At 38.4% G+C, this 230,686-nt stretch carries 213 protein-coding genes, 2 tRNA genes and 2 pseudogenes (2 of these 217 cut by a window edge); 99 read left to right on the forward strand and 118 right to left on the reverse strand.

The genetic code is table 11. The features are described 5' to 3' along the window. From trpD to blaADC, 5 genes are all read left to right on the forward strand, one after another. On the forward strand, window positions 1–417 hold the end of the coding sequence (trpD, locus tag KTI78_RS00560; RefSeq protein ID WP_262444910.1) for an anthranilate phosphoribosyltransferase. Its footprint begins 633 nt before the window's first position; the window shows 417 of its 1,050 coding nt (coding positions 634–1,050); its start codon lies beyond the left edge, outside the window; its stop codon occupies window positions 415–417. Window positions 418–426: 9 nt separating this feature from the next. Continuing rightward, window positions 427–1,233 carry an indole-3-glycerol phosphate synthase TrpC gene (gene trpC / locus KTI78_RS00565; protein WP_032053317.1) on the forward strand — a complete coding sequence of 269 codons (807 nt, stop codon included), beginning with the start codon at window positions 427–429 and terminating at the stop codon, window positions 1,231–1,233. Window positions 1,234–1,243: 10 nt separating this feature from the next. Beyond that, window positions 1,244–1,933: a Smr/MutS family protein gene (locus KTI78_RS00570; protein ID WP_016140429.1), complete on the forward strand. Its 690-nt coding sequence runs from the start codon at window positions 1,244–1,246 to the stop codon at window positions 1,931–1,933. An 89-nt stretch (window positions 1,934–2,022) separates the two neighbouring features. Further along, window positions 2,023–2,571, forward strand: a complete 549-nt coding sequence (folE, locus tag KTI78_RS00575; RefSeq protein WP_171067934.1) for a GTP cyclohydrolase I FolE — start codon at window positions 2,023–2,025, stop codon at window positions 2,569–2,571. A 151-nt stretch (window positions 2,572–2,722) separates the two neighbouring features. Next, a complete protein-coding gene (gene blaADC / locus KTI78_RS00580; RefSeq protein ID WP_262444911.1) occupies window positions 2,723–3,874 on the forward strand; it encodes an ADC family extended-spectrum class C beta-lactamase in 1,152 nt (383 codons plus the stop codon). A gap of 66 nt (window positions 3,875–3,940) precedes the next feature. Here the strand turns inward: blaADC and KTI78_RS00585 are convergent, their stop codons facing one another. From KTI78_RS00585 to hemE, 4 genes are all read right to left on the reverse strand, one after another. Beyond that, complete coding sequence (locus tag KTI78_RS00585) at window positions 3,941–5,833, reverse strand: DUF4105 domain-containing protein (protein WP_262444912.1); 1,893 nt, start codon at window positions 5,831–5,833, stop codon at window positions 3,941–3,943. Window positions 5,834–5,894: 61 nt separating this feature from the next. Then, window positions 5,895–6,365 (reverse strand): DUF3015 family protein, encoded by a 471-nt coding sequence (locus KTI78_RS00590; protein WP_003650547.1) that lies wholly within the window; start codon window positions 6,363–6,365, stop codon window positions 5,895–5,897. 149 nt (window positions 6,366–6,514) lie between these two features. Beyond that, window positions 6,515–7,309 carry a DUF817 domain-containing protein gene (locus tag KTI78_RS00595; protein WP_262444913.1) on the reverse strand — a complete coding sequence of 265 codons (795 nt, stop codon included), beginning with the start codon at window positions 7,307–7,309 and terminating at the stop codon, window positions 6,515–6,517. 6 nt (window positions 7,310–7,315) lie between these two features. After that, window positions 7,316–8,389 carry a uroporphyrinogen decarboxylase gene (gene hemE / locus KTI78_RS00600; protein WP_262444914.1) on the reverse strand — a complete coding sequence of 358 codons (1,074 nt, stop codon included), beginning with the start codon at window positions 8,387–8,389 and terminating at the stop codon, window positions 7,316–7,318. A 302-nt stretch (window positions 8,390–8,691) separates the two neighbouring features. On the opposite strand from hemE, the gene KTI78_RS00605 reads away from it, so the two are divergent. Together KTI78_RS00605 and KTI78_RS00610 are read left to right on the forward strand one after the other, a co-directional pair. After that, a complete protein-coding gene (locus tag KTI78_RS00605; RefSeq protein WP_016140423.1) occupies window positions 8,692–9,930 on the forward strand; it encodes a L,D-transpeptidase in 1,239 nt (412 codons plus the stop codon). A 183-nt stretch (window positions 9,931–10,113) separates the two neighbouring features. Beyond that, window positions 10,114–10,800, forward strand: a complete 687-nt coding sequence (locus KTI78_RS00610) for a pirin family protein (RefSeq protein ID WP_262444915.1) — start codon at window positions 10,114–10,116, stop codon at window positions 10,798–10,800. A 34-nt stretch (window positions 10,801–10,834) separates the two neighbouring features. Here the strand turns inward: KTI78_RS00610 and KTI78_RS00615 are convergent, their stop codons facing one another. Both KTI78_RS00615 and KTI78_RS00620 read right to left on the reverse strand, forming a co-directional pair. Further along, a complete protein-coding gene (locus KTI78_RS00615) occupies window positions 10,835–11,074 on the reverse strand; it encodes a hypothetical protein (protein ID WP_262444916.1) in 240 nt (79 codons plus the stop codon). Window positions 11,075–11,193: 119 nt separating this feature from the next. Next, a complete protein-coding gene (locus tag KTI78_RS00620; protein WP_262444917.1) occupies window positions 11,194–11,817 on the reverse strand; it encodes a transcriptional regulator in 624 nt (207 codons plus the stop codon). Between the two features lie 253 nt (window positions 11,818–12,070). Here KTI78_RS00620 and KTI78_RS00625 point away from each other — a divergent pair, with 253 nt between their 5' ends. Further along, window positions 12,071–13,039, forward strand: coding sequence for a threo-3-hydroxy-L-aspartate ammonia-lyase (locus tag KTI78_RS00625; RefSeq protein WP_262444918.1), 969 nt, complete (start codon window positions 12,071–12,073; stop codon window positions 13,037–13,039). 88 nt (window positions 13,040–13,127) lie between these two features. Here the strand turns inward: KTI78_RS00625 and KTI78_RS00630 are convergent, their stop codons facing one another. After that, window positions 13,128–13,682, reverse strand: a complete 555-nt coding sequence (locus KTI78_RS00630; protein WP_262444919.1) for a TetR/AcrR family transcriptional regulator — start codon at window positions 13,680–13,682, stop codon at window positions 13,128–13,130. Window positions 13,683–13,763: 81 nt separating this feature from the next. Between KTI78_RS00630 and KTI78_RS00635 the strand changes: the two genes are divergently transcribed. After that, a complete protein-coding gene (locus KTI78_RS00635) occupies window positions 13,764–13,991 on the forward strand; it encodes a hypothetical protein (protein WP_262444920.1) in 228 nt (75 codons plus the stop codon). A 415-nt stretch (window positions 13,992–14,406) separates the two neighbouring features. Here KTI78_RS00635 and KTI78_RS00645 read toward each other — a convergent pair whose 3' ends face one another. The 6 genes from KTI78_RS00645 to KTI78_RS00670 all read right to left on the reverse strand — a co-directional run bounded on the left by KTI78_RS00645 (window position 14,407) and on the right by KTI78_RS00670 (window position 18,562). Continuing rightward, on the reverse strand, window positions 14,407–14,613 hold the full coding sequence (locus KTI78_RS00645; protein WP_004643550.1) for a hypothetical protein: 207 nt from the start codon (window positions 14,611–14,613) through the stop codon (window positions 14,407–14,409). A gap of 68 nt (window positions 14,614–14,681) precedes the next feature. Continuing rightward, window positions 14,682–14,909 carry a hypothetical protein gene (locus KTI78_RS00650; RefSeq protein ID WP_262444921.1) on the reverse strand — a complete coding sequence of 76 codons (228 nt, stop codon included), beginning with the start codon at window positions 14,907–14,909 and terminating at the stop codon, window positions 14,682–14,684. A gap of 101 nt (window positions 14,910–15,010) precedes the next feature. Then, window positions 15,011–15,226 carry a cold-shock protein gene (locus KTI78_RS00655; RefSeq protein ID WP_003650532.1) on the reverse strand — a complete coding sequence of 72 codons (216 nt, stop codon included), beginning with the start codon at window positions 15,224–15,226 and terminating at the stop codon, window positions 15,011–15,013. A 387-nt stretch (window positions 15,227–15,613) separates the two neighbouring features. Further along, a complete protein-coding gene (locus tag KTI78_RS00660; protein WP_262444922.1) occupies window positions 15,614–16,795 on the reverse strand; it encodes a maltoporin in 1,182 nt (393 codons plus the stop codon). Window positions 16,796–16,892: 97 nt separating this feature from the next. After that, window positions 16,893–17,786: an SMP-30/gluconolactonase/LRE family protein gene (locus KTI78_RS00665; protein ID WP_262444923.1), complete on the reverse strand. Its 894-nt coding sequence runs from the start codon at window positions 17,784–17,786 to the stop codon at window positions 16,893–16,895. 5 nt (window positions 17,787–17,791) lie between these two features. Then, complete coding sequence (locus tag KTI78_RS00670; protein WP_262444924.1) at window positions 17,792–18,562, reverse strand: SDR family NAD(P)-dependent oxidoreductase; 771 nt, start codon at window positions 18,560–18,562, stop codon at window positions 17,792–17,794. Between the two features lie 504 nt (window positions 18,563–19,066). Here KTI78_RS00670 and KTI78_RS00675 point away from each other — a divergent pair. Next, window positions 19,067–20,437 (forward strand): sugar MFS transporter, encoded by a 1,371-nt coding sequence (locus KTI78_RS00675; protein ID WP_262444925.1) that lies wholly within the window; start codon window positions 19,067–19,069, stop codon window positions 20,435–20,437. 216 nt (window positions 20,438–20,653) lie between these two features. On the opposite strand, the pseudogene KTI78_RS00680 reads toward KTI78_RS00675, so the two are convergent. Beyond that, window positions 20,654–21,112: pseudogene (locus KTI78_RS00680) on the reverse strand (META domain-containing protein); the annotation flags it as partial. Between the two features lie 914 nt (window positions 21,113–22,026). On the opposite strand from KTI78_RS00680, the gene KTI78_RS00685 reads away from it, so the two are divergent. Beyond that, window positions 22,027–22,167, forward strand: coding sequence for a hypothetical protein (locus KTI78_RS00685; RefSeq protein ID WP_262444926.1), 141 nt, complete (start codon window positions 22,027–22,029; stop codon window positions 22,165–22,167). Between the two features lie 114 nt (window positions 22,168–22,281). On the opposite strand, the gene KTI78_RS00690 is transcribed toward KTI78_RS00685, so the two are convergent. Continuing rightward, window positions 22,282–22,836, reverse strand: a complete 555-nt coding sequence (locus KTI78_RS00690; protein WP_262444927.1) for a TetR/AcrR family transcriptional regulator — start codon at window positions 22,834–22,836, stop codon at window positions 22,282–22,284. Window positions 22,837–23,602: 766 nt separating this feature from the next. Between KTI78_RS00690 and KTI78_RS00695 the strand changes: the two genes are divergently transcribed. Beyond that, the gene (locus tag KTI78_RS00695; RefSeq protein WP_262444928.1) at window positions 23,603–24,478 is read left to right on the forward strand and encodes a zinc ribbon domain-containing protein; all 876 of its coding nucleotides are present in this window, start codon (window positions 23,603–23,605) and stop codon (window positions 24,476–24,478) included. 81 nt (window positions 24,479–24,559) lie between these two features. Here KTI78_RS00695 and KTI78_RS00700 read toward each other — a convergent pair whose 3' ends face one another. The 5 genes from KTI78_RS00700 to efp all read right to left on the reverse strand — a co-directional run bounded on the left by KTI78_RS00700 (window position 24,560) and on the right by efp (window position 28,811). After that, window positions 24,560–25,195 carry a hypothetical protein gene (locus KTI78_RS00700; RefSeq protein WP_262444929.1) on the reverse strand — a complete coding sequence of 212 codons (636 nt, stop codon included), beginning with the start codon at window positions 25,193–25,195 and terminating at the stop codon, window positions 24,560–24,562. Window positions 25,196–25,428: 233 nt separating this feature from the next. Next, a tRNA-Val gene (locus KTI78_RS00705) sits at window positions 25,429–25,505 on the reverse strand. Window positions 25,506–25,673: 168 nt separating this feature from the next. Then, complete coding sequence (locus KTI78_RS00710) at window positions 25,674–25,979, reverse strand: YbdD/YjiX family protein (protein WP_262444930.1); 306 nt, start codon at window positions 25,977–25,979, stop codon at window positions 25,674–25,676. Beyond that, a complete protein-coding gene (locus KTI78_RS00715; RefSeq protein ID WP_262444931.1) occupies window positions 25,979–28,075 on the reverse strand; it encodes a carbon starvation CstA family protein in 2,097 nt (698 codons plus the stop codon). The genes KTI78_RS00710 and KTI78_RS00715 overlap by 1 nt, the downstream gene beginning before the upstream one ends. Before the next feature lie 166 nt (window positions 28,076–28,241). Next, a complete protein-coding gene (gene efp / locus KTI78_RS00720) occupies window positions 28,242–28,811 on the reverse strand; it encodes an elongation factor P (RefSeq protein ID WP_016140377.1) in 570 nt (189 codons plus the stop codon). 73 nt (window positions 28,812–28,884) lie between these two features. Here efp and epmB point away from each other — a divergent pair, with 73 nt between their 5' ends. The 3 genes from epmB to KTI78_RS00735 are packed head-to-tail and all read left to right on the forward strand — an operon-like array spanning window position 28,885 to window position 33,770. Then, the gene (epmB, locus tag KTI78_RS00725; protein ID WP_016140376.1) at window positions 28,885–29,901 is read left to right on the forward strand and encodes an EF-P beta-lysylation protein EpmB; all 1,017 of its coding nucleotides are present in this window, start codon (window positions 28,885–28,887) and stop codon (window positions 29,899–29,901) included. 15 nt (window positions 29,902–29,916) lie between these two features. Further along, entirely contained in the window at window positions 29,917–31,662 is a 1,746-nt protein-coding gene (locus KTI78_RS00730; protein ID WP_224991575.1) for a GTPase, read from the forward strand. Next, window positions 31,659–33,770 (forward strand): EAL domain-containing protein, encoded by a 2,112-nt coding sequence (locus tag KTI78_RS00735; protein ID WP_262444932.1) that lies wholly within the window; start codon window positions 31,659–31,661, stop codon window positions 33,768–33,770. The genes KTI78_RS00730 and KTI78_RS00735 overlap by 4 nt, the downstream gene beginning before the upstream one ends. Window positions 33,771–33,833: 63 nt before the next feature. Here KTI78_RS00735 and rpmE read toward each other — a convergent pair whose 3' ends face one another. The 4 genes from rpmE to KTI78_RS00755 all read right to left on the reverse strand — a co-directional run bounded on the left by rpmE (window position 33,834) and on the right by KTI78_RS00755 (window position 37,951). Continuing rightward, the gene (gene rpmE, locus KTI78_RS00740) at window positions 33,834–34,058 is read right to left on the reverse strand and encodes a 50S ribosomal protein L31 (RefSeq protein WP_001200845.1); all 225 of its coding nucleotides are present in this window, start codon (window positions 34,056–34,058) and stop codon (window positions 33,834–33,836) included. A 197-nt stretch (window positions 34,059–34,255) separates the two neighbouring features. Continuing rightward, entirely contained in the window at window positions 34,256–35,227 is a 972-nt protein-coding gene (locus KTI78_RS00745; protein ID WP_079284103.1) for a bile acid:sodium symporter family protein, read from the reverse strand. A 133-nt stretch (window positions 35,228–35,360) separates the two neighbouring features. Then, window positions 35,361–35,762, reverse strand: coding sequence for a lactoylglutathione lyase (gloA, locus tag KTI78_RS00750; protein WP_005067992.1), 402 nt, complete (start codon window positions 35,760–35,762; stop codon window positions 35,361–35,363). A gap of 2 nt (window positions 35,763–35,764) precedes the next feature. Then, entirely contained in the window at window positions 35,765–37,951 is a 2,187-nt protein-coding gene (locus tag KTI78_RS00755) for an AmpG family muropeptide MFS transporter (RefSeq protein WP_262444933.1), read from the reverse strand. A 165-nt stretch (window positions 37,952–38,116) separates the two neighbouring features. On the opposite strand from KTI78_RS00755, the gene KTI78_RS00760 reads away from it, so the two are divergent. Continuing rightward, on the forward strand, window positions 38,117–40,735 hold the full coding sequence (locus KTI78_RS00760) for a Lon protease family protein (RefSeq protein WP_239975021.1): 2,619 nt from the start codon (window positions 38,117–38,119) through the stop codon (window positions 40,733–40,735). A 50-nt stretch (window positions 40,736–40,785) separates the two neighbouring features. Here the strand turns inward: KTI78_RS00760 and KTI78_RS00765 are convergent, their stop codons facing one another. From KTI78_RS00765 to surE, 3 genes are all read right to left on the reverse strand, one after another. Beyond that, window positions 40,786–41,715 (reverse strand): LysR family transcriptional regulator, encoded by a 930-nt coding sequence (locus KTI78_RS00765; protein WP_262444934.1) that lies wholly within the window; start codon window positions 41,713–41,715, stop codon window positions 40,786–40,788. Window positions 41,716–41,817: 102 nt separating this feature from the next. Continuing rightward, a complete protein-coding gene (locus tag KTI78_RS00770; protein ID WP_262444935.1) occupies window positions 41,818–42,645 on the reverse strand; it encodes a peptidoglycan DD-metalloendopeptidase family protein in 828 nt (275 codons plus the stop codon). A 111-nt stretch (window positions 42,646–42,756) separates the two neighbouring features. Next, window positions 42,757–43,527 (reverse strand): 5'/3'-nucleotidase SurE, encoded by a 771-nt coding sequence (gene surE / locus KTI78_RS00775; RefSeq protein ID WP_224991444.1) that lies wholly within the window; start codon window positions 43,525–43,527, stop codon window positions 42,757–42,759. A gap of 101 nt (window positions 43,528–43,628) precedes the next feature. Between surE and KTI78_RS00780 the strand changes: the two genes are divergently transcribed. From KTI78_RS00780 to KTI78_RS00820, 9 genes are all read left to right on the forward strand, one after another. Beyond that, window positions 43,629–44,000 carry an MCR_0457 family protein gene (locus tag KTI78_RS00780; RefSeq protein WP_224991445.1) on the forward strand — a complete coding sequence of 124 codons (372 nt, stop codon included), beginning with the start codon at window positions 43,629–43,631 and terminating at the stop codon, window positions 43,998–44,000. Between the two features lie 154 nt (window positions 44,001–44,154). Then, window positions 44,155–44,577, forward strand: coding sequence for an MCR_0457 family protein (locus KTI78_RS00785; RefSeq protein WP_224991446.1), 423 nt, complete (start codon window positions 44,155–44,157; stop codon window positions 44,575–44,577). Between the two features lie 126 nt (window positions 44,578–44,703). Then, entirely contained in the window at window positions 44,704–45,852 is a 1,149-nt protein-coding gene (gene dacC, locus KTI78_RS00790; protein WP_016140365.1) for a D-alanyl-D-alanine carboxypeptidase PBP5/6, read from the forward strand. Window positions 45,853–45,942: 90 nt separating this feature from the next. Continuing rightward, entirely contained in the window at window positions 45,943–46,494 is a 552-nt protein-coding gene (locus KTI78_RS00795) for a gamma carbonic anhydrase family protein (protein ID WP_262444936.1), read from the forward strand. A gap of 144 nt (window positions 46,495–46,638) precedes the next feature. Beyond that, window positions 46,639–47,127: an NUDIX hydrolase gene (locus tag KTI78_RS00800; RefSeq protein ID WP_016140363.1), complete on the forward strand. Its 489-nt coding sequence runs from the start codon at window positions 46,639–46,641 to the stop codon at window positions 47,125–47,127. Between the two features lie 4 nt (window positions 47,128–47,131). Then, on the forward strand, window positions 47,132–48,265 hold the full coding sequence (gene mnmA, locus KTI78_RS00805) for a tRNA 2-thiouridine(34) synthase MnmA (RefSeq protein WP_005067972.1): 1,134 nt from the start codon (window positions 47,132–47,134) through the stop codon (window positions 48,263–48,265). 13 nt (window positions 48,266–48,278) lie between these two features. Then, on the forward strand, window positions 48,279–49,010 hold the full coding sequence (gene hflD / locus KTI78_RS00810) for a high frequency lysogenization protein HflD (protein ID WP_016140362.1): 732 nt from the start codon (window positions 48,279–48,281) through the stop codon (window positions 49,008–49,010). 55 nt (window positions 49,011–49,065) lie between these two features. Then, window positions 49,066–50,454: an adenylosuccinate lyase gene (gene purB, locus KTI78_RS00815; protein ID WP_262444937.1), complete on the forward strand. Its 1,389-nt coding sequence runs from the start codon at window positions 49,066–49,068 to the stop codon at window positions 50,452–50,454. A 79-nt stretch (window positions 50,455–50,533) separates the two neighbouring features. Then, a complete protein-coding gene (locus tag KTI78_RS00820) occupies window positions 50,534–51,172 on the forward strand; it encodes a DUF2238 domain-containing protein (protein ID WP_224991449.1) in 639 nt (212 codons plus the stop codon). 39 nt (window positions 51,173–51,211) lie between these two features. Here the strand turns inward: KTI78_RS00820 and blp2 are convergent, their stop codons facing one another. From blp2 to KTI78_RS00860, 8 genes are all read right to left on the reverse strand, one after another. Then, a complete protein-coding gene (blp2, locus tag KTI78_RS00825; RefSeq protein ID WP_262444938.1) occupies window positions 51,212–53,413 on the reverse strand; it encodes an Ig-like repeat protein Blp2 in 2,202 nt (733 codons plus the stop codon). A 254-nt stretch (window positions 53,414–53,667) separates the two neighbouring features. Beyond that, entirely contained in the window at window positions 53,668–54,630 is a 963-nt protein-coding gene (gene sohB, locus KTI78_RS00830; protein WP_262444939.1) for a protease SohB, read from the reverse strand. Window positions 54,631–54,777: 147 nt separating this feature from the next. Continuing rightward, window positions 54,778–55,680, reverse strand: a complete 903-nt coding sequence (gene pstB / locus KTI78_RS00835; protein WP_016140357.1) for a phosphate ABC transporter ATP-binding protein PstB — start codon at window positions 55,678–55,680, stop codon at window positions 54,778–54,780. A gap of 13 nt (window positions 55,681–55,693) precedes the next feature. Continuing rightward, entirely contained in the window at window positions 55,694–57,091 is a 1,398-nt protein-coding gene (gene pstA, locus KTI78_RS00840) for a phosphate ABC transporter permease PstA (RefSeq protein WP_262444940.1), read from the reverse strand. After that, window positions 57,088–58,467 (reverse strand): phosphate ABC transporter permease subunit PstC, encoded by a 1,380-nt coding sequence (gene pstC / locus KTI78_RS00845; protein WP_262444941.1) that lies wholly within the window; start codon window positions 58,465–58,467, stop codon window positions 57,088–57,090. Before pstC ends, pstA begins: the two co-directional genes overlap by 4 nt. Before the next feature lie 99 nt (window positions 58,468–58,566). Next, complete coding sequence (locus tag KTI78_RS00850; RefSeq protein WP_262444942.1) at window positions 58,567–59,598, reverse strand: substrate-binding domain-containing protein; 1,032 nt, start codon at window positions 59,596–59,598, stop codon at window positions 58,567–58,569. Between the two features lie 475 nt (window positions 59,599–60,073). After that, complete coding sequence (locus KTI78_RS00855) at window positions 60,074–61,453, reverse strand: amino acid permease (RefSeq protein WP_262444943.1); 1,380 nt, start codon at window positions 61,451–61,453, stop codon at window positions 60,074–60,076. A 140-nt stretch (window positions 61,454–61,593) separates the two neighbouring features. Further along, window positions 61,594–63,315, reverse strand: a complete 1,722-nt coding sequence (locus KTI78_RS00860) for an alpha-keto acid decarboxylase family protein (RefSeq protein WP_262444944.1) — start codon at window positions 63,313–63,315, stop codon at window positions 61,594–61,596. Between the two features lie 134 nt (window positions 63,316–63,449). On the opposite strand from KTI78_RS00860, the gene KTI78_RS00865 reads away from it, so the two are divergent. After that, window positions 63,450–63,935, forward strand: a complete 486-nt coding sequence (locus KTI78_RS00865; RefSeq protein ID WP_016140351.1) for an Lrp/AsnC family transcriptional regulator — start codon at window positions 63,450–63,452, stop codon at window positions 63,933–63,935. 71 nt (window positions 63,936–64,006) lie between these two features. Here KTI78_RS00865 and KTI78_RS00870 read toward each other — a convergent pair whose 3' ends face one another. The 3 genes from KTI78_RS00870 to KTI78_RS00880 form a co-directional block, all read right to left on the reverse strand. Beyond that, window positions 64,007–65,437, reverse strand: a complete 1,431-nt coding sequence (locus KTI78_RS00870) for an aldehyde dehydrogenase family protein (RefSeq protein ID WP_239975199.1) — start codon at window positions 65,435–65,437, stop codon at window positions 64,007–64,009. A 286-nt stretch (window positions 65,438–65,723) separates the two neighbouring features. Further along, the gene (locus KTI78_RS00875; protein WP_002118849.1) at window positions 65,724–67,256 is read right to left on the reverse strand and encodes a pyridoxal phosphate-dependent decarboxylase family protein; all 1,533 of its coding nucleotides are present in this window, start codon (window positions 67,254–67,256) and stop codon (window positions 65,724–65,726) included. A 2-nt stretch (window positions 67,257–67,258) separates the two neighbouring features. Beyond that, on the reverse strand, window positions 67,259–68,632 hold the full coding sequence (locus tag KTI78_RS00880; RefSeq protein ID WP_016140349.1) for a diaminobutyrate--2-oxoglutarate transaminase: 1,374 nt from the start codon (window positions 68,630–68,632) through the stop codon (window positions 67,259–67,261). A 467-nt stretch (window positions 68,633–69,099) separates the two neighbouring features. On the opposite strand from KTI78_RS00880, the gene KTI78_RS00885 reads away from it, so the two are divergent. Continuing rightward, on the forward strand, window positions 69,100–69,801 hold the full coding sequence (locus KTI78_RS00885) for an SIMPL domain-containing protein (protein ID WP_224991454.1): 702 nt from the start codon (window positions 69,100–69,102) through the stop codon (window positions 69,799–69,801). 47 nt (window positions 69,802–69,848) lie between these two features. Here the strand turns inward: KTI78_RS00885 and KTI78_RS00890 are convergent, their stop codons facing one another. Further along, the gene (locus KTI78_RS00890; protein WP_262444945.1) at window positions 69,849–70,745 is read right to left on the reverse strand and encodes a LysR family transcriptional regulator; all 897 of its coding nucleotides are present in this window, start codon (window positions 70,743–70,745) and stop codon (window positions 69,849–69,851) included. A gap of 118 nt (window positions 70,746–70,863) precedes the next feature. On the opposite strand from KTI78_RS00890, the gene KTI78_RS00895 reads away from it, so the two are divergent. Then, window positions 70,864–71,439, forward strand: a complete 576-nt coding sequence (locus KTI78_RS00895; protein ID WP_262444946.1) for an NAD(P)H-dependent oxidoreductase — start codon at window positions 70,864–70,866, stop codon at window positions 71,437–71,439. A gap of 65 nt (window positions 71,440–71,504) precedes the next feature. Here the strand turns inward: KTI78_RS00895 and KTI78_RS00900 are convergent, their stop codons facing one another. Beyond that, window positions 71,505–72,599 (reverse strand): fatty acid desaturase family protein, encoded by a 1,095-nt coding sequence (locus KTI78_RS00900; RefSeq protein ID WP_016140345.1) that lies wholly within the window; start codon window positions 72,597–72,599, stop codon window positions 71,505–71,507. A gap of 12 nt (window positions 72,600–72,611) precedes the next feature. Next, window positions 72,612–73,682: a ferredoxin reductase gene (locus KTI78_RS00905; RefSeq protein WP_262444947.1), complete on the reverse strand. Its 1,071-nt coding sequence runs from the start codon at window positions 73,680–73,682 to the stop codon at window positions 72,612–72,614. A gap of 139 nt (window positions 73,683–73,821) precedes the next feature. Between KTI78_RS00905 and fabR the strand changes: the two genes are divergently transcribed. Then, complete coding sequence (gene fabR, locus KTI78_RS00910; protein WP_016140343.1) at window positions 73,822–74,517, forward strand: HTH-type transcriptional repressor FabR; 696 nt, start codon at window positions 73,822–73,824, stop codon at window positions 74,515–74,517. 166 nt (window positions 74,518–74,683) lie between these two features. Further along, the gene (locus KTI78_RS00915) at window positions 74,684–75,700 is read left to right on the forward strand and encodes an AI-2E family transporter (protein ID WP_262444948.1); all 1,017 of its coding nucleotides are present in this window, start codon (window positions 74,684–74,686) and stop codon (window positions 75,698–75,700) included. 57 nt (window positions 75,701–75,757) lie between these two features. On the opposite strand, the gene rapA is transcribed toward KTI78_RS00915, so the two are convergent. The 6 genes from rapA to KTI78_RS00945 all read right to left on the reverse strand — a co-directional run bounded on the left by rapA (window position 75,758) and on the right by KTI78_RS00945 (window position 82,730). Next, on the reverse strand, window positions 75,758–78,595 hold the full coding sequence (gene rapA, locus KTI78_RS00920) for an RNA polymerase-associated protein RapA (protein WP_068930168.1): 2,838 nt from the start codon (window positions 78,593–78,595) through the stop codon (window positions 75,758–75,760). A gap of 145 nt (window positions 78,596–78,740) precedes the next feature. Further along, window positions 78,741–79,379, reverse strand: a complete 639-nt coding sequence (locus KTI78_RS00925) for an RluA family pseudouridine synthase (RefSeq protein WP_239975192.1) — start codon at window positions 79,377–79,379, stop codon at window positions 78,741–78,743. Between the two features lie 132 nt (window positions 79,380–79,511). Continuing rightward, window positions 79,512–80,216, reverse strand: a complete 705-nt coding sequence (locus KTI78_RS00930) for a phosphopantetheine-binding protein (protein WP_262444949.1) — start codon at window positions 80,214–80,216, stop codon at window positions 79,512–79,514. A gap of 62 nt (window positions 80,217–80,278) precedes the next feature. Then, a complete protein-coding gene (gene hemL / locus KTI78_RS00935; RefSeq protein ID WP_224991461.1) occupies window positions 80,279–81,577 on the reverse strand; it encodes a glutamate-1-semialdehyde 2,1-aminomutase in 1,299 nt (432 codons plus the stop codon). 42 nt (window positions 81,578–81,619) lie between these two features. After that, window positions 81,620–82,231 (reverse strand): thiamine phosphate synthase, encoded by a 612-nt coding sequence (gene thiE / locus KTI78_RS00940; RefSeq protein ID WP_224991462.1) that lies wholly within the window; start codon window positions 82,229–82,231, stop codon window positions 81,620–81,622. Between the two features lie 115 nt (window positions 82,232–82,346). After that, a complete protein-coding gene (locus tag KTI78_RS00945; RefSeq protein WP_079284098.1) occupies window positions 82,347–82,730 on the reverse strand; it encodes a DUF962 domain-containing protein in 384 nt (127 codons plus the stop codon). A 165-nt stretch (window positions 82,731–82,895) separates the two neighbouring features. On the opposite strand from KTI78_RS00945, the gene KTI78_RS00960 reads away from it, so the two are divergent. Beyond that, a complete protein-coding gene (locus KTI78_RS00960; protein WP_410374411.1) occupies window positions 82,896–84,359 on the forward strand; it encodes a CHAD domain-containing protein in 1,464 nt (487 codons plus the stop codon). 35 nt (window positions 84,360–84,394) lie between these two features. On the opposite strand, the gene KTI78_RS00965 is transcribed toward KTI78_RS00960, so the two are convergent. Next, window positions 84,395–85,027, reverse strand: coding sequence for a hypothetical protein (locus tag KTI78_RS00965; RefSeq protein ID WP_016140335.1), 633 nt, complete (start codon window positions 85,025–85,027; stop codon window positions 84,395–84,397). Window positions 85,028–85,134: 107 nt separating this feature from the next. Here KTI78_RS00965 and KTI78_RS00970 point away from each other — a divergent pair, with 107 nt between their 5' ends. Then, a complete protein-coding gene (locus KTI78_RS00970; RefSeq protein WP_224991465.1) occupies window positions 85,135–85,518 on the forward strand; it encodes a DUF3144 domain-containing protein in 384 nt (127 codons plus the stop codon). Window positions 85,519–85,578: 60 nt separating this feature from the next. Here KTI78_RS00970 and KTI78_RS00975 read toward each other — a convergent pair whose 3' ends face one another. From KTI78_RS00975 to KTI78_RS00990, 4 genes are all read right to left on the reverse strand, one after another. After that, window positions 85,579–88,341 carry a M16 family metallopeptidase gene (locus KTI78_RS00975; RefSeq protein ID WP_224991466.1) on the reverse strand — a complete coding sequence of 921 codons (2,763 nt, stop codon included), beginning with the start codon at window positions 88,339–88,341 and terminating at the stop codon, window positions 85,579–85,581. Window positions 88,342–88,463: 122 nt separating this feature from the next. Then, complete coding sequence (locus tag KTI78_RS00980; protein ID WP_224991467.1) at window positions 88,464–89,279, reverse strand: PhzF family phenazine biosynthesis protein; 816 nt, start codon at window positions 89,277–89,279, stop codon at window positions 88,464–88,466. Between the two features lie 149 nt (window positions 89,280–89,428). Then, entirely contained in the window at window positions 89,429–90,823 is a 1,395-nt protein-coding gene (locus KTI78_RS00985) for an L-cystine transporter (RefSeq protein WP_224991468.1), read from the reverse strand. A gap of 208 nt (window positions 90,824–91,031) precedes the next feature. Next, entirely contained in the window at window positions 91,032–91,913 is an 882-nt protein-coding gene (locus KTI78_RS00990) for a LysR family transcriptional regulator (protein ID WP_262444950.1), read from the reverse strand. A 96-nt stretch (window positions 91,914–92,009) separates the two neighbouring features. Here KTI78_RS00990 and KTI78_RS00995 point away from each other — a divergent pair, with 96 nt between their 5' ends. Both KTI78_RS00995 and KTI78_RS01000 read left to right on the forward strand, forming a co-directional pair. Then, the gene (locus KTI78_RS00995) at window positions 92,010–93,188 is read left to right on the forward strand and encodes an MFS transporter (protein WP_262444951.1); all 1,179 of its coding nucleotides are present in this window, start codon (window positions 92,010–92,012) and stop codon (window positions 93,186–93,188) included. After that, window positions 93,185–93,310, forward strand: a complete 126-nt coding sequence (locus tag KTI78_RS01000; RefSeq protein WP_080645512.1) for a hypothetical protein — start codon at window positions 93,185–93,187, stop codon at window positions 93,308–93,310. Before KTI78_RS00995 ends, KTI78_RS01000 begins: the two co-directional genes overlap by 4 nt. 40 nt (window positions 93,311–93,350) lie before the next feature. On the opposite strand, the gene icd is transcribed toward KTI78_RS01000, so the two are convergent. Continuing rightward, a complete protein-coding gene (gene icd / locus KTI78_RS01005) occupies window positions 93,351–94,607 on the reverse strand; it encodes an NADP-dependent isocitrate dehydrogenase (RefSeq protein WP_262444952.1) in 1,257 nt (418 codons plus the stop codon). A gap of 196 nt (window positions 94,608–94,803) precedes the next feature. On the opposite strand from icd, the gene KTI78_RS01010 reads away from it, so the two are divergent. After that, on the forward strand, window positions 94,804–95,595 hold the full coding sequence (locus KTI78_RS01010) for an rRNA large subunit pseudouridine synthase E (RefSeq protein ID WP_224991471.1): 792 nt from the start codon (window positions 94,804–94,806) through the stop codon (window positions 95,593–95,595). Between the two features lie 117 nt (window positions 95,596–95,712). Here the strand turns inward: KTI78_RS01010 and KTI78_RS01015 are convergent, their stop codons facing one another. Together KTI78_RS01015 and KTI78_RS01020 are read right to left on the reverse strand one after the other, a co-directional pair. Beyond that, window positions 95,713–97,950, reverse strand: a complete 2,238-nt coding sequence (locus KTI78_RS01015) for an NADP-dependent isocitrate dehydrogenase (RefSeq protein WP_002118624.1) — start codon at window positions 97,948–97,950, stop codon at window positions 95,713–95,715. Window positions 97,951–98,348: 398 nt separating this feature from the next. Next, the gene (locus KTI78_RS01020; RefSeq protein WP_016140327.1) at window positions 98,349–100,052 is read right to left on the reverse strand and encodes a M61 family metallopeptidase; all 1,704 of its coding nucleotides are present in this window, start codon (window positions 100,050–100,052) and stop codon (window positions 98,349–98,351) included. A 170-nt stretch (window positions 100,053–100,222) separates the two neighbouring features. Here KTI78_RS01020 and KTI78_RS01025 point away from each other — a divergent pair, with 170 nt between their 5' ends. The 9 genes from KTI78_RS01025 to KTI78_RS01065 all read left to right on the forward strand — a co-directional run bounded on the left by KTI78_RS01025 (window position 100,223) and on the right by KTI78_RS01065 (window position 110,894). Further along, window positions 100,223–101,542 (forward strand): D-alanyl-D-alanine carboxypeptidase PBP6B, encoded by a 1,320-nt coding sequence (locus tag KTI78_RS01025; protein WP_016140326.1) that lies wholly within the window; start codon window positions 100,223–100,225, stop codon window positions 101,540–101,542. Between the two features lie 98 nt (window positions 101,543–101,640). Further along, window positions 101,641–102,927: an NAD(P)/FAD-dependent oxidoreductase gene (locus tag KTI78_RS01030; RefSeq protein ID WP_224991474.1), complete on the forward strand. Its 1,287-nt coding sequence runs from the start codon at window positions 101,641–101,643 to the stop codon at window positions 102,925–102,927. A 135-nt stretch (window positions 102,928–103,062) separates the two neighbouring features. Continuing rightward, window positions 103,063–103,545 carry a peptidylprolyl isomerase gene (locus KTI78_RS01035; RefSeq protein ID WP_002118581.1) on the forward strand — a complete coding sequence of 161 codons (483 nt, stop codon included), beginning with the start codon at window positions 103,063–103,065 and terminating at the stop codon, window positions 103,543–103,545. Between the two features lie 115 nt (window positions 103,546–103,660). After that, the gene (locus tag KTI78_RS01040; RefSeq protein ID WP_262444953.1) at window positions 103,661–105,103 is read left to right on the forward strand and encodes a cryptochrome/photolyase family protein; all 1,443 of its coding nucleotides are present in this window, start codon (window positions 103,661–103,663) and stop codon (window positions 105,101–105,103) included. Between the two features lie 192 nt (window positions 105,104–105,295). Then, the gene (locus tag KTI78_RS01045; protein ID WP_016140323.1) at window positions 105,296–106,042 is read left to right on the forward strand and encodes a hypothetical protein; all 747 of its coding nucleotides are present in this window, start codon (window positions 105,296–105,298) and stop codon (window positions 106,040–106,042) included. Then, on the forward strand, window positions 106,042–106,938 hold the full coding sequence (locus tag KTI78_RS01050) for a hypothetical protein (protein WP_262444954.1): 897 nt from the start codon (window positions 106,042–106,044) through the stop codon (window positions 106,936–106,938). The genes KTI78_RS01045 and KTI78_RS01050 overlap by 1 nt, the downstream gene beginning before the upstream one ends. Beyond that, window positions 106,925–108,175, forward strand: a complete 1,251-nt coding sequence (locus KTI78_RS01055; RefSeq protein ID WP_224991477.1) for a glycosyltransferase family 2 protein — start codon at window positions 106,925–106,927, stop codon at window positions 108,173–108,175. The genes KTI78_RS01050 and KTI78_RS01055 overlap by 14 nt, the downstream gene beginning before the upstream one ends. Beyond that, on the forward strand, window positions 108,176–110,020 hold the full coding sequence (locus KTI78_RS01060) for a hypothetical protein (protein WP_239975178.1): 1,845 nt from the start codon (window positions 108,176–108,178) through the stop codon (window positions 110,018–110,020). Further along, window positions 109,998–110,894, forward strand: coding sequence for a hypothetical protein (locus KTI78_RS01065; protein WP_262444955.1), 897 nt, complete (start codon window positions 109,998–110,000; stop codon window positions 110,892–110,894). The genes KTI78_RS01060 and KTI78_RS01065 overlap by 23 nt, the downstream gene beginning before the upstream one ends. Window positions 110,895–110,901: 7 nt before the next feature. Here KTI78_RS01065 and wecB read toward each other — a convergent pair whose 3' ends face one another. Then, window positions 110,902–112,044, reverse strand: coding sequence for a non-hydrolyzing UDP-N-acetylglucosamine 2-epimerase (wecB, locus tag KTI78_RS01070; protein WP_262444956.1), 1,143 nt, complete (start codon window positions 112,042–112,044; stop codon window positions 110,902–110,904). Window position 112,045: 1 nt separating this feature from the next. Continuing rightward, window positions 112,046–113,263 carry a tetratricopeptide repeat protein gene (locus KTI78_RS01075; protein WP_262444957.1) on the reverse strand — a complete coding sequence of 406 codons (1,218 nt, stop codon included), beginning with the start codon at window positions 113,261–113,263 and terminating at the stop codon, window positions 112,046–112,048. A gap of 265 nt (window positions 113,264–113,528) precedes the next feature. Here KTI78_RS01075 and KTI78_RS01080 point away from each other — a divergent pair, with 265 nt between their 5' ends. Continuing rightward, window positions 113,529–114,230 (forward strand): VIT family protein, encoded by a 702-nt coding sequence (locus tag KTI78_RS01080; protein ID WP_262444958.1) that lies wholly within the window; start codon window positions 113,529–113,531, stop codon window positions 114,228–114,230. A 117-nt stretch (window positions 114,231–114,347) separates the two neighbouring features. Continuing rightward, entirely contained in the window at window positions 114,348–115,394 is a 1,047-nt protein-coding gene (locus tag KTI78_RS01085; protein WP_262444959.1) for an NAD(P)H-dependent flavin oxidoreductase, read from the forward strand. A 37-nt stretch (window positions 115,395–115,431) separates the two neighbouring features. Here KTI78_RS01085 and dusB read toward each other — a convergent pair whose 3' ends face one another. Continuing rightward, window positions 115,432–116,457, reverse strand: coding sequence for a tRNA dihydrouridine synthase DusB (dusB, locus tag KTI78_RS01090; RefSeq protein ID WP_016140314.1), 1,026 nt, complete (start codon window positions 116,455–116,457; stop codon window positions 115,432–115,434). Window positions 116,458–116,540: 83 nt separating this feature from the next. Here dusB and KTI78_RS01095 point away from each other — a divergent pair, with 83 nt between their 5' ends. Together KTI78_RS01095 and KTI78_RS01100 are read left to right on the forward strand one after the other, a co-directional pair. Next, complete coding sequence (locus KTI78_RS01095) at window positions 116,541–117,749, forward strand: DUF1615 domain-containing protein (RefSeq protein ID WP_239967115.1); 1,209 nt, start codon at window positions 116,541–116,543, stop codon at window positions 117,747–117,749. Further along, on the forward strand, window positions 117,716–118,372 hold the full coding sequence (locus KTI78_RS01100; protein ID WP_262444960.1) for an HAD-IB family hydrolase: 657 nt from the start codon (window positions 117,716–117,718) through the stop codon (window positions 118,370–118,372). The genes KTI78_RS01095 and KTI78_RS01100 overlap by 34 nt, the downstream gene beginning before the upstream one ends. 26 nt (window positions 118,373–118,398) lie before the next feature. On the opposite strand, the gene proB is transcribed toward KTI78_RS01100, so the two are convergent. The 8 genes from proB to uvrB all read right to left on the reverse strand — a co-directional run bounded on the left by proB (window position 118,399) and on the right by uvrB (window position 127,942). Next, the gene (proB, locus tag KTI78_RS01105) at window positions 118,399–119,532 is read right to left on the reverse strand and encodes a glutamate 5-kinase (RefSeq protein WP_016140311.1); all 1,134 of its coding nucleotides are present in this window, start codon (window positions 119,530–119,532) and stop codon (window positions 118,399–118,401) included. A 15-nt stretch (window positions 119,533–119,547) separates the two neighbouring features. Then, window positions 119,548–120,768, reverse strand: coding sequence for an Obg family GTPase CgtA (cgtA, locus tag KTI78_RS01110; RefSeq protein ID WP_016140310.1), 1,221 nt, complete (start codon window positions 120,766–120,768; stop codon window positions 119,548–119,550). Window positions 120,769–120,947: 179 nt separating this feature from the next. Continuing rightward, window positions 120,948–121,622 (reverse strand): hypothetical protein, encoded by a 675-nt coding sequence (locus tag KTI78_RS01115; protein WP_016140309.1) that lies wholly within the window; start codon window positions 121,620–121,622, stop codon window positions 120,948–120,950. A gap of 11 nt (window positions 121,623–121,633) precedes the next feature. Beyond that, window positions 121,634–122,359, reverse strand: a complete 726-nt coding sequence (locus KTI78_RS01120; protein WP_016140308.1) for a hypothetical protein — start codon at window positions 122,357–122,359, stop codon at window positions 121,634–121,636. A gap of 149 nt (window positions 122,360–122,508) precedes the next feature. Continuing rightward, window positions 122,509–123,966 (reverse strand): glyceraldehyde-3-phosphate dehydrogenase, encoded by a 1,458-nt coding sequence (locus KTI78_RS01125; RefSeq protein ID WP_224991488.1) that lies wholly within the window; start codon window positions 123,964–123,966, stop codon window positions 122,509–122,511. A 216-nt stretch (window positions 123,967–124,182) separates the two neighbouring features. Beyond that, complete coding sequence (gene rarD, locus KTI78_RS01130) at window positions 124,183–125,130, reverse strand: EamA family transporter RarD (protein ID WP_239975171.1); 948 nt, start codon at window positions 125,128–125,130, stop codon at window positions 124,183–124,185. A gap of 110 nt (window positions 125,131–125,240) precedes the next feature. Further along, on the reverse strand, window positions 125,241–125,828 hold the full coding sequence (locus KTI78_RS01135; RefSeq protein ID WP_016140305.1) for a lipocalin family protein: 588 nt from the start codon (window positions 125,826–125,828) through the stop codon (window positions 125,241–125,243). 92 nt (window positions 125,829–125,920) lie between these two features. Next, window positions 125,921–127,942 carry an excinuclease ABC subunit UvrB gene (gene uvrB / locus KTI78_RS01140; protein ID WP_016140304.1) on the reverse strand — a complete coding sequence of 674 codons (2,022 nt, stop codon included), beginning with the start codon at window positions 127,940–127,942 and terminating at the stop codon, window positions 125,921–125,923. A 180-nt stretch (window positions 127,943–128,122) separates the two neighbouring features. On the opposite strand from uvrB, the gene KTI78_RS01145 reads away from it, so the two are divergent. Both KTI78_RS01145 and KTI78_RS01150 read left to right on the forward strand, forming a co-directional pair. After that, on the forward strand, window positions 128,123–128,914 hold the full coding sequence (locus KTI78_RS01145) for a hypothetical protein (protein ID WP_032053069.1): 792 nt from the start codon (window positions 128,123–128,125) through the stop codon (window positions 128,912–128,914). A 174-nt stretch (window positions 128,915–129,088) separates the two neighbouring features. Continuing rightward, on the forward strand, window positions 129,089–130,525 hold the full coding sequence (locus tag KTI78_RS01150) for a sensor domain-containing diguanylate cyclase (protein ID WP_262444961.1): 1,437 nt from the start codon (window positions 129,089–129,091) through the stop codon (window positions 130,523–130,525). 32 nt (window positions 130,526–130,557) lie between these two features. On the opposite strand, the gene KTI78_RS01155 is transcribed toward KTI78_RS01150, so the two are convergent. Beyond that, window positions 130,558–130,737 (reverse strand): hypothetical protein, encoded by a 180-nt coding sequence (locus KTI78_RS01155; protein WP_016140301.1) that lies wholly within the window; start codon window positions 130,735–130,737, stop codon window positions 130,558–130,560. A 207-nt stretch (window positions 130,738–130,944) separates the two neighbouring features. Between KTI78_RS01155 and KTI78_RS01160 the strand changes: the two genes are divergently transcribed. Then, window positions 130,945–132,180 (forward strand): pyridoxal phosphate-dependent aminotransferase, encoded by a 1,236-nt coding sequence (locus KTI78_RS01160; RefSeq protein WP_002118408.1) that lies wholly within the window; start codon window positions 130,945–130,947, stop codon window positions 132,178–132,180. Window positions 132,181–132,231: 51 nt separating this feature from the next. Here the strand turns inward: KTI78_RS01160 and KTI78_RS01165 are convergent, their stop codons facing one another. Further along, on the reverse strand, window positions 132,232–133,074 hold the full coding sequence (locus tag KTI78_RS01165; RefSeq protein ID WP_262444962.1) for a DMT family transporter: 843 nt from the start codon (window positions 133,072–133,074) through the stop codon (window positions 132,232–132,234). Window positions 133,075–133,313: 239 nt separating this feature from the next. Between KTI78_RS01165 and KTI78_RS01170 the strand changes: the two genes are divergently transcribed. Continuing rightward, the gene (locus KTI78_RS01170; RefSeq protein ID WP_224991494.1) at window positions 133,314–133,751 is read left to right on the forward strand and encodes a PaaI family thioesterase; all 438 of its coding nucleotides are present in this window, start codon (window positions 133,314–133,316) and stop codon (window positions 133,749–133,751) included. 15 nt (window positions 133,752–133,766) lie between these two features. On the opposite strand, the gene KTI78_RS01175 is transcribed toward KTI78_RS01170, so the two are convergent. Then, window positions 133,767–134,198, reverse strand: coding sequence for a hypothetical protein (locus KTI78_RS01175; RefSeq protein ID WP_262444963.1), 432 nt, complete (start codon window positions 134,196–134,198; stop codon window positions 133,767–133,769). Between the two features lie 41 nt (window positions 134,199–134,239). After that, a complete protein-coding gene (locus tag KTI78_RS01180) occupies window positions 134,240–134,386 on the reverse strand; it encodes a hypothetical protein (protein WP_262445024.1) in 147 nt (48 codons plus the stop codon). A 46-nt stretch (window positions 134,387–134,432) separates the two neighbouring features. Between KTI78_RS01180 and KTI78_RS01185 the strand changes: the two genes are divergently transcribed. Beyond that, window positions 134,433–134,508: transfer RNA gene (locus KTI78_RS01185), tRNA-Asn, on the forward strand. A 170-nt stretch (window positions 134,509–134,678) separates the two neighbouring features. Here the strand turns inward: KTI78_RS01185 and KTI78_RS01190 are convergent. From KTI78_RS01190 to KTI78_RS01245, 12 genes are all read right to left on the reverse strand, one after another. Beyond that, complete coding sequence (locus KTI78_RS01190) at window positions 134,679–135,437, reverse strand: SDR family NAD(P)-dependent oxidoreductase (RefSeq protein ID WP_262444964.1); 759 nt, start codon at window positions 135,435–135,437, stop codon at window positions 134,679–134,681. Window positions 135,438–135,630: 193 nt separating this feature from the next. Further along, window positions 135,631–136,275: a tRNA-(ms[2]io[6]A)-hydroxylase gene (locus KTI78_RS01195; protein WP_125738403.1), complete on the reverse strand. Its 645-nt coding sequence runs from the start codon at window positions 136,273–136,275 to the stop codon at window positions 135,631–135,633. A 6-nt stretch (window positions 136,276–136,281) separates the two neighbouring features. Further along, window positions 136,282–137,007, reverse strand: a complete 726-nt coding sequence (gene pdxJ, locus KTI78_RS01200; RefSeq protein ID WP_174728104.1) for a pyridoxine 5'-phosphate synthase — start codon at window positions 137,005–137,007, stop codon at window positions 136,282–136,284. A 13-nt stretch (window positions 137,008–137,020) separates the two neighbouring features. Further along, window positions 137,021–137,734 (reverse strand): DNA repair protein RecO, encoded by a 714-nt coding sequence (locus tag KTI78_RS01205; RefSeq protein ID WP_016140294.1) that lies wholly within the window; start codon window positions 137,732–137,734, stop codon window positions 137,021–137,023. Window positions 137,735–137,743: 9 nt separating this feature from the next. Beyond that, a complete protein-coding gene (locus KTI78_RS01210; protein ID WP_016140293.1) occupies window positions 137,744–137,938 on the reverse strand; it encodes an NF038104 family lipoprotein in 195 nt (64 codons plus the stop codon). Between the two features lie 17 nt (window positions 137,939–137,955). Next, window positions 137,956–138,978, reverse strand: coding sequence for a GTPase Era (era, locus tag KTI78_RS01215; protein ID WP_014207367.1), 1,023 nt, complete (start codon window positions 138,976–138,978; stop codon window positions 137,956–137,958). An 11-nt stretch (window positions 138,979–138,989) separates the two neighbouring features. Further along, window positions 138,990–139,682, reverse strand: coding sequence for a ribonuclease III (gene rnc, locus KTI78_RS01220; protein WP_005067830.1), 693 nt, complete (start codon window positions 139,680–139,682; stop codon window positions 138,990–138,992). Then, entirely contained in the window at window positions 139,654–140,028 is a 375-nt protein-coding gene (locus KTI78_RS01225) for a DUF4845 domain-containing protein (RefSeq protein ID WP_262444965.1), read from the reverse strand. Before KTI78_RS01225 ends, rnc begins: the two co-directional genes overlap by 29 nt. A gap of 24 nt (window positions 140,029–140,052) precedes the next feature. After that, on the reverse strand, window positions 140,053–140,880 hold the full coding sequence (lepB, locus tag KTI78_RS01230) for a signal peptidase I (RefSeq protein ID WP_016140291.1): 828 nt from the start codon (window positions 140,878–140,880) through the stop codon (window positions 140,053–140,055). A 75-nt stretch (window positions 140,881–140,955) separates the two neighbouring features. Further along, window positions 140,956–142,773, reverse strand: a complete 1,818-nt coding sequence (gene lepA, locus KTI78_RS01235) for a translation elongation factor 4 (RefSeq protein ID WP_016140290.1) — start codon at window positions 142,771–142,773, stop codon at window positions 140,956–140,958. A 175-nt stretch (window positions 142,774–142,948) separates the two neighbouring features. Continuing rightward, the gene (locus tag KTI78_RS01240) at window positions 142,949–143,401 is read right to left on the reverse strand and encodes an acyl-CoA thioesterase (RefSeq protein ID WP_262444966.1); all 453 of its coding nucleotides are present in this window, start codon (window positions 143,399–143,401) and stop codon (window positions 142,949–142,951) included. Between the two features lie 122 nt (window positions 143,402–143,523). Beyond that, window positions 143,524–144,900, reverse strand: coding sequence for a Do family serine endopeptidase (locus KTI78_RS01245; RefSeq protein ID WP_016140288.1), 1,377 nt, complete (start codon window positions 144,898–144,900; stop codon window positions 143,524–143,526). A 230-nt stretch (window positions 144,901–145,130) separates the two neighbouring features. Here KTI78_RS01245 and nadB point away from each other — a divergent pair, with 230 nt between their 5' ends. Next, on the forward strand, window positions 145,131–146,774 hold the full coding sequence (gene nadB, locus KTI78_RS01250) for an L-aspartate oxidase (RefSeq protein WP_000367525.1): 1,644 nt from the start codon (window positions 145,131–145,133) through the stop codon (window positions 146,772–146,774). Between the two features lie 56 nt (window positions 146,775–146,830). Here nadB and KTI78_RS01255 read toward each other — a convergent pair whose 3' ends face one another. From KTI78_RS01255 to pabC, 4 genes are all read right to left on the reverse strand, one after another. Beyond that, window positions 146,831–147,247 (reverse strand): PaaI family thioesterase, encoded by a 417-nt coding sequence (locus KTI78_RS01255; RefSeq protein ID WP_016140286.1) that lies wholly within the window; start codon window positions 147,245–147,247, stop codon window positions 146,831–146,833. 137 nt (window positions 147,248–147,384) lie between these two features. After that, complete coding sequence (gene tmk, locus KTI78_RS01260) at window positions 147,385–147,984, reverse strand: dTMP kinase (protein ID WP_262444967.1); 600 nt, start codon at window positions 147,982–147,984, stop codon at window positions 147,385–147,387. 9 nt (window positions 147,985–147,993) lie between these two features. Continuing rightward, on the reverse strand, window positions 147,994–149,064 hold the full coding sequence (gene mltG / locus KTI78_RS01265) for an endolytic transglycosylase MltG (protein ID WP_262444968.1): 1,071 nt from the start codon (window positions 149,062–149,064) through the stop codon (window positions 147,994–147,996). A gap of 1 nt (window position 149,065) precedes the next feature. Beyond that, window positions 149,066–149,878, reverse strand: coding sequence for an aminodeoxychorismate lyase (gene pabC, locus KTI78_RS01270; protein WP_004790717.1), 813 nt, complete (start codon window positions 149,876–149,878; stop codon window positions 149,066–149,068). Window positions 149,879–150,140: 262 nt separating this feature from the next. Here pabC and KTI78_RS01275 point away from each other — a divergent pair, with 262 nt between their 5' ends. The 6 genes from KTI78_RS01275 to KTI78_RS01300 all read left to right on the forward strand — a co-directional run bounded on the left by KTI78_RS01275 (window position 150,141) and on the right by KTI78_RS01300 (window position 155,650). Next, window positions 150,141–151,148 carry a sulfate ABC transporter substrate-binding protein gene (locus tag KTI78_RS01275; RefSeq protein ID WP_224991503.1) on the forward strand — a complete coding sequence of 336 codons (1,008 nt, stop codon included), beginning with the start codon at window positions 150,141–150,143 and terminating at the stop codon, window positions 151,146–151,148. A gap of 30 nt (window positions 151,149–151,178) precedes the next feature. Next, window positions 151,179–151,787: an alpha/beta hydrolase gene (locus tag KTI78_RS01280; RefSeq protein ID WP_057106506.1), complete on the forward strand. Its 609-nt coding sequence runs from the start codon at window positions 151,179–151,181 to the stop codon at window positions 151,785–151,787. A gap of 80 nt (window positions 151,788–151,867) precedes the next feature. Then, complete coding sequence (gene cysT / locus KTI78_RS01285; protein ID WP_057106507.1) at window positions 151,868–152,701, forward strand: sulfate ABC transporter permease subunit CysT; 834 nt, start codon at window positions 151,868–151,870, stop codon at window positions 152,699–152,701. Beyond that, window positions 152,698–153,582, forward strand: a complete 885-nt coding sequence (gene cysW / locus KTI78_RS01290; protein WP_224991504.1) for a sulfate ABC transporter permease subunit CysW — start codon at window positions 152,698–152,700, stop codon at window positions 153,580–153,582. Before cysT ends, cysW begins: the two co-directional genes overlap by 4 nt. Before the next feature lie 11 nt (window positions 153,583–153,593). Continuing rightward, a complete protein-coding gene (locus KTI78_RS01295; protein ID WP_016140278.1) occupies window positions 153,594–154,655 on the forward strand; it encodes a sulfate/molybdate ABC transporter ATP-binding protein in 1,062 nt (353 codons plus the stop codon). A gap of 71 nt (window positions 154,656–154,726) precedes the next feature. Next, window positions 154,727–155,650 carry a CysB family HTH-type transcriptional regulator gene (locus KTI78_RS01300; RefSeq protein WP_016140277.1) on the forward strand — a complete coding sequence of 308 codons (924 nt, stop codon included), beginning with the start codon at window positions 154,727–154,729 and terminating at the stop codon, window positions 155,648–155,650. An 89-nt stretch (window positions 155,651–155,739) separates the two neighbouring features. Here the strand turns inward: KTI78_RS01300 and carO are convergent, their stop codons facing one another. Next, window positions 155,740–156,489 carry an ornithine uptake porin CarO type 1 gene (carO, locus tag KTI78_RS01305; protein ID WP_016140276.1) on the reverse strand — a complete coding sequence of 250 codons (750 nt, stop codon included), beginning with the start codon at window positions 156,487–156,489 and terminating at the stop codon, window positions 155,740–155,742. Window positions 156,490–156,784: 295 nt separating this feature from the next. On the opposite strand from carO, the gene dapD reads away from it, so the two are divergent. The 8 genes from dapD (at window position 156,785) to KTI78_RS01345 (ending at window position 161,868) form a co-directional block, all read left to right on the forward strand. Next, the gene (dapD, locus tag KTI78_RS01310; RefSeq protein ID WP_016140275.1) at window positions 156,785–157,606 is read left to right on the forward strand and encodes a 2,3,4,5-tetrahydropyridine-2,6-dicarboxylate N-succinyltransferase; all 822 of its coding nucleotides are present in this window, start codon (window positions 156,785–156,787) and stop codon (window positions 157,604–157,606) included. Window positions 157,607–157,704: 98 nt separating this feature from the next. Continuing rightward, complete coding sequence (gene queE / locus KTI78_RS01315; protein WP_016140274.1) at window positions 157,705–158,415, forward strand: 7-carboxy-7-deazaguanine synthase QueE; 711 nt, start codon at window positions 157,705–157,707, stop codon at window positions 158,413–158,415. A gap of 40 nt (window positions 158,416–158,455) precedes the next feature. Continuing rightward, window positions 158,456–159,124: a 7-cyano-7-deazaguanine synthase QueC gene (gene queC, locus KTI78_RS01320; protein WP_224991506.1), complete on the forward strand. Its 669-nt coding sequence runs from the start codon at window positions 158,456–158,458 to the stop codon at window positions 159,122–159,124. Between the two features lie 16 nt (window positions 159,125–159,140). Further along, a complete protein-coding gene (locus tag KTI78_RS01325) occupies window positions 159,141–159,557 on the forward strand; it encodes a hypothetical protein (protein WP_016140272.1) in 417 nt (138 codons plus the stop codon). Window positions 159,558–159,653: 96 nt separating this feature from the next. Beyond that, entirely contained in the window at window positions 159,654–160,340 is a 687-nt protein-coding gene (locus KTI78_RS01330; RefSeq protein WP_262444969.1) for a diphthine--ammonia ligase, read from the forward strand. A gap of 17 nt (window positions 160,341–160,357) precedes the next feature. Continuing rightward, window positions 160,358–160,819: a peroxiredoxin gene (locus KTI78_RS01335; RefSeq protein ID WP_032053028.1), complete on the forward strand. Its 462-nt coding sequence runs from the start codon at window positions 160,358–160,360 to the stop codon at window positions 160,817–160,819. 117 nt (window positions 160,820–160,936) lie between these two features. Continuing rightward, window positions 160,937–161,506 (forward strand): CAP domain-containing protein, encoded by a 570-nt coding sequence (locus KTI78_RS01340; protein ID WP_224991509.1) that lies wholly within the window; start codon window positions 160,937–160,939, stop codon window positions 161,504–161,506. Between the two features lie 11 nt (window positions 161,507–161,517). Next, window positions 161,518–161,868, forward strand: coding sequence for a glyoxalase superfamily protein (locus KTI78_RS01345; RefSeq protein WP_224991510.1), 351 nt, complete (start codon window positions 161,518–161,520; stop codon window positions 161,866–161,868). A 23-nt stretch (window positions 161,869–161,891) separates the two neighbouring features. Here the strand turns inward: KTI78_RS01345 and KTI78_RS01350 are convergent, their stop codons facing one another. Beyond that, complete coding sequence (locus tag KTI78_RS01350) at window positions 161,892–162,467, reverse strand: nicotinate-nicotinamide nucleotide adenylyltransferase (protein WP_080649570.1); 576 nt, start codon at window positions 162,465–162,467, stop codon at window positions 161,892–161,894. A gap of 109 nt (window positions 162,468–162,576) precedes the next feature. On the opposite strand from KTI78_RS01350, the gene KTI78_RS01355 reads away from it, so the two are divergent. Continuing rightward, window positions 162,577–163,377 carry an enoyl-CoA hydratase-related protein gene (locus KTI78_RS01355; RefSeq protein WP_262444970.1) on the forward strand — a complete coding sequence of 267 codons (801 nt, stop codon included), beginning with the start codon at window positions 162,577–162,579 and terminating at the stop codon, window positions 163,375–163,377. On the opposite strand, the gene KTI78_RS01360 is transcribed toward KTI78_RS01355, so the two are convergent. Further along, the gene (locus KTI78_RS01360) at window positions 163,370–163,690 is read right to left on the reverse strand and encodes a hypothetical protein (protein ID WP_057074316.1); all 321 of its coding nucleotides are present in this window, start codon (window positions 163,688–163,690) and stop codon (window positions 163,370–163,372) included. The genes KTI78_RS01355 and KTI78_RS01360 overlap by 8 nt on opposite strands. Before the next feature lie 67 nt (window positions 163,691–163,757). Further along, a complete protein-coding gene (locus tag KTI78_RS01365; RefSeq protein ID WP_002118600.1) occupies window positions 163,758–163,883 on the reverse strand; it encodes a KGW motif small protein in 126 nt (41 codons plus the stop codon). A 338-nt stretch (window positions 163,884–164,221) separates the two neighbouring features. Between KTI78_RS01365 and KTI78_RS01370 the strand changes: the two genes are divergently transcribed. Continuing rightward, the gene (locus tag KTI78_RS01370) at window positions 164,222–165,148 is read left to right on the forward strand and encodes a hypothetical protein (RefSeq protein WP_262444971.1); all 927 of its coding nucleotides are present in this window, start codon (window positions 164,222–164,224) and stop codon (window positions 165,146–165,148) included. Then, window positions 165,138–165,752, forward strand: a complete 615-nt coding sequence (locus KTI78_RS01375; protein WP_262444972.1) for a hypothetical protein — start codon at window positions 165,138–165,140, stop codon at window positions 165,750–165,752. Before KTI78_RS01370 ends, KTI78_RS01375 begins: the two co-directional genes overlap by 11 nt. A gap of 33 nt (window positions 165,753–165,785) precedes the next feature. Here the strand turns inward: KTI78_RS01375 and KTI78_RS01380 are convergent, their stop codons facing one another. After that, on the reverse strand, window positions 165,786–166,991 hold the full coding sequence (locus KTI78_RS01380) for a multidrug effflux MFS transporter (RefSeq protein WP_262444973.1): 1,206 nt from the start codon (window positions 166,989–166,991) through the stop codon (window positions 165,786–165,788). A gap of 82 nt (window positions 166,992–167,073) precedes the next feature. Beyond that, window positions 167,074–170,907 carry a phosphoribosylformylglycinamidine synthase gene (gene purL, locus KTI78_RS01385; protein WP_262444974.1) on the reverse strand — a complete coding sequence of 1,278 codons (3,834 nt, stop codon included), beginning with the start codon at window positions 170,905–170,907 and terminating at the stop codon, window positions 167,074–167,076. A gap of 309 nt (window positions 170,908–171,216) precedes the next feature. Between purL and KTI78_RS01390 the strand changes: the two genes are divergently transcribed. From KTI78_RS01390 to pal, 10 genes are all read left to right on the forward strand, one after another. Continuing rightward, a complete protein-coding gene (locus KTI78_RS01390) occupies window positions 171,217–172,557 on the forward strand; it encodes a deoxyguanosinetriphosphate triphosphohydrolase (protein ID WP_239975155.1) in 1,341 nt (446 codons plus the stop codon). A 93-nt stretch (window positions 172,558–172,650) separates the two neighbouring features. After that, the gene (ruvA, locus tag KTI78_RS01395) at window positions 172,651–173,250 is read left to right on the forward strand and encodes a Holliday junction branch migration protein RuvA (protein WP_032053016.1); all 600 of its coding nucleotides are present in this window, start codon (window positions 172,651–172,653) and stop codon (window positions 173,248–173,250) included. A gap of 7 nt (window positions 173,251–173,257) precedes the next feature. Then, on the forward strand, window positions 173,258–174,262 hold the full coding sequence (gene ruvB / locus KTI78_RS01400; protein ID WP_262444975.1) for a Holliday junction branch migration DNA helicase RuvB: 1,005 nt from the start codon (window positions 173,258–173,260) through the stop codon (window positions 174,260–174,262). A 204-nt stretch (window positions 174,263–174,466) separates the two neighbouring features. Continuing rightward, window positions 174,467–175,801 (forward strand): M20 family metallopeptidase, encoded by a 1,335-nt coding sequence (locus KTI78_RS01405; RefSeq protein WP_262444976.1) that lies wholly within the window; start codon window positions 174,467–174,469, stop codon window positions 175,799–175,801. A gap of 211 nt (window positions 175,802–176,012) precedes the next feature. After that, window positions 176,013–176,420 carry a tol-pal system-associated acyl-CoA thioesterase gene (gene ybgC / locus KTI78_RS01410; protein ID WP_001273591.1) on the forward strand — a complete coding sequence of 136 codons (408 nt, stop codon included), beginning with the start codon at window positions 176,013–176,015 and terminating at the stop codon, window positions 176,418–176,420. 24 nt (window positions 176,421–176,444) lie between these two features. Beyond that, a complete protein-coding gene (gene tolQ, locus KTI78_RS01415; RefSeq protein WP_016140259.1) occupies window positions 176,445–177,143 on the forward strand; it encodes a protein TolQ in 699 nt (232 codons plus the stop codon). After that, entirely contained in the window at window positions 177,143–177,595 is a 453-nt protein-coding gene (tolR, locus tag KTI78_RS01420; RefSeq protein ID WP_016146149.1) for a protein TolR, read from the forward strand. The genes tolQ and tolR overlap by 1 nt, the downstream gene beginning before the upstream one ends. A 3-nt stretch (window positions 177,596–177,598) precedes the next feature. Then, window positions 177,599–179,113 carry a cell envelope integrity protein TolA gene (tolA, locus tag KTI78_RS01425; RefSeq protein WP_262444977.1) on the forward strand — a complete coding sequence of 505 codons (1,515 nt, stop codon included), beginning with the start codon at window positions 177,599–177,601 and terminating at the stop codon, window positions 179,111–179,113. A 93-nt stretch (window positions 179,114–179,206) separates the two neighbouring features. Further along, window positions 179,207–180,487 carry a Tol-Pal system beta propeller repeat protein TolB gene (gene tolB, locus KTI78_RS01430; protein ID WP_016140256.1) on the forward strand — a complete coding sequence of 427 codons (1,281 nt, stop codon included), beginning with the start codon at window positions 179,207–179,209 and terminating at the stop codon, window positions 180,485–180,487. 27 nt (window positions 180,488–180,514) lie between these two features. Continuing rightward, on the forward strand, window positions 180,515–181,075 hold the full coding sequence (gene pal / locus KTI78_RS01435) for a peptidoglycan-associated lipoprotein Pal (protein ID WP_002118513.1): 561 nt from the start codon (window positions 180,515–180,517) through the stop codon (window positions 181,073–181,075). 50 nt (window positions 181,076–181,125) lie between these two features. Here pal and KTI78_RS01440 read toward each other — a convergent pair whose 3' ends face one another. Beyond that, entirely contained in the window at window positions 181,126–181,311 is a 186-nt protein-coding gene (locus KTI78_RS01440; RefSeq protein WP_016140255.1) for an NF038105 family protein, read from the reverse strand. A 186-nt stretch (window positions 181,312–181,497) separates the two neighbouring features. Here KTI78_RS01440 and KTI78_RS01445 point away from each other — a divergent pair, with 186 nt between their 5' ends. The 5 genes from KTI78_RS01445 (at window position 181,498) to KTI78_RS01465 (ending at window position 184,768) form a co-directional block, all read left to right on the forward strand. Further along, entirely contained in the window at window positions 181,498–182,469 is a 972-nt protein-coding gene (locus KTI78_RS01445; protein ID WP_262444978.1) for a class 1 fructose-bisphosphatase, read from the forward strand. A gap of 59 nt (window positions 182,470–182,528) precedes the next feature. Continuing rightward, window positions 182,529–183,305 carry a TrmH family RNA methyltransferase gene (locus tag KTI78_RS01450; RefSeq protein WP_016140253.1) on the forward strand — a complete coding sequence of 259 codons (777 nt, stop codon included), beginning with the start codon at window positions 182,529–182,531 and terminating at the stop codon, window positions 183,303–183,305. A gap of 159 nt (window positions 183,306–183,464) precedes the next feature. Continuing rightward, window positions 183,465–184,079, forward strand: coding sequence for an RNA polymerase sigma factor (locus KTI78_RS01455; RefSeq protein ID WP_262445025.1), 615 nt, complete (start codon window positions 183,465–183,467; stop codon window positions 184,077–184,079). Beyond that, window positions 184,069–184,389: a hypothetical protein gene (locus KTI78_RS01460; RefSeq protein WP_002118556.1), complete on the forward strand. Its 321-nt coding sequence runs from the start codon at window positions 184,069–184,071 to the stop codon at window positions 184,387–184,389. The genes KTI78_RS01455 and KTI78_RS01460 overlap by 11 nt, the downstream gene beginning before the upstream one ends. Further along, entirely contained in the window at window positions 184,379–184,768 is a 390-nt protein-coding gene (locus KTI78_RS01465) for a DUF3106 domain-containing protein (protein ID WP_016140251.1), read from the forward strand. Before KTI78_RS01460 ends, KTI78_RS01465 begins: the two co-directional genes overlap by 11 nt. 102 nt (window positions 184,769–184,870) lie before the next feature. Here KTI78_RS01465 and KTI78_RS01470 read toward each other — a convergent pair whose 3' ends face one another. The 4 genes from KTI78_RS01470 to cxpE all read right to left on the reverse strand — a co-directional run bounded on the left by KTI78_RS01470 (window position 184,871) and on the right by cxpE (window position 191,405). Next, on the reverse strand, window positions 184,871–187,294 hold the full coding sequence (locus KTI78_RS01470; protein WP_262444979.1) for a CSLREA domain-containing protein: 2,424 nt from the start codon (window positions 187,292–187,294) through the stop codon (window positions 184,871–184,873). An 18-nt stretch (window positions 187,295–187,312) separates the two neighbouring features. After that, window positions 187,313–189,172 (reverse strand): rhombotarget A, encoded by a 1,860-nt coding sequence (gene rbtA, locus KTI78_RS01475; protein ID WP_262444980.1) that lies wholly within the window; start codon window positions 189,170–189,172, stop codon window positions 187,313–187,315. 320 nt (window positions 189,173–189,492) lie between these two features. Beyond that, window positions 189,493–190,191, reverse strand: coding sequence for a DnaA regulatory inactivator Hda (hda, locus tag KTI78_RS01480; RefSeq protein WP_016140248.1), 699 nt, complete (start codon window positions 190,189–190,191; stop codon window positions 189,493–189,495). Window positions 190,192–190,211: 20 nt separating this feature from the next. Beyond that, window positions 190,212–191,405 carry a chloramphenicol efflux transporter CxpE gene (gene cxpE, locus KTI78_RS01485; protein ID WP_016140247.1) on the reverse strand — a complete coding sequence of 398 codons (1,194 nt, stop codon included), beginning with the start codon at window positions 191,403–191,405 and terminating at the stop codon, window positions 190,212–190,214. A gap of 135 nt (window positions 191,406–191,540) precedes the next feature. Here cxpE and purM point away from each other — a divergent pair, with 135 nt between their 5' ends. Together purM and purN are read left to right on the forward strand one after the other, a co-directional pair. Next, window positions 191,541–192,611 (forward strand): phosphoribosylformylglycinamidine cyclo-ligase, encoded by a 1,071-nt coding sequence (purM, locus tag KTI78_RS01490; protein WP_262444981.1) that lies wholly within the window; start codon window positions 191,541–191,543, stop codon window positions 192,609–192,611. Further along, window positions 192,608–193,237, forward strand: a complete 630-nt coding sequence (purN, locus tag KTI78_RS01495) for a phosphoribosylglycinamide formyltransferase (RefSeq protein ID WP_239967139.1) — start codon at window positions 192,608–192,610, stop codon at window positions 193,235–193,237. Before purM ends, purN begins: the two co-directional genes overlap by 4 nt. 68 nt (window positions 193,238–193,305) lie before the next feature. On the opposite strand, the gene KTI78_RS01500 is transcribed toward purN, so the two are convergent. After that, window positions 193,306–194,115 carry an alpha/beta fold hydrolase gene (locus KTI78_RS01500; RefSeq protein WP_016140244.1) on the reverse strand — a complete coding sequence of 270 codons (810 nt, stop codon included), beginning with the start codon at window positions 194,113–194,115 and terminating at the stop codon, window positions 193,306–193,308. A 23-nt stretch (window positions 194,116–194,138) separates the two neighbouring features. Continuing rightward, a complete protein-coding gene (gene sppA, locus KTI78_RS01505; protein WP_262444982.1) occupies window positions 194,139–195,155 on the reverse strand; it encodes a signal peptide peptidase SppA in 1,017 nt (338 codons plus the stop codon). Window positions 195,156–195,288: 133 nt separating this feature from the next. On the opposite strand from sppA, the gene KTI78_RS01510 reads away from it, so the two are divergent. Beyond that, window positions 195,289–196,272, forward strand: a complete 984-nt coding sequence (locus tag KTI78_RS01510) for a lysophospholipid acyltransferase family protein (RefSeq protein ID WP_239975149.1) — start codon at window positions 195,289–195,291, stop codon at window positions 196,270–196,272. Here KTI78_RS01510 and KTI78_RS01515 read toward each other — a convergent pair. From KTI78_RS01515 to KTI78_RS01525, 3 genes are all read right to left on the reverse strand, one after another. Then, complete coding sequence (locus KTI78_RS01515; protein ID WP_262444983.1) at window positions 196,225–198,657, reverse strand: DNA internalization-related competence protein ComEC/Rec2; 2,433 nt, start codon at window positions 198,655–198,657, stop codon at window positions 196,225–196,227. The two genes, KTI78_RS01510 and KTI78_RS01515, sit on opposite strands and share 48 nt — an antisense overlap. An 83-nt stretch (window positions 198,658–198,740) precedes the next feature. Further along, the gene (gene lolD / locus KTI78_RS01520) at window positions 198,741–199,427 is read right to left on the reverse strand and encodes a lipoprotein-releasing ABC transporter ATP-binding protein LolD (protein WP_002118798.1); all 687 of its coding nucleotides are present in this window, start codon (window positions 199,425–199,427) and stop codon (window positions 198,741–198,743) included. Beyond that, complete coding sequence (locus KTI78_RS01525) at window positions 199,420–200,655, reverse strand: lipoprotein-releasing ABC transporter permease subunit (RefSeq protein WP_004790618.1); 1,236 nt, start codon at window positions 200,653–200,655, stop codon at window positions 199,420–199,422. Before KTI78_RS01525 ends, lolD begins: the two co-directional genes overlap by 8 nt. Before the next feature lie 149 nt (window positions 200,656–200,804). Between KTI78_RS01525 and KTI78_RS17650 the strand changes: the two are divergent. After that, window positions 200,805–200,885, forward strand: a pseudogene (locus KTI78_RS17650) (PilZ domain-containing protein); the annotation flags it as partial. 29 nt (window positions 200,886–200,914) lie between these two features. Here KTI78_RS17650 and KTI78_RS01535 read toward each other — a convergent pair. Together KTI78_RS01535 and KTI78_RS01540 are read right to left on the reverse strand one after the other, a co-directional pair. Continuing rightward, on the reverse strand, window positions 200,915–201,823 hold the full coding sequence (locus KTI78_RS01535; RefSeq protein ID WP_262444984.1) for a DMT family transporter: 909 nt from the start codon (window positions 201,821–201,823) through the stop codon (window positions 200,915–200,917). Window positions 201,824–201,830: 7 nt separating this feature from the next. After that, the gene (locus tag KTI78_RS01540) at window positions 201,831–202,319 is read right to left on the reverse strand and encodes a YaiI/YqxD family protein (RefSeq protein ID WP_262444985.1); all 489 of its coding nucleotides are present in this window, start codon (window positions 202,317–202,319) and stop codon (window positions 201,831–201,833) included. A 245-nt stretch (window positions 202,320–202,564) separates the two neighbouring features. Between KTI78_RS01540 and KTI78_RS01545 the strand changes: the two genes are divergently transcribed. Then, window positions 202,565–203,506 carry a hypothetical protein gene (locus tag KTI78_RS01545; RefSeq protein ID WP_016140237.1) on the forward strand — a complete coding sequence of 314 codons (942 nt, stop codon included), beginning with the start codon at window positions 202,565–202,567 and terminating at the stop codon, window positions 203,504–203,506. Window positions 203,507–203,744: 238 nt separating this feature from the next. On the opposite strand, the gene serC is transcribed toward KTI78_RS01545, so the two are convergent. Further along, window positions 203,745–204,824: a 3-phosphoserine/phosphohydroxythreonine transaminase gene (gene serC, locus KTI78_RS01550; protein WP_262444986.1), complete on the reverse strand. Its 1,080-nt coding sequence runs from the start codon at window positions 204,822–204,824 to the stop codon at window positions 203,745–203,747. Between the two features lie 385 nt (window positions 204,825–205,209). On the opposite strand from serC, the gene KTI78_RS01555 reads away from it, so the two are divergent. Genes KTI78_RS01555 through KTI78_RS01570 form a run of 4 tightly spaced genes read left to right on the forward strand, consistent with a single transcriptional unit; the run spans window position 205,210 to window position 210,059 of the window. Continuing rightward, window positions 205,210–206,697 (forward strand): TolC family protein, encoded by a 1,488-nt coding sequence (locus KTI78_RS01555; protein WP_262444987.1) that lies wholly within the window; start codon window positions 205,210–205,212, stop codon window positions 206,695–206,697. A 12-nt stretch (window positions 206,698–206,709) separates the two neighbouring features. After that, a complete protein-coding gene (locus KTI78_RS01560) occupies window positions 206,710–207,831 on the forward strand; it encodes an HlyD family secretion protein (RefSeq protein WP_262444988.1) in 1,122 nt (373 codons plus the stop codon). Window positions 207,832–207,834: 3 nt separating this feature from the next. Continuing rightward, complete coding sequence (locus KTI78_RS01565; protein WP_239967146.1) at window positions 207,835–208,965, forward strand: ABC transporter permease; 1,131 nt, start codon at window positions 207,835–207,837, stop codon at window positions 208,963–208,965. Beyond that, a complete protein-coding gene (locus KTI78_RS01570) occupies window positions 208,962–210,059 on the forward strand; it encodes an ABC transporter permease (RefSeq protein WP_224991525.1) in 1,098 nt (365 codons plus the stop codon). The genes KTI78_RS01565 and KTI78_RS01570 overlap by 4 nt, the downstream gene beginning before the upstream one ends. Window positions 210,060–210,104: 45 nt before the next feature. Here KTI78_RS01570 and gyrA read toward each other — a convergent pair whose 3' ends face one another. The 4 genes from gyrA to xerC all read right to left on the reverse strand — a co-directional run bounded on the left by gyrA (window position 210,105) and on the right by xerC (window position 216,234). Beyond that, window positions 210,105–212,819, reverse strand: coding sequence for a DNA gyrase subunit A (gene gyrA, locus KTI78_RS01575; protein ID WP_016140231.1), 2,715 nt, complete (start codon window positions 212,817–212,819; stop codon window positions 210,105–210,107). A 366-nt stretch (window positions 212,820–213,185) separates the two neighbouring features. Next, window positions 213,186–214,118 (reverse strand): electron transfer flavoprotein subunit alpha/FixB family protein, encoded by a 933-nt coding sequence (locus KTI78_RS01580; protein WP_016140230.1) that lies wholly within the window; start codon window positions 214,116–214,118, stop codon window positions 213,186–213,188. 17 nt (window positions 214,119–214,135) lie between these two features. Then, complete coding sequence (locus tag KTI78_RS01585; RefSeq protein ID WP_016140229.1) at window positions 214,136–214,885, reverse strand: electron transfer flavoprotein subunit beta/FixA family protein; 750 nt, start codon at window positions 214,883–214,885, stop codon at window positions 214,136–214,138. Window positions 214,886–215,346: 461 nt separating this feature from the next. Beyond that, a complete protein-coding gene (gene xerC / locus KTI78_RS01590; protein ID WP_262445026.1) occupies window positions 215,347–216,234 on the reverse strand; it encodes a tyrosine recombinase XerC in 888 nt (295 codons plus the stop codon). A gap of 166 nt (window positions 216,235–216,400) precedes the next feature. On the opposite strand from xerC, the gene KTI78_RS01595 reads away from it, so the two are divergent. Continuing rightward, on the forward strand, window positions 216,401–217,024 hold the full coding sequence (locus tag KTI78_RS01595; protein ID WP_262444989.1) for a LysE family translocator: 624 nt from the start codon (window positions 216,401–216,403) through the stop codon (window positions 217,022–217,024). Between the two features lie 80 nt (window positions 217,025–217,104). Here KTI78_RS01595 and dapF read toward each other — a convergent pair whose 3' ends face one another. The 4 genes from dapF to KTI78_RS01615 all read right to left on the reverse strand — a co-directional run bounded on the left by dapF (window position 217,105) and on the right by KTI78_RS01615 (window position 220,997). Beyond that, entirely contained in the window at window positions 217,105–217,950 is an 846-nt protein-coding gene (gene dapF / locus KTI78_RS01600) for a diaminopimelate epimerase (RefSeq protein ID WP_016140226.1), read from the reverse strand. Between the two features lie 5 nt (window positions 217,951–217,955). After that, window positions 217,956–219,206, reverse strand: coding sequence for a diaminopimelate decarboxylase (lysA, locus tag KTI78_RS01605; protein ID WP_262444990.1), 1,251 nt, complete (start codon window positions 219,204–219,206; stop codon window positions 217,956–217,958). Window positions 219,207–219,228: 22 nt separating this feature from the next. Next, window positions 219,229–219,450, reverse strand: a complete 222-nt coding sequence (gene lptM / locus KTI78_RS01610) for an LPS translocon maturation chaperone LptM (RefSeq protein ID WP_016140224.1) — start codon at window positions 219,448–219,450, stop codon at window positions 219,229–219,231. A gap of 140 nt (window positions 219,451–219,590) precedes the next feature. After that, entirely contained in the window at window positions 219,591–220,997 is a 1,407-nt protein-coding gene (locus KTI78_RS01615) for an amino acid permease (RefSeq protein ID WP_016140223.1), read from the reverse strand. A gap of 488 nt (window positions 220,998–221,485) precedes the next feature. On the opposite strand from KTI78_RS01615, the gene radA reads away from it, so the two are divergent. Then, window positions 221,486–222,874, forward strand: coding sequence for a DNA repair protein RadA (radA, locus tag KTI78_RS01620; RefSeq protein ID WP_262444991.1), 1,389 nt, complete (start codon window positions 221,486–221,488; stop codon window positions 222,872–222,874). 82 nt (window positions 222,875–222,956) lie between these two features. Beyond that, window positions 222,957–223,946: a Tim44 domain-containing protein gene (locus KTI78_RS01625; protein ID WP_016140221.1), complete on the forward strand. Its 990-nt coding sequence runs from the start codon at window positions 222,957–222,959 to the stop codon at window positions 223,944–223,946. Window positions 223,947–224,003: 57 nt separating this feature from the next. Here KTI78_RS01625 and epmA read toward each other — a convergent pair whose 3' ends face one another. The 5 genes from epmA to KTI78_RS01650 all read right to left on the reverse strand — a co-directional run bounded on the left by epmA (window position 224,004) and on the right by KTI78_RS01650 (window position 229,951). After that, a complete protein-coding gene (gene epmA / locus KTI78_RS01630) occupies window positions 224,004–224,978 on the reverse strand; it encodes an EF-P lysine aminoacylase EpmA (RefSeq protein WP_262444992.1) in 975 nt (324 codons plus the stop codon). Then, the gene (locus tag KTI78_RS01635) at window positions 224,975–226,042 is read right to left on the reverse strand and encodes a 4-phosphoerythronate dehydrogenase (protein WP_262444993.1); all 1,068 of its coding nucleotides are present in this window, start codon (window positions 226,040–226,042) and stop codon (window positions 224,975–224,977) included. Before KTI78_RS01635 ends, epmA begins: the two co-directional genes overlap by 4 nt. A gap of 106 nt (window positions 226,043–226,148) precedes the next feature. Beyond that, a complete protein-coding gene (locus KTI78_RS01640) occupies window positions 226,149–226,541 on the reverse strand; it encodes a YkvA family protein (protein ID WP_224991532.1) in 393 nt (130 codons plus the stop codon). Between the two features lie 138 nt (window positions 226,542–226,679). Next, window positions 226,680–227,465, reverse strand: a complete 786-nt coding sequence (fdhD, locus tag KTI78_RS01645) for a formate dehydrogenase accessory sulfurtransferase FdhD (protein WP_262444994.1) — start codon at window positions 227,463–227,465, stop codon at window positions 226,680–226,682. Between the two features lie 77 nt (window positions 227,466–227,542). Beyond that, window positions 227,543–229,951 (reverse strand): FdhF/YdeP family oxidoreductase, encoded by a 2,409-nt coding sequence (locus KTI78_RS01650; protein ID WP_262444995.1) that lies wholly within the window; start codon window positions 229,949–229,951, stop codon window positions 227,543–227,545. A 402-nt stretch (window positions 229,952–230,353) separates the two neighbouring features. Between KTI78_RS01650 and KTI78_RS01655 the strand changes: the two genes are divergently transcribed. Next, a protein-coding gene (locus KTI78_RS01655; protein ID WP_262444996.1) for a glycerate kinase crosses the window boundary here: on the forward strand, window positions 230,354–230,686 show its start. Its footprint extends 825 nt past the window's final position; only the first 333 of its 1,158 coding nucleotides appear in the window; it begins with the start codon at window positions 230,354–230,356; its stop codon lies beyond the right edge, outside the window.

Here is a 230,686-nt window from a genome sequence, read left to right on the forward strand (position 1 = left end):
CTCGGTGCTGAACATGTCATGGTGGTTCATTCAAGAGATGGACTCGATGAAATCAGCCTTGCTGCTCCTACTGCTGTTGCTGAACTTAAAGACGGCGAAATTACTGAATGGACACTTACCCCAGAAGATGTCGGAATTGAATCACAAACTTTAAATGGTTTAGTTGTTACGGATGCCGCTGCCAGTTTAAAGCTAATTAAAGATGCGTTAGGTAAAAATAAAACTGCTATTGGTGAAAAAGCAGCAAACATGATTGCACTTAATGCGGGTGCGGGAATTTATGTGGCTGGTATTACCAAAACCTATGCTCAAGCTGTTTCATTCGCTCAAGATATTATCTACGGCGGACAAGCTTTAGAAAAAATGAGTGTTTTGGCTGAATTTACCAAAACATTAAAACAATGTCAGGCAGATTAAGGATTTCTCATGATTAATATTCAAAATACCATTTTAGGTAAAATTGTTGACCGTAAACATGAGGAACTTGCTGCGCGTTTAAAACAACGTAATTTACAGGATGTTGAAGAACTTGCGAAAGCTGCAACTCCGGTAAGAGGATTTGCAAAAGCGTTACAACACAAACGCCCTGCCGTGATTGCTGAAATTAAAAAAGCGTCCCCATCAAAAGGTATTATTCGTGCAGATTTTAATCCTGCTGAAATTGCCGAACAATATGAACAAGCTGGCGCAGCATGTTTATCTGTTTTAACTGATGTTGATTTTTTTCAGGGCGCAGATGAAAATATCGCAATCGCAAGAAGCCACTGTGCTTTACCCGCTTTACGTAAAGACTTTCTGATTGATCCATATAATGTAGTCGAAGCACGTGCTTTACATGCTGACTGTATTTTATTGATTGTTGCCTCTTTGTCAGACCAGCAGCTCGAAGAAATGTCTAAAACTGCTTTTGAACATCAACTCGATGTATTGGTTGAGGTTCATGACGAAGAAGAACTAGAACGTGCTTTAAAGTTGTCTGAGCAATGTATATTAGGTGTGAATAACCGTAATTTAAAAACCTTTGATGTTGATTTAAACACATCAATTCGTTTGAAAAATTTACTTCCTGCCTCTCGTTTACTCGTGACTGAAAGCGGTATTGCCACTCCAGATGATGTTCGCATGATGCAAGAACATGATATTCACACCTTCTTGGTTGGTGAAAGTTTTATGAAACAACCAAGACCAGACCAAGCCTTTAGTGCCCTTTTTGGACAACCCCAAACGGTTTAATAGAAGATATATGAGTAATAAAGATTCATCGCTTTCTAAAGAGCAACAAAAGTTATTGAAGCAATTTAAAAAGCAAATCTCCAATCCTCATTCAAGCAAAATCGCAAGTCAGCCTGAGGTCAAACAACCTCAGGCTGAGTCTGAAGAATTGGAAAATGCAAATCTGTTTCAAAGTGCTGTAGCAGGTGTTAAACCCATCAATAATAGTAATATTGCTGATGTGAGACCCCCTCGCGTAAAAAAAGTTGATGCTCAAACATTAGCGAAACGTGCAGCTGCCGAAGGCGGGCGTGACACTGAACATGCCGAGTTATCTGATACTCAAGCGGCTTTAAACCCTGTCGCAAGCCAAGCGACCTTAAGCTATCGCATTGCTACCCTTCAGCATAAAGTATTTGAAGACTTAAAAGCTGGCAAAATGCGTTGGTTTGAAGCTGTAGATTTACACGGCTGTACCATTGAACAAGCACGTGATGCGGTTCTACAAATTATCCAGATCGCAAAAGATGAAAATCAAAATGTGATCAAGATCGTACATGGTAAAGGCCCAGAAGCTGTCTTAAAAACCTATGTCAATGGATGGTTACGCCAACACCGCGATGTTTTAGCCTTTGTAAGTGCTCCAGAAAATCAAGGTGGCACAGGCGCCGTTCTCGTACTGCTTAAACGTGCAGAAAAAAATCCCAAGTACCAACAATAATCGGCATTTTCTACAGAATTCAGACTTTTTATAGTTTTCTGATAGAATGCCGTTTTGTTCAACCAGTGTAAGTGAACATTCTTATGTCTATGCAGCAATCGTACGCAAATATTCTGACTGCCGTCGGTGAAGATCTTGATCGTCCCGGCCTTAAAGATACGCCTGTGCGTGCGGCTAAAGCTTTTTCATATTTAACTTCTGGCTATAGTAAAACTTTAGAAGAAGTCACCAATAATGCTGTTTTCCCATCAGATAACCATGAAATGGTATTGGTGAAGAATATTGAATTTTATTCGCTTTGCGAACATCATCTCCTTCCATTCTATGGTCGTGTTCATGTTGCCTATCTACCGGAAGGCAAAGTTCTCGGCTTGTCGAAATTTGCACGTATTACTGAAATGTTTGCACGTCGTTTGCAAATTCAGGAAAACTTGACTCAGCAAATCGCAGAAGCTGTGGCTGAAGTGACTGGTGCTCGTGGTGTAGCCGTAGTTATCGATTCAGCACATATGTGTATGATGATGCGTGGTGTAGGTAAGCAAGAATCAACTACACGTACTGTGTCATTTATTGGTGATTTTAAAACTGATAAAGAAGCACGTCGTGAGTTCTTAAGTGCCGTACCTGAAAGTTACTAATTTTTATTTAGTAAACTAATTAAAGCCCGACTCAGTTGGGCTTTTTTTACATCTGAACGCTTCGCGAACTCCATAAAACATAACAATTAAATTATGTGATTTTTGTTATAAAAGTACCCATCTTTATTTTTAAATAATTTATGAGTTAATCATGCAATTTAAAAAAATTTCTTGCTTACTTTTACCGCCTCTTTTTATTTTTAGTAGCTCAATTTATGCGGGTAATACACCAAAAGAGCAAGAGATCAAAAAACTGGTTGATCAAAATTTTAAGCCTTTATTAGAAAAATATGATGTGCCCGGTATGGCTGTGGGCGTTATTCAAAATAACAAAAAGTATGAAATGTATTATGGTCTACAATCCGTTCAAGATAAAAAAACCGTTAATAGTAGTACCATTTTTGAGCTAGGTTCGGTCAGTAAATTATTTACCGCTACGGCAGGCGGATATGCCAAAACAAAAGGCACAATCTCTTTTGATGACACGCCCGGAAAATATTGGAAAGAACTAAAAAATACACCGATTGATCAAGTGAATTTACTTCAACTTGCGACATATACCAGTGGAAACCTTGCCTTGCAATTTCCAGATGAAGTAAAAACAGATCAGCAAGTTTTAACGTTTTTCAAAGAATGGAAACCTAAAAACCCAATCGGTGAATATCGACAATATTCAAATCCAAGCATTGGTTTATTTGGAAAAGTTGTTGCTTTGTCTATGAATAAACCTTTCGACCAAGTCTTGGAAAAAACCATTTTTCCAGATCTTGGCTTAAAACATAGCTATGTAAATGTGCCTAAAACTCAAATGCAAAACTATGCATTTGGCTATAACCAAGAAAATCAGCCGATTCGCGTTAATCCTGGTCCGCTCGATGCACCAGCATACGGCGTTAAATCTACCCTACCGGATATGCTGAGTTTTATTAATGCCAACCTAAATCCACAAAAATATCCAGCAGATATTCAACGTGCAATTAATGAAACACATCAAGGTTTCTACCAAGTGGGTACGATGTATCAAGCACTAGGTTGGGAAGAGTTTTCTTATCCAGCACCTTTACAAACTTTATTAGACAGTAATTCAGAACAAATCGTGATGAAACCTAATAAAGTAACTGCTATTTCAAAAGAACCTTCCGTTAAGATGTTCCACAAAACTGGATCGACTAACGGTTTTGGAACATATGTCGTGTTCATTCCTAAAGAAAATATTGGTTTAGTCATGTTAACTAATAAACGTATTCCCAATGAAGAACGCATTAAAGCAGCTTATGCTGTGTTAAATGCAATAAAGAAATAATAGGCTTTTCTAAAAACAAAAAGAGAAATGAATAATCTCATTTCTCTTTTTTTATGGGCTTATTCTTTAAAAGAACCAAACATATCCTAGACTTGATTTCATCCAGTCTTGATGATTTTGTTGTTCATAATCCCAATTTAATCGAACAGCATTATTGCGATTAATCACATATTGCCACTGCGTATTGACTCTCAAATTCCATTGATTTTGGTCTTCCCAATAGGGCAATTCGATTTGCACGACAGAGTTGAAGCGCTCAAACCATTGGTTCATACAACCTAAAGTTGGACCTACGCCTACACGCCATCCTTTATCTAGATCAGAACCTGTTTGTACGTAGCTTTGCAGTTGCCCATAGCAAATATGTTTGCGTTCATAGTCAGCAAGACTGTAACCGACCTGTGCATTAAAGCTTGCGACGCCGTGTTGTTTGTCTTCATTAAAACTTCCGTTATGAATGGCTTCCTGACGCCAGCCTAAGTTAAATCCCCAACTCAGCGGTGTTTTAAAAGGTTGAATCGGGTTATAAGAATTTACTTCGAGCAAATCAAGATGTTCTAGTTTTAAATGATCATCTCGCCACTGCGCATTACCATTTAAAAAGAGTAATTGAGTACCTGCACGATATCCGCCTTGAGGATCTATTAAGTCATGGTAGGCTTGCCGATGACCAAGTTCAATAAACTTATCACCCTGCACCTCTCCAGCTTTCACGGAAAAGTTACGAGCGTTATGACCTTGAGTTGGTTCCTTTGTTGGTCTTTTAGGTTCTTGACGTTGCTTATCTAAATCAATCTGACTTCTTAGCGCTAAAAGCTGACGTAACTGCGGTTGAGCAATACTTTCTTCTATTTTTCGGCTAATAAATTGGAGATATAAATCATCGTAAGCCATCTCGAGGATTTTAGCCTGATCTTGCTCACTAAATGATTTTAAAATCTGAGAAGACTGCTGTGTAGGCAGCATCGAAATTTGATGAGCCACCTTTGCCAAAGAGGCACCATGCTGATGAGCTTGGGCTAGTAGCTGAGTTTCTAAAGCAGGTCGATACACAGGAGCTTTGGTGAGTCCCTGCTGCTGCATCGATTTAATGGTTTCCATTGGAATGGAGGCATAAGTAAATTTTTCTTGTAAGTTAGATTCAGGTTTTACTAAATCGACTAACCCTAAAAGCCTATAGGCGCAGTTATCACTTACAAAATAATAAGGAAAGCTCACATGTTGCATTTCCCAAATATGACTTACTAAAAACCGAGTTTCTTCAGGTGATAGACTTAACTCATATTCCCATAAATCACGGCTTTCAAAATCGCCGTACTCTTTTACCTTACGATAATAAGGCATCAGTGAATATTCACCCGGATACTGCCCTGTTAAACCTTTCCATGCATATGACCAGTTGTCGTTCCCCGCCACAGTTGCTGCATAATTTACAGCGTAGGAAACTAAATTTAATTGTTGCTGATCTTTAGGGTCTAAACGCAATAACGTATGGCCAAACATGGAGCTAGGATTGCCCATAAAATCGGTCGCATAAATTAATGTCGCTTTGTAGGGCTTAATCTGCCCAATCCAGTTTTCAAACTCTGAACATTTTACTTGAGGCAATTCATTTTCTTGAATACCGACTTTTTGTATGAGCCATTGGCTACGTGCAGGGAACTTACAACGAATCGACTGATTATCTTGAGCAGGCATAAATAATGCCGAGATATCCGCTTTTAGTTCTTCTTTTAGATTATTTTTTCCATTTTTTGATAGGAAATATCCACCGTAAGTGACCTCACTTTTCTGGTTTTTATTGGCATACATGAGCCTTTGCCATGTAATATCTTGATCTAGATTTTGTTGTTCTGCGATTGACCAATATTTTTGAATAGATGGATTTATATCTGCTGAATACGCAATATTCACTGCCAAAGAGGCAAAAACTAAAACAACTGACTTCATTAAGCTCATCAATTTTTATCATTAAATATAAGAAAAACCCTGCCATACGACAGGGTTTTCAGTTTCAAACTTATACGTAAGCTTTTAAAACGTCGTCTTTAGCCATTACAGTTTGTAATGATGCTAATACTTGAAGCGTATTTTGGTTGTTTGCAGAATAGATTTCACCAAAGTTTGCTTTTGAAACTTTGAAGAAACGATCTTTATCTTGAGGTTTAATTTGCATTAACTCAGCAAGTACGTTCAGGCTTTCACCTTGGCCTACTGCCATATCACGAGCTAAAGCTTCAGCATTTTCATTTGTGAATGTAACCACTTGAGCAGTTACTGTTCCGCCTTGACGGCAGCCTAAAGTACCGAAAGTGATCCCTAGTAATTGGTTAGTAAAAATACCGTTTGTTGTCGCAGCAAGAATTTTAGGCGCTACTCCTTTTTTGCCAGCCCAGACTTGTGTACCCACACCACAACCTACATCGTTGTCAGCCATTGCAACACTTGAACCAGCTGCTAATAACGCAGCTAAAGCTAATTTTTTTAACATAGATGTATAACTCCAAAATCATTATTGATTGTTTCTTATGTGTTGTATTGTTATGTGTAATTTTTATTACACGCTATTAAAGATAACGAGAAGGCTGTGAATTAGCAATTAAAAAATAAATAATATGATAAAAAGTGCAAAAGAAAAATTTATCTTAAATTCCAGTTACCTTGATTATCTCGATGACCTAATATTTTAAGCACCAGTACTAAACTTAAGAGTAATAATAAATACCATGAACCAAGTTTACCCCAGCCCACCATATGCCAAGCATCTACCTGACTTGGATAGAGCCAGATTTTATAAAAAGTACTGATATTTTCAGCAATCCAGATGAGAAAAGCGAGTGTAATCAATACAGGCAACATCGGGATTTTAAATTTATGTTCATTTAACTGAAAATAAAGCTTAGTCTTCCAAAAAATAAACATACTGATCGCAAATAAAATATAGCGAATATCAGGTACAAAAAATTTACTCATAAAGTTTATATATGAGAAAAATGCCAATAAAAGCATACTTCCAAAACTAGGAAGCTTTTCAAAAGAAACTTGAAACAGTCGGATTGAACGTGCAAAAAAACTACCCACAGCCGAATACATAAAGCCTGCAAATAAAGGCACAGTTAAGATTTTAAATACGGCGGGCTGAGGATATTGCCATGATGCAATCGCGGGATGCGTTAAAAATATTTCCATGACCATCGCCATGACATGAAATAAAGCAATAACTTTGGCTTCTGCCCATGATTCAAGCTTTAAATAAAGTAAGCAGATCTGGATTAACAATGCATAGATGAGTAAATAATCATAGCGATAAAAACCCATATATTCATGGCTTCCCATCGGTGCTGTTAAAGCAAAAGCCATTAAAAGCAGAATACCAAACAAGGCTGCCGAAACAGCCTTGCCGATAAAATGAATGGGTAAAGTCAGATGTCGCACAAAAAACTATCCTAGATATTTAGCACTATACTCATGTACTGTATCTACAAAGATTTTTGGCTGTGCAGGGTCTACCCATTGGGTAATCCCGTGGCCTAAGTTAGCAACGTAACCTGTTTTTTCACCATTTGCGTAAGCATCGTCTAACATCGCTTTTACTGCTTTTTCAATTGAAGCAGCTGAGCCATATAAAACGGCAGGATCAAGATTACCCTGTAACGCTACGCGTCCAGAGACAACATTACGTGCTGTATTGAGCGGAGTAGTCCAGTCCAAACCTAATGCATCTGCACCAGTGGTAATCATCGGCTCTAACCATTGACCGCCACCTTTGGTGAACACAATAACAGGAATACGTCGGCCGTCTTTCTCACGCTGTAAACCTGCAATGATTTTATTCATGTAGTTTAAAGAGAATTCGACATATTCACGGTGTGCCAATGCCCCGCCCCAGCTATCAAAAATCTGGATCGCCTGAGCACCGGCATCAATTTGAGCATTTAAATAATCAATGACTGAATCTGCTAAATGACCAAGTAAAGCATGCAAAACTTCTGGCTGCGCATACATCATTTGCTTGGTGAAACGGAACTCTTTACTTGAACCACCTTCAACCATATAAGTTGCAAGCGTCCAAGGACTACCAGAGAAACCAATCAGTGGAACTTGACCACCTAAAGCAGAGCGAATTGTACTTACCGCATTCATCACATAATCAAGATCTGATTTTGCATTTAACTTTGGTAAATTCGCGACATCTTGTTCAGTACGAATAGTCTTTTGAAACTTAGGACCTTCTCCAGTTTCAAAATAAAGCCCTAAACCTAATGCATCAGGAATTGTTAAAATATCTGAAAATAAAATCGCTGCATCTAAGTCGTAGCGGCGTAAAGGCTGCAAAGTTACTTCGCAAGCAAATTCTGTATTTTTACATAGAGATAGAAAGTCGCCTGCTTTTGAACGTGTTTCACGATATTCAGGCAAATAACGTCCTGCTTGACGCATCATCCATACCGGTGTGGTATCTACAGGTTCGCGTAACAAAGCTCGTAGGAAACGATCATTTTTCAAAGTCGTCATTACCAATCTCTATATTCTTTATGTGGCAGCATCATATCAAAAACATAGAGAATTTTATAATTTCAATTTCACACAAAAAACGCGTCAATCTACTAAAAAATGCATATTTACACAAAAGTCTACTGCAAGTAGCGGGCTTTTCTGCAATACTTGCAACATGTTACATTGGGTTTATTGATATTCTTTTAATCACTAAATTGCCAATCTTGGGCTCATAGAGATGAGTTATTGGTAGTTTTATGCACTTTGAGATCAAATCAATCTTCCTATTGCTTATATGAAAATTCTTAAGGTTGAATTACATGTTTGTTCGCTCATTACTCGCTATGAGTTTAAGTTGTATTATTGCTAATGTTGCTTTTGCTGCTTCAACAACTGAGCAACCCCTGAACCCTAAAAAGGTATCAGCTCCTGTAGAAGATCCGATTGATCCTTTAGCAGTAGAAGCAGCTTCAACTGTACAAGCTCAAGCTCCGACACAAATCACCGCTCAAGAACAAAATGACCTAAATCGAGCGTCAACAACATTACAAAATTTACAGAAAACTGAAGACCCAAATGCTGTATCAGGCATCGCTGCGTCGACTCCAGCTGTTGCTAAAACCACTGCGGCGTCTACGACTACTGCGACAACCGCTGCATCATGGACTTTAGATAGCTTAAACTCGGCAGAATGGTCTGAAAATATTGGTAAAGGCCAGCTTCCAGTTTATGCACGTGCTCACGTTATGCTAAATAATGCACATGCATCACCAGGTGCAATTGACGGCATGAGCGGTAAAAATACTTTAAAAGCAATTTCTTCATTCCAACAAATGAATGGTTTGTCACCTACTGGTGAACTCACTAAAGAAACTTGGGATGCTTTAGTTGCTAAACAAACAAAGCCAGCATTTATTGAATACACAATTTCTGATGCTGACTTAAAAGGTCCATATGCTGAGTCGATTCCTTCTGACTACGCATTACAGGCCAAAATGAAAGGTTTGTACTACACGCGTGTTAGCGAAATGTTGGGTGAGAAGTTTCACATTGATGAAGCTTTCTTAAAGAAAATTAACCCAACTGCGACATTCAAAAAAGTGGGCGAAAAAATCATTGTTCCAAATGTACGCAATGATTTACCAGAAGACATTCATTTGATTATTGCGCATAAAGGTGCAAAACAACTGTACCTCTTCAATAGCCGGAACCAAATGATTGCCTCATTTCCTGCAACAATTGGCAGTACTGATACGCCTTCTCCGACCGGTACTTACAAGGTAGTTGGTGTAGCACGTAACCCATGGTACAGCTACTCACCTTCAAACTTCGTACAAGGTAAAAACCTAAAACCACTTTCTTTACCACCAGGTCCAAATGCTCCTGTAGGTAATATCTGGATTGGTTTAAGTAAAAAATCTTTTGGTATCCACGGAACACCAAACCCGTCTTTAATTTCTAAAACAGCTTCACACGGTTGTATCCGTTTAACTAACTGGGATGCAAACGATTTAGGAAGTAAAGTACGTTCTGGCGTAACTGTTAAATTCCTTGAGTAATTAATAGTTCCATTAAAGACCTGCCTTCATGGCAGGTTTTTTTATTCTTAAAAATATATGAGTAAAGAACCCTATAATCATATCAATTATGCAACGACATGTTGCAGTTAACCTATTTTTTCGCCCTTCATAGAACATTAAGATATTTCTCAAGAGATAAATAAAAATTTGGGAGATTAGGTCATGAATGCTTATCTACATCGTAGTGAAGATCGAGGTCATGTAAAAGCAGGCTGGTTAGAGTCTTATCATAGCTTTTCATTTGGTAGCTGGTACGACCCTAAATATATGGGTGTAAGCGCTCTACGCGTAATTAATGACGACCAGATTGATGCGCATAATGGTTTTGGTACGCACTCACATGACAATATGGAAATCTTAACCTGTGTGTTAGATGGTGCCATTTCACACCGCGACACGATGGGAAATGAAGGCCAGATTAAAGCGGGTGAATGGCAACTTATGAGCGCCGGCACAGGTGTTGCCCACAGTGAAATCAACAACACTGATACGCCTGTACATTTATTACAGATCTGGATTATTCCAAATGAAAGAGATGCCGAGCCAAATTATCAACAAATTAATTTGGACCCACGTAAAGAGCCAAACAAATGGCATTTAATTGCAGGGCCTGATGCAAATGCACCAATGCATATTCGCCAAGATGCAGAAGTAAAGTCTGCTGTATTGGAAAAAGGCCATGAGTTAACTGTTGATACGGTTAAAAAAGTGAACTATGTGCATGTGATTTCGGGTGTAGTTCGCATTGACGATCAAGAGGTTAAAGCAGGTGATGCTTTAGTTTTTGAAGATAAAGCGACAATTCAAGCAACTGAAGACAGTCAATTTATCTGGTTTGATTTGCCTTAAATCACCAACAGCCCTTTGCATAAAAGGGCTTTTTTTAATCTCCGCCACCACCGCTATCATAGCTACCCGAGTCTGAAGATGACGAACAATCATTTGAATGGCTAGCACTATGATGATGGCTAGCACTGTTATCGTGAAAATGATGCGTTAAAGAAGATGAATGATCATGCTCACCAGATGGTGAATAATTTTTTAAATTTCTAAGCAGAGCAATTAAACAAATCAGTCCGATACTGGAAAAAATCGCAATAAATATAATAATAAATAACTTCAAATAACGACCTCCTAAACTAGATCAAGCTATAGAGATGCTTGCGCGTTCCTATTCATTCAATTATTTAAATGAGTCATGTTAAATAAACAAGTTGTTTTTTGATGAATAAGATAAAACTTTTAAGTTTCCTTTACATATAAATAGGCGCTTGCTCTTGATATACCTAAATGTTGTGCAACTGTCTCGACAGCCTTTTTAATATCTAATAAACCATTATTTTTTAACTCATGTATTAATTGTTTTCGCTCATTAAGTTTTAACATGCGTGGTGTAGTGGCATGTTTTGAAGCAAATTGATCGATATATTTACGGATTGCTTCAGTACCTTTCGGCTCCAAATTTTCAACTATGTTATCAGTTTCAATTTTAGCAAACTGTTCTAAAGCGCTTTGCATTCCCCGAAATAGGGTTAAATCAATATTCATACATAAAGCGGCCACATACTGACCCTCTTCATCTTTAATACCAATAGAAGTACTTTTTGCAGGGCGACCATCAGCAAATTGGTTTGCATAGTTTGAAATAAGATTTGGAAATTCTGGAGACATGATTCTAGCCAGCCCTAACTCAGTTGCCGGATCACCAACTTTTCGGCCTGATAAATTATTGTGTATTGAGAGTATGGCATGCTCAGGATTTGTTAAATCATGGACAATAACTTCGCAAAAAGGAAATAGCGTTTCACTTAACCCCTTCGCGATAGTATCGAGTTGAGTGAGTAAATGCTTATCACGATTGTCCAATGTATTTCCTCCAAATGATTTGATTACTATTTCAAACCCGAGCGTAAAGTTGCAATAGTAATTTAGACTTTTTATCTAATTTTAAACTTAATGTAAATCAAAATCTTATATCTCATTGTTATCCCATTAGAAAATAAAATTAGACATTTTATCCAAAAGTATATACTTTATCTAAAAAGGTTAATATTTAGTTTATTCCTTGCGCAATACGGAATCTTGAACTCAAAAATATTGAATAGAATTAGGTTTAATTATGAAAAATTTAACCCTTCCAACTTATGAAGATGTGGCAGCCGCTGCTGAACGCCTAAAAGGTTTTGCAAATAAGACTCCTGTTTTAACTTCACGCACTGTTAACAATGAATTTGAAGCAGAAGTATTCTTTAAATGTGAGAATTTTCAACGTGTTGGCGCTTTCAAATTTCGTGGCGCAATGAATGCACTTTTGCAATTCAATGAGGCTCAAAGAAAAGCTGGCGTGGTTGCTTTCTCTTCGGGAAATCATGCACAAGCGATTGCTCTTTCAGCAAAAATTCTTAGTATTTCCGCCACAATCATCATGCCCAAAGATGCTCCTGCTGCAAAAATGGCAGCAACGCGAGAATACGGCGGAGATATTGTTGAATTTGACCGTTATACAGAAGATCGGGAAAAAATTGGAAAAGAAATTGCTGAAAAAAATGGTCTAACCTTAATTCCATCTTATGACCACCCACATGTAATTGCGGGTCAAGGAACGGCTGCAAAAGAGTTATTTGAAGAAGTAGGTGACTTAGATTACCTATTCGTATGTTTAGGAGGTGGCGGTTTATTGGCTGGTTCGGCCCTTTCTGCTCGCCAACTCTCGCCTAACTGTAAAATATATGGCGTTGAACCTGCTCTAGGAAATGATGGACAAATGTCTTTTAGAAAAGGAGAAACTGTTCATATTGATACACCGCAAACGATTGCCGATGGTGCTCAAACTCAGTATTTAGGCAAACTCACTTTTCCCATTATTCAACAAAAAGTTGATGACATTTTGACTGTAACTGACGAAGACCTTGTTACTTCAATGAAGTTCTTTGCAGAGAGAATGAAGATGGTGGTTGAACCGACAGGATGTCTCGGTTTTGCTGCTGCGCGTAATTTAAAACATGAGTTAAAAGGCAAACGTATAGGAGTCATTATTAGTGGTGGGAACGTCGATATTTCTAAATATGTAGAGTTTTTATCTGCTTAATAAAAGTTGGTGCCTATCTATGAGGTCAGTTAAAGCGTCCTATATAGGCACTGCATACGTTAGTTTCCCAACTTGTTCACGTCATAATTTAAATAAACTGCATAAAAAAATACTCTAACAATCGTTCTCTTTCATCTGGTTTGTTTGGATCTAAAAGCTGTACCATCGCCCCATCAATCGTAAAGAAAAACATGTGTGCATCTTGTTTTGAAACATTGGTATGGCTCGTTAAAAGCAAATGATAGATTTCATTGATAAACCAGTTTCGATAGTCAATTACGACCTGATACGCCTTCGGATGGGTTTTCGCTATCTCGAAAATAGCTTTAAATGGCAAATGATAAAGTCCGTCTAAATCTGCATGTAAAAAGTAAAGTTTGCGAAGCTTTTCAAGCAGCGTTAAATCTTTTTGAACATAGATAATTGAAAGCACCTCATGTTTAAGCCCATCTTTTTGAAAGGTTAGGCTCATTTCAATAAGCCGCTCTTTTGAATGAAAATAATTATAAAAAGTTGCTTTTGAAGTTTTTGAAGATTCAAGAATGCGGTCCACTCCGACTTTATGAAAACCGTAGTTATTAAAAAGATATCGGGATGTGTGAAGCACACTTAAAGCACGAAACGGGAGATCTGAATGTGGCATATTTTTACCGTTATAAATTCTTGTTGTTTCTAAATGAGATACTTTTTTGGGAGAAAAAAGGCATAGCAAAGCCGTAAGACTGTGCTTGGCACATCTCAAGTTTTATTGTTGATGCAAGTTTTTTTGAGCCGTAATGACTTAAAGCCTGAACACCCTAAAGGTCATCAAGCTGATAAATATGATTTAAGTTGTGTCGTTATAGCTTTTGGCAAAGACTGCCAAGAAATTAAGAATGTGCAAAGCCAACTCCTTTTTATTGGGAGTTCTGCCAGACATGAAAATTATGGTGGCAGAACGAGAAAGGGTTAGCAGACTGGTGAAAGATATAACCAGCACACCCGAAGGTGTCCCTCTCCCGTCCTACCGCTACGGGAGGAGACGAGGAGTCTACGCATAAGACTATTCCTCAGACGGAATAACTCTGATGCGATCTTTCATCACGGTCTGCTAAAACCGGCTGGCAATGTGGCCAGCAGGCAAAGGATAAGCTTCACATTTATTGCAGTCAAGCACACAAAATGACATTTGCTTTAAAATAGTTCATTAAAAAGTAAGGATAAATAATCAATAAGTTATTGTTAATTTGGGGTTTATAAAGTTGGGGCTTTTAAGGGTATAGGGATTTGAAAATTAGCAATGCGCTAGTATAGTTTTCACCACCTGCGCTTTATTATTAAATTCTTAGAACTCTATCCTGCCGCGTTAAATACACTTCATTGATAGATTAATTTATTTTATCAATTTTAAAAATTTTACCACTTAAAGTACTTTGAAAAAACATTTCAAAACCCGGGCGTATATCTTCACCTTCGACTGTAATGTATTTCAAATTAGAAAAACATTGAGTATTAGCGAAATAATTATCTACTGTTGCCTGAATGACGTATTTAATTCCAAACTGGTCTTTAACACTGATATTTTGTTTAAGCATGATGATATCCTAATAAAATTATGGCAGAAATAATGGATCTACCGAAATATCCAATAGCAAGTTGAGTTTTAACTAACTCTATAATCTAATTTAAATAATTGATTCACAGACGCGTAAAAGGTACGCCCATCTAGATTTAAATCAACTTCAACTCCAGAGGAAAGAAGAACTCTTTTACCAACTTCAACAGTTTTAAAACCTTCACGTGTATTTTGTATTCTATTTAGAGGAATTAAAGACACTAGAATTTCTGTACCATTTTTAGATTTTGCAATTAAATCATTTATTTTTAACAATTTATATCCTAACTTAAAATTTACTTATAATTTTAAAATAACTTTAAAATCAATTTAAAAAGCACTCGTGAGTGCTTTTATTTATAAGTGCTTATAATTATTTATAGAGCAACAATATTTACAGCATTTGGGCCTTTTTGGCCTTGTGCAACACTGAATTCAACACGTTGACCTTCAGCAAGAGTTCTGAAACCTGAGTTAGCGATTTCGCTAAAATGAGCAAAAACGTCTGGTCCTGATTCTGGTTGGATAAAACCGAAACCTTTAGCTTCGTTAAACCACTTAACAGTACCTTTCATGATATTTGAATTAGACATAATACATCCTAGTTTTTTTAAAAATTTAAACCATTTTATTGGTTATGAGTAACATCGAAATAATAAAGAATGGAGCTGAAAATCTGAAAAAAACGAAGAATTATGACTAATACTGCGGTACTTAGAGAAGATTTACCAAACATGACTTTTTCTAGTTATGTTCATTATATACGAAAAATAAAATCAATCAAGTTTTCTAATATATATATTTATTTTATTTATAAAATAAGGTGATGTTCTGCACTCTAAGCATTTATAAGGAAATAAAACAGCCTAGAAAGGCTGTTTTTGATTTAATTTTAATAACAATATTGTACCCACACTCGCTCAGCTAAAATGATGGGCAAGTAAACTCCTCATTGAAGAGTTGTGGAAAAGGTACAAAAATTACCACCAATGCTCTAACTGAACACCAAAATTAGATCCGTGACTCAGTTGATAAAATGCACTGTCTGTATTTAAATAATCTCGTAATTTTTGCTCATCAGAGTTCCAAAAAGCATAAGTGTAATAGAAACGAAGTTCCGGTCGGTCATAGAAACCCGTACCTTTTAAAGACCATGTTGGGGCAATGGTCAATTTCGTCAAATTGCGATTTTGATCACCACCTTTAATTTGATCATAACCAACTTCGGTAGAAATCTTAAAATGATCTTGAACGACATAAGCTAAGCGCGAACCGACAGAGTACCATTCAGTATCTTCCTGATTTTTAAATTTATTCTTTTGATATAAAAGTTCTGTTTGACCATTAAACTTTTTATTTTCAGAAGCCCAATCTATCACATCAAGAACGCGGAATGATGAATCATCTCGGTCAGCATCTGGGCTTCCCGTATAGCTTAAGCCCGTACCGGAACCTTCCCCGTACTGAACCACAAACGTATTCTTTCCATTAAATACATTTGTAGTCACATTTTGAACCGTAAAATCCCAACCCGTATGTTCGGTATCAACAATAGACACCCCAACATTGAGTTTATTATTTTTATTAATATCAATATCTTTCACCGTCACATCATGACGATTGATATATTTTTCTTGAAACACATTATCTTTTCTTGAAAATGCATAACTCAAAGATAATCCATTAATTTTATAATCATCTATACCAAAACCTGTAGCACTTTGGTTCCAGTAGTAAAAGTCAGACATATTAATATCATTACGATTATAGTAACGTCGTCCTACCCAGATATTGGCTCCGTTTAAATAAGAAATATTTTCCCAATTCAGATAAATCTGGTTTAAACGGGTAAATCCATCTTCACCACTGAAACTCAGCGATTTTCCATATTGGTTATAAAGCTGTAGCATGCCATTGATTGAAATGGTCGAATTGTCTTTCAGACTAATCAAATTCTGTTTAGCTGTTAACTCACCATATTGCTCACATTCGTTGCCTAAACGATATTTAGACGGCGCTCCAGTCAATTGAAAACATTCTTGTGTTTGACCATTGTCACTGCTTCCAATACCTGTACGGAAATAACCGTTAATGTCTAAGGCTGATACAGCATTTGACAAAATTAAAGTTGTTGCACCCATAATCCATATAGGCTTGTTCATATAAAATTCCTTTTAAGATTCATCTTTTTTTGGGTGCAACTCTCTAGCTCTATTTATTTGAACAGAGAGAATTGCACACGAAAAATAAATGGTTAGTTTAGGAAATAGATCCCTTAAATATAGGTTGCGCCAATCCTGGAACATCAACCTGACATGCAAACAAACTTCCAGCATCCGGATAAAGCGAATATTCCTCACTTGTTAAATGCTGACGAGCAGTGGTGACAAACATTGTTTTTAAATCATCTCCGCCAAATGTCACCATTGTTGGATGCGGGCATGGCAACAAGTAATTATGTAAATACTCACCTTCAGGAGAAAAACATACGACCTGACCGCCGCCATACAGTGCACACCAATAGCGCCCTAAACTGTCAACGGCAGCACCATCAACAACACCCGGCAAATTATAAGTATCTAAATTAATCCACAATTCTGCCTCACCAATTTCACCGGTTTTCGGATTAAACCGATGACGTACCACCTGTCGTTTAGGAGAGTCAGTATGATAAAGCCAATCACCGGCAGGGCTAAAAGCTAATCCATTTGAAATGGTAATACCTGATTTTTTCTTCTCAAGTTCAGTTCCAGATAAGCAATATAAAGCTGCTGTTGAATGCTTTTCTTCACGATCTAATGTTCCGACCCATAATCTTTTTAATGGATCTACACAGCCGTCATTAAAACGGTTGCCCTTTTCACCATCCCATTCCGGATTTTTGGCTAAGAAAAACGCAGGTTGAAGTTCTGCATCAAGCTGGCAGATCCCACTTTTCATTGCAGCAATCACATGATGCTGTTCACTTAAAGCCAAACACCCTACAGGCTCATTTAACTGAATACACACAGGCTGCTTATCTACACTGGGTTTCCATGCATAAATACGCCCAACATGGATATCAATCCAATATAAACATTGCTGGCGATAATCCCATAAAGGACTCTCCCCTAAATCCATTTCTAATTTAACCACAACATCTAAATGTGCCATGTGAATTAGCCCCATCCACCATTCACAGGTAATTCTGTCGCTGTAATGGCCTGACTTGCATCAGATGCCAAGAACAGGACGGCCGGTGCCACATGCTCTGCAACCAATCTAAATTTAAGACATTGATGTTTCTGGATATTGATTTCATCTTCTGGTGAAATCCATTTATCCAACTGTCTTTCTGTAATAATACAACCCGGCACAATAGTGTTCACTCGAATACCGTGCTCACCTAGGCTTCGTGCCATTGCTCTAGTTAAACCATGTGTAGCCGATTTGGCAGTCACATATGCAGGCATTTCACCTGCGGCCAACTGGATACTAATGGAGCCAAAATTAATAATTGAACCTTTACCAGCTTTGATCATTTGAGGAGCAACAGCTTGGATCGCAAAAAAAGCTGGGCGTATATTAATATTTACCCGATCATCCCAATATTCTGGCTCAACCGTACGCCAGTCGTGGCGGTCATCACTCGCAGCATTATTGACCAAAACACTAATCGGGCCAAGCTGCTCCCCTACGTCCTCAATGACTTTACGCAGCGCTGCAATATCGCGGATATCACACACTTGAAACCATGGCGCTCTTCCTGTTTCAGCTTTTAATTTTTCAATTAACGCCAGACTTGCAGTTTGATCAATATCAATAAATGCAACCTGAGCCCCTTGCAAATGAAATGCACGAGTCAACTCTGCACCAATACCACTACCACCGCCTGTGATAAAAACAATTTGATTAACTAAACTTGGGTAATGAGCGGGCTGTAAATCCATATAATCCTCTCTGCCTTTAATTGGCTTCCTTCCTGATTTTGCTGGGCATATAAATGAACTTTATTAAAGTTATACAATGCAACAAGCTAAAGTTTTTTCAGAATTTATGTTCTAGTATCATGATTTAGCTTTAATTTAAACTGATACGATCGTGAAAGTTCTGATCACCGTACTCTAAGTCCATGATCGGATGTTGTCTAATGCAAGATTTTGATTAAACAATAACTAATAGTTATCAAAACAAGATATATCAATAAATATTTGAAAACCCTTTACCCCATCTAAAGTCTAATATCTCAGCACATCAAAACCCGACATTGTCTTTATTAAATAACTAGAAGTTATTGCATAGTGAAAATATGCAATTGGAATTTGTTGAAACTCTTATCTAGCATGTCCTTATAAATCATTTTAGTTTGTTTAACAAACATAAGATTTTCATTCAAATAATTAAAGCACAAGGAATTAATGGTGCTTTTTCTAAAAAGGATTGTAGGTACTTTTATGTCCAAAAGTTATACTAGCTTATCTATACCCGAGTCTAAGGATAGCAGAAAAACCGGCCTTCCTATCGCCGTGATTTATATTACCGCTCTATTCTTCATTTGGGCTCTGGTCACCAATTTACTCGACCCATTATTGAAAACGATGAAAACCGTTTTCACATTAACCCCTGTTGAAGCCAGCTTAACTGGATTTGCATTTTTCTTAGGTTATTTTATTGCGTCTTTACCTTCTGCTGCTTTCCTTTCAAAATTTGGTTATGCCAAATCGGTTGTTGTCGGATTAGGAGGTATTGTTGCAGGCTGCTTTATTGCAATTCTTGCCGCCAAAGTTCACATTTATATGGTGTTTTTAATTGCATTATTTATTATGGCAGCGGGCGTAACCCTATTACAAGTTGCAGCAAATCCATTAATTGCATCTATGGGCAAACCCGAAGACTCTGCATTTCGCTTGAACCTATCACAATCATTTAATTCACTGGGCGCAGCCTGCGGTTTATTTTTCGGTGCATCATTTCTATTGAATGGTCCAATCTTTACAAAGAATATTGTAATTACAGACATTATGCGAGAAGAAGCTCTGGGCTTTGTGACCAATGTTTATCTTGCTATTGGCTTAATGCTTACTTTATTCATTTGGGCAATTTGGCTCATCCGTGACAAAATTACAGCTGCTGCCCCGCAAACTGGTCAATTTGTTTCGCCATTCTCTGCTTTAGGTTCTAAATGGGCAAGACTCGGCACAATTGGTATCTTTCTTTATGTCGGTGCTGAAGTTGCCATTTCTCTAAATCTACTTCTTTTCTTAGAACAAACGAATATTCTTAATATCCAAGCACAATCTGCCGGGCATCTCACTACCTTTTATATGCTATTTGCAATGATTGGTCGCTTTGCTGGTTCAGCATTGATGAAAGTATTCAAAGATTATGTGATGTTAACTGTCGTCGCGATTGGGGCAATTGTTTTATGTTCAATCATCATTCTGACCAACGGAATGAACCCATCTGCTCCTACTGGAATGATCAATGTACTTCTGACTTCTGTTCCAAATACGACAGGTTTAATTCCAGCATTTGCAGCACTCTTAATTGGGCTTTTTAACTCAATTATGTTCCCGACCATTTTTACTTTGACATTACAACGTTCAACGGCTCCAACTCCTGCAATTTCAGGACTTCTTGTTTTAGCAATTTCAGGAGGTGCAATTTTACCACTCGTTTTTGCGAAGCTTGAGGAAATGACTGGTTCCAAATCAATTGCCTTTATTGCTCCGTTATTATGCTATGTCTATGTTCTTTGGTTCTCTATCGCTGCCAAAAAAGCGCCAACGCATGCAATTGGCGATGAAATCGGGCATGGGCATTAAAGACATACATTGTTATTAATTTTCATTGTTGTAAGACCCATTTTTAAATGGGTCTTTTTATTTTTATAAATATTTCTGAAGTGCTGGATAGCTTAAGATAATACTGTTTTTACAATATCCACTTAAGACATTTAGCGGAACTTTTATATGCCGAAATATATTGGGTTAAGTCACTCGCATCATATTGATACGAGTGAAAATCACTCAAAGATCTTAATTGTTAGCTGACAATTTTGTACCCGCAAAGACATGCTTTTGACCTTTACTGTCCGTTACAGTCAAAATTGCTTGATCATTTACAGTGCTGATTTCAAAAGGAACTTTTTTCTCACTGAAAATTTCAATAGCTAAACCTTCTTGTTTCTTTAAATCATTATCTACACAAGCCATTAAGGTTGATACCAATGGTGAAGTTACAATTGAATCTCCTTCAACTTTCCATGTACCACCCTGAATATTACAACCAGTTTGAATTGAAAGTTTTTGGTCTGCAGCAAATGATAAAACTAGAGGTTTAGACGCTTTTGCCCCCTGATAAGTCCAGTTGTATTCACTCAAATTTTCTTCTGCTGATGTATTAACTTGAGAAACTACATTATCAGCCTCATTTTGCATTTTGTGACAAGCCATTAAAGAAAGTGGAAGTAATGCAAGAACTAGATATTTAATTTTCATATTTAAAAACAACTTTAAAACAATGGAAAAAAAGAGCGGTAAGCTTAAAGGATTCTTAAAAAGAAGGAATTCAAACTAATTAGGCATTAAGTTCGTCAAATGTATCAGTTTGTAAAAATCAACTAAATATTACTGACTCATATATTGATTTTTTTATGAAAATACTATTTTTCTAAAAAAGAGACTGGGTAAAATATGACAATAAATACATTAACACTTAGATACTGGAAAGCAGAAAAGTAATCTCTCTGTTCGAAAAGGTTTTGTGCTGTACTTAAAAGTTGAAGGAGATATTCGAAATTACTATCTAAATTTTTTTGACTAGTTTGCATACTACTTCACAAATTAAAAGTTTTAAAATTGTATATATAATTATGCGGCGCAGGCCACTATAACCGTATAGGACAACCCCCTCAAAAACAGACAAACAAACCGATAAATAAAGAGATAAATAAATAGCCAAATAAATAAACAAATACACTACAAATAAATTAATTTATAGCTTAATCCTAGTCAGTTTTAGACGTTAGTATTTTAATTTTCTCTAAATGATATAATTAAGATAGTATATGAATTAGATGCATCGATAAATTTACTAAGAGGTTCAAAATTATTATCGCATGATAAAAACATTATAATAATTAATAATGTAGACAGACCATCAATAGGCACAAAAATAAAAAACAGCTACAGGATGTCGCGCTCAGTTATTAACCTTATACAAAACAATGTACAATCTCAAAAGCAACCCTTAAATAAAAATTAGTCAGATAAGTCTGCATACAAAAAATTATCAAAAGCTTCAAAGAAAAACAATACTGTAAATTAACTTATTAATTCAGTATGAATCACACGATTTATAGAAAACTATAAATCATTACATTACTTAAAAATTTAGACTTGAGAATTTATTTATGAAAAAAATACTTTTAACTGTAGCAACATTACTTGCAGTTTCTACTGGTGCAATGGCAGCAGATTTTACACCTAAAACTGATAATGGCTTCACCAGAGGTAACAATTGTGGATATGCCTGTGGCGGTCACCCACGTTAATATCTAAATAAAAATTAATATACAACCTCAGCACAGCTAGTGAGGCTCTCTTCGGAGGGCCTTTATATACATCCCAAGAGGCAGTCAAATAAAAAATATCTCTGTTCATTTGCACTAAATAAAATGCATTAAAAAATACTCTAACAACCGCTCTCTTTCATCTGGTTTGTTTGGATCTAAAAGCTGTACCATTGCCCCATCAATCGCAAACAAAAACATGTGCGCATCTTGTTTTGAAGCATTTTCGTTGGTGGTCAAAAGCAAATGATAGATTTCATTAATTAACCAGTTTCGATATTCAACGACCACCTGATATGCCTTCGGATGGGTTTTCGAAATTTCAAAAATAGCTTTAAATGGCAAATGGTAAAGCCCGTCTAAGTTGGCATGTAAAAAGTAAAGTTTGCGAAGCTTTTCAAACAGCGTTAAATCTTTTTGAACATAGATAATTGAAAGCACCTCATGTTTAAGCCCATCTTTTTGAAAGGTTAGGCTCATTTCAATGAGGCGTTCTTTTGAATGAAAATAATTATAAAAAGTTGCTTTTGAAGTTTTTGAAGATTCAAGAATGCGATCCACTCCGACTTTATGAAAACCGTAGTTATTAAAAAGATAGCGGGATGTGTGAAGCACACTTAAAGCACGAAATGGGAGATCTGAATGTGGCATATTTTTACCGTTATAAATTCTTGTTGTTTCTAAACGAGATACTTTTTTGGGAGAAAAAAGGCATAGCAAAGCCATAAAGACTGTGCTTGGCACATCTCAAGTTTTATTGTTGATGCAAGTTTTTTTGAGCCGTAGTGACTTAAAGCCTGAAAATCTTTAGATACTCAAACTGCTTTAAAATTTAAGTTGTGTCGTTATAGCTTTTGGCAAAGGCTGCCAAGAAATTATGAATATGCAAAGCCAACTCCTTTTTATTGGGAGTTCTGCCAAGTCATTAAAATTATGGTGGCAGAACGAAAGAGGGTTGACAGACTGGCTTTGAGAACCCAGCACGCACAAAGGCGTCCCCCTTCCGTCCTACCGCAACAAAAGGGAGACGAACGGGTCTACATTAAAAAAAAGATTTTTTTCAATGTACTCAAAGAACAGCCTGTCAAAGCCGGCTGGCAATGTGGCCAGCAGGCAAAGGATAGTGCTCTGCCCTTTTGCAGTCAAGCACACAAAATTACATTTGCTTTAAAATAGATCATTAAAAAGTAAGGATAAATAATGAGTTAGTTATTGTTAATGTAGGGTTTATAAAGGGGGGATTGGGGAAGGTTGAAATGTGATTTTGTCTTTCAGCATCTGATCTTTTTTGTGTTTTATATATAGTTCTTAGGTATTATAGGTTTAAATATTTATCCACTCCATCAACTAGTGTGCTTAGGTTTTAAATATTAAACATCAAAAACAAATTTATATTTAATTTATTAAAGGGGGAAAAATGGCTTTAATATCATGCCCAGAATGTAAGAAAGAAATTAGTGATCAAGCTAAAAGTTGTCCTCACTGTGGTTTTCCTATTGAAAATCTTAGAAACCCATTTCTTAAAACAAATGCAGCAAGAACAACGCCTCCGCCTTTGCCTGATATGCTAAGTCATAAGAGCAACCTTTCCAGCAGCTCACAAGAAATATCTTCGTCTCAAAACTCAAAGGTACGTACTAAACTTTTTAATCTTTTACTATGGGTTATCATCTTAGGTATTCCAATAATGCTCTTCGCTAATATTGGCTCAGAGACGAACTCAAATAATAAAATCGGAGATAAAAGCAATATATCTTCAGCGAAACCTATTAGTGAATATGCATATAATGACTATACAAAAGATCAATTCCCTAAGCTTTATGCTGAATGGGGAAGTAAATGGGTTAAGAAAATTACTAACGTAGAAAAAGTAGCAGTACAAAAAGTCGCAAATAGCGAAAATACCTGTGACTCTATAGACTCAGCAGGTATCTCCACCACAAGGAGCATACCAAAAAAAGAAATTGTTATTTATGTTAATTGTATAAATGGTGAACATTTTTATATTTCAGAAAAACAAATAAAAGAAGATAAGCCACTACTTTCGCAGGCACAAAAATCAGTAGATATAGATGAATCTATAAGCCGATGTAAGCAACTAATTAGAATTAATGAAACGCATCCCTTATCAATTAAATATGGAAATATTGATACATTTAAAGCGCAAGGCAACGGAAATATTGTCGTATCTGTACTGTATGAATCAAAAAATGATCTAGGTAGAGAACTTCCACATAAGGTGAAATGCTATATCCCCCCTGAAGGAAAAGATGAAATCTCAAAAATAGAATAAATATAAAAGAAGAGAACTGTATCTTATATTGTTCTCTTCTAAATCACGTATCATTAATAAATATAAGTGAAATTTTAGTATTTATTTAAGCAAATTAACTTCTTTCATTTCAACAATTTTAAATTCATTTTTAGACTTCAAACTATTAATAAGAATTATTTGATCTGAATGCTTATCAAGTAAATGCCAAGTTTTTTTGTCATTTAGTTCAATTATAGGCAAGCTTTTATCATCTATTTTTTTTGCATGTTCAAGACCAGAGTGATAAGGGACAAGTAAAATAAGACCAGCCCCTAAAAGCTTGCCTACATTTTTACTTAAAAGTAAAAAACCAAATCCATTTAAACTACATGCTATATATACGTAAAATTTCAAAATTGAATCATATGGCTTATGAGTTAGGAAAAGCGTTAAAAATATACTTGCATAAGCAGATATTAACATTAAGTTTGCCCAAAATAGCTCTACTTTTGGTGCTCTTTCAGAAGTAAAAATTACTTTTTCTAAATAAATAATAGAAGTAGCAAAATAAAAATAGATTGTTAGATCTGAAATCATAAAATCTATTGGAGTGAATATGGAAATGAACCAACTAGCATTGATCTGTTCTGATGTATATATACCGATCTTGTGCATTAGCCCCATAATAATTACGAAAGGAGTAATAATCGTCAATAAATCGACTATTGATGCACTCTTTAACTTCTCTTGAATCATGCTTAATCACCCTCCCCTAGGCTTTTTTTCCTTGCTTATTTATCTAGTTTTTTCTATCTAAGATAATTTAATTTAGGCTATCAGAATATTGAAAAAAAAAGCACTTTGAATAGAAGCTTTATTATAGAAATTGAAATTAAATTATGAAACCAATAAAAAAAGCCCTAAAACATTATAGTTCAGGGCTTTTTTAAGTCATATAAAGCTATGCGAGTTTATATGACTTTAAATCTTGGTAGGTATATCCAGACTCGAACTGGAGACCTCTACGATGTCAACGTAGCGCTCTAACCAACTGAGCTATACACCTAGAATGGAAAGCATCATATTCATTTTTCAAAAGCAAAACAAGTGATTTTCAATTGAAAAAAATACAAATGAGCAGACTTTAAGCAAACTCTTTTTCATTTCCCCAAAAAGAAAAACGGTACATGGTTTAACCACATACCGTTTTGTTTAGCTGAATTTAACTCTCAACTTAACAAGGACATTTCTTCAAAGTACCGCCTGCCGATGGATAACGCGCATCGACACAATGACGATAAAAAGTCTTTGCATCCATGGGTGTTAAATCAGGATGATGAGCTTTCATGTGTTCCAGATAAGTCTGATAATCTGGCACACCCACCATCAGTCGGAAACTTTGCTGCAAACGCTGCCACAAGGTTGCAATGCGCGACCAGTTCTTTGGAGAAAGAAATAGCTCTTTTTGCGAGAGCACCGTCATTTTGATGATTTTCGCAATAATGACAGTTCCATTTTTTGCAAATTTAAAATTCATCATTACTCTCCTCGTGGGGTGACCACTTCCGGATCGGCATATACAGCTGGCGCTTCGTTTACAGTCGGTTTAGGGCTTGCTAAAGCACGGCGCACAATACCAATTGAAGCAATAATCATGACAATCGAAACAATCATAAAGAAGCCACAAAGCGCAGCATTAATCTGATTCGACAACACAATCGTCTGCATTTCAGCAATGCTTTGAGCAGGTTTAAGAACTTCACCACGAGCAATCGCATCTGAAAATCTATTAACTTGCGCTAAGAAACCAATCTTTGGATTTTCGTGGAAAATCTTTTGCCAGCCCGCAGTCATACAGGTTACAAATAAGAAAATTGTTGGGATGATCGTCACCCAAACATATTTTTCTTTCTTCATTTTAAACAGAATGACTGTACCCAAAATGAGCGCCATCGAAGCCAACATTTGGTTACCAACACCAAATAAAGGCCATAAGGAATTAACACCACCGAGTGGATCAATCACACCTTGATAAACGAAGAAGCCCCATCCACCTACAGCAACCGCTGTTCCTACTAAATTACCAAAGAATGAACTTGATGATTTAACAGCAGGGATAACAATACCAACCGTGTCTTGCACCATAAAACGACAAGCACGAGTACCTGCATCTACAGCAGTTAAAATGAATAATGCTTCAAATAAAATCGCAAAGTGGTACCAGAACGCCATCATTTCACGGCTATTAAAAATTTCCGAAATGATATGTGCCATACCAATCGCAAAGGTCGGCGCACCACCCGTACGTGAAAGAATTGAGCTTTCACCCACTTCTTGAGCTAACAAAGTTAGCATTTCAGGAGTAACGACAAAGCCTAAATTGCGCACAGCTTCTGCCGCAGTTTCTACAGTTGTACCAAGCACAGCCGCAGGAGCATTAATCGCAAAGTACACACCCGGGTCTAAGACAGTTGCACAGATCATCGCCATAATACCGACGAAAGATTCCATGAGCATGCCGCCATAACCAATCACACGAATATCCGCTTCGTTATTCACGAGTTTTGGTGTGGTGCCACTTGATACAAGCGCGTGGAAGCCAGAAATAGCACCACAGGCAATGGTAATAAATAGGAAAGGAAATAAACTACCTGAGAAAACAGGACCAGTACCGTCAATAAAATGAGTCACTGCCGGCATTTTCAATTCAGGTAATGCAATGACAATACCGATTGCTAAACCTAAAATGACACCAATTTTAAGGAAGGTTGATAGATAATCACGTGGTGCTAACAATAACCAGACAGGTAAAACTGATGCAATAAATCCATAGATGATTAAGCACCATGTGAGTTGTGTACCTGTTAAAGTGAAAAATTCACCCCAATAAGGATCTGCTGCAACATGTCCACCATAAACAATGGCAAGCATCATTAAGACGAAGCCAATAATAGAAACTTCAGCAATACGTCCCGGGCGGATAAAACGCATGTAAACGCCCATAAATAATGCAATTGGAATCGTCGCTGCAATACTAAAAACACCCCATGGACTATGGGCAAGTGCTTTCACCACAACTAAAGCCAGTACCGCAAGGATAATAATCATTACCCCAAGCGCACCGAGCATGACAACAATCCCGGCAAAAGAACCTAATTCCTGTTTTGCCATTTCACCAAGCGATCGACCGTCTCGACGCGTTGAAATAAATAAAACTAAAAAGTCTTGTACCGCACCCGCCAGAACCACACCGACCAGTAACCAGATCGTTCCTGGTAAAAAGCCCATTTGTGCAGCTAAAATTGGTCCAACTAACGGCCCCGCTCCTGCAATTGCAGCAAAGTGGTGACCGAAAAGCACATATTTATTGGTGGGTACATAGTCCAGACCATCGGCTAAACGATGTGCTGGGGTTAAACGTCTTGGGTTTAATTCAAATACTTTAGTTGCAATAAATAGACTATAAAATCGATATGCGATGCTATATACACATGCTGCAGCGAGTACAAGCCAAACCGCATTGACATGTTCACCACGGCTGAGTGCCAGCATCCCAAAAGAAATTGCACCTATAATTGCCACTAGGCTCCAGACCAGCTTGGAGGGAAGCGTAGATTTCGCTTGCATTGTGTCCATTCTTAACCTCTCAATAAATAACTACAGCATTTTTATATTGTTATGTACTGTTCTCTGCGTAATCCTTGTGACTCTACTCCTCCTTTAATTTTTTTCCTCTTATACTTTCGCATAAAAAAAGGGATGATTTACATCATCCCTTCGATAATAGTTTATTTTTTAACTATTATGCACGCTCTAAATACTCACCAGTACGAGTATCTACACGAACGCTTTCTTCTTGCTGAACAAATAACGGAACACGAACAACCGCACCTGTTTCAAGCTTAGCTGGTTTACCGCCACCGCCAGAAGTATCACCGCGTACGCCTGGATCAGTTTCAACAATTTTTAATACTACGAAGTTCGGCGGGTTTACTGTTAAAGGTACGCCGTTGAACAACATAATTGTACATTTTTCATTTGAATCATCTTTTAACCATTTAGCAGCATCGCCCATTGCAGTTTTGTCTGCAGCGATTTGCTCAAAAGATACAGGATCCATGAAATTCCACATTTCACCATCGTTGTATAGATAATCCATTTCAACTTCAACAATATCAGCAGCTTCTAAAGAGTCACCTGATTTGAAAGTTTTTTCTAATACTTTACCGGTTTTAAGGTTACGTAATTTTACACGGTTGAACGCTTGACCTTTACCTGGTTTTACATATTCGTTTTCCATGATTGAACATGGGTTACCATCAAGCATAACCTTAAGGCCTGCTTTGAAATCATTTGTAGAATAATAGGCCATGAAAGGCACACTCCAAACTTAACAAGTCAACTATGCGATATAATGCGTTGTTGCATTATCTTAATCGTGTCAAATGATAAACTATTTATACCAAGAGCAAAACTGGCAATCTCAACTGAGTGACCTTATTACTGATCCTTCTGAATTGCTAAGCCTACTCGAGTTATCCTCAGAACAGCTATTATCGGGTGCGATTCTGGCTTCTGAAAAGTTTAAATTGCGTGTTCCTCGCGCGTTCGTCGGAAAAATGAACGCTAAAAACCCGCTTGACCCGCTTTTGCTACAAGTATTACCCCATCATTTAGAGCTTGAAGAACATCCTGAGTTTGTCACTGACCCATTGGGCGAAGAAGCAGCAAATCAACTACCGGGTGTATTACATAAATATAAATCACGCTTTTTACTGACTTTGACAGGTGCTTGCGCCGTCCATTGTCGTTATTGCTTCCGTCGTCATTTCCCCTATCAAGAAAACTTACCGAAAAATGAAGACTGGCTAAATATTAAAAATTATATTGAAGCAAACCCGAACATCAATGAAATCATTTTAAGTGGTGGCGACCCCCTTACACTTTCTAACCGTAAATTGGCACTTTGGTTAGAACGCCTATCATCTCTCAAACAAATTAAGATTCTGAGAATTCATTCACGAGTCCCTATTGTTATTCCTAACCGGATCGACGAAGAGCTGATTTCTTTATTAAAAAACAGTAGGCTGCGTATAGTTCTGGTGGTACACTCAAATCATGCTTCTGAACTCGATGACTTCACTTGTTCAAAATTGTTGCAGTTATCTGAGCATCATATTACTGTACTGAATCAGGCAGTATTGCTAAAAGGTGTGAATGATTCTGCACAGACCTTAGTCGATTTAAGTTATCGTTTATTTGAAGCTCGCGTTATGCCTTATTACTTACATGTTTTAGATAAAGTAAAAGGTGCACAACATTTTGATTTAGATTCATCTGAGATAGATGAGATCTATCGTGACGTGTTAGCGAACCTACCGGGGTATTTGGTTCCTAAACTTGTCAGGGAAATTGCGGGCGAAAAGAATAAAACACCGCTTTTTGGGGCCACAACATTTTGAGTTATATAATAAGTGATGATGAATAATGCGCTGTCAGACATTTTTCACAATCAAACCGCACTCACTCGTGAACGGTTAAGCTTTTGTGAAGCCAATATTAAAGATCTTAATGAATGGGTTACTACCCTTTCTATTATGCAACTCGGTGATACGTCAAAAGCATTATTCACAGCCATTTTAGAACTCAATGAATTAAAATGTAGTGAGACTCTACGTTTTGATCTCATACAAACGCTTCATCCAACCATTAATAATGTGCTCGCGAGCCTAGAAAAAAACTTCTTTAACCAAGGTGTTATTAGTACAGATCGTAATGAACATATTATTGAATTAGCAATGTTGCTCCGCTGCTATTTCGCCAGTATTTATTTGAATATTGCGCAAAATAGTCATGAGCAACTACAGCATCAAAAGTTTTCACTCTTTGCCTATAAGCAAAAAAAGAATTTGCAAACGGCGCGTACTCTGTCAACTTTTCATGCTTTAAAACAGTTAACGAGTCTTCTATATCAGCAGCATATGCTCTATAGCGAGCCTCTTAAAGGACAATGGTTAATTGCACATCAGCTCTATGAAACCGCTGTTCAACACAAATACCATCTGACAAATATCAATCATATTCAGGGTATCCACCACCCGTTAGCAAATATCACTCAGGCCTATGCTCAACTGATTTTGCTCGATATTTTAAATACCAACCAGATTCGTCAGTCAGAGATTCAGGCATTATTTCAATGTAGTTTTGACTGGGCAAGAATGATTCATATTTTGCCGAAAGATACCGCATTAACAAAATACGTCGTCGACCCAAATAAAGATCATCCACCTGTTTATAATACCAAGCGTAGCTCTAATTTTAATCCGAGCATCTTTATAGGTACGCAAGCCTTACTTGAGCATGTCACTGCAACCATGCATAAAAATGCTCAATATATTTCTAAGAATGAAAAGTTTTATTTAAGTCCAGCTTTAAAGTTTCATGTACAAACGATTTTAGGAACTACAGCTCAACGTCGTCATGAACGTTATGAGTACAATGCAGAACTACAAATTTGTTTCGGTTTAAGCACTGCTCACTTCTATCTATCAAAAGCAAAGAACTTTGAAGAAACATTACAGCTTAACCATAACTATAACTTGCAAAGCGAATCTAAAGTTTTATCTAACTTAGAGAAAAAAGAACAACAAACCAGCTCTTATCAACGCTTGAGCCGTGAGAGCAAAACCATTTATCAAACCACTGTTCTTGATATTAGTGTCAATGGATACCGTATTAAATGGTCTGGCGAAGCACCGAAAAACTTAAGAACCGGTGAATACATTTTAGTTAAAGAGACTTTGCACGGACAATGGCGCGGTGGCGTGATTCGCTGGATTAAGCAATCAACTGAAAAATCTCTGGAGTTAGGTTTAGAGATCTTGTCACAAGCCATGTTCCCTTGCGCAGTACATATTCAAGCTGAGCGCCATACTCGCAACTATCATCCCGCACTATTACTACAAACACAAAATCTAGAAGAAATACAAAACACGCTTATTTTACCGGGCTCTCAAATTTTTAGAGAGCAACAAACAATTCATTTACGATTGGGGACAGAAGAAATCAAAGTGTATCTACTCAAAGCACAACTCATTACGCAAAGTTTTATTCAATTTCATTTCGAACTTTTGAATGAGCAGCAACAAGGCCTGCTTGATCAGTTCATGATGAAAAAGGGTAATAACTCTAGCAGCCAAGATTTATGGGAAGCACTAAAGTGAGAAACTCTTTATTATCTAAAAAGTTAAAACGTACTGAAACACGTTTACTCATTATTGATGACAACCAGCTACGTTATAACCAGATTTTAAATTTATTATTGGGGAATGATTATCAAGTTCAGGCATTATTACTTGATGATTTAAAAAGTTTTGAAAAACAGTTAAATACGCCGTGGGATGCTATTATTTTTGGTCGCGCTTATGACCTAAAAATTGAACAAACTCTCTCCCTCATTCAAGCATCTGAGCAGCCAAATTTACCTGTTTTATTATTACAACCTGAAGATTATCAACCTCAGCAATATCAGGCTTATATTCAAAAAGGCATTTATGATGTAGTTCCATTAGAACCATTAGATTATTTTTATATCACTCTTATTCGGACCTTGTCATATAGCCAGTTATTACAAACCGAACAACGTCTGACCAATGAGTTAGAAACGATTCACTCCCATACACAAACATTGGTCAATAACAGCCATAAAGCAGTTGCCCTTTTTCAAGAAGGCATGCATGTCAAAGCAAATACAGAATATCTCAACCTTTTTGGCTTTAAACAAGAAGAGGAGATTATTGGTCTGCCTATCTTAGATGTTTTACAACCTAATGATTTAAATGTTTTTAAACAAAGATTTAAGAAAATTTCATTAGGCCAGTTCGATCAAGCACGTTTTGAAATTCAAAGCCAACATGCAGCAATTTCAGGTAATAACGCGCTAAAACTAGAGTTTATTCCTAGTCAGGAAGAAGATGCCGTACAGTTGACCATTGACTACCAACTGGATTTGGCAACACCAGCAAATACACTCTTTTCCGAAAAGACTGATGGTGTACAAACAGTTTGGCAACAAATTAATCGACATCTATCGACCTACCCTGCTCAAGCCAATGCATTAATTTTGTTTCGCTTAAATCAGTGCCCAGAACGAGTATTTCAACAAGATTGGCAAACCCCTGCACAATATTTCAACCAGTTACAAAGTTTCTTAAAAGAGCACGCGCAAATACCGATTTTCAATATCGAACTTGGTGCGTATGTTGGAGTTTTACAAGCTGAAAACAGTAGTGTTCTTAACTCTCAACTGGTTAGTCTGCAAAGTTTGCAGAAAGAGCATTTATTAAAGATTAATGAGCTTAACTACTCGGTCCAGTTTAAGCTGAGTTATGCCCCAATAACTGAACCTTTAAATGAAGATAGCTTTACAAAGTTACTTGATCAAACTCATCAGCAAAAGTTACCTAAGGCGAAATCAGAAATTGAGTTAGCACCAACGATTGATATTGTCGCTGCTGAGCCTGCCAACTCGCCTATATCGCTTGATCTAAGCCTTCAACATGTTGATGCTCCTCTGCAATCATCTGTATTACAGCAATTAAGGCATCAACTAGCGCGAAGTGAAATTCATTTAAAATATCAGCAGATCTACGACAAGCATGATCAGGAAACTCATAACTATGAAGTGACTAGTGGTTTTATTAGTGATGAACAATGGTATGACATAAACGACTTGGCTGAATTAAGAGAAGACAGCGAGCTTTCTATTCAACTAGATCGCTGGATTTTGGTCGAGGCGTGTAAGCAACTACATAATTTTATTACTCAGTATCCTAAAGCTAAACTGATTATCAACTTGAATATTGATATCTTGCTCAAAGATAAGTCATTCCCTGAGCTGATTTCAAAACTACTCACCATTATTGGTAGCAAGCTTGAAAGCCCATTGGTTTTACAATTTTCAGAACAAGCGATTCAACCTCATCTTGCAATTGCTCAGCAACACATTGCTCGCCTGCGTCAACACGGCGCAGAAATTTCGATTCGGGATTTCTCTTCTTCTATGTATAGCGAATCAATATTGCAACAACTTGATGTTCAATATTTAAAACTGCAATCGAAGAAAACAGAGCTGTTAAACTCAGATGATGGTCTAGTTCGCTTACAAGAAAAGGTTCTGAACTATTTAACTGTAAAACCAGTCGGGATTTTACTGAGTGAACTTAATGACATGAACTCATTTGCAAATGCTTGGAATGTAGAAGCTCGTTTCTTGCAAGGCCAATATTTTCAGAAAAAACTTGATCGTTTAACGGACGTACAAGACCAATAATGGGCTTGTACGCTAAAAACAAAAAACGGGCATAAAGCCCGTTTTTTGTTTCGTGTTGCAGTATTAACGCTTGATAGAGCGAGACATACCAGCAAAACGTTGTTTGAATTTGTCGATACGACCACCAGTGTCTACATTCTTTTGCTTACCAGTGTAGAATGGGTGGCAAGCTGAACATACGTCAAGGTAGATAGTTTCTTTACCTAAAGCAGAACGAGTTTCGATTACGTTACCGCAAGAACAAGTTGCAACTAATTTTTCATATTTTGGGTGAATATCGGCGCGCATCGTCGATTACTCCTAATTGGAAGAAAGGCTTAAGCTGTCATCGCAATTGATCACTCTCAACTTCAGTTGAGGACAGGCTCAAAATGAGCAGATCAACACCACAACAGACCATTCTTTTGGCCCACCGAAACCTCTAGGGTTAGAGCTAAGCACAACAAGTGGGCAACATTATACGTCAAATAATTTCTTTTTGCGAATTAATCTTTCGATTTAGCCCAGTAATTTGCAATCACCCCACACACCATTAATTGGATTTGGTGAAAGATCATAATAGGTAATACAATCATACCTAAAGGCTGACCAATAAATAAGATTTGCGCCATCGGAACACCACTTGCCAAAGTCTTTTTTGAACTACAAAAGAAAACCGTGACTTGATCTGCTCGGTTAAAACCTAAAGCACGCGGTAAGTAAAGTGCTAATAGCATAATGACCGTTAAAAGCACTGAACATGCAATTGTGAGAATGAGTAAAGTTTTCCAGCTCACCTGATGCCAAAGCCCTGCAACCACAGCCCCACTAAATGCACCATACACCACCATCAAAATTGAACCTTGATCGAATGCTTTAACAATGCTTGGAACTTTTGCCATATAAGGGAAAATATAAGGACGTAATAATTGACCTAAAATAAATGGTACTAACAGTAATAATGTAATTTGTATAATTGAAGCCGTTGGATCGAACCCATGTTGGCTTTGACCTAAAATAAAAAAGCTCACCAATACTGGTGTGATAAACATACCAATCAAATTGGAAAAAGATGCACTACACACCGCTCCAGCCACATTCCCTTTTGCCACAGATGTAAATGCAATAGAAGATTGAACTGTAGAGGGTAAAAAGCACATAAACAAAAAACCCCAGTACAGCTGCTGACCTAATAGAGGTAACAGAATGGGCTTAGCCAATAAACCAATTACTGGAAAAATAAAGAAAGTAAATGCAAAGACAAGTACATGCATTTTCCAATGCAAAATGCCTTCAATCACCGCCTCTCTTGATAGTTTCGCACCATGTAAAAAGAATAAAATTGCAATCGCGACTGTGGTCAGTGTATTGAAATATTGTGCTGCTTGACCACTGACTGGAAAGAATGTTGCGAGTAGTACCATTCCAACCAATAAAATTGTAAATCGATCAAGCGCCAATAACTTCAGCATAGCCATATCCTATGATTATTTTAGATAAATAAAAAACCCAGTTGATAAATTGACCATTTGGTCAAGCCTTCATCATACTGGGCTAAAAAAATAAAGCTAGACTTTTAAGAATTAAATCTTAAAGCGTCACAGTCAATTTTTAGTTATTAGTCGCATTAGCATCTTGTTGAATCAATTCGACTTTATAGCCGTCCGGATCTTCAACAAATGCAATCACGGTAACACCACCTTTCATTGGACCCGCTTCACGCACAACTTTGCCACCACGTGCTTTAATTTCTTCACACGCTTTATAGGCATCATCAACACCGATGGCAATATGACCATAAGCATTACCTAAATCATAACTTGATGTATCCCAGTTATGGGTAAGCTCAAGCACGGTATTGGTTTCTTCATCGCCATAGCCAACAAATGCCAGTGTAAAGCGCCCTTCTTCATAATCACGCTTACGAAGTAACTTCATCCCTAATACTTCGGTATAGAACTTTAAAGATTGTTCTAGATTGCCTACTCGCAACATTGTATGAAGCATTCGCATGTCTATTCACCTGCCTTTTCTGATTCATGTGCTTGATGATCTTTTAGCAGTTTTCCAACCCAAACCACTAAGATCAAGATTGGAATACCAATAAGAGTTGTCATCAAAAAGAATTTTGGGTAACCAATATTACTCACTATGGTACCTGAATATCCACCCAAAAGTTTTGGTGTAAGTGTCATGAGTGAACTAAAGATTGCATATTGAACAGCTGTGAACGAAACACTGGTTAAACTTGAAAGGAATGCAATAAATGCTGCACCAGCCAAACCAGAAGCCAAATTATCGACAATAATGGCAAAATAAAGCCATAAAGAACTATATGGTTTAATGACCTTACCGCTAATTTCAACTGTTTGACCAGAAAGCGGATCAATATACGATATCGGATCAATATTCACATCAAGTTCACTTGGTGCTTTTAGATTTGGGTTAACAGCATATGGATGAGATGCAGAAAGTATTTTTTGTTCACCCTCTATTACAGCTACATGAAGCTCTTTACTGGTCGATGCGACTAATTTTTTCGCATCAATGGCTGCACTAAAAACACCTTTTTGGTCAGTCATTTTTGCATCAAATTTTTGCCCATCAAGACTAATAATAATTTTTTGGGTAGGAGTTAAAGCTTGACCAAAATATTGTCCACGGACGACAACACTTCCTTCTCCCTCTTTTAATGAAACCTGATCATTTCCCATGACAGGTAAAATTTGTAGAGGTAATTTAGCTGACTCAGCCGTAAGTAATGGCTGAGTACGGATGACAGGTGCTACATCAGTTTGTGCAGCATAAGCAGCTTTTACTTCGATTTGTTTTGTTCCGCTAAAAGCAGAGCTTGGGACTTCTAATTTCCATAACCCGACTTCATCTGGCTTGACTTGATAGCTATGTCCACCAACTTTTACATCTACCATATCTAAAGGCTGACCAGATTTTACCAGTCCAATAAAAATTAAATTGGTAGAGCTTGCCAAAACAGCACCAACAAACATGAGTTTCATAATGTTGATGCGCTGTGCTAAAAGTCCGCCTAAGAAACCGCCGACTAAACTAAATAACACACCATAGATTTTTACTGCTTCTGCAATTTGTTCTTTACTAAAGTTTAGGTCTTGGTAAAACACATTAGAGATGACGCCAGCAATAATGTCTGAAATACGGAAGAAACCAATAAGTAGCAACAACACTAATGCAAGCTTGACACCATAACGTTTAAAGAAATCTAGAATTGGTGCAATCCACGTCTCTTTAGCCATTTGCTGGTTAACCACACCGATTTTAACGAGTAGGTAGCCCACAAAAATAGCTGCCCCAGTTGCTGTTAAAAATCTTAGTGCTTCTAAGCCAAATAATGCAGCACTGTCTTTAATATTGCCAGCTTGTGAAATTGCTTCGGTAACTTGCCCCGAATAAATATAAGTCACTACGAATGAAATAACGGCAATAAAAAATACGATAACCAAACGGTAGTAATCACTACTCTTATAGTTTTTATAAACACGATTTACCTGAGGTTCACGAACAAGCAGAGTCGTTACAATACCCACCAACATTACGGCAGCCATAGTTAGGTAAGTCGTTTTCCAAGCTTCGTAAATGTAATTACCTTTAGCCGTTCCCAAGTGGGCAGCTAAAAATAATGCTCCCGCTCCAGCCACAATCATCCCAATTCGGTAACCCGCATTATAGGTAGATGCCAATACCGTTTGCATTTCTGTTTCTGCTAATTCAATACGGTAAGCATCAATTACAATATCTTGGGTCGCTGCCGAGAAACCAAGTAGTACCGCACCTACCGCCATTTGAACAAGATAACTTTGACCTAAAGCAGGATCAGAGAAAGCCATAATACAAATAGCCAAAACGATCAAACACTGCGCAATCAATAACCAAGCTCGTCTTCGGCCTAACATCTTGGTTAAGACTGGCACAGGTAGCTCATCAATAAGAGGAGCCCATACGAATTTAAAAGAGTAACCTAGAGCCGCCCAGCTAAAAAAAGTGACTGCACTTTTATCAATGCCCGCCTCACCAAGCCATAAAGAAAGGCTTGAGAAAATTAATAAAATTGGAATTCCGGCAGAAAAACCCAGAAACAGCATAATTAATGCACGGCGATCTAAAAATGCTTTAAAAGCCGAGACCCAACCCGAAGCTTGTGTGGTCATTCGTTTTTTATTTTCCATAAATTATAAATGTGCCTATTCAAACTCTTCTTACAATTGCTTTCAAGATTCTTTATGCAATCAATTTTGTTTTGGCGATAAAAACGGCAAGTTTGCTTGATATTTTATGCTAAACCTGTATACCTTTAAGCTTCAACCTTCGTTTTCTTTTGCTGGATATCAACAGTGACACAAAAACTTGATCAAGTGACTATCTCAACTTTATCACTCGCTAAAACAAACACCACAAACGTCACAGTAAATGCATTTCCTTCAGCTTTTGAGCAACCTGATATAAAAATGACCTTAGATAAAACAGCCTTAAAACCCGAACAACTAACACATATTCCAGATTTTGAAAAAATTCCAGCTTCAACCAAACGCATCAAACCGCTTAATAACTTTTTAGGTCAAGATCGTGCTAAAGCATCTGTAGAGGCAGGAATTTCTTTGCCCTATTCAGGCTATAACATATTTGCTGTAGGAACTGCCGGTTTAGGCAAACGTACCATGATTAAACGTTTGCTACAGCAACACGCCAAAACGATGCCAACACCTGATGACTGGGTGTATGTCTATAATTTTAAACAGGCACGTCAACCGATTGCGCTGCGTTTTCCAGCGGGTCAAGGTACAAAGTTTCAACAAGCACTTCATCAAGCTTGGCAAATTATTTTAAAACAGCTTGAACGCCGTTTTAGCGCCGAGACTTATCATAATCGTATTGAACGAATTCGTCAGGAAACTGGAGATGAGCAGCAAGAAGCGCTTGTCGAGTTAACCAAAGAAGGCGAAGAGCTCGACTTAAAACTCATCTCTCGCAATGAAAAGCATGGCTTTGTACCTGTGCAAGTAAAAGATGATCAGGTTCAAGAGCTCACCCAAACAGAAATTGATGCACTTAATAGTAAGCAACGTGCCGAAATTGCAGCCAATATCCGCTACATGGATAAAAAGCTGGAACGTCTTGGCTTACATTTAGGTGATTTAGAAGATGATGCTCGCGACAAAGTATCTGTTTTAAATCGCGATATTGCGACACAAGTCGTTATGCCAAGAATGGACCTTATTTTAAATAAATATGGTCAGGTTAAAGGGCTTGAAGATTATTTAAAACAATATGCTCAAGATATTATTGAGAATGTTGAACTAATTTTAGAACAAGATGAAGATGACTTTGCGCCTTCAATGTTCAATCGTGTACCCGCGCGTTATCAAGCCAATGTAATTGTAGCGAACAAGCCAAATAGTGGTGCTCCTGTTATTTTTGAAGACTTTCCAACGCATTATAATTTGCTAGGTCATGTTGAACAGCTCACTCATAACGGCACAATTACCACAGATTTCACCTTAATTCGTCCTGGTTCTTTGCATCAAGCCAATGGTGGCTTTTTAATGCTGGAGGCGGAGCAGTTATTAGAACAACCTTATGCGTGGCAAGGTTTAAAACGCGCTCTTAAATCTGGACAGCTTAGATTGTCTTCACTCGAACACATGCTCACCTTAACAGGCAGTATATCGATTGAACCAGCGGCAATCCCACTCGACATTAAAGTGATTTTAATGGCTGAGCCTGAAATTTATTATGAAATTTTGGAGCTAGAACCAGAACTTGGCAGTGTTTTTAAAATTCGTGCAGATTTTACCGATACTCTGCAACGTAACGAAACCAATGAACAAGCTTATATGCAGTTGATTGCTGACTACGTACAAGCCGATAAATTATTACCGTTTGACCGTAGTGCTTTAGCTGCTCTATTAACTGATTCTAGCCGACAAGCAGAAGATCAAAGCTCATTATCATTGCATGCTTCTACTTTGGGTGATCTGATTCGAGAAGCACATCACCATGCGTTTAAAGCTGATGATAAGATCGTTACAGAACAACATATTAACCTAGCGCTACAACACCGACAATATCGCTTAGGCTATTTAAGAGAGCTTTACTGGCAGGATCTTTCTCGTGGTACTCAATTAATTGAGACTTCAGGTTACCGTCTAGGTCAGATCAATGCTCTCTCCGTTATTCATTATGCAGATGTTGAATTTGGTTTACCTTCACGTTTAACGGCATCTGTTTATCAAGGTGGCGGTGATATTCTTGATATTGAGCGTAGCGTAGAGCTCGGTGGCTCACTGCATGCCAAAGGCGTGTTGCTGATGTCTAGCTTCTTAAAAGCTCACTTTGGTCGTGAACAAATTTTGCACTTCTCTGCTGCGCTTGCATTTGAACAAAGCTACGGCCAAGTCGATGGTGATAGCGCAACTGTAGCTGAGCTTTCAGCATTGATTTCTGCGATTAGCCAGTTACCAATTGATCAATCTTGGGCAATTACAGGCTCAATGAACCAGTTAGGACAAGTTCAGCCAATTGGGGGTGTAAATGCAAAGATTGAGGGCTTCTATGATGCTTGTAAATTACAAGGGCTAACGGGTAAGCAAGGTGTCATTATTCCTCGTCAAAACATGCAGCATTTAATGTTACGCCAAGATGTAATCGATGCTGTTCGAAGCGGCCAATTCCATATTCATGCGATTGACACGATTGATCAGGCACTTGAAATCTTAATGGCTCGCCCAGTAGGTACACTTGATAAAAAAGGTAAATACAGCAAACACTCAATTTATGCGGCTGTAATGGAACAACTTGAGTACTGGCAAGCAATCGAAGATGGTGCTGAAGTTGAAGAGGAACCAAAAAAGAAAAAGAAAAATAAGAAAAAAATCAAGAAGCATGAAGAGCTTACGGCGGAAGATCTGCCGCAAGAAAGTGTAGAGGAAGTTGCAACCTTAAAACAAAAGTAATAAAAAAGGGCCTGTAATAAACAGGCCCTTTTACTTTTAGTCTTAGAAAATTAGCGGACGATTTGGATCGCTCGCCCTCCTGCTAACTGACTAAAATATTGTTTAAGTGCTTCAACACAGCGCTGAATTTTCATGGGTTGTTGATCATGCTTGGCAACTTCTGCATACAACGTAAAAGTTGGCAATTTCCAATCAGGCATGAGTTCAATCAAAGAACCATTTTTTAACTCTTTTTGAGCATCTAAATATAAAATTCGTGCAATACCATGGCCTTGCTGACATAACGCTTTTGCAACTTGTAAATTATTGCTCTGCAAACGGCTTTGCATTTCAACATTAAGCGTTTCACCCGTTTTTACATGCTGAAAATGGAAATTGTGTGATTCATTCATCACATTAATCGACAACAGCTCGTGAGCTCTTAAATCATGAGGATGCACAATTGGACTAGATTGATTTAGATAACTTGGAGAAGCCACTAAAATTTGATCGACAAAAGCCATTGGAATGACAGAGCTACTTTCTTCTACCGGAGTAGAACTCATGCGTACTGCAATATCAATTCGTTCTTCAATTAAGTCGATATAACGATGCCCAACTTCAAAATGCACAGATAAACCGCGATGAGCTGACATCCAGTGAGATAATGCAGGAATGAGGTGTTGAACTGCTAAATCAGGAGTTGTTGCGATACGCAAATCCCCAATTAAGTCATCCCTCAATTCATTAATTCTGATTTTTCCCCTTTCAGCAGCTGCCAACATTTCTTGACAGCTTGAAAAAAAAGCCTGTCCGGCTTCTGTCAAACTAAGTTTACGAGTGGAACGGTGTAATAGAATTACGTCCATTTCATGCTCAAGGGAGCGAATCTGCTGGCTCACCGCACTTGTTGTAATTCCTAATTCACGTGCCGCACCACTGAATGAACTTTTTTCAACCACACAAGCAAAAACACCCATCGCACGAAGCTGATCTAACATAGGTTTCCTCAAATCTAATTCTAAATTTATAAAAAAATGCTTATTGTTGTAATGAAAGCAACCAATTATATTATACGAGGAAACCTAAGTTTTATGCATTAGCTATTTTGGTAAAAGATTTATAGGATTAATTGGTTTTCCATCCAGACGGATCTGGAACTCAAGCATGACCTGAGATGCCCCAGTAGAACCCATTTCGGCAATTTTTTGTCCAGCAGTTACATTGTCACCGCTTTTCACCAACATCTTGCTATTGTGAGCATAGGCACTGATATAACCATCAATATGCTTAATTAAAACCAGATTACCGTATTCTTTTAAGCCATCGGCTGCGTAGACAACTTGACCATCCGCTGCGGCATAAATAGGATCGCCCTGATTTCCACCATAACGGATTCCTTTGACATTATTTGCCAAATTAAAGCCTTGAATCACTGGTCCATTGGTCGGTTTTATCCAGCGTAAGCTAGAATTTGGTGCAACCGAAGTCACTGTCGTATTTGTTGACGGTGCGGTCGTTGCAGGCGGAGTTACTGGTGTAACAGGTTGTGTAGTTGGTAAAGCAATCGTTTGACGCTTGATTTGCTCAGGCTGCGCCATAACTTGCGTAGATACCGTTTTTGGTGAAGAACCTTTCTTCAAACGCAAAGACTGATTAACATAAATACGATATGGTGGAGCAATATCATTCATTTCGGCAATACTGATATAGTCCAGACCATAACGCATTGCGATACCACTTAAAGTATCACCTGAACGAACTGTGTAATAGTTAGGGGCCATTGCATAGCGAGAACTATTATTAATTTGTGGTTTAGAAGCACATCCCGCCATAACCGCAGTAAAGCCTACTGCTACAGACAACATCATAATTTTCATTATTTTGTCTTTTTGGATATGCACTCTGCTTTGTTGCCCAATTAAATGCATTGATCTCCCTCACTAAATGCTACAAATCATTTCGGCTAAGAGTACCAAAAAAGTAAGAGGAAACACGTTCCTCTTTTTCTTTATTCACAAAGTTATAACATTTGAAGCAGATTATTGACTCAAACTGAGCTGTAAATCTTCTAAAACGGCGTAATTTGTTGCATCCATTTGAATCGGTGTAACACTTACATAACCATTTGCAACCGCAAAGAAATCAGATTGAATCTGACTTGAAACACGCTGCGGATCTGTAACTGCCTCACCTGCTAAACCAATCCAGTAAACTTGACGACCTCGTGGATCGACGTGACTGGTAATCGGTTTAGATTGAGCACGACGTCCTTGATACGTAATCTGTGCTCCTTTTAACTGTGGCACATCAGGAATATTGACATTAAAGATATGTCGCGGAGGCAAAGCTGGTAAACCGCTTGCAATAAAATCATGTACCCACTGAGCAGCCTGAGCATAATCTTCTTTATTGTTATAGGCACGCACATCAGGACCTGCTAAAGACACGGCAATTGCAGGTTGTTTCATTAAACGGCCTTCAAATGCAGCCCCTACCGTTCCTGAATATAAAACGTCATCACCCAAGTTTGCGCCACTATTGATTCCGCTTACGACCAAATCGAACTCAAAATCAAACAAACCATTCATGGATAAATAAACACAATCTGCTGGTGTACCGTTTACTGCCCAGACATCTTCGGCAATTTGAATTGGGCGTAATGGTCGATCCAATGTTAATGCACTCGAGAAACCACTTCTTTCACTTTCCGGTGCAACCACAACCACGCGTCCAAGCGGTCTTAATGCTTCAGCTAAAGCCTGTATACCTGGCGCAAAAACACCGTCATCATTCGCAATTAAAATATTCACTAAAATCTTTCTCTACAAATAAACCTAAAGGTTTTCACAATTGAATTATTTGTTGAATTATATATATTTATGCCTCCATAGCATTATAAAATTGTGAAAAAATGAAAACTTTCGCTCCTTTTTTTCAGGTATTGGGGATCAGTATCACATTGTGTACGCAAGCGGTTTTTGCAGATGAGGACATTTCAACACAAGAGGCTGATAGCTTAATTAAAGATGATATTGCCGCAACGCAAGTTTTACAGGAAATCTGCCCAGCTTTCGTCGGAACAAATAAAAAACTTGAGTCAAATGCTCAAAAAATTATTGCAATGTATCTAAGTGGTTATTCAAATAAATCAATGACCTTAAATACTCTACAAAACGATGCTGAATTTAAAACTCTATTAAATGAAGCACGTCTTACGGCAAAGCAAATGGACCATCATGAACAACATGAGCTCTGCGAAGAGATCGTCAATTATAAAGAATAGATCTTGCTCTTTTTAGATATAGGGATTTATTCATTTTTGGTTTTCTGCTTAGTATTAAGCAGAAAACCAACATAACAATACATTTTTTCCATTTTTTTAAAATCTAAATTGGTTAAGCTAACCGCATATTTAAAAATTTTATTTTGAGTTATCGATGTTTATGAAGAAAAGCTTAGTTCAATCGCTCTCTTTGGTTTTACTTATGAGCATGGCAACAGTTGGTTTCGCTGCTGATAAGAAGAAAACAACTGAGAAGAAAACCGAAAATGAAAATGTTGTTGAAGTGACTCCACAACAAGGCACAACTCCTGAAGAATTAGCTGCAATTCAAGTGCTTTCTGAAATTTGCCCAAGTTTGATTGGTAAAAAAGATACCGATTTTGCTCAAGGCTATGAACGCTTAGTGAAAGACTATCTACCAAATGAAGCGGATGCCGTTTCTGCATTAGAAAAACGTAGCAAAGACAAAGGTTTCAAAAAATACTTAAAAGAAGCGCGTAAAGATGCAAAAGCTGCGGGTGATGAGCAAAATACATTAGTTTGCCAAGACGTGAAAGCATATCAATCGCAAAACTAAATTAGTAAAAAACTCTTGAGTTACAATACTGTTTGAAAAAGCCGACTTCCCCCATAGAAGTCGGCTTTGCTTTATCCTAAAATGCTAGGCTCTTCTGCTTCATACAAGATATTGGAATTACCTAGAATGACTCGAAAAAGCGCTATTGCTGCACTACTCCTCTTACCAAGTTTTTCTTATGCAGCAACTGTCTTATCAGCTCCGCCAGAATTAAATAATAAGTCTTATGTATTAATGGATTATGAGACAGGACAAATTCTCGCTTCTAAAAATGAAAACGAAAAGCTTGCACCTGCTTCTATGACAAAAATGATGACCAGTTACATCATTGAACAAAAATTATTAAAAGGTGAACTGACTGAAAATGAGCAGGTTCGTATGAACGAGTCTGCGTGGTGTAAAGGAAGTAGTTCTGAATCATGTATGTATGTCCCTTTAAACGGTACAGCGACTGTTCTAGAAATGCTCCGCGGTATTATTATTCAGTCAGGTAATGATGCATCGAAAGCAATGGCTGAACATATTGCCGGAAATGAAGGCACGTTTGCTCATATGATGAATCAGGAAGCAAAACGTATCGGCATGGTAAACACTCAGTTTATTAACTCAACCGGTATGCCTGCTGAAGGTCACTATTCAACTGCAAAAGATATGGCTGTCTTAGCGCAACATATTATTAAAGACAGTTCAAAATACTATCCAATTTACTCTGAAAAAGAATTTACTTTTAATGGTATTAAACAAGGTAACCGTAATGCCTTGCTTTACACAGACCCAAGTGTAGATGGTTTAAAAACAGGCCATACAGATGAAGCGGGCTACTGCTTAACTACGTCAAGTAAACGTGGTCCAATGCGTTTAATTTCAGTGATTTTTGGTACGCCAAGCATGTCTGAACGTGCAGATCAAACGCGTACATTACTGGCTTGGGGCTTTGCTAACTTTGAAACTGCAAATGTTCAACCAGCGAATCAAGTTCTTGCAAAAGCAAAAGTTTGGTTTGGTAAAGAAGATGAAGTTCAAGTTGGTTTGGCTGAAAACTTTAGTGTGACTATGCCTAAAGGTAAAGCTGATGGCATTAAAACTCAGTTAGTGGTTCAACCTAACTTAAATGCACCACTTCAAAAAGGTCAAGTTGTGGGCAAACTTGTTGCTAGCCTAGATGGCAAAGTAATTGCTGAGAAACCTTTAGTTGCATTAAAGCCAGTTGAAGAAGCAAGCTTCTTTGCTCGTTTAATCGACCATATCAAACAATTCTTCAGTAACTTATTCTAATTTTTGAATAGGTGAATTAAGCACTCATGCTATTTAGCCTGAGTGCTTTTTTATTTTATAATTCGACTAAATTTTATTTTGATACTCATCATGGCAAAGAACATTCGTCCTTATCTTGAACACCACCCTCAAGTAGATGCAACCTGTTATATCGATGACATGGCTGTTGTGGTGGGTGACGTTAGCTTAGCTGAAAATGTCTCTGTCTGGCCTTTTGCAGTCATCCGTGGTGACGTAAATAGTATTCAAATTGGTAAAAACAGTAACGTACAAGACCATTGTATGTTGCACGTTAGCCATAAAAATGATGCAAAACCGAATGGTTCACCTCTGATTGTTGGTGAAGATGTAACCGTTGGCCACCACGTAACTTTACATGGCTGTACTATCGGTAACCGTGTTTTAGTCGGTATTAACACCGTTATTCTAGATGACGTGGTTATTGAAGATGATGTAATGATTGGGGCAGGCAGTTTAGTGCCACCACGCAAAGTCTTAAAAAGTGGTTATCTCTATGTAGGAAGCCCTGTACAACAAGTGCGCCCACTGACTGAAAAAGAACTCGCATTTCTTCCTTATTCAGCAAGACATTATGTAAAAGTGCAAAATAATCATAAAGCTGCACAAGCAAATCACGATTAATTATGTATCTTGATGGTAAGTAGTAAAATTTCTGATTTTTAAACAATATGGTTTTGTAGTATTGCTCATATCGTTTAGCAGATCACCGTAGCCAAAAACCCCTAAATTTCGTATTATACGTCTTTTAAATCATGGTGCTTTTTTATGGCCGCATGGACTCCTCATGTCACTGTTGCTACAGTCGTAGAAAAAGACGGACGCTATCTTTTTGTAGAAGAGCATAGCGAAGGTTTTGTACACACAGTATTTAACCAACCTGCAGGTCATGTGGAATGTGGCGAGTCATTAACAGAAGCTGCTATTCGTGAAACACTTGAAGAAACAGGTCATCATGTTGAAATTGATGCCTTGCTTGGTATTTATACTTATACCCCACCCATGTTTCCCGATCGCACATATTACCGCTTCTGTTTTTTAGCGCATGTGACTCAAGTTGAAAGTAATCCTCAACTTGATACAGATATTGTCGCTGCTGTGTGGATGACACCAGATGAACTCAAAGAATCTGCCCGTGCCCGTAGTCCTCTTGTGCTAAAAGCAGTTGAAGATGCCATGAAAGGCCACCATTATCCTCTATCGCTTATTTATGAGCACCCCTTCTCTCCCTCATTAACTTCTCATTTGGATGCCTAGTCCTATGCAACAACGTGTCATCGTCGGTATGTCTGGTGGTGTAGACTCTTCTGTTTCTGCAGCACTTTTACTTCAACAGGGTTATCAAGTTGAAGGTCTTTTCATGAAGAACTGGGAGGAAGACGACGGCACGGAATACTGTACAGCAATGGAAGACCTAGCCGATGCTCAAGCAGTAGCTGATAAGATCGGTATTAAGCTTCATACAGCAAACTTTGCTATGGAATATTGGGATCGGGTGTTTGAACTTTTCCTAGCTGAATATGCGGCTGGACGTACACCAAATCCCGATATTTTATGTAATAAAGAAATTAAGTTCCGTGCATTTTTAGATCATGCTATGACTTTAGGTGCAGACTTTATCGCAACTGGTCATTATGCACGTCGTGGTGAAACTGCATATAACTCTAAAGGCGAAGCATATGCACCATTATTACGTGGTGTAGATAACAACAAAGACCAAACCTATTTCTTGCACGCTGTTCATGGTAGAGAAATTAATAAAACTTTATTCCCTGTAGGCGAAATCGAAAAACCTGAAGTACGCCGAATTGCTGAAGAACTTGATCTTGCTACAGCTAAGAAAAAGGACTCAACAGGAATCTGTTTTATTGGGGAACGTCGTTTTAATGACTTCCTTAAACAATATTTGCCCGCTCAACCGGGGAAAATTGTACTTGATACAGGTAAAGAAGTTGGTGAACATCACGGTCTGATGTACTATACGCTCGGTCAGCGTGGTGGAATTGGTCTAGGTGGTTTGAAAGGTGCAGCTGAGGGTGCATGGTTCGTACTACATAAAGATCTAGATAATAATCGCCTCGTTGTTGGTCAGGGACATGAACATCCACTCATGCAAAGCACTCAGCTTTGGAGTGAGTCAATTGACTGGGTAGCGGGTGAACAAAATATTCCTGTGGAAGGATTACGCTGCACAGCAAAAACACGCTACCGTCAACCTGATCAGGCATGTACAATTTTTATTGATGAAAACACTGAACACGGTGTACGCGTAGAGTTTGATGAACCTCAGCGTGCTGTTACACCGGGTCAAAGCGTTGTATTTTATTCAGATGAAGTTTGCTTAGGCGGGGGTGTCATTCACCATACAAATGCCCCTACACCAAATTTTATTTAAGGGAATGAATGGCATGGTGGAGTTACCATTTCAACAATCACAAGCCTTGAATGTTCGACAAAACCGTGCCCTTGCCTTGGCTGGGGTATTTCAGGCCACCCAGCTTACTCATATGACAGCGATGACGGGTCAACAAAGTATTGGTGAAAGTGGTAACTTCTATTTTGAGCTGTTAATTAAAGCAAGTTTAAATATTCGACCTACAGCCAATAATGGTGTTCAAACCTTAGATTTTTTTAATCAGTTGGCTGATATTTCTTTAGGGCTTAAAACCCTCGAAAATTGTATTACTCAACCTTTTTCAAACATGCCTAAATCTCGACTTCCAAAAATGGGCACAGCCAAACTTCCAATGTCCTACGCGATGTCGCTTTTACAGCTAGAGAAAAAGGTTTATAGCAATCCTGAATATGTCGCAATCATTGAGAAAGCTCAGCAGAAAATTTTAAAACAGCTTTCTTTTTTTGATAATAACTATTTACATCCAAGCATTTTAGCCAATTTGGCACAAACTTATGTTGATACTGCCGGGCAGATTAATCCACGCATTTTAGTTCGTGGTAATGCAGAAGCATTTAAAGATACCAACCATACTAACCGCATCCGTGCTTGTCTGTTTACTGGCTTGCAAATGGCCCATTTATGGCGACAACTCGGCGGTAGTTCATGGAACATGATTTTTAGCAAACGTAAATTGCTACAGGATATTCAAGCACTTGCTCGTTTACAGTACCAAGTCATTTAAGACTATAAACGAGATTTTTTTAGTTTTATGTTTATTCCAACATTAAGGAATCGTTATGAACGCTTTAACCGCTCTATCACCATTAGATGGACGTTATGCCAGCAAATGTGATGCGCTACGCCCTTTTCTTTCTGAGTTTGGTTTAATCCATGCTCGTGTCACTGTAGAAGTGCGTTGGTTACAAGCACTTTCTAACCGTCCAGAAATTGTTGAAGTTGCTCCTTTCTCAAACGAAACAAACGCAGCTTTAGATGCAATTGTTAGCAACTTCTCTGAAGAAGATGCTAACCGCATTAAAGAAATTGAACGTACAACTAACCATGATGTAAAAGCAGTTGAGTATTTCTTAAAAGAAAAGATTGCGGGTATTGCTGAATTACAAAATGCGGGCGAGTTCATTCACTTCGCATGTACCTCAGAAGACATCAACAACTTGTCTCACGCGCTTATGCTTAAAAACGGTCGTGAAGTTTTAGTATCAAGCATGAAGCAAATCCTAAATGCGATCTCTGCTTTGGCAACCACTCACGCAGAACAACCAATGTTGTCTCGTACACACGGTCAAACTGCTAGCCCGACTACTTTGGGTAAAGAGATGGCAAACGTGGCATACCGTTTAGCTCGTCAAATCAAACAATTTGAAAATGTTGAGTTACTTGGCAAAATCAATGGTGCTGTAGGTAACTACAACGCGCACTTATCTGCTTATCCAAATGTTGACTGGGCTGCACATGCTCAAGCTTTTGTTGAATCTTTAGGTTTAACATTCAACCCTTACACGACACAAATCGAACCACATGACTACATGGCAGAGTTGTTTGATGCGTTACGTCGTTTCAATACGATTTTGATCGACTTTAACCGTGACGTATGGGGCTACATCTCTCTAGGTTACTTCAAACAAAAATTGAAAGAAGGCGAAGTTGGCTCATCAACAATGCCACACAAAGTTAACCCTATTGACTTTGAAAACTCTGAAGGTAACTTAGGTATTGCAAATGCAGTATTAGCTCACTTAGGCGAAAAATTACCAATTTCTCGCTGGCAGCGTGACTTAACTGACTCAACTGTATTACGTAATATGGGTGTTGGTTTTGCGCAAAGCTTAATTGCTTTCGATGCGTGCTTAAAAGGTGTGGGTAAACTTGAGTTAAATGCAAACCGTTTAAATGAAGATTTAGACCAAGCTCAAGAAGTTTTAGCTGAACCAATTCAAACTGTAATGCGTCGCTACAACATTGAAAAACCATACGAAAAATTAAAAGCATTAACTCGTGGTCAAGCAATGACGCGTGATATGATGGTTAATTTCGTAAATGGTGACGAACTTTCTCAAGTACCAAGCGAAGAACGTGCACGTTTAGCTGAGCTTACGCCTGCAACTTACACAGGTAATGCAGCTGAACAAGCGAAACAAATTAACGATTTAATTAGCAAAATCTAATTAAAAAGTTTACAAAAAGCGGAGCTTAGGCTTCGCTTTTTTATTACACTGATATAAATCACAATAAAGTCTTCATAAAATGATCGAAAAACAATTCAAACTAAAACACTATATTGCTCTTGGCCTGCTTTTGATTGCAATTGTCATCTCAGGTATTCAGCCTCTTGAATTTGAAGCTTATTTACTTCATCAAGCTGGCACTGTTTTCATGTTGATTTTGCTCTTTGTTATTTTTAAAAAGATTGGGCTCGACTTTTTAAGTTTTACTTTTTATTTGCTGTTTTTGCTCATCCATATTATCGGTGCGCACTATTTGTATTCATACGTTCCGTACAATGATTGGATACAGCAGGTGTTCCATTTCAACTTAGATCAATATATGGGTTGGTCCCGTAATATGTATGATCGTTTAGTTCACCTTGCTTATGGCGTTTTGCTCTACCCTCTTATTTATCGTGTTTTTCAAGTATGGTTACCCTCAGCAAAACCATTTAGTCTATTTTTACTAGTGGTTCAATTCGTAATGGCATCAAGCGTTTTATATGAACTTATTGAATGGGCAATTGCAATTGGATTATCACCTGAAGAAGCCGAAAATTATAATGGGCAACAAGGTGACATGTGGGATGCACATAAAGATATGCTATTAGCAACGATTGGGGCAATTATCTATGGACTTCCTGCACTAGTGCTTCCCTCTAAAACAAATAACTCATAAATAAAAAAGCGCTCATTGAGCGCTTTTTTTAAGACCAATTTAAACGACAGGATTCGTCTGTTCTAAGAGGTTTTGTAGAACAGAAGAAGTTGTATCAGGTAAAACATGCTCAAGATTAGCTGTTGTATTGCTAGCGTTGGTAGTTATATCACTTTGATCATTTACTTGTGTAGGCTTTAGTGCTGTTGATGATAAAAGAGTTTCAATTGGGTCTGGTTCACTAGAGGCAGAACTTTTTAACAAATCATCTATTGGTACAGATTTATGCTGCTGACTGTCCGCTTCATTCGTTGTGTTTTGGACTAACTTTAATGTATTTAGGCCAACGCTATCAGCAACAGATACAGTTTCTGCATGAGCAGTATCAACTGCTGCATCACTTAAGCTCGCAGTCTTTGGAGCAACCACATAAAACGTAAATGGCGAACTCACTTCACTTGTAAGCCCTGCAGCATCTGTTTGCATTAAAGTAATGGTATGTTTCCCTAAGGTTAAATCTTTATCTAGTGTGAATGACCAAGTCTTACTAGTACCTAAATCACCTACTTTAATAATTGAGATGGCTACCCCATTATCGTAAATAGTCAAAGTCGCATTGGATTCAACTTGAACAGTAAATTTTGGTTTGGCATCATCAGTTTCAGAACCAGCTAGGATTGCCCCCTTTAAAGCCCCCACATCATCATCTAAACTTTTTAAAACAGGCTTAGCTGGTGGAATCGTATCTTTATCACTGCCAACAATTTCCAGCGCAGTAGACTTATTCCCTGAACTGTCGATTGCTATTACAGAACCTTTCGAGCTATCGGTTAAAGCAGGTGAAATCGTAATTGTAAATTTACCATTTGCATCTGCTGTACCAGTACCGATAACCTTATCAGCTGAGTTTTTGATCTCGATTTTTGCATTGGGTTCAGCTGTACCAGTAACAGAGGTACCATCCGCATTCACTTGAGCGGTAGGCTTATCTGGCGCTATAGTGTCATAGCCAGAGGAAATTTCTAAAGGTTTAGATGTATTACCCGCTGTATCTTCAACAATAACCGTTACCTTTTGTGATTCTTTTAAAGCAGAAGAAAGCGTAATTTGAAACTCGCCTTGAGCGTTTGCCGTACCGGTTCCAATCACTTTACCCTCAGCATCTTTTATTTGAACTTTTGCATTAGGCTCAGTTTGTCCTTCAACCTTGGTGCCTTCTTTATTTACTTCAACTAAAGGAGCATCTGGAGCAAAAGTATCCTTTCCTGCAATGATTTTAGTTGGCTCAGATTTATTGCCGGCTGCGTCTTCTGCAATAACTTTTCCACCTGCTTCACTCGTCAATGGAGAAGTAAGTTTTAAAGAAAAAATGCCCTCTTTATTCGCAGTTACAGTACCCAATATCTTACCGCTAGCGTCATAAACAGTAATTTTTGCATTTGCTTCAGCTTTACCAGTTAACAATGAACCATCTTCACTTAACTGGGCTTGTGGGGCATCGGGAGCAATTGTGTCTTTACTACCAGTCACAGTACCTGCTTTAGACATATTACCAGCAGCATCCTCAGCAAAAACATTTAATTTATTTCCATTTGCTAAAGGTTTATCGAGTTTAATTGTAAAATTACCGCTTGCATCTGCGACCCCTGTTGCGACTGTATTTCCAGCAGCATCTTTAAGATAAATTTTTGCATTAGCTTCTGCTTTACCATTAACCGTAACAGTATCATCGGCAACGGTAGCCGTCGGTGCAGCAGGCGGTAAGATATCTACAGGTCCTGAAGAGTCATCTTTGTCATCTTTATCAAAGGCCCAAAGGTATAAACCTTCAGCGGCTAAAACTGCTAAGCCTGCTTTTAGGACATTGCCCATCGAAAAAGTTGGGGACTCATCGACTGCCATTGACGCAGCTGGTTGACTCGTACTGGTATAGGCTAAATCTGTGACATGGTTTAGACCTGTATAGTCAATCACCTTACCTTGAGCATCAAATTGTGCTTCGACAAATTTTCCATGTTCAGTCGGAAAAACAAGTGAATGATCTGTCGTATTATTTGCTTCATTAAAGAAGTTTTCTAAAACAAGCGTTTCACCATTTTTCAAATGGATCACTAAGTTTCCACCTTGTTTAACCATTGATGCAATATCTTGTTGACTCACACCAATCTGGATAATTGCAGGTTGGTTTAAAACCACTTTACTGAGCTGACCATCTTGCAGAACGTCCAAACCCTCTTTGGATGCCACAATTATTCTTGTCATTATTTCCTGTCCTAAATTTCAGTTATATTTTTAAATGTCTAACTTTTTAAATGTTTCATCTAAAAGCTATTTTATTGCTGCTTAAAATATCAAAACCATGTGCTTATCACAATTCAAAAAGTATATTTATCAATATTTATTTTTTACTTTCTATTAAAAATCCAAATATATTTAACCAGACAACTTTGAATATTAACTTTATAAAAAAAACCAGCATTTAAGCTGGCCTTTTATAAAATTAGAACTAGATAAACTTATAGTTTTGGATCACGTACTTGCACAAGCGTCGTGTTCGCTTTTGTAAGGCTCTCCATTACTTTACTCATTACAGCAGGAATCAAACCATCTGCCATTTGTGCCGCTTGCAAACCTAGCTTCTCACCCAAGGTCGCTTTCTTACGTGTATTAATGACGTATACATCATGTTGAGGTAATAGACCCAGTAGATATTCATCAGATGTTTGTAATTTATCAACAAGGTTTAGATCTAACGCATCTTCACCATACCAATGTTCACCTGTAGCCACCTTATCGACATTCAGCTGTGGGCGATACTTTTCTACAAAGTGTTTAAATAAAACATGGGTTTGTTGGAGCTCTTCTTCGAACTTCGCTTTACCTTCTGGGGTATTTTCGCCAAACATGGTGACTGTACGTTTATACTGCCCTGCTGTGTAAAGCTCAAAATCCACATTATGCTCTTTCAAAAGACGATTAAAGTTTGGAACTTGAGCTACCACTCCAATCGAACCCACAATTGCAAATGGTGCAGTAATAATTTCATTTGCAATACATGCCATCATATAGCCACCGCTCGCAGCGACCTTGTCTACACAGATGGTTAAATGGAAGCCTGCATCACGTAAGCGTACCAATTGAGCTGCTGCTAGGCCATAACCATGGACCATACCACCTGGGCTTTCAAGACGAACGACAACACGGTCACGCCCTGCTTTAGCAGTTGCTAAAATAAGAGTAATTTCTTCACGTAAGTTTTCAACTGCGGAAGCTTGAATATCGCCTTTGAAATCTAAAACAAAAATTTTCTGATTATTTTTACGGCGAATTTTAGCTTCTTTAGCAAGTTGTTGAGCTAATTGTAAAAGTTCTAAACGGCTTGCCGTAGTTTGTGCAATTTTTTTTCTCTGTTCATTTACACGCGCATTTAAATGACTAACACGTATTTCCGCAGGGAGTTTAGGCAAATGGAATAACATAAAATTCTAAGCTCATAAGTTTATCTTTATAGCCTTAAGATGTGGTCCTTTTGATTAAAATTCAATAGCGATTTTGCAAAATAGAGTCATTTTCATTTATAAAATAAAAAAAGAGCACTTGGCTCTTTTTCTTTTATTGATGATTAATCAACCGAAGCGCCCAGTAATATATGCTTCCGTTAACTGATGATCGGGTTGAGTAAAAACTTTTTCAGTTGAGTTGACTTCAATCAAATCACCTAAATGGAAATAAGCAGTACGATCAGAAACACGTGCCGCTTGTTGCATTGAGTGAGTCACAATCACAATTGTGTATTGATTCGACAATTCAGAAATGAGTTCTTCTACTTTTGCTGTTGCAATTGGATCGAGTGCAGAACACGGTTCATCCATTAAAATCACTTCAGGACTAACGGCAATGGTACGTGCAATACATAAACGCTGTTGCTGACCACCGGATAAACCTGTGCCTGGTTGGTTCAAACGGTCTTTAACCTCATCCCACAAACCAGCTTTACGTAAGCTATTTTCAACGATTTCTTCTAGGTCGTACTTATCACGTGCTAAACCATGAAGTTTTGGGCCATAAGCCACGTTGTCAAAAATAGATTTAGGGAATGGATTTGGCTTTTGGAATACCATACCTACCTGAGCACGCAATAATACAACGTCTAGATTAGGGTCATAAATATTGTGATTATCGAGGGTAATTTTACCTGTTACACGGCAACCATCAATGGTGTCATTCATACGGTTTAAAGTACGAAGAAACGTTGATTTACCACAACCTGACGGACCAATAAACGCGATTACTTCGTTTTGGTAAATGTCTAGATCAATACCTTTAATGGCTTCAAAATCACCATAATAAACATGGGCATCTTGTGCACTAATCTTGATTTCGGTTGAGTTCTGCTTTTTTGAAGTTTGTGGTTCAAAATGCGAAACATACGAAGTGCCATGATTCAGCGGTTTGTCTGTAAATTGCGATTGTTCAGTATTCACTAACTTATCCTTTTCTAAGGAATTCGTAATATCAATAGTATTCATGATTTATCCTCTATTACCAACGCACTTCGAACTTTTTACGTAACCAAATTGCAAGACTGTTTAAACCAATCATTAATGCAAGTAGTACGATAATCGCAGCGGCAGTACGGCCTTCGAAGAAGTTACGCAACTCATTACCTTGCCATAAGTAAACTTGAACAGGTAAAGCAGTTGCTTGATCAAATGGTGTTGTTGGAATACTTGCAACGAATGCACTCATCCCGATTAAAAGTAAAGGTGCGGTTTCACCAAGTGCATGGGCAACCCCAATAATTGCCCCTGTCATAATGCCTGGTAATGCCAACGGTAAAACATGATGGAAAATAGTTTGGAACTTAGAAGCTCCTAAACCAAGTGCAGCTTGTCGAATAGAAGGTGGCACTGCTTTTAATGAGGCACGGGTTGTAATAATGACGGTCGGTAACGTCATTAAGCTTAAAACCAAACCACCTACCAGCGGAGCTGATAGAGGTAAGTGCATCCAGCCAATGAAGATTGCAGCACCAAGTAAACCAAATACGATAGAAGGAACAGCAGCAAGGTTATTAATGTTGACTTCAATAATGTCGGTAAGAACATTTTTTGGAGCAAACTCTTCAAGATAGATTGCACTGGCAACACCGATTGGAATCGCAATGATGATTACAATCAGCATCATGAACAATGAACCCATGAATGCACCTGCAAGACCACTGATTGCTGGTGAGCTACGTGAGTCAGGGTTCTTAAATAAGTTCAAGTTAAATGTACTTTCAAGAACGCCTTTTGCTTTTAGATCATCTGCAAGCTTACGCACTTCTGAATCAAGTTGTTGCTGATCATCTGGCAATGAACGATCAATATTACCTTTTAACCAAACATCGACATTCGCATCGCCCAAGAAAGTAATATTTTCTTTTTTACCAATGAGTGATGGATCTGCAAAAACCATATCACGTAAGCGATAAGCTTCTGAGCTTGCATATAAGCTACTTAAGTAATCGCGTTGTGATGCAAGTGCAGGATCTTTAGCAATCATTCCATTTACAATGATGCCATCCCAATCCACCATACCCATTTTAGTTTGCCAATCCACATAACGTTCTTGGTAATGAGCCGGTGTTTCACCTTGAGTACGTACAGGTACTGGCCCTGCATCAATGACTTTAGGATCAAAGTAAATTGGAACATTCATACTGGTCTGCCAAAAAGCTGGTAGACCTTTTGCCAAAATGCTACCGAACAAGAGAGCAACGAATGCAAGACCAATAATAACTGCCGAGAAACCCGCAAAACGAAAAGCTTTTTCTTTGCGATGGCGTTTAGCCAAAGATTTTTCAATAACCTGTTTACGTCGTTCACGCGTTTCAGCAGCAGCTTTCGGATCAAATACGTTCTGATCCATAGGAGACGATGTATTTGATGTACTCATTCGTATTGCTCACGGTATTTACGCACAATGTACAGTGCTACAATGTTTAATCCCAAGGTAATCACAAATAGTGTTAGACCTAGCGAAAATGCAACCAATGCTTGTGGACTCGAGAAGTCTGTATCTCCGGTCAACTGCTTTACAATAGTTACGGTCACAGTAGAAACAGCTTCAAATGGATTTGCGTGTAAAAGTGGACTGTTCCCTGCTGCTAAAACCACAATCATGGTTTCCCCAACAGCACGAGAGACTGCCAATAAGAAAGCACCTGTAATACCCGGCAAAGCTGCTGGTAATACGACTTGACGAATTGTTTCAGACTTAGTTGCACCAAGTCCTAAAGAACCATCACGCAGTGCACGCGGGACTTGAGTAATAATGTCATCAGACAAAGATGAAACGAATGGGATAATCATAATCCCCATGACAAAACCAGCAGTTAAAGCACTCGTCGCATTAATCTCTAAACCAATAGAAGCGCCTGCTGCTTTAAAGAAGGGTCCAATAATCATCATGGCAAATACACCATAAACAATTGTTGGAATACCAGCTAATACTTCAATTGTTGGTTTCGCCCATGAACGGAACCATGGTGAAGCATATTCAGCTAAATAAATTGCAATCATTAATCCAACTGGTACAGCAACGAGTAGAGCGATACCACTGACCATGAGCGTACCCCATAGCAATGGTAATAAACCATAACTACCTTCAGCATTACCGGAAGTGCTAAAGCCCGGATTCCACTCTGTACCAAAGAAAAAGTCTACTGGGCTAACAAAACGGAAGAAGTGCATTGCTTCGCCAAACATCGACATTACGATACCGATGGTGGTTAAAATCGCTACACCCGAACATAAAATCAAAGCAACGTTAATGGCACGTTCAACTTGGTTACGAGCACGGTATTGTTGATTGATTTTTTTCTTTGCCCACACTAAACCGAGTAAAGCTGCACAAACGACAACAGCAAATTTGGCAAAAGAGCCAATGGTTTGAAATTTTGCAAACTGTTGAGCAGCAGCTAATTCATAAGCAGCTGGTTTATCACTTACACCAAAACCTGAAGCGATTGATTGAACACGATCAATCAGTACACTTCTGCCTGCCTCATCAAGCGAAGCACTTACAGACGCTGGAATATTATTAAAAATAATATGATTTAAAATACTTGGTTCAACCAAGTTCCAAATGATCAAAATTAAAAAAGCAGGGATACCGCACCAAAGACCAACCAGTGCGCCATAATAACCAGGACGAGAATGTAATGTCGCCGAGTTGCTTCCCTTACCTGCTATGTTACGGCTCTTTCTCAGCCCAAGTTGATATGCGATGGCCACAAGGGCTAACAACACACCGATAAGTAGCAGATTCATGTACTCTCCACTGTTTTCTCAATTGTCATAATTTGGAAAAACAAGTTAGACAAAAAGGCTGATGAACCCTTAAGATCACCAGCCTTCATTCAAACTAACTTATTTAACAGTTTTACCTGCTTTAAAGTCAGCCAAAACTTTTGCACGTTCAGCATCAGACATCACGATTAAACCATCACGCTCAGCTTTAGAACCTTTACCAGTCGCTTTTTTGCTTACGAAATATTCTACATATTGCGGTAAGCCTTTAACTGATTTTAAGTGTTCACCTTTCACGTAGAAGTACAATGGACGAGATACAGGGTATGTACCATTCAATACTGTCTTCTCAGATGGAACAACGTTGTTTACTGTTGCCACACGTAACTTGTCACGGTTCATGTCATAGAAACTTAAACCAAACACACCTACTGCGCTTGGAGAAGTCTTTAAGCGAGCCAATGTTTCTGTATAGTCGCCAGCGATTTCAATTACACGGCCATCTTTACGGAAAGTAGAACATGCTTTCTTCTGAGCATCTTTGTCTAAGCTCTTGAAGTATTCATATGCTTCACAACCAGCTTCAACCATTTTCTCTTGGAAAACTTCACGAGTACCATGGTTAGATGCAGGGATTACAAGAGTAATCGGCTCATTTGGAAGTGTTTTATCAATTTGGTTCCAGTTTGTATATGGGTTTGGAACCAATTTACCTTTTGAAGGTAACTGTGCAGCTAAAGCAGCGAACACATGGTAAGGTTTTAATTTATAAGCTGCTTTGTTTGAGTTAGACGCAAATACGATACCGTCATAACCAATTTTGATTTCTTGGATTTGTTTTACACCAGCTTTATTACAAGCTTCAATTTCAGTGCTTTTAATTTTACGAGAAGCGTTTGCAACGTCGATTGTATTATCGCCAACACCTTGACAGAATTGTTTCAAACCAGCAGAAGAACCGCCAGAACCCACTACAGGAGTTTTAAATTGAGGGAATGTATTACCAAACTCTTCAGCTACAACACTGGCAAACGGTAATACAGTTGAAGAACCAGCAATTTGAATCGTATCACGAGCTGCATTTGCAGTCGTTGTTACAGCTGCCCCAGTTACTGCTAACGCAATTGCGATTTGACGTGGATTTAAGCGCATTCTGTTCTCTCTCATTAATGCAATAGGTTGTACGTCACTTTTTGTTGAGTGCTTGTACGCTCTTCGATAGCTGCATTGTGAATAGAAAATATGACAAATAAGTTACAGTATGATGACGCTTTAATGATTTTTATAATGTCGATTGTCATATTGTTATTTTTATTTATTATCAGTTATTTAATTCAAACTTCTCGCCTATTTTACAGAAGGTCATCGTGTTTATTATGACAATGATTAAAAACATAAAATATAGTTATTTATAAATTATAAAAATTAAAGTTATTATAAATATATTAAAATCCACTAATTTACGATGTTATTAATTTTATGATTTAAATATTTTCTATTGTTATAAATATGAATAAAAATTTCTAAAAATAATTATTTTCTTTGTAACATTAAAATAATATGACAAAAGATAAAGGGTTACCGACTTTAAGTCAGGTAACCGCAATATCATTGTCAATTTAGACGATCAATTCGATTGTACTTCTGGTATCGCTACCATTTTTTTGCGATATTTTAAGAAATACATTACCGCTAAAACAGCAAGCCAGATTGGCCCTAAAATAACAGCCAACCTCATATCTGGTGTAAACGCCATAATAATAAGAATAAAGCATACAAAGCTAATGGTTAAATAGTTACTCCATGGACTAAGAATACTTTGAAATTTAGTTTGACGTTTTTGCAATTTCATCGCTTTAGTAAATTTCAAATGTGTGACTGAAATCATAAGCCAGTTAATGACAAGCGCTGCGACAACTAACATCATAAAGAGCTGAAAAGCTTGACCAGGAATCAGATAATTCACAACGACACATATTGCTGTAATAGATGCAGAAACAACTGCTGCTGGAACGGGAATACCACGGCTGTTTACTTTTTTCAAAATTGCCGGAGCATTACCCTGCTCTGCCAAACCATGCAACATACGACTATTACAATAGATACAACTGTTATAAACCGAAATAGCAGCAATCAAGACCACAAAGTTTAGAACGTTCGCAACACCATTACTGTTTAATGACTGGAAAATCATGACAAATGGACTACCGCCTTCTGCCACCATATTCCATGGATAAAGACATAAAAGAATACCGATCGCACCGATATAAAAAATCAGGATACGGTAAACAATCTGATTTACTGCTTTTGGAATAGTGGTTTCAGGTTTTTTCGTTTCCGCTGCAGCAATACCAATTAATTCCAAACCACCAAATGCAAACATAATGACAGCCAGAGCCATGACAAAACCGTGAATCCCATGCGGGAAGAAACCACCGTGTTGCCATAAATTTGCAATACCTGCTTGCGGACCTGCTGAGCCTGAAAATAACAGATAAGCACCAAAGCCAATCATGCTTAAAATCGCAACAATTTTAATGCAGGAAAATAAGAACTCGGATTCCCCAAAAAAGCGGACATTTACCAAGTTAATGCCGTTAATTAAAATAAAGAAAAATAAAGCAGTCAGCCATGTCGGAATTTCAGGCCACCAAAACTGTATAAAAGTCCCAATTGCGCTCAGTTCAGCCATGCTCACCAGCACATACAAAACCCAGTAGTTCCAGCCAGACATAAAGCCAGCCATTTTGCCCCAATATTTGTTCGCAAAATAACTAAAAGAGCCGCTTACCGGTTCTTCAACAACCATTTCACCTAAATGACGCATAATCAAAAAGGCTATCACGCCTGCAATTGCATATCCTAATAAGATTGAAGGGCCAGCCAGTTTAATTGTTTGAGAAAGACCTAAGAATAAACCTGTTCCAATCGCCCCTCCGAGTGCGATGAGTTGAATATGCCGATTGGATAAGCCTTGTTTTAACTCGTGCTTATTGTTTGCATCCATAACATTATCTCCAATGTTGGTGTCACTTCCTGTACACCTTTATTCAGCACCATATCCGAAGATCAGAAACCGACCTTCGGACATAAATAGCTTTAATATGAGTCCATTTAATTTTTGAGAAGACGTGTCCTGTCCTCTATTTAAAAAGAGATTGCATCCTTACATTTAATCGGTTGGGAACGTTCCTTTAAAATTTCGTAGCCACGATCACCGTAGTCAAAACGCGCAATCACAGAAGCAAATTTTTTCAAACTTACTGGTGCATCCATTGCTGGTAGTTTTAATTCAATAAAAGTTAACTGATCATTTTGCTGAACGTTATCTAAAACACTCTTCAGTTGCCCAGCGGTTTCAACCACATAAGTTGTATGGCCTTTTTTACCGTTAAACACAGCCGGGATTTCAGTGTATTTCCAGTTTTGCACGTCGTTATAGGCTGCGTTTTCACCCATAATTAAGCGCTCAATGGTATAACCGCCATTGTTCAGCAAGAAAATGATTGGCTTTAAACCGTGACGGATAATCGTAGAGAGTTCTTGTACCGTAAGTTGGAATGAACCATCACCAATAAATAAAATTTGACGACGTTCAGGCGCGGCCAGCAAACTACCAAGTAAAGCCGGTAAGGTGTAACCAATAGAACCCCAAAGTGGCTGAGCAATATATTTAGCTGTAGCTGGAAGCTTTATTCCTGACAAAGCTGAGTTTGATGTTCCGACTTCACCAATAATTACATCATCTTCTGTTAAGAAACCTGAAATGTAGTTCCAAAGCACATCTTGGCTAAGCTTTTGTTGAGCTGGAGCTTCTATTACTTTCGGCGGTTGTTTTTCAAGAAGAGGTGTTGTCGATTTACGTGGTGCAACTTTTTTATTTAGCTCAACGAGTAACTGACCAATCTCAATACCCGGAAAATCCTGACCAAAAATATTCAGGCCATAAGATTTAATTTCGATGTAGTTCTTGGTTTCAATTTGATGAGTAAATACAGCCGAACCAACATCGGTAAAACGTGCACCAATACCAATTAAGCAGTCAGATTGTTCAATGATATTTTTCACATGTGGCTGACTTGCCCCACCCACATAAGTTCCGATGTAACGAGGTGAGCCTTCATCCATAATATTTTTTGCAGTATTCATACCTGCAAATGGAATTGAGCATTTTTGTGATAAATCATTTAAAAGTGATGTCACACCAAAAACCGAAGCTTCATTATCAATAAGAAGCGCTGGACTTTGAGCATTCTCAATAATGTTACAGAGTTTGCTTACCACATTTTGCAATAATTCAGGTTCAACAGCTGGATAGCTTAGGTCGAGTGGACGTTCAGATACTTCAATCTTAACGTGAGTAATATCGCCTGGTAGTTGAATGTGTACAGGACGGCGTTCAAGGAAACACTGACGTAATACACGGTCAATTTCAAAAGCTGCATTTGCAGGAGTTAAACGTGTTTGGGCAACTGTGAACTCTTTCATACAGTTCATAATATTGTCATAGTTACCATCGACAAGCGTATGATGTATTAAAGTGCCCTTTTGAACTGCATGTAATGGTGGAATACCAGAAATATGAATAAGAGGTACATTTTCTGCATAGGCACCTGCGATGCCATTAATTGCACTTAAGTCACCTACACCATAAGTGGTTGCCAAGGCAGAAAAACCGTTAATTCGTGCATAGCCGTCTGCTGCATAAGCAGCATTTAATTCATTACAATTTCCAATAAATTCGAGTTGTGGGTCTGCTTCAACTTGTTCTAGATATGAAAGGTTAAAATCACCAGGTACTCCAAAAAGATGTTGGATACCCATTTGTTTTAAACGAAGATTTAAAAATTCACCGATTTCTATGAACATTGCTCTATATCCTTTGAGACCAATTTTTATTCCATAGAAAAATAATATTTCATCTATCTTTTAGATTTCGTGCATAATGAAAACGCATTTTAATAAAAATACATGATTTGTGTATCATAAAAGGATTTTATGCAATGGATAAGTTCGACTGGCAAATCATTCAGGCACTACAAAAGAATGGACGGCTCACCAATCAGGAAATTGGAGATTTAATCGGATTATCAGCTTCCCAATGTTCAAGACGACGACAGTTACTTGAACAAAAAGGCATAATTTTAGGTTACTCCGCACGTATCCAGCAGCAGGCACTAGGGCTGGAAGTTACAGCGATGATTCATATTAATTTAAGGACACACGAAGCAAAATCACAGCAGGCTTTTCAGGAACTGATCGAAGCTGAAGATAACATTCAAGATGCATTTTCAATTAGTGGTGATGCAGATTTTATTTTAAAAGTCGTTGCTGAAAACTTAGAACAGCTCTCTCAATTTGTGACTGAAAGATTACTTTCTTATAATTTTATTGGTCATATAAAGTCTTACATTGTTCTGAAAAAAATCAAAGAACAGAATCATTTTTTAATCAAGCCTAAAAGCATGAGCTATCATCACTCCCAATAAAATAGCTCAGCTTTTCACTCATAAAAGTGAAAATAAAAAGGCGGATACTAGATCCGCCTTAAAGTTAATATTTAGACTTTACTAATATGAACTGTTTGCCCGATCGTATTTTCAAGTAAACCTTCTAAACCAAATTCAGCACCTAAGCCTGACATTTTCCAGCCACCAAAAGGTGCATGAGGCAGGACTTCTGCATGGGTATTAATCCAAACAGTACCGCATTGAAGCTGACTAGCATAAGTTTGAGCAGCTTTAATATCAGACGACCAGATTGAACCGCCTAAACCAAATTCACTGTCATTAGCGCGGGCAATTGCATCGTTAATATCTGTATATTTTAAAACAGGTAACACAGGACCAAACTGTTCTTCTTGCACCACGCGGCAAGAGTCAGAAACTTCAGTCAAAATAGTAGGAGCAATAAAGTAGCCTTGCTCTGGTAATTGCTGTTGACCAGAAAGTGCTTTTGCACCTTGTCCAATGGCTTCAGCAATAAGGGTTTTCACCTTGTTATATTGCATTTGATTTTGAACAGGACCAAATGTTGTAGAAGATTCCATTCCGTCACCCACAACTTGAGCGTTGGCAATGTCAGCTAACTTTTGAGATAAAGCTTCATATTGGCTTTCATGCACATATAAACGCTTTAATGCTGCGCATGTTTGGCCTGCATTTAAGAACGCCATATTAAAAATCTTAGCTGCAATTTCATCTATATTTGCATCTGGTAATACAATACCAGCGTCATTACCACCAAGCTCTAAAGTTAGCTGTTTTAACTGTTGAGCTGCACCAGCCATGATGTGCTGACCTGTTCGAGTTGACCCCGTAAACACAACTTTTTGTACATCTGGATGAGAAGATAATGCTTCACCAATCTCACCAGCACCGACCACAATTGAGATCACGCCTGCTGGAACTTCTTGTTGAATAATTTCACATAAACGCAAAGTTGAGAGTGGCGTGTATTCAGAAGGTTTGCTAATGACCACGTTACCTGCACGCAATGCAGGCATAATATGCCAAACCGCAATCATCAGTGGCCAGTTCCAAGGAGTAATTGAAGCTACTACTCCTAATGGTTGGCGATGGCGTTCAATGCGCTTGGTTTCACTGTCTTCGATCACTTCAATAGGTAAATCCATAGCAGCCGCGTAACGCGTCCAACCAATTGCGCCCTGCACCTCCATTTGTGCAAGTGCGAGTGGCTTACCTTGCTCAAGTACAACCAACTCTGCAAGCATTTCAGCGTGCTTTTCAATACCATCTGCAATCTTATTTAAGATTGACTTACGCTCTTCGTGTGAAACTTGTTGCCAAGCTTTAGATGCTTGTTTAGCAGCGCTAACTGCCTGATTTACTTGCTCAACCGATGCTTTTGCACAGCGTGCGGCAGTTAAACCTGTAGCTGGGTTAATAATTTCTAGTTCACCCTGTTCACCTGAACAAGATTGACCGTTAATAATTAATTTAAATTCATTAAGCACATTAACTTGTTGCATTTCTTCTTCCTTGTCTTAATTGTAATTACAGCCTCTTACCTTATGACCATTTGAGCAGCGTCTTTTAAAGAGTAAGTGCAGTATTGATATATCGATGTGACCAAACATTGGGGACATACCAATACAATAAGAAATTTGCTTCCCATAAATCATGCATAATTATTTTTGTTTTTTGAAAATATGCATGGTTTGTGCATATCAGTCTATTTCGATGCACATTTTAAATAAAAATAATATGTAATAAAAAAGCCCGGCAATAAACCGGGCTTTTTTGGTATCAACTCAATTAGTCGATTGGTGGTACATAATTACCAGAAGCAATCGCATCTTTAATGCGGTCAGCTTCAGCCAATACTTGACCTAAAAGGTTTTTAACATTTTCGAATGTCACAACTGGGCTTAATGTGGTCATTTTCAATGACTGTACATTACCAACTTTTGTTACACCGATATTTGCTTCACCACGTGCAAACAACTCGTCCGCTACGTTTTGATTCAAGCTATCGATAAACTCAACTGGGTAGCCTTGTGGCACAACACGGAACAATACCGAAGCAAACTGAGGTTCAACTAAAAGCTCTAAACCGTCAGTTGCCTTGATGTAATCTGCAACTTCACGAGTAAGTTTTACACCATGGTCGATCATTGAACCGTAAAGGTCTTCACCAAGTGATTCAATTGTCATCCACAATTTCAATGCATCAAAACGACGAGTCGTTTGTAATGACTTAGAAACAAGGTTTGGTACACCATGCTCTTCATCATAAGCAGAGTTCAAGTATTCAGCTTCGTAGTGCATAAAGCGATAGTTCGCTTCATCTTTCAACAAGAACGCACCACAGCTAATGCTTTGGAAATAATGCTTATGGAAGTCAAGGGTGATCGAGTCAGATAACTCAATACCATCAAGCATTGCACGGTAGTCATTTGAGAGAATTAATGCACCGCCCCATGCCGCATCGATGTGCATCCATGACCCATACTTATTGGTAATTTCACGGATTTTCTTCAATGGGTCAATTGCACCAGCATCGGTTGTACCTGCTGTCGCAACGACACAAGCAACAACTTTGCCTTCAGACTGAAGATGCGCCATCGTTTTTTCGAGAGCATCTACATCCATCTGTGCATTTTCATTCACAGGAACAGTTACAACTGACTGGAAGCCCATACCCATCATTGCCATGTTCTTTTGCACAGAGAAATGCGCATTTTCAGAACAAATGACTTTGACGTTTTTCATTGCATCGGCAGGAATACCATCACGCTGTACAGACCATGGATTACCATTTTCGTCTTTCCAGTTTTTCGAGATACACCAGTCACGAGCAAGCAACACACCCATCAAGTTAGATTGAGTACCGCCAGAAGTGAAAACACCAGCCTGACCAGAACCATAACCTACTTTTTGACGCAACCAATCAATGAGCTGAACTTCCATTAATGAACCTGCAGGGCTTTGATCCCATGAGTCCATAGACTGGTTAGTTGCATTGATTAACACTTCCGCGATCTGGCTCATCACCATGGTTGGGCAGTGTAAATGTGCTAATGAATGTGGGTGATGTACTTTCAAGCTTTTATTCAAGAAAAGCTCAATCATACGTTGAAGAGATTCTTGTACACCCATCCCTTCTTTTGAAGGTTGGAAAGAAATTGCTGAACGCAATTCTTTAATGCTACCGCCAGTGTACATCTTTTCATTTTGCAACCATGCTGAAACGGCTTTTACCGCTTCGCCCATTGCTGACTCATAGTCAGCAATGGATTGTGCATCATTGCAGAGTAACGCTTTACGATGTTCTGCAAAATCCACCATACTTATGCGCCTCGTACTGCAACCAATGCTTCTGCAATTGCTTTCTTAAAGCGAGCAACTACTTCAACACACTCGTCTTGAGTGATGATAAGCGGGCAAAGTAAACGAATTACTGTACCGTTACGACCACCTTTTTCAAGCAATAATTTATTGTTGAAACAAGCAGTTTGAATTGCAGCAGCTAATTGTGAGTCAGCAGGATGTGAACCGATACGGTCAGCTGGTTTACGCTCGTCAACAATCTCAACACCGATCATTAAACCGCGACCACGTACGTTACCGATACATGGGAATTCTTGAGCTAATTTTTTAAATTCAGCTTGTAAGAAGTCACCACGCTCTTGCGCATTTTGAGCAAGATTTTGTTCATTAATCGTTTTTAATACAACAAGACCAGTACCCATAGCAAGTTGGTTACCACGGAAAGTACCTGTGTGACCAGCAGGTTGCCAAGCATCAAATTTACGTTTAATACCTAATACTGCAAGTGGTAAACCACCACCTACTGCTTTAGACATTACAACAACATCAGGTTCAATACCTGCATGTTCAAATGCAAACATTTTGCCTGAACGTGCAAAGCCAGCTTGAACTTCGTCTAAAATTAAAACGATGTTGTGCTTTTCAGTCACTTCACGGATTTTTTGCAACCATTTTACTGGAGCTGTAACTACGCCGCCTTCCCCTTGAATCGCTTCAAGAATAACAGCAGCTGGTTTTGTTACACCGCTTTCAACATCTTCAATAAAGTTTTCAAAGTAGTAAGTTAAAGCGTCAACACCTGCTTCACCACCTAAACCAAGTGGGCAACGGTATTCATGCGGATACGGCATGAATTGTACGCCTGGCATTAAACCATTAACTGCATTTTTTGCACTTAAGTTACCAGTCATAGCAAGTGCACCATGGGTCATACCATGGTAACCGCCAGAGAAACTGATCACTGAACTACGGCCAGTGTAAGTCTTAGCAAGTTTGATTGCTGCTTCAGTTGCGTCTGCACCAGCAGGACCACAGAACTGCAAGCAATATTCTTCTTTACCACCAGGTAAATATGCTAACAATGCTTCAGTGAATGCATCTTTTAAAGGTGTGGTTAAGTCTAAAGTATGCAATGGCAAACCACTTGCCAATGTATCTTGAATACTTTGAATCACCGCAGGATGATTATGACCTAAAGCCAATGTACCTGCCCCAGCTAAACAATCAAGGTACTGTGTACCTTCAACATCAGTAACCCAGCATCCTTGTGCTTTCGCTATCGCTAACGGTAATTTACGTGGATAGCTACGAACATTTGATTCCATTTGACTTTGGCGAGTCAAATAATATTCGTTAGTAGCATTAGTGGCAGGGTTAACGGAAGTAACGCTCATATCGGATTACCATCTCTGATAGGGGTAGAAAGAAATAAGTCTGGTGACGATTGGTCCTTTGACTCGGTGCTTTATAGAACTAGCAAAGACACTTATTTTATATCTTGTAACTAGGAGCGCGATGATACCTAATTTTGCAAGAAAAAAAACGTCTTTTATGTACTTTACTCATCTAATCTTATTGAAAAAATGTATCATCCCAATAGTTATGATGAATTATCATCATACTATGTGACAACCTAAAGAAAATATTCTTTTTTTATATTAGTTTGATTTTTTAAGTTACATTGAAACACTTTAATTTTAAGTTATTATTTTTTAAGTACTTTATATTTACCAAAATTTAAAAAAACCTGATTTTAATATTACAAATACGCCACAAAATCTGCAAAAGTTATGCATAAGTTATGTTTAACATTTCTTAATGAAAAAAATTAAATTTATATTAATTTTTAAAGGTAAAATTTATGCGTACTTTAGCCGTCTCTACCCTTCTTTTAGGTTCCCTCCTTAGCCCTTTAGTTTTTGCTCAGGATGATAATGCTTTGAACTACAATATTGTAAATGTACAAGCTGAGGCTTCTCGTCAAGTTTCAAACGATGAAATGCATGCAACTTTATATATTGAAAAAAGTAACAAACAACCAGCCGAACTTTCAAATCAAATTAACCAATTGATGAATCAGGCGCTTACCGTTTCTCGTAAATATCCTCAAGTCAAAGTGGAAACAGGTGCTCAAAGCACTTATCCAATTTACGATAACGATAGCAATAAGTTAAAAGAATGGCGTGGTCGCGCTGAAATCCGTTTAGAAAGTAAAGACTTTAAAGCTGCTAGCCAGCTAGTGAATGAATTACAGCAAAACTTCCAGACTCAATCGATTAATTTTACAGTTTCTGATGAACAACGTAAAAAAGTTGAAAATGAGTTAATGGTAGAAGCATCTAAAAACTTTCAACAACGCGCTCAAATGTTGACTCAAGCATGGAATAAAAACCAATATACATTGGTTAATCTGAACTTAAATACCAACAACTATTTCCCACAACCTGTAATGCGTGCCAGCATGGCTAAGTTCGCTATGGCCGAAGCTGCACCAGCTCAAGACATGGCAGCTGGTGAATCTAAAATTACTGTAAATGCGAACGGTTCAATTCAGTTTAAATAAATTACCTTTTCCGGCCCAAGCACATGACTGCTTGGGCTTTTTATTAACTAACTTTCCCCATCTAAATACTCTGCAAAAGCTTGAGCCAAATAATCAAAAAGCGCTCTGATTTTTGGAATTTGTCTAAAGTCTTCATGAATGACCAGCCATAGATCATAGCGATGAATCTTTAGGTCTGGAAGCAGTTGAACAAGCTCCGGACATTGATTTGCTATAGGGCACTGAATAAAACCTACTCCTAAAGCAGCTTTAACTGCTGAGAACTGAGCAGGATGACTATCGGTGCGTATTTTGAATTGTTCATTTTTTATTTCAGGTAGAAAAATCCTCATCATTTCTCTTTCAAGAAGATTACGGTCGGGTCCTATCAGATCATGCTGACTTAAATCTGCTAGACAGATAGGGGAACCTTTACGCTGTATATAATCTCGATGTGCATATAGCCCCAATGGCACCTCACCAACCTTTTTGGCTACAAGCGCTTCCTGAACAGGAGGATACATCCTGATTGCCAGATCAACCTCTTGCTCTAGTAAGTTGGCAGAAGCATTGTTTAAAGATATTTCGATATTAACTTCCGGGTAAAATGAACGGAATTTTGTGAGCATTTGAGGCAGAACAAGCGTGCCCAGGAACTCCGATACACTTACCCGTACACTGCCTGCAATTAGATTTAGAGGGGCACTTGCTGTACGCATAAAATGGTCAGAAGCACGTTGCATAGCCCGAACTGGCAGTTCAAGAGCTAGAGCATGTTCTGTCGGTTTCAAGCCATGAACAGAACGACTAAACAAAACAGTTCCCAACTGATTTTCAAGCTGTTCTATACGTGTTCGTACAGTGGGTTGAGTAACGCCTAATTTACGAGCGGCTGCCGAGAAACTCCCCTCTTCTAAAACCACTAAAAAGAATTTCTGATCATCCCAAGAAGTCTGTTTGTTCATCAAAATTCTTTCATCTGCTCAATTAATTTAGTCAATTTTATTATAGGTCTGCTTTTTTTATGATGTGAATATTATTTATGCATGTGATTACTCATCATAGAAATTAAGGAGACATACTATGAATAAGCCACTTTTACTGGTCTTTCATCCCGATTTAAATCAGTCTAAGGTTAATCGTGCTTTGGTTGAAGCATTACAGCTTCGAAACCAAATCGACATTGTTGATATTCAGGAGTTATATAACGGATCTCTGGATATAATGAAAGACGGCGCAATTGAAGCCCAACGTCTAATCTCTGCTTCACACATCATTTTCCAGTTCCCTATCTATTGGTATTCAGTTCCTCCGATTTTCAAAACTTGGATGGATGCGGTTTTAACACGGATGTTTTATCTTTTTTATGAACAGGAAGGTCAGAATATTGAAGGTAAATCACTTTACCTTCATGTTACGGTTGGCAATTTGAATTCGGCATATCAAAAACAAGGACAAAATGGCTTCACCCTAGATGAGCTCATGGCACCTTTAAAAGCTACTGCACGTCGATGCGGATTAAACTGGCACACACCTCATGTTATTTTTAATGCAAATCAATTAGATGAAAATGATATAGAAAAAGAAATTTCATTATCTTTAAAGCAGTTTGAACAATGGGACATATTCAATAAAGCTCCTCTTACTTCTTCATGCTAGTGCCAACCATAAAAAAAACGCACTCCTGAAAAATCAGTAGTGCGTTTCGGGGTTAAAGTAATATCTTATTTTTTAAACGGTAAAGCATATTTAAAGATACGGCCTACAACCTGTCCAAACTGTTTAGCTAGACTCGCGTTGTTATAATTTAGACCATATTTTTTACATACAGCTTCAACTTTTGGAGCCATTTGGCGATAACGACGCGCTGGAATATCGGGGAATAAATGATGCTCAATCTGATGACTCAAGTGTCCGCTTAAAATATGTAATGCTTCTGAACCTTTCAGGTTAGAAGAACCACGAATTTGGCGCATATACCAGTGACCACGACTCTCTTCTTGTAAAACGGACTTTGGAAATACTTCTGCATCTTTTGTAAAATGACCGCAGAAAATAATCGTAAATGTCCAGATATTACGAAGACCATTTGCAACTAGATTACCAGTGAATACAGGTAAAGCTGCTGGCCCCGCAATTAATGGGAAGAAAACATAGTCTTTAAAAAGTTGCGTACCAATCTTTTTATTAACAGGTTTTAATTCTTCCAAGAATTTTGCCATGCTCTTACGTTTATACAGGACGCGTCCAATTTCAAGGTTCTGAATGGCTACGCCCCACTGGAACAACAAACAAAATGGGATGCTATAAACAGGTTGAAGTAAGAAACCTGGCTTCCAGCGTTGTTCTGGGAATAAACGAAGTAAACCATAACCAATGTCATCATCAATACCTTTAATATTGGTATAGGTGTGATGTTTATAGTTATGCGTTTGACGCCAGTTATCAGAAGTACCGACAGTATCCCATTCGTAAGTTTGGCCATTAAACTTAGGATCGTTCATCCAGTCATATTGACCATGCATCACGTTATGACCGAGTTCCATGTTTTCCATAATTTTAGAAAAGCCTAATAGACCTGTTCCTAAAATCCATGCTGGTGGGAACCAACCTGCAAACAAACATGCGCGGCCTAAAAAGCTACTATAACGAATTGCGGCATAAACACGGCGGATATATTTAGCATCCTTCTCACCCAAATCATCCAATACTTCTTGTTTGATCTGATCAAGCTCTTTTGCAAATGCATCAAGTTCTGCTGGAGTCAAATCACGATTTTTAGGATTTTTAAAATATTCGACTTTCACTGGCATATTCATAAGAGTTCTCTCTTAAAGATCAATAACTAGATCGGATTGTGCTGAGTTCACACAAATTTTGAGTAATTGGCTTGGTTCAGTATTTTCACTACCGTTGAGTAAATTACGTGTTGAACCTTGTGTTTTACTACAAACACATTTATTGCAAATTCCCATACGGCAACCATGAGTTGGTTTAACGCCTTCATGTTCAAGGCTAACCAAAATTGATTGGCCTTTAGGAATTGCAATCACCTTATTAGACTGGGTTAATGTGACATTCACATAACCAATATCATCAGCAGAACTTTCATTTGTTAAGCTAAATGCCTCTGTTAAAAGAGCTGGAGCTTTTTCAAATAACTGCTCAACAGTCGCCACAAAACCAGAAGGTCCACACGCATAAACGGTGCTGTTTTCTACATCATTAACTAATGCTAAATGCTCTGCATTTAAACGTTCATCATTTGGGGTTTCTTGGGTATAAAAAACCTGATAACTAAAATTTGGATATTGCTGTGCAACTTTTTCAAAGTATTCAACAAAAGCGGCATCCGAACGTTGTTTCACCCAATATAAAAGTTGTACTTGAACTTTATCTAATTGCTGACTTTGTTTAATCGCAGTAATCAAGCTCAACATTGGGGTAATACCACTACCCGCTGCCAACATAATTAAATTCGGTGTTTTGATGTTTTGTTGCATATCGCCATAAGGTTGACCAAGCTCAAAAACATCACCGATTTGGCTTTCAGAAATAAACCAGTTACTGACAATACCATCCGCAACTTTTTTTACGGTTAAACGTAAGTGCTGCGCATCAATTTGCGTCAAACTATAAGTACGTTCATAGCGACGACCAGCAATTTCTACAATTACAGGATGATGCTGGCCTGCAACGCCCATTTTCACTAAGCGGTTACATTTTAGCGTCAAGCTCACCATGTCGTGAGCGACAAATTCTTTTTTTACAATTTGAACAAGGCCATGTTTTACAGACCATAAAGGATTAACTTTTTGTAGCCAGAAATTAGCCATTTCTTTATCAAAGATGGCTTGTGTCAATGAATTGAATAGAGAATTTCTCTTTTCGATTGCTTGCATAACTGAGGCTCTGTCGCTCTTTTTTAATTATTATACACATGTATATATATTTGTATATACACCCGTACTTTTAATTACAATTTCACAAGTTCAGCTTCTAAGGCTATAATCCTGAGAGTTTACAAATATATTGAACAGCATGACCCAATCTTCACTTTCTCAGAACCTGAATGACACACCTCTTCAACAAGATGTCATTGAAATTAAAACAGCTACGCGTTCTGTGGGAAGAAAAGCGACAATTACTAAAGAAGAACTTTTTCAGGCGGCTTTAAATCTCATTGGCCCACAAAAAAGTATTGCTTCACTGAGTTTACGTGAAGTAGCTCGAGAAGCAGGAATTGCACCAAATAGTTTCTATCGACACTTTAAAGATATTGATGAGTTAGCAATTTCTTTAATTGACCGTGCAGGTATTGTTTTACGTAAAATCATCCGTCAGGCTCGCCTACGTGCTTCTTTACAAGAGAGTATTATTCGTAGTTCTGTCGATATTTTTCTTCAACAGCTTGATGCTGATGAAGGCAATTTAAGTTTACTACTCCGTGAAAGTTTTACAGGTTCAGCTTCTTATAAAGCTGCTGTAGACCGTCAACTCAACTTTTTTCAGCAAGAGCTACAAGAAGATTTAATCCGTCTTGAGCGTTTAAATAACAATCACCTCTACCATCCAGACCTTGTTGCAAAAGCAATTACTCAACTTGTGTTTCACATGGGTGCAAAAGTCATTGATTTACCAATGAATCAACGTGCAGAAGTGGCTGAACAAACCATGATTATGATTCGAATGATTTTAGAAGGCGCACGTCATTTAGATGAAGCTAAAATTCGCTAAAATTGACTTATGAATGGCTTGTTAATTAACAGGCCATTTTTAAATCTAACTCCTCTATTTTCCAATAAAAATATAATTCACTAATTGAAGCTAATAGCTTGCCAGAGTATAAATAATCATTCCATTTGCTCTTTCTCCTATATTCCCAACGATCTCAGGGATCCACATGCAAAATTTGAATAATCGTCAAAGTCTGATTGCAAGCTACATTCTTATGGGCATCTTTTTGCTTTCGGTTATCCCCTTACATTTATTAGCAAGTTTTTTTGCAGGCTTTCTCATTTATGAAATTATTATTAGCTTAAGTTCAGTTGTAGAACGTTATATTGACGGCCAAAGAGCCCGTATTTTTATTAGTATTTTACTTAGTATTATTACCATTTCGCTTATTGGTTTTTTCATTACGAGCCTGATTAGTTTTGTTGTACACGATCTAAAAGGTGTAGGTTTACATAGCATTAATGGCAAAGTTGACCAAACCCTACTTCATTTGCAGGCAGAGATCGGAAAATATCTTCCAGGCTATATTCCCGATAGCGTGACAGATCTAAAAGACGAAATCTTTGCTTTTATGAAAGATAACGTGACTACATTAAAAAATACCAGTTCCGATATTTTGCATAACTTCGTAACTATGGTGATGGGATTAATTATTGGTATTTTGGTGGCAATACATGGTTTTCACCGCCGTACCCCTCAGCCTGTTTTTAAGTCTCTTCTGATTCAACGTATCCAAAAACTATCGATTTCATTTAAAAATGTTGTTTTTGCACAAATAAAAATTTCAGCTATTAACACACTGCTTTTTATTTTATTTGCCTTTATTTTATTACCACTTTGGGGAATTCACCTCCCTTTTGCCAAAACCCTAACCATTTTGACCTTCATGTTTGGACTGATTCCAATTTTAGGTAATCTTATTTCCAATACTTTAACCTTCATTGCTGCTCTTACCATTTCCTTAGGACTAGCAGGTGCAGCATTACTTTATCTGGTTCTGGTTCATAAGCTTGAATATTTTATTAATGCTAAAATTATTGGGCATAAAATCAATGCCAGTGCATGGGAAATTTTATTGGCAATGTTAGTGTTTGAGTCCATTTTTGGTTTAGGCGGTTTAATCGCGGCTCCAATTTTCTATGCATATTTAAAATTAGAATTAAAAGATGCTGGTCTCATCTAATTCAAAATCGATGTATAAAAAAAGCGCCCTCTAGGCGCTTTTTTTATTTTGAGTAAGTTAAGGTTTAACTACAACTAACACTTGAATCGCTTCTGGTGTAACCGTTAAGCCATCAAGTAAGCTTAAACCTTCTTTTTGCAACTTCTGTAAACGTTCAATTTCGTCTTGACGAATACTTGGGTTGAATTGTTTTAGATAAGTTAAACGGTCAATTTCATATTGCCATTTATTACCATAATGTTCTTTTGCTTGCTGTTGAAGTTGCGGCAAATCAACTTTCGCAATCTCTAACGCTTGTTTATAGCGCTGCTCAATGATATCACGACGAGCTTTAACCACCTGACGACAGCTATTACCATCTAAGTGATGTAAATAAGGTTTTAAAATTGTCGGATCAATTTTTTCAGACAAATCTTGACCATTTTCACTTAATAATACGCGAATAAGCTGCTTAGGTAAGCTCGATGGTAAATTCAGCGATTTCGGCGCAACAACATCCACTTTAAACCAGACTTCAATTAAGACTGAACCCTGCTTTAACGCATTCGATTTGAGCACAGCAACATTGGTACTACCAAATGATTGTGTACGGATCATTTCCATAACACTTTCAATGAATGGATGCTCTAAAGTTAAATATTGAGCATCTTCACGAAGCTGAGCTTGATCGCGATAGAACGTTGCGGTCATACCTTCTTCGTCTAAAGCTAAACCTTGCACTTGCATTTGGTCGGTCGGTTTAATAATCACCGTACCATTACTTTGCTCATCAAAGTCGATATTGGTTGATGACATGAAACGCTTCACAAACATTGGCAGCGTAGTATTGTCATCATAGTCTTCAAGGGCCTGAACAATTTCTTGTGCCACAATAGGACGACATGAATTATATTCAAGTAAACGGTCTCGGCCAGCTTGAAGTTCAGCTTCTAAGGCTTGACGTTGAACATTCACTTCTTCAAGCAAATCTTCAAATGTTTGACCTTGGTCTGCAAGTAAGCAGTCTTTTAATTCAACAATAAAGTTCTCTTGCAATGTTTGTGCTGTTGGAGAAATATTGCTGAAAATATTAAGTGCTTCGTTATACCAACGGAACATACGTTCTTGAGCTGTTCCCACAAGATATGGCACATGAATCTGAATACGGTTTTCTTGACCAATACGGTCTAGACGCCCAATACGCTGCTCTAAAACATCTGGGTTAGCTGGTAAATCAAATAAAATTAGATCACTGGCGAATTGGAAATTACGGCCTTCCGAACCAATTTCCGAACACAGTAAAATCTGTGCGCCATAGCTTTCTTCAGCGAAATAAGCAGCCGCTTGGTCACGTTCAAGTAAGCTCATGCCCTCATGGAACATTGCGGTACGGATACCTGCATGCAAACGCAACACATTTTCTAAAGACTCAACCACTGGTCCGCTACGCGCGATTAAAAGCACTTTTTTATGCTTAAGATCTTTGCGTAAAATTTCCATTAACCATGGCACACGCGGATCATTTTGCATCCATGAACCATCAATCTGCGCTTCTTCAGGCCACATCTGCTCACGCAGTTTGCCATCTTTTGACCAATCTTCTGGTGCTGGTAATGGCGCTGGCTGACAATCACGACCTGGGAAACCCTGAATCGCTTCACGTGTATTACGGAATAAAATACGTCCAGTACCGTGACGGTCTAATAACTCGTGAATAGCTCTAAAGCGTTGATCAGGCTGGTCTTCAATAGTGTGACCTAACAAACCTTCTAAAGCAGATAAATGCTCTGGCGTTAAAGCTTGATCAGACATGAGTACTTCAGCAATTTTTGCAGTTTGCTGATATTGAGTCTCTTCATCTAAAAAGCGCTCTAAACTACTAAAACGCTGTGGATCAAGTAAACGTAAGCGAGCGAAATGGCTTTCTACGCCTAATTGTTCAGGTGTTGCAGTGAGTAATAACACCCCTGCTGTATTTTCAGCTAACTCTTCAATTAAATCGTAGCGATCATTACCGCCTTCTTCTTCGCTCCACATCAAATGATGTGCTTCATCAACCACAAGCAAATCAAAACCAGCTTCTATGGCTTGCTCACGCAAATCATCATGGTCAACCATTAAGTCAACGCTGGCAATAATGCATTGCTCAGTCAAGAACGGGTTAAGCTCTGGATCATGTTCTTTAATAGATGCAGTACGCGTTAAATCAAACAGAGAGAATTGCAAGTTAAAACGGCGACGCATTTCAATCATCCACTGATACTGTAGAGAATCAGGGACTAAAATAAGAATTCGTTCTGAACGTCCTGTTTTAAGCTGTTGGTGAATAATTAAACCAGCTTCAATTGTTTTACCTAAACCTACTTCATCGGCAAGTAAAACACGAGGAGCAAAACGTTTACCAACTTCATGTGCGATATAAAGCTGATGAGGAATCAGGCCAACACGTGCACCAACCATACCACGTAAAGGGCTAGTCTGCATTTGCGCTTGCATGAGCATCGCTTCAATACGCAAATCATACCACTCTTTATAGTCGACCTGACTTGCAAGCAAACGATCTAAAGGTTTAGATAATTGAATTTGCGCACCAATACGGGTTTCATTGAGCGCTTTACGCTCTTGTTCGCCATTTTCTAAAGTACGAACAACGTTATAACGCAAAACACCATGTCGGTCTTCAACAGACTCAACAATCCACTTCTGACCTTCTTGATCTTGAACTTCATCATTGGTATTGAAGATGATACGAGACAGTGGAGCATTGTTACGTGCATAGACACGTGTCTCATCACTTTTGGGGAATAAAATGCTGACAGATCTTTCATCTACATCAATAAGAACACCTAAACCGAGCTCAGTTTCTGTGTCTGATAGCCAACGTTGACCAATAGCATACTGCTGCAATTTTTCCACCTTTCTCTCAAGTTCGCACTACATATTGTACGATGCAAATTAGCTTATTTTTGCATCTTTTTATGTAGTCTTTAAAGCAAAATTTTGAAGCAAAAACCAATTAAATCGCTTTGCTACAAAAAATTACTCATCAAAAGTTTTTACATTAAAACGGTACAGGACAGTCAAAAGTTAATGTTTCTGCTGTGACAGGATGATTAAAACTTAACTGTTTGGCATGCAAACATAAACGCGGAACAAGTTGCTGCTCCGGTGTCGCATACAGCGTGTCACCTACAATTGGATGTCCCAAATATTGCATGTGTACACGGAGTTGATGAGATCGTCCCGTAATTGGTGTTAATTTCACACGAGTTACAGGTTGTCCCTGAATTTGAAAATGTTCTATGGCCTGCCAATGTGTTAAAGCAGGTTTGTTGTGAGAAGCGTCGACAATATGTAAAGGCGGTCGACTTGGGTCATAGATGACAGGAATATCTACAGTCCCTTCACCTTCTAAATGACCTGCGACAAGCGCTTCGTATATTTTTGAAGTCTGACGATCTTGAAATTGACGTGCAATTGCACTTTGACCGCGCTTCGATAAACCAAATACTAAAATACCTGAAGTATCTCGGTCTAGACGATGAATGAGCAAGGTTCTAGGTTCAATCGCAATCAACCTTGTCAAAACGCTATCATGTAAATCACCCTTACCAGGAACACTCAAAATGTCCGAAGGTTTATGAATCACCATAAAATCATCATCACGATAGATCAGATGTTCACTTAGAAAATCACTCAAAGTTGTATTCCCAAGGTAAGATGAAAAACAAGCGGGCAATAATAAAAAGCTTACGTCCGAATTACAATGCCGTTCGGGTAAATTAACAGCAGAATTTGCAAATAATATGGATCACTTCGCCCCTATCGGCAGTCATTGCTTCAATAACTGCATAATATGTTGCAATGTCGGTGCTTGCATTAACTCTTCTGCGCTCAATCTCGCACCATTTGCACGCCATAGAACGACCAGATAATTAACAGCAGACTGATCTAGTCCGTAGTTTCTTAAATCAATTTCCGGATGGATCTCCATAGGATGTCGCCCCACCTGTTCAGCAATTGCTAATAAAATTCCTTTATCTGACAAGATATAGGAAGATGGCGCACTTAAAGACCATAAGCGTATTAAAGTCTTTGTGTTTACATGTTGAATGGAGTCAAAACTGATCTTTTCAACCCATTGGATATGCTGCTCTAAGCTACTCGCCAAGATCGCATCGTTTACCACACTGACCTGATCTGTAATCGATAAAACAAGCTGCATGACTTGTTTAAATAGAGGCGACAAATCACCTGCCATCATAACTTGAGCCTGAGTATTTGATGACAAACGCTGACCAAGCTCCAACATGGTTTGTTGAAGCTGAGCTGTCTCAATAAAAATAACTGGAATTTCGAGTGCCTGTGCTCTTTTACTTAGCAATTCTAAATGATCGGCTAATGGCTGGTGCGCCCAGTCCAGTGATTTTTCAAGTTCATTGAGCCCAACCAATAGCAATATACTTTGCGTAGACTCAATTGACCAATTTGAAGTGCTTGTTGCTAATTGGATTTTTCGAGGTAAGGAGTAAAACATTATTCTCTACAAATATAAAAAATAGCTCAAATTAAAAAGCCCGTTTAACACGGGCTTCTTGCTTACTTCATTTCGGCGAATGTTTCTTTTGCAGCCTGAATCGTAAACTCGATATCTTCATCTGAATGAGCAGATGAAATAAAGCCAGCTTCAAATGCAGACGGTGCCAAGTTGACTCCACGTTTTAACATACCATGGAAGAACTTTTTGAAAGCTTCAATGTCACAGGCCAACATAGAGTCAAAGCTTGTAATATCTTCTTGGTCAGTAAAATATAGACCAAACATTGCGCCAGCTTGCTGAGTCTTAAATGGAATACCCGCTTCATCAGCTGCAGCTTGTAGGCCTGCAAGTAACTTTTCAAGTTGAGCAGATAAGTTGCTGTAAAAGTCTGGTTGGCGAAGATGCTTGAACATCTCAATACCAGCACGCATAGCAAGTGGGTTACCAGATAATGTACCTGCTTGATATACCCCACCTAAAGGTGCGATACATTCCATGATTTCACGTTTACCACCAAACGCACCAACTGGTAGACCTGCACCAATAATTTTACCTAAAGTAGTTAAATCAGGTTTAACGTTATATACCGATTGTGCACCACCTAAAGCAACACGGAAACCTGTCATTACTTCATCAATAATGAATACAGATTTATATTCATCACAAATATCACGAATGGCTTGTAAGAAACCATCAATTGGTTTCACCATATTCATGTTACCTGCGACAGGCTCAATGATAACGCCCGCAATTTCATGACCAAATTTAGTAAAGCATTCTTTTAATGCAGCAATATCATTGTAAGGCAGCGTTAAAGTATGTTTAGCAAAATCAACAGGTACACCTTTCGAAGTCGGCTCACCCTCACCTAAAGTAAGTAAGCCCGAACCTGCTTTTACTAAAAGTGAGTCTGAGTGACCGTGGTAGCAACCTTCAAACTTCACAATTTTGTCACGGCCAGTGTAACCACGCGCTAAACGAATAGCCGTCATGGTCGCTTCTGTACCAGAGTTCGTCATACGTACCAATTCAATTGATGGCATGATTTCACAGATAATATCTGCTAGCGTTGTTTCATGAACAGTCGGTGCACCAAAACTTAAACCATCTTCTGCGGCTGTTTGTACTGCTTTAATAATTTCTGGATGAGCATGACCCAAAATCATTGGTCCCCAAGAACCAACATAGTCAACATAACGCTTACCATCTACGTCCCATAAATAAGCACCTTTTGCTTTCTCAATGAAAACAGGTGTTCCTCCAACGCCATTAAAGGCACGTACCGGAGAGTTCACACCACCTGGAATGTGTTTGCTGGCTTGTTTAAATAACTGTTCTTGCTTTGGAGATAAACTCATGGAAATGCTCGTCTTAAATATCTAAAAAATAATTTTGAAAGCTTAAGAAAATAATTGTGCCCACGCCTGTACACGGGCAGGAATTTCAGCAGTTGATCGGCCTAATATATCACTAATGACTGCACAGAGGTCAGCCCCTGCCTCAATCACAGGTTGTGAGTTTTCAACAGTTAAACCACCAATCGCGCAAATTGGTACATCATATTGAGCTGCTGCTTGCTTAATCACTTCGATGCCCACATTACCTGCTTCAGGTTTTGTAGAAGTCGCGTAAACCGCACCAAATGCAATATAAGTCGCCCCGTCGGCAATTGCTTTTTGTGCAAGCTCTAAAGAGTTCAGGCAAGTACGACCAATAATGACGCCTTCTGGTAATTGCGATGTTGCATCGGTAATTTCACCGTCACTTTGCCCTAAATGCACACCTAATCCAAACTGAGCAGCCAGTTTCAGATCGTCATTAATCACAAAAGGAACCTGATATTTTTCACACAATAGTTTGATGTGTTCAACTTCAGTAGGTTGATCTGCTTTGTCTACTTTTTTACGACGATACTGTAAAATTGCGACCTGACGAGTTGCGAGCGCGGCATCTAATTTTTCTAATAATAGTTGGATTGGGTCATCGTTGGTAATGAGATATAAACCGCGCATACTCTACTCTCGCTTTAAAAAACTTGGCTAGTATAACGGATTTATAGGACATCATAAGTACCGATTGATCTAGGTCTACCAGTACCAATCGGTATAATGAGAATAAAAGTAAAAATTAACTCGGAATTTTATCAAACTTACGATCAACCAAACTCAAACGGCCACGTGCAACATCCGACAACATTCGCCAATCAGAAATAAAACTATAAAAAGGCTGTTTAAAACTGGCAGGTTTATTTTTTTCAAACACAAAATGTCCAACCCAGGCATTTGCATAACCGGCTACCAAACCATAGAGTACATATTTGGCTTGCTTTTTACGGACTGCTTTTGAAAAAAAGTATAGACCAATGCTACTGCCCACCACGTGTAAGCGTCTGCTCATGATGTTACGGTGTTCAGTTAAATAAAAACGATAAAATTCCTGATAGTTTTTAATCGGCAATTCAAACTCTGGCTGAGCTTCATGGCTAAAGTTTACTGGTGCATTCACGATCATCTTCCTGATTTTTATTTGATCAAAACGTCACCTGATTGTACACCTAAATAAAAGCCTACCGACATATGTTTGATTGTAACTTTCTCTATCAAAATCATTATTTTTAACGCTAAGCTATTATACTTATTCAAGATAGTTTAAATACCTGATTCAGGGAGATATATTATGGTCGAAGTCGAGCTAAAGTTTCAGTTACCTGAATCGAAGAAAAAAACTGTCCAGCAATACTTAAAAAAACATAAAGCAAAAAATATTCACTTACAAGCAAAGTATTACGATACTCCTGATCGACTGCTTGCAAAAAATGGTATGGCTCTACGTCTACGTAAAGAAGATGATCAATGGGTACAAACATTTAAAGCTGCAGGTCAAAGCCATCTTCACCGTGTTGAAGAAGAAATTCATTTAGGTAAGTGTGAGCAAGAACCTGACTTAAACCTTGAGTTATATCAAGATAATAAAGTAGTCATGGATTTAATTAATACAGCTTTAGGAGCACACGCTGAAAAATTGAGTTTGCAGTTTGAGACCGATGTACAGCGTACCTACCACGTATTTGAAGCAGATAATACAGCGATTGAAGTTTGCTTAGATGATGGTGTGGTAAAAACGACGGATACGCAAAGTGTAATTTGCGAAGTCGAATTTGAACTCAAGCAAGGTCCAGTGAAAACGCTTATTCAATTTGCACAGCAATGGATTAATCGTTACTCACTTTGGCTTGATGTAAGAAGTAAAGCTGAGCGTGGCAACTTATTAGCACTAGGGCAAGCTACCTCACCTGCTGTTCATGCCAAAGCTCTGACACTAAATAAAGATATTACTGCTGAACAGGCTTTAAAAAAGATTGTTGAAAACTGTTTGGAACAGTTCTTGCCAAATATGGCTGTCATTGCCGATGGCGTTGCTGAAGCTGAGCATATTCATCAGGCACGTGTAAGCTTACGTCGTTTACGTAGTGCGCTTAAGCATTTCGCTGGTTGGTCAGGCGAGCTAAATCCACTTTGGGAAGAACAAATTGCTGAGCTTTTCCGTAAGCTTGGCGACACTCGTGATGAAGATGCTATTCGCACCGAAGTGCTACCTATTATTCAACAACACGGTTCACCTGAACTTTTACTACCAGTTTCAGCCCAGCCCTCAAAAGAACTCTCAACAATTTTTACCTCTGCAGACACGATTAAGCTATTACTTGATTTATTAGCATTTGCTTATTCAGAAGAAGATTCAGAGAGCAAAACTGGGGGATTAAAAAAATATATTAAAAAGAGTTTAGATAAGTTACATCATAAAGTGATTAGCCATGCTGACCATTTCTCTGAGCTTGAAGTTGTTGAACAGCACAAAATAAGAAAGCAAGCTAAGCAGCTACGTTATTGTGTTGAATTTATTTCAAGTCTTTATTCAAACAAAAAAGTACAGCAATATTTAAAACAGCTACAACCTGTACAAAACACTTTAGGTCACTATAACGACTTATTTATTGCGGAAGGTATTTTCAATAAAGCTGTCGAAAATGACCCATCTTTCTGGTTTGCTCTAGGCTGGGTAAAAGCCAAGCAGCCGCAACTACAAAAGCGCTCAGCAAAAGCTTTACAAACGTTTAGTCAGACTGAAACTTTCTGGTAATTTATAAAAAGTCGCTGTAAACATGCAGCGACTTTCTATCGATACTTACCAAATACTTTCCATACACCGTTATCTGCTAACGGATCACTATAGCTATCACTGCGCTGCTTTCTTGGTTTATCGCGAGCATCGACCAATTTAAAATGCGGCTCAACCCCTAGCACAATACCATTGGTATAAAACCGTGAACGGGTATATTCACTTTGCCCATGTTGAAACACATAAGTTCTTAAATCGATGAATTCACGGTGAGCAACTAGAGCCGCGGTATCATCGCTTTGCAACCATTCTTGCATGGTAAATATCTGGTCTGTTTCAAACTGTCCGCATTTTTCAATAAGACTCGCTACACCGCGGAAAGTTTTAGATTCTTTTGCGCGTGTTTTATTAATCCGAATTCGGTCTACATGAAAAAAGAACAGCGGTAAATTTAAGTGACTTGGTAAATGAATAGCATCTGGTAATTCATCTTCCATAAATGGCTGAAAAAGCTCTTGTGCCCTTTCAATTAGGCCCTGCCATTGTTGGTAATAATTTTCGACTTCTTTTTGCAAGCCATAATAAATCGGCAACCCTTCAACATGTTCTAAATATTGAGGTGGGAAAACATGCTGGCGTAATAAAGCAATATCTGTTTTTAAACTTTGAATCGCAATAGCATCTTGCATATTATTCTCTCCTACCAATACTTAGGCTATTTACAGACTAAGTCAAAGGTTTTGTTTCCGCAAGCGTTTGCCTATAATAAGCAGCTCTATTTTTGCGGGAATAAGTCATGTCTCAAAAGATTAATGCAACAGATATTACTGAAGAAGAAGCGTTAAATGCTATTTTCTTTGAGCGTGCGGATGAGTTTATTAAACAGGCTAATGATTTTTGTCGCCCGCCAAAAGATAAAAAAGTAGATCCGGCTGAGTTACGTGGTCAAGTGAGTGCTGCGATGTTGTTTGCGACTGCCCGCTTCAATACATGGGTAGCAGCAAATAACTTTAAAGATGGTAATGAAATGCGTGATGCGAAAGATCAGGTCATGTCTTACCTTCTTCAACAATTTCAAATGATGCTTGAAGATAACTTCGATGAGTATTGTGAGCAATTCGAAAATTATTTACGTTTCCGTAAAAATGAAGATTTTCACGCGCATAAACACGATCATTAATATGATTTAAAAACCAAATAAAAAGCCACGATTCAGTGGCTTTTTATTTGCGAGAAGACTTTATTTTTTTGCTGCCTGACCATATTGATCAGCCATCACTTCGACCAAATGCTCAGGTTTAATATACTTTTTAATTACTCTATTGACGTCTGCAACAGTCAATTTAGTTAACTCTTGATCATGACGAATTCGGTCTTGCAATGTTTTGTCTGTTTCAAGCTGTAGATTTAACATCCCATGAATATTACGTTCATCTTCTAATGCCGTAACTCGTTTCTTCATGATATCTGCTTTAGCAGCTTCAAGTTCTTGCTCAGTTACACCGTTTTTCAACAAGTCATTCAACACTTTATGTATTGATGCAGACACTTGGCCTGAACGACCCGAAGTATAATTTGCACTAATACTCAAAGCCCCTACATTCGTATCACGGTCAAGTTGCAGCCCACTTCCAAAACCATAAACTAATGCATTTTTCTCACGAAGCTCTTGAGCCAAACGTGATGAAATTTGAGATTCGCCTAAAATATAGTTCATTAAAATAAGAGCAGGTGCATCCGGATGGTTTTTCCCAACTGGCAATGACAGTACACTTTGGTAGCTACCAAATTCACGTTGCTCAGATAAAACATGAACTTGCTGGGCTGGAAAATCTACGTGATCAATCAAGATTTTTTGATATGGCTGTTTACCGTTCCAACGACCAAATTCCTGATTCAGTAATTTCTGCATCTTTTTCGCATCAAATTCGCCTGTAATGGCAATTTGAGCGTGGTTCATTGCAAAGAAACGCTCATACAACTCTTTCACTTGCTCTTGAGTTGCATTTTTCAACTGCTGTTTTGCCAGTTCAGGTTCAAAGTGATAACGCAAATCACCCGGTTGATATTCTTCAAGTAAACGTGAAAGTGTTAAGCCTGCTACTACATCTGGCTCGGTATAAGGACGATCAAGGCTTGATAAGCTTTGCGATTTAATTAAATCAAATTGAGATTGCTCAAATTTCGGATTTTTCATCACATCAAGAACAAACTTGAAAAACTCATCAAATTTTTCTGATTTAGACTGAATGTTAATCGTCATGCCATTGCCGTCAGCACTTGCATAAGCCGCGCCGCCTGCATCAATCGACTTATCAGCAATATCTTGCAAACTATATTTATCAGAACCACGAAGCAATAAGTATGAGGTTAAATCAACTACCGTACCTTTATTAAATAAAGATTTTTCTGTCCCGAAATCCATGGTAATCGTTGCATAAGTACGATCATCACGTGTTTCAACTGGGAATAAGGCATATTTCATTCCATTTTTCAGTTTTCCACGGATAATCTTTTTCTCATTACTTTCAACATATTGCTTAGAAGATTTTAAAAACTCTGCAACTTCTTGTTGATATACCTTTGGATCTTTTAAAGGTTCGGCTTTTACTTCTACCTGATCTAGAGTTTTAGGGGTCTCTTTTGAATTTTGCTGTTGAGCTTTTTTCTGGTCTTCAGGCGTTGGTAGAATTTCACCATCAATACGATGCTCAGCCACAAGGAACTGTTTTAAAGTTTGATTTACTTCATCTAGCTTAACTTTTTCTACCGAATCTAAATCTTTAAAATATTGATCCCACTGCCCGCCTGCAACGGTGTAATCACTTAAACGCGACCCCAGTGCTACCGCATCTTTCGTAATTAGGTCACCTTGAGTTTTCATTAAACTTTTAACACGATTTAATTCAACTTCGGTAAAAGGCTTCCCTTTTTCAATGCCCGCTAGCAAAGAGCTTTCAACTTTTTTAGGATCATTACTTGGTGAGTAAATCGCGCCTAAAAACACCACATTAAAATCTTGGTCTAACCAAGTACTAGACTCTACATTTGTGGTAATGCCCGTTTCAACCATGCCCTGATATAAATGACCACTTGGCTGCATGGTATATAACAAAGGGGCTAAAGCGAGTGTTGGCTGAATTTTGGTATTTTTACCATTCATATAGATATGGAATTTAGCCAAATCACTTCCCTTTTTCACCATGAACTGACGATTTTTTATTTTTGTAGAGTCAAGCACAGGAATCTGTACAGGCTTTGGAACCTCTCGTGCTGCAATTGGACTAAAATATTGGTCAATTGTTTTTAAGACATCTGTTTTATCGAACTTACCTGAAATCACCATGACTGCATTATTAGGCGCATACCAGCTACGATAGAACTGGTTTAATTCAGGCATCTTAATAGATTTAAGCTCGGGCAAATCACCAATCGGTAAACGTCCTAGATATTGATTACCGTAAGCTGACTTCCACATTTGATCCATCAGCACAGCAAATGGCTGATCCATACGGACTTCACGTTCGCGCTTTACGATTTCAATTTCGGAAGGAACAAATTTTTCTTGAAGAACTAATTTATCCATACGTTCAGATTCAAGATACAGCACCTGATCAAGCGCAGTTTTCTCTGGACGAACGATATTGGTATATTTTGTTGAATAGTAATCCGTGCTGGCGTTTGTCATTAATGTATATTGATCTAAACGGCGCTGGAATTCTTCCCCTTTAACATTTTTAGTCCCTTTAAAAGCCAAGTGCTCAAGCAAATGAGCCAAGCCACTTTTGCCTTGCGGGTCATTTAATGAACCAGTTAAATAAATGGTGTTAATAAAGATTTTATTTTCTTTGGCATTCGGTGCTAAAACAATCCGAAAACCATTATCTAATTTATATTCCTCAATATTTTGCTTACTTTTTACTAATGTAGTTTGTGCCCAAGATGCGGCACTTAAACCAAGAATACACAGGGAGAGAGTCAGTTGTTTAAACTGCATAAACATATAAATACCAATTAATTTGAATAATAAAAAATCAATAGTTGTGGGACTATAGTAGGAAATTTAAGCTGACTTTCATAGTAAAGTTTTGAAAAAAAAGCCGTTTATTTAAACGGCCTTATATTTTAAGGAAAAATTTCAGCTTGCATATAAAGTTTTCCATATCCTGCGATTTCAATCCGTTCCTCCGACAGGACGTTGCAATATAAAACCCCACCACGGCTAGAAGCCTGATAAGCCGTAATATTATTTTTAGCGAGTTTTTCTGCCCATAGTGGCGCTATTGCGGTATGAATTGAACCTGTAACAGGGTCTTCCTCAATACCCGCGACAGGAGCAAAATAACGCGATACACAATCATATTGCTGGTCTGCTTTTGATGTTATTACAACATCCATAGCTGCAGTTGTAATTGCAGTTCTCTTACCTAGAGCTTTGAGCAAATTCATGTCAGGCTGCTCATCTAATACAGCTTGTACTGATTCATACTCAACAATATAGGCTTGAACATTTTGATAAACCGCTTTAAAAGGTTTGGTTAAAGCTTGACGTAAAATGTCTGGATAATCTTCCACTTGATGAGCTTTACGAATCGGGAAATCCATTCTGATTTTGCCATCTTCATCTTGATGTACCACAAAAATCCCCAAATTTCGTACATGGAAATTAATTGTCTTTTTATCAGTAAAATCTTTAAAGATTACAAAAGCACTGGCAAGTGTGGCATGCCCACAAAAATCAACTTCAACCGTTGGCGTAAACCAACGGATTTCATAATTTTCTGCATCTATAATTTTTACAAAGGCAGTTTCCGACAAGTTGTTTTCAAGTGCTATCTTCTGCATTAAATCTGTATCCAGCCATTCTTTTTCAACAATCACAGCAGCCGGATTTCCACGAAATAGCTCTTTTGTAAAAGCGTCAACTTGATACATTTTCATGATAGTACTCTCTTTTGTAATAGACTCATTTTCGAAAATTATTTAAAAGAAAAACAGATACAGTTTTTTAAAAATTAACATCACAGTGGCAATTTACACATATAAAAAAACGGCTCATCCAGAGTAGATGAGCCGTTTAATATCAGTTTTTAATGATGTTGAGTTAACTCAATTTCATCTTCACTATTTAATATTTCTTTATCGGTCTGACCCATCAATTGACTGGTCACAACACCAGCTGTCATTGAACCATTTACGTTTAAGGCAGTACGCCCCATATCAATGAGTGGCTCGATTGAAATAAGCAGTGCAACCAAAGTCACTGGCAAGCCCATAGCAGGAAGCACGATTAGCGCAGCGAAAGTCGCACCACCACCTACTCCGGCAACTCCAATTGAACTTAAAGTTACAATACCAACCAACGATGCAATCCACATTGGGTCTAGAGTATTAATCCCCATGGTTGGCGCAACCATCACCGCGAGCATTGCTGGATATAAACCTGCACAACCATTTTGACCAATGGTTGCCCCAAAAGAAGCTGAGAAACTCGCAATAGATTCAGGAATACCTAAACGACGAGTTTGGGTTTCGATACTGAGCGGAATACTTGCAGCGCTTGAACGACTGGTAAATGCAAACGTCAAAACAGGAGCAACTTTTTTGAAGAATTTAAGCGGAGAAACACCTGTCAGGGTCAAGATAATGGCATGCACGACAAACATGATCGCTAGACCTAAATAAGATGCCACCAAGAAACCACCAAGGTTTAAGATATCTGCGACATTCGAACTTGCCACAACTTTTGTCATAAGTGCAAAAACACCATACGGTGTAAGTGTCATCACTAGACGAACCAGCTTCATTACCCAAGACTGCAAAGTCTGTATTGCAGTTAAAATACGCTGACCTTTCTCTACGTCATCTTTCATTAGGTTGAGTGCTGCTATCCCTAAAAAGACAGCAAAAATAACCACACTAATAATTGAAGTTGGATTGGCACCAGTTAATTCAGCAAATGGATTACTTGGAATAAAGGAAAGAATAAATTGCGGTACACTTAGATCGGTAACTTTACCTACATAGTCTGTATTAATCGCAGTTAAACGTGCAGTTTCAGCAGCACCTTGCACTAAACCTTTTGCAGTTAAGCCAAACAGGTTTGTAACAAACACCCCTACCAGTGCAGCAATCAGTGTTGTAAAGAGTAATGTACCGATCGTATAAAAACTGATTTTGCCTAAAGATGAGGCTTGGTGTAATTTTGCAACCGCTCCCAAAATAGACACAAATACCAAAGGCATAACAACCATTTGTAAAAGTTTTACATAGCCGTTTCCAACGATATTAAACCAGCTAATAGATTCAGCAAGAATCGGATGGCCGCCGCCATAAATCAAATGTAGTCCTAAACCAAACACCACACCTAGAACTAAGCCAGCCAGAACTTTTTTTGATAAGCTCCAATCTGTTTTACGTGTTTGGGCGAGTAAAAATATTAACCCGACGAAAACCACAATATTGATGATTAAGGGTATATTCATTCCCAAACTCCAAATTATTGCTTGTGTCATCTTTCAAGGGGGCATATTTGACCATAGCCGGCCTATATAAACTACCCTTTTCCACAATTTTATAGCATCAAGATGATTACAAACCTGCGTGAGAATATAAAATGACTTTTAAATACATATATATCACTTTTAATTTATAACTTAAGTAAGATATTTATGTATAAAAATCAGCCTCTACTTAAGCAACCTTTAATTCAAATTGTTGCTCAATAAAACGAATAAACTGCTTTAAATTGGTTCCCCAAGTTTCTGGTAACTGAGCAACCAAGTAGGTCGTAAAAAAAGCAGATTCCGTATTTAATCCAAAACAATTGACTGAAACTTTATCAGCAACTTTTGTGAGATATGACTTCGGTAATAAGGCAAAACCCACACCCAATTCCACACAACTCACGATTCCGTCAAGGCTTCCCATTTCCATGATTTGTGAAGGCGGAACGCTAAAATCATTCAAGAAAAGCTCTATGGCATGTCGATATGAGCAACCCTGCCGAAATGCTATAAATCGAGTCTTTGCAAGGGTGGCCTTGTCTGGAAAGCTCACTTGTTGCTTTGGACAAACCAGAACCAGCTCTTCGTGCCAGACAGGAAAACTATATAACTCTGGAATCACATATTTAGAAGCAACGAAAGCACAATCCACCTCTCCTTGCTGCACCGCACTCAACAAATATCGGGTTGGGTGGGTTTGTAACTCAATCGGTAAATTTGGATATTGCTGCATACATTGATTGAGTAATTGAGGAAGACGTATTGCTGCTGTCGTTTCCATACTGCCCAAACGAATGGTTTCATTCGGATCAATATCACCCTCTTGAAAGATTTTTTTAGCTTTATTATGTAGCACAATCATTTGAACAGCATAACTATGTAGCTGTTGTCCGGCATTGGTTAAGGTCACTGGGTTATTACGATTGAATAAAATAACCCCCAATTCTTCTTCAAGTTTTTTTATATGGCTGGTGATATTCGATTGAACTGTATACATTTTTTGTGCAGCCAATGAAAAACTTCCACTCTCTGCAACAGCTAAAAAAAACTCTAGAGACTTAAGTAACATATCACTATCTCAAAATAAGATAATTACCATCATATTAAATCATTTTTAATGATTTATAAACTCGTTTTTAATAATAAAAAAATTGAGCGTCTTCTCATGTCTACGTTTTATCGAATGAGCTTAATTGTCTTTTTGGCAACTTGTTTGGGAATTGGTGTTTTTAGATTTTCCTATACTGCGCTCATGCCCATCATGATCGAGCAGTATCACTGGAATCACGATTTTGCCAGTTACTTAGGCAGTGCAAATTTATTGGGATATCTCATGGGTGCCTTATTGGCGCTGCCCAGTATTAAAGAAAAGTACATCCCCTCCCTCATCGTACTTTCGGCTATAGCTGGTAGCCTTAGCCTACTGTGCTGTTCATTCATGGATATGCCTCTGATGTGGTTCATTGTCTGGCGTACGATTTCAGGTATTGCCGGTGGTTTACTTATGATTTTGGCGCCTAGCTTTGCAATGAAATGCATTCCAGCCACACAAAGATTAAAAGTTAATTTTTTAGGATTTAGCGGGATTGGTGTCGGCGTTTTATCCGCCACTATTATTATTCCCCTACTTAAAAATATGCCCGTACATTATGTTTGGGATATTTTTGCGGGTCTTTCTCTATTAGGAAGCTTAACTCTTTATCGATTATTAATTCGTAATACTGCCCAGATTATTAAATCGCAATCGACCTCTCTACAAGCCTCAAAAAAATCACGTTTGGGTCTGATTATTATTATTGCCTATATGTGTAGTGCCTTTGCCTATATTCCACATTCTTTGTTTTGGATAGATTATTTATCTGGAACTCTGCATTTTCCCCTACAGCAAAGAAATCTATTTTGGGTTCTCTATGGAATGGGAAGCTGTATTGGTGCACTTGTTGCTTATGGCTTAAGCCGGATAATGGGATATCTACAGACTATTAAGTGGTTATATGCCATTTACTGCCTAGCTGTTGTTTTACCTTTCTTTTCACAAATGACTTCTTTACTGGCCTTATCTTCGCTTCTGACAGGTTTACTCACTCCCGCAACCGTATTTATTAGTTCTTATAGTCTGTTACAGATTTATGAGCAACGTTATCAAAAGCTTTGGAGCCTTGCCACTATTGGGTTTGCTAGCACTCAGCTTTTAGGAGGTGTTGTCATTAGTACTTTGCATCATTTGCATTGGTCTTATGCACATCTTTTTCTTTTAGGTGGAATCGTTCTCTTTTTTGCGATTTGCCTTTTGCTTCCTCTACGCCCCTCTTTCACCTCAACTCTCGGAGAAACCAAATCGTGAAAACTCTGCTCTTTCCATTATTTCTAGTTGCTTTCGTTCTTTTTATTCAAGCCCTAGACCAGAGTTATCAAAAGAAAACTGGTTTTATTAAAACTCCGAAACATCCCGAATTTATGCAATAAAAAAAGCCCTCAACTGAGGGCTTTCCTATATAAGATTTATTTAATCTTCCATGTGTTTGATAATCGCATCACCAAACTCAGAACAACGTAACAAGGTTGCACCTGGCATTAGGCGCTCAAAATCGTAAGTTACAGTTTTGGCAGCAATCGCTCCAGAAATCCCTTTAATGATCAGGTCAGCAGCCTCTATCCACCCCATATCGCGTAGCATCATTTCGGCAGAAAGAATAATAGAACCGGGGTTTACTTTATCCTGACCTGCATATTTAGGCGCAGTCCCATGGGTCGCTTCATAAACCGCTATTGCACCACCAATATTTGCACCTGGTGCAATACCAATGCCGCCTACTTCTGCTGCTAAAGCATCAGAAATATAGTCCCCATTTAAATTTAGAGTAGCAATCACAGAGTAATCGGCTGGACGCATCAGGATCTGTTGTAAAAACGCATCTGCAATGACATCTTTAATAATGATGTCTTTACCAGTTCTAGGGTTTTTAATTTTAACCCATGGACCACTATCAATCAGCTCTCCACCGAAACGATCTAGAGCCAATTCATAGCCCCACTCTTTAAATGCGCCTTCGGTGTATTTCATAATATTACCCTTGTGAACGAGCGTCACAGAAGGTTTGTCATTTTCAATTGCGAACTGAATGGCTTTACGGACTAAACGCTGTGTTCCTTCTTTTGAAACTGGTTTAATTCCAATACCACATCCTTCAGGGAAACGAATTTTCGTAACACCCATTTCTTCTTGAAGGAACTTAATTACTTTTTTAGCTTCTTCTGAATCAGCTTTCCATTCAATACCAGCATAAATATCTTCCGAGTTTTCACGAAAAATCACCATATCGGTTAATTCGGGGTGTTGAACGGGTGATGGAACGCCTTCAAACCAACGCACTGGACGTACGCAAACATATAGATCTAATTCTTGGCGCAAAGCGACGTTGAGTGAACGAATGCCTCCACCTACTGGTGTGGTTAAAGGACCTTTGATGGATACAACAAACTCGCGAAGTGCTTCGAAAGTTTCTTCAGGCATATAGTTGCCATAAATTTTATTGGCTTTTTCGCCGCAATACACTTCCATCCATTCGATTGAGCGTTTGCCACCATAAGCTTTTAAAATCGCAGCATCTACGACTGCTTTCATTGTTGGTGTAATATCCACACCAATACCGTCACCTTCAATGAAGGGAATAATTGGATGATTTGGTACGCTCAGTGATAGGTCTGCATTTACTTTGATTTTGTCACCGTCGGCAGGAACCACGATCTTCTGATAACCCATTGTGTAGATTCTCCCTTTTATAATACTTAATTAACTAAAAATAATTATCGATAAACAATACTTTCAACTTTTATTAACGCATAATAGCTTAATCGAATTTAATTCTTTTTGAGATTTATGTGGGAAATAAGCAAATTTCACACTTAAATATAGCTCAATGTTTACTCTAGTTATTTGAAAGAAGAAGCCATTTTTTATGAAAATTGTGATTCTCAACAAGCCATATGACGTTCTCTCCCAGTTTCGTAAAGACGAAGCACATATGACCGTCTCTGACTTTGTTGATGACCCGACTTTACGCTTAGCAGGCCGTCTTGATATGGACTCTGAGGGTTTAGTTTTTTTAACCGATCATGGTGGTCTGAATCAGTTCATTACCAACCCTGCAAATAAAAAATACAAAACGTATTTAGTTCAAGTTGATGGCGATGTAACCGAAGAAGCGCTTGAACAACTTCGTAAAGGTGTAGAACTGAACGATGGTATGACGCTTCCTGCTACCGCCATTAAAGTTAGTGAACCTGAATGGTTATGGGAACGTAATCCGCCAGTACGTTACCGTGCAAATATTCCAACATCCTGGATCGAGATTTCAATTTGCGAAGGCCGTAACCGTCAAGTTCGTCGTATGACTTCTGCGGTAGGTTTTCCAACTTTACGTTTAATTCGCACTAAAATTGGCTCAATCGACTTAGTTCAACTTGGCTTAAAACCAGGTGATGTTAAAGAAATTGAACCATTACTCTACCCTGACTTTAAAGATGTGCCAGCTGAACAGCCTTATCGTTCACGTTCATATGTGAAAAAACCAGGTGGTACAGGCGGCAAGCCAATGGTTCGCAAAAATAAAGATGGTTCTGCGAAAAAGTCTGGTACAAAACGTATTTGGCAAATGGATGAAAGCGAGAAACCACGTCGTAAGACCAATGGTACAACTCGTCCAAATACCAAAGCACCACGTGGTCGTGGACGTAATAATGGTCGATAAACACATTTAAGTTTTAAAGCTCACATCAGTGGGCTTTTTTAATGTCTTTTATTTTTAGGCAATAAAAAACCGGTGCATATGCACCGGCTCTTAAGCTATTTACTAACGAGTTAGTAATTAAGCCTCAACTGTTGCAAGAGCTGCATTGAATGTAGCACTTGGACGCATTACAGCATTTACTTTAGTCGGATCAATTGCGTAGTAACCACCGATGTCCGCTGGTTTACCTTGTACTTGCGCAAGTTCAGCAACGATCTTCTCTTCATTTTCAGCTAAAGCTTTAGCAAGAGGAGCAAATTTAGCTTTCAACTCAGCATCTTCGTTCTGAGCAGCAAGCGCTTCAGCCCAGTAAAGTGACAAGTAGAAGTGGCTGCCACGGTTGTCAATTTCACCAGTACGACGTGATGGAGACTTGTCATTGTCAAGCAATTTACCAGTCGCTTCATCAAGAGTCTTCGCAAGTAACTTGGCACGAGCATTATTTTCTTTAATACCCATTTCTTCTAAAGATACTGCAAGCGCAAGAAACTCACCAAGAGAATCCCAACGTAAGTGGTTTTCTTCAACAAGTTGTTGTACGTGTTTTGGCGCTGAACCACCTGCACCAGTTTCGTACATACCACCACCCGCCATTAGCGGAACGATAGACAACATTTTTGCAGAAGTACCAAGTTCCATAATTGGGAACAAGTCAGTTAAGTAGTCACGTAAGATGTTACCAGTCACAGAAATCGTGTCTAAGCCACGTACTACACGCTCAAGTGTGTAACGCATTGCACGTACTTGAGACATGATTTGGATATCAAGACCAGTTGTATCATGATCTTTTAAGTACTTTTGTACTTTCTTGATCAACTCGTTTTCGTGTGGACGGTACGGGTCAAGCCAGAAGATTGCAGGCATGCCTGAATTACGTGCACGAGTTACTGCAAGTTTAACCCAGTCACGAATCGGAGCATCTTTAACCTGACACATACGCCAGATATCGCCTTCTTCCACATTTTGAGTCAATAACACTTCACCAGTGTCAAGATCGGTAATGTTTGCAATACCTGCTTCTGAAATCTCAAAAGTCTTGTCGTGAGAACCGTATTCTTCAGCTTTTTGAGCCATCAAACCAACGTTTGGTACTGTACCCATAGTCTTCGGATCGAAGTTACCATGCCATTTACAGAAGTTGATCATTTCTTGGTAAATACGGGCAAATGTTGATTCTGGCATAACAGCTTTAGCATCATATTGCTTACCATCAGCACCCCACATTTTACCACCGGCACGGATCATTGCTGGCATAGAAGCATCAACGATGATGTCGTTTGGTGAATGGAAGTTAGTGATGCCTTTTGCCGAATCAACCATTGCAAGTGCAGGACGGTGTTCTTGACAAGCATGTAAGTCTTCAATGATTTCTTCACGTAATGAAGTAGGAAGAGTTTCGATTTTCTCGTATAACCCAGCCATACCGTTATTTACGTTAATGCCTAACTCATCAAATAACTTACCGTGTTTCTCGAAAGCTTCTTTGTAATAGATTTTCACACAGTGACCGAAAACGATCGGGTGTGAAACTTTCATCATTGTCGCTTTTACGTGTAAAGAGAATAAAATTCCCGCTTCTTTACAATCATCAAGTTCTTTTTCATAGAAATCACAAAGTGCTTTCTTGCTCATGAACATTGAATCAATGATTTCACCTTCTTGAAGCGCAACTTTTGGCTTAAGAACAATGCTCTTACCACTGTTAGTGATAAGTTCCATTTTCACATTACGTGCGCGATCAAGTGTCATTGATTTTTCACCATGGTAGAAGTCACCTTCTTCCATATGTGAAACGTGAGTTTGTGACCACTGTTTCCACTCGCTCATTGAATGAGGGTGTTTTTTCGCATAGTTTTTAACTGCTGCAGGAGCACGGCGGTCAGAGTTACCTTCACGAAGGACAGGGTTTACTGCTGAACCAAGGCACTTACCATAACGAGCTTTGATTGATTTTTCTTCTTCAGTCGTCGGATTTTCCGGATAATCAGGAATTGCGTAACCTTTTGATTGAAGCTCTTTAATACATGCAGTTAATTGCGCAACAGACGCACTAATGTTCGGGAGTTTGATAATGTTTGTATCTGGATCTTGTGTAAGACGACCTAGCTCTGCAAGGTTGTCAGATACCTTTTGCTCTTCACTTAGGTAATCAGCGAATTCTGCGAGCACGCGTGCAGCTACAGAGATGTCACTTTTAATAATCTCGATGCCAGCTGGCTTGGTAAAGGTCTCAATGATCGGCAGTAGCGAATAGGTCGCCAATAATGGCGCCTCATCAGTCAGTGTGTAAATAATAGTTGACTTTTCACCAGCCATATATAGCCCCTTCCGTTTGATTGAGTGTTGAGGACCGAGCTTGTGGCCCAGTGCCTACGAACCGATATGCTTAAATAAAACCCTGAGAGTATCGGCTCTCATTGCCTTCCAGTCAACGAAATATCCAGTGATAACGACATTTCGTAGTGAAATAATACATAATTTAAATCTATTAATAATATTCTTATACCTAACTTAAGGTCATACATATAGCTTTACCAACCTTCTAGGTATAGAACACTCTTAAATTACATGAGATATCTTTCAGAGTTCTGACAATTATTATACTTTTCATTCAAAACAAACTCAAAGATAACGCGCTTGACTATTTTTTTATGCCATTCAAAAGAAAAACCGATGTACAAAACATCGGTTTTTATAAACGATTTAACTGCTATTTAAGCCTTTAACCATTTATCGGTTTTCGCCTGATCTTCAATCACCAGTTCAACTTCAGTTAAATCAGATGTAGCACACTCAACGTCAAAAGTTAGTAACTCATCGCGGCGGAAAGCAAAGATAGTGTAAGTACCACCCTGCTTTGCATACTTCTCAACAAGTTTAGTGGTCGCTTTTAACCCATCAATTGCAATAATTACATCATGAGCAGAAATACCTGCTTTCGCTGCTGCGCCATCACGACGAGCACTTTGTACGAGTACACCTTCTGGCTTATCAACAAGTTTTAAACCTAGTGGCAAAGATTTGTCCGTTTTAACTCTATAACTTAAGCCAAACTCAGGGAACAATTGATCAAGTGGTAACTCATCAGTGGTATTAATCAAATGATTAATTTGTTCAATCCAGCTATCACCCGTCAGTTCCTTACATAAATCAAAAATGGTTCTTTCATTTACTTGCATACCATTTTGAGTATTTTCATATAACCGACGCATTAAAGCATCAAGACTAGAACCACGTAGGCGTAAACCTAAATCTAGGCATAATGCTACCAATGAACCTTTATTGTAGTAACTCGTACCTGCGTTATTTGAGTTTTCATCTTGACGATAAAATTTAATCCAAGCATCAAAACTTGATTCGGCCACTGTTTGAACAAAACGGCCTGGGTTTTGTAAATAGCGATCAATTTGTGCTTTGAGTAAATCAAGATAAGACTTTTGAGAAATCACGCCGCTACGTAATAAAATCAAGTCATCGTAATATGAAGTAAAACCCTCAAATATCCACAATAAAGACGTGTAGCCTTCTTGATGCAAATTATAGTTTGCAAAGTTTTCTGGACGGATGAACTTGACTAACCATGAATGAAAATATTCATGACTACATAAGCCTAAAAAACGTTGATAGTCTTTAGAAGGTTCAGTTGGTTCATTCGACTTTGGCAAATCGTCACGTGGTGTGATCAAACTTGTACTATTACAATGTTCTAACCCACCATAACTATTCCCTGTTGCCATGGTCATGAAGGTATAGTTTTTAAATGGTGCTGAACCGAACATATTTATTTCAGCTGCACAAATCTTTTCAATATCTGCCTTTAGACGATCAATATTCGTATTATGCGAACCAGAAATTACGAACTCATGTTCAATGCCATGGGTTTCAAAACTAAAGCGTGTTTGGTCAGCTAATTCAAATGGGCTATCGATCAGTTGATCATAATGATCTGCTTTTAAAGTAAATCGACCTTTAACTAAACTTTTTGAAGCTAAGCCTGTTGCTAACTGAAAATGCTTTAATTCATCCGGCAAGAAAACTTCCACTTCACATGCAGATTGCTCTTGCCCTTCTAAAGCCAAACATACACATGCTGGATTGATATATAGACGAGTCTGATCGACATACGCACCACGTACCGACAAATCATATGCATACACATCATATTCAATCGTCATTAATTCGTGGTCTGTATTAAATAAACGCCAGCGATTCTTGCTCGTTTTTTTAATGTCTAGCAGACGACCAGCTTCATCATAAGCTTTAACGGATTCAATATGTTTTGAGAATTCTCGAATTAGATAACTACCCGGAATCCACGTTGGTAACCAAAGTTCCTGATTCGGGTTGGCTAAAAAACGAATTGTCACGTGAACAAGGTGTTGTTTGTAATCATCGAACTCAATTTGATAATGCAACATAAATTCTTCAATTTAAAATAAGAACGGCTTCACATTAGATTATCACTTTTTTGTATCGTCTTGCGTAGATGTATTTTTTGGCAACAATTCCCACTAGCCTTCCATGAAAAAAAGGCATAGCATGCTGTGCATCTGTGTCCCGTATTTGCCAGTGAAAGTTAAGGTCATCCGTGAAATTTTTTCTATCTCTTTTTACCCTCTTTAGTATTTTCTGTACTACCCTAACCCATGCTGCATTACTCAATATTGCACCTGAAAGTGTTGAAGCTGCTGCATGGACTATTGTAGATACTCAATCGGGTCAAATTATTGCTGAGCATAATAGCCATGTGCAACGTGCACCAGCATCTTTAACCAAAATGATGGTTGCCTATATTGCCTTAAAAGAGATTAAAGCTGGCAAATTGAAAAAAGAAGAAATCATTACTGCGACTCCAGTGGTTAGTGTTGTGCAGTGGGATGAATCACAAATGTATCTTAAAGCTGGTGAACAAATTTCGGTTGATCAGTTATTGGCAGGTTTAATCGTGATGTCTGCGAATGATGCAGCCGTGACTTTAGCTGAAAAAATTTCTGGTGATGTTCCTCACTTTGTACAACGTATGAATCAGGAAGCTCAGGCATTAGGTATGAAAGATACTCACTTTAGTAATCCTGCCGGAATTACGATGCCTGATCATTTCACTACAGCACACGACCTTAGCTTATTAAGTCAGGCTGTCATTAAGCAGACCCCTGAATATTTACACTATTCAAAAATGCCAAGCTTTAGCTATAACCAACGTTTCCACCACGCGACTAATCTTGCTTTGAAATATGATCTATCTGTAGATGGCTTAAAAACGGGATATACCAAGGCAGCAGGTTACAACTTGGCTTTAACGGCTTCACGTCCTTCATTCTCATCTAACCTAAATCAAAGACGTTTATTAGTAATCGTTTTAGGTACGCCAAGTGCAGTAAAACGTGCTGAGATTGCAGATAAATTAATGAATCTTGCGTATGCCTATACACGTGATGAAGTGATTATTCCTGAACAAAAATTAATTGCTGAACTGCCTGTTGTAAAATCGACTTTAAAAATGTTTAAGGTAGAAACAAAGCAACCGACCATTGTAACGACGTCTTTATATGCAGACCCGACACCAATTGATTTAAATACTTTTGACAATGTGACTCAACGTGTCCAAGTCCTCGACAGCAACATGCAACCAAAAATTATTGCTCCACTCGAAACGACTCAAACCCGTGTAAACATTGAGCTGAATGAAAAACAATTAACTGCGCCGTTAATGAAAGTCATGAGCTTGGCAACAGTATCGATTTATCAAAATAATCAACTGATCCGTAGTCTTCAAATTGAAGATAACGTACATATTGAAGAAGCCAATATTTTCCAAAAAATCGCAATGTGGTTTTCTAGCCTCTTCTCTATTTTTTCATCAAGTGAACATAGCGCGGCAAAACTCTACCCTGTAGATTCGCACTAAAAACATCAAATTGTGCACAGACGCACAATAAATTTTATAAATAAAAGATGGCATAATTTAGCCATCTTTTTTTATAGAAAAATAATTAGGTGAAAAAAATGACCCAAAATTTACATCATATTGTAATTGTTGGTGGTGGAGCTGGTGGCTTAGAACTGGCCACACAACTCGGTGAAACTTTTGGGAAAAACCGTAAAGCAAAGATTACATTGGTTGACCAAAACCTCACCCATATTTGGAAACCTTTACTTCACGAAATTGCTGCTGGTTCTTTAAATCCGCACGAAGAACAAACAAACTATTTTGCACACTCAGAAAAACATCATTATGAATTTGTGCTCGGAACATTAGTTGGCGTTAATAAAGACAAAAAATTAATTGAGTTAATTCCTCCTCAGCTGTCTAAGGAACAACAAAATCATCCGCAAGAATTAAGTTATGATACGCTTATTTTAGCGCTTGGTTCAGTATCCAATGACTTTAATACAACAGGTGTGCGTGAAAACTGCCATTTCCTCGACAGCAGAAAACAAGCCGATGTTTTCCAGCAAGATTTATTACATCTTTATATTGAGGCTCAAAATCAACCTAATCAGCGAACTTTAAATATTGGAATTGTGGGAGCTGGAGCGACAGGTGTAGAGCTTGCAGCTGAGTTAATTGAAACAACTAAAAACTTTTATAAATATGGTCTAAAGAAAATTCATCCCAACCAAGTCAAAATTACACTGATTGAAGCTTCTGAACGTATTTTACCTGCTCTAAGTGATAAAACTGCCGACCACAGTGCTGAGCAGCTCAAAAAAATGGGCGTTGAAATTTTAACTCAACACCGCGTTGAAAAAATTGATAAGCATTGCATCTACTTTAGCAATGGTAATCAATTAAAAAGTGATATTACTGTTTGGGCGGCAGGCGTAAAAGCACCTAAGGTTCTAGAAAGTTTTACCGATTTTAAACGTGATAATATTAACCGTCTGATGGTCTATGCAACGTTGCAAACCTACTCCGATCCAAATGTATTTGCGTTTGGTGACTGTGCTCATTGCCAACTGGATGCAAGACAACCTCCACTTGGCCCACGTGCTCAAGTTGCAAGTCAACAAGCGAGTTTCTTAGTCGATGCTATGGCTGCTCGATTAAATGGCCGATCACAGCCGATGTTTACATTTAACGACAAAGGTTCTCTCGTGTCTTTAAGTCGTCATAAGGCCGTTGGAGAATTACTTGGTGATGTCAGTGTGCAAGGCTACATTGCAAAAACCATGTATGTCTCTTTATATCGTTTACATCAAGCAACGATTCACGGATACACTCAGGCTGGAATACTCACAATGAAAGATTTACTTACAAGACGTGTACGTCCAAAAATTAAGCTGTATTAAGTTGAATTTTTTAAGTTCGTCCCTATTTATATAAAAACGCATCAGAAAAAGTGCCAAAGATTAAGATTTTGTAGTCTACAAAATTTATTTTTCACTTTATGATGTACGCTTCAATTGATTGAATGGATCAAAAACATGACTGCTATTGCAAATAACCACGTGGTTTCATTCCACTACAAATTAACAAACGCTGAGGGTGAAACACTTGATCAATCTCAAGGTGAACCACTTGCCTATTTGCACGGTGCAGGCAATATCATTCCTGGTTTAGAAAATGCATTAACAGGTAAAACTGTTGGTGAAAAATTTACTGTTAACGTACCTGCTGCTGAAGGTTATGGCGAATACAACCCAGACCTAGTGCAAGAAGTTCCAGCTCAAATGTTCCAAGGTGTTGAGAACATCCAACCTGGTATGCAATTCCAAGCTCAAACAGATGACGGCGTTCAGATCGTTACTGTTAAAGCGGTTGAAGGCGACAACGTTGTTGTTGATGCTAACTTCCCACTTGCTGGTCAAGATTTAACTTTTGAAGTTGAAATCGTAGAAATCCGTGATGCTTCTCAAGAAGAATTAGATCACGGTCACGTACACGGTGCTGGTGGTCATCACCACTAATTCATCTTTAAAGATGATAAGAGCAAAGCTTCGGCTTTGCTTTTTTTATGTTTTTATTTTTATATACTATTTTAATAATTCTCTCGCTCACTTAAATTTATAAAGGTCATTTTTCATGTCAAACGTAAATCAGCTGGTTTGGTTTCGTCAGGATTTAAGAGTTCGAGACCATGCTGCTTTATGGCATGCTTCTCAACAAGGACCTTGTATTGGATTAATTATTTTATCGCCTGAACAATGGCAAACGCACCACGACGCACCTATAAAAATTAATTTCTATTTACGTCAGCTTCAACAGCTCAAAAAAGAATTAGAACAGCTTAATATTCCACTTATTATCCAAGTCACTCCTTACTGGAAAGGTATTGCTGACTTAATAGGTAAACTGACAAATCAGCTCAATATTGAAAACGTCTATTCAAATATAGAGATCGGCTTTAATGAATTAAAAAGAGATAAAACTGTACAGGAAGTTTTAAATCAGCAAGGTAAAGAACTATTTTTATTCCATGACCGTACAATTTTTCCTTTACGTTCTATTCGCAATCAGTCACAACAGCCCTATCAGGTTTTCGGTGCATTCAAAAAAGCCTGTTATTCAAAATTGGATATTAGCGGTTTACCTCAATGCTATCCGATTCCTGAAAAACAAAATGACTACCCCACTTCTTTTTCAAAAATAAACAGCTTAACTCTAGAAGATATCGAAGCTTTTTTTGACTCATCTGTTTCTAAAGAACAAGAAGACCTATGGCCAGTTGGAGAGAGATTTGCTCTAGAGCAGCTCGACGTATTTATTAAAGATCATTTATCTGACTATAAATTAGAGCGTGACTTTCCCCATGTAAAAGGAACTAGTCAACTTTCTCCCTATTTAAACCTTGGAATTTTGTCTATTCGTCAGTGTTTACAGGCCCTTTTTAGAACTGAACATGGCAACTTTCATTTGACGAATGTAGGCCAGCAGACTTGGCTAGATGAACTGCTTTGGCGAGAATTTTATCAACATATTTTATTTGATTTCCCCCATGTTTCTAAACACATTCCATTTAAAAAGGATACTCAGAAAATCAAATGGAATTATAATCCCGAGCACCTCACCGCATGGCAAACTGGCCAGACGGGTATACCGATTATTGATGCTGGAATGCGCCAACTTCTCAAAACAGGATGGATGCATAATCGTGTTCGCATGATTACTGCCATGTTTTTATGTAAAAACTTACTGATAGATTGGCGTATTGGTGAACAATGGTTTATGGAGCATTTAATCGATGGTGATTTAGCAGCAAACAATGGTGGTTGGCAATGGTGCGCTTCTACAGGAACCGATGCTGTACCTTACTTTAGAATTTTTAATCCTATTGCTCAATCAAAGAAATTTGATCCAAATGGGGATTATATTCGTCAATGGGTTGAAGAATTAGCTCATCTAGACAATAAAGCCATTCATGAGCCCTACTCAACCAAAACGAATACTCAGTTAAATTATCCAAAACCAATAGTTGATTTAAAGGAAACCCGTCTTAAAGCAATTGAAACTTTCAAGAGTATTTAAATAAGAGTTAGGTCTTATCTGTTTATTTTTAATTAAAAAATAATAACAGTATTTGACTAAATGGTGACTTTGATCTAAAAATAAACATAATAGATACTTAAAAAGGTCATAAACAACAATAACTTCGTAATACCTCACATTTAGTAATAAAAGTATAAAAACTATCATTACCAGAAGGTAACCATAGCTCACATGCAACAACAACAAAAGAACCCTGGAAGAACACTCGTCTTATGGATTATCGCAGCTCATCTATTTATGGGCATAGTAGCGTATGAGTGGTTGCCTGTAAGTTTTAGAGGAAGCTGGATTTTCATCCTTATTCTTTTAATTTCTGGAGCTTTTTTACAAGTTGGTGCATCTTTAATCGTTGGGCTAATCGCTTTCGTAGGGGTTGCTGTATATTTCTTGCTTGATTTAAGTGCACAAACCCATATTGAAAGGCAGCTTCTTTTACTTTTTATTATCCCTCTCATTCCTCTTTTTCTTAGCGCTATACGCCATAATATTGAAATTAATGTCCAAAAGTACCGTGACATTCAAAGCTATGACCGTAATTACCGACGTGATATTTTCCCGCTGAGTGCACTCAAGTACTTTCAACGTAGTTTCTTTAAACTTCTCGATCATCATCAAATACAAGACTATGAAGTCTTTGAAATCAAAATTCTCAACCGAAGCTTAATTAAAGAAATGTTAGGTGATGATGTATGGAAAACCACTCAAAATGAAATGATCAAAATTTTGAGCCAACATCAGCCGCAAGAAATTATTTTCCAATTTGCCGATGATGATCTTGAAAAAATATACAGTATTGTAATTCGCAACCAAAAAACGGATGAAGAACCTGATTTTATTAAAAAATTAAGAGAAATTATGACACTACGTCTTGAGGTGGAATATAAAGTTATTCCTATTCCGCCTGAGGAGATGAACTAATGTCCAATCTTCTTAATATTTGTGGAATTATTATAGCTTCTAGCCAATATCCAGACGCTACTTTACAACAGTTCTACCGCCAATATTATCATTGTGAAATTAAAGCAGAACAAAATAAAAAAGAAGTTCAGAGTACAGATGATCTTTCTATGTTTTTCCCATTTCAAGATACATGGTGGCCTGTTTTTACAATTGACCAAATCAGTTCAGATAGTTTTCAACAGCTGATTCACAAAGGAATTAAGCCTGGCATTATATTACCGGATGAAGTATTCGGATTTCCTCATTATTTCTTGCTCAAAGAAGCAGTAAGCCAAGGTGCGATTCCGATTGCACTCTATAAATCAGAGCAACCTCAATATTTTGCGGCCAAAGCCACATTTTCCACTGCTATTGGTTTACGGCCCATGGCTGCTTTTGTTTCAACAGGTTGGGATGAAAATTTAATTTCACAACCTGCGGGTAGCTATATTATTCAATTTAATCCGGCACAGCTTCCCCTACCTTCACGAGAAATCTTGCAAGGCCAACATTTATTCTACTCAGCTAAAAGTTTTAATAACCATATGTCTGGTTATGAAATTATTATTAATCCTCCTGCTGATTTGCCAACAACAAATATTCGATACCCTCAACTCGGTATCTCTTGGAAATTTAATAATATCAATTATGTAAGTACACCCGAAGAAGTAAAAACAAGCCTTCTTGGCTATATTTTCATTGGGCTAAGCACTGTTGTAGTTCCGCTTGACCTTATTTTAACAAGTAGTTATCCAAACCTTCTCGGTACATTTGGTAGTTATATATCTTGGTTTTCACTGGTAGTCGGGCTAATTTTACTATTGTTGCTCATCTCTTCTATTATCAGGAGGGTACGAACAAATGGCTCCAATTGATATTCTCTTTTTATTTGGTTTTTTAGGGATTTGGATTCCACAAGCATTTTGGGCGTGGTTAAGTTATCAAGCTTGGAAATATTCAAAAACAGCGGAAAAAGAATTACAAAACCTTCCTATACCAGAGAGGTGGCCCGTTCTGAGTGTCTTGATCCCTGCTTACAATGAAGGCGTTGTGATTGAAGATACTTTGCATGCAATTGCTCAACAAGATTACCCAGCCGAAGCATATGAAGTTCTACTGATTAATGATGGATCTAAAGATAACACCTTAGAAATTGCCGAAAATTTGGCACAGATTTATCCTTGCATAAAAATTGTCAATGTTCCTAAAGGAATGGGGGGCAAAGGTAAATCTAGAACGCTGAATAATGGCCTTCCCCATGCCAAAGGCGAATTGATTGTTGTCTATGATGCGGACAGTACACCAGAACCCGATTGTGTTCGCCTGCTCGCTCAAACCCTCCTTGCCGATAAAAAATTAGTGGCCGTCAATGGCAAAGTAAGAACGCGCAACTGGCAAGATAGTATTTTGACCCGATTTATCGCAATCGAATTCATCTTTTTCCAATGGATTTTCCAAGGCGGGCGTTGGCAACGTTTTGAACTATCGACATTAATGGGCACAAACTATGTCATTTGGCGTGATGCTTTAGAAACCTTGGGTGGTTTTGATGAAAAATCATTAGTCGATGATACGGAAATGAGTTTTAGGATTTTTATCGGCCAAAAACGGATTAAATGGGTGCCTTATGCAATTGGTTGGCAGCAAGACCCACCCTCTTTAAGTGTATTTGTTAAACAGCGCTCCCGTTGGACTCAAGGTAATTTTTATGTAACTCGTAAATATTTACCCGTAGCGTTAAGAACGCCTTTTCCTATCGGAATTGAAATTCTAAATAACATTATGTGCTACATACTTTTTGTACCCGCTTTATTCTGGAGTCATATCACTTTAACTCTTGGGCTGCTTGATATTGCAGGTATTTCAGTCCCGGGGCCATTTACCACTTTGTGGGGGCTTTCATTTTGCCTATATGTCGCACAAATGTGGTTTACCCTTTCGCTCGAAAAAGTTAAACCAGAACTCTACTTTTACTCTGTTATATCTTATGTAAGTTACTCACAAATCTTTCTTTTTATTGTATTTAAAGCCGCATATGACATGCTTAAAAATAAAATACAGGGTAATTCCCTTCAATGGTACAAAACGGAACGTAGCAAGGAGAAAAAATAAATGAAAAAGACTTTTGATCTTTATAAAACAGCTCAAGTGCTCCTTGCCAGCACCAGTCTTATGCTCGCCATGTCTGCTCATGCGTACACATGGAAACTCGACGATATTAGTACCTCAACCAAATATACAGTCGAGCCACATTTTTTCTATATTGGAAAAGGTGCCCAGTGGCAAAGCATTCAATTTTCAAGTGATTATTCCACGGAAAGTGATACAACTTTACTCGTAAAATATGATGATAAACTGATTTATAACACTACGTTGAGCGGTGATGGTCAATTCAAATTTGATATCCCCGCAAGTCAGAGTGGCTTTCATCGTTTGGATTTTATTATTCAACAATATGCGAAACCGTCTACGCTTAATCAAACCAGAGAAACATTCTGTACAGAAGATATTGATCACCTAACTTATTTAAGCAATTCCCAACTCGACTTTACACCTATTCGTAATGAATACCGTTTAAAAGACTTGCCAGATGCTTTATTTAACCCACAAGCGAGACGTCCAACTCCTTTTGTTGGGATTTTAAAATATAATCGTAATGAGATTACAGAAGCCTCCATGCTCGCTAGGTTGGCAAGTTCATGGACTTCAATAACCCCTATTGAATGGGTCGATTCAGGTCAAACTAATTTAAATCCGGAAACAAACTTTATTATTGAAGTTATTCGCTCACCAGCACCACTAAAAGGCGGAGCATTAGTACAAATTACGAAACCTGTAGATGGTGTACCTACACTCTCCATTACTTATCACACGCAACAAGACTTAACGAGTGCAATAAATGGGTTAATTAATCCTTCTTATGTACAACAATTGAGTACAGGAAGTGCACTTTTCCCAAATACGATATCCCATCCAACTTGGGCTCAATTTAAAAAAATCGATACACTCGCTGATTTAGGCATTGAAGATTTCAGATTAAATCACGCCGAAAAAAACTTGTTCCTTGATTTCCCTGCGGTATGGCAACCAACTGATATTTTGCAAGGACAAATTGCGCTTCGTATTCAAAGTGGTTTATTACAAGGTTCCAATATTACGGCTTGGATTGATGGCGGGCTTGCAGGAAGTATGAAAACGGCGGATCTGGCTTCAGACCCAGTAAACCGTCAGTTCAATATTTTTGCAAAAGCTATTTCTAATACGACAAATTTTAGTCTAAAGCTAGAAAACTCGGTTATTGCCAATTCTCAGTGTTTACCTAATGCACACGGTTCACTTTGGATTGACACAGCCAAATCTACTGTAAAGCTTCCTCATAAACTCAAAAATGGGGTGGCAGCAATTTCAATGACTTTAGCAACGACTCCGACTATTGCGATTGATGATCAATCGGGCGCGTTAAATATTGCTATTGTATTAGGTCAAACCGCGAAAAAAATGCTTTTGACAGAAGCACCAATGCCTCTCAATCTAGTCCGTTATTCACCGAACGCGCCACAATCCGTAAATGTCCGTGTGAATAAAGATATTTATCAGCAACAGGTATTAATGCATCAGGATATTATTTATGCACCTGCTGCGCAGAATGGCTTCATTGTTAGTTATAACAATAATCGTTTTGATGTGATTACTGATTCCGAAGGTGGTGCACAAACTTTTATGCACCTTTGGGAAAAGATCCAACATAAAATTCCAAATAACGTGACCAAAATGTTAGTTTCGGAAAATGGAAATATCTATGTTTTACAAAAACTCATCGTCGGTAATCAAAAAGCTCCTTTAGTCCAACAGTCTTCTTTCTTCTTATTAGTTGTGATTATCTCTGCAATTATGATAATAATTATCTTCTTGTGGTACTGGTTAAGACGAAATAATGAGAAAACAGATACCAATTAAAATAGCTGCATTTATTATTTTAATTATATGTAGTGTCATCGCATATGCGGGGCTTTTCAAACATCAAGGTCAAGCCCCGCATATTGAAGGCATTTTTTGGCAGCCCGACAATGATACAACTCCACCAGATGGAAATTGGCACTATTTAGGTGTTGATACCTTTGTTCCCCAATGGTCTGTGGTTGAATCTAAATCATGGTGGAAAGAGTCAAATTTTCCACAATGGGAAAAAGCTATTAATTTAGAAAAAATTAAACAAGAACCTTGGGCAAAAAACATCATATTGGGCTTAGCAGGTGAATATAATGAACCTAAAGCTCGAGCTAATGTCATTGAGTTAGGTGAAAAATCTACCCAAATTATAAAAGAACAAAAAATAGCACCTAAAGGTTATTATTTTCCAGTAGAAGCAGATCCAACTTGGCTAAGAGTAAGTGCTTTAGGTCATGTATTATCTAAACTCCCCTCACCAGTCTGGGTAAGTATTTATAGTGGCGAAAGCGAACCTGAACATTATGATTTGTGGGTTAAAAGCTGGCTACCTGACCATACTGGAGTTTTTTTTCAAGATGGTGTTGGCGTGGGTGTTCGCTCACCTCAACAAGCCAAACATATTTTAGAACAACTTGAACAGAAGCTTGGGGAAGATAGAGTAATTATAGTGTTAGAAGCTTTTAGGGTAAAAAAGAATGGGCAATTTAGAGCCGCGTATCCTTGGGAAATTATTTCTCAGCTAAAAGCGTACGAAGGCAAAACTGTTTATATTTTTGATGGTCCTCATTACATGAGCCATTGGTGCGTTAATATTGTGAGCTTATGGTACCGACTCACTTATGGTGGTGTTAATAAATCCATAAGTGAGAAGAATTCTTAACTCACCATTATGCCAATTCATAAGATTTAGCAATTTGATCGAGAATACGTTGAGCAGCTTGCCCATCACCAAATGGGTTTTCTACATGCGCCATTTTCTCATAGTGCTGTTGATCAGTGAGTAGCTTTTCAGCTTCTTCAATAATTTTTTGTTGGTTTGTACCAACTAAAACACCTGCCCCAACTTCAACAACTTCAGGCCGCTCTGTAGTATCGCGTAAGATTAAAACTGGCTTATTAAATGATGGACTCTCTTCTTGTAAGCCACCTGAGTCCGTCAAAATAAAAGTAGATCGGTCTATGACTGCCAATAAACTAGGATAGTCTAATGGTTTAACAAGATGGATCTGCGAATGATTTTTAAACTTATCATGAACCACATCATGTACGGCTGGGTTTAAATGGACCGGCCAAATGAAATGTAAATCAGGATGATCTTGGGCTAAATGCTCAACCGCATTGCAAATATTTTGAATTCCACCACCAAAGTTTTCACGACGATGAGCAGTAATAAGTACAACTTTGTCATCCTGCTTTAATTGAATTCCATAAGGTTCAAGCTGATTCTTCAAATCAGATTTTTCGGAAATTAACTTACGTCCTAAATACACCGCATCAACGACTGTATTGCCTGTAACAGTAATGAGTTCTGGCGGAATTTGTTCATTAAGTAGATTTCTTTTTGATTGTTCAGTCGGGGCAAAATGCCATTTGGTAATACGTGAAACTAACTGACGATTTCCCTCTTCAGGAAAGGGATGATCCAAATCATAAGAACGCAAACCAGCTTCAACGTGCGCAACAGGAACTTTCATTGAAAACGCGACTAAACCAGCGGCTAACACAGTTGTTGTATCCCCCTGAATAACAATTGCATCTCTTTTTTGTCTGTCAGCGTATACATTCTCGATTTGACTCAAACCATGAATTAATAGCTGGTTTAAACTTTGTCCAGCATTCATAATTTTAAGACGGTGGTCAATTTCAACCCCAAAGAAATCTATCGCATCTCTGACCAATTCATCATGTTGTCCAGTAAAAATTACCTCAACTTGAAAGCGAGGATCTTGTTTTGCCAATAAAATAACAGGAGCAAGTTTGATTAATTCAGGACGGGTTCCAAATACAATAGATATAAAAACTTTCTTCATTTTAAAAATCCTTATAAAAAACGAGTTCTACTCGAGTATTGTTGTAATGATCTTTCGTATTTACTGGCACATCTTTAAAGTAATTGCCATATAGTCGTTCTACACGTAATTTTATAGGTTGATAATTAAAAGGCTGCCATGAAATGCCGGGGCCATATTCAAATAAGTTATTGTAATATTCATCTTTACTGTCAGCTAAACCATGCAATTTCATATAAGCCTGTACAGTTCCGTTTTCACCTTTATAGACATTCAGACCCGTGCGTAATCTCAAATCACCAATAACGTTATAATCTTCTCTAGAATAAGTCGCTGCATTGCCATATAAATCAGTGAAGTAATCATTAAAGCAAAGTGACTCATTACAACTATTTTGAGAATACCACTCTTGATAACCTGTCACCCCACCGACAACACTTTCACGAAACTTATCTCTATTTCGATCAATCAGATCGTAGCTTCCCCCCACTTCTAAATACATGCGCACAGGTATAGAAGTCCAAGGTTGATAATTAGCGCCCACACCTAGAGTTACTGCATTTTCATCAATAATTTCAGGTCGTACACCACCTTGAGATTGAGTATCGCGGTTTAGGTTTAAAAAACCGTAAACCTGTGCTCGACCATTATCGAGGTACTTACCATAGCGAGCTTTAAGTGGGAAAATCACATCGTCATAACGTGACTCATATGAAGGCGCAAAATAAACATCTCGGAAATAAGTTTTGACTTCCCCTCCACTTAGATTTTTTACAGCCTGTGTCGCTTTGGTGGCAATATCAGCATCTTTTGATTGTGTAAGCTCCTTAAAAACCACTAATGCCTCTTTATTATTTTTTTGAGAATTGAGCAAATAGGCTTCTTGTAATTTTAAATTATCATCTGCTGGGTCCAATGCCTCTGCTTTTCTCAAACTTTGCAAAGCAGCTTCTTGTTTCCCTAGCTGAATCTGTAAATAAGTTAAGCTTTTCCAGACTTTAATATCTTGCGGTGTCATCTCTCCAAGTTCTAATAATAACTTCTCGGCATTTTCAGGTTGAGTCTTTTCAATTTTATAAAATTGGTCCCACTTATCATAAATCGGATTACCCGGTTTATATTCTTGATTCACAATCTCTTGGGCAAAGGTAGTCTCAACACTTAAGAGGCCTAAAGCTGGACAGATCGAACCTATAACGATAAAGGAACGGGTTAGAGATTTTATTGTTTTGCTATTCATTGAGACCTCTAGTTGAAAGTAGATAGAATGTTTGCGTAGAAATAGAATTAAAATTTAATCAATAAGTATTATAATTAAACTCATAAACTGCACTATTTAAGTCTATAGAAGCCTTCCATAAGTTGTTCATTTTATCTCCTTTTATATTATGTTTTAAAAAGTACTTATCTGTTTGTTTTTCCTATCATGACACATTTTTTAATCGTATTATTGTAAATAATCTTATAGGATAAGATAAAAATTTATAACTAAAAAAGGTAAAGTCATGTCCTTTTCCCAACACTCAGAACATCACTTTATTCACCGCTCAGGTTGGTTAAGGGCAGCCGTTTTAGGTGCAAATGACGGGATCATTTCTGTTACAAGTCTAATCATGGGAATGGCTGCAAGTGGAGCCACTGCTCATACGCTTCTTATTACCTGCATTGCGGGTTTAATTTCTGGTGCAACTTCTATGGCTGCCGGAGAGTATATTTCAGTAAAATCACAAGAAGATATTGAAAAAGCGGACTTAAAGTTTGAAGCACAAGAACTTAAAAAGCATCCGCAACGTGAACTGGATGAACTCACTCAAATTTATGTAGCCAGAGGTTTAGAGCCTGATTTAGCTCGACAAGTTGCTACACAACTTACAAATCATGATGCCTTAGGTGCTCACGCACGCGATGAAATTGGTATTCACGAAAATACCGCAGCAAATCCTATCCAAGCCGCATTAGCTTCAGCTGGCTCATTTTCATTTGGGGCGTTGTTTCCCATGCTGGCTATTTTACTCAGTCCAGAAATTTGGATTGAAAAAACAGTTTTAATATTTGGTATTATTTCATTAGCTTTTTTAGGGGCGCTATCCAGTCATTTCGCAGGTACGTCTAAACTTAAAGGAAGTTTACGTATTACCTTGTGGGGAATTTTAGCGATGGCTTTTTCAAGCTGGATCGGGTCTTTATTTCATGTTTCTCCACTTTAAAAAATCAGAACTTTTAATTATTTAAGAAATAAATATTTAAAAACTAAATGCCCAATATTATTTGCGCTTGGTTCGGTTTTCACGCTATGGTGAAGATAAAGAAATGAGGTGAATAAAATGACCCTATTACAACAACTTGAAATTAAACATCCGATTTTTCTTGCTCCTATGGCAGGTGTATCTACGCCTGAACTTGCCGCAGAAGTTTCTAATCAGGGTGGTCTGGGGTCCTTAGGTCTAGGTGCAAATACAGCGCAAAGTGCTCGAGAACAGATTTTAAAAACCCAAACACTTACAGAAAAATCATTTCAGGTTAATTTTTTCTGCCATCAGCCCGAACAACTTAATCCTCAAACATCAGCACAGTGGATTGAATATTTACGTCCACAATTTGAAAAGTTCGGAGAACAGCCTCCTCAAAACTTAAACTGTATTTATCCAAGTTTTCTTGATAACGATGATTTTCTAAATGTCGTATTAGAAACCAAACCTAAAGCTGTCAGTTTTCATTTTGGTATTCCCCATCCTCATCAAATTCAGGCGTTAAAAGATGCTGGAATTATCACGATGGTATCTGCTACCAATTTAGTTGAAGCACAAGCCATTGAAGCGGCAGGTATTGATATTATTATTGCTCAAGGGATTGAAGCTGGTGGACATCGTGGAATCTTTAATAAAACCTTTGATGCAGCAATTAAAACCAGTGATTTAGTACATCTGATTGTCCAACATTGCAAACGACCTGTGGTAGCCGCTGGCGGTATTATGAATGGAGCACAAGCACGACATATGTTGAGCTTAGGAGCTACTGCTGTTCAACTCGGAACTGCCTTCGTTCAATGCCCATCTTCAAATGCATCTGTTGAATACCGTAAAGCTTTATTTAATGAGACTGTAACGCAAATCAGTGCCAGTCTTTCTGGACGTCCTGCCCGCGGCCTGCTCAACCATTGGCACACACAAATTGATTTACCTAGTCGCCCTCTTCAACCCGAATATCCATATACCTATGATTTGGCTAAGCAGCTCAATGCAATTGCAAGCAAAAATAAAGACTATGGCTTTGGTGCTTTTTGGGCGGGTAGTAATGTCTCACAAATACGTGAATTAGCTGCTGCTGATCTGGTTAACCAACTAGTCGTAGAAATGTTAGAAGATGAATAAATTTAAAAAAGCCAGTAAACATTTACTGGCTTTTTATTTAATGAGTCTGCAATAAGTTAACCTGCTCAACTTGCACATCACTCATTAAATTACCTTCAGCCAATAACTCATTAAAATAGTTTTCGACCACTAATGCTTGTTCAGCAGTGCTTTCAACTTTATACATATTTTGGCGGAATTCGTTACTTGAACGTAAGCCTTTTGTGTACCAAGCAATATGTTTACGGGCAATACGGCACCCAGAGTATTCACCATAAAATTGATATAACTCAGACAAATGTCCTAAAAGTACATCTTTGACTTCTTCAATATTAGGCGCAGCTAAGTGCTCTCCAGTTTTTAAATAATGCGCAATTTCACGGAAAATCCATGGTCGACCTTGAGCAGCACGACCAATCATAATTGCATCAGCACCAGTATAGTCGAGCACATATTTTGCCTTTTCAGGACTATCAATATCACCGTTCGCAATAAGTGGAATATTGATTAATTCTTTGACATGTTTAATCAAATCATAACGTGCTGTATTTAAATACATGTCTTCACGGGTACGACCATGTAAGGCTAGTGCAGCAATTCCCGCTTCTTCTGCCCTTTTTGCGACTCTTAAAATATTTTCTTGACCATTTAAAAAGCCCAAACGGGTTTTTAAAGTCACGGGAACGTCAACAGCAGCGACAACTGCATCAAGAATACGAGCCACTAAGTCTTCATCTTGTAGTAATGCTGAACCAGCAAGTTTGTTACATACTTTCTTGGCAGGACATCCCATATTGATATCAACAATTTGTGCACCATTTGCGACTTGATAGCGTGCAGCCTCTGCTAACTGCTCAGGATCAGAACCTGCAATTTGAGCAGAGATCGGAGCGAGTTCGCCATCAAAGTTGGCACGGTAAAGGCTTTTCTTGCTCATCCGCAAAGTTTTATCAGCAGTCATCATTTCACTGACTGCATGACCTGCGCCAAAATACTTGCAGAGTGTTCTAAATGGACGGTCTGTGACTCCGGCCATAGGAGCAACAATTAAATTATTTGACAGTTGATAGGGACCAATATACATATATATTCATACAATTGATGATCAACATAGTATACTTCATCCGCTTAATCGGCTCATCTTTTTATGCAGGTGCCCTCCTCGCCATGAACAAACCGTTGTCTTCCCGTTTTTTATTAAAATCATTCGGTATGGTCGCCGTATGCATGAGTTTAGCTGCTTGTGGTGATAAAGCTTGGTGGTCAAACGATGATGAGCCCGAACTAGAAAGCCAACAGATTAAACGTCTAATTCCATCGCGTGTGCATGACCGTGAGTCATGGGCTAAAGATATTGATGACATTATGAAAGACTTGGATATTCCTAAAACCAAGAAAAATGTCTGTAGTATTGTGGCTGTAGTTGATCAAGAATCTAACTTTGTTGCCAACCCTCAAGTGCCGGGATTAGGTCAAAAGGCGGTTGAGGAAGTTAGTACGCGTTTAAATGAAAAGTTTGAAGATAAGCTGGGCAAAACCATTGGCGGAACAATTGCCGGTTATTTTGAAGAAGTGCTAAGAACTCAGCCCTCTCCTGATAACAACTATATGAGTCAAATGCGTAAGGTTAAAACAGAGAAAGAACTCGACTTACTTTACCGAGAAATCTTCGATTTCATGGCTAAACATTATCATGTGAGCGCATTAACAGGTGCAGCCAAATTGGTTGGTCAAGATATTGGCGAGAAAATGAACCCTATTACGACTTTGGGTTCTATGCAAGTTCATATTAACTATGCGAAAGCCAATAAACGTTCAAGCATGAACACCGCTGCACTTCGTGATGACTTATATACTGAATATGGCGGTTTATATTACGGCATACATCGTTTAATGGTTTATCCAGCAAATTATGATAAAGCTATTTATCGATTTGCAGACTATAACTCAGGCATGTATTCTAGCCGTAATGCTGCTTTCCAAAGTATGCTGAAAGCTCTAACGGATACCGAAATTAGTCTGGATGGTGATCTACTTCTTTACACAAAAGATGGCGATCCGCGTGCAGCTCAAAGCCAGTCTGAAAAAGAACTGATTACAGTATTTGCAAAAAATAATATCTTAGTTACACCAAGACAGATACGTGATGATCTTAAATTAGAAAAAGAGAAAAAGTTTGAAAGTACTCAAACTTATATTGCGCTGACTAAACTTTATAAATCAAAAACTGGTAAAGAGCCGCTCTATGCAATAATGCCTCAAGTGGTGATTTCTGGGCCTAAATTAAGTCGTGATTATAATACCAATTGGTATGCAACCCGCGTAAACGGACGATATGAAACATGTATGCAACGAGCGAAACGAATAAGACTATAAAAAGTCTCGCCCTGTTCGATTTTGATGGAACCTTGTGTAGTAAAGATAGTTTTACAGGGTTCATCTTTTATGCTTTATCTAAGCGTCACATTGTTAAGCAAGGCTTGAAAATTCTGCCATGGATTCAAGCCTACTATCTTAACTTTTATCCGGCCCATGCTATGCGTGCCAAGTTATTCCGTAGCATGTTTAAAGACACCCCCGCAATTGAATTGCAAAGATTAGGTGAAGAATACGCACAAGAGTTAGTCTCTGCACTTTCACCTGAAATTTTTACTCAGTTACAACACCATCAATTGCGTGGTGATCAGGTCGTATTAGTTTCAGCTTCAATTGATGTCTATCTTGCTCCACTTTGTAAATTACTAGATATCGAGTTGATTTGTACCGAGACTCAAATTAAAAACGGTAGGATGACGGGTTACTATTCCACTCCGGATTGTAGTAGTGAACAAAAGAAGTTAAGAATACATCAGCAATATACGCTACAACTTTACCATCAGATTTATGCGTATGGTAATAGCTCAGAAGACCTAGACATGCTGAGCCTTGCCACACATCCCTATATGGTTGGTGAAGATCGTGTTTTACCTCGTTTAACCCCAGAAAAAAAGCTCGCATAAAGCGAGCTTTTTTATTTGAATAAAACTTAATAAATTGCCATATGATCACGATGAATCATTTCAAGTGAACGAGCCTCACCTAATACTTGATAAACCTTATCTGAGGCTAAGCCTTTAATAATTTCAGCAGAGCGTGAGCTAAAGTTCACTCGACCTACTGCAATACGTTTACCTTGTTTATCAACACATTCAACCACATCACCACGATCAAAATGCCCTTCAACATTTTTCACCCCAACAGGGAGCAAACTGCGATGCTTCAATTTAATCGCTTCAACGGCACCATCATCAATCACAAGACGCCCTGCTGTTTGTAAATGAGCAGCAAGCCACTGTTGATGAGCTGTCATACGATCTTTATCTGTAGTAAACAAAGTACCTAGCATCTCACCTGCCATCGCACGTGATAAGACATTATCACTTTCACCACTCGCGATGAGCGTTGGACAGCCTGACTTAGCAGCTAAACGTGCAGCACGAACTTTAGTGACCATTCCACCTCGCCCGAGTACACCCCCACCACCGGCCATATCGAATAAATCATCATCCATAGCACGAACGGTAGACAGTAATTTAGCTTCAGGATTATGACGCGGATCTGAGTCAAACATACCTTGCTGATCCGTTAAAATGATCAGTAATTCTGCGTGAACCTGACCTGCCACCATCGCAGCTAAAGTATCGTTATCACCAAAACGGATCTCATCGGTAGACACCGTGTCATTTTCATTAATGACCGGAATCACACGCCAATCAATCAAGTTTTGCAAAGCATCACATGAGTTCAAATAACGACGGCGATCTGCCAAATCATCATGAGTCAATAAAACCTGAGCAGTACGAATACCATGGTTTTCAAGCACACTAGACCAAGTATGAATTAAGCCCATCTGCCCAATTGCAGCACAGGCTTGTAGACTGGGTAGATCGGTGGGTCGACTCGCAAGCTTCATACGAACCATACCTTCTGCTACAGCTCCTGAAGACACTAAAATAATTTCGTGTCCGGCATTGTGCAGATCTGCAATCTGTTTCGCCCAATGCGAAATAGCGTCCAGATCTAAACCTTGCCCATTAGCTGTAAGTAAAGATGATCCGATTTTAACAACGATTCGTTTACACTCACTGAGCTGACGTTGCCCATCGACCACTTCTATCATGTTTCCCTCGGTTTTCTAGTCACGAACGTAGATGACTTCTACATCATTGTCGTCTTCATCATCGTCAAAATCGTCATCATCATCCATCATGCTTTCGAGACGTTGTGCTCGACGCATTGCACGATATGCTTCTTTTGCCGCAATGGTTTGTTCACGTGTTTCAACTTCTAGTTGTTCACGGAAAGCTCTTACTTCTGCTGCGTATTCAGGATCTTCAACTTCACGTTCGCGTTGTTGTTCAATTTGATCCATTAAGTAATACACAACTTCTTTTGTACCTTCGCTTAATAAGCCTGAGGTTTTAAAAACAGGCCCAGTCCACTCTAATTCATCTAGAATATGCTGGCACCACTCTTCACGACTTTCTTCAGCAATCTGGTCAAGTTTATTAAGTACTAAAACAACTGGTAATTTCGCCAACGTAGGTGAAAACTTAACCAGCTCATTCATAATTGCCTTTGCATTATGCGCTGGATCTGAACCATCAATTGGTTGTACATCAATAATGTGTAAAAGAATACGCGTACGTGCCAAATGCTTAAGGAAGCGAATTCCTAAACCTGCACCTTCTGCTGCACCTTCAATCAATCCAGGAATATCGGCCATTACAAATGAACGATGGCGGTCAGCATCGACTACACCCAAGTTTGGAACCATGGTTGTAAATGGATAATCCGCCACTTTTGGTTTTGCAGCACTTACAGCACGAATGAAAGTAGATTTACCGGCATTTGGCATACCCAATAGACCAACATCTGCCAATACTTTTAATTCAAGGCGAATTTCGCGGAACTCACCTTTTGTACCAGTCGTACATTTACGCGGCGCTCGGTTAGTTGATGATTTAAAGTGAGTATTCCCCAAACCACCTTCGCCACCACCGGCAACCAGAATTCTCTGGCCGTCTTCAACCAAATCGCCAATAATATCGCCTGAATCTGTATCAACAATTGTTGTACCAACGGGTACTTTTAAAACCACATCTTCACCACCACGTCCAGTACAGTTAGCACCTGCACCGTTCTTTCCGCGCTCAGCTCGGAATTTACGTGTGTAACGGTAATCGACTAGCGTACTTGTATCGTCATCAGCTTGAATATAGATACTTCCACCACGTCCGCCATCACCACCATCTGGGCCACCAAATGGTACAAATTTTTCACGGCGAAAACTGGCTACGCCATTGCCACCGTCGCCAGCCTCTACGGTAATGACTGCTTCATCAACAAAGCGCATCTGCCAATCCTCTAAAAACTCTAAAACCGCCTATTCTGCCATATTTTCATAAAATTCTCGAATAGAAAATGGAACTATTCCATTTATAACGAGCTGTTTTACCTTTAATCCAGCAGAAGCTTTTAGATTTGCAAATAGGATCTTCATAAAAAATAAAATTTAGTCAATTTATTTAATTATCAAGGATGCACATTACGCAGAGGTAAGGTCATTTGCATATCAAGATTTGCTTTTGTTTTTGGCACAGAATTATACATGATGGCATTAAATGACGAGACATTACCCATTTCCATAGGGTCATTCACGTTTAAGCTCGGTTTAAACTGATGTTTCACCGATAAATTTACAGGCTCATCGAATTCAAAATAAACAGGACCATCAAAAACAATTTTAACGGGAACGGTATAACTACGTTTTAGATTAAAAGGCACATCCAACTTAATAGGAATATCTAATTTAAGTGGAAATTTTGGTAAAAATTTACTTTGATAGACCAAATCCGTAGTGGTTTCCAAAGGCATAACCTGATCAATTTTTAGAGTTGTTGAATAGTCCACACTTACCGTAATTGGTGTTTCTACAGCAAAATTTAAATCTGCTAAATATTTGCCTTTTAAAGGTAAAGTTAATTGGCGGTCTATATCTAATGTTGTATCAAGTTTACCAATAGACTGGACTTGCAAAGTATTGCCAACTTGGATTTTTGTTTCTAGCGAATCAGGTAAACTAATATCGGCATTATGAGCAGAAACGACTAAATTTGCCTGAATGTTGAGATACACCCAAAACATAATAGCCGCAAGAATCATCATTAAGAAGAAACTGATTACCATACTCTTGAGTGAACGAAACATTGGCATCCACCCTATTGATCAGCTGTTTTCTGTGATGTTTCTGAACCTATTACTCGATTTAATCGCATAGTGGACAGAGGAATTTTTAACTCACCATTTGCAATCTTAACAGGTAAAGTATTTTTCACATCAACCGAAGCATTTAATGCTGTTTTGACAGGTACGTTTAAATTACCTTCAATTGGAATATTCGTGTCTAATCTCGCTTTTAGAGGAATATGTAGATTTTCTTTTAATACTGTGCGTACTGGCGCATCAAATTTTAAATGAACCTTTTGCTCAAGCGGAACCTTAATATCAATTGGCACATCAAGTTTTAATGGGATTGTACCTTTCAATGGTAACGTAATATCACGTCCCAAAACTCTCACCTGAACCTTGGTATCAATTGGTAAATTTTGCTCAACTTTTAATGTTTCTTTGACAGGAATAGTGGTGCTAATCGGCACCATATTATCGAAATAAACACGTGGAGTTAATGTTTGTGTTAATGGAATATTCAGTTGCTCATCAATTGGAATACTGGCATTTACTCGACCTTTTACATCCACATTTAAAGCATCTTGTACTTTAACTTTAACTTGTAGAGGCTCTTGTAAATCAATAGCAACAGCTTGATTTTTCAATGGAATATAAATATTAAAATGCTTAAATACCCATATTGCAATCAGAACACCACATAAATTGGCAATAATGATGAATATAAAAACGACCAATAAACGTTTAAACTGCGACAATTCCTATCCCTTACTATTTTCTTTTTTTCCTTAATTTGTATTCTCATTTATTTACAAAGAATAGTCAGCATATATTTTGTACAGTTGTAAAAAAACCCAGTCTAAACTGGGTCTTTTTGTGAAAAACTTTTATAGATCGTTAAATGATCTTAAGCATTCAATTCTGCTGGAATTTTTTTGTAGCTTACGCCGCACATTTGTTCTGCGATACGTAATACCTGACAGCTATAACCAACTTCGTTATCATACCAAACATAAGCAGTTAAACGGTTACCAGAAGTAATCGTTGCTTGAGCATCGTATACACCTGCTGTACGAGAACCGATAAAGTCACTCGATACAACTTCAGTCGAGTTGGTATAACCAATTTGACCTTGAAGGCTAGAGTTAATCGAGATTTGACGAATGTATTCGTTCACTTCTTCACGATCAACTTCTTTATCAAGTGTTAAGTTCAAGATTGCAAGAGATACGTTTGGTGTAGGAACACGTACAGAGTTACCAGTTAACTTACCTTTCAATGCAGGTAATGCTTTAGCAACTGCTTTAGCTGCACCAGTTTCTGTAATTACCATGTTCAAAGTAGCAGCACGGCCACGACGATCTGCTTTATGGTAGTTATCGATTAAGTTCTGGTCATTTGTAAATGAGTGAACAGTTTCAACATGACCGTTAAGAACTTTATATTTGTCATCCAACACTTTAAGAATTGGAGTAATTGCATTGGTTGTACAGCTTGCAGCAGAGATGATTTTATCTTCATCTAAGATATCTGAGTTGTTTACGCCAAATACAACGTTTTTCATTTCGCCTTTACTTGGTGCAGTCAATACAACACGTGCAACGCCTGGGCATTTCAAGTGTTGGCTTAGACCTTCAGCATCACGCCATTTACCAGTGTTGTCGATTAAAAGTGCGTTTTCAATACCGTATTCAGTATAGTCAACTTCGCTTGGGCTAGATGCATAAATCACTTTAATGAAGTTACCGTTAGCAATGATTGCTTCGTTTTCTTCATCAACAGAAATTGTACCAGCGAAAGTACCGTGAATAGAGTCACGACGAAGTAAAGAAGCACGTTTTGCCAAGTCACCGTCAGAAGACTTACGTACAACAATTGCTTTAAGGCTTAAACCACGACCTAAACCTGATTGGCTAATGATTAAACGAGCCAAGATACGGCCAATACGACCGAAACCGTAAAGAACTACATCTTTAGGTTGTTCAGAAGTTGCGCTTCCTTGAATTGACTCAACAGCTTGAGCAACAAAAGCATCAACATCACCGCCTTTTTCTTTATATTCAACAGCAAGTTTACCGATATCAACTTCTGCAGAACCAATGTTTTCAACTTTTGCTAAAGCTTCTAAAATTGGGAAAGTATTTACAACAGAAAGCTCAACGTCTACAACACGTGTACGGCGGTGAGTTTTCAAAATTTGGATAACAGAACGGTTAATTAAAGAGCGACCGTAAACAGATACGACAATATTTTTTTCACGGTATAATTGACCGATTAATGCAATCATACGTTCCGCGATTTCTTCACGGTTTTTCCAACGGCCTTGGTGTTCAGCGTGCAGGGCGATGATAGTGTCTTTGCTCACAGATACGTCCTCTAATTAATTATATCTAGGCGTGATTTTTAAAACCCCGTAATTGTAATGGAATTATTGACAAGAATGAATCAAAAGCTGACGTTAGTGACTAGATTTTCCTAAAATTCATCATAAATTCATAAAATACCTATAATTATTTTTTATTATCTAATTGTTTAAATCAGCTAAATTTTTGCTTTTTCTTACTTTTTAGATTCTAACGACCTAATCAAACTCATCATTTTTTAATCTTTTTTGATATTTCTCGATGTTGAGCTGCAAATTTTTGGCCTTTTGTTGTTGTTGATAAAGATGAATTGCCCCTTCTAAAACGAGTACGAATACAGCACACCAAATCGGAATATAAGTGAACCATTCTTCTTGACCAATGCTCTCCCCTAAAACTAAAGAAGCTAAAGCAAGTAATACTGGTTCTAAATATCCTAATAGACCAAATACGACTAAAGGTAAAAAACGGCTTGCTAAAATATAACTTCCTAGCCCAATAGCACTTAAAATTCCAAGTCCTATAATCACCAAACTCAGCGTCGGCTGATCAAAAAACTTACTATATGGCAGTAAACCTGTATGCGTTAAATAAATCGCAACCGGCATGATAATGACCAAATCCCACCAGAAGCCACCTAAGTTGTCTGTTTTAATTTTCTTGCGTAATAAAAAGTAGGCAGAATATCCAACTGCAACCAATGCTGTTTCCCAAGCAATACTTCCTAAACGCCATATTTCATGGCTAACCCCAATGACTGCGAGAACAATCGCCACCCATTGAAATTTTGATATTTTTTCGCCATAGAGCACACTTCCAGCTAAGACCAGAACCAGCGGTAATAGGAAATATCCTAAAGATACTTGTAGCCCACGCCCATGCATTGGCCCCCATAAAAAAAGCCAAAGCTGTACTGAGGTTAAAATAGAGGTCGTGATTAGCAGCAATAATAAAGAAGGTTTAGCCAGAATGCGTTGATAGATATTTTTGATATAGGCTAAATCACCACTCCACCACATAAACAAAGTTAAGAATGGTACTGTTGCAATAATTCGCCATCCAAAAGTTTGTTCGCTATCGAGCTGACTTAATAATTGAGTATAAAAATAAAGTACACCAAAAGTGAATGATGCCATGACAGACAAGATCACGCCCTTAAACATCATCAACCTCTTAGACTTTAGTAAAAATAGCCCACTACAATACTTGATTTATCCACTATAAAAAAGAAAAAACCATGCAAAAACATGGTTTTTTCTTAAGGAGGTATACATCATTATTCTTTATGTTCTGTACGGATAATATCTCGAATATCAAAACCTAATGTTTTTGCATAATTTAGATATTCATCTACCACTTCTTGCTCAGGATGAGGAGTTCTTGATAGAACCCAAAGATATTTACGTGAAGGTTCCCCGACTAAAACCGTCTGATAGTCTTCATCAATTTTTAAAATCCAGTAATCCCCACGGATGACTGGAATCCATCTTACCGCTTCAGGTAAAAAACTTACCTTCAATTTGGTGTTATATGGCGGGTTAACCACAAAGGCTTCCCCAACAGATTGCTGTAATTGTTTTCTGTTATCGTAGCAGCGGTTATCTACAACTATATTTCCATTTTCATTTAAGGTGTAAGTTGCAGACACGTTGTAAGCACATTTTTTCTGGAAAAAAGCTGGCTTACGGGCGACTTCATACCAAACACCTAAATATCGGTCCAGTTCAACTTTATAGACAGTTTGCAAGGGTTTCGGCTGAGCGTAGACATAGGTTCCAACAGCTAAACCAGCCAAAACGACACCGCCCAACGCAATTTTAGCCAAACGCCAGCTGGCTTGCGGAACATTATTTTGAAATGCCATTGTTGCCCTCAACGATTAGTTGTGAATACAAAGAACTCAATTATCTACACTAGCTTGTTTTTTAAACACATTATGTAGCGTTATGTATTCGTTTATTGCAACATTTGCGCTTTTAATCGAAGGATTTCATCACGTATTCGAGCTGCCTGTTCAAACTGTAAATCTTTCGAGGCCTTTAACATCTCTTTTTCCAGTTTAGTAATATGCTTACTAAACAATTTTGGATCTGAGAGAATATGTCTTTCATCCGCACTTAAAGCTTGTGCCTGTTCAAGAACCTTCTCATCAATCTCATCATCTGAAAGTACTTCACCTGAATCAATTTCTTTGATGACCTGACGAACAGCACTGCGTGGCGTAATACCATGTAACTCGTTAAACTCGATTTGTTTAGCTCTACGACGCTCAGTCTCATCTATTGCTTTTTGCATAGAATCGGTGATTCGGTCAGCATATAAAATTGCTTTACCTTTCACGTTACGCGCAGCACGACCAATCGTTTGAATGAGTGAACGCTCTGAACGTAAAAAGCCTTCTTTATCTGCATCTAAAATAGCAACTAAAGAAACTTCTGGCATGTCGAGACCTTCACGCAGTAAGTTAATACCAACCAACACATCGAACACACCTGTACGTAACTCATGAATAATTTTGACACGTTCAACTGTATCAATATCTGAGTGTAAGTAAGCGACTTTAACCCCATATTCTTTTAAATAAGAAGTCAGATCTTCTGCCATACGTTTTGTTAAAGTAGTCACCAACACACGTTCATTTAGGTTCTTACGAATATTAATCTCAGAAAGAACATCATCAACTTGAGTTAATACAGGACGAACTTCAATTTCAGGGTCGATTAGTCCTGTTGGACGTACCACTTGCTCAACCACTTGCTCAGACTTTTCTAGCTCATATCTAGCTGGTGTCGCACTTACAAAAATGGTCGTCGGTACAATGCGCTCCCACTCTTCAAATTTCATTGGTCGATTATCAAGTGCACTTGGTAAACGGAAACCATAATTCACTAAATTTTCTTTACGTGATCGGTCGCCTTTATACATTGCTCCAATTTGCGGAACAGTAACGTGTGACTCATCAATTATCAGCAACGCATCTTCTGGCACATAATCAAATAAAGTTGGAGGCGCTTCACCAGCTGGACGGCCCGATAAATGACGTGAATAGTTTTCGATACCGTTGGTATAGCCCAACTGTTGCATCATTTCCAAATCATAGCGGGTGCGCTGCTCAATACGCTGAGCTTCTAACAATTTGTCATGTTCACGGAAGAATTTAAGTTGATCTTGTAACTCATCTTTAATCGTATCAATGGCACGAGTCAGATGGTCTTTTGGTGTTACATAATGACTTTTTGGATAAATCGTAACGCGCGGAACTTTACGAACCATTTTACCGGTTAGCGGATCAAACCAACGGATGGAATCAACCTCATCATCGAACAGCTCTATACGAATCGCATGTTGATCAGATTCGGCAGGGAAAATGTCAATAATTTCGCCACGAATTCGATAGGTACCACGTAAGAACTCAAGTTCATTACGCGTATATTGCATTTCAACCAAACGACGAATGATTTCATCACGACTTACGCGGTCGCCCTCAACCACATGCAGTAACATTTGCATATAGGCATTTGGGTCGCCCAAACCATAAATTGCAGATACCGAAGCCACAATAATTGCATCACGACGCTCTAATAAAGCTCGTGTTGCTGACAATCGCATCTGATCGATGTGATCATTAATGGCCGCATCTTTTTCAATAAAAGTATCTGAAGATGGGACATATGCCTCTGGCTGGTAGTAATCATAATAACTTACGAAATACTCAACCGCATTATTGGGAAAGAACGCTTTAAATTCTCCATAAAGCTGGGCAGCCAATGTTTTGTTATGAGCCATCACAATTGTAGGTCGCTGTGTTTGAGCGATTACATTCGCCATGGTATAGGTTTTACCCGAGCCAGTTACACCCAGTAATAACTGATTACGAAAACCATGCTCGATACCATTTACCAGCTTTTCAATGGCCTGTGGCTGATCACCTGCTGGCTGATAATGTGTGACCAAATCAAAAGGTTGATTTTCGTTCAAAGTTATCTCTCTTTATGAAAAAATTGAATTTAACGTCTTACCCTTTAATGGGGATTTTTATCTTAATTTAAAGTCTAAATTGGGCTGGAAATTCAATGTAAAAGATTAAGCATCTTAACACTTGACCAATACCCTAATCGGTTGCAACATGAAGCTATCCATTAAACAAAAAGTATAACCATGACCTATCAATATCATGATGAAAGTATTGTAACCGAACTTCCTGAAGATACAGTTTTTGTATTTGGAAGTAATCTTGCTGGACAACACGGTAGCGGTGCAGCACGTGTGGCAAGTCAGCACTTCGGAGCAGTTGAAGGTGTAGGTCGTGGCTGGGCTGGACAGAGCTTTGCAATTCCAACTTTAAATGAACACATTCAACAAATGCCACTTTCCCAAATTGAGCACTATGTTGAAGACTTCAAAATTTATGCAAAAAATCATCCTAAAATGAAATATTTTGTTACTGCTTTAGGTTGTGGTATTGCGGGTTATAAAGTTTCGGAAATTGCTCCTCTTTTTAAAGGCATTTATCACAACGTTATTTTTCCGGAATCTTTTAAACCTTATGTTGAAGATAATGCGGTATCTCAGTTTCCGACTTTAACTCAAAAGATGGTACAAAGTTTCATTAACGACGAGGTTATTTTTTACTTTAACCATGGCAGTGAATCTTTTGAAGAAGCCTTAGATAAAACTGATTTATCTGATGCTGAAAAAGCCATAGCACTGATTGTTTTAAATGAAGAGTTGTATCCACGAGATCGTTATGGACGAGGCCGTGATCATGAGCTTAGTGATATTTTAGGTAAGCTCAATGGTAAAATTTTTAATCTTCATGGAAATTCAGAAGGTGCTATGATTTTTGTCAGTGCTGTGGTTGCACTTATGGAACTTTACGATTTTGATGAACAAGATTTTATCAAACTATGGCGTGGCGAAAAAAATATTGATCACCCGATTAATCGTTAAGTTTTCTTATAAATCATGAGTTAAGCAGGTCAATTCTGCTTTCTCATTATTTTATTTTTACTTACCTTTAATCTTTTTATTTTTAATTATTCTAATAGATTTAAACTCTTTACCCTCCCAAATATCAATTTTTCTCATTATACTTTAGGGCGAACTGAATACTTAAAGAAACATATGGAAACTTTAGATTCTTCGATTTTTGACCTTAGCCCAATTCCAATGTGGATTGAGGATTTCAGTGAAGTTAAAAAACAATTTGATTTATGGAGAAATCAAGGCATTGAAAACCTGCATGAATTTTTAAATCAAAATCAAAATTTAATTACTGAATGTGCCCATAAAATTAAAATAATTCGCGTTAATCAAAAAACATTAGAACTTTTTGAAGCAGAAACACAAGAAGAATTATGCTCCAGTTTAAATTTGATTTTCAAAAAGGAAATGTTTGAATCACATATTTATGAGCTAGAAGAACTTTGGGATGGTAAAACTCATTTTTCAAGTACTACAGTGAATTACACTTTATCAGGCAAACGCATTGATGTTCAGCTCAGAGGTTCTATTTTACCTGGCTTTGAATCTAATTTTGAACGTGTATTAATTACCACTGAAGATATTACGCCCTATCAAAATGCGCTTCGTCAGGAAGAAAAAAATCGTCGCTTAGCTGAATCAATGTTTATCTACTCACCAACTTCTCTTTGGGTCGAAGATTTCAGTCGTATAAAAAATAGAATTGATCAACTTAGGCTATTAGGAATTGAAGATTTTAGAACTTTTCTGGATGTTCATCCTGAATTTGTCCGCCAATGTATAGAAGATATTTTAATTTTAGATGTTAATCAGGCCACTATAGATTTATTTAAGGCTCCTGATAAGTCTACCCTTCTTAGAAATACACATAAGATTTTTGCTGAAGAAATGATTGAAACCTTTCGAGAGCAACTCATCGAATTGTGGCAAGGGAATATTCATCATAAACGTGAAGCGATTAACTACGCTTTAGATGGCCAAATCAGAAATGTCTTGCTGCAATTTACCGTCTTTCCGGGATATGAAAAGACGTGGGGACTTGTACAAGTTGCACTGACAGATATTACTGCGCGGAAAAAAGCAGAAAACTATCTTGAATATTTAGGACAACATGATGTCCTTACCAAACTATATAACCGTGCTTTTTTTACCGAGGAACTTAATCGTTTAAACCGAAGTATTATTCGACCAGTTTCTTCAATTTTTTTAGATATGAATGGCTTAAAAGAAACAAATGATCAGTTTGGCCATGATATTGGGGATGGCTTATTACGTCGTGTGGGGAATATTTTAAGTCAGGCTATTTTAAACACCGCATATACGGCATCTAGAATAGGTGGCGATGAGTTCGTGATTTTAATGCCGGGGGCTGATGAAGCGATTGTTCAAATTATGCTTCAAACCATTCAGGAACTTTTTAATATCGACAATCAATATTATTCAAGCCATCCTATTAGCATCGCAATTGGGCATGCCACCACTCAAACAAATGAACAAATTGAGGACATGTTAAAGCGAGCAGATCATCACATGTACCAAAAGAAAAAAAGCTATTATCAGGAAATTTTACTCAAATAATAAAAAACAGGCATATTGCCTGTTTTTCAAAATTAGCGTTTTCCCATAGAACGGCGCGTACCACGTGGAGGCATCCACGTTCTATCTGCGTATTGCTCTGGCTTAGGACGCACTTGGTTGTGTACCGCATCTTCGGCTTGATTGCTTTCATTCGGCATTGGGAATGGCAATTTCACCAAAGCCTTTTTCTGTTTTGGCTGTTGCTCAGTCATGTTTCATTCTCGAAATTTCGATTGCGACTTATTATAAATGATTTTTCTCATTTCTTTTCAAAAAAGCTTCAATTGTATAAATCTTGCTTAAGTTTATTACCAAACTAAACTTTTTTACATCTAAGAGGAATCACTTCCGCAAATTGCTTAATTTTTGCGATAAGATAGGATGCTTTTTATTTTTAATCCCATAAGAGGAATATTGCCGTGGACGTACGTCTTTCTGATCGTGTCAATGCTATCAAACCGTCCCCTACACTTGCTGTAACGAACAAAGCTGCTGAGCTTAAAGCTGCTGGCAAGAACGTGATTGGTTTAGGTGCTGGCGAGCCAGATTTTGATACCCCTCAACATATCAAAGATGCTGCAATTGAAGCGATTAATAATGGTTTCACCAAATATACGGCTGTAGATGGTACTCCTGGGTTAAAAAAAGCAATTATTGCTAAATTTAAACGTGATAATAATCTTGATTATCAAGCAAATCAGATTTTGGTTTCATGTGGTGGTAAGCAAAGCTTCTTTAACTTGGCACTTGCTCTATTAAACAAAGGCGATGAAGTGATCATTCCAGCACCTTTCTGGGTAAGTTATCCAGATATGGTTATTATTGCTGAAGGTACTCCAGTCATTGTGAAATGTGGCGAAGACCAACGTTTCAAAATCACTCCTGAACAATTAGAAGCTGCGATTACACCGAACACTCGTTTAGTGGTATTAAACAGCCCATCTAACCCGACAGGTATGATTTATAGCAAAGCTGAATTAGAAGCTTTAGCTGAAGTTTTACGTCGTCATCCACAAGTATTTGTTGCATCTGACGATATGTATGAACCAATTCGTTGGGAAGATGAGTTCTACAACATCGCAACTGTTGCTCCAGATTTATATGACCGCACGATTGTTTTAAATGGTGTGTCTAAAGCATATGCAATGACAGGCTGGCGTATTGGCTATGCAGCCGGTCCAGCAAAAATCATTGGGGCAATGAAAAAAATCCAATCTCAATCAACTTCAAATCCAACTTCTATTTCACAAGTTGCTGCTGAAGCTGCATTGAATGGTCCACAAGACGTTTTACAGCCAATGATTGAAGCATTCAAACGCCGTCATGACCTAGTTGTAAATGGCTTGAATGACATTAAAGGGATCTCTTGCTTACCTGCTGATGGCGCTTTCTATGCCTATGCAAACATCCGCCCTCTTATTCGTGCAAAAGGTTTAAAGTCTTGCACAGAGTTTTCTGAATGGTTACTTGAAGAAACTGGCGTAGCAGTAGTTCCTGGTGATGCATTTGGTTTGGGCGGTTTTATGCGTATTTCATATGCAACAGCTGACGAAGTACTTGTTGATGCATTAGCACGTATCAAAAAAGCTGCAGACTCAATTGAAGGTGTAGACGCTGCTATCGCTTCAATTGAAGCTGAAAAAGCTGCGAAATAATCTGCATTTTGCATAAAAAGGGTTCTCTTAAGAGAACCCTTTTTTTTAATTCTATGCTTTGTTAGTTTTAGGAGGTTTTACATAGATGACCAATAAAATCCCGAATAAAACCATAACACTAGATAAAATCACTCGCTCGGTTACAGTCTCATTTACGAATAGGCTCCCCCCTATAATCGCTAAACATGGCACACTTAACTGTACTGTGCTGGCAGTCACCCGATCAATATGCTTCAGAATCGCATACCAAAGGACATAAGCCCCACTTGAAGTAACACCACCCGACAAAACCGCTAAAATCCATCCTTGCAAGTCAATGTAGCGATCTTGAGCAAGTAATATATTTGCCAACAAAACTATTGGTACAGCTAATGTAAAATTTGCCAAAGTACTACCAATAGGCTGTGTCATATTACGACCCGCAATACTGTAACCCGCCCATGCCAAACCAGATATCGCCATAATTAGAGCATATCCCCAATTAGGCGCATGAGCACCCGGTAATAGCAAAACAATGATTCCAGCTAAAGCAATACATAAGCCTATACCACGATATATGCCAATCTGTTCACCCTGCCAATAGCCGTAAAGCACCATGGTCAGCTGTACAACCCCAAACAATAGTAAAGCACCAATACCTGCATCAATTTGAAGGTAAGCATACGAAAATGCCAAAATATAAACCGCTAGAAAAAGTGCATTTTTTAGGTTCCACTGGACTTTGGCTTGAGATGATTTTGAATATAAAAACAGTCCTAATAAAACAACTGCACCACTTCCTACTCGTATCAAGCTAAAAGTCATTGGGTCAATATGTTGGCCCGCCAAAGCCAAACGGCATAGTACAGAATTCGCTGCAAAAGCCATCATTGCTAGCGCAATTTTAAACAGCATTGTCCTTATGCTCCTGTTATTTTTTATAGTGTATAAGAAGACTCTCTTATCTATCTAATTCATTATGCAACTCATTTAATTCAATTTTTATAATAAAGAAATTTTGTACTCAATAAATAGGTTTCTAAGCTTCGACTTATGAGTTCAATTTTTAACTATAGAATTGACACAACTCGGACCGAATAATAGGCTAACAATAAGTTCCATTTTAGAACTTAAATATTTAAAGGACTTAAAAAATGAAACACCCAAAAGACATGACTGGACTTGAAGTTTTACAGGCACTGCTTGATGGTCACTTCCCGCCACCGAGCATGGGAAAAACAATTCCAATGTATCCAACTGAAGTGGCAAAAGGCTTTGCCAAATTTCATGCTCAGGCAGATCAAAATCACCTAAACCCAATGGGCGGTGTACACGGTGGATTTGCAGCAACTGTACTCGACTCGGTGACTGGTTGCGCTATACATAGTGCACTTGAAGCAGGTGAAGGTTATGGAACTATCGACCTCAATGTAAAAATGTGCCGCCCAATCCCTCAAAATAAGCAACTTATTGCGATTGGACAACTGATCAACCTCAGCAAAAACTTAGGGATTTCCGAAGGCAAGATTATTGATGAGGACGGTAAACTATATGCTTATGCAACTGCAACTTGCATGATTATTCGTTCATAATGATTAAAGGCAGCCTTAAACCGCTGCCTTTTTTATTGAGTAATCTTGATTATTTGGACGTTCACAAGTTTGTGCAATCACATAGGATGCCCAAATACTTTTAAGTTGAAGCTCTATAATTTCTTGATGTTCGTCAGACCAAGCTAAAACTTTATTTTTACCCAGCAGTAATTCCCCTTCCAATTGAAAAATATATAAATCTTTAGAAGAGTTTAATGGTTTTGAGCTTTTTAAAACTTTAAGTGAATGATGCACATTCCATTTAGTGCTAAACCAAAGTTGCAATAAGTCGCCTAAATACAATTCTTGTTTTTTGAAGGGGTAAGCATTAATCCATGCACCTTCTACAAGTGTGTAATAAGATTCTGATTGACTTAAAATATTAAGATAATTGCTTTGATAAAAATCAAAATTTGAAAAAATAGAAGCGATCGTAAGCGTTTTCATACTTATCTCCGATTTAGCCATTTTAGTGCTGGCAAGTTGGTTTAAATCCACACTGTTTGGATTTCTCCAAACGCTTGTTCTTTTTTGAATCTAGCAATTGATTTTTTAAAGCGCAAGTAATTTTTAAACTCATCACCCAACTGATCAAATAAAAAGCATACAACACAAAAATGAAGTAAACATGACAATTTACACTTGACCCTTCTCAAAATCTCCTTATAATCGCATGCAGATTCTCCCATAGCTCAGTCGGTAGAGCGACGGACTGTTAATCCGCAGGTCCCTGGTTCGAGCCCAGGTGGGAGAGCCAAATACTAAAAAGCCCGCAGCATTAAAGCGGGCTTTTTTTTGCCAAAAATTTATCAAGAGTTATAAAAAATCCCCTATCAGCACATAGAGGATTTAATTTTTATTCTTAGAACCTTTGTTGGGGTTAATGATCCAATCTAACTCTAAAGAATATCTTACCTTCTTAAGTCATTAATCTACTTCAACGACTTTTAAGGGATTAAAAGATTGCGTGGTCGGCATCATTTCAATACGATTAATATTAATGTGTGGCGGTTGTGAAGCAATCCAAGCTACCGTATTTGCAATATCTTCAGACAAGAGTGGATTCTTTTTATCATACAGGCTATTTACTTTATCCTCATCGCCCTTAAAACGTACTAAAGAAAACTCTGTACCACCGCAAAGTCCTGGTTCAATATTTGTTACTCGCACCCCAGTACCAGCTAAATCTGCACGAAGATTCAAACTAAATTGTTCCACAAATGCTTTGGTTGCTCCATACACATTCCCCCCAGGATATGGATATGTACCTGCAATCGAACCCATATTAATAATTAAACCTGATTTTTTCTTTACCATACTTGGCAAAATTAATCGGGTAATCGTAACCAACCCCTTCACATTGGTATCAATCATTGTGTACCAATCATCTAATTCTGCTTTATCTGCGGGTTCCAATCCTAATGCCAATCCAGCATTATTCACCAATAAATCAATTTGACTGATTTGAAATTCGACTGGTAAATCAACCAATACTTTATTTATATTTTCTGCCGTATCTGTCATATCAAATACTAAAGGATAGAATTTTTCACCGAGCTCTTGTTGTAATTCTTCTAGCTTTTCTGCTCGTCTTCCACATCCAATAACGTTATAGCCTAACTCAATCAGTTTCTTTGAAATACTATAACCAAAGCCCGCTGAGGCACCTGTAACTAATGCTAACATTCTTATATCCTTAGAAATAATCAACTATTTTAGCTAAACCGATCTTGAACAGATTTATCTTTATATTTACATAATATTCTTTATTACTTTAAAAAATAAAAGATTTTTTTGAAAATTAATTTTAAAGAATTATATAGTTATAATAAAAAAGTTTATCTAGAGAGATAAACTTTTTTACTTCAATCATCTAAGATTAGACGGGTACGCCACTATGAAAACGGAAAGTATCATCTGGCGTTAAAATCAGATTCTTTTCAACCTCACGAATATGATCAATTCGCTGCTGAATATCCTCTTTAGGATCTTTCATTTTTGCAGTGGTTGCCACATCAAGCGCAAGAGCTAGATAGTCTTCAAAATGACGAGACTCTGACTTAAGCAAGTATCGATAATAACGTCCTAACTCATCATCTACACGCGGAGCAAGTGCATAAAAACGTTCACATGAACGAGCCTCAACAAAAGCACCAATGACCAGTACATCAATTAAAGCTTCAGGTTCATAAGTACGAATCTCTTTGCGCAGCCCACCCGCATAACGTCCGGCACTTAAACCGGTCCATTCTTGACCACGCTTAGCCATAAGCTCAAGCACTTGTTCATAGTGGAGCATTTCTTCTCGTACAAGTTGAGCTAGTTTTACTTGTAAGTCAGGAAAGAAGCTATAACGAAACATTAAGTTCATTGCTGTACTAGCGGCTTTCTTTTCGCAATTCGCATGATCTTGCATCAAGATATCTAAATTATTGACTGCTTCATCCAACCATGCATTTGGTGTTTGACACCCTAAAAAGGCCACCACAGGTTGCATTAGTTCATCGTAATTGATACTCGACATAAGTAATTATCCTGCTGCCTGAATCGCTGTTTTCATATCTTTAACAGCTTGCACCAAACCTACAAAAACACTTTCAGCAATAATTGAATGCCCAATATTTAATTCATGAATTTGGGGAATAGCTGCAATTGGCGCAATATTTTTTAGGTTAAGGCCGTGACCAGCATTTACAACCAAACCTTTTGAAGCTGCGTATTCAACACCTTTGATAATACGTGCTAATTCAGCTTGTTGATCTTGCTCTGTTTCCGCATCTGCATATGCACCCGTGTGCAACTCAATCGTAGGTGCACCACATGCAACTGCTGCATCAATTTGAGCTAAATCAGCATCAATAAATAATGATACGTCACAACCAAGAGCCGCTAAGGCTTGAGTTGCCGCTTTAACTTTTTCAAAGTTACCAACGACGTCCAAACCACCTTCAGTCGTTACTTCTTGACGTCTCTCAGGAACAAAACATACGTGCTGTGGTTGGATTTCTTTCGCAAACTCGACCATTTCATCAGTAACAGCCAACTCTAGATTCATACGTGTTTTTAATAATGGACGCATGCGACGTACATCATCATCTTGAATATGACGACGATCTTCACGTAAATGCAAAGTAATACCCTCTGCACCAGCTTGTTCACAAATAAGAGCAGCTTCTACAGGATCTGGGTAAGTAGTACCGCGCGCCTGTCTCAAAGTAGCAACATGGTCTATGTTTACACCAAGCAATGCAGCCATAAATAAATCCTAATTACGATTGAGTTTGAGTGTTTTGAATCCATAATTGTCGACTTTTTAGGGGACGATCACCTAAAAGCGATGTAATCATTTGGCGGTATAGTTTACCTAATAATTGCAATTGTTCGTGAGAAAAATCCTGACCTTGCTCATAATCCAACATAGATAAAATTGCTTTACCTGACAATGAAGAACGGCTCGCTTGAACAACGGGGGCAAAACCCTCGGTCACTTGGAATTGATAAAACTGATGAGCCTGTATTGGCTGTTGTTGAGTATCAATTGAGAAATCAATCGCGTAACCAAGCTCAGGAAGTAAAACATGTTCGAACTGACGCAAAATCTGTCTCAAAAAAAGATCAGGATTTTCGTGCGAAGATAATTGCTGTAATTGAAGCAGAGTTAATTGATATTGCTCAAAAGTTTGCGGCATTGCCTCTTCTAATGGGCAAAGTCTAAGAACAATTTCATTTAAATAGAATCCGGCAAAAAAAGCATCACCAAAAAAGAAAACTGGCTGATTTAATATTTCTAGCTTTGTAAAATTCTTGAGTTCACTTTTACCAGTCGCTTGCAGGCGAATAGGTTGATATTGAGGAGGCGGAGTCTGTCTTAAAATACCATCGACTCGCCCATATTCCTGAGTAAAAAGATGCACAATATGACTTTTTTCACGGTACTTACGATGATGAATCATATATCCATGGAGGACTTCATTGCGCATCATAAAAAGAATCTATTCCTCAGATTCTTTTTCTTTTTTATCATCACCATCAGGAATCACAGCACCTACGACGGCTGCTGTACCTTTAACTACACCTTTGGTAGTTTTATAGGCGATACCTACTGGTACGGTTACAAGCTTATATACACAACCCTGTAACAGCAATGTACATCCAAGTATAGCGATTAATGATGTAATTGTTTTCATACCAGTATCCTTATCCTTTAGATATCACTATATCCTAAGCTTTTTAGAGCACGCTCATCATCAGACCAGCCACCCTTCACTTTTACCCAAAGTGTGAGCATAATTTTTTGCTCAAACATTTTTTCCATGTCTTTTCGAGCATCCATACCAATCGTTTTAAGCTTGGTTCCTTTCTCACCAATTACAATGGCTTTTTGACCAGCACGATCTACAAAAATCGTTGCATCGATATAGGTACAAGCCGGTTTTAAACGACCAGTTTTTTCATTAACAGTTGCCTCTTCCGTTTTGAAAGATTCAATTTGTACTGTTAAATCATAAGGAAGCTCTTCACCTAACTGACGCATGATTTTTTCGCGAATAATTTCACTCGCCAAGAAACGCTCAGAGCGATCAGTAATCTGATCAAATGAATACAAAGGTGGTTGATAAGGAAGATACTTCTCAATCGTTTCGCTTAAGTGTTCTAAGTTTGCTCCACGCAATGCAGAAACAGGAACAATCTCAGCAAAATTCATAAGTTTGGCACGTTCTTGAATAAGTGGAAGAATCTCTCTTTTATCTTCAAACGTATCCGCCTTATTAATGACTAAAATAACCGGCATTTCAGCATTCTTGAGTTTCTCAAGCACTAAATCGTCGTTTTGAGTCCACTTATAAGCATCAATAACAAATAAAACTAAATTAACGTCACGTAATGCAGAGTGTGCAGCACGGTTCATCATTTTATTAATAGCACGCACTTCTTTTTTATGCATACCCGGGGTATCTACGTATACCGCCTGCATTTTTTCACGTGAATCAATACCAATAATTTTATGACGTGTAGTTTGAGGCTTACGCGAAGTAATAGAGAGTTTTTGACCTAACAAATGGTTCATGAGGGTAGATTTACCCACATTTGGACGTCCTACAATCGCCACAAATCCGCTCTTAAAATCCGAAGGGATTGTAACGCCTTTGGAACTAAAAAATTGATCAATCAGATTATTAGGATCTTGGTTTTCATTTGAATCTGGATTGATTTGATCAGAATGCATCGACATGCAGGTTATTGCTCCAATAACTTTAAAATTTCCGCCGCTGCTGCCTGCTCGGCAAAACGACGACTTGAACCCTCACCATAAATCTTCGGTAAACCATCTACTACACATTCAACTTTAAAGTGCTGATGAGGTGCATCACCCTGAATATCTACAACCTCGTAAACAGGGAGAGGTTTTTTACGTGCTTGTAGATACTCTTGTAAACGTGATTTCGGATCTTTGAGTTGATCCGTAGGTTCTATATGGTCTAAATAGGGTATGTACCATTTTAGCACAATATCTTTAAGTAAGTTGAGATCACCACTATCAAGATAGATTGCGCCAATAATTGCTTCCACCGTATCTGCTAATATTGACTCGCGATGATGACCGCCAGACTTCAACTCGCCTGTACTTAATATTAAACACCGACTAAGTTGCAAATCTGTTGCAATTTTACCTAAAGCTTCCTGACGAACTAAAGTCGCTCGCATACGCGTGAGACGACCTTCATTTTCATTTGGATAGGCATGATATAGATAATTAGCGATGATCATGCCTAATAATGAATCGCCCAGAAACTCTAAACGCTCGTAATTGTATTTATGACTCACCGAACGATGAGTCAAAGCTAACTGTAACAACTCAAGCTGCTTAAATTGATATCCGATTCGACTCAGTAAGCGAGGATCACTTAGTTTGAACTGATGTTTTATCAAAACTCTTCTCAAATGTTAAAACTAAATCAATATTAAATAAGAAAGGTTTTCTTACTTCATATTTCTTTTTGACCATTAGACCTGACTGATTAAACACTTGAGCGATCTCTTTAAAGTGGAGATCACGAACATTGTTCATTTCGAGTCGCTGATCCATTTGTGTTACAAACTTTTGTGGTGTGATCTCAGAAGAGCTTTCTTGTAAAAGCTCTTCTATCTGATTATTAATCAGCCGATCATCCCAATATGCTGGCCAAACTGCAAGTACAGCTTTTACTGTAACTGCAAATATAACCACCCCAAATAAAATTGCTAAATACGAAGTACCCTGTTGTGCCTTACGCATTTCTTTTTTTCCTAATGGTTGTTTTTAATCTATTTTTCCATTTCGGCCAAAGTTAGGAAGGTGTAAGCCCGGTTCTTTATGCATCCACACATAGAATGCTCGTCCTGTTAAGTTTTCTTCAGGAACAAAGCCCCAGAAACGACTGTCTGCACTTTGATCGCGGTTATCCCCCATTGCAAAGTAATGTCCTTTTGGAACAGTCACTTCCCAATATAAACCGTCTTGGTTTGCATATTTACCATTTTCAACATAGTTGATAAACGGTGCTTGACGCGCTACATTTACGCCTTCAAGCTCACGCATTGTAAAGGTATGCTCACCAATCGTCTCTTTATGATAAATAGACGTTGGCGTATCCATCACATCTTTTTCACGACTGAACTGTGTTAATACTTTCGGTACTTTTTGCCCATTAATAATCAATTGCCCATGGTCGTAAACAATATGATCACCAGGTAAACCAATTACACGTTTAATATAGCTAATTGTTGGTTGAGGTGGATAACGGAATACAATTACATCACCACGCTTTGGTTCACCAACATCAATAATTTTCTTATTAACAATAGGTAAACGCACACCATAATCAAATTTATTAACGAGAATAAAATCACCAGTTTCTAGAGTTGGCACCATAGAATCCGACGGAATATTAAATGGTTCATAAAGAAATGAACGAAGTACAAGGACTACAGCTAAAACCGGCCAAAAGTCATAGGCCCATGTAATGACAAAATTTTCGTTCCCGCGCCCTTTATTTGCACGCTGTTTTAATACAAGTTTATCTAACAACCACACTGCAAATAGAATCAGCGTAACTGGAACAAGAATTAAATTAAAATCAAAATCCACATGACCTCACTCGCAGCCTCGCTGCTTGTATTACAGTGGGGAAAAGAAATAACTCCTTTCCCCCACCCTCATTTCTTATCTTTCTACTTTCAATACAGCCAAGAACGCTTCTTGTGGAATTTCAACACTTCCCACTTGTTTCATACGTTTCTTACCTTCTTTTTGTTTAGAAAGTAGTTTTTTCTTACGCGAAACGTCACCACCATAACATTTTGCCAATACGTTTTTACGCATCGCTTTTACGGTAGAACGGGCAATAATTTGCGCACCGATTGCTGCCTGAATAGCAACATCGAACATTTGGCGAGGAATTAAATCTTTCATTTTCTCAACCAATGCAATACCACGATGGCGTGCATCATTACGGTGGCAAATCATAGCCAAGGCATCAACCTTTTCGCTATTAATTAACACATCAACCTTAACTAAAGCTGAACTTTCAAAACGTACAAAATTATAGTCTAGCGATGCAAAGCCACGAGAGCATGACTTCAATCTGTCAAAGAAGTCCATAACAACTTCAGCCATCGGGATTTCAAAAGTAATAGAAACTTGGTTACCCAAGAATTTCATATCTTTTTGTACACCACGACGTTCGATACATAGCGTCATTACGTTCCCTAAATATTCTTGAGGAACAAGGATATGACACTCCGCAATTGGTTCACGTAAATCTTCTACAGTCGATCCATCTGGCATTTTTGATGGACTATCGATGTAAATCGTTTCGCCTTTCTTGGTTAATGCTTCATAAATTACAGTAGGTGCAGAACTGATGAGATCAAGATCGTACTCACGTTCTAAACGCTCTTGTACAATTTCCATATGTAGCATACCTAAGAAGCCACAACGGAAACCAAAGCCTAAAGCATCTGAACTTTCTGGTTCAAAGAATAAAGCCGAGTCATTGATCTGTAATTTTTGTAATGCTTCACGGAATGGTTCAAAGTCACTCGCATCAATCGGGAAAAGACCAGCATATACCTGCGGTTTAACCTTTTTGAAACCCGGTAAAGTTGTGACTTCCGGTGTAGACGCAAGTGTAATAGTGTCACCTACTGGCGCACCAAAAATATCTTTAATACCCGCGATAACAAAACCTACTTCACCAGCTTCAAGGATATCTGTTTCAGTATGCTTAGGATTAAATACACCTACAGAAGTTACCGGATGAGTTTGCCCTGTCGACTTAACCAACATTTTGTCGCCCTTACGGATACGACCTTGTTTAATACGAACAAGAGAAACTACGCCTAAGTAGTTATCAAACCATGAGTCGATAATTAATGCTTGTAATGGTGCTTCACGATCACCTTCTGGTGCTGGAATAACATCAACCAAACGCTCGAGTACGCCTTCAACACCTAAACCAGTTTTTGCTGAACAAGTTGGTGCATCTGTCGCTTCAATCCCGATAATTTCTTCAATTTCATGAATTACACGCTCAGGTTCAGCCTGTGGTAAATCAATTTTATTTAGAATAGGAAGAACTTCGAGACCTTGTTCAATTGCTGTATAGCAGTTTGCAACTGATTGCGCTTCAACACCTTGTGCAGCATCTACAACCAATAGCGCACCTTCACATGCAGCTAATGAACGAGAAACTTCATAAGAAAAGTCAACGTGCCCCGGTGTATCAATAAAGTTTAGTTGATATTCCTGACCATTTGGATGGGTGTAATACAGCGTGACGGAAGCGGCTTTAATGGTAATCCCACGTTCACGCTCAAGCTCCATTGAGTCTAAGACTTGAGCTTGCATTTCACGATCTTGTAGACCACCACACATCTGAATAAAACGGTCAGCCAATGTAGACTTACCATGGTCAATGTGGGCAATAATCGAGAAATTTCGTATATTTTTGATATCGACGGATTTTTTAGCTTGCGCCATGGGTTACCTTGAGAAAATATAGAGTGCTATGTAGCTTGTTTTAATACACAGCCAAAGCGGTTAAATAAATTGCGTGAGATTATAACAGATGCATATTTTAAAGTATCCAAAATAATCATGAGCTTTGTACTTATGTTTTAAAAAAGGACATTCAAAGGAAGTGTATTACGTCCAATTATTGAGCATATGAAACGGTAAAATCATAAGGATTTATGCTTGAATCAAGCGGCATATATGCATGGGTAAAAGTTGGCGACATTCGTTTAGGACGACCTGAAGCAATTTCAATACATGCCCATTTAGTATTTCCAACAAATAATACGGCCTGATCTGATGGGCGGAAAAACACATACTGGCGGAACGAATAAAGCGCGTTAATATCATCTAACCATGTGCGTAATACAATTTTTTCACCTTCAAATGCAGCTTTACGATATTGCACATGATGCTCAACCGCGACCATGGCATGTTTTAACTCAAGATATTTAGTTACCCCTACTCCCAAAGTTTCAACATGGGCAGCAGCTACATCTTGCATCCATTGAACATACATTACGTTATTTACGTGTCCTAACGCATCAATGTGATGTGGCTGCACCTCAATATGTAAATCAAAAATACTACTCACAAATGAACACTCTTACTTATTAACCTTAAAACTGAAATTAAGTGTAGGTAGATATCGCTAAAGGCTCAAGTTAAATAACAAAAACCACCCATTTTAGGGTGGCTTAGTAATCTGGTTGAAGATTATTGAATACGCAAACCAAGCATCGCACGCTGTCCCTGACGAATAATAGCAACACGTGCTACTGTATTTTTCGGCAAGTTAGAAACAACTTTTGCAAAATCCTGACTATTTAAAATCTGGTTATTATTGACTTGAGTAATCACATCACCCGGAATGATATTTGACAGTGACGCTAAACCACCACGGCGAACATCTTGTACATAAATACCGCCTTTCACGCTCAACGCATTTTTTTCCGGTTCAGCTAAATCACGAATACTCATGCCTAGAACTGGCCCTTTAGATGTAGCACCTTTTGTACCAGTGGCAGGCGTTTCATCTGGTGCAGTTGTTAAGGTCGCTGAAATATTGCGTGTTTTATCATCACGCAATACTTCAAATTGAACAGTTTGATTTGGCTGTACTTTGTTTAATGCGTAGAGTAAATCACTCGTACGAAGTACAGATGCACCATTTAATTTTAAAATCACGTCACCCGCTCTCAGCCCTGCTTTTTGTGCAGGTGAGTTCGGAGAAATTTGAGTAATTAAAGCACCTTCAGGTTTTGGTAATTTGTAGGCATCGGCAAGGTTTCGGTCAATATCTTGCATCATCACGCCAAGGTAAGAGCGTGTTACTTTACCTTTTGTTTTAAGCTGGTCGGCAACGTCCATGGCTACATCAATCGGAATAGAGAAAGACAAGCCCATATAGCCGCCAGTACCACTAAATATTCGCGAGTTTACCCCGACCACTTCACCATTTTGGTTAAACAATGGACCACCTGAGTTACCCGGGTTTAAAGCCACATCTGTTTGAATAAATGGCACCGAAGTTTCACCGCTCATGTTTCGTGATTTTGCACTAACAATACCTGCCGAAGCTGAGTAGTCAAAACCAAACGGCGAACCAATTGCTAAAACAGGTTCACCGACACGTAAACGGTCAACATTTCCTACTCGTAAAGCTGGATAGTTAGTTCCATTGACCTTTAACAAGGCAACATCTGTACGCTCATCACTACCCACTACAGTTGCATCAATTTCACGTCGGTCATTTAAAGTAATACTGATACGAGAGGCATTTTCAATCACATGATGGTTAGTAAGTAAGTAACCATCTTTACTAATAAAGAATGCACTTCCGTAAGCTGTCTTTTCTTGTGGACCTTGTTGTTGTGGAATGATGACCTGATTGCCAAAGAAACGTTTTAAAATTTCAGGAACTTGCTGCTGCAACAGTTCATCCTGAGTCATTTTTTTTACGACATTTACACTCACGACTGCCGGACTAACTTGTTCAACAAGATTTGAAAAATCAACAGCAGCATTTGCTTGAACAGCAGCAACTGTAAATACCGCTGCATACATTCCTTGTTGTAAATAGCGAGATTTCATTCGGTGCTCACCCACAATTGGTCTACGAGAATAAGGATAAAACTGTTGTATCACAACGCTTTGAGGTTGTGCGTAACAATATGTTTATTTGTAATACGTCATCACAAGGATTATTTTACGCATTGCAACTTTTTAAGCCAATTGCAATTTTTCTCTGAGTTAGAGCGCTTAGGCTCTTGCCTTTTTAGGTAAAAAGGGGTGTCATTAGCGGACGTTTTAAATTGAAGCGAATGGACATGCCTAATTTACAGACAATTCACCACTTTGACGTGATTATTGTGGGCAGCGGCGGCGCTGGTTTAAGTCTGGCTTTATCGTTACCAAATCATTTTAATATTGCAGTTTTAGCCAAAGCTGCTCTAACCGAAGCAAGTACCTTCTATGCTCAAGGCGGCGTTGCTGCTGTTCTTGACGAGACTGACTCTATTCAACAGCACATTAATGACACTATGATTGCAGGCGCTCATTTATGTGAAATGGATGCAGTGCAACATACCGTAGAAGGCGGCCGCCCTTCTGTTGATTTTCTTTTAAAACAAGGCGTGCAATTTACTCTAGATGAGGATGAGCAGCTTCACTTAACTCGCGAAGGTGGTCACTCTCAGCGCCGCATTATCCATTCTGCGGATGCAACAGGTAAAGCTATTTCAACCACTTTGGTTGAACGTGCTAAAGAACGTAAAAATATCACTATTTTTGAAAATTATATTGCGATTGATTTAATTACATCACATAAATTAGGCCATACTGACCAAGCGAATCGTGCTATTGGTTTGTATGCATTAGATGAAAACACTGAAAAAGTTCATACTTTCCTTGCCCCATTTACCGCGCTGGCTTGCGGCGGTGCAATGAAAGCTTACCTGTACACATCTAATCCAGATATTGCTACAGGTGACGGTATTGCGATGGCTTACCGTGCAGGTTGTCGTGTAGCGAATATGGAATTTAATCAGTTCCATCCAACTTGTCTCTATCATCCTCAAGCCCGCTCTTTTTTAATTACTGAAGCTATGCGTGGTGAAGGCGCTTACTTGCGCTTGCCGGATGGCGAACGTTTTATGCTACGTTTTGATGATCGTGCAGAATTAGCTCCCCGCGATATTGTGGCACGTACCATTGACCATGAAATCAAGCGTCTCGGTATTCGCCATGTCTGGTTAGACATTACCCATAAATCACCTGAGTTCATTAAAGAGCACTTCCCAACACTTTATGCACGATTGCTTGAGTTAGGCATCGACATTACCAAAGACATGATTCCAGTGGTGCCGGCCGCACATTACACTTGTGGTGGTGTGGTGGTTGACTCAAATAGCCAAACCGATATTGAAGGTCTCTATGCGATTGGTGAAACGTCATATACGGGCTTACATGGTGCAAACCGTATGGCAAGTAACTCATTACTTGAGTGCTTCGTTTACGGTATGAGTGCAGCAAAAGATATCGAAAATAAATTTGATGAGAACTTCAAATTACCGGAAGTACCCACTTGGGATGACTCACAAGTAACTAATCCAGATGAAGATGTGGTGATTTTACAAAACTGGGATGAGTTACGTTCGACCATGTGGAACTACGTTGGTATTGTAAGGACTACCAAACGTTTAGAACGTGCTTTACACCGTATTGAAATGTTAAAGCGCGAAATCACTGAATATTATCAAGATTACCGTGTCAGTAAAAACCTGATCGAGCTGCGTAACCTTGTTTTAGTATCTGAAATGATTGTGCGCTGTGCTATGCAACGCAAAGAATCACGTGGTCTGCATTACACACTCGATTATCCGGAAACTTCGAGTGAGATTCGTAAAACGGTTTTAACTCCTCCAAATTTTGCAGTAGAACAGCCCTTAGTTAATACTGATATTTAAGTTGTTCTTCTACAAAAAAGCACAGTTCAGACTGTGCTTTTTATTTGCTTTGATCTTTATGATTTAGGTGGGATTGAATAAGTCGCGGTCACATGCGCAACGGGTTCATCCAAACCGACCGAATAAATCCAAACCTCACCCACTACTAAACTCTTTCCTACTTTCATGAGTTTACACTCACTACGTAAGTCTTGATCGCCCGCGGGCTTTCTTAAAAAATTAATATTAAAGTTAGTGGTTACGGCTAAACCAACAAGGCCGATCTCACCTAATATCGCAATATATAAAGCAAAATCTGCCAAAGTCATCATGGTTGGGCCAGATATAGTTCCACCGGGACGTTGGTGTCTTTGATCAACATGATAGTAAACAACTGCAGCTTTTGGGGTGACTGATTCAATCGTGCAATGTTCAAGACTGGGTGGAAATTCCTTTTCAAGAAATGCCACGATTTCTTCTTTTGAACTTTTCATCCTTGTTATTCTTCAATCTATAAAATCATATGTAAGATAGCATAAGAAAATAACAGATCTTTTCTATGACGTTTTAAATCAGAATTAACGTCATTTTTAACCACTCCCATTTTTATAAGAGTGGCTCATTCAATTGCTTATCCTAAATATTGCAATGCCTGTTCGAACACCTGATCAGGACTTTGGGTTGCATCTATTCGCTTAATACGTTGTGGTTCAGCTTTCCACAAGGTTTCATAGCCTTCACGAACCTTAGTAAAGAAGCTTAACTTTTCTTGTTCAAAACGGTCTAATGCTCCACGCTCACGGGCACGGTTCATACCAAGTTCAATCGGTGCATCTAACCAGAAAGTCACCTCAGGCATGCGCGAAACAAAGTTCTGATTTAAAAGCTGTAATTTATCTTGGCTTAAACCACGACCAGAACATTGATAAGCAAAACTTGCATCAGTAAAACGATCACTTAATACAATTTTGTTTGCTTCTAGAGCGGGCAAAATAATCTGCTGTAAATGTTGAGCACGTGCCGCATAAATAAGTAATAGTTCAGTATCATGACTCATGTTTTCATCATGATTCACTGCTAAAAGCATTGAACGAATTTGTTCAGCTAGCGGCGTCCCACCCGGCTCTCGAGTTAAAACAACTTGTTTGCCTTGTTGTTCAAAATACTGATGAATTTTTCGAATGAGTGTAGTTTTACCTACCCCTTCCGTGCCTTCAAAGCTAATAAACATCTTTTTTCCTTATTTCTTCGATCTCAACACGGATAAATAGTCCTGCACCGCTTGATTATGCGCTTGCAAACTTGCCGTAAATTTATGCCCACCATTACCAGTCGCTACAAAATAGATGTTGTTTGAGTTATCTGGATGTAACGCTGCTTCAATCGCTTTTTGGCTTGGTAAAGCAATTGGAGTTGGAGGCAAACCATTAATGGTATAGGTATTATATGGCGTTGGGGTACGCAGGTCTTCTCGGGTAATATTGCCTTTATAGTTATTACCCATACCGTAAATAACCGTAGGATCTGTTTGTAAACGCATACCGAGTTTTAAACGGCGGACAAAAACGCCAGAAACTTGTGTAAGTTCACTGTCTAAACTTGTTTCTTTCTCAACAATAGAAGCCATAATTAATGCTTCATATTTGTCTTTATAAGGTAAATTCGGCGCGCGTTTTGCCCAAGCTGCATCTAGAGCTTTTATTTGACGATGATATAAATCGGTAAGAATTTTCTTGTCAGTCTCGCCTTTGGCAAAGAAATAAGTATTCGGCGCAAACAAGCCTTCTGGATGTTCGTAAGGAATCCCAAGCGCTTTCATAAGCTGATCGTTAGGTAAATCCAATATTGTATTTTTTACATTTTTATCATTTTTGAGTGCAGTAATAAGCTGCTTAAAAGTTGTACCTTCAATGACCAAAACACGGTTCATCTGAGCATTATCAGCATCAGATAACATCTCTAATACTTGTCTTACACTCATCCCTTGTTCAATTTCATACACGCCAGCTTTCATGCTGTCATGAATCATAAACTTCTGATAAAGCTTCAATACGATAGGAAAGCTAATTTTGTCTTCTTTTGCCAAACGATCAATAAAACCAGAATAAGTTTCACCAGATGTAATCGATAACATCTGTTTTTTTCCTTCGACAGGATAAGCCTTAAACAAGCTTGACCATAAAATGGCAAAAGTAGAAATTAAAACAATAAAAAGGCCAATTAGAACCAATCGCTTAGAAAATTTTGGAGCTTGTTTTTTGTTATTTTTCTTGGCGTTTTTTGCTTTCGCATTCACAGGTGGCTTCGGCATATTAATGAATCTGATTTAAGTTAAGGATATGAAATAAATCTATGCATGCCTGTGTATCTAGCGTTTTTTCGCCTAAATGAGTAACCACTCGCATAGGGTTTAAAGCATTACAAAAGAATAGACTTTGTATTTCAGATACTTCATCTAACTCAATCACACGTACTTCACAGGCAATACCATGGTGCTGCATACGCGCTAGAATTTCTGCCCGCATTACACCGTGGACGCCATTATAGCGAAGTTCAGGAGTAATCCATCTATCATTTAAACGAATAAAACAATTACTGCTGATCCCTTCAACAATATAACCTTGTACATCAGTAACTAATGCTTCAGCCCACCCGAGTTGATCTGCTTCTTTTTTTAGCAATACTTGTTCAAGACGGTTTAAAGATTTAAGTCCGACCAAGCTCGGCATGGTTAGACCTAGGGCCTGATTTAAGACACCACACTGGATAGAGTCGGGCAAAAATGGCTCTAAAGCTTTTGGATAAAACCAGATATAAATATCTGCTTCATGCTTTGGCAAGCTATAACCACGGTCACCTTCACCACGACTAATCACAATTTTTAAAGTGCCGTTGAGCACAAGATTTTGCTTTTGTAATTGCTGTAAGCTTTGTTCTATGAGTTCAAAATTCGCAGTTAAAGACAGTCTTTGACATGCAAGTTTTAGACGCTCCCAGTGTCTTTCTTTAAGCTCAATCTGGTTTTGAAAAACACGAATTGTGGTAAAGCACCCATCGCCATAATGAAATGCTCGATCCAATAAAGGAATGGTCTCAACAGGTTGCCCATTTTTAAAACACCACATGTTTGATCACCCTTTCTTAAAAACCGCATAACAAAACAACACCTTTCATTTAAATAATAAATGATTGATTTTAAAAAATTATACCGATTTCGTATTAACTTTTGAAACTTGTTATATATCAAGATTTAAGAATAGTTTATCTCTTTTTACTATTTCTATTTTTTTCATATTAAATTCGTTTTTTATTATTTTTTTAGAATAAAGACTAGCGCTATTCTGCGTTCATGTTTTGAACATTTCATATTTTTTGAGGACTTATCTCATGCGTTTTTCTCAATTAAAAGTCGGGGTTATCGCTGCACTTCTTTCTGTTTCATCATTTGCAGCTCAAGAGTTTTTAAACGTTTCTTACGATCCAACTCGTGAGTTATATACCGATTTCAACAAACAGTTCGGTACTTACTGGAAACAACGTACGGGTCAAGATATTGAGTTTAAGCAATCACACGGCGGTTCTGGTAAACAGGCGCGTGCGGTTATTGATGGCTTAAACGCAGATGTAGTGACATTAGCACTTGCGGCTGATATCGATGAAATTGCTGAAAAAGCAAAACTACTTCCAACAGACTGGCAGAAAAAACTGCCACAAAACTCAACGCCATATACATCAACGATTGTGTTTTTAGTGCGTAAAGGCAATCCAAAACAAATCAAAGACTGGGCTGATTTAATCAAACCGGGTGTAGAAATTATTACACCAAACCCGAAAACTTCTGGTGGTGCTCGTTGGAATTATCTTGCAGCTTGGGCTTGGGCAAAACATCAACCGGGTGGCAATGATGCAAAAGCACAAGAGTACGTTCGTCAAATTTATAAACACACTAAAGTTCTAGATTCGGGTGCACGTGGTGCAACGACTACTTTTGCTGAGCGCGGTATTGGTGATGTATTGCTAGCTTGGGAAAACGAAGCTCATTTAGCTCTTCGCGAACAACCGGGCAAATTTGAAATTATTACTCCATCTCTTTCGATCTTAGCTGAGCCTTCAGTTGCAATTGTAGAGAAGAATGCAGCTAAAAAAGGCAACTTAACGATTGCTAAAGGTTATCTCAACTACTTGTACTCACCTGCTGGTCAAGAAATTGCAGCTCGTAACTTCTACCGTCCGCGTAACGCAGCTGTTCTTAAGAAATACAGCAATGTATTTAAGCCATTGAAGCTTGTAACCATCGATAAAGAATTTGGTGGTTGGACAAAAGTGCAAAAACAACACTTTGATAATGGTGGTGTTTTCGATCAAATCGTGAAAATCAATAGTGCAGAGAAGTAATTCTTTGGACTAAAGATAAGGAGAACAGACATGATTCACACTGTAATTGTTCCGGGTGTAGGTGGTAGTGAACATCAACATTGGCAATCTTGGTTGCAGCGTCAACTCGTGTCTAGTTCTCGTGTTGAGCAAAAAAACTGGGATAGACCCGTACTAAGCGAATGGGTTGAACAATTTGTTAAAACAGTTCAAGTAGCACCAACTCCTGTTCAGATTGTTGCCCATAGTTTTGGATGTTTAACAAGTGTTGCTGCTTTAGCAGAGTATCCAGAATTAAGAAGCCAAGTGAAGAAACTTATTTTAGTCGCACCAGCAAATCCAGCACGCTTTGGGGAAGCAGGATTTGCTCGTCATAGCTTGACCGACTACAAAGCGTATTTTCATCAATTAAAAATTGATGTGCCTGCAACGCTACTCATTAGTGAGAACGATCCTTGGCTCGGTCTTTTTGATGCTTTACAACTTGCAAAATCATGGAAGTTAAATCCAGTGAATCTTGGTGAAGTTGGTCATATTAATGTTGCCTCAGGTTTTGGGCCATTTCCAGATTTACTGAATTATTTGATTCCAGAAGATTCGATGTGTAGTCACTCATCTATCGACCCGGTAAAAACACATTTCTCTTTGAAATTTGCTTAATACCAATCTTTATACCGCACCGTTTATCTTTATTTATTCGCTTACTGGTTTCAGCAGGCTTTTCTCTTTGAGGAAATATCATGTCGCAGCGATCCCGAGTGCTGCCAGGGTTTGGTCTATCTTTGGGCTTCACCCTCGCCTATGTGTCTTTTATTGTGCTTATTCCATTAGCCGCAGTCTTTATCAAATCATTTGGAATTGGGTGGGACGGATTATGGGAAATTTTAACGTCTGAGCGCATTTTAAAATCGCTTCAACTCAGCTTTAGCTCAGCTTTAATCGCAGCGTTTATTAATGTTGTGTTTGGTTTGCTTTTGGCTTGGTGCCTTGTGCGCTATAACTTTCCTGGAAAACGTCTGGTTGATGCTTTGGTCGATTTACCTTTTGCACTTCCAACAGCGGTTGCAGGTATTGCGCTGACCTCACTCTATGCACCTACTGGCTGGATAGGACAATATCTGGAACCACTTGGTATTCAGGTTGCCTATACACCTATCGGGATTACGCTGGCATTGGTGTTTATTGGTATCCCATTTATTGTAAGAACAGTTCAACCAGTACTCAGTGATATCGAAACTGAACTTGAGGAAGCGGCTTCCGCACTCGGCGCAAATCGTTGGCAAACCATCACTAAAATTATTTTACCGATCTTACTACCTGCCGTATTTACAGGCTTTGCTTTGGCATTTGCTCGCGGCGTGGGTGAATATGGTTCTGTTATTTTCATTGCTGGCAATCAACCTTTTAAAACAGAGATTGCACCACTCATGATTATTTCTCGTCTTGAGGAATATGACTATGCAGGTGCAACCACAATTGCTGCTGTGATGTTAGTTCTCTCTTTCATTATTTTATTTGCCATTAATTTACTTCAAGTCTGGGCAAACCGTCGTACGGGGAGAAATATCACATGAATTTACATACCGACAGCAATGCGCTTGCCTTGAAGTTGCAATCTCGTGACGCGACACGTGAGCCGACTTGGGTACGTTATACCTTAATTACCATTGCACTGATTTTCTTTATCAGCTGCCTGATGTTGCCACTTATTTTGGTTTTCGTGGAAGCATTTAAACAGGGACTTGAAGTCTATGTTCAGGCTTTGATTGATCCAGATACATTATCAGCAGTGAAATTAACCTTACTCACCGCAGCGATTGCTGTGCCGATTAACGTGATATTTGGTGTTGCGGCAGCTTGGGCCGTTTCTAAATTTCAGTTTAGAGGCAAAGCTATTTTAACGACCATTATTGATATGCCTTTTTCGGTTTCACCCGTTATTGCAGGTTTAATGATTGTACTGATTTTTGGTGCTCAAGGCTGGTTAGGCGGCTGGTTAATGGATAATGACATCAAAATTCTATATGCCGTACCTGCAATTGTTTTAGCGACCATCTTTATTACCGTTCCATTTGTAGCACGTGAGTTAATTCCACTCATGGAAGCTCAAGGAACTGAAGAGGAAGAAGCAGCGATTGTACTCGGCGCATCGGGATGGCAAACCTTTTGGAAGGTCACACTCCCTAACATTAAATGGGGGCTAATTTACGGCGTGATTCTATGTAATGCCCGTGCAATGGGTGAGTTTGGTGCAGTATCAGTAGTTTCTGGCCACATCCGTGGTGAAACCAATACCCTGCCACTTCATGTCGAAATTTTATATAACGAGTACACCTTTAGCGCAGCATTTGCCGTGTCCTCATTACTTGCTTTTTTAGCCATCTTAACGCTGGTATTGAAAACGTGGTTAGAACTACATCAAGACAAACCACAACCACATTCAACTGATTCGTAAGGAATGAAATCATGAGTATTCAAGTTAAAAATATTGAAAAACACTTTGGTGCATTCCATGCGCTTAAAAATATTTCCCTAGACTTTCCGGAAGGTGAACTAGTCGCATTACTTGGTCCATCTGGATGCGGTAAAACAACGCTACTTCGTATTATTGCCGGTCTAGAGTCAGCCGATGGTGGTCAAGTGCTACTTGAAGGCGAAGACGCGACTAATGTACATGTGCGTGAGCGTCAGGTTGGCTTTGTATTTCAGCACTATGCTTTATTCCGTCACATGACCGTATTTGACAATATTGCCTTTGGTTTACGTGTTCGCCCTCGTGCAACACGCCCTTCGGAAGCTGAAATTAAAAAACGTGTTACTCGTTTACTTGATCTAGTTCAACTAGGCTTTTTAGCAGACCGCTACCCTGCCCAGCTTTCTGGCGGACAACGTCAGCGTATTGCTTTAGCCCGTGCTTTGGCAGTAGAGCCAAGAGTCTTATTGCTGGATGAACCGTTTGGTGCTTTAGATGCCAAAGTTCGTAAAGAGTTACGTCGCTGGTTGCGCAATTTACATGATGAGTTGCATATCACTTCAATTTTCGTGACTCACGATCAGGAAGAAGCACTTGAAGTAGCAGACCAGATTATTGTCATGAATAAAGGCAATGTCGAACAGATCGGCTCACCTCGTGAAGTCTACGAAAAACCTGCAACGCCGTTTGTATTTGATTTCTTGGGTCAGGCAAATCGATTTGAAGGTGAACATACGGAAGGTATTATCCGTATCGGCAATGACCGTATTCAATTACCGACAACAGTTGAGGCGCCTCAAGGAAAAGTAATTGCTTTTGCCCGTCCAGATGAGTTACATATTCATTCGCAACCGCAAGCGAATACCATTGAAGCGACGTTTGTGCGTGAAATCTGGATTGCTGGAAAAGTAGTGGCCGAATTACAAGACCGTAATGGACGTTTAATTGAAATTGCTCTGAGCAGTGAAGCTGCAAAATTACATGCATTTAAACCTAATCAAACTGTTTGGGTGAGTGCATCTCAATTGCACTTATTTGCAGACCAAGTTGCTTAAGAAATATATTTGGTGAGGAAATATCTTGCGGATTTTTAGACGCTCCTCACCTCTTTTGAGGAAAAGTGTAAATGAACTTTCAACAATTAAGAATTATCCGAGAAACAGTACGCCAAAACTTTAACTTGACGGAAGCATCGGCTGCACTCTACACATCTCAATCAGGTGTAAGTAAACACATCAAAGACTTAGAAGATGAATTAGGTGTTCAACTTTTCGTTCGTAAAGGTAAACGCCTTTTAGGTTTAACTGAACCAGGACAATCACTTCTTAGCATTGTTGAACGCATGTTAGTGGATGCTGAAAATATTAAACGACTTGCTGAAGACTTTAATAAAGTCGACGAAGGAACATTAACGATCGCAACTACGCATACTCAAGCACGTTATGTCTTGCCTCCGATCGTCAATCAATTTAAAAAATTATTTCCAAAAGTTCATTTAATTTTACAACAAGCCAGCCCTGTCGAAATTTCAGAAATGCTTTTACAAGGTGAAGCGGATATTGGAATTGCAACCGAGTCTTTAACGACTGAAGAGAATCTGGCTAGCATTCCTTACTACCAATGGCAACACAGTATTATTACCCCGCAAAATCATCCTTTAGTGCAGGCAGATAAGATCACTCTAGAACTTTTAGCAGAATACCCACTCATTACTTATCATGGTGGTTTTACAGGTCGATCTAAAATCGATAAAGCCTTTGAAGAAGCCCAACTCGATGCCGATATCGTAATGTCAGCTCTTGATGCCGATGTTATTAAAACCTATGTGGAACTTGGCATGGGTGTGGGTATTGTCAATGATGTAGCTTATGACACAGAACGTGATTATCGCTTAAAGCAAACCAAGACAGATATTTTTGGTGTCAACACGACATGGATTGCGGTGCGCAAAGGTCATCTATTACGCGGTTATGGTTATGAGTTTATTTCATTATGCTCACCTGATGCGGATATTAAAGCGCTAAAGAAAATTGCTTATCCAGATGAATAAAAATTAAGAAAAAATAAAAGAGCTTTTTAGCTCTTTTATTTTATTAGATGCAAAAAAAACGAGCCGTAGCTCGTTTTTTCTTTAAGATCTTACCAGTAGAAGTTCACACCAACTTTACCAACTGGTAACCACTTGTATTTATCATCATTACGGATTTCATTTTCTTCCTTATCTACTGCATCCTGAGCAGACGTTGGATTCCCATTTACAGGAGCAAGGTTATATTGAGTTAACTGAACTTTTGGATTACCAGTGTAGTAGGCACCTACCTCACCAAATACGCCCCAATTCTTGTTAAATTTTGGAGCAAAACCAAAGCCTACGTAAGGAGCAATATTATTTTCATAATTCATCTTACCCTTTACGCCACCCTCTTGACCTGCAACTGCTTGTTGATAGTTTTTACCATCAATTGATAATGTTTCACCGTTACCAATGCGTTTAGCTAAGTCATAATCATTATCTAGATAAGCAGCACCTGCAGCAACATATAAGCCTTGAGCCCATGGATTAGAGCTAGCACCCCATGGACGAATCTCAGCATTTAAATAGATATTGTTGTTGTCCATATCTAGGTCATATTTAGTACCATTTACAGAAACATCATCTGTCCACGAAATGTCACCACCGTTATAACCTAAAGCTAAGCCCACATATGGATTTGCTTGCCATAATAAAGCACCACCGTAACCAGTTGTACCTACCTCAGCACGCACCCCCACAGGAAGTAATTGTTTTTGATCAAATGCGTAGCTGTCATGAACAACGGCTTCATCTGCCATTGCAGCGCCGGCAGCAAATAAAGCTGTTGTTGTTACTAAAACACGTAATGCTTTCATAGTTTTCTCCTTAAAAAGGCTCTGTTTTTAATTTATTCATCTTGTGACTGAAATCATAATAAAGACAGCTTAGATTCTTTTTTATACAAAAAATGCTAGATTTCTGTTATTTTTTGATACAAATTGAGTTAAATTTTTATTTTCAAATCATTTTTGTGTAAAAAACACTTGATTATCTAATAAGCTTATTCCGATTTACCTCATTTATATCACCAATTAAACCTAACACGTTTTTTGAAAGATTCTTGTCACAAATTAGTGTAAAATCTTTAAAATTTTTTATGGAAGGAAGATCATGTCTCAGCTTTCTACGATCATTGAGCAAGCATTTGAAGACCGCGCAAATTTTACTGCAGCAGATTGTTCAAGCGAAATTCGCCAAGCTGTTGAAGAAGCAATTGCTGGTTTAGATAACGGTACACTTCGAGTTGCTGAAAAAATCAATGGTGAATGGGTTGTTCATCAATGGTTAAAAAAAGCTGTTTTATTATCATTTAAACTAAATGACAATAAACCAATCGAGTCATGTGATCTTCGTTTCTACGACAAAGTTGAAACTAAATTCTCTGGTTGGACTGAAGAGCAATTTAAAGCAGCAGGCGTTCGTGTTGTTCCTCCAGCTGTAGCACGCCGTGGTAGCTTCCAAGCTAAAAACGTGGTGTTAATGCCATCTTATGTAAACATTGGTGCTTATGTAGATGAAGGCACAATGGTTGATACATGGGCAACTGTAGGTTCATGTGCTCAAATCGGTAAAAATGTTCACTTATCTGGTGGTGTAGGTATTGGCGGTGTTTTAGAGCCATTACAAGCAAACCCAACTATTATTGAAGACAACTGCTTTATCGGTGCACGTTCAGAAATCGTTGAAGGTGTTATTGTTGAAGAAGGCTCAGTCATTTCAATGGGCGTTTTCATTGGTCAATCAACTAAAATTTATGACCGCGAAACTGGTGAAATCCATTATGGTCGTGTACCAGCAGGTTCAGTTGTAGTTTCAGGCAGCTTGCCATCTAAATGTGGTACTTACAGCCTATATGCTGCGATCATCGTGAAAAAAGTTGATGCGCAAACGCGTGCCAAAACAAGCTTAAACGATTTGTTACGTGCTGACTAATTTGTTATAACTCTCTTGCGGAGCTTTAATCGCTCCCCATCTCTACGATCCTACTGATCGTAGAGATTTTATTTTTTATATAGTGTGGTATTTCTAGAATGGCTTCCTTACGTTCCTCTGCAATTCCTGTCTCAGACCCTGCGTCCGGTTTACGCATTACCGAGATTTTTTACTCGTTGCAGGGTGAAGCAAACGCCTCTGGCCTACCGACTGTATTCATTCGTCTAACGGGCTGTCCATTACGTTGTAGCTATTGCGATACCACTTATTCTTTTGAAGGTGGCGAACGTTTTTCACTTGAACATATCATTGAAACAGCCAAGCAATATCAAACACCTTATATTTGTGTGACGGGTGGTGAACCTCTCGCACAGCCAAACTGTTTGATTTTATTACAACGTTTATGTGAAGCAGGTTTTGACGTTTCCTTAGAAACCAGTGGTGCACTTGATGTATCGAAAGTCGACTCTCGTGTTTCTAAAGTTCTTGATTTAAAAACTCCAACTTCTGGTGAGGAACACCGTAATCTCATCAGCAATCTTGATCATTTAACATTGCATGACCAAATTAAATTCGTCATTTGCAATCGTGAAGACTATGAATGGTCAAAGCAACAAGTTGAAAAATACCAACTGCATAAAAAAGTCAGTACCGTTTGGTTCTCCCCTGCCTTTGCAGTTGAAAAAGGTGCTGTAGGCCTGCCACGTTTAGCACGTGATCTGGCACAGTGGATACTTGATGATAAATTATCGGTTCGTTTCCAACTTCAGTTACATAAACTGCTTTGGAATGATGAATCAGGTCGTTAATCACTCAATAAAATAAATCATTCCGAATATGGAGAAAAATATGCGCTCTCGTGCCATTGTTTTACTTTCAGGCGGCTTAGACTCAACCACTTGCCTAGCTTGGGCACAAGCGCGCTATGAATGTATTGCTATTAGTTTTATGTATGGTCAACGCTCAACTACTGAACTTGATGCTGCAAAAGCTTTAGCTCAGCGTTCGGGTGTTGAACATCGTGTAATTAATATTGATCTAGCTAATTTAGGTGGATCAGCACTTACAGATCACAACATTGCCGTACCAGAACAGTTACAAGAAGGTATTCCTGTAACTTATGTACCAGCGCGTAACACTATTTTCCTCTCATATGCTCTAGCAGCAGCTGAAGTATTTAATGCTGAAGCAATTGTTATTGGCATCAATGCTGTTGATTATTCAGGATATCCTGACTGTCGTCCTGAATTTATTGATGCTTTTGCCAATATGGCTCGTTTAGCAACTAAAGCTGGCGTAGAAGGAAAACCACTTAAGTTTGAAACACCCCTGTTACATTTATCCAAAGCGAATATCATACGTTTAGGTATTGAACATGGCGTAGACTATAGTCAAACGGTATCTTGCTACCAAGCAGATGCTCAAGGACGTGCGTGTGGCAAATGTGACAGTTGCCGTTTGCGTAAAGAAGGCTTTAAAGAGGCTGGTGTTGCCGACCCAACACGCTATATACCGTAATAAGTAGGTAAAATTTATGAAGTTGTTAAAATCAAATCTTATTCTTTCATCTTTGTTCTCAACTGTAGCTCTTATGGCTGGTGCAGCTCACGCTGCTGAGAACCCAGTTCAAGCAGCATATAAAAGTACTAACGTTAAAGGCGCATTAGTTAATGTTTGTAAAGAACAAACAGCTAAAGGCGGCAAGTTAAGTTCATCTGAAGTTAGCAAATTCTGTAGCTGCCAAGTTGAAGCACAAGGTAAAGTGACTGAAGCACAAAAATGGGAAATCCAAAGTGCAATCAATGCGAAGAAGAGCCCAAGTTCTCTAGGATTTGTACAACAACAAAACCGTGATCTTAAAGCATGTTTCGGTCCTCAGTTAACAACTAAACTTGAAAAATTAACTGAAGAAGCTATGAAAGCAGCTCAACAACAAGCTCCTAAGAAATAAGAGTTTAATGTTCCAAATTAAGCCTGCATTTATGCAGGCTTTTTTGTAGCTCTGTTAAAATACCTTAACTTTTGATCAATTCTTTTGAAGTAAGCCATGCAAGAACAGTGGAAAACGAATGCTAACCATAAAAGGTCTATTGTTTCATTTAGTGGAGGCAAAGACAGTTCGCTAGCGCTCTACTATGCAATGCAGACTGGCGAAGTGCTTGGATTGATTATAATGCTAGAAGAACATGGCCACCGTTCTCGTTCTCATGCTATGCCACTTGATATTATTCGAGCACAAGCTGAAGCAGTCGGCCTGCCAGTGTTCATGGCTTCATCAAGTTGGAATGACTATGAACCTAAGTTTATTGAATTACTCAATCAAGCAAAGCAACAAGGAGCTGAAGTACTGGTTACAGGTGATCTTGATATGCCTGAACATGGCTGTTGGCATGATCGAGTAACTCAACAAGTGGGACTTCAATTAGGCATGCCTCTTTGGCTACGTCCGCATCGTGAAGTTGTTGAAGAATTCATTACTCTTGGATTCAAAAGTGTCATTGTTACTGTGAATCTAAAACTAGGGATGAAGGTCGAGGATTTAGGTAAAATCTTAACTTTAGAATATATTCAAGAACTTGAAAACCGTGGCATTGATCCATGTGGTGAGGGCGGTGAATTTCATACGACTGTAGTTGATGGGCCAATTTTTAACAAAGCAATTCCTGTAAGAAAACTTAATATTGTTTATCATGAGGAATATGCTTTTTTACCACTTGAATTAGATCAAATTTAACTTTTAAAGGATAAGAAATGTCTGAGAATATTCAACTGCCAAATCAGGTGTTCCCTACCACACACGGTGAAGTGAACTTGACCGAAGTCGAAAATGAATGGTTAATCATTTACTTCTATCCTAAAGACTCAACACCAGGGTGTACAACACAAGCAGTTGGTTTTTCTTGTTTGAAAGATCAATTTGAAGCTTTAGGTGCCCGCATTATCGGTGTTTCACGTGATTCAGTGAAAGCCCATCAAAATTTTACAGAGAAGCAGGCACTGACTATTGACCTGATTAGTGATAAAGAAGAAGTTCTTTGTCATCATTTTGATGTGATTAAAGAAAAGAATATGTATGGAAAAAAAGTAATGGGTATTGAACGTTCTACTTTTATTTTCCATAACAAAGAATTGGTTAAAAGCTACCGTAAAGTTAAGGCTGCTGGACACGCAGAACAAGTGCTAGAAGACCTAAAATCTCTGCAAACAGCTTAATAAATTCAACCAACAAAAAGCGAGTTTAATACTCGCTTTTTTAGTGCAAAGCATTACCGAATAATTTTAGTTTGGCGTATGATAAAGATATTAGAATAATTAGTTTAAGGCATTGATATGAGTTCACTCAAAACTTGCTCTTTACTGCCTGCCATTCTCTTTATTGGTGCATGTAGTGCAAATACATTAGCCGTACCAACTGACACCAGTACATCACTTGCTCAAATTCAGAAAAATTCAAAAGAAATAAGCTGCCAAGATTTACAAAACCCAGCCTATCAACAAGCTGTACTCAAAAAAATTAATCAAATCCGTCAGCAATCACGCCAATGTGGTCGACAATATTTTTCTGCAACCAGACCACTAAGTTGGAGCAATAATTTATATAAAGGTGCACTTTCCCATAGTGAAGATATGGCTACACATAATTTTCTTGGGCATGTTGGCTCTACTGGCCTAGACTTAAAATCACGCTTAAAACTTTACAATACACTCGGTAAAGCCAATGGTGAAAATGTCGCTAGTGGACAGAAAACATTAGATGAAGTGATGTCTAGATGGCTATCGAGCCCCTTACATTGTAGTAACCTCATGAATCCTAAATTTACAACTTATGCAATTGCTTGTGCTTCTGATCAATCAGCAAAACAAAAGAGCTATTGGACGCAACAATTTGGTACACGTTAAAAGGAAAAAAGATGCAATCAGGTTCGATCACACCTATTTTAAGAATTTTTGATGTTGAGTTAGCTCAATCATTCTATCTTGAGTTCTTAGGCTTTCAGCTTGATTGGCAACACCAATTTGAAGACAATTTCCCACTATATTTACAGATTTCTAAAGACGATTGCGTCATCCATCTATCTGAGCATTTTGATGATGCGAGTCCACATAGTGCAATCCGTATTTATTGGGAACATATTTATGAGCTGCACAGTGAACTAAGCAAAAAAGATTATAAATTTTCTAAGCCTCAGGTTGAAAAAACAGATTGGGAAACACTCGAACTCTGTATCACAGATCCTTTTTCAAACCGAATTATTTTTTAGGCAGATGCTTAATCTATATTCACTTATTCAAAATCATCTAAATTAGAGCGATCATCTTCTTTAAATCGTTGTTGCAGTTGTTGATAAATACGTGTTTTCTTAAACTCATCTAAAAATTGAATAGTACCTATAGGGAAAAATTCCGTTTGGATTTCACCACGATAATAAGCTTCACGCATTGGCGTCGCTGAAATTGAGTCTTTTAGGCTATCGAGTTCGACCATCGTCCATTCTGGAAATAATCTTAAATAATAAGATGACTCATCCTTAAAGTGCCCTATTAGACCAATTTTTGAGTTTGGTTCAATCACGCCATTTACTAAAGATTTGACCTGTTTTACCCACTTTTCATCATTATAGACATCGACCACATGCACAAATCGAATACGTTTTTGCTCATCTGGTGAAAAATTAGATAAAATCATTTGCTCTCGTTCAACTGCAAGAAACGGATTTTTAATATTACGTTCCATTTGAGCAGAACCTAATGCCAAAATCACATAACGACTTTGTTGTAAGGCAATTTCAATTGTCTGCATATGAGCCAAATGAAATGGTTGAAAACGCCCTATAAAAACGAGATAGTCAAATTTATACATAATTAGATTTTCACTTTTTATGAACTCACCAGTTACCCGCATTACAGAAAATATGCGCCATAATGAGAACCTAAAAATTAACAACTTGGTTTAAAGCAAGGATAGTACGATGACACTTAGCTGTATTCAACAACCTCATCAACATTTACACGCAAATTTAGAAGGTGGCGTACTCACCTTAGCCATAAATCGTCCAGAAGCAAAGAATGCATTATATGGCGAACTTTATTTATGGATTGCTCAAGCACTAGATGAAGCCGATCTCAATAAAGACGTCCGAGTGGTTGTTCTACGTGGTGTAGAGCAAGATTTTACCGCCGGTAATGATATGAAAGATTTTATGGGTTTTGTACAAAATCCTAATGCAGGCCCAGCGGGTCAAGTTCCTCCATTCGTACTCCTTAAATCTGCTGCCCGATTATCAAAGCCACTGATTGTTGCAGTAAAAGGTGTAGCAATTGGTATCGGAGTTACAATTTTATTACATGCAGATTTAATTTTTGCTGACAACACGGCCCTTTTCCAAATTCCATTTGTTAGTCTTGGCCTTTCTCCAGAAGGTGGTGCTAGCCAATTACTTATTCAACAAGCTGGCTATCATAAAGCAGCTGAGCTTCTATTTACTGCGAAAAAATTTAATGCAGAAACCGCAGTACAAGCAGGTTTAGTGAATGAAGTCGTTGAAGATGTTTATGCGACCGCTCAGGCAACTGCTCAACATTTAGCAGCTTTACCGCTTGCATCGTTAAAGCAAACAAAAGCATTGATGAAGCATAATCTAGACCAAATTATTGAATGTATTGATCATGAAGCTGAAATCTTTATGCAGCGAGTTCAGTCTCCAGAAATGCTAGAGGCTGTACAGGCATTTATGCAAAAACGTAAACCAGATTTCTTACAGTTTAATTAAAATCAATTTCTATGATTTGAATAAACTCAAAGGCAGGCTCTTCGTAAGGATGGCTTGCCTTTAATGCTTTCGCTACAGCCTTTGCATTTTCTTCAATTACAATGGTTTCAACCCGCCACTCATCCACTTGTTCAAGCTCACCCACCTCTCCGATATAAGGATCTGCGCCTTTAACTGGTTTAAACTGCCCGATTCCTTTTACTTGCCATGCGCAGTGTTCATAATTACCGATCCCACCCGCACCAGCAGAAAAGATGGCTTGTTTAGTCGACTCAAGATGTGAATCAGGCACGTAATAAATCAGCTTTAACATGAGTAGAATGACTCCTGACTATTGAACTAGCTTAAATCATACCTTTAAAAAAGCTTTAGAATTAAAGTCAGCTCATCATTACTAGATAATTTGCTCCAATAAAAAGGATTTGAATGGCAAGTGCCAAGCCAAATAAACGCCAGCCCTTATCTTTGGTATACATTGTTCTTATGTGATACTTATTTTTCATCATTTTGATCTCCGATTTTTATCGTTGTTACAGAGAAAGCAAAAATTGAACCAACTAAAATAAATTTAGTCCTCAAATTACTTTAATATCAATTTAACTTTATAGCTATTAAAATTTATATGGTTAATCGATTAAAATTTTCTTAAACCAATGTTTAGTAAATTTTAACAATAAGTATTTGAAATATATTAATCAAACTTATTAAACATAATTTAAAATAAGAACTGTTAGTGTTATATTTAAGCAATACAAATAACTTTATTAAACAGATGAACATCAATACTTATACATATGAACTTGCAAATTTCGTGTGCAAATTTAATACACACAATTTAGTAGATATGCTCCATGAGATTATATTACCAGCCTTTACTATTGAAGATACATGGAAAGTCAAACGAGGAAGCTTTTTCTTTCAGTCCACCCAAGTTATCCAACTCCCTAATAATAAGGAGAAAACTTTTGCTATTGTAGGTAGATTCATTCGTGATACACGATTAACTAGTACACAAGTATATGACTATGATGCAAAAGAGCTGAAGCCACAAAAACGATCAATACAGACTTCCCCATCTGCTATTTTTGTTCTAATTTTAAATAATCATCGTTTAATTTATTTAAAAGAAACTCCACATGCTCCAACTTTAGAAATGTTCAAAGAGACTTGTCAGACATTTTTCCGTCGTCAAACAAAAAGATATGCTGAGTCCTTACTTGAAGAATCTAAAAGAGATTTTATTAAAGAATATGGTTTACCCGATGTAAACATTACGCCCCTAAATACTCGTGAAAGTCTTGAAGAATTTCTAATTCAATATAAAAAAATAGAAAGTATTAGAATTACTTTAAAGAAAAGAAATGATGAACTTCAATTTAAAAATGATCTAATCAAGAAAGCACAATTAAAAACTGATGCTATTAAGAGTTCAACAACTACAATTTCATTTACAAATAAAAAAGATGGCTTAGATTTTGATCAAACACTAGAGCAACTCGATGAAGCTACTGAACAAGGTAATCAAGGCATACTAATCGAAGGAATTAATGAGTCTGGTGATGTCATCAAAGGGAATAATGAAAAATTTAAAGTTATTAAAACAATTAGCGGTATTAATTTAGAAAATATTTTAGAGACTGGAAAAAAACTCTATGGATCTTTTTTAAAATTAAGCAATCAAAAGAAAATTATCATCCCAGAAACTAAGAGCTCTGTTAAAAGTAAGCTACAAAGTCTTAATATAACTGAGAAAAGTGAAGATGGAAAATAACAAAAATGTACAAATGTGTGAGGAGTTATTAAATGAAAAGAACTTATTCGAAGTTTATAGAGTTTCGAGAAAAATTCCATTTTCTAAAACGAATAAGTTTCTATTAATTATCTTTTGCATTATCTCTTTAATTTTTACTTTAGGAATTGATGATAAAGAGCTTGTAAAAGACATTCCAGAATTATCTTCTACTCTTTTAGCAGCCGTCCTAACTGTTCTAGGCTTTTTAATAGCAGGTTATACTATATTTTGCTCAGTATTAAATCATAGTCTCTCAATGGAACTCTATAATTCTGAAGGAAAACCTTACGGATTTTCTCAACTAAAATATTCACATTTACTATTTATGAGAGTATTTTTCTATTATTTAATATATGCTTTCTTTTTATTCTCTGTTGTTTTTTTCAGCAAATCCACTTCCTTATCTTCGATTATTTCAGTTATTTCAACACACGATAAGTGCATTTTCTTTATAACAAATTATATATTATATAATTCCTTATTTATAGGTATGTCATTCTTAATGCTTCAATTAGCTTCTTTTATATTTAATATCTACCATACTGTTATGACCTCAATATGTTCGACAGAAATAAATAAATAAATTTCAGAAAGCTATTATTATTTCTTAACTATTTTAAGCATTCGATTTCTTTAAATATCTATTCTCATATATGGTCATAGCACAAGCCAAACCACATAAAATAACGAAGCCGCCTGTCATTGGAATTAATGTACCGTTATATAATTGCCCAATAATAGAGGCTAAAATAAGTGACAAAACAGACGAAGCTGCACCAATAATAGCCGAAGCCATACCAGCAACATGTCCCATCGGTTCCATTGCAATCGCGTTTAAATTACCAAATAGAGTTCCAAATAATAAGAATAGTATGCAGGCATAAAGCATAAACATCCAGAATGAAACAGCCACGCCTAAAAGTTGAATTCCTAAGAAAACTAAAGAAATTAAGCATAAACCCAAAAAGCCATAAATACAGATTGGACGCATACCGAACTTCATCACAATTTTAGAGTTGGTAAATGAAGCGACTCCCATTACACCTGCAAGCACAGCAAAATAAGCACTAAACTCTTGCCCCGTTTTACCAAACTGCTGCATAAAAATTTGTTGAGAAGTTCCCAAATAACCAATAAATCCACCAAAACAAAAACCCGCACATAGCAAATAACTCATGGTGGTTTTATTACTTACGACCTCTTTAAATCCCTCTTGAAAAGCTTGCAAGCGCATAGGTAAACGATTTTCAGGAAGTAGCGTCTCTTCTAGTCGTAATGCTACCCACGCTCCAACGACTGTGGCATAGACCATGTATAAAACAAAAATTTCACGCCAGCCAAAGAAATGAATAATGAGCTGCCCCAAACTTGGTGCAATTGCTGGAGCAACCATAAACACCATCATAATTAAGGACATAATACGTGCCATTTGTGCACCACTGTATTTATCGCGCACAATTGAAATAGAAGCTACGTAAGGACCGGATACTCCAATTCCTTGAATGAAGCGGCCAACTAAAAACCATTCAAAACTTTGTGTGGTAAAGCACAATAAACTTCCCAAAAAATAAATAATAATTCCTGCAAATAAAATGCGTTTACGTCCGATCGCATCAGATAGAGGCCCTGCAATGAGTTGCCCTATCGTCATGCCAGAAAAAATACCAATGATGACCCATTGCGTCTGATTGTTATTCTTTAAGTCAAAAACTCGTCCAATCTCACCTAAAGCAGGTAAAACTGCATCTATTGAAAAAGAAACAATAGACATGAGTAATGCCATCAGCAGTGCAAATTCACGGAAATGGATTTTTGATTTCATTCTTCTTCTCTACTATTTATTCTATTTAAATTGTACTACATACAAATAAGCCACCTGTCGGTGGCTTATTTCAGTGTTTATATTAACCAATAAACTTACGAGCGTTACGGAACATACGTAACCATGCACCATCTTCAGTCCACTCTTCTGGACTCCAAGAGTGCTGAATTGCACGGAAAGTACGCTCTGGGTGCGGCATCATAATCGTTGCACGACCATCTTTAGACGTTACACCTGTAATCGCTTCCGGCGAACCGTTCGGGTTCAATGGATAATGTTGAGTCGGGTTACCGTGGCTATCAACATAACGCAATGCAACTTGGTTAGCTGCATTTAAGCTTGCAATGTCAGCTTCACTTGCAACCGCACGACCTTCACCGTGTGCTACAGCAATCGGTAAAATCGAACCTTCCATTCCATTAAGCAATACAGAAACAGATTTTTCAACACGAACGTTTACGCTACGAGCTTCAAAAACTTCTGACATATTGCGGTGGAAACGTGGCCAGTGGTCAGCACCCGGAATAAGCGGTGCTAATTGTGACAACATTTGGCAACCATTACAGATACCTAAGCTGAATGTATCTTCACGGTGGAAGAACTGTTCAAACTGATCACGTAATTTCGCATTGAACAATACTGATTTTGCCCAGCCACCACCAGCACCCATTACGTCACCGTAAGAGAAACCACCACAAGTCACTAGACCTTCAAAATCACTTAGGCTAACGCGACCAGCAAGTAAATCACTCATGTGCACATCAACAGTATTAAAACCAACCTTATCAAAAGCTGCTGCCATTTCAATATGACCATTTACACCTTGCTCACGCAAGATCGCCATATTAGGACGGCGTGTGTTAATGAACGGCGCTTCGATAGGTTCATTCAAATCGAATGTTGGTTTAGCAATTAAACCTTGATGTGATTTATCAGTAATTAAAGCGAATTCTTGGTCAGCAGTTTCTACGTTATCACGTAGACGTTGGATCTGATGAGATACCTCAGACCAAGCTTGTTGTAATTCAGCACGATCTAAAGTCAAACCGTTTACAGATAACTGATCGGTGTTGTTTACACGACCAACTACAGTAATTGCATCTTTCAAGCTAGATGCAGCAACTTCTGCTTGTAAAGCGTCCCAATCAGCTGCTTTGATTTGAAGAACTGCACCAATTTCTTCAGCAAATAGACTTGCTGGAGTTTGGTCTGCTAATGCAACACCTAAACGTGCAGCAAACATCATTTCAGCAACAGTTGCGAGTAAACCACCATCACCGATGTCATGGTAAGCTTGAATCAAGCCACGGTTGTTCCAATCTTGAATTAAAGCAAAGAACGCTTTGAAATCATCAAAACTATCAACATCAGGAGTGATTGAACCGATCGCTTTATATACTTGCGCAAGAATCGAACCACCTAAACGGAACTGGCCTTTAGATAAATCAATGCGTACAAGTACTGAATCTTCTAAATTCTTAAGTTCAGGAGTTAAAGTTTTACGAACATCCATTACTGGAGCAAATGCGGTAATTACACCAGTCATTGGAGACGTTACAGCTTTATCTTCACCGTTGTCGTTCCAAGTGGTACGCATCGAAAGTGAGTCTTTACCTACAGGAATCGCAATTCCTAAAGCTGGACACATTTCCATACCAATCGCTTTCACACCTTCAAACAACGCTTGGTCTTCACCTTTTTGACCAGCAGCAGCCATCCAGTTTGCAGAAAGTTTGATATCGCTAATTTGTTCAATGTTTGCACATGCAATATTGGTAATTGCTTCAGCAACTGCCAAACGAGCAGATGCTGCTGGATTTAATAATGCAACTGGTGGACGTTCACCCATCGCCATTGCTTCACCAGTGAAGCCTTGTAAGCTTGTAGTCGTTACTGCTGCATCTGCAACAGGAATCTGCCAACGACCAACCATTTGGTCACGCGCAACCATACCAGTAATTGAACGGTCACCAATGGTGATTAAGAATGACTTAGATGCAACTGTTGGATTTTTCAATACGCGGAAAATCGCATCTTTCAAATCAACTTTTGAAGCGTCAAATTCGTTACCTTTACGCTCAATTGTTTCATAAGAACGTTGCATACGCGGTGTACCACCAAGCATCACTTGCATTGGGATATCAACTGCATTGTTTTGGAACAATGGATCTTCAACTGTTAGATGACGTGCTTCAGTTGCTTCACCCAACACGGCAAATGGACAACGTTCACGAGCACAGATTGATTCGAACTGTTCTAAAGACTCTGGACGAATTGCAAGAACATAACGCTCTTGTGCTTCATTTGACCAGATTTCCATTGGGCTCATGCCCGGTTCTAATGAAGGAATCTTACGAAGGTTAAGAACTGCACCTAACTCATGATCATTCACAAGTTCAGGCATAGCATTTGATAGACCACCAGCACCAACGTCGTGTACAGAAACGATTGGGTTAAAGTCTTCTAAGCGCCAGCATGTATCAATTACTTCTTGGCAACGGCGTTCCATTTCTGGGTTTTCACGTTGTACAGAAGCGAAATCAAGGCTTTCACCCATTGTACCGCTGTCTACAGAAGATGCTGCACCGCCACCAAGACCGATTAACATTGCAGGGCCACCCAATACAATAAGTAAATCACCTGGTTGGATCGCATCTTTTTCTACATGGTCAGGACGAATGTTACCGTAACCACCAGCGATCATGATTGGCTTATGGAAGCCCTTCACTTCACCATTTACATTCTGTTCAAAAGTACGGAAATAACCATTTAACGCTGGGCGACCAAATTCATTATTAAATGCCGCGCCACCTAATGGACCTTCAATCATGATTTGTAATGGCGATGCCATACGTGAAGGTTTGCCGTAGTTCTCTTCCCAAGGTTGTTCAAAACCAGGAATGTTTAAGTTAGAAACTGTAAAGCCTGTTAAGCCAGCTTTTGGTTTACCACCACGACCAGTAGCACCTTCATCACGGATTTCACCGCCTGAACCAGTTGCAGCACCAGCAAATGGAGAAATTGCTGTTGGATGGTTGTGAGTTTCAACCTTCATTAAAATATGAGCAGCTTGACTCTTATATTTATAAACAAAGTGACCGTTTTCATCTGCTTTTGGATAAAAACGCATTGTGTCATAACCAACGATTACAGATGCGTTATCTTTATATGCAGATAAAACATCAGTTGGTGATTCTTTATAAGTATTTTTAATCATCTGGAACAATGATAATGGTTGTTTTTCACCATCAATTGTCCATTCAGAACCAAAGATTTTATGACGACAGTGCTCAGAGTTGGCCTGCGCAAACATCATCAACTCGATGTCATTTGGGTTACGACCAAGCTTACCGAATGCTTCAGTTAAATAATCAATTTCTTGTTCAGATAAGGCAAAACCAAACTCATTGTTCGCTTTAACCAAAGCTTCTTTGCCTTGACCTAAGATATCAATTGAATTTAATGGTTTTGGAGCTGTTTCTGAAAATAATGCTTTTGCATCATCAATTTGAGCAAAAACTGTTTCTGTCATACGGTCATGAAGTACTTGTTTAACTTCATTCGTAATTTCAGAAACACCTTTTAATGTAAATAAAAGACCGCGTTCTAAGCGATGAACAGGTGTATTACAGTTTTTGAAAATATCAGTTGCTTTAGAAGACCAAGGTGAAATAGTACCCACACGTGGTGTTACTAAAATCTGAATCTCATCACTTGCAGGTTGACGAAGTTCAAAAGACTCACCGTCATTTAATAATTGCAAAGCAGATTGATGTTGCTGCTCGTTGAGCGCTTGATCAAACAAATAGACCCATTGGCTGTCAAAAGATTGAACAGAACTAATTGACGATAAACGTGTTAATAGTTGAGCTTTCTTAAAAGAAGAATGTGCTGCTGCACCGGCCACGATAAACATGTTGATTTTGGCTCCACGGGCAGGTCTTGTGAACCTTACCGCAATGTGACTTTAGAGAGAGCGCATATTCTACTGTGTCTTGCTAAAATCAGCTAGATGTAGAATCAGTATTCTGTAACCTAATTCTGCAAGAAGTGATTTCTTTTTTGTTCAAAATCATTTTTTTAGTCATTCTCGTTAAAAATAAATTGTTTCATGTTTATTCAATAACATAATAAAACCTCAACTAAGACAAACTATGTCGCACCAAGCTAGTGCTTTTAGCTTTTTTTTGGCATGATCAAGCTTTATAGTTTTGAATAATGATAAATGGAACAAATGCGTTGGTTAGAGCTGCTTTCTGCAGTTCGTTTAGGTAGCAAAAAAAGTAGTACAGAACTGGCTCGTAGCCCATTCCATAAAGATTATGACCGCATTATATTTTCTCAAAGTTTTCGTCAGTTAAACCGTAAGACCCAAGTTCACCCTTTAGCACAACACGATGGCATTCACACTCGCTTAACACACTCCCTTGAAGTTTCCTGCATTGGTCGCTCAATGGGTATGCTTGCCGCAGAAAAAATAAAAGATGAATTACCTGTGTGGATTTCCCCTGCCGATGTCGGTGCCATTATTCAAGCAGCCTGCCTGGCCCACGACATTGGTAACCCACCTTTCGGCCATGCAGGCGAATATGCGATTCGTGAATGGTTCGATGATGCCTCACATGACGATTTTTTAAAAAAACTAAGCCCAGAAGAAGAAGCCGATGTCCGCCAATTTGAAGGTAACGCTCAAGGCTTACGTTTATTAAGCCGCATTGATTATCACCCAGATGATGGAGGTATGCGTTTAACATATGCAACCTTAGGCGCTTATTTAAAGTATCCGTGGCTGTCAAAAACAATTGCTTCACAAGGTGATCGACCTTCACATCAACGAGCAAAGTTTGGTTGTTATCAATCTGAAAAAGAAATTTTAAAACAGATCGCTGAACAGCTTGGGCTGATTCAACTCGGTGAATATCATTATTGCCGTCATCCACTCACCTATTTGCTAGAAGCCGCTGATGACATTTGCTATGCCCTCATTGATTTAGAAGATGGCATTGTTTTAAATATGCTGAGTTACCAAGAAGTTGAACCTATTTTCTTAAATCTTATTGCTGACTATGGCCAACCTGAAGAGTTATCTCATCCAAACAGTACATGGCAACAAAAGATCTCAGCATTACGTGGTCGAGTCATGAAACGTCTTGTTGATGAAGTGACCACAGCATTTGCCAAAAATCATTATGAGATTATTACAGGTCAGCTTAAAGGCAACCTTTTGCAGTATTGTTCACCCGATATTGCAAAAGGTATCGAAACTGCCAAGAATCTGGCACGTGACAAAATTTTTGAGCACCCACAAAAATCTGGTTTAGAAATTATTGCGCATCAAAGTTTACAAACGATTTTGGATGCATTTGTACCACTCACAACACCACATAAATCTTTAAGCTTTAAAGAACAACGTTTAATGTCTATCCTTAACCTATACGGTGCTAATTTTAGCAATAATCACTACAGCAATATCATGCAGGTACTCGATATTATTAGTAAGTTCTCAGATCATCAGGCTTATAGCTTGGCGCAAGAGTTGCAAGGTAATAAAATTGGCTTGTTTTAAGCTGGCTTGATATAGAAAGAAATAAAACCAGTGTCGTTTTCAATTCATTTTAGAACGACCAGATTTACAGTTATGAATAAGTGAAATTACGCTATGATCGGATGTTTAATTGGCGAAGTGTTTGCCCTAGAAGCCCCTACTGTCTTACTGAATGTAAATGGTGTGGGTTATGAAATTGATACGCCACTTTCAACATTTTGCCAATTACAAAAAGGCCAAAAAGTTACGCTATGGACGCATTTGGTTGTCCGTGAAGATGCGCAGCAGCTCTATGGTTTTAGTGATGCTCAAGAGAAAACAATTTTCCGCACCTTATTAAAAGTAAATGGTGTCGGTCCAAAAATGGCATTAGGCATTTTATCTACGCTAAGCGTTGAATTATTGGTTCACACTATTGAACATGATGATGTGAATACTTTGGTCAAAGTTCCAGGTGTAGGCAAAAAAACGGCTGAACGTTTAATGATTGAACTTCGTGACCGTTTCAAAACATTAGCTCAAGGCACTTCAACTGCAGCGACCATGCCTCAAATTCAATTTGCTGCAAACTCTCCTGTCGCAGAAGCAGAAGCTGCGTTGCAATCTTTAGGTTATAAACCACTTGAAGCACAAAAAGCTGTTGCGGCGGTTAAAGCCGATTACACAGAATCAGCCGATATTATTCGTGCTGCTCTTAAATCCATGATGAAGTAAAACACTTATGCAAGACCGTCTAATCAGTGGAACAGAAAAACCTGAAGATCATTTTGATCGGGCTATTCGACCAACTTCTCTTGCCGACTATATTGGGCAACCAGTCGTACGCGAGCAAATGGAAATTTTCATTGGCGCTGCTCGTGGTCGTGGTGAAGCTCTAGACCACACACTGATTTTTGGCCCGCCCGGCTTAGGTAAAACCACACTTGCTAATATTATTGCACGTGAAATGGGTGGTAATCTTAAATCGACTTCAGGGCCAGTATTAGAGCGCGCAGGCGATTTAGCGGCAATGCTCACCAATCTTGAAGAAGGCGATGTTTTATTTATCGATGAGATTCATCGTCTTTCACCAGTAATTGAAGAAATTCTCTATCCAGCAATGGAAGATTACCAACTCGATATCATGATTGGTGAAGGCCCTGCTGCCCGTTCAATTAAACTCGATTTACCCCCTTTTACACTTGTTGCTGCGACCACACGTGCGGGCTTGTTGACCTCACCCCTACGTGACCGCTTCGGTATTGTGCAACGTCTTGAGTTTTACTCTGTAGAAGACTTAACTCACATCGTGTCACGCTCTGCAAACCTGATGGATGTACCCATTACAGTTGAAGGTGCAAAAGAAGTAGCACGCCGATCACGCGGAACACCTCGTATCGCCAATCGTTTATTACGCCGTGTACGTGACTATGCACAAGTGAAAGGTACAGGCGAAGTGACCCATGAAATGGCACAGCGTGCGCTTGATATGCTCAATGTTGATAAAGCTGGTTTAGATACCCTAGACCGGCGTTATTTGAGTATGTTACTAGAGCGTTTTGATGGTGGCCCTGCCGGAGTTGAAGCTCTTGCAGCTGCTATGGCTGAAGACAGCGGTACGCTAGAAGATGTGATTGAACCTTATTTAATTCAACAAGGTTATGTCATGCGTACTGCACGAGGTCGCATCGCAACCAACCAATCTTATTTACAATTTGGAATGACGCCACCTGAGCCTAAAAACTAACCAAAGGAAGAGAATTTTCTCTTCCTTTTTTAATTTACTCTCTCTATCTATTTAAAATAATAATTATCTTATCAATAAATTAGCGACTCTATACTTTTTAAGTCTTTCTTTATACCTTATTGATTTTTTAATATTTTTCAAAACTGAATTATAAGAAATCTAGATAGTAAATCTTATGAACAATAATATTTTTAGGATAAGGATATGTATAAAAAAACCGCTTTATTTTTGCCACTCGTTCTAATGAGCCAGCTAAGCCTAGCAGATTGGGTAAAAGATGCTGCACAACAAAATGAAAATCAGGTCATTCAATTAAGACAACATATTCATGAACACCCTGAACTAGGCAATATGGAATTTAAAACATCTGCACTGGTTCAAAAAGAATTGAAGTCTTATGGCATTCAAGTCAAAACAGGTTATGCAAAAACAGGCGTAATAGGTATTTTAAAAGGCAATAAACCCGGTCCTATCATTGCGCTTAGAGCCGATATGGATGCACTACCTATGGAAGAAAAAAGTGGTGTTCCCTTTGCGAGTAAACAAAAAGCAATTTATCAAGGTAAAGAAACTTATGTGATGCATGCTTGTGGACATGATGCACACACTGCGATGCTATTAGGAGCAGCAAAAATTCTCGCAGCCAATAAGGATAAAATATCGGGCACAGTCGTCTTTGTTTTTCAACCTGCTGAAGAAGGTGGAGCAGATATAGATAACTTCACACAGGGTGATCAAATCGGCTCACGGAAAATGATCGCGGATGGTGCCTTTAAAGACTATAAACCCGAAGCTATTTTTGGAATACATGTCATAGCTGGCATGAAAAGTGGACATCTTTATTACAAGGATGGAGCTATTTTAAATAGTGCAGACCACTTACGTATTCAGGTCAACGGCAAGCAGGTGCATGGTTCGATGCCGTGGCTAGGCAGAGATCCAATTTATGCATCGGCACAAATGATTAATAATTTACAGAGTCTTATTAGCCGAAGAACTGATCTAACCAAAGGTATGGGTGTAGTCAGTATTGGTAATATTCAAGGCGGCACGGCAGGTAATGTGATTCCTGAACAGGTCAATATGATCGGGACTATTCGTTCTAATAACGAACAAATACGGGCGAATATTTTAAAAAGTTTACCGACCATGATAGAGCATAATGCTCAAGCCAATGACGTGACTGCTAAAGTTGAAATTGCGCCTTATGCACCAGTAACTATGAATGACAAAGCGCTTACTCAATTTATTCAGCCAACATTAGCCAAAGTTGTTGAAGCTTCAAAACTACATGTTTTGGATCACAATGAGAGTGCAAGTGAAGATTTTGCTTATTATGGAAAATTAATGCCCTCATTCTTTGTTTTCTTAGGTGCAACACCAGAAAATCAAGACTTAAGCCAAGCTGCACCCAATCATAGTCCTTACTTTATTGTAGATAATAAAGCCTTAAAAACAGGAACTGAACTACATGTAAGGTTCGTATTAGATTACCCGAACATATCAAAACAAGTTCAAACTGCATGGAAACCTTCTTAACTTAAAAGTAAGCTGGTCATAGAGTTCACCGTTTTTAGACTAGAAGTACAGCAATCGCAATTGAAAGGTTGTGCCATAGGACTTAGTATGCAATCTGCTAAACTGCCCCGTATTTAAAGCATATGCGTGGCTTCAAATAAAATGAATATTTTATTCAGTAGCCATAATTGAAATGCAAAGCTCTATAGTGAACTAAAAACGGAATACTCTCATGGCGAATCATTTTGAATTCAACATTCGTGTTTATATTGAAGATACGGACGCAGGTGGTATTGTTTACCATGCCAACCATATTCGCTATATGGAACGTACCCGTACCGAATGGCTCCGCGCTGCTGGCGTTGATCATTACTGGCACCAAAAAGACTACAACTTTGTCGTATATAAAATTGACGTAAAATATATGCGTCCTATTTTAATGGATGATTTAATTACTGTTACAGCACGTGTAGTTTCATGTAAAGCTGCGTCATTTGTGTTGCAACAAAATATTTATCGTGGTGAAATCTTGCTTGCTTCTGGTGAGGTTGAGTTGGCATGTTTAAGTAAAGACTTAATGCCTCGTCGTCTTCCAGAAGAAATACGTGATCTTATTCGTAAAGAATTGGAACAAGACTAAAAAAACAACCGGCATATGTAACCTATGGCAACAAACATTGAATCAACCCTGCATATTTCTGACCTTATTTTACAAGCAAGTCCAGTCGTTCAGTTGGTCATGCTAATTTTATTGTTAGCATCGATCTTTAGTTGGTATCTGATTGCCAAGTTACACATGAGTTATAAAAAAGCACATCAAGACGATGAACATTTTCAAAAAATGTTCTGGTCTGGTGCTGAACTCAATACGCTTTATAACAATGCTCAGCTCAACTCAAAACGCTCAGGTCTTGAAGATATTTTTTATCAAGGGTTGAGCGAATTTTTTAAACTCAAAAAACGTCAAGCTCCTGTTTCTCAAACGATTGAAGGCACTGAGCGTATTTTGCGTGTAGGTTTAAGTCGTGATCAGAGCCATTTAGAATATGGTTTAGGGACTTTAGCAAGTATCGGTTCTGTAGCACCTTACATCGGACTATTCGGTACCGTATGGGGTATTATGAATGCCTTTATCGGTTTAGCTGCCGTTGATCAAGTAACTCTGGCAACTGTTGCACCGGGTATTGCTGAAGCACTTATTGCAACTGCAATAGGTTTATTTGCTGCTATTCCTGCTGTATTAGCTTTTAACCACTTCACTGCTAAAAGTGAAAGTGTTTACTCTGATCGTGCTTTATTTGCTGAAGAGATGATTGCTTTATTGCAACGTCAATCTGTGGGTTCATCACAGGAAGATGCATAATGGCAATTCAGCGTTCAGGGCGCTTTGAGCGCATAAAAAAACCATTAAAAAGTGATATGAACGTCGTACCTTATATTGACGTTATGCTCGTGCTTTTGGTTATTTTTATGGTAACTGCTCCTATGATTACCAGTGGTATCAAGGTCGATTTACCTCAAGCAAACAATCACCCAATCGAATCAAAAGATATGCCTGCCATGGTAACAATTGGCAAAGATGGCAATATTTATCTTCAATATGAAGATTACAAAGATAATGAACCATTATCTCGTGAAAAACTCGAAGCAGTTTTAAGCGATGCTCAAAAACAAGCTGAACAAGAAAACAAACAACTTACAGTTTTAGTCAATGGTGATAAGTCTCGTCCTTATGGAGAAGTCGTATCATTAATGGCGAGTTTACAAGAAGCAGGTTTAACTCAAGTTGGCCTTCTGACAGAGCCTTTAAAATAAGCTATGAACAAAGATCAAAAGCCGCCCTTTAAACAAAATGCGATTGCATTGAGCTTTACACTCGGAGTTCATGCAATTGCCATTGTTGGCTTGCTTTTTTTAGGCTTGAGTAAACCACCTGAACAGCCAAAAAAGCTAACGACTATTTTAGTTAAGCCAGAAGATTTACCCCCTCCTTTAGCCAAAGAAATTGAACAAGAGACTACAGCTACGAATGAAGCAAAAGAGGTATTAGCCCCTATTGTGGATGAAACGCTACCTCAAAATCTTCCAGTTGTACCTCCTCCTCCAACAGCTCAACAACTTGCTGCTCAAAAGCAAAAGGCCGAACAGGCCCAGCAAGCCAAGTTAGCTGAGCAAAAGCGTAAAGCTGAAGAAGCTGCGAAAGCGAAACAAGCAGCAGAACAGCAACGCATAGAGGAAGCTCAAAAACAGCAGGCTGAAGCTAAACGCCAAGCTGAGGCTAAAGCAAAATTAGAAGCCGAACAAAAACGTAAGGCTGAACAAAGTGCAAAAGCTGAGGCTGAAGCTAAGGCCAGCCAAAAAGCTGCTGAAGACGCTAAACGTAAAGCTGAGGCTGATGCAAAATTAAAACGTGAAGCTCAAAAGGCTGAAAACGCTAAACTTCAAGCACAACAAGAAGCTAAGCGAAAGGCCGAAGCTGATGCTAAGGCTAAGCAACAAAAAGCTGCTGACGACGCTAAACGTAAAGCTGAAGCAGATGCAAAAGCGAAACAGCAAAAAGCAACTGAAGACGCTAAACGTAAAGCAGAAGCAGATGCAAAATCCAAACAGCAAAAAGCAACTGAAGACGCTAAACGTAAAGCTGAGGCTGATGCTAGAGCTAAGCAGCAAAAATCTGCTGACGATGCTAAACGTAAAGCGGAAGCCGATGCAAAAGCCAAACAGCAAAAAGCAACTGAAGACGCTAAACGTAAAGCTGAGGCCGATGCGAAAGCCAAACAGCAAAAAGCTGCTGACGATGCTAAACGTAAAGCGGAAGCCGATGCAAAAGCTAAACAGCAAAAAGCTGATGATGCTAAACGTAAAGCTGAGGCCGATGCGAAAGCCAAACAGCAAAAAGCTGCTGACGATGCTAAACGCAAAGCTGAGGCTGATGCTAAAGCCAAGCAAAAAGCTACTGACGATGCTAAGCGTAAAGCTGAAGCGGAGGCCGAGGCCAAAGCTGCATCTGCTCAAAAAGCACAAGAAGAAGCAGCTCAAAAGAAAGCTGAAGCTAAAAAAGTTGCTTCTTCAGCTAGACGTGATTTTGAACAAAAAATTCGACGCTCTTGGGATGTTCCAACTGGTAGTAGCGGTAAAACAGTTGGTGTTCGTTTTACCCTTTCCGACTCGGGAAGCGTTAACTCCATTGTGATCACGCGTTCAAGTGGTGATGATGCCTTAGACGCAAGTATTAAAGCTGCAATTCAAGCCGCAGCGCCATATCCTATGCCATCAGATCCAGATGCAAGACGTGAAGCAAGAAGTGTTAGCTCTACATTTAGAGCGCAATAATTTTGAAAGAGTTACATGCTTTAAATAGTTTAAGGCATGTAACTATGCTACAAAATCAACAGTCACAAAAATACCTGCTATGACTTTAAACTTATGAATACGAGCCGCAAACACCTGCTATCTTTAGCACTGATCACAGCCTTAAGCCCTATTGCTTCTACAACTGCTTTTGCCCAGTTATATCTGGAAATTGCCAAAGCTCCAGATCAGGCACCCAAAATTGCTATTGTCCCGTTTACCAATGACAATGGGCTCTATCCTATTGTTGAAACAGACTTAAACCGTTCTGGGCGCTTTACAAGCTCATCTAAAAATTTGCCTGCCAATGCTGCAATCAATCAGATTCAAGCTTCTGACTGGCAAACTGCTGGTATTCCATATGTAGTTACTGGACAAATTAAACAAACAGCGACAGGTTTTGAAGTTCACTACCAACTTTATGATGTACAAAAGCAACAATACATTTTAAATGAACTTTTAAATGTACCTGCTTCACGCATACGTCAAGCTGGTCATATGGTAAGTGATGCTATTTATCAAGCGCTTACTGGTATTCCAGGTGACTTTAGCGGCCGTATTGCTTATGTATTAAGAAACCCTGCAACACCTGCCGAGCGTTATACCCTACAAATTGCAGATACGGATGGTGAACAACCAAAGACCGTTTTATCATCCCGTGATCCAATTCTTTCTCCGGCATGGACACCGGATGCTAAAAAAATTGCTTATGTTTCTTTTGAAACTAAACGTCCAGCAATTTATTTACAAGATTTATCAACTGGAACACGTGAAGTGCTTACCAGTTTTAGAGGCCTAAACGGCGCGCCAAGTTTTTCACCGGATGGCCAATCAATGCTATTTACAGCATCGATGAATGGTAATCCTGAAATCTACCAAATGGATTTATCAACTCGCCAAGTCAAACGCATGACAAATGATTCGGCAATTGATACCGAAGCACGTTATACACCAGATGGAAAATCCTTTATTTTCACTTCTGACCGTGGTGGCTCTGCCCAAATTTATCGTTATACCTTTGCTGATGGCTCAGTAAAGCGTTTGACATTTAAAGGCTCATTTAATGCACGCGGAACTCTAAGTGCAGATGGCAAAAAGATTGCACTTGTTCATCGCCCAAGTGGCAGCAGTTATAAAGTTGCAATTCAAGACATTAATACTGGCATCACCAATATTCTTACCCCAACTAGTTTAGATGAATCACCAAGTTTCTCACCAAATGGGCAAATGGTGGTTTATGCAACTCGTGAAGGCAACCGTGGCTTGTTGTCTATTATGTCTACTGATGGACGTTTCCGTATGAATTTACCAAGCGAACAAGGTGAAGTACGTGAACCAGCCTGGGCACCAAAATAACTTTTAATTCCATTGACGGAGATGATCATGAAATCAATCAAATATTTAGCTCTACCCTTTCTTAGCGTAGCACTCGTGATGACAGGCTGTGCTAGCCGTAAACCGGCAGCGACGACCACGACTGGCACAAACCCAAGTACAGTAAACACTTCTGGTTTAAGTGAAGATGCTGCATTAAATGCTCAAAATTTGGCAGGTGCTTCATCTAAAGGCGTAACTGAAGCCAATAAAGCGGCTTTAGCTAAACGTGTTGTTCACTTTGATTATGACAGCAGCGATTTATCTACTGAAGACTACCAAACGCTTCAAGCTCATGCTCAGTTCCTTATAGCAAATGCAAATTCAAAAGTTGCATTAACTGGTCATACAGATGAACGTGGTACACGTGAATATAATATGGCTTTAGGCGAACGTCGTGCTAAAGCTGTACAAAGCTACTTAATTACCAATGGCGTAAACCCACAGCAACTTGAAGCTGTAAGTTATGGTAAAGAAGCTCCTGTTAATGCAGGACATGATGAATCAGCGTGGAAAGAAAACCGCCGTGTTGAAATTAATTACGAAGCAGTACCTCCTTTATTAAAATAAGAGATCTGCATAAAAAAACGCTCATAAAAATATGAGCGTTTTTTTATTACTTAAGAAGATTTCTTTTCTTCTTCAGCATGTTGCATGGACTCAATCAAATCATGCTTATTAAAATCTTTATATTCAGGTTTTGCCTCGTAGTCTTTCCAAGCTTCCTGAACATTTTCTTTCGAAATTTCATCTAGATTGATTGGTTCACCTGCCGTGGGGGTCGCATCAAACTTCTTTGTTGTCATTTCGATTCTCCTAAAAACATACAGTCCTTTGTGATGCAATCAACATACCATTTTAATTGGGGGCTTGTAAGCATAAATCCAACACAAATAAAGTAAGATAATTTTTATTTTGTGACATTCTCATCTAGAATATGCCACGTATTTATCTGACTCATTTTGATGCTTGAAGCACAGGAGCTATTTTATATGTCCAACCTCACTTTGTCCCAATTTTTACAACAACAAAAAGGGAATCTAACACCTGAGTTGGCTCAAGTCATCGATACTATTGCCACGACCTGTAAAACGATCGACCAAGCACTACAAAAAGGTGCTCTCGCTGGTATTTTAGGTAGTGCTGGTAATGAAAATGTTCAAGGTGAAACACAGAAAAAACTTGATGTGATTTCTAATGACTACTTAATTGATGCTTTAAAAGTGCATCCACATGTGGGCGGTCTCGCTTCTGAAGAGCTTGATGATTTCACCCCTGCACAAGAAAATGGTGAATATCTTGTTTTATTTGATCCATTAGACGGCTCAAGCAATATTGATATCAATATGTGTGTAGGCACAATTTTCTCTATTCTTCCTGCAAAAAATGCAGTAACAAAAGCAGAAGATTTCATGCAAGCTGGTACACAACAAGTTGCAGCAGGTTATGTACTTTATGGTCCATCAACTATGATGGCTTTAACAGTTGGGAATGGCGTAGCATTCTTTACTTTAGACCCAGAAACTCAAACCTTCTTACTCACAACTGACAATGTTCAGGTTGCAGCAGATACTCAAGAGTTTGCAATTAATGCCTCTAACCAACGTCATTGGGAAAATCCTGTAAAACAATACATTGATGAATTACTTGCAGGTAAAACTTCTGTTCGTGAAAAAGATTTTAATATGCGCTGGGTCGCATGTATGGTTGGCGATATTCACCGTATCTTATGCCGTAGTGGTATTTTCCTTTATCCATATGACTTAAAAGATCCGACAAAAGCGGGGCGCTTACGTTTAATGTATGAAGCAAATCCAATGAGTATGCTCATTGAACAAGCTGGTGGTGCATCAACTACAGGCCGTGTTCGTATTTTAGATATTGAACCAACCGAGCTTCACCAACGTGTTCCTGTAATCATTGGTTCTAAAAATGAAGTCGAACGCGTAACAAGCTACCACTAATAATTTTAATTACTTAGGGCATCATAGTATGATGGTGCCCTTTTGTTGGATATCTTCTTATGGCGGTTATTTTTTTAGAATCAAAAGACAATGCAAAAATTAAACATTTGCGTGGATTAATAGAACTCAGTAACGCCCGAAAAAAGCACCAACAAACTGTTCTTGAAGGCACTCATCTTTGTTTAGCTTGGTTACAACAGCAAAAAAAGATTTTTTCTTTATTTACGACAGAACAGGCCTTAGAACACGAAGATTTAAAAAAAATAATTGAACTGCATCAAGGTCATATCTTTGTTATTAGCGAAGTTTTATATAGAGATTTAAGTACATTAGGTACGAGCTTACCTTGTTTAGCTATTATTGACCTGCCTAAAACTGCATCAACCATCGATTATAAGGTAGATACCTTAATTCTTGAAAATATTCAGGATCCGGGTAACGTAGGTACTTTACTACGTTCAGCAGCAGCAGCAAATATTAAACAAATCATTTGCACACAAGGCTCTGCATCACTTTGGTCACCACGAGTTTTAAGAGCGGGTATGGGTGCTCATTTTAGCTTACATTGTTTTGAAAACTTTCAGTTGACAGATATTCTTCCAAAGTTCCAAATTCCAGTTTTTGTTACAAGCTCTCATCGCTCAACGAGTCTTTATTCAAAAGATCTTTCAAAACCGTGTGTCTGGATATTAGGAAATGAAGGTCAAGGCGCTAGTGATTACGCATTAGATCACGCACAATCAGTAACTATTCCCCAACCAGGTGGACAAGAGTCATTAAACGTGGCAATTGCAGGATCTATTTGCTTTTTTGAGATGGTCCGCCAACGCCAATAAAACGTTAATTTATTTTACATCGCACATATTTGTGAAAAAAATCAATTACACTAGTAAAAAATAACCGATTGTTGTCAACCTCCCACCTCTTTTCAACGTTATATAAGAGATATATTGAAGATAAGGTGGGTATGTCCAATGACAGGATTTTCCATCTCCATGGATTTAGCACCGAAAAAGTCTCGATCGGAAACATCTAGTGCTCATGCCAGCACGGCTGAGCAACGCCTGAAATTTTTCATGCAAGATGTCACTGGTCGTGCTTTGGTGATGATGGAGAGTGCTACCCAAGGTCAACAAGGTATTGCAATGGATTTGGTTCAAGAAGCATTTATTGCTTTACACAAATCTTACGCCGATAAAAGTACTGAAGAATGGTATCCCCTGTTTTACACTATTTTGAATAACAAACTTCAGGATTGGCGACGCAAAGAAGCTCGTAGAGCGAACCCATTTTCATTCTTCAAAAAAGTTAGTCTGGATAATGACGACGAAGAAATTATCGATGTAGTTGATGAAAAAGCTATTAATCCTGCAGATTTTCTCGATCAAGCGGTAACGATTGAGGAAATTCGGGAAGCGATTGAAAAACTACCTGTTCGTCAACAGCAGGCATTTATGTTACGTGCGTGGGAAGGGTTTGACACCCATACAACAGCTCAGATCATGAACTGTACCGAAGGTAGTGTGAAAACCCATTATCACCGAGCAATTCAGGGACTTAGAGAATACTTGGCACATTTAAATCCCTTGGGAGGTTCTGATGAATCATGATGATTTCACTAAAAAGGTGACCTCCAAACTTGATAGTTTGGCAGATCACCACAAAAACAAAACAGTGGTCATGAATCATGTGCTTGACCATATTCAACAAAAACCAGCCTCTTATTATAGTGTCTGGAAAATGACTGGTTTTGCACTTGCTGCAGCAATTACAGGTTTTGTAATCCTGCCAAACTCAGTCGAAATTGTAGATAAGCCACAAAATCAAGTCATCGTAAATCCTAAATTATCTCCACAAATGGTAGAAGATTTAGAGATGTTAATGGTGTTGGGTGAGGATAAAGTACAACATGGCAGCTAAAAAATTAGCACTTATCCTGTGTTCATTAAGTTTCTTGCAGACAAGTTTTGCAGGTTTTGAACGCTTTTGGATTTTTTCTAAAGATGCCAATGCACAAGTCGATGACACATGGGATGCTCTTTCTGAAGAAGAGCAACGTGCAGTTATTAAACGTTACCAGAGTTTAAAAGAGTTACCAGCAAATCAGAGCAATAACTTACAGCAACGCATGGACTGGTTTACTCAACTTCCTGAAGCTGAAAAACAAAAAATGCGTGAAGCATGGCAAAAAATGAGTACTCAAGAACGTAAAGATTTACGTGAACGTATGCTCAAAGCAAATGGTGAAGAAAGAACGGCGATTCGTGAAGAATATATGAACAAGTATTTAGAACACTAAATATTGTTGAGTTATTAAAAAAGTGAAATCTAATCACTCAATTATTTTGATTTCATTTCTTATAAAAAAGCCTCCGATTGGAGGCCTTTTTATTCTTTGGGTTTATTTACGGTAGCGTCTATAGGCTGCTAAACTAAGTAAGGATGCCAAAGATAAAATTCCAAGGCTACCACCTCCGCCCCCACCCCGTGTATCGTCTGTAGTGGTGGCAGTGCTTACAAGGGTAATTACTCCAGCTTTAGATGAGATTTTCCCATCAGCGTCATATACGTTATAACTTAACGAGTCATTAAAAGTATTAAATACGTTATTTGCCTGAATATAGATATTTCCACCATAACAAGTTTTATCCTTATCATCTTTCGGACATGGCCCTTCCCGATCAGCTTTAACTACTTTAAAAATACCATCTTTCGATGTTTTGCTTGGTAAATAAATTGGTAACTCTACACCCTTTTCATTTACCCAAAATTGAGGTTTAGGCTTTAAAAGCGTATTTACAGGCCCATCACCATCATCGTTAGCATATTTAAGTAAATTCAATGGAATAGTTTCATTTGCAAGATATTTAAATGTAATTGTTCCATCGCCAGAAACTGGTTCAATATTATTAAAACGAGCCTTAATCAAACCGCTTGAGCTTAGTTTATTATCGGCTGTAGTAATTGTATATTTACAATATACATAACTACCAGCTTGAGTTACTGAATCATCCTTACGATAGAAAATAATTTGTTGTAAGGTCGCATTCCATTCACACATCAAATTTGGTTCTTTAGTAACGTTATAAACACCTTTATCAATCTGCCCAATACCTAATGGCTCTGTTGTAATACGATAGTCAGTTGGGTTGAAGAACTTCAGCACATGATTAGCATCTTCTGTCGGCAATGGTAAATCATAGTTCTTTAAATCAAGATAAATTGCGCGATATTTAAGATTTGCCTTAGTAGCATCAATTAGATTCTTAAACTCCGCTAAACGTACTTTATAATAAGTAATAAAGTTAGAAGGTGTCTTAGGGTCTTTAATATAATTATCAAATAAATCATAATTTTTTTGATAATTATCAATCCAAGTCGTTAATGAAATATTACTAACATCCTCTAAATCACCTGAAGTGAGCTTCATTAACTCGACAGAACCAATATCGCAACTATTACGACTTTCTGGCTGATAATATGAGATAATGTCTGCCAAACGATTTAAACCACGTTGGTCAATTGTGGCACAACTGCCTTTACTATCTTGATCAACATTAACCAAATCTACTTGTTTAGTATCAATAATCTCTTTTGGATAATAAATAGGTAACCAACCTGTATAGGCCGATACAGTCTGTGGACTTAGTACACTATTAAATGGTTGTCCACTAATATTAATATTCGTCTGACCATCAGGTAAAGATTCTTTGGGAACATCACATTTTGCTGTCGTAGATGTCCAGTCAAGCGCATTAAAACTCAGCGTTAAACCTACACTCTTTTGCTCTGCCGCTGCCCCTAAAAGATATTTACACGCATAACTTCCGCTATTATAAGCCAATACATTAAAACTTAGTTTTTTTGTACCCAGTTTGTCATAGAGGAAAGTACTATTAGCGTTGTTTTCAACAATTGTATTATTTAAGAGAACTAAACTACTGCTTGAACTTAAAATACTTGATGTATTGGCTGGATTATTGGTATCACCAGTAAACTTGATAATACTGCCGTTAGTACTATTGGCTATATTTTGTGCAACAGTATTAACCGATAATGTCGCAGTAGGTTTACCGCAAAACTCAAATGCACTTGTTGTAGCTGTATTACCATTATTCACAATACTATTTGATGTAAGAGTAATAGTACGTGGCGCATAGACGGTGTCACTAAAACACCCCATTGATAAAACACTACCTTCTTGTGTTGCGTTATTGCCTTTCAGTAATGAATGATTCACTGATAAAGTAATATTCGGTGAAGCTAAATAAATTGCCCCTCCGCTTGTTGCCCGAGATGATAAAATTTGGCTATTTTGTAAAGCAATGTCAGCACCTGCATAAATTGCCCCCCCCTGACCAGTTGTGACACCATTTTCAAGAATTACATTATTTATGCTTAACGGCTGTTTATAAGTAGTCGTATTAAAGATGCGTGACTTACCTTGAGCATTAATACGTGTTTGTAATTCAAGTTGTGCAGGATAATCATTGGTTAATACACTTTTTTTCTGCCAATCTACAGGATCAGCACCAAAAATAGCAATATTGGCATTTGGAACTAACTCTTTAGTTAAAGTATAAATTCCTGCTTTAAGTTGAATCGATTTTTGTGTAGTTTCACGTGTATCAATAACGGTACACCCACCATATGACTTACGTAGCTCAGCTGTCTTTATCGCTTCACGCAACGAGCAGGCATTCGTATTGTCACCATCTTCATCGTCAAAAGTTGTAACATCAATTCTTCCAGTCGTGGTATCTGCAAATAACGGCATTGCAGCAATCACAGCTAATGCTAAAAAAGCTTTTTTATAATTTTTCATAGCCTTTATCATCCTTGATTATGACTTTAAACGTCTTAGAGCAATTAAGCCAAATAGACCAAAAACTAAACCACCACCTACACTTCCGCCACCACCCGCACTTACAGACTTATCCTCAATACCTGAGGGTGGATCTTGTACAATTTGAACTGGAATTGTTAAGTAAACGTCAGCAGTATTATTAAAACGTGTGGTAGTAGTAACGACTAAAAGGTTAAATACATCTGCTCCATGCCAGTTTCCATTTGGAACATAAGTTAAATTTCCCTGAGCATCGATAGACAAAGTTCCTTTAGATGGTGTACTTGTTTGAACAATCTTCATACAGCCTGACTGCCAGGCTTGACCATCTGTTCTTTTTCCAAACATTTTTTCGCATGTTTGTGGAGAAACTAATTCTCCATCACCTACCACATCGGCAATATTAAATTTGGCAATTTCGCCATATTTAATATCTTGGCCATGTGTACTAATATCATCGCGGTTAGTAATTAATTCAATTGCCCCTAAATCACACAACTCATCATAACCACTTCGATTTTTTCCACGTTGATCTTGTTTTTCACAACTCGCCAGACCTACAGAAGTCCCATCGCTATATAAACGACCTTTGTTAATTAATAATGATTGCGAAAGACTGGTATATTTATCTAAAACTCTTGGTTTAAAGAACCCTAAAAAGCTATTGCTCGGTGTTGAATACGGACATAACAAACCATCTGCTGGTGGAACATCACAGGTTCCTTCATCTGCATTTCCAGCAATTAGTTTTTCACTTGCAGGGTATAGAATATTTGGTAACTCTGCAGAAGCATTACGATTACATTCTGTTGTTACTAAATTGCTTTGCACAATCGTTTTATCTGTTGCAGATACCTTACAGTTTGTTGTGTTGCCTACTAAAATACTATTAGAGACAGACGCTTTTCCTTGTGGGGCATCAAAATACAAGCCTCCCACATTTTTAATAAGAGTAATATTATTGATTACCATGCCATCACGAACATTGGCAATGAAACTACCTTTATTATGAAAAATTGTACTATTACTCAAACCAATGATACGAGAAGTTAAATATCCGCCCGTACTTTCATCTGCAAATTTAGTTGCAGCATGAAATAATGCACCATCTGCTGCACTCACTTCATTATCACGCACCACAGATTGCGTAACATAGTAAAGTGGCATATCAGTATATAAAATGCCTCCCTGACTTGCTTTATTATTTTGCATCAGGCTATTAATAATCGTTACTGAACCCGCTGTTTTTGGAGTATTTGATAAATTACCAGCGTTATAAATTGCTCCCCCATTTGTTGCATACCCATCCATTAAACGCGAATTTTGAATAACCAATTGTTCATGATTATAAATTAATCCACCGTTACCTTGAGGTATTACACTCTTTGAGCCAGCACCTTTTAAATTAACATCAACAAATAAAACTGAAAAAGAAGCTTTTTCAACACTACCATCATCTATACGGAATAGTTGATCCGTACCGACCATTTTAATAGTTGCATTATGAGAGTTGGGTGCTCCTTCCTCAACCAGAGTAGAATCATTTTTTGCTGTACTAATAGCTACAGGAACAGTAATTACTATACTTTTATTTAAAGTATATTCTTTATCACGCTGCAAAATGATATTTGATGAAGCATCTTTATTTCCGCAACCATTATAACCGTTTGCATATTTTTCAACATCAGCAGCATTGGAAGATGCGCGATATTTTAGAAATTGTATTGCTTCACGTAATGAACAGACCTTGTTATCGACGTCTTCATCAGTTGTAGTTGTAACTTGAATATCGGCAGAATAAGCGTGTCCAGCAATAGCCAATAAAGCAAAAGCAATGCTCCGTTTGAGCATACCCATCTCCTTACATCTTTTTTCATTTTTCTTTGTCAAAATTGCAAAATTTCCGCTTTTGCAACCGCATCCTTTGTGCGTACTTTGTCACAGGAAGTAGAATTTCTCAAGACTTTTTGATCGGTCTATAGAGTCATTTTTGAGCTAAATTACAAAAAGCTTTATAGTTAAAAAAAGTTTTTTTAATACAAAAAGCTAGCTTATTAAAAATTAGAAGTTATAAATACAACTATTTATTCTGAAATGAAAAACAATTCTGTCTAGAAAGAAATTCTTTAATTATATGAAATAAATTTAGGCAAAATAGCAAACTTAAGGTAAAAATTTTATTGTTGATACTCATCAATCAAAGCATAAATTTGCCTTAAAGTCGCATTAGATAGTTTTGTTTTTTCACCTTTGAGCAACTTTTCCAACTGCGCAACAGTCTTTAGTAAAAGAGATGCTTGATGAGGACCATGTAATAATAAGTAGTCAACAATTTGCTGATCGAAGTGGATACCACGTCTAGCCATTACAGATGTAACCAAGGCATAGCGGTCTGCATATAAACTTCCACTCGGCACTTTTACACTAACTGCCTGTGTAAGTCGTGACTGTAAGTCTGGCAATTCAAGTTTTAATTCGATCGGTGCTACACGCGAAGAAAATACAAGTTGTCCTTCGTGATTATTCATTAAATGAAAAACAGCTTTTTGCCAGTGAGGTACGCCACTAATTGATTCAATATCATCCAAAGCAACAAGGTCATAATGTTCTAAAGAAGTAATAGCTTCAATAGGAGCATCAAGTAGTTCAAGCAAAGAGACTTTAATCGCAGATTTGCCTAATTCTAAATAAGAATCACAAATTGCAGAAAGTAAGTGACTCTTTCCTGTCCCTGCTCCACCGTAGATATAAAATCTACTCACCAGACCAGCATGTAATTGACGCACGGCATCAACTACATGCCCCCAACCTGGTCCCGAAAAATCACTGATTCGGGCATCAAGTTGAGGTTCTATATCCAGTTGGAGTTGACGCATATATTGAATTAACCTTGAAATTATTTCTGGTTAGGGGATTTCAGTTCATCTGTATCTTGCTGTGTTTTAACTTCAAGATCAAGCTTAGTGCTCTCAGTTTGTACATGAATTTGCTCAATATCGCCATGTTGGATCACTAATGTAGAAGGTGGAGCATAAAGTGAGCTTCTTTCATAATTCTCTCTTAAATGCTTCAACAACACCACAATAACAGCTGCAACCGGCAAAGCAATTAACATTCCTAAGAAACCTGCAAGCTGTGCACCTGCCAATACTGCAAAAACAACTGCTACAGGAGATAGACCAATTTTATCGCCCAATAGGAATGGCTGTAGAATATAGCCTTCTACCGCTTGGCCAATCATAAAAACTACACCAACCAGTAATAGATGCATCCAATCCAATCCGAATTGGAACAAGCTAGCAATAACAGCTGCAATAATACCTACGGCAAATCCTAAATAAGGAATAATACTGGCAAGGCCGGCCACCATACCAATAATAAGACCAACTTCCAAACCAATGAGCTGCAAACCAACTGCATAGACTACGCCAAGCAATAGCATGACGAGAAACTGACCTTTAACAAATGCTCCTAAAACGCTATGGCATTCGCCAACGATCTGTAAAGTAGTTGCTTCATATGGACGCGGAATGAGACGACGTAAGTTTTGTAACATACGTTCCCAATCAAGCAAGAAATAGAAGGCAATAATAGGAATTAAAACAACTGTCCCACCAATCTGAATAAAATTCAAACCCGATTGAGCCAATTTTAATAACACTGCCTGAATGCTGTCTGCACTATAATTGGTTTGGACATATTCCATCACGGCTTTAGACAACTGCTCGGTGTCAATTTCCATTTGCTGGACATTAAATGTCGAAGATACCCAAGGTAAAAAAGTAGCATTAATCCAGTGAATGCCTGCTGGAATACTATCTCGGGCATAAACTAATTGTTTCCAAATCAGTGGAACTAAATACCAAAGTGCAATAGTTAGGGTTACGCCTATTCCCACAAATACCATGCTAATTGCCAACCAGCGAGGCAATTTCATTTTTACCAGCACATCAACAAGTGGACTGAATAAATAAGCGAGGAAAAAAGCACCGATAAAAGGAATGACTACAGGCTTGAGTAAGTACAACACCCATACCAGCAATACAATACCTGCGAGTAAAAAAATACGGCGCAGTATACGATCTTGCATAAAATCTAGCCTTTTTTGATTTAATCGTTATAAATGAAAAAATATTTTTATTAAAGATAGCATTTTCGAGCATAAATAACATAAGAGTTTCGTATATTCAGGTTATAATCTGCCGCCAATGCGGAGACTTCATTTATGAGCAACTCAACTTCTACCCCAAATACCGGTTTAAGCTACAAAGATGCGGGTGTTGACATTGAAGCGGGCGACGCACTGGTCGATCGTATCAAGTCAGTCGCTAAACGTACAAGTCGTCCTGAAGTAATGGGCGGACTTGGTGGCTTTGGTGCACTATGCAAAATTCCTAAAGGTTATGAAGAGCCTGTTTTAGTTTCTGGAACTGACGGTGTAGGAACTAAATTACGTTTGGCACTTAATCTCAATCGTCATGACACAATTGGTCAAGACCTTGTGGCTATGTGTGTCAATGACCTTTTAGTTTGTGGCGCAGAACCATTATTCTTCCTTGATTATTACGCGACTGGTCACTTAAATGTTGACGTTGCTGCAAATGTTGTTACTGGTATTGGTAAAGGTTGTGAACTTGCAGGTTGCGCACTTGTAGGTGGTGAAACCGCAGAAATGCCAGGTATGTATGAAGGCGAAGATTACGATCTTGCTGGTTTTGCCGTTGGTGTTGTTGAACAAAGCAAAATTATTGATGGCTCTAAAGTAAAGTCTGGTGATGTACTTATCGGTGTTGCATCAAGTGGTGCTCACTCTAATGGTTATTCATTACTACGTAAAATTTTAGATATTAAAAACGTTGATTTAACTCAAATAATTGATGGTCGTCCTCTTGCTGATGTAGCAATGGAACCAACTCGTATTTATGTAAAACCAGTTCTTGAACTCTGCAAACAAGTTGATGTTCATGCTATGGCACATATTACTGGTGGCGGTTTACCAGGTAACTTACCTCGCGTATTACCAAATGGTGCACAAGCAGTAATTGATGAGTCTTCTTGGGAATGGTCTGAATTATTCCAACTTCTACAACGCGAAGGCAATGTAGAACGCTTTGAAATGTACCGTACTTTTAACTGTGGCGTAGGTATGGTTATTGCTGTTGATGCAAATGATGCTGAAAAAGCAATTGAAGTGCTTAATGCTCAAGGCGAAAAAGCTTGGAAGATTGGACATATCCAAGAAAATGCTGAATCAGTAGAAGGTGCAGACGAAAAAATTCGTGTGATCTTTGCATGATAAAAATTGCTGTTCTAGTCTCTGGGAACGGCAGTAATTTACAAGCCTTGATAGATGCAAATCTATCGGGGCAAATTGTAGGTGTACTGTCTAATAAAGCAGATGCTTATGCCTTAGAGCGCGCTCAAAAAGCTAATATTGCTACCGCTGTTATCTCCCATAAAGACTTTCCAACTCGTGAAGTGTTTGATGAAGCAATGCATCAGCAACTCTTAGCTTGGGAAGTAGATGTAGTTATTTTAGCTGGTTTCATGCGTATCTTAACGCCAACCTTTGTCAACAAATGGCAAGGGAAAATGCTGAATATACATCCCTCGCTTCTTCCAGCTTACAAAGGTGTGAATACGCATCAACGTGTTTTAAACACAGGTGATCGTTTACATGGTTGTACCGTGCACTTTGTAACTGCTGAACTGGATTCTGGTCAATCTATAGCCCAATCAGCTATATCAGTTAAAGAACATGATACTGCTGCTTCATTAGCAGATCGAGTCCATACACTTGAGCACTTTATCTACCCTCAAGTTGCAGAGTGGTTGTGTAACGGTCAACTTACTTGGAAAGATGGACAGGCCTATTTCCGTAATCAAGCTCTAAAAGACCCTATTCGTTTTGCAAGTTGGTAAAATGTTTTACTAACAAACAAAAAATAAAAAAGGACATGCTGGCATGTCCTTTTTTATATATTTAAAAATTAATTTAGCTGTTGATGAATCAATTTCTTTATAGAGTTTACTGTGTCGATAGGATGCTCTAGTGGAAACATATGCCCTCCTTCAACCACAGTAAATGGAATGCCCATTTTCCGCTTTGCCATTTGAGGAAAGCCTCTTTTTAAAAAAGCACTTTCTTTGCCCACAACTAAATGCACAGGCATCTTAGGTTTTGGCATAGGTAACCACCACCAAGAAGGATTTTTACGGAAAATTGCCACTTCATCTTCACGGGAAATGGTTAAAGTTACTCCACCGCGAACCGAATCCTCTTTCAAAGCATAATCAATATAAGCTTGGAAACAATCTTCATCAAAATCTTTGTAAAACCCTTTGGGACGTAGTAATTCAGCAGCCTGTTCTCTCGATTCCCAATGTTCACGGCGACGTGCGGATAAGCCCGCAGGTGTCATTGCATCAACTAATTTAGGACGAAATAATTTTGCCATATGAAAAGCAAATGAATATCGTCCTAAAATAAGAGGCGGATCTAACATAATGACTTGAGAGAAAAGTTCAGGACGTCGGAAAGAGGCCATCAATGTTAAAACCGAACCAAGAGAATGGCCCAGTCCAATGACTTTACGTCCTTTCGCTTGACGCACAATACTATCAATAACCTGGTCAACTAAAGCAGGCCAATGATTCGTCACAGGATAGCGCTTATCAGGACCAATCAAGGGAACATAAATAACGTCATATTCCCCTTTCAATTGGTCAAACAGTTTTTGATACACTTTTGATGGTACGCCATTGGCATGAGCAAAGTGTATAACTGGTTTCATTGACATACCGCTATCCTAAAAATACAGATTTATTGTAATTTTGCGCTTTGACGAGTCTGCACCTCTTGAGCAATAGATTCACTTACCCCTTGCCCGATTTGTGCACCCATACGACCTAAAATGGATTGTAATGGGTTGCGCTCAATTGTGTAGTCAACTTTATTATCAAGGTTTAGTTCACGCATCAAGCTCGTAATATTACCTGAACGGTCAGCAATACCTAACTGGATTGCTTGTTCACCAGTCCAGAATAAACCAGAAAAAATAGCTGGATCATTCGATTTCAAACGCTTGCCACGCCCTTCTTTAACTGCAGTAATAAAGTGAGTATGAACATTATCAAGGACAGATTGAATATGTTGCTTTTGAGCAGGATCAATTGGTTTTGTCATACTTAAAATGTCTTTATTCGTTCCCGCTGTTAAAGTACGGTCTTCAATACCGAGTTTCTGAGCTAAACCAGTAATTCCATAGTTAGGCATGATGACACCAATTGAACCCACTAAACTTGATGGATTAACAATAATTTCATCGGCAGCAGACGCAATATAGTAAGCACCTGACGCACCCATATCACCAATAACGGCATAAACTTTTTTATCAGGATGCTGCTTTTTCAAATAACGAATTTCCTGCCAAATTTCATCAGACTGAACTGGAGAACCGCCAGGTGAGTTAATATTAAGTGCAACAGCTTTACTATTTGAAGCTTCAAAAGCACGTTTAAGCGCTTTATTGGTATCTTCACTATTTACTGCTTGATTGCTTGAAGCATCAATCGTTCCAATAATATCCACCACTGCTAAATGAGCGCTACTGCTACTTACAGCAGAACCTTCTTTGCTGGTAGAACAGCCTTTGCCCATAAGTACAATAATGAATAGTAAATAAATAAAAGTTAATGTTTTGAAGAAGATACCCCAACGGCGACTACGACGCTGTTCTTCTACGGAAGCGAGTACAGCTTTCTCAAGAATTTGCCATTCTGGTCCATTTTGTTTAGGGATTATAGGTTCATTTTGTGGTTTTGGTGGCCAATCGGACATAAAATTCCAATCCAAATCAATCTAAAATGATGTCATTATATACGTTGATTTGATAAAAACTGTCTAAATTATATGATTTCATTTATAATATTTTTATCTTTTTTTACTTGTTGCCTCCTTTTTACCGCGATAGATGACCAAACTAGATGTAAAAAGCATGAACTATTACTTACTCAGAACTTTTAGCCGTCAGCCAATTCAATTTGGACGTTTTATTGCCCGTATGTTGGCAGGATTAGTTAATACTTTAAAAATTACTAGAACATCAAAAAGTATAGAACTTAACTTACAAATTGCACTTCCGCATTTAACACCGCAGCAACGACTAGATATTACACAACAAGCTATACGTAACGAATTAACCTCATACTTTGAGTTTTTAAGTATTTGGGGCTCGTCAAATAGTAAAAATATCGAAAGAATTCACCATATTGAGGGTGAACATTACTTTCATGAAGCACTAGCAGCGAAAAAAGGTGTGGTTTTAATTGTTCCACATTTTGGCACATGGGAAATTATGAATGCTTGGTGTGCCCAATTCACTTCAATGACTATTTTATACAAACCAGTAAAAAATGTAGATGCAGACCGTTTTGTTCGAGAAGCACGTAGTCGCGAACAGGCCAACTTGGTTCCTACCGATGAAACTGGTGTTAGACAAATTTTTAAAGCATTAAAACAAGGCGAAACCACTGTAATTCTGCCCGACCATACACCTAATGTTGGTGGGGATATGATCAATTATTTTGGTGTGCCACTTGCGTCAAGTAATTTAAGTGCCAAGCTCATCCAAAAAACCAAAGCCAAAGCATTATTCCTTTACGCGATTCGTAATGAACACGATGGCTTTACGATGCATATTGAGCCTATGGATGAGAAGATTTACGAAGGTAGTGCCGATGATGGAACCTTTGTTATTCATCAAGCCATTGAACAACTGATCCAGCACTATCCTGAACACTATCACTGGAGTTATAAACGTTTTAAAGCAAATCCTGCTTTAGATAATATTTATAATCTTGATCCAGATGAAGCGTTACAAATCATTGCTAAGCTTAAAGCAGAAGCTTCACAAATTCCGGTGAAGCCAAGTACGCTCGAAACGTCGAGTATATAAAACCATCTCATGTTTGCGAGATACAAAGCTTAATGTTCCTTGTTCAACTGTGCTTTTAAATGGAATATGAAGTGCTTTTATTCTCGCTAAAACCTCTTTGCTTGGATGTCCATATCGATTATTAAAACCAGCGGAGGCCACCACAAGCTTTGGCTTTAAATTCGCTAGAAAGTCATAAGCTGAACTATGTTTACTTCCATGATGTCCTAATACCAGAACATCTACCTTTAACTCAGGATATTCCTTTATAAGTTGATATTCTGCTTCCCATCCTGCATCCCCCATAATTAAATAGTTTTGATAACCATTTATCTGTTTTAAGTGAATATAAACCACACAAGAATATTGGTTTTGATTTGAAGGAACTAAATTTAAATCTTTTTCTTTAGGCCAAAGGACTTCAATATCTAATTGTGGATATTGCCATTTTTGCCCTTGATGACAATAAGTAAAAGGTTCTTTAACCTGTTCTTTCCATAATTCATTTGATATGACTTGTTTAATAGGAAAAGCCTGAGCGATAGAAGGAAATGCTCCGCTATGATCTTGGTCGAGATGAGATAGTACGACGTGATCCAGTTGTCTAATTCCCTTTTGACGTAAATATGGAATCACCACATTTTGACCAATACTAAAAGCCTTCTCATCATAAGAACCACCTGTATCGATGAGCCATGTCTGCTCTGGATGTTGCAAGAAAATAGCTTGCCCCTGTCCCACATCTATAATATTTAATTGAATTTGCTGGGACGACTTATTCGGAATAACCAAGGGTAAACAGCATATGAGTCCCCAAGATTTTGGTAAAACCCCACGCGGTAAAAATAAGATAATAATAACGAAGCTAAGGCAAACTAAATCAAGTGTTGTCAGGCTAAAGCCTTGTAATGGTAATGATAATTTTTCTAAAAGATCAAAACATGTCAGTACTATACTAATCAGGACATCATTAATTTGAAAAAATAAATTTCCAATAGGATTAAAAATAAGCCATACACAAGCAGCAAAAATATTTAAAGGAACAATTACCCCTCCGAGTAAAGGCACCGCAATAATATTTGTAAAAGGCGCAACCCATGAAATCTGTTGAAAGAAAACCAGCATTAAAGGACATAGAGCAATAAATATTTTGCCTTGAGAATCAATTAAGATTTTGCCGAAAAGAATGATTCTAGATAACAGACTCATTGGAACTAGTTTTGGAGCTTGTTCTATAGTTTGATAAATACGCAGTAAAATAAAGCAAGAACCATAAGAGAGCCAAAAACCTGCCGATAAAACACTAAATGGATCAAAAAATAAAAGTAGACTTGCACTATAAACTAACAGTGAAAATGGCTTAACAGGCAGCTTGATCAATAATAAAGAAGCAAATAAAAATACTGAAAGTAAAGTTCTTAAGGCTGGAATTTCAAAACCAACAAATGCCGTATAAATCAAAACACCGAAACATAATGGAATCATGGCCCAAATTTGTTTAGGCTGATACAAATAAAGCTGCGGATAATAACGCCGTACTGATTGATGTAATCCCCAAGACAACATGATGGCAAAAATGAGCACATGAGGCCCTGAAATCGCCAACAAATGAGAGACTCCTAATTCCTTAAATTGATTTTTAATCTCATCATTTAAGAGACTTTCGTCCCCTGTTAATAAAGCTAATAATAACCCTTTATTTTGCAAAGGAGATTTTTGTAGCATCAATCTAAATTTTAGACGCAATTTTTCTATACTTAATTTTTGTCTGTTAAAAAACTTTTGTTGCTCTTTTAAATGATATTGATAACCCAACCGATAAATTTCATCAGAGCTTAAAGACTCAATATGCTGAACACTAAAACCAGACATTATGTCTCGCTGAATAAACCATTGTTCTTGATCAAAAGCTCCTGCCACTGCATAGCTATGAGCTGGTCTGGTTTTACCCGAAATTCGATAGTAATGACCTAATTGTAATTTTGGTTCATCTATCGCTGAGTTTACTTTTTGGCTTTTTAAATATAATAGCCAGTTAACGGGACGTAAGGACTGCCCTAGTACCTGAACGGTTTGCTGCGTCTTATCTTGTTTTTCTTCACTTATGCGGTCTACATACACAACTATATCTAAAGATTTAGGCTGCATTTGTCGGAGTTGTAATCTTTCATTTAAGGCATTCTGAGCATATTGATGTCCTATAGTAAAAAGACTAATAGTGCAGACTAGACAGTAAATGTTTTTTAATATGGGCCGATTTAAAAATGTATGCCCCTTAAAAACATAAAAAATAAAACCTATAACGAGTAATACTTTACCGATCCAACCATATTGCATGATGAGAGGGATATTTATCCCCATAAATGCAATACCACCAATCCACCCCATTAAAATAAATTTTAACATTCAACGTCATAATCATTATCTTTTTAGGGGCAAAATTAAAGCCCAACTGACTGGGCTTTAACAATGTGATTTAATGACAATTTTTAAGAACCACTCACCCAGAGTCCATCTTGCATATGCAAAATAGAATCTGCTGCCTGAGCTAAATGCTCATCATGGGTCACAATGAGCATAGCCATGTTGAGTTCTTTCTTAAGATCGGTCAGTAACTCAAAAATACCTAGAGCTGTTTTACGGTCTAAATTACCTGTTGGCTCATCTGCTAAAACAACCGCAGGTTTAGTGACTAAAGCACGCGCTAAAGCCACACGTTGGCGCTCACCACCTGAAAGCTCACCTGGCTTATGGTCCATACGATGAGATAACCCAACTCGATCAAGTAAATATTCAGCTTGTGCTTTTACCGATTTAAATTGGCTATCTGCTCGAAGCATAAGAGGCATTGCTACATTTTCAAGCGCAGAAAACTCAGGTAATAAATGGTGAAATTGATAAACAAAACCGAGGTATTGGTTGCGTTGAAAACCACGCTCGGCTTCACCTAAATTATCAAAACGCTGACCATTTAAGAATACTTGCCCTTGAGTTGGTTGCTCTAAACCACCTAGCACATGAAGCAAAGTACTTTTACCTGAACCACTTGCACCCACAATCGAAACAAACTGCCCTGCCTCAACTTGTAAAGAAAGACCTTTAATGACTTCAACTTTAGATTTACCGTCATCAAAATGTTTGTATATTTCTTTCGCTTCTAAAACAATTTTACTCATAGCGCAAAGCCTCGGCAGGTTGAACTTTGGCAGCACGAAGCGCCGGATAGATAGTCGCCAAGAAACTTAAAAGTAAAGAAACAATCACGATAATCGTCACATCTTGCCATCTTAAATAAGATGGAAGGTAATGCACAAAGTAAGCATCAAATAGATTTAAGCCCAACACATTGTTAAACCATGAAATAATATCGCTAATGGTTAAAGCTAAAATAACACCTAAAACCGTACCTGCAACGGTACCAATCACACCAATCACGGTGCCTTGAACCATAAATATTTTAGTAATCATTGATGGCGAAGCGCCTAAAGTACGCAAAATTGCAATATCTGATTTTTTATCAGTTACAACCATGACCAATGACGAAACAATATTAAATGCTGCAACCACAATAATAAGTACAAGCAACAAACCAACTAGAGTTTTTTCCATTTGAATGGCATTAAACAAATTGCCATGCGTATAAGTCCAGTTCGTTGCATAGAAATTGCTTGGTAAACTTTTTACCAAATCATCGGCAACTTGTGGCGCTGCAAAAATATCATCTAGTTTTAAACGAACACCTTGGGCACCATCTGGTAAGCGTAATAAGGTTGAAGCATCATATAGGGCGATATAACCCACCATAGAGTCAACTTCAGCGCCTACACTAAAAATACCAACCACTTTAAAACGCTTGAAACGCGGTACTACACCTGCTGGAGATGGGGTTGCTTCTGGTAAAACCAATGTCACACTGTCATTTAGACGTAAGCCTAATGAGTCAGCCATATCTTTACCAAGCACAATACCAAACTCACCTTTTTTAAGTGAATCTAAGCTTCCGGCAACAATATGATTTTGAATAATAGAAACATTCTTTTCATATTTTGGGTCAATACCCGTCACCATAATACCAGCGACTTGCCCTTGCGCAGTTAACATACCTTGCAATTGCGTAAAAGGTGCGACCCCAGTTACATGTGGATGATGTTCAACTCGCTTCACCAGCTCAGGCCAATCCGTCAGGATTTGTGTAGATGAAACTGTCGCTTGCGGCACCATTCCTAACACACGGTTTTTCAATTCGCGATCGAAACCGTTCATGACAGAAAGTACCGTAATCAATACAGCGACACCGAGTGTCAAACCGACCATCGAAACCAATGCAATAAAAGAAATAAAATGATTACTGCGTCTTGCGCGAGTATATCTCAACCCTATATACAGTGAGATTGGTTTAAACATACCTTCTAAATCCAAGGTCATTGATGGAAAATAAAAGATGTTGATGTCAAATTGCACCCACATCGACTATTTGACCATACCGTTAGATGCTGTATTAAGGTTTAAAAATCAGTAAGTTCTGACTTATCCTTAACAATCCTAATATGATATTGCTGCGCTATTTTCTACTACTTAAGTTAGGAGATCAATTTGATCATGCATTTCGCTACGAATTAGAACAATTTAATGAATAAGCTCAACAAATTACCCAAATCTTCTCCTATTTAGACTTCATATGTTGAGCAAAGTTCCGGTTTGCTTGAATGTCTTTATAGAAATATAAAAAGAGTCCAGACAAGATAATGAAAGCACCGACAAAAACCATAATTGAAAGCTGCTCATGATTTAAAGCTGCCCCAATTAACATAGCGATCATTGGCGTAATTACTGTCGTTAGAGATAAAGTCGTTGCCTGAATATTTTGTATAAGTTTGAAATAGCAGAACATGGCAACCAGTGAGGCCATAAGTACCGTATAAATTAAGGCAAATAAAGACTTGGCTTCTGGTAAATGTGTCGGTGCATATTGCCAAATAAATGGGATAAAACAACTAGCAAAAATAGAAGAAACTAAAATAGAACCTGTTGCCTGAGCCATCGGCTGAATTTGTGCATTAACTTTCTTAACCCAGAAAATTGAAAAAGAATAAACAAACACACTGATCAGCATAAGAACAATACCAAACGGATGCACATGCTGATTTGCACCACTCAAACAAATAATAGCTAAACCACTGACCGCAATTGCCATGCCCAACCATTGCAGCTTATAAAGTTGTTGGCCAAATGCAAACCGACCAATAAGCCCCGCCATAATAGGTGCCAAACCAAACATAAGCGCAATCATGCCTGAACTTAAATATTGGGTCGCGGCATAGGTGAAAATTTGAGAACCAATTAAGCTAAAAGAACCAGCTATATAACTATGTACTGCTTGCCGATGAGTCGGAAAAGGTGTTCTTAAAATTAGCAATATGATGACTGCCAAAGGCAATGCAATAAAAAAGCGTAATAACAATGCCCACATCAGATGTAGATCTGACACACTCCAGACGATTGCCAAAGGAGTTGTTGCCCAGATAAACACTAACAATGCATAGGTTAAAGCCAAATTGGTTTGCGATGGCATGTGATGCTCACTTAGCTGTTTTACGTTTTTGCTTTAAAATCGTTTGATCTAATGAACTTGAAAATTCACGTTTATCTCGTTCGGAAATAGGAGGCGGTCCACCAGTTTGCACACCCGCGCCACGAAGCGTGTCCATAAAATCACGTAGATGTAAACGTGCTTTAACATTCGCAGTTGTATAAACTTCACCACGCGGATGAATAGCCACTCCGCCTTTCTCTATCACCTGAGCTGCCAGTGGAATATCCTGCGTAATGACAATGTCATTTTCAACCATACGCTCGACTATTTCTTTATCTGCCTGATCGGCGCCGCTTAAAACCTGTATTGATTTAATGCGTACAGAAGGCGTAATCCCAACATTTTGATTGGCAACAAAAATAACTTCTAATTGATAACGATCTGATGCACGTAAAATTACTTCGCGTAAAATTTTTGGTAAGGCGTCTGCGTCTACCCATAGTTTAAATGGCAGCAAGTTATTCTCTATTTCCACTAAAAATATTAGTCTAACAGATGCTTTTCTAAGGTGAGTAGAAATAAACATTAAACTTATTTTTAATTTCAACATTGAAGTTTTTATAGATTAGGTTTGTTTTTAATTTATCAATAAAAGTAGTATTTCTCTTTAAATGACTAAATACGCGCTTTTACAAGAGAATTTACATATGGTGACTTGAAAAATAGCAAATACCCTCGATTTAATATAACAAGTAATGTGAACCCAACAGCATCGTGCTTATGAAAAATCAAAACAGTCCAGAAGTTATTAAAGTAAATGACCAAAATTTTGGTAGTCATGGAGAACATTGGAATCTATTGACGTCCCATCCCGAAACAGATGTACCAAAATGGTTAGGACTGGCACTTGATGCACCTGTAATGCCAATGGGTTTGTGTGAACATGAAGAAGACATGGACCCATCTTTTTGGCTTATTCAAGGTCCACAAGATCAAAAGGTTACCATCAACCAAATTATTGCTGTTGAAAACCAAAAACCTCGCGCGCTTAAAACAGCCTTCCCAAGTTTTGAAAGTCCATATCAATATAATGCGAAAATTGAACGCATCATTACTTGCGACTCTGCGACACAAGCCGTGTTAAGTTTAAGACTAAATAAAAATACAACTGTTTATGCGTTTGATAATTTATTTAGTGTTAACTACTGTCAATATGACAAAAATCAAAACTATCAAGTCCAATTTAATGCATGGGCATATGAATTAGAACCTGTTCCAGCAGGCGAAAAAATTATTGTTGATGATCCTGCTTCTATTAAACATCACCGTGCATTAAATGCAATTTTGACTGAACATAATGGTGTTGCTCCTGAAAACCTACAGGAACTCATTAATGAGTGGCAACCAAAAACTCCAGAAGATCAAGAACCTGTAACCGTTGATTTTTCTAAAATGGTTGCTTATTTATACGGTGAAAATCTTGGTCAAGAAGATGAAGCATGGTTCCAAGGTAATATTGTTGGCAAAACTTCTATGACGTTTATGGGGGAAGAATATACCCTTTATGATGTTACTTTGGTTTTAGAAGATGATCTTCCTGCCATATTAGTGCGCATTGCAACCAAAAACGATTTGTATAAAAACTTTAATATTGGCGAATATATTCGCGGTAATATCTGGATTCAGGCGACTATTTGTGCTAAAAAGGGTGAAACTAATTGAATTTCACTAATATTTTAATAATTAGGTTATTGAATGAAGATTATACCCGAACAAACTACCAGCCTCATTCAATCCAGTAGCCTGCGTGTAAAGGTCGATACTGGTGCGTTTTGCTTTTTTGTCTTGGGTATGTTCTTAGCTGCCATATTCATGCACCAGTTTGGTTTAGTGCCTTTTTAATTTATAACTTCTTCAATAAATAAAGCCCTCATTTGAGGGCTTTATTTATTTGTTTTGCTTAACCATTACGCTTTGCAAAATCATCCATAAAGTTGATTAAAGCCTGTACACCTTCTAATGGTACGGCATTATAAATACTTGCACGCATACCACCTACAGAACGGTGTCCAGCTAAATTCAACAAGTGATTAGCTTCCGCTTCTTTTAAGAATTGCTTTTCTAAAGCTTCATCTGCCAAAGTAAACGGTACATTCATAATTGAACGGTTTGGAATGGCAATCGGGTTATTGTAGAAATCACTTGAGTCGATATAACCATAGAGCAATTGAGCTTTTTCAAGGTTCACTTTATGGATCGCATCTACCCCACCCTGCTCTAGCAACCACTCAAATACTAAACCAGACAAGTACCATGCATAAGTCGATGGTGTATTTACCATAGAACCATTTTTGGCTTGGTCAGCATATTTTAAAATGCTTGGAATTTCTGGTTTAGCTTGATCAAGTAAGTCATCACGAATAATGACAATTGTTAAACCAGCAGGACCAATATTTTTTTGCGCACCAGCATAGATTAGACCAAACTTGGTCACATCTAATGGAGCAGATAAAATACTTGATGAATAATCACAAACAAGTGGCGCTTTTACATCAGGAATTCCTGCGAACTGTAGACCACCAATCGTTTCATTATCTGCATAATGTACATAGGCTGCTTCATCAGACAAATTCCATTCGCTTTGTTCGGAAATTGCGAACTTGCCGTCTACTTTAATACCAGCTTCTACAACATTAATATCGCCATAACGTTTTGCTTCTTTTAACGCTTTTTCAGACCAGATGCCAGTATGAATATAGTCGGCTTTACTGTTCTTACCTAAAAGGTTTAAAGGAATCGCAGAAAATTGTAATGACGCACCGCCTTGTAAAAACAGTACTTTATAGTTTTCTGGAATATTCATTAACTTGCGTAAATCTGCCTCAGCTTTTTCAGCTACAGCAACATAGTCAGCACTACGGTGACTCATTTCCATGATGGATAGACCTTTACCTTGCCAATCCAACAATTCTTGTTGAGCTTTTTCTAAAACGGCAGTAGGTAATGCAGCAGGACCAGCACAGAAATTGTACGCGCGCATGATTTTTCCCTTGTATAAAGTCAAACACAATAAAAATGGCATTTAACCACAGATTGCTTAAGCTTGCAGCAGCTTCTCAAGTAAATATTTCAATGCTGGACTGTATTTAGGTTTATTTTTTCAATTATTGTGGCAGTTATTTCTTTAGCTTAAATGACCACCTTCCCTCATTTAAAAAATTTTTAAGCAAAAAGATCAACTTGACTTGTGATTATCATTTCACATACCTTGATAGCTATTACAAAAATATTGGCTTAGTAAATTCAATAATTAAAGGAGCTAAAAACCGCCATGTTTTTATACAAATGTATAATAAACAAGATGATAATTGAATTTAATAACAAGAAATTTAAACTATAAGGGATGCCAAAAATTGTTATTTAAAATGCCAACACATCGATATAGACAGTCTATTTTTCCCTTTCCTTTTAAACCAAAACATCTTGCTTTGGCTTTAAGTCTTTTTTTTACTAATCATTTATATGCCGAAAGTTTAAGTTATGCCGAAGCAGAACAACAAGCTTTGAAAAGTTCATATAGTACTCAAGCCAATCAAGCATTGCAGCAAGCGTCTCAATTAGAAGCTGAAGCAGTCAAGGGCCTCGGATTACCTCGAGTTGATTTAAATGTCAGAGCATATGCTTTTCACAGTGAAACAGATGTACCTCTGGGTTCTTTTAAACAAAAACTTGAGAATGATTTAAGCCAAGGGCTAAATGATAAACTTTCACAGTGGAACAATGTCATTCCATCAGATGTGCTGGGGCAAGTCCAGGAAGGCGCAAACCAAACTATCCATGATGGTGTAAATCGTTTTCCAAATTATGCAAATCTGACCATTGAAGATCAGGTTGTACGCCCTTCTATTTCAGTTGTTATGCCACTCTATACAGGCGGCTTAACCAGCAGTGCTAAAAAAATAGCAAATATCCAAGCACAGCGTTCGGAACTTTCAAGCCAACAACAGCAAGATATACAGCGATTTGAAGTTGTACAAAGTTATTTCAATGTTCAATTACAACAGCAATTGGTAGCAAGTAGCCTATTTAACTTTAATGCTATGCAAAAACATTACAGCAATGCCCTAAAGCTCGAGCAACAAGGGTTTATTAGCAAAGGGCAACGCATGCAGTTTGAAGTAGCGCGTAATAATGCGGAACGTACTTTACAAAATGCTCAAGCCAACTTAAATGCCAGTCGCTTTAGCCTTAATAATCTTTTACATCAACAAAATAATGTGGATTTAAGTACCCCATTATTTGTAAACAATACACCAAGCCAAACTCTAGAATCACTTTTAACCAGTTATTCGCAAAAATCTAGCTTAGTACAAAAAATGCAAATGGATACTCAGCTGGCTAATGTAAATATTCAAGCTCAACAAGCTGCAAAAAAACCAAGTCTTTTTGCCTTTGGAGAATATGCGCTTGATGAAAATGAAAACTGGATTGTGGGTGTAATGGCAAAATACAATCTATTTTCTGGTGTAGACAAAAATAAGAATATTCATGCCGCCGAATTAAAGCGTTACGCTTCTGAACTCATGACTGAACGAACCAAACAAGAGATCGAAGCTCTTTTGAATAAATCATATAACGAGCTTAACTCTGCTCAGCAAAGTCATCAGCTTTTACAAAGAAACGTAAATGCTGCTCAAGAAAACCTACGTATTCAAGAACTTTCTTTCCGCGAAGGAATGGGCACAGCAACCCAAGTGATTGATGCGCAAAATGCATTAAGTGCGTTAAAAACTGAAATGGCTTTAAATGCTTATAAATATGTCATGTCACTTGCAACTTTACTGCAAAGTCATGGCTCAATTGACCAGTTTAAAGCTTACGTTAATCAACCACATACCGACTATATTCGTTAAGGGGAGTATAAAATGAATCAAGACTCAGCTCATTCAGAACAAGATTCTCCTGCTGCGAATACGGCAGAAAATAGCCAAGCTCCAAAACATGATCAAGCTAGTGATCAGCAAGAAACAAATACAAATAAAAATGACACCAATCCTCCTAAAAATTCCAAAATCAAACTGATTATTGGCCTGATCATCATTGCCTTATTAGGTTTAATTATTTTTGGTCTATGGAAAAGCTATCAGCCGAAACCTATTGAACTACAAGGCCGTGTTGAAGCTGAAACTATTCACGTAAGTACAAAAGTTCCGAGTCGTATTGAAGAAATTTATGTACAAGAAGGCCAGAAAATTTCCAAAGGTCAGCCACTTGTTCGTTTGATTAGCCCTGAAATAGAAGCTAAAAAGCAACAAGCCTTGGCTACCTTACAATCAGCTTTAGCATTTCAATCTACGGTCGATCGCGGTTCTCAACAAGAAAATATCGATACCCTTTATGCCAACTGGCAAAGCACCAAAGCGCAAGCAAATCTTGCAAAAACCACTTACCAACGTGGGGAAAATTTATATAGACAAGGGGTAATTTCGCGTCAAAGACGAGATGAAATGCTCGCAGCACAGACCTCTGCTCAAGAATTAAGTGAAGCCTCTTATCAACAATATGCTCGTGCAAAACGTGGAAGTACCAGCCAGCAAAAATCTACAGCAGATGCACAAGTTGAAATTGCAAAAGCTGCGGTAGCTGAAGCAAAAGCTTTAGAGGAAGAAACACGCTTACTCTCTCCGATTTCAGGTACAGTTTCAAAAACTTACGGTAAGCCTTCTGAATTAGTCGCTATGGGTGTACCTGTTGTCAGCATTTTAGAAGATGATGATTTATGGGTAAGTTTAAACGTCGGTGAAAATCAATACGCCTCTGTTTATAAAAACAAAACCCTTGAAGGATTCATTCCGGCTCTTAATCAGAAGGTAAATTTTAAAATTAAGAATATTGATGCTGAAGGTGAATTTGCCACCATTAAAACGACTCGCCAAACCGGAGGCTATGATATTCGTAGCTTCAAATTACATTTGGTGCCTGAAAGTCCTGTCAAAGATTTAAAGGTTGGCATGAGCGTTCTATTTAAAATTAAAGAAGAAAAATAAAGCATGTTTGCCAGTATATTACGTGAACTAAACTATCTAAGAAGCAATAAATGGGATTTGTGTATGGTGACACTTATCCCTGCTTTTATCATTTTTATGTTTAGCAGCATGTTTTACGCAGGTAAAGCTGAACATTTACCGATTGCAATTATTGATCAGGACCAAAGTGAACTTAGCCGTAATATTGAAAAATATCTTTCTTTAAATCATACGGTAGATATTAAGACAATTACGGCAAGCTCTACTGAGGCTGAACAATTACTTAATGAAACCAAAATATGGGGTTATGTTTTCATTCCAGACGGCGCTGAAAAACGTTTTGTAAAAGCGCAAGATGCTCAAATCAGCATTGCATTTAACCAGTCTTTTTTTAGTGTCGGGAACACGATTTCCTCTGCAATGCTGGTCAGTACACTCAATGCTTTAGCAGATTATGCAGGTCAAAGTTATCTTGCAAATAGTATTCCCTATTTAGATGTACCTACCGCTCATGTCAAAATCTCAACGCTTTACAACCCAAGCATGAGCTATGAATTTTATTTAGAACCTTTCATGGTTCCAGCGGTATTACACTTATTATTATGTTGTTGTGTTGCCTTTGCTATTGGACAAGAACTGAAACGTGGCACGTTAACAACATGGGTAAACCGAGAAAGTTTTGTTCAAGGCTTATTGGCTAAAAATCTGCTTTATAGCCTTATATTTTGTGCGTGGACATGGCTATGGATGTTCTGGCTAATTGAAATCCGTGGCTGGTTCGTAGCAGGTTCTCTTAGTCTATTGCTATGCGCACAGTTCCTACTTTATTTTGCTTATGCTTTGATTAGCAGCACGGTCATTCTTGCGACCAAAAATTTAAGTAAAACTTTTGGCTTTATTGCAGTCTATGGCGGGTCTTCTTTAAGTTTTGCAGGCGTCACGCTACCTTTGAATAATGCCCCTATTTTTACCAAGTTTTGGTCACTCATTATTCCTTATACTCCTTATGCCAAATTGCAAACCGAACAATGGGTGATCGGCAGTCCAGTTTTTATTTCTATGATTCCTTTTTTAATACTCTTGGGTTATTGCCTGATTTATTTCTTTTTAAGTTGTCTATTACTTAAAAAATTAGTTCAGGGAGCAACCCAATGAAAGAATTCTTAAAAGCGTATGGGCAAACATTTAAAGATATTGTAAGTAATAGCTCAGTTTTCACGACTCTGATTTTATCGGTCATTCTTTATAGCTTTTTTTATCCTACTGCCTATAAAGCTGAGCGTGCAGAATCTATTCCTATTGTGATTGTTGATGAAGAGCAAAGCCTCTTAACTTCTCAATTAATCGGCCAAAGTGCAAATAGCCCGCATGTCCATATTGTGACCGTTACAAGCAATTTTTTACAAGCTGAACAAATGGTACGTGAGCAAAAAGCTGATGGTATTTTACTTTTACCAAACAACCTAACTCAAAGCTTACGCCGAGGAGAAACTGGTGGAATTGGCTTATATCTAAGTACAACTAACTTTTTAAAAACTAAAGAAATTGGTTTAGGTCTAGCAACCTCAATTGAAGCTACATTAAAAGAATATATTGAAAAATTCGGACAACGCACGCATTTCCAACCAGCGCTTTCTATTCATCAAATACCGCTATTTAATCCACTTTCAGGATATGGAAGTTATATTTTTCCGGCTGTAGCATCGTTAATTATTCATCAAACGATTGTGCTCGGTTTAGCAATGCTAATTGCAAGTTACCGTGAACAACATGAAAAAATTACAACTGTTCGCTTTGCTGGAATTTTCGCAAGTATATTGACTATTGGCTGCTTAGGCTGTTTTTATCTTTTTGGTTTTACTCTGTGGTTCAATGACTATCCACACGGTGGAAATTTTATAGGTCTACTCATTGCTGTCCCAATTTTTATTAGTTGTGTGATTGGACTAGGTATGTTGATCGGCTCACTTTTAGATATGCAAGAGCGTGCCGGACATATTATTGTGTTTAGTTCAGTACCTTTATTCTTACTCACTGGAGCTGCTTGGCCTCATCAAGCAATGCCTGAATGGTTACAATGGTTGGCGTGGTGTTTACCTTCCACACATGCGGTACAAATGTTTGTGCAACTTAACCAGATGGGTGTTCCCTTAGCGACAGTTGTACCGAAACTGATTTTTCTTGGAACCATTGGATTATTATTGGGAAGCTTAGCCTATTATCGGATTGTTAAAAAAACGTCTTTATAAAATAAAAAAAGGAAGCTTACGCTTCCTTTTTTATTTAATTTCTACTTACTCTTCTGACACATCGTCATTCGTAGAAACTGCATCTTCACCATCTACATCTGAAGTATCAACTTCTCCTTCGAGAAACTCTTCTTCATCTTCAACAGCTTCAATAGACACAACGCCCACTAGAGTTTCTTCTTCGCTTAAACGAATCAGACGTACACCTTGTGCATTACGACCAGTCATTGCAACTTCTGCTGCGCGAGTACGAACTAATGTACCGCCGTCAGAAATAAGTAACAACTCTTTGGTTTCATCAATAGAAACTGCACCAACAAGCTCACCGTTACGTTCGCTTGTCTTAATCGCAATGACACCCTTACCACCACGTTTCTTGGTTGGGAAGTCATTTACAGGAGTACGCTTACCATAACCGTTGGCACTTGCACACAGTACTTCACCTGTCTCAGGTACAACTACAAGCGATACGATACGGCTTACTAGATTTAGATCTGCTGAATCTTCACTATCATCAGAATCATCATTTTCAACTTCCGCATCTTCTTCGCTTAAGATACTGCTTGCAAAGCTTACACGCATACCACGAACACCTTTCGCGGTACGACCCATTGCACGCACATCAGTCTCAGCAAAACGAATTGCCTTACCTTCGTTCGAGAACAACATGATTTGCTGATTACCATCAGTAATCGCAACACCAATTAAGGTATCTTCTTCATTGAGTTCAATTGCGCGTAAACCATTTGAACGGATATTAGCGAATTGCTCTAAATCAACACGTTTAACCGTACCTGACGCTGTCGCCATAAATACGTAATGGTTTTCCGGGAACTCAGTTAACGGCAAGATAGCTGTTACTGTTTCATTCGCATCTAAAGGTAACAAGTTCACAATTGGACGGCCTTTGGCACCACGTGATGCTTGAGGCACTTCAAACACGCGAAGACGATATACTTTACCTACATTGGTAAAGCAAAGCACAGTCGCATGGTTTGAAGCCACAATGAGATGTTGAATAAAGTCATCATCTTTCATTGAGGTTGCAGACTTACCACGTCCACCACGGCGCTGAGCCTGATAGTCTGAAAGTGGTTGAGTTTTTGCATAACCTGTTTGTGATACTGTTAATACAACTTGCTCTTCAGGAATTAAATCTTCACGGCTAAAATCAATACGTGATTCAATAATTTCAGTGCGACGTCCATCACCATACTGTTGTAGTACAAGTGCTAACTCTTCACGAATTACAGCCATCAATAAATTGAAATCATTCAAAATTGCCGTAAGTTCAGCAATTTGACCTAAAATTTCAGTATATTCTGCATGTAATTTGTCTTGTTCAAGACCAGTTAAGCGATGTAAGCGTAATTCTAAAATTGCACCTACTTGTGTTGGCGATAAGCGGTAAATCGACTCAGTTAAACCAAATGGACGATCTGGGTTTTCACCTTCGATTTCATCTGGACGAACAGAAATAGCACCCGCTTTTTCAAGTAATGAAACAACACCACCACCTGCCCACTCACCCGCAAGTAAACGCTCACGCGCTTCAGCAGGATTAGCAGAAGTTTTGATGGTTTCAATAATTTCATCGATATTGGCTAAAGCAACTGTTAAGCCTTCTAAGATATGGCCACGTTCACGTGCTTTACGCAGTTCGAACATAGTACGGCGTGTCACAACTTCTTGGCGGTGACGAATAAATGCCGCAATAATATCTTTCAGATTCATCAATTTTGGTTGTCCATTGTCTAGACAAACCATGTTGATGCTGAATGAGTTTTCAAGCTGGGTATTTAAGAATAAGTTATTTACAACCACTTCAGCGTTTTCGCCACGCTTTAAGTCAATTGCAATACGCATACCTTCTTTGTCAGATTCATCACGAAGTTCTGAAATACCTTCAAGTTTTTTCTCTTTCACTAACTCGGCAATACGTTCAATAACCCTTGCTTTGTTTACTTGATATGGAATTTCAGTAAAGACGATGGTTGTACGACCTGTCTTTTCATCTTCTTCGAAATGGTACTTACCACGAATGTGTAAACGACCTTTACCTGTACGGTAGGCATCAACAATGCCTGATTTACCGTAAATAATACCGCCTGTAGGGAAGTCAGGACCAGTAATGTATTCCATCAATCCTTCAATAGAGATATTCGGATTGTCAGCATAGGCCAAACATGCATTCACAACTTCTGTCATGTTGTGTGGTGCCATGTTAGTTGCCATACCTACGGCAATACCAGCAGCACCATTAATTAACAAGTTAGGAACACGTGTCGGAAGTACCTGAGGAATACGCTCAGAACCGTCGTAGTTGTCTTCCCAATCAACCGTGTCTTTTTCTAGATCTGCAAGAAGCTCGTGTGCAAGCTTAGTCATACGGACTTCGGTATAACGCATCGCAGCTGCACTATCACCATCAATCGAACCGAAGTTACCCTGACCATCTACCAATAAATAACGTAAGCTAAAGTCCTGAGCCATACGTACAATGGTTTCATAAACAGCTGAGTCACCATGAGGGTGATATTTACCGATTACGTCCCCAACAACACGTGCAGATTTCTTGTAGGCTTTGTTATAGTCATTGCCCAATTCGTGCATGGCATATAGCACACGACGGTGAACAGGTTTAAGACCGTCTCTCACATCCGGCAATGCACGAGATACGATTACACTCATCGCGTAATCTAAATATGAATGCTTGAGTTCGTCCTCAATGGCAATCGGTCGGATTTCCGATACGCTCATGCATACTCCTTCTTACAGATAGAAATTTCCATCTGCTTATATGTCTTGATCTTGCAAAAAATTTAGTTCCGGAAACTGAACTAAAATCGAAAAAAATATAGCTGTATACTATAGCATAAAAGCACTTTGTAATGTGCGGAATCTACACCGCCAATCTAGTGATATTTGTATAATTTAATTGCATATTATTCTTATCATATCGATATAACGAGCATCTTCTCATCTTCGTAAAACTATGTGATTTTTATTCTATAAAAATCAAACCTCAAATGAGCTAAAAGTCTCACTTATACATTTCAGGACACTACCCACAATAAAAAAACCCCTAGTAAAAACTAAGGGTTTTTTAACTTTAATCGATAAAGATTAAAGTTTAGATACCAATTCAGGTACTACAGTGTTCAAATCACCAACTAACCAGTAGTCAGCAACACTGTTGATTGGCGCTTCTTCGTCTTTGTTGATTGCAACAATAACTTTAGAATCTTTCATACCAGCTAAATGCTGGATCGCACCAGAGATACCTACAGCAACGTAAAGCTCAGGCGCAACGATTTTACCAGTTTGACCCACTTGGAAGTCGTTAGGTACAAAGCCCGCATCAACTGCTGCACGTGAAGCACCTTGTGCTGCACCAAGCTTGTCAGCTAATGGATCAAGTACTTTATGGTAGTTCTCACCAGAACCTACACCACGACCACCAGAAACTACGATGCGCGCTGCAGTTAATTCTGGACGGTCAAGTTTAACGATTTCTTCAGATACGAAGTTAGAAATACCTGCATCTTTTACTTCGCCAACTGTTTCAACCGCAGCTGACCCACCTTCCGCAGCAACTGGATCAAATGCTGTACCACGAACAGTACCAACAATGATTGCTTCGTCAGATTGAACAGTTGCAATCGCGTTACCAGCGTAGATAGGACGCTTGAATGTGTTTGCAGATTCAACAGAAATAATATCTGTGATCATGCTCACATCAAGAAGAGCAGCAACACGTGGAAGAATGTTCTTACCAGTTGTTGTAGAAGCAGCTAATACGTATTTGTAACCTTTAGCCAAGTCAGCAACTAAGCCAGCTACGTTTTCAGCTAACTGGTTTGCATAAGCAGCGTTGTCAGCAAGTAAAACTTTGCTTACACCAGCAACTTTAGCAGCAGCATCAGCAACTGCTTGAGCACCAGAACCAGCAACTAATACAGTAATATCACCACCGATTTTTTGTGCTGCAGCAACAACGTTTAAAGTAGCACCGTTAAGTACTTGGTTGTTGTGGTCAGCGATAACTAAAATACTCATGATTTTATCCTTCCGTATTAGATCACTTTCGCTTCATTTTTCAATTTTTCAACAAGCTCATCTACAGATTTCACTTGTACGCCAGCTTTACGTTCTGCCGGAGCTTCAACTTTAACAGTTTTAAGCTTAGTACCAGCTGTAACGCCATAATCAGCAGGAGATTTAGTATCAAGTGGCTTCTTACGAGCTTTCATGATGTTAGGCAATGCTGCATAACGTGGCTCGTTCAGACGCAAGTCAGTTGTGATGATTGCAGGAAGTGTAAGTTCAACAGTTTGTAAACCGCCGTCAACTTCACGAGTTACTTGTACTTTACCGCCATCAACTTTCACTTCAGAAGCAAATGTACCTTGACCAGCACCTAGTAAAGCACCAAGCATTTGACCTACTTGGTTAGAGTCATCATCAATTGCTTGTTTACCAAGAAGGATAAGTTCTGGTTTTTCAGCGTCAACAACACCTTTTAAAATTTTAGCAACTTCTAAAGCGCCAATTTCATCAGTAGTTTCAACTAAAATACCGCGATCTGCGCCTAGAGCCATTGCAGAACGGATTTGTTCTTGAGCTTCTTTAGGACCTACAGAAACAACAACGATTTCTGATACTGTTCCTTTTTCTTTTAAGCGAACCGCTTCTTCCACTGCGATTTCACAAAATGGGTTAATTGACATTTTAACGTTAGTTAGGTCAACCCCACTATTGTCCGGCTTAACACGAACTTTAACGTTGGCATCAACCACGCGTTTTACAGCAACAAGAGCCTTCATGTAATCCTCGGCTGTTCTAGCAAAAGTAAATGTTGAGAAAAGTATATTAACTCTTCAATTAAAATTTTTTAGGTACCCTATCTTGCAATGTGTTTGGCATTTCGGTCAAGTCACAATTTTCTGGAACAGCACAAAAAAAATGAAATCATCAGTTCATAAAAAAAATTTAGACTACTATTAAAAGCTATTTTATTCTTTTTAAACTCTATTTTATACATTGATTTTTATTATCTTTTTATCTTATTTAGCATAATAGCTAGAAACATAAGATTACGTTTAAAAACCTTAAATTCAAGGTTTTTTAGACTCAGTCGTCGACAAAATATGCAAAGATCAAAATGGTCAATTAGGCTGTTTTAGCTATTTCTATTAAACAAATTTGTAAAAAAAGACAAATGATCTCTACATTCCTCTAAAACTTCCCAATTTAATTATCTTTTTATTCGGTCTATTTTTAACTTTTAGTTTTTATGTGCCCTTGGATGGGCTTGATCATAAACTTGCGCCAAATGATCGAAATCAATATGGGTGTAAATTTGTGTCGTAGATAAATTACTATGACCTAGCATTTCTTGTACCGAACGCAAATCACCGCTACTTGATAGCATATGGCTAGCAAAACAGTGTCTCAGTAAATGCGGATGTAAATCGACATTTACACCAGCCCGTTGAGCTTGAAGCTTTACTCTTTTTTCGATTTGCCTTGGGGTGAGCGCTCCGCCTCGTAAAGAAATAAAGACAGAATCGTTTTGATCAAAATACCCTTTCCAAATTTTGTAAACTTTCAACCAATTCAATAGGCTTTCTTTTGCCTTTTTTCCAAACGGTACAATACGGGTCTTATTTCCTTTACCTGTAATACGTACCAGTTGACGATTAAAATCTACATCTTTAACTGTTAAACCCTGCAATTCAGCCAGACGTAAACCACTTGAGTAAAGTAACTCGAGCATGGCTTTATCTCTTAACCATAATTGCTGATCAACGGGTTTTTCAGGCATAGGTTGATCTAAAATTTGATTGACTGTTTCTATGTCGATCATACCCGGCAAAGGTCTAGGTTGACGCTTTAATTTAAAATCGTCAGTCGGATTAATTTCTAAATATTTACCTTGTTCCGCCCATTTCATGAACTGACGAATTGAGGTGAGATGACGTTGCATACTGCTTGAACTCAACTGATCTTGCTCGACACGCTGAGCCAAATATTCTCTTAAATCTGAAGCTTCAATATTTTTTAAATCTAGTTGTTTTTGTTCACAGAACTCAAGAAAGCTTTTCACATCTCTTTCATAAGCCGTAATTGTATGCTCAGACTGGTTCTGAATTTTTCTTTCTTTTAACCACATCGAGAGCAGTTGTAATGCAAAATCCAAATTGCTCTCCATTTATTTACTCATTTTTTTGAGTGTACCAAAAACTATTGAATCAGGAAAATTTGATAGCACACAGCATAACGATGAATAACCTTATATATTACAATTCACCTCAAGTATTTGTCGGAAATCTGCTGTCATGACCACCATACTTCTTCCTTACTTAATTGCGATTACATTACTTACTCTTACCCCTGGTCTGGATACGACTTTAATTATTCGCACCGCTACACTGGAAGGTAAATCTAAAGCATTTCAAACAGCAGTAGGTATTAGCCTTGGCTGTATTGCATGGGGAATTGTGGTGGCTTGTGGTTTAGGGGCTTTACTCATGGCATCTGATTTAGCTTTTAATATTCTAAAATGGATGGGAGCAGCATATCTCGCGTGGCTGGGTTTAAATATGATTTTAAAACCCCGAAGCCAACTTGCAGACACACAAGAAAGTCATTCAAATCGCTCTACTTCAGAGAATTGGTTCATTAAAGGTTTTTTAGGTAACTTACTTAACCCGAAAGTTGGGATTTTTTATATTTCATTTCTTCCACAATTTATTCCGCCGCAAGCATCGGCTGTGACTTGGGTGATGGGACTTGTGATGATTCATGTGGTGATTGGAATAGTATGGTCAATTTTATTAATTTTAGCCATGCAACCACTATCACGTTATCTTAAGCAACCCAAATTTGTGCAATATATGGACCGGATTACGGGCAGTATTTTTGTGTTGTTTGCTTTGAAATTGGCTTTGAGTAAAAGATAAATTCAAATATTATTCCGCATACAAAAAGCCTCTTTTATCACTTTAACTGATGAAAAGAGGCTTCTTTTTAGGTCATGCGATTAACCTTGGAAATAACGTAAATCCAAACGCCCGTCATATACATGAGTTGTCGGGCCCGTCATCCAGACCACATCACCTTCTTGCCATTCAATTTGTAACTTACCACCAGCAAGTTCAACTTCAACTGAGTTAGCAAGTAAACCACGACGCATACCACTGACCGCAGCAGCACAAGCGCCTGTACCACATGCAAGTGTTTCACCTACACCACGTTCAAATACACGTAAACGCACATGTTTTTCATCAATAATTTGCATGAAACCAGCATTCACACGTTCAGGGAAACGTTTATGTGACTCAACTTGTGGACCAATACCAGCAACATCTGCAGTTAATACATCTGGAACAATAGTGACAGCATGAGGATTACCCATATTGACCACATCAATACTGATGTTTTGGTCGTTGGCTAACTCAAGTGTATATAAAGCTTCTGGTTGTTCAGCAATAAATGGAATTTCATTCGGCAAGAATTTTGGATAGCCCATATTCACACGAACCCAACCATTTTGCCCCAGTTCAGGTTTTACAATCCCAGCTTTGGTTTGAACAGTAATACTCGTTTTTGTTGTTAAATGGCGCTCATGTACAAAGCGAGCAAAACAACGTACACCGTTACCACATTGTTCAACTTCAGAGCCATCAGCATTAAAAATACGATATTTAAAATCTGCTTCCGGTAAATCTGGTGGTTCAACAATTAAAAGTTGATCAAAACCGATGCCAAAATGACGGTCAGCTAAGCGTTGAATTGTTTCTGTATCCAAATAGGCACGTTGGCTGATCAGATCAACCACCATAAAGTCATTGCCTAGCCCATGCATTTTAGTAAATTCTAACAACATTTCATTTACTCCTCAGGCAACAATCTTTCTTTTTCCCAAAGCGACTCAACCGTTTCACGCTCACGAATTAAATGAGCTTTGTCGCCAGACACCATCACTTCTGCAGCACGTCCACGTGTGTTGTAATTTGAACTCATGACAAAACCATAAGCGCCAGCACCGAGAACAGCTAACAAGTCATTTTCTTTTAAAGCCAATGAGCGATCTTTACCGATAAAGTCGCCTGTCTCACAAATTGCACCAACCAAATCCCAAGTTTTTTCTTCAGCATCTGAACTTGGCACTACAGGTTGAATATCCATCCAAGCTTCATATAATGCAGGGCGAATTAAATCATTCATTGCTGCATCAATAATGGCAAAGTTACGGTGGCTCGTTGGCTTGAGCAAATCCACTTTGGTTAAAAGCGCACCTGCATTTGCACTAATGCTACGGCCCGGTTCCATATAAACCTTGAGACCTAACTTTTGTAAAGCAGGTTTCATTGAGTTGGCATATTCTTCAACACTTGGCGGTGTTTCATCTTTATAACAAACCCCTAAACCACCACCGATATCAATATGTTTAAGATTGATACCAAGCTTTTTCAATTCTTCGATCATTACCATGACACGATCTAAAGCATCAACGAATGGTTTGGTCTCGGTCAATTGCGAACCGATGTGGCAGTCAATACCAATGATTTCAAGATTTGGTAAAGATGCAGCATATTGATAGGTTTCATAAACGGTATCACTTGGAATACCAAATTTATTTTCTTTTAAACCTGTTGAAATATAAGGATGAGTTTTTGCATCTACGTCTGGATTTACACGTAAAGAAATCGGCGCTTTTTTGCCTAGACGAGCTGCGACTTTTTGCAGACGGTCCAGCTCTGCATAAGACTCTACATTAAAGCAAGCAATACCTACATTTAACGATGTTTCGATATCGGCTTCGGTTTTACCTAAACCAGAAAAAACAACTTTAGATGCATCTCCACCCGCTTTTAAAACACGTGCTAGTTCCCCACCCGATACGATATCAAAGCCAGCACCAAGTTTTGCCAATACATTCAAAACAGCTAAATTTGAGTTAGATTTCACCGCAAAACAGATTTGATGATCAATAAAATCAAAAGCACGGTCCATATCTAAGTAATGTTTTTCAAAAGCTGCTTTTGAATAAACATACAAAGGTGTGCCAAATTGCTGCGCAAGCTGCTCCATAGAACATTGCTCTGCATGCAATACTCCATTAATGCGAGTGAAACTCATGAATGTGTCCTTATTTCAAAGCTTAAGGTGATGTTGTTTGGGTTGGGGCTGATGCTTCAACTGACTGTTCAGCTTGTTCATCCTGTTGCACAACTTGTTTCTGTTCTTTATTACGATAGAGCAAGTATTTCGCACGTTTGTCATAATTCGGATCAGAAGGTAGCTGTAATGCTCCTGACTGACCACAAGCGCTTAGCAAAATACTGCTGCTCAATAAACTGATGAGGCAAATGACACGACGCATCTGAGCACCTGATTTAAACAATTCGATGCAGTATACCGTGATCATGCAGGCGGCTAAAGAGTAAACTTAAAGAGAAAAACAATATGCATAAAAAACGCCAGCTTTTCAGCCAGCGTTTGATCATAACCAAATAAATTTAATTACTTTTTATGACGCGGTTTATAGAAGAAGAAATAACCAATGATCAAGATAAGAAACCAAATTGGGCTGACTTTAAGTGCTTTGAACGTATCTGGTTCTAAAGACAACACGTAAATCATGCCAATAAAGAAAATAATCGTGATCCAACATGTAAATAGACCACCCGGTAATTTAAATGTTGATTTTGCATGTAGCTCAGGACGCGTCGTGTAGTAACGGATATAACTCCAGATAATGAGTAACCACACGCAAATGAACAAAATCGTTGAAAGTGTTGTTGCGAGCGTAAATGCTTCAACAGTATTTGGTACAAAATACTGTAATGCTGCGCCTAACAATAAACACGCAGCAGAGAAATACAATGCATTTGCAGGTACTGCACGTCTGTTCAATTTACCAAAAGCTTTTGGTCCCTGATCTTCACGAGATAAACCAAATAACATACGGCTTGTTGAAAACACGCCACTGTTCATTGACGACATCACTGATGACAACACCACCAAGTTCATCAAAATTGCTGCTGCAGCCACCCCTGCTTGACTGAACAAGTTTACAAACGGGCTGATTGCTGGATCAATTTTATTCCATGGTGTTACTGACATTACAATCAACAATGCCAATACGTAGAAAATAATGATACGAATTGGAATTGAGTTAATTGCTTTTGGTAAGTTACGTGCTGGATCTTTCGTTTCGGCAGCTGTTGTTCCCACAAGTTCTACACCAACGAAGGCAAAGATCGCGATTTGGAAGCCTGCCAAGAAGCCATGCACGCCTGTTGGGAAGAAACCACCATTTGCCCATAGATGAGTAAATGAAGCAACTTCACCTGTAGTCGAAGTAAAGCCTGTAAAGATCATCCATAGACCCACAGCGATTAAAATAATAATCGCAAGAATCTTAATGAGCGCAAACCAAAACTCTAATTCACCAAATAGACGTACAGTTAATAGGTTTAAACCCATAATAAATACAATGGCAGCAACACTGATCATCGCCCCCTCAACAGGTGTGAAAGGCAGACCATTATTGAAGAACTGTAAGTAATAGATAATTGCAGAGAGGTCAGCAATACCAATCGTGATCCAACACAGCCAATAGGTCCATCCCACAAAGTAACCGGCCCATGGACCAATTAAATCTGTAGAGAAGTCAATAAATGATTTATATTCAAGATTTGAAAGAAGTAATTCGCCAAGCGCACGCATGACAAAAAACACCATCACACCAATAATTAGATAAATGAATAAGATCGATGGGCCAGCAAGACTAATTGTTTTGCCTGATCCCATAAACAATCCTGTACCAATTGCACCGCCAATCGCGATCAGCTGTAAATGCCGATTTGAGAGGCTACGATGGAGCTCACCATGTTCATGAGACTCACTCAGATTTTGATTCGACATCTTATTAATACACTCCAGTAATTTTTTTTAGTCCGTTAGCTAAAATCAAAAAGACGATATCGCACCATTTGCAGGTATCTTTTAAATGTATATTTTTTGACAATTTTTCAGCTAACCGATTTTTATCTGTATTGCTGATGATTTCAAGCTACATACAATTAAATCTGATAATACGCACAAGCCCATAGCAATACAACGCACTTTACGGTCTAAAAACATGACTTGAACTGGTCTGATTTTTAAATTAAAAAGACAACTCAATTTGATTGTTTCTCTAATTTTCAATTTCATTTCAGTCCTTCATCTGTTTATTAAAAAACACCCTGCTCGATCTTAATCTTTTAGATTAGTTAACACATGACAAAGACCTGATTTTTACGTTGTTTTAAATTAAGCAAAATGTATTCCACTTCAAAACTGATTCTATATTTTGGTTTTGTTATACTCCGTTTCTACTATTAATTAAGAAGTTTTCAACTGAATCAAATATGAGCAAAGTCAAAACTGTTTACCGTTGCGAGCAATGTGGGGCCGATCATCTTAAATGGGCTGGTCAATGCTCAGAGTGTGGTGAATGGAATTCTCTGACTGAAGTCAAACTTGAGCCGACCACTGCTCACCGTGCACGTCCAAAAATTGGAGGCTATGCCGGTCAAGTCGCGAATATTACAACATTAAATAAAGTTTCAGTTTCGCATGAAACCCGCTTACCTACAGGGATTAGCGAATTTGACCGTGTACTTGGTGGCGGTTTGGTGACAGGTTCTGTTGTGCTGATTGGTGGTGACCCTGGTATTGGTAAATCGACCATTCTTTTACAAACCGCAACTCATATGGCAAGCGCAAAAAGCTCTGCGCTTTATATTACCGGTGAAGAATCTTTGTCTCAGGTTGCGCTTCGTGCTCAACGCCTTGACTTACCTACTGACCAATTAAAAGTCATGGCGGAAACCTGTGTAGAACGAATTTGCGAAGTTTTAGAACAAGAAAAACCTGTAGTGGCTATTCTAGATTCGATTCAAACACTTTATACAGAAACCCTCCAATCTGCTCCGGGTGGTGTTTCACAAATTCGTGAATCTGCCGCTTTATTAACCCGCTATGCAAAAAATAGTGGCACGGCACTCTTCATTGTTGGTCATGTGACTAAAGAAGGTGCACTAGCAGGCCCACGTGTTTTAGAACATATGGTGGACTGCGTACTTTACTTTGAAGGCCAATCAGACTCTCGTTATCGCATGATTCGTGCAGTTAAAAACCGTTTTGGTGCAGTGAACGAACTTGGCGTATTTGGCATGACTGATAAAGGCCTACGTGAAATTGCCAACCCTTCTGCCATTTTCTTAAGTCGATATGATGAAGCGATTCCCGGTTCAATTGTTATGATTAGCCGTGAAGGAACTCGCCCGCTTTTAGTTGAAGTACAAGCGTTAGTTGATGATGCTCAAGGACAACCACGACGTGTTGCTTTGGGTCTTGAGCAAAACCGTTTAAATATGCTGCTTGCTGTAATGCATCGTCATGGCGGTGTTCAAACTACTGGACAAGACGTGTATGTCAACATTGTAGGTGGCTTAAAAATTACCGAAACAGGTTCTGACTTGGCTGTCTTACTCGCATGTGCTTCAAGTTTGCGCACTAAAGCGTTGCCTCAACAGCTTGCAGTTTTTGGTGAAGTTGGTCTTTCTGGTGAAATTCGCCCAGTTCCTAACGGACAAGAGCGTTTAAAAGAAGCTGCAAAACATGGCTTTAAATATGTCATTTTACCAAGAGGAAACGCCCCTCAAAAAGCAATTCCGGGCGTTCAAGTCATTGCCGTTGCCCGCTTGCATGAAGCGTTGACCGAAGCGATGCAACTCAGTGATGAATTGACATAAAAAAACATACTTTTAAGGTTGAAATTTAGAGTAAATACCTGCATAAATACTATTACAAATTAACTTTAAACAGGAATTTCCTATGGAAGTACACCAGCGTGGCTTGATTACCGGTATTTTAATGGCTGCTTTAGCAATTTCTCCTCTTGCTGAAGCTAAACGTGCAGGTGGTGGTAAAAGCCACGGTATGGCACGTTCTACTACTTCAAGCCAGTCTTATCAACAACCTCGTCAAGTGACTCCTGCTCAACAACCTGCTACGGCACCTCAAAGATCAGGTCCAGGCGTAGGTTCAATGGTTGCGGCTGGTGTAGCTGGTGCTGCCGTAGGTGCTGTTGCAGCAAATGCTTTAGCTGATGACAAATCAACATCAACTGAACAGCAAGCAACACAACCTGGAAATGAACAAGCTGCTCAAGCCCAAGAAGAGAAAAAAGGTGGAATCCCTGGCTGGATTTGGGTCTTACTTGCCGCAGCTCTCGCTTTCTTTGTATTCCGTAAATTGGGATCAAAAAAAAAATTAGCGGGTAACAACCCTTACGCACCAAATAATGACGGTCAAAACCCATTTGGCCGTTCTGCTGCACCACAAGCTGCTCCACGTAATGCTGGAGATAATACAAATATCTTTGGTCAATCTGTGGGTGGCGGTGCAGCAACCCAAGCGCCTTTTGGTGGTGCAACAACGAGCAATGGCAATCAACTTCCAGATGGTACTGAGCCTGCTGCGTTCTTGCGTATTGCACGTCAACGTTTTAATCACATCCAGTCGATGAATACTGCAAGTAACATTGAAGAGATTCGCCGTTACTTAACACCAGAACTTTATAGTTCTATGTATAACGACATTATGGAAAACCAAGATCAAGACGTTGCTGAATTTAGTAACTTGAATGCGATGGTTGTAGACAGTGCGACTGAAAATGGTCAATACGTAGTAAGCGTACGCTTCACTGGTACAGTAAGTGAAGATTTAAACAGCTTGCCACAACCGTTTACTGAAATCTGGCACTTTGTTAAGCCAGTTGGTTCTCAGCAAGACTGGGTCGTTGCTGGTATTCAACAAGCTTAATTTGAATCCGTCTTAAATAAAAAAGCCACAATATTGTGGCTTTTTTATTTGTCAGTTTTAGGCAATTTCTGCTGGAAAGGTAACTACTTTTTCAATTTTGACCTGATCTGTGGCAACCATGAGTAAACGGTCTACACCTAAAGCGATACCAGAACATTCCGGCATATGAGGTAACGCTGATAATAAATGTTCATCTAATGGCATGACATGAAGGCCTTGTTTAGCACGCTCTGCATTGTCTGCTTCAAAGCGTGAACGCAACACGTCTGCATCAAGTAATTCATCGTATGCATTGGCAAGCTCTAACCCTTCAATATAAACCTCAAACCGTGCTGCAACCTCTTCCCCATCTTCATCTAGTTTCACTTTCGCCAAAGAGGCCATTTCTGGCGGAAAGTCAGTTAAAAAGACAGGCGCATCAAAACCTAAACTTGGCTCAACAAAATGAGAAAACAACAAATCCATATAAGCTAAACGGTCATCGCCTAAATCAAGATTTAACCCCACACGATTTGCCGTATCTTTGAGTTGCTTTAAAGTGGCCTGCAACGGGTTAATGTCCAAGCGGTCCTGAAAAGCATGTTTATAACTTAAAATAAACGGACGAACTTCACCAAAACGGTGCTGTAAACAGGTTTGCAATAAATCAGCGGTTTCATGCATTAAAGCTTTTAAGTCTAGACCCGGACGATACCATTCAAGCATGGTAAATTCACTATTGTGTTTACGCCCGTGTTCATCGTCTCGGAAAACCTTACAGATTTGATAAATTGGCCCGCTGCCACTTGCCAGCAAACGCTTCATGGCAAACTCTGGTGACGTTTGTAAATATTGAGTTCGCAATTTGCCATTAATATGACGTAAAACCTGAACAGAAGCTAAATGTACATCGGTGACACCTGCTTGTGAAACAATGGGTGTTTCGACTTCCATCACATCACGTTCAGCAAAAAACTGACGAATTTGAGTGTAAAGCTTAGCACGAGCCTTTAAAGCATCAATTGAACAAGTAGGTTGATAACTTAAACTCATGCCTGTAGTCCCCCATGTGCTGCCCATTCACGGCGCAGCGGATAATTCTTACGTAATAAATCAAATGCTTTTTGCTCTACTTTACCATCTTTAATGCAGGCACGAATGTTGACATCATCTTGAGCAATATCATAAATCTGAGCTAATTTTTGCTTTAACACTGCTTTTAAATCATTTCCTGAAAAATAGTCGTCACATACAGGCAACTGAGTTTCGAAACGTTTATTTATATCGAATCCAAACTTTTGGCAGAACGCTTCATAAATCATTTGCGTACCGCGTGCCTTACCTTCCAAGCTATAACCTGCAATATGCGGTGTTGCTAAAGCCAACATATCTATAAGTTCCTCAGAGATGACGGGTTCATGTTCAAATACATCAAGCACGACTTTACGCTGAGTACGTTGAATGTCTTCGATTAAAGCGGCTTCTTTAACGACTGGGCCACGTGCACTATTAATTAAAATCGTGTTCGGTTGAAGCGCTGCAAAAGCTTTTTCATCAAACAGATGATATGTGGCATGTTCATCATTTTTGGTTAAAGGTACATGTATTGAAATCGCATTGGCTTGTTGCAACAAAGTTTGAAAGTTTACATTTTCAATTGAATCTAAATGCACATATGGGTCAAAACCAATCACATTCCAACCAAGTAACTGGGCCATATAGGCCAAACGCTTACCGACATTTCCAAGACCAACAATGCCTAGCGTAAATTTTTCTTGTGGTTCTAAAAGGCTCTCATCTAAATGAAGTAAAGCAGTAATGACATATTCAGCCACAGCCTGTGCATTACAACCTGCGGCATTGGCCCACGTAATACCTTGTTTTTCTAAAGCCGCAATGTCTAAATGATCAGTGCCGATTGTCGCGCTGCCCACATATTTTAATGCTGTGTTTTCAATTAAATTTTCATTCACTGCGGTGACTGAACGAACTAATAATGCTTCAGCATCTTTAACATCTGCATGAGTTAAAGTGCGCCCTGCTTTGTGTTGAATATCGCCAAACTCAGAAAAAAAGTAATCGGTAAATGCCAAATTTTCATCTGCGACGATTTTCATTGTCTGCAACCCATAGCTTATAAAAACGTTATTATCCTTTGAGTTGTAGCAAAGCACAATGTTAATGCCTTTAAATTTACGATTCTAAACTTTGATGGTTTTTAAATTACAACCCACCACCAAAATAGAAATAAGCCATTATTGCCAAAGTTATCCAAATTAAAATAATGAGTACGGCAACCAAATAATTTTGAGGTCGACGCTCTTGCTGTTCTAGCCATTCTTCAGCCTGTTGTTCTGCATCAAAAATGACTTGTTTAGGCGTAAATCGAACTGCTAACCAAATCAGTATAGGCAGAATTAAAGCGTCATCAATAAATCCTAAAATGGGAATAAAGTCTGGAATTAAATCGATCGGACTAAAAGCATAAGCCACAGCCACCACAGCAATAATTTTGGGTAACCACGGCATTTGAGGATGCTTTGATGCAAACCAAAGCATAATAATTTGTTTTTTTAGACGTTTTGCCCAATCTTTTAAAGACTGCAACCAAGCCATTGGGACACACTCTGAACTACATACATCTGATCATAAAGTATAAAGCTCGTGCTTAACTTAAAATTAGGCAAAATAGAAATGTATATTGCCATTATTTTTGATTTGAACTTATTTCATCAATATTTTAAAGCACTGTGCTCATGTATATAAAACAAAATCATCTCCGCGACAAAAGCTTGCCAATGTTAAGCCAGATATTTTTGCGAGCCTAATAGCCATGCTGGTTGGAGCAGAAATTGAAGCCAATAAACCAATATTAAGCTGGGCACATTTTCGTATCAGTTCATAGCTTGCACGACTGGTCATAACAACAAAACCTAAACTGGTGTCGTAGTTTTCTTGAGCTAAATAACCCAGCAATTTATCTAAGGCATTGTGACGGCCAACATCTTCAAATAAAGCCATAATTTTGCCTTCAACCACCCAAGCTGCGGCATGTGCTCCACCTGTTAAGGCAGTAATTTTTTGTTGATCTTTTAATTGAGAAATCGCAACTGGAATTTGTTCGAGCCACTCTTTGGAAGGTTCGATGGTAATTTTAGAAATGTCGAGCTGAAGCTGCTCTAAACTTTCAATACCACATAAACCACAACCTGTACGCCCCACCAACATACGTCGTCTTTCTTTTAAGGCAGCAAAAGCTCTGGATGAAATGGTCATTTCAACCGTAATGCCCAATTCACTTTGATGAACCTCAATGGCATATAGTTCTTTTAAGCTCGTTAAAATTCCTTCGGAAAGGCTAAAACCTTTGGCAAATAAATCGACATCGGTCGGTGTTGCCATCATCACCGCATGAGAAATACCGTTATATACCAAAGCAATCGGATGCTCTTGAACAATATGATCTAAAACACTTTTAGACTCGGCTTTCTTAAACCGCTTTACTTGTAATGTTTCAACCCCATAAGAATCTGGTGTCAAAATAATTTCCTTTATCTTGAAGTGGCGCTTTGAATAGCACCACTTGTTGAGATGATATTGTTAATATCGCCTTTGATTTAAAGGCTGCTTACTTTTCTATCTGCATCTTCAGGGTCAACTGCCGTTGCCAAGTTGAAGTGCTCTGGTGCATTACCGGGATGCAAAATCACCGGCACACTTTTGGAAGCCGGAATCTTGGCATATTTGTCATGACTGCTTAAGGCCACTAAAGGATTAGTTTCAGGATAGTAAGCCGCTAAGCTGCCACGTGGAATGTTGTATGGCACAATACGGAAACTGTGCACAATACGCTTCACACCATCTGAGAAAACACTTTCAATATCAACCCACTGGTTTGCTTCAAAACCAGCTTCATCAATATCGGCTTGATTCATAAATAACACACGGCGCTGACCGAACACCCCACGGTAACGGTCATCGAGACCATAAAGCGTCGTGTTGTATTGGTCATGAGAGCGAGTGGTCATTAAGGTATAAACTTTACTCTCGGTATATGCAGCAGCATATTGATGTTCTTTATCGGCATAGACTTCACTCAGCGGTGTAATTATAAACTGCGCTTTGCCACTTTTTGTATTCCAGATGTGCTGATTGGCCGGATGCTCTAGGTGGAAACCACCCGGTTTATAGACACGTAAATTAAAATCATGGAACTCGTCAAACACATCGGCAATTGAGTCACGAATACGGTCATAACTTTCAATGTACCATTTCCATTTGATCTTACTGTCTGGCAGCACCGCTTCAGCCATTCTTGCCACAATGTCTGGTTCAGACAAAATATTTTCAGAAATTGGAGTATTACGTCCGGCCGACAAGTGAATATTACTCATCGAATCTTCGACAGAAATGGCCTGCGGACCATGAAGCTGCTCATCAATTTCAGTACGACCTAAACATGGCAAAATGAGCGCATCTTTACCACACACCAAGTGACTACGGTTTAACTTGGTGGCAACATGAACAGTTAAATCACACTTTCTAAGCGCTTCTTGCGTATAGGTGGTATCGGGCGTTGCAACAGCAAAGTTTCCACCTAAACCAATAAAGACTTTGACCTCACCTTCAGCCATGGCTTTAATGGTTTCGACCACACCATATCCATTTTTTCTTGGTGATTTAATTCCAAACACGCGATCAATGTTGTCGAGTAATTTAGGACTAGGTAGCTCATTAATACCCATGGTGCGGTCACCTTGCACATTACTATGTCCACGAACTGGACAAAGCCCTGCACCCGGTCTACCAATTTGACCACGCGCCAATAATAAATTGGCTAACATATGTACATTGGCTGTTCCGTGGCGGTGTTGAGTAATACCCATTCCCCAACAGAAAATTGAGCGCTCGGACTCTAAAAACAGTTGGGCGAGTTTTTCTAAATGCTCTGGTGATAGCCCCGAGTGTTTATAAATATCTTCCCACTCAGTTCTATCGATCACAGCAATCATCTCATCAAAACCGACTGTATTAACCGCAATAAAGTTTCGGTCAAAAACACTAGGTTTACCTGAAGCGAGTGCTTTTTTATCCCACTCATTTAAGTGCTTTAAAATCCCTAACATTAGCGCATAGTCACCACCAATTTTAGGTTGGAAATAATAGCGACTAATTGGTGTACTACCATTGGTCATCATTTCAAGCGGTGCTTGCGGGTCTTGAAAGCGCTCTAGACCTCGCTCTTTAATCGGGTTAATCGCAACAATATTACCGCCACGTTTAGACACTTCTCGTAAAGTACCTAACATACGCGGGTGATTGGTTCCGGGGTTGTGTCCAAAACTGAAAATTGCATCAGCCAAATCAAAGTCTTCTAGGGTAACGGTGCCCTTTCCTAAACCAATCGAGTCAAGTAAGCCAACACTTGTGGTTTCATGGCACATGTTCGAACAGTCTGGAAAATTATTTGTACCAAAGCTTCGCACAAACAATTGATATAAAAATGCCGCTTCGTTACTGGCACGACCAGAGGTATAAAACGCAGCTTGGTCTGGGTGGTCTAGCGCATGGAGGTGTTTCGCAATAATCTGAAATGCTTCATCCCATGAAATAGGAATATATTTATCGGTTGCAGCATCGTAGCGGACTGGATCGGTCAAGCGGCCTAAGTCTTCTAGAAAAAAGTCACTTTGTTCTGATAACCAACTAACAGTGTGACCTGCAAAATATTCAGGAGTAACGGTTTTACTGGTCGCTTCAAAAGCCACTGCCTTTGCGCCATTTTCACAGAAGTTAAATGCATGAGCATCTTTCTTTTCTGGCCATGCACAACCGGGACAGTCAAAACCTGTAGGCTGGTTAATATTGAGTAAGGTAATTGAACCTTTTTTTAAAATATCTTGTCGCTTTAAGTTTCGAGCAACACTAAGAAGCGCTCCCCAACCGCCAGCAGGATGAGTATATGGCTCAATTCGCGCAAAGCCATTATTTTCCTGTATGTGCTTTTGTTCTTCTGAATTATCCACTTTTTCATCCTCTTATTTCTTCTTACACACTCAACAGATTCAATAAAATCACAATTTAATTATGGTTATATCTAGGCGATCTGCTGTTTAGCTGGTCAGGAGAGTACGCTTTTTATCTTATTCACAATATTTTAAAAGCTGGCTCAACCCTGCTTATAATATGTGCCATATTCTTTACAATTACAATAATTCAGTCCAATAGTATTATTTTAAAAAAATTATATATAACAAATAATTAAAAATTTATTGGATGTGTTTTTTACAGATAAAAACATTATTATTAGTTTTCATTTTTAACAGATTAGACCGATTTTTCAAATTGACTCTGATTTGGTTTTATCTATGCTTTTTTCGTATTAAGCAGTATAAATCAATTAAAAATCCATCAGAATTAGAGTGCTTATGAAAGTCATTATTGCCCCTGACTCTTTTAAAGACAGCTTATCTGCTTTAAACGTAGCTCAAGCAATTGCCAAAGGATGGCAAGCAGTTTTCCCCCATGCTGAAACGATTTTATGTCCTATGGCAGATGGTGGCGAAGGAACCATTGAAGCTGTTTTAGAAGTCTGCGGTGGTCAATGGCGTGAAAAAACCGTGGTCGGGCCATTAGGTCAGCCTGTTCAAGCTAAATGGGGATGGTTAGAAAATCAAAGCATCGCCATGATTGAAATGGCTCAAGCGAGCGGCATACAGTTAATAGCGCCTTCACAACGTGATGCCTGCCACAGCACAACA

Source organism: Acinetobacter sp. WU_MDCI_Abxe161, from assembly GCF_025514355.1.
Taxonomy (GTDB): domain Bacteria; phylum Pseudomonadota; class Gammaproteobacteria; order Pseudomonadales; family Moraxellaceae; genus Acinetobacter; species Acinetobacter pittii_E.

Coding starts and splice junctions, on each gene's coding strand:
- trpC (WP_032053317.1), top strand. CDS start 427: ATGATTAATATTCAAAATACCATTTTAGGTAAAATTGTTGACCGTAAA.
- KTI78_RS00570 (WP_016140429.1), top strand. CDS start 1,244: ATGAGTAATAAAGATTCATCGCTTTCTAAAGAGCAACAAAAGTTATTG.
- folE (WP_171067934.1), top strand. CDS start 2,023: ATGCAGCAATCGTACGCAAATATTCTGACTGCCGTCGGTGAAGATCTT.
- blaADC (WP_262444911.1), top strand. CDS start 2,723: ATGCAATTTAAAAAAATTTCTTGCTTACTTTTACCGCCTCTTTTTATT.
- KTI78_RS00585 (WP_262444912.1), bottom strand. CDS start 5,833: ATGAGCTTAATGAAGTCAGTTGTTTTAGTTTTTGCCTCTTTGGCAGTG.
- KTI78_RS00590 (WP_003650547.1), bottom strand. CDS start 6,365: ATGTTAAAAAAATTAGCTTTAGCTGCGTTATTAGCAGCTGGTTCAAGT.
- hemE (WP_262444914.1), bottom strand. CDS start 8,389: ATGACGACTTTGAAAAATGATCGTTTCCTACGAGCTTTGTTACGCGAA.
- KTI78_RS00605 (WP_016140423.1), top strand. CDS start 8,692: ATGTTTGTTCGCTCATTACTCGCTATGAGTTTAAGTTGTATTATTGCT.
- KTI78_RS00610 (WP_262444915.1), top strand. CDS start 10,114: ATGAATGCTTATCTACATCGTAGTGAAGATCGAGGTCATGTAAAAGCA.
- KTI78_RS00625 (WP_262444918.1), top strand. CDS start 12,071: ATGAAAAATTTAACCCTTCCAACTTATGAAGATGTGGCAGCCGCTGCT.
- KTI78_RS00630 (WP_262444919.1), bottom strand. CDS start 13,682: ATGCCACATTCAGATCTCCCGTTTCGTGCTTTAAGTGTGCTTCACACA.
- KTI78_RS00645 (WP_004643550.1), bottom strand. CDS start 14,613: ATGCTTAAACAAAATATCAGTGTTAAAGACCAGTTTGGAATTAAATAC.
- KTI78_RS00655 (WP_003650532.1), bottom strand. CDS start 15,226: ATGTCTAATTCAAATATCATGAAAGGTACTGTTAAGTGGTTTAACGAA.
- KTI78_RS00660 (WP_262444922.1), bottom strand. CDS start 16,795: ATGAACAAGCCTATATGGATTATGGGTGCAACAACTTTAATTTTGTCA.
- KTI78_RS00665 (WP_262444923.1), bottom strand. CDS start 17,786: ATGGCACATTTAGATGTTGTGGTTAAATTAGAAATGGATTTAGGGGAG.
- KTI78_RS00670 (WP_262444924.1), bottom strand. CDS start 18,562: ATGGATTTACAGCCCGCTCATTACCCAAGTTTAGTTAATCAAATTGTT.
- KTI78_RS00675 (WP_262444925.1), top strand. CDS start 19,067: ATGTCCAAAAGTTATACTAGCTTATCTATACCCGAGTCTAAGGATAGC.
- KTI78_RS00685 (WP_262444926.1), top strand. CDS start 22,027: ATGAAAAAAATACTTTTAACTGTAGCAACATTACTTGCAGTTTCTACT.
- KTI78_RS00690 (WP_262444927.1), bottom strand. CDS start 22,836: ATGCCACATTCAGATCTCCCATTTCGTGCTTTAAGTGTGCTTCACACA.
- KTI78_RS00695 (WP_262444928.1), top strand. CDS start 23,603: ATGGCTTTAATATCATGCCCAGAATGTAAGAAAGAAATTAGTGATCAA.
- KTI78_RS00700 (WP_262444929.1), bottom strand. CDS start 25,195: ATGATTCAAGAGAAGTTAAAGAGTGCATCAATAGTCGATTTATTGACG.
- KTI78_RS00710 (WP_262444930.1), bottom strand. CDS start 25,979: ATGATGAATTTTAAATTTGCAAAAAATGGAACTGTCATTATTGCGAAA.
- KTI78_RS00715 (WP_262444931.1), bottom strand. CDS start 28,075: ATGGACACAATGCAAGCGAAATCTACGCTTCCCTCCAAGCTGGTCTGG.
- efp (WP_016140377.1), bottom strand. CDS start 28,811: ATGGCCTATTATTCTACAAATGATTTCAAAGCAGGCCTTAAGGTTATG.
- epmB (WP_016140376.1), top strand. CDS start 28,885: ATGATAAACTATTTATACCAAGAGCAAAACTGGCAATCTCAACTGAGT.
- KTI78_RS00730 (WP_224991575.1), top strand. CDS start 29,917: ATGATGAATAATGCGCTGTCAGACATTTTTCACAATCAAACCGCACTC.
- rpmE (WP_001200845.1), bottom strand. CDS start 34,058: ATGCGCGCCGATATTCACCCAAAATATGAAAAATTAGTTGCAACTTGT.
- KTI78_RS00745 (WP_079284103.1), bottom strand. CDS start 35,227: ATGGCTATGCTGAAGTTATTGGCGCTTGATCGATTTACAATTTTATTG.
- gloA (WP_005067992.1), bottom strand. CDS start 35,762: ATGCGAATGCTTCATACAATGTTGCGAGTAGGCAATCTAGAACAATCT.
- KTI78_RS00755 (WP_262444933.1), bottom strand. CDS start 37,951: ATGGAAAATAAAAAACGAATGACCACACAAGCTTCGGGTTGGGTCTCG.
- KTI78_RS00765 (WP_262444934.1), bottom strand. CDS start 41,715: ATGTTAGATCAGCTTCGTGCGATGGGTGTTTTTGCTTGTGTGGTTGAA.
- KTI78_RS00770 (WP_262444935.1), bottom strand. CDS start 42,645: ATGCATTTAATTGGGCAACAAAGCAGAGTGCATATCCAAAAAGACAAA.
- KTI78_RS00780 (WP_224991445.1), top strand. CDS start 43,629: ATGAAAACTTTCGCTCCTTTTTTTCAGGTATTGGGGATCAGTATCACA.
- KTI78_RS00785 (WP_224991446.1), top strand. CDS start 44,155: ATGTTTATGAAGAAAAGCTTAGTTCAATCGCTCTCTTTGGTTTTACTT.
- dacC (WP_016140365.1), top strand. CDS start 44,704: ATGACTCGAAAAAGCGCTATTGCTGCACTACTCCTCTTACCAAGTTTT.
- KTI78_RS00795 (WP_262444936.1), top strand. CDS start 45,943: ATGGCAAAGAACATTCGTCCTTATCTTGAACACCACCCTCAAGTAGAT.
- KTI78_RS00800 (WP_016140363.1), top strand. CDS start 46,639: ATGGCCGCATGGACTCCTCATGTCACTGTTGCTACAGTCGTAGAAAAA.
- mnmA (WP_005067972.1), top strand. CDS start 47,132: ATGCAACAACGTGTCATCGTCGGTATGTCTGGTGGTGTAGACTCTTCT.
- hflD (WP_016140362.1), top strand. CDS start 48,279: ATGGTGGAGTTACCATTTCAACAATCACAAGCCTTGAATGTTCGACAA.
- purB (WP_262444937.1), top strand. CDS start 49,066: ATGAACGCTTTAACCGCTCTATCACCATTAGATGGACGTTATGCCAGC.
- KTI78_RS00820 (WP_224991449.1), top strand. CDS start 50,534: ATGATCGAAAAACAATTCAAACTAAAACACTATATTGCTCTTGGCCTG.
- blp2 (WP_262444938.1), bottom strand. CDS start 53,413: ATGACAAGAATAATTGTGGCATCCAAAGAGGGTTTGGACGTTCTGCAA.
- sohB (WP_262444939.1), bottom strand. CDS start 54,630: ATGTTATTCCATTTGCCTAAACTCCCTGCGGAAATACGTGTTAGTCAT.
- pstB (WP_016140357.1), bottom strand. CDS start 55,680: ATGAATACTATTGATATTACGAATTCCTTAGAAAAGGATAAGTTAGTG.
- pstA (WP_262444940.1), bottom strand. CDS start 57,091: ATGAGTACATCAAATACATCGTCTCCTATGGATCAGAACGTATTTGAT.
- pstC (WP_262444941.1), bottom strand. CDS start 58,467: ATGAATCTGCTACTTATCGGTGTGTTGTTAGCCCTTGTGGCCATCGCA.
- KTI78_RS00850 (WP_262444942.1), bottom strand. CDS start 59,598: ATGCGCTTAAATCCACGTCAAATCGCAATTGCGTTAGCAGTAACTGGG.
- KTI78_RS00855 (WP_262444943.1), bottom strand. CDS start 61,453: ATGGATGCAAACAATAAGCACGAGTTAAAACAAGGCTTATCCAATCGG.
- KTI78_RS00860 (WP_262444944.1), bottom strand. CDS start 63,315: ATGTTCATAGAAATCGGTGAATTTTTAAATCTTCGTTTAAAACAAATG.
- KTI78_RS00865 (WP_016140351.1), top strand. CDS start 63,450: ATGGATAAGTTCGACTGGCAAATCATTCAGGCACTACAAAAGAATGGA.
- KTI78_RS00870 (WP_239975199.1), bottom strand. CDS start 65,437: ATGCAACAAGTTAATGTGCTTAATGAATTTAAATTAATTATTAACGGT.
- KTI78_RS00875 (WP_002118849.1), bottom strand. CDS start 67,256: ATGGTGGATTTTGCAGAACATCGTAAAGCGTTACTCTGCAATGATGCA.
- KTI78_RS00880 (WP_016140349.1), bottom strand. CDS start 68,632: ATGAGCGTTACTTCCGTTAACCCTGCCACTAATGCTACTAACGAATAT.
- KTI78_RS00885 (WP_224991454.1), top strand. CDS start 69,100: ATGCGTACTTTAGCCGTCTCTACCCTTCTTTTAGGTTCCCTCCTTAGC.
- KTI78_RS00890 (WP_262444945.1), bottom strand. CDS start 70,745: ATGAACAAACAGACTTCTTGGGATGATCAGAAATTCTTTTTAGTGGTT.
- KTI78_RS00895 (WP_262444946.1), top strand. CDS start 70,864: ATGAATAAGCCACTTTTACTGGTCTTTCATCCCGATTTAAATCAGTCT.
- KTI78_RS00900 (WP_016140345.1), bottom strand. CDS start 72,599: ATGAATATGCCAGTGAAAGTCGAATATTTTAAAAATCCTAAAAATCGT.
- KTI78_RS00905 (WP_262444947.1), bottom strand. CDS start 73,682: ATGCAAGCAATCGAAAAGAGAAATTCTCTATTCAATTCATTGACACAA.
- fabR (WP_016140343.1), top strand. CDS start 73,822: ATGACCCAATCTTCACTTTCTCAGAACCTGAATGACACACCTCTTCAA.
- KTI78_RS00915 (WP_262444948.1), top strand. CDS start 74,684: ATGCAAAATTTGAATAATCGTCAAAGTCTGATTGCAAGCTACATTCTT.
- KTI78_RS00930 (WP_262444949.1), bottom strand. CDS start 80,216: ATGTTTTACTCCTTACCTCGAAAAATCCAATTAGCAACAAGCACTTCA.
- hemL (WP_224991461.1), bottom strand. CDS start 81,577: ATGAGTTTATCTCCAAAGCAAGAACAGTTATTTAAACAAGCCAGCAAA.
- thiE (WP_224991462.1), bottom strand. CDS start 82,231: ATGCGCGGTTTATATCTCATTACCAACGATGACCCAATCCAACTATTA.
- KTI78_RS00945 (WP_079284098.1), bottom strand. CDS start 82,730: ATGATCGTGAATGCACCAGTAAACTTTAGCCATGAAGCTCAGCCAGAG.
- KTI78_RS00960 (WP_410374411.1), top strand. CDS start 82,896: ATGGTCGAAGTCGAGCTAAAGTTTCAGTTACCTGAATCGAAGAAAAAA.
- KTI78_RS00965 (WP_016140335.1), bottom strand. CDS start 85,027: ATGCAAGATGCTATTGCGATTCAAAGTTTAAAAACAGATATTGCTTTA.
- KTI78_RS00970 (WP_224991465.1), top strand. CDS start 85,135: ATGTCTCAAAAGATTAATGCAACAGATATTACTGAAGAAGAAGCGTTA.
- KTI78_RS00975 (WP_224991466.1), bottom strand. CDS start 88,341: ATGTTTATGCAGTTTAAACAACTGACTCTCTCCCTGTGTATTCTTGGT.
- KTI78_RS00980 (WP_224991467.1), bottom strand. CDS start 89,279: ATGAAAATGTATCAAGTTGACGCTTTTACAAAAGAGCTATTTCGTGGA.
- KTI78_RS00985 (WP_224991468.1), bottom strand. CDS start 90,823: ATGAATATACCCTTAATCATCAATATTGTGGTTTTCGTCGGGTTAATA.
- KTI78_RS00990 (WP_262444950.1), bottom strand. CDS start 91,913: ATGTTACTTAAGTCTCTAGAGTTTTTTTTAGCTGTTGCAGAGAGTGGA.
- KTI78_RS00995 (WP_262444951.1), top strand. CDS start 92,010: ATGTCTACGTTTTATCGAATGAGCTTAATTGTCTTTTTGGCAACTTGT.
- icd (WP_262444952.1), bottom strand. CDS start 94,607: ATGGGTTATCAGAAGATCGTGGTTCCTGCCGACGGTGACAAAATCAAA.
- KTI78_RS01010 (WP_224991471.1), top strand. CDS start 94,804: ATGAAAATTGTGATTCTCAACAAGCCATATGACGTTCTCTCCCAGTTT.
- KTI78_RS01015 (WP_002118624.1), bottom strand. CDS start 97,950: ATGGCTGGTGAAAAGTCAACTATTATTTACACACTGACTGATGAGGCG.
- KTI78_RS01020 (WP_016140327.1), bottom strand. CDS start 100,052: ATGTTGCATTATCAAATTGAGTTCGATGATTACAAACAACACCTTGTT.
- KTI78_RS01030 (WP_224991474.1), top strand. CDS start 101,641: ATGACCCAAAATTTACATCATATTGTAATTGTTGGTGGTGGAGCTGGT.
- KTI78_RS01035 (WP_002118581.1), top strand. CDS start 103,063: ATGACTGCTATTGCAAATAACCACGTGGTTTCATTCCACTACAAATTA.
- KTI78_RS01040 (WP_262444953.1), top strand. CDS start 103,661: ATGTCAAACGTAAATCAGCTGGTTTGGTTTCGTCAGGATTTAAGAGTT.
- KTI78_RS01045 (WP_016140323.1), top strand. CDS start 105,296: ATGCAACAACAACAAAAGAACCCTGGAAGAACACTCGTCTTATGGATT.
- KTI78_RS01050 (WP_262444954.1), top strand. CDS start 106,042: ATGTCCAATCTTCTTAATATTTGTGGAATTATTATAGCTTCTAGCCAA.
- KTI78_RS01055 (WP_224991477.1), top strand. CDS start 106,925: ATGGCTCCAATTGATATTCTCTTTTTATTTGGTTTTTTAGGGATTTGG.
- KTI78_RS01060 (WP_239975178.1), top strand. CDS start 108,176: ATGAAAAAGACTTTTGATCTTTATAAAACAGCTCAAGTGCTCCTTGCC.
- KTI78_RS01065 (WP_262444955.1), top strand. CDS start 109,998: ATGAGAAAACAGATACCAATTAAAATAGCTGCATTTATTATTTTAATT.
- wecB (WP_262444956.1), bottom strand. CDS start 112,044: ATGAAGAAAGTTTTTATATCTATTGTATTTGGAACCCGTCCTGAATTA.
- KTI78_RS01075 (WP_262444957.1), bottom strand. CDS start 113,263: ATGAATAGCAAAACAATAAAATCTCTAACCCGTTCCTTTATCGTTATA.
- KTI78_RS01080 (WP_262444958.1), top strand. CDS start 113,529: ATGTCCTTTTCCCAACACTCAGAACATCACTTTATTCACCGCTCAGGT.
- KTI78_RS01085 (WP_262444959.1), top strand. CDS start 114,348: ATGACCCTATTACAACAACTTGAAATTAAACATCCGATTTTTCTTGCT.
- dusB (WP_016140314.1), bottom strand. CDS start 116,457: ATGTATATTGGTCCCTATCAACTGTCAAATAATTTAATTGTTGCTCCT.
- KTI78_RS01095 (WP_239967115.1), top strand. CDS start 116,541: ATGAACAAACCGTTGTCTTCCCGTTTTTTATTAAAATCATTCGGTATG.
- KTI78_RS01100 (WP_262444960.1), top strand. CDS start 117,716: ATGTATGCAACGAGCGAAACGAATAAGACTATAAAAAGTCTCGCCCTG.
- proB (WP_016140311.1), bottom strand. CDS start 119,532: ATGATAGAAGTGGTCGATGGGCAACGTCAGCTCAGTGAGTGTAAACGA.
- cgtA (WP_016140310.1), bottom strand. CDS start 120,768: ATGCGCTTTGTTGATGAAGCAGTCATTACCGTAGAGGCTGGCGACGGT.
- KTI78_RS01115 (WP_016140309.1), bottom strand. CDS start 121,622: ATGTTTCGTTCACTCAAGAGTATGGTAATCAGTTTCTTCTTAATGATG.
- rarD (WP_239975171.1), bottom strand. CDS start 125,130: ATGATGTTTAAGGGCGTGATCTTGTCTGTCATGGCATCATTCACTTTT.
- KTI78_RS01135 (WP_016140305.1), bottom strand. CDS start 125,828: ATGGCATTTCAAAATAATGTTCCGCAAGCCAGCTGGCGTTTGGCTAAA.
- KTI78_RS01145 (WP_032053069.1), top strand. CDS start 128,123: ATGACCTATCAATATCATGATGAAAGTATTGTAACCGAACTTCCTGAA.
- KTI78_RS01150 (WP_262444961.1), top strand. CDS start 129,089: ATGGAAACTTTAGATTCTTCGATTTTTGACCTTAGCCCAATTCCAATG.
- KTI78_RS01155 (WP_016140301.1), bottom strand. CDS start 130,737: ATGACTGAGCAACAGCCAAAACAGAAAAAGGCTTTGGTGAAATTGCCA.
- KTI78_RS01165 (WP_262444962.1), bottom strand. CDS start 133,074: ATGCTGTTTAAAATTGCGCTAGCAATGATGGCTTTTGCAGCGAATTCT.
- KTI78_RS01170 (WP_224991494.1), top strand. CDS start 133,314: ATGAAACACCCAAAAGACATGACTGGACTTGAAGTTTTACAGGCACTG.
- KTI78_RS01175 (WP_262444963.1), bottom strand. CDS start 134,198: ATGAAAACGCTTACGATCGCTTCTATTTTTTCAAATTTTGATTTTTAT.
- KTI78_RS01190 (WP_262444964.1), bottom strand. CDS start 135,437: ATGTTAGCATTAGTTACAGGTGCCTCAGCGGGCTTTGGTTATAGTATT.
- KTI78_RS01195 (WP_125738403.1), bottom strand. CDS start 136,275: ATGTCGAGTATCAATTACGATGAACTAATGCAACCTGTGGTGGCCTTT.
- pdxJ (WP_174728104.1), bottom strand. CDS start 137,007: ATGGCTGCATTGCTTGGTGTAAACATAGACCATGTTGCTACTTTGAGA.
- KTI78_RS01205 (WP_016140294.1), bottom strand. CDS start 137,734: ATGATGCGCAATGAAGTCCTCCATGGATATATGATTCATCATCGTAAG.
- KTI78_RS01210 (WP_016140293.1), bottom strand. CDS start 137,938: ATGAAAACAATTACATCATTAATCGCTATACTTGGATGTACATTGCTG.
- era (WP_014207367.1), bottom strand. CDS start 138,978: ATGCATTCTGATCAAATCAATCCAGATTCAAATGAAAACCAAGATCCT.
- KTI78_RS01225 (WP_262444965.1), bottom strand. CDS start 140,028: ATGCGTAAGGCACAACAGGGTACTTCGTATTTAGCAATTTTATTTGGG.
- lepA (WP_016140290.1), bottom strand. CDS start 142,773: ATGGCGCAAGCTAAAAAATCCGTCGATATCAAAAATATACGAAATTTC.
- KTI78_RS01245 (WP_016140288.1), bottom strand. CDS start 144,900: ATGAAATCTCGCTATTTACAACAAGGAATGTATGCAGCGGTATTTACA.
- nadB (WP_000367525.1), top strand. CDS start 145,131: ATGGACATGCCTAATTTACAGACAATTCACCACTTTGACGTGATTATT.
- KTI78_RS01255 (WP_016140286.1), bottom strand. CDS start 147,247: ATGAAAAGTTCAAAAGAAGAAATCGTGGCATTTCTTGAAAAGGAATTT.
- tmk (WP_262444967.1), bottom strand. CDS start 147,984: ATGTTTATTAGCTTTGAAGGCACGGAAGGGGTAGGTAAAACTACACTC.
- mltG (WP_262444968.1), bottom strand. CDS start 149,064: ATGCCGAAGCCACCTGTGAATGCGAAAGCAAAAAACGCCAAGAAAAAT.
- pabC (WP_004790717.1), bottom strand. CDS start 149,878: ATGTGGTGTTTTAAAAATGGGCAACCTGTTGAGACCATTCCTTTATTG.
- KTI78_RS01275 (WP_224991503.1), top strand. CDS start 150,141: ATGCGTTTTTCTCAATTAAAAGTCGGGGTTATCGCTGCACTTCTTTCT.
- KTI78_RS01280 (WP_057106506.1), top strand. CDS start 151,179: ATGATTCACACTGTAATTGTTCCGGGTGTAGGTGGTAGTGAACATCAA.
- cysT (WP_057106507.1), top strand. CDS start 151,868: ATGTCGCAGCGATCCCGAGTGCTGCCAGGGTTTGGTCTATCTTTGGGC.
- cysW (WP_224991504.1), top strand. CDS start 152,698: ATGAATTTACATACCGACAGCAATGCGCTTGCCTTGAAGTTGCAATCT.
- KTI78_RS01295 (WP_016140278.1), top strand. CDS start 153,594: ATGAGTATTCAAGTTAAAAATATTGAAAAACACTTTGGTGCATTCCAT.
- KTI78_RS01300 (WP_016140277.1), top strand. CDS start 154,727: ATGAACTTTCAACAATTAAGAATTATCCGAGAAACAGTACGCCAAAAC.
- carO (WP_016140276.1), bottom strand. CDS start 156,489: ATGAAAGCATTACGTGTTTTAGTAACAACAACAGCTTTATTTGCTGCC.
- dapD (WP_016140275.1), top strand. CDS start 156,785: ATGTCTCAGCTTTCTACGATCATTGAGCAAGCATTTGAAGACCGCGCA.
- queE (WP_016140274.1), top strand. CDS start 157,705: ATGGCTTCCTTACGTTCCTCTGCAATTCCTGTCTCAGACCCTGCGTCC.
- queC (WP_224991506.1), top strand. CDS start 158,456: ATGCGCTCTCGTGCCATTGTTTTACTTTCAGGCGGCTTAGACTCAACC.
- KTI78_RS01325 (WP_016140272.1), top strand. CDS start 159,141: ATGAAGTTGTTAAAATCAAATCTTATTCTTTCATCTTTGTTCTCAACT.
- KTI78_RS01330 (WP_262444969.1), top strand. CDS start 159,654: ATGCAAGAACAGTGGAAAACGAATGCTAACCATAAAAGGTCTATTGTT.
- KTI78_RS01335 (WP_032053028.1), top strand. CDS start 160,358: ATGTCTGAGAATATTCAACTGCCAAATCAGGTGTTCCCTACCACACAC.
- KTI78_RS01340 (WP_224991509.1), top strand. CDS start 160,937: ATGAGTTCACTCAAAACTTGCTCTTTACTGCCTGCCATTCTCTTTATT.
- KTI78_RS01345 (WP_224991510.1), top strand. CDS start 161,518: ATGCAATCAGGTTCGATCACACCTATTTTAAGAATTTTTGATGTTGAG.
- KTI78_RS01350 (WP_080649570.1), bottom strand. CDS start 162,467: ATGTATAAATTTGACTATCTCGTTTTTATAGGGCGTTTTCAACCATTT.
- KTI78_RS01355 (WP_262444970.1), top strand. CDS start 162,577: ATGACACTTAGCTGTATTCAACAACCTCATCAACATTTACACGCAAAT.
- KTI78_RS01360 (WP_057074316.1), bottom strand. CDS start 163,690: ATGTTAAAGCTGATTTATTACGTGCCTGATTCACATCTTGAGTCGACT.
- KTI78_RS01365 (WP_002118600.1), bottom strand. CDS start 163,883: ATGATGAAAAATAAGTATCACATAAGAACAATGTATACCAAAGATAAG.
- KTI78_RS01370 (WP_262444971.1), top strand. CDS start 164,222: ATGCTCCATGAGATTATATTACCAGCCTTTACTATTGAAGATACATGG.
- KTI78_RS01375 (WP_262444972.1), top strand. CDS start 165,138: ATGGAAAATAACAAAAATGTACAAATGTGTGAGGAGTTATTAAATGAA.
- KTI78_RS01380 (WP_262444973.1), bottom strand. CDS start 166,991: ATGAAATCAAAAATCCATTTCCGTGAATTTGCACTGCTGATGGCATTA.
- purL (WP_262444974.1), bottom strand. CDS start 170,907: ATGTTTATCGTGGCCGGTGCAGCAGCACATTCTTCTTTTAAGAAAGCT.
- KTI78_RS01390 (WP_239975155.1), top strand. CDS start 171,217: ATGGAACAAATGCGTTGGTTAGAGCTGCTTTCTGCAGTTCGTTTAGGT.
- ruvA (WP_032053016.1), top strand. CDS start 172,651: ATGATCGGATGTTTAATTGGCGAAGTGTTTGCCCTAGAAGCCCCTACT.
- ruvB (WP_262444975.1), top strand. CDS start 173,258: ATGCAAGACCGTCTAATCAGTGGAACAGAAAAACCTGAAGATCATTTT.
- KTI78_RS01405 (WP_262444976.1), top strand. CDS start 174,467: ATGTATAAAAAAACCGCTTTATTTTTGCCACTCGTTCTAATGAGCCAG.
- ybgC (WP_001273591.1), top strand. CDS start 176,013: ATGGCGAATCATTTTGAATTCAACATTCGTGTTTATATTGAAGATACG.
- tolQ (WP_016140259.1), top strand. CDS start 176,445: ATGGCAACAAACATTGAATCAACCCTGCATATTTCTGACCTTATTTTA.
- tolR (WP_016146149.1), top strand. CDS start 177,143: ATGGCAATTCAGCGTTCAGGGCGCTTTGAGCGCATAAAAAAACCATTA.
- tolA (WP_262444977.1), top strand. CDS start 177,599: ATGAACAAAGATCAAAAGCCGCCCTTTAAACAAAATGCGATTGCATTG.
- tolB (WP_016140256.1), top strand. CDS start 179,207: ATGAATACGAGCCGCAAACACCTGCTATCTTTAGCACTGATCACAGCC.
- pal (WP_002118513.1), top strand. CDS start 180,515: ATGAAATCAATCAAATATTTAGCTCTACCCTTTCTTAGCGTAGCACTC.
- KTI78_RS01440 (WP_016140255.1), bottom strand. CDS start 181,311: ATGACAACAAAGAAGTTTGATGCGACCCCCACGGCAGGTGAACCAATC.
- KTI78_RS01445 (WP_262444978.1), top strand. CDS start 181,498: ATGTCCAACCTCACTTTGTCCCAATTTTTACAACAACAAAAAGGGAAT.
- KTI78_RS01450 (WP_016140253.1), top strand. CDS start 182,529: ATGGCGGTTATTTTTTTAGAATCAAAAGACAATGCAAAAATTAAACAT.
- KTI78_RS01455 (WP_262445025.1), top strand. CDS start 183,465: ATGGATTTAGCACCGAAAAAGTCTCGATCGGAAACATCTAGTGCTCAT.
- KTI78_RS01460 (WP_002118556.1), top strand. CDS start 184,069: ATGAATCATGATGATTTCACTAAAAAGGTGACCTCCAAACTTGATAGT.
- KTI78_RS01465 (WP_016140251.1), top strand. CDS start 184,379: ATGGCAGCTAAAAAATTAGCACTTATCCTGTGTTCATTAAGTTTCTTG.
- KTI78_RS01470 (WP_262444979.1), bottom strand. CDS start 187,294: ATGAAAAATTATAAAAAAGCTTTTTTAGCATTAGCTGTGATTGCTGCA.
- rbtA (WP_262444980.1), bottom strand. CDS start 189,172: ATGGGTATGCTCAAACGGAGCATTGCTTTTGCTTTATTGGCTATTGCT.
- hda (WP_016140248.1), bottom strand. CDS start 190,191: ATGCGTCAACTCCAACTGGATATAGAACCTCAACTTGATGCCCGAATC.
- cxpE (WP_016140247.1), bottom strand. CDS start 191,405: ATGCAAGATCGTATACTGCGCCGTATTTTTTTACTCGCAGGTATTGTA.
- purM (WP_262444981.1), top strand. CDS start 191,541: ATGAGCAACTCAACTTCTACCCCAAATACCGGTTTAAGCTACAAAGAT.
- purN (WP_239967139.1), top strand. CDS start 192,608: ATGATAAAAATTGCTGTTCTAGTCTCTGGGAACGGCAGTAATTTACAA.
- KTI78_RS01500 (WP_016140244.1), bottom strand. CDS start 194,115: ATGTCAATGAAACCAGTTATACACTTTGCTCATGCCAATGGCGTACCA.
- sppA (WP_262444982.1), bottom strand. CDS start 195,155: ATGTCCGATTGGCCACCAAAACCACAAAATGAACCTATAATCCCTAAA.
- KTI78_RS01510 (WP_239975149.1), top strand. CDS start 195,289: ATGACCAAACTAGATGTAAAAAGCATGAACTATTACTTACTCAGAACT.
- KTI78_RS01515 (WP_262444983.1), bottom strand. CDS start 198,657: ATGTTAAAATTTATTTTAATGGGGTGGATTGGTGGTATTGCATTTATG.
- lolD (WP_002118798.1), bottom strand. CDS start 199,427: ATGAGTAAAATTGTTTTAGAAGCGAAAGAAATATACAAACATTTTGAT.
- KTI78_RS01525 (WP_004790618.1), bottom strand. CDS start 200,655: ATGTTTAAACCAATCTCACTGTATATAGGGTTGAGATATACTCGCGCA.
- KTI78_RS01535 (WP_262444984.1), bottom strand. CDS start 201,823: ATGCCATCGCAAACCAATTTGGCTTTAACCTATGCATTGTTAGTGTTT.
- KTI78_RS01545 (WP_016140237.1), top strand. CDS start 202,565: ATGAAAAATCAAAACAGTCCAGAAGTTATTAAAGTAAATGACCAAAAT.
- serC (WP_262444986.1), bottom strand. CDS start 204,824: ATGCGCGCGTACAATTTCTGTGCTGGTCCTGCTGCATTACCTACTGCC.
- KTI78_RS01555 (WP_262444987.1), top strand. CDS start 205,210: ATGCCAACACATCGATATAGACAGTCTATTTTTCCCTTTCCTTTTAAA.
- KTI78_RS01560 (WP_262444988.1), top strand. CDS start 206,710: ATGAATCAAGACTCAGCTCATTCAGAACAAGATTCTCCTGCTGCGAAT.
- KTI78_RS01565 (WP_239967146.1), top strand. CDS start 207,835: ATGTTTGCCAGTATATTACGTGAACTAAACTATCTAAGAAGCAATAAA.
- KTI78_RS01570 (WP_224991525.1), top strand. CDS start 208,962: ATGAAAGAATTCTTAAAAGCGTATGGGCAAACATTTAAAGATATTGTA.
- gyrA (WP_016140231.1), bottom strand. CDS start 212,819: ATGAGCGTATCGGAAATCCGACCGATTGCCATTGAGGACGAACTCAAG.
- KTI78_RS01580 (WP_016140230.1), bottom strand. CDS start 214,118: ATGAGTATTTTAGTTATCGCTGACCACAACAACCAAGTACTTAACGGT.
- KTI78_RS01585 (WP_016140229.1), bottom strand. CDS start 214,885: ATGAAGGCTCTTGTTGCTGTAAAACGCGTGGTTGATGCCAACGTTAAA.
- xerC (WP_262445026.1), bottom strand. CDS start 216,234: ATGTGGTTAAAAGAAAGAAAAATTCAGAACCAGTCTGAGCATACAATT.
- KTI78_RS01595 (WP_262444989.1), top strand. CDS start 216,401: ATGACCACCATACTTCTTCCTTACTTAATTGCGATTACATTACTTACT.
- dapF (WP_016140226.1), bottom strand. CDS start 217,950: ATGTTGTTAGAATTTACTAAAATGCATGGGCTAGGCAATGACTTTATG.
- lysA (WP_262444990.1), bottom strand. CDS start 219,206: ATGAGTTTCACTCGCATTAATGGAGTATTGCATGCAGAGCAATGTTCT.
- lptM (WP_016140224.1), bottom strand. CDS start 219,450: ATGCGTCGTGTCATTTGCCTCATCAGTTTATTGAGCAGCAGTATTTTG.
- KTI78_RS01615 (WP_016140223.1), bottom strand. CDS start 220,997: ATGTCGAATCAAAATCTGAGTGAGTCTCATGAACATGGTGAGCTCCAT.
- radA (WP_262444991.1), top strand. CDS start 221,486: ATGAGCAAAGTCAAAACTGTTTACCGTTGCGAGCAATGTGGGGCCGAT.
- KTI78_RS01625 (WP_016140221.1), top strand. CDS start 222,957: ATGGAAGTACACCAGCGTGGCTTGATTACCGGTATTTTAATGGCTGCT.
- epmA (WP_262444992.1), bottom strand. CDS start 224,978: ATGAGTTTAAGTTATCAACCTACTTGTTCAATTGATGCTTTAAAGGCT.
- KTI78_RS01635 (WP_262444993.1), bottom strand. CDS start 226,042: ATGAAAATCGTCGCAGATGAAAATTTGGCATTTACCGATTACTTTTTT.
- KTI78_RS01640 (WP_224991532.1), bottom strand. CDS start 226,541: ATGGCTTGGTTGCAGTCTTTAAAAGATTGGGCAAAACGTCTAAAAAAA.